This window comes from Mesorhizobium sp. M0088 (assembly GCF_040322895.1).
GTDB lineage: Bacteria > Pseudomonadota > Alphaproteobacteria > Rhizobiales > Rhizobiaceae > Mesorhizobium.
In genome coordinates this window covers 1-226,320 of sequence record NZ_JAMYUI010000007.1, presented here as the reverse complement: position 1 = coordinate 226,320, position 226,320 = coordinate 1, and the positions used below count along the sequence as shown (strand labels likewise).

The following is a 226,320-nucleotide window of genomic DNA, read 5'->3' as shown; positions in this document are numbered from 1 at the left end:
ACGATGTTGCCGGCGTCGATCAGCGTTTGCAGCGTGTCCTTCTTGGCCTGTTTGCAAAGCTCCTCGGACTGAAGGTAGACGCCTTCGATGAAATCATCCGCGGCGAGCGCGGGCGACGCCGCGACCAGTATGGAAACGCAAAAAGATTGCCTCAAAGCCATGGTTTCATTCCATTTTGGCTGCTTCTAAATCGTAATCGTGTCGCCAATCTTAGGCAAAGCCACCTTGATGCCGGATCCTTCCAGGCCGGCCTTGAACTTGTCGGCGGTCGGGTCGATCATCGGAAAGGTGCCGAAGTGACAGGGAACCACGGTGTCGAACTTGAAGAAGCGCCGGCAGGCAAGTGCGGCCACCGCGCCGCCCATGGTGAAGCGGTCGCCGATCGGCACAATGCCGATCTTCGGCTCGTGCAACTCGTTGATCAGCGCCATGTCGGAAAAGATGTCGGTGTCGCCCATGTGGTAGAGCGTCTTGTCTTCCGGGAAATGCAGGACGAGGCCGCCCGGATTGCCGAGATAGGTGTTCTGGCCACCTTCGCCGGGGAACGAGGATGAATGCAGCGCCTGGACGAAAGTGGTGGTGAAGCCGCCGCAATCGACGGTGCCGCCGATGTTGCCCGGGTTGATCTTCTTGTCGCTGGCGCCCTTGCCGACCAGGTACATGCAGATCTCGAAATCGGCGACTAGCTGGGCGCCGCTTTTGCCAAGCACTTCCAGCGCGCCGCTGATGTGGTCGCTGTGGCCATGCGTCAGCAGTACATGCGTGATTCCCTCCGCCGGTCCCTCCCAGCCGCCCGTCCAGGACGGATTGCCGATCAGATAGGGATCGATGAGGATCTTGGCATCAGCGGTCTCGATGCGAAAGGCCGAGTGGCCGTACCAGGTCAGTTTCATGAATGCATTCCTCGATTTTTATCTTGCCAAAGGATAGAACGCCGACGGCCCCGAGATCAAAGGGTTACTGTGTCCACCACGCGTTTGACAAAACACGTGGTGGTGAAATGCGAAGGACGGCCGGTGGGCATTATCACGATCGAGGAATTGCCGGCGCGGCTGACCGGCGGCAAGACGCTGGCGGGACTTGACCTCGGCGACAAGACGATCGGCGTCGCGGTCTCGGACCAGAGATTTTCCTTCGCCCATCCGCGCCCGGTCATCATGCGAAGGAAATTCTCGCTCGATGCGGCGGTGCTGCTCGCCTTGCTGCATAAGGAGAATGCCGGCGCGGTGGTGATTGGGCTGCCGATCAACATGGACGGTTCGGAAGGTCCGCGTGCGCAGAAATCGCGCGCCTTCGTTCGCAACATGGCCCAGATGAGCGACCTGCCCTTCGTGCTCTGGGATGAGAGACTATCGACGGTCGCGGCCGAAAGGACGCTGATCGAGATGGATTTCTCGCGCCGCAAGCGCGCCGGCAAGATCGATTCGGCGGCAGCCGCGTTTATTCTGCAGGGAGTTTTGGACCGGCTTCAGTCGCTCCACGCATCCGCTCGAACGGAACCGGACCCGCCCAGCGCTGTTTGACCCAGCCGGCGATTTCGCGGCGACGGCGGAAAGCCCAAAGCGCCATCAGCAGCAACCCGTCGAAGACGCACGTCTTCGCCACCATGCCGGGAATGATCGCCGGATCGATGCCGAGCATCTGACCATAGAGCTGGAAGAAGAAGTCGTGCATCTGTCGGCTGAGCATCGTGTAGCCGAAATTGAGATCATTGGCCGACAGATAGAACCAGCCCCAGAAAATCGCCATCGGCGCCGCCCAGAACCCGAAGATGTAACGCATCAGCGGCCTCCCCTGTGATTGGAGCCGGTCTTGGAGACCGTTCGGCCTGATATGAGTGAGAGCAGCGAATTGTGAGCCGCGGCTTTTGCCATGTCATGCGCGACGGCATGGATCTCGCTTTCGCCGGAAGCCGCTGCCGCAACCACGGACCGCCGCTCGGCAAGCATGGCGACATAGGACGCCAGAAGTGCCGTCAGCTGCACGGCAACCGCCATGAACAGCCCGTTGATGCCTTGCGCAGCACCTCCGATGACGATCAGCGACAACATGCCGGACGCGCAGATGAAGGCGATGCGGGCGACGCTGTCGGCGCCGGGACTGGTCGCGTCGTTGACCAGGGCTTCGACAAAGGCCCAGAAAAACAGAACCGCGACGACAAGCAATGCGGTGGCGAGCGGCGCCACGACAACGAAATTGTCGAGGTCGACGAAGCGGGTACCCTCGATTGTGGTGCCCAGCACGCCGAGCGCCGCCGCCACACCCCGGTTTCCGTCGATGCAGATGAGCGCAAGCAGGGCGAAAACAATCGCCCAGTGCAAGGCCAGAAAAGAGGTCAGTACCTGTCGCATCGGTGTTCCTGCTTCGCAAAGCAAGAGACGGCCAATCTGAACCACTCCCTGCTCTCGCGGGGACAGTGGGCCTTGCCGTCCGCCATCGCAACGGAAACCATTTGTTAAGGTTAACGGCGATTAGCCATACGCGTGAGGATGCCCGCCAACGCGTCAAAACTGTGGATGGCGCCGGTTTTTGCGATGCTCGCCGCTCAGTTCACCGGCGGATAGAGCGTGTCGATGATCATGCGTGCATCGTGGCGCGAGTCGACCATGCCATAGGTGTTGCGCCATTGGCCGGCCAAACGCGTCTCGACGAAAGCGTCGGCGATCCGCCCGGCCCCCAAACGGCGCAATTCCGCCGCCGCAGCCGACAGTGCCAGCTGCTCGGTCAGCAGCCGGGCCGAACCTTCGTCGGTTGAAGCAACCTGCATCGCCGCCTTCAGAACGCCGATCGTGCCGCGTCCGCCGGCGCCGAGATCACGGTCGATGCCGGCCAGCACATCCTCGAACAGGCCGGGCGCACGGCCGAGCACGCGCAGCACATCAAGCGCCATGACATTGCCCGAGCCTTCCCAGATCGCGTTGACCGGGGCCTCGCGATAGTAGCGGGCGAGTGGCGCCTCCTCGACGTAGCCGTTGCCGCCTAGGCACTCCATCGCCTCATAGAGCAGCGGGGGCGCGATCTTGCAGACCCAGTATTTGACGACCGGCGTCATGGCCCGGGCAAACGCCGCCTCGCCGCGATCGCTGGCCGCCTCGTCGAAGGAGCGCGCCAACCGGAACGACAGCGCGGTGGCGGCGGCGACGTCGAGCGCCATGTCGGCCAGAACGCGCTGCATCAACGGCTGCTCGATCAGGGTCGAACCGAACACCTGGCGATGGCGGGCGTGGTGAACGGCCTCGGCGAGGCCCGCGCGCATGATCGCCGACGAGGCGATGGCACAATCGAGCCGGGTCAGGGTGACCATGTCCATGATCGTCTTCACACCGGCACCGGGTTCGCCGACCATCTCGCCGATGGCATTGACGAATTCGACTTCGGAGGAGGCGTTGGAACGGTTGCCGAGCTTGTCCTTCAGTCGCTGAAAGCGGAAGCCGTTGCCCGAACCATCACCGAGAACGCGCGGCACGAGGAAGCACGACAGCCCCTCCGGCGCCTGCGCCAGCACCAGGAACGCATCCGACATCGGCGCCGACATGAACCATTTGTGCCCCGTCAGACGATAAAAACCGCTGCCGGCGCGTTCCGCCCTCGTCACATTGGCGCGCACATCGGTGCCGCCCTGCTTCTCGGTCATGCCCATGCCGAGCGTCAGCCCGGTCTTCTCGACCGGCGGTTTCTGGCTCTGGTCGTATTTGCGCGTCGTCACGCGCGGCGCCCATTCGCGAAACAGTTTTGGGCTGGCCATCAAGGCCGCCAGCGAAGCGTTGGTCATGGTGATGGGGCACAGATGCCCGGTCTCGAGCTCCGCCGTCAGATAAAACCGGGCGGCACGGACTTGATGGCGGCGGCCGATCTCGGTGTCGCCGTTCTCCCACACCGAGGAATGCAGCCCGTTGGCCACAGAGCGGCGCATCAAGGCGTGATAGGCGGGATGGAACTCGACCACGTCGATGCGCCGTCCCTGGCGATCATGCGTCCTGAGCTTCGGCGTCTCGACATTGGCGAGGCGCGCCAGTTCCTGCGCCTCCTGCGTCAGCACGAAGCGGCCGAGACCGTCGAGATCTTTGCGCACCGGATCGGAAAAACGCTCCGCGAGCTGGATCAGCAACGGATCGCCCCGCCAGGCGTTGCCGCCCGTCAGCGGCGGCGGCTGGTTCGTCACGTCGTCGGTCACGCCCAATCCTTCTATCGTCAGAAAGCCCCGAATCCGAGGCTGTCGGCTAGATATAGCCAAGCCATGCAGCGCGCGCGATGAAAATACCGGCCGATACAATCGGCCATCTATACGAAAAAATTGAGGAGAACGGCTGCAATGCAAAGCTGGCGCTTGCAGCCGCAAAGTCTCCACCCTATAGCAGCGCCTTGAGATGACCGACGCTTCGTCCCCCTATCCTCATCGCCATCTTCTGGGCATCCGCGACCTTTCCCCCGCCGATATCGAGCTGTTGCTCGACAGGGCGGACCGAGCGGTCGCGATCTCGCGGCAGTCCGAGAAGAAAACCTCGACGCTGCGCGGCCGCACACAGATCAACCTCTTTTATGAAGCCTCGACGCGCACGCAGTCGTCGTTCGAGTTGGCCGGAAAGCGGCTCGGCGCCGATGTGATGAACATGTCGGTTGCGAGTTCTTCGGTGAAGAAGGGCGAAACGCTCATCGATACGGCGATGACGCTGAATGCGATGCGGCCCGACATATTGATCATCCGTCACCAATCGGCCGGTGCGGCCGCGCTTCTGGCGCAGAAGGTCGGCTGCTCCGTCGTCAATGCCGGCGACGGCGCGCATGAACACCCGACACAGGCGCTGCTCGATGCGCTGACCATTCGTCGCGCCAAGGGCCCGCTGTCGAAGCTCATCGTGGCAATCTGCGGCGACATCCTGCATTCGCGCGTGGCACGTTCCAACATCATGCTGCTCAACGCGCTCGGCGCGCAGGTGCGCGTCGTCGCACCGTCGACGCTTCTGCCCACCGGCATCGAGAAGATGGGCGTCATCGTCACCCGCTCGATGGCCGAGGGCCTCAAGGACGCCGATGTGGTGATGATGCTGCGCCTGCAGCGCGAGCGCATGGAAGGCGCGTTCGTGCCTTCGGTGCGCGAGTATTTCCGCTATTTCGGCCTTGATGCGGAAAAACTGAAGGCGGCCAAGGGCGATGCGCTGGTGATGCACCCCGGGCCGATGAACCGCGGCGTCGAGATCGCCTCGGAAATCGCCGACGGTCCGCAGAGCGTCATCCAGGAACAGGTCGAAATGGGCGTCGCCGTGCGCATGGCCGTCATGGAAGCGCTGCTTGACCCGCGCCGCAATAATGAAGGCCGCGGCGCATGAGCATAACGGTCTTCGAGCGCGTCCGCATTATCGACCCGTCGCGCGGCATCGACGAAGTCGGCGCCGTCGTCGTCGACGGCCGCAAGATCGTTGCCGCCGGCAAGGCGGCGCTAAACCAGGGCGCGCCCGAGGGCGCCACCGTTGTCGACTGCGCCGGCAAGGCGATCATCCCAGGCCTGATCGACGGCCGCGTCTTCATCGGCGAACCGGGCGGCGAGCATCGCGAAACCATCGCGTCGGCAAGTGTCGCGGCGGCGGCCGGCGGCGTCACCTCTATCGTCATGATGCCCGACACCGACCCGGTGATCGACAATGTCGCGCTGGTCGAGTTCGTGCTGCGCACGGCCAAGGACACGGCGATCGTCAACGTCTTTCCAGCGGCGGCGATCACCAAGGGCCTCGACGGGCGCGAAATGACCGAGTTCGGCCTGCTGCGCGAAGCCGGAGCGGTCGCCTTCACCGATGGCCGCCACACCATATCGAGCGCGCTGGTGATGCGCCGCGCGCTGACCTATGCGCGCGACTTCGGCGCCACCATCGTGCATGAGACGCAGGATGCGGACCTCGGTTCATCCGGCGTGATGAATGAAGGCCTCTACGCCAGCTGGCTCGGCCTTTCCGGCATTCCGCGCGAAGCCGAATCCATCCCGCTGGAACGCGACCTGGCCTTGGCGCGGCTGACGCGCGGTTCGTACCACGCAGCAAAGATCTCGACGGCGATGGCGGCAAACGCCGTTACGCGTGCGAAAATCGACGGGGCGACGGTGACGTCAGGCGTGGCGATCCACAATCTGTCGCTGAATGAAAACGATGTCGGCGAATACCGCACCTTCTTCCGCCTGACGCCGCCATTGCGCGCCGAGGAAGACCGGCTGGCGATGATCGATGCGGTCAGGGACGGCACGATCGACATCATCGTCTCCTCGCACGATCCGCAGGACGTCGACACCAAGCGCCTGCCCTTTGCCGATGCGGCGGCCGGCGCCATAGGGTTGGAGACGCTGCTGGGCGCCGCACTGCGGCTCTACCACAATGGCGATGTGCCGTTGCTCCGGCTGATCGAAACCCTGTCCACCGCTCCCGCAAAACTGTTCGGCCTGCCCGGCGGCACGCTGAAGCCGGGTGCTGTCGCCGATCTTGCGCTTGTCGATCTCGACGAACCCTGGATCGTCAGCGAAAGCGGTATTCGTTCGCGGTCGAAAAACACCTGTTTCGAAGGCGCGCGACTACAAGGCAAGGTCTTGCAAACGCTGGTTGCGGGCCGCACAGTGTTTTCCGCCTGAACCGGCCACGGCGCACCGCGCCTGATCCGGCCAAACTGCGGAAATGCGGGGGAAACAATGACTTACAGCCTCATCCCAGCGCTCGTGTTCGGCTATTTGCTTGGCTCGATTCCGTTCGGGCTCCTGCTCACCCGCGCGGCCGGCCTTGGCGATGTGCGCAAGATCGGCTCCGGCAATATCGGTGCCACCAATGTTCTGCGCACCGGCAACAAGGCCCTTGCCGCCGCGACGCTGCTGCTTGACGCGCTGAAGGGCACGGTCGCCGTGCTGATAGCAGGCCATTTCGCGCCTGACCTGGCGATCTGGGCCGGTCTCGGCGCCTTTCTCGGTCATCTCTTCCCGGTCTGGCTCGGTTTCAAGGGCGGCAAGGGCGTCGCCACCTATCTCGGCGTGCTGATCGGCCTTGCCTGGCAGGTGGCGCTGATCTTTGCCGTCGCCTGGCTGGTGATGGCATTTCTGTTCCGTTATTCCTCGCTGGCGGCGCTGACGGCGGCGGTCATCGTGCCGATCGCTCTCTATGTCCTGAGCACACCGCAGAATGCGGCCTTGTTCGTGGTGATGAGCATCATCGTTTTCATCAAGCACCGGGAAAACATTTCGCGCCTGCTTGCCGGCACCGAGGGCAAGATCGGAGCCAAGGGGTGAGCGAGCCTGCCGCCGTGGTGAGTGGGCCGGCCGCCGGGCCGCGTCTCAGCGACCGGCAGCGGCTGAGCTGGCTGCGGCTGATCCGCACCCAGAATGTCGGCCCCGCATCCTTTCGCGACCTCATCAACCGTTTCGGTTCGGCCGAGGTGGCGCTGGAAATATTGCCGGAACTGATGATTTCAGGCGGCGCCATCCGGATCGCTCGCATCCCTTCCATTGCCGAAGCCGAGGCCGAACTGGAATTAGCCGGAAAGGCCGGCGCCCGCTTTGTCGGGATCGGTGAAGCAGATTACCCACCCCTATTGCGCAACATGGACCATCCGCCGCCGCTGCTGGCGGTAAAGGGCAATGCCGCCGTGTTCCGGTTGCCGGGTCTCGCCATCGTAGGCGCACGCAACGCATCGCTGGCCGGCATCAAGATGGCACGCATGCTGGCAGCCGACCTCGGCCGCGACGGCTACGCAATCGTCTCCGGCCTGGCGCGCGGCATCGACACCGCGGCGCATCAGGGCAGCCTTGCGACCGGCACGATCGGCGTCCTGGCCGGCGGCCTCGACCTGCCTTACCCGCCTGAAAATGCCGGCCTGTGCGAGGAAATTGCCGAGCGCGGCGCCGTCATTTCGGAAATGCCGTTCGGCTGGCAGCCCCGCGCCCAGGATTTCCCACGCCGCAACCGCCTTGTCGCGGGTGCGGCCCTTGGGCTGGTGGTGGTCGAGGCAGCGCAACGCTCGGGGTCTCTGATCAGCGCCAGGCTTGCCGGCGAAATGGGCCGGCTGGTCTTCGCCGTACCGGGCTCACCGCTCGATCCACGCGCCGCCGGCACCAATGGCCTGCTCAAGGATGGCGCCACCCTGGTCACCGAGGCATCGGATATTTCCAGGGCGATCGCCCCGCTGACCGGCATGCGGGCGCCCGACGTGCCGCCGTTCGAAGAGCCGCCCGACTTCTCGGCCACACCACCGCCCGGCGAAAGCGACCGCGCCCGCGTCATCGAGGCGCTCGGCCCGACGCCAGTGGCGGTCGACGAGATCATCCGCCACACCGGCCTGCACCCGGCCCAGGTGTTCATGGTGCTGCTGGAACTCGACCTCGCCGGCCGCCTCGAGCGCCATACCGGAGGCAATGTTTCGCTGGTGTTCGGGGAGGCTTCCGTCTGAGGCTGTTTGCATTTCGCGCGCCAAGCTGCTTCGAGAAGCTCGGCGAGGATAGCCTTTTCATCTGGCTTTCCGCTTTGCCGCGTCTGCTCATCTGTTCGACGCCAAGACCGCTCGGCGATTGTAGGCAAAGGTCTGATATCCCGACGCAAAGACCCCAAGCGGCAGTTTGCCCTTGCCACTCGCGTCCGTTGGCACCAATCTCGCTCAGCCGCTCATCGGTGGATGTCGGCATGACAGGATCTTGCCATGACCCGCGATCAGATGCTCGCCCACCTGCGGTCCGCCGACGCCGTCGCGCGCGAGGCGGCGGCGCATGGGCATCATCCGTTTGGTTGCGTGCTGGTCGGGCCGGACGATCGGGTGCTGATGCGGCAAGGCAATCTCGACGCGGTGCGCCACGCCGAGACGGAGATCGCCCGGCGCGCCGCGGCTGCCTACGAGCCGAAGTTCCTGTGGCAATGCACGCTGGTCTCAACCTTCGAGCCGTGCGCCATGTGCGCCGGCACGATGTATTGGGCCAATATCGGGCGGCTGGTTTACGGGGTCGAGGAGACCAAGCTCCTGGCGCTCACCGGGGATCACGCGGAGAATCCGACGATGAGCCTCTCTTCGCGCACCGTCCTCGGCCCCGGCCAGAAAAAGATCGAGGTCTTTGGCCCCTTCCCCGAAATCGCCGACGAGATGCTCGTACCGCACCGTGATTTCTGGAAGCGCTGACGGCTTCTCCCCGCAGCTATAGTGGATTTAGAACGATTTTGGTGAGCGCGTCGGGGTTCGAACCCGAGACCTACTGATTAAAAGTCAGTTGCTCTACCGGCTGAGCTACGCGCTCCCGCGGGCGCGAAAGGCAGCCCTCGAAATTGCGCGGAACATAGGGAGAGTGCCTCGGCCGGTCAACCGGAAAAAGAGCATTCGCAAGCCTGGCTTTTCCAGTACGGCCATCAGGCCTGAGCGGCCGCTTCCATCATGAGTGGCGCCGCCCTGGCAGAGCAATTGCACGACCGGTCTGCCGCGCCGCCAGCAGGCCGGAGAAACATTACAAATCAGCAACTTGGTATTTTAACGAGGAACCTTCCCTCCTATCACCCGTTGTCTCGCCACAAGGGACGTCAATCACCCTTTCGAAGGAGAAAAATAATGAACAAGATCGTATCGGGTATACTGGCGACCACATTGTCGGTTTCGTTCGCGGCAGCCGCCGGTCCGGCCAACGCCGCCCAGATGTTCGCGCCGCAGGCACCGGAAGCTTCGTCAAATGTCTTGAACATCGAAGCCCGCAACGGTGACTACCAATGGAAGAAGCGCCATGGCGAACGCCGCAACTTCAGCCGCAATTTCAACGGCAAGCGGAACTTTGCCCGCAACAATGATCGTGGCGTGTATTGGAACGGCCACCGCGGCTATCGCGAATACCATCGCGGCTATCGCCGCCATGGCGACAACTGGTTCCCGCTGGCTGCCTTCGCGACTGGCGCGCTGATCACCGGCGCGATCATCAACAATGAAAACAACCGCGTCTATGAAGGCAATTCGCATGTGCAGTGGTGCTATGATCACTATCGCAGCTACCGCTCTTCGGACAACACGTTCCAGCCGAATTACGGCCCTCGCAAGGAGTGCCGCTCGCCCTATTGATTTGTGAGTGAGTGCCAATAGCTGACGAGTAGACCCGTGCCAGAATCTGTCGCGGGTCTTCTCTTTTCAGTAAGCATGGGAGCCGGCATCAGCCAGCCCAACTGATGGCCTTGATGATGTAAAAACGTGCATCGCCTTCCGAAGGTGAGCGATATGCTCCAAGGGCGTCGCAAATTCGAACCGCCGCGGCGCTCAGTTCCCAACCAAGCACTTCCAGGTCGTCATCGACATCCGTCACGTAAGACTGGGTCAGTTCGTCAATGCTATTTGTCTCGCCGAAGGATCGAACCCGTTTTGCGTCGATCATAACGTCATCGGGCCAATTTGAATTTGCCCAGGCCCAGAGCCAACTCTGCGACTTAGCGCTCGTGGACCCGGCAATCTGGACCTCTGCGGTGACTTTGATTTCTCCGCCCTTGGAAAACAAAAGTCTTCTGGTCTCAATGTCATAATCATAGCGAGACCAGTGGCCGAGCTGGAAGTCTTTCTCCAAGCGGTCATTCTTGGCATTCAGTTGTTCGATAGCCTCGTCGCGCCAAGCAGGATACCAGTCTGGCTTCATTATTCCCCTCGCCCCATTAGACAACGGTTATGACACGCTGAGCGTCCTGCGCACAGCATCGCGCCAACCAGCGAGCTTGGCTACGCGCACAGAGCCATCCATGTCCGGCTGGAACCTCCGCTCCAGCGCCCAGCTTTTCGCGAACTTATCGGCATCCGGCCAAACGCCAGCTTTCGAGCCGGCCAGCCAGGCTGCACCGAGCGCGGTCGTCTCGAGAATGGTCGGGCGGTCGACCGGTGCATCGAGGATGTCGGCCAGACGCTGCATGGTCCAGTCCGACGCCACCATGCCGCCGTCGACCCGCAGTACGGTCTTGGCCGAAGCCCCCTTCCAGTCCTTGCGCATGGCGTCGAGCAGGTCGCGTGTCTGGTAGGCGACGGATTCCAGCGCGGCGCGGGCAAACTCAGCCGGGCCGGAATTGCGCGTCAGTCCGAAAATGGCGCCGCGTGCCTCGGCGTCCCAATGCGGCGCGCCGAGCCCGACGAAGGCCGGCACCAAGTAGACGTTTTGGGTTGGATCGGCTTCATCAGCCAGTTTGCCGCTTTGTTCGGCCTTGCCGATCACCTTGATGCCATCGCGCAGCCATTGGACCGCGGCACCGGCAATAAAGATCGAGCCTTCCAGCGCGTAGGTCGTCTTGCCGTTCAGCCGGTAGGCGATGGTGGTCAGCAGCCGGTTCTTCGAACGCACGAGGTCGCTGCCTGTGTTGAGCAGCGCAAAACAGCCGGTGCCATAGGTCGCCTTCATCATGCCCGGCTCGAAACAGGCCTGGCCGATGGTCGCCGCGTGCTGGTCGCCGGCGACGCCGAGGATTCCTATCTCGGCGCCAAAGAGATTTTTCTCTGTGATTCCATAGTCATCGGCACAGTCTTTTACTTCAGGAAGCATTTTTGCCGGGATGTTGAGGATAGCCAGCAGCTCGTCGTCCCAGGCATTTTTCTCGATGTTGTAAACCAGCGTGCGCGAGGCGTTGGTGGCGTCCGTGGCGTGGACCTTGCCGCCGGTCAGCCGCCAGATCAAAAAGCTGTCGATGGTGCCGGCGAGCAATTCGCCCTTCTCGGCGCGTTTTCTCGCGCCTTTCACCTTGTCCAGAATCCAGGCGATCTTGGTGCCGGAAAAATAGGGATCGAGCAGGAGGCCGGTCTTGCGGGTGAACTTTTTCTCCAACCCCTGCTTCCTGAGTTTCTGGCACAGCGACGCGGTGCGCCGGTCCTGCCAGACAATGGCATTGTGGATCGGCTTGCCGGTCGCCCTGTCCCAGATGACGACGGTCTCGCGCTGATTGGTGATGCCGATCGCGGCCACGTCGGAAGCATTCCGGCCGGCCTTCTTCAGCGCCGCCTTCACGGTCGACACCACACTCGCCCAGATATCTTCCGGATCGTGCTCGACCCAGCCGGAGGCCGGATAGTGCTGGGCGAATTCCTTTTGCCCGCTGCCGGCGACCTTCATCTCGCCGTCGAACAGGATCGCCCGGGTCGAAGTCGTGCCCTGGTCGATGGCAAGGATATATCTGGTCAATTTCGGCAATCCTGTTTGATCTCAAGCCTGCCTTGATGAAGTTGCAGCCCGATCGGCGCGACGCAGACAGAAAGGTTTTTCAATTTCTCGCCTGAATTCAGCGCTTTGGATACTGCGTCCGCATAGCTGGATGCATCTGCGATGACCCGCACGGCGGAAGCAGGCAGAAGCTCGCGCGCGAGATTGTCATGGATCGGTTGAAAGACCGGATGCCGAGCGACCTTGAAGGTATGCGACTGGCCGCTGCGGTCGCTCAGCACGTATTCAAAATCCCTTGGCGCGGAGAGCTTTCTCAATGCGTATTCCGCGATGATCTCTGGAACGAGTTCATAGCCCAGCCGCAATTCGGGATTCTGCAGGACAAGGTCCAATCGATCCGAGGTAGCTTCGGTTTCGCTTTGATAGCCGTATTCAGCCAGATGCAGCTTTGCCAGTTGGAGGCTGAAATCCTGTGTGAAAAGCAGTTGCCCGTTCTCACCGGCAATAGCTGGAGCCCAAGGTGCGGCACGCCGAAAAAGCGAGAAAATCAACGTTCGCTCCCGTAGCGTTTGCCGGGGCACGATGCCCCGGCAAACTGTAGTTGCAGAAACTTACTTTTGCCAGCTCTTCACCAGTTCGTCGTAGTTGATGGTGACCGGCTTTTCCTTCTCGTTCTCGATCTTCAGCTGAGGAGCGAGATTGCCTTTCTTGACCGCGTCGGCGTTCCAGTAGGCGAGGTCATGCTCTTCGGCCATCTTCGGGCCGATATCGCCCTGGATGCCGGCCTTTTCCAGGCGTTCCATGACCTTTTCCTGCTCGGAGCAAAGCGAGTCCATCGCCTCCTGCGCCGTCTTGGCACCCGACGACGCATCGCCGATCGCCTGCCACCAGAGCTGTGCCAGCTTCGGATAGTCGGGCACGTTCGTACCTGTCGGCGACCACTGAACACGGGCCGGCGAGCGATAGAACTCGATCAGGCCGCCGAGCTTCGGAGCGCGTTCCGTGAAGCTCTTGTCCTGGATCGTCGACTCGCGGATGAGCGTCAGGCCGACATGGCTCTTCTTCACATCGACCGTCTTCGACACGACGAACTGCGCATAGAGCCAGGCGGCCTTGGCGCGATCGTCAGGCGTGGACTTGAGAAGCGTCCATGAACCCACGTCCTGGTAGCCGAGTTTCATGCCGTCCTTCCAGTAGACGCCATGCGGCGAGGGAGCAAAGCGCCATTTCGGGGTGCCGTCCGCGTTCACGACCGGCAGCCCGTCCTTGACGAAGGAGGCGGTGAAGGCGGTGTAAGTGAACATCTGCTGCGCGACCGTGCCCTGCGACGGGACGGGGCCGGATTCGCCGAACGTCATGCCCTGGGCTTCCGGCGGCGCATAGGCCTTCAGCCAATCCAGGTACTTCTGGATCGAATACACGGAAGCCGGGCCATTGGTGTCGCCGCCGCGCGCGACGCACGAGCCGACAGGCTGCGACTTCTCGTTGACCTTGATGCCCCATTCGTCGACCGGAAGACCGTTCGGCAGGCCCTTGTCGCCATTGCCGGCCATGGACAGCCAGGCATCGGTGAACCGCCAGCCGAGCGACGGGTCCTTCTTGCCGTAGTCCATGTGGCCATAGACCTTCTTGCCGTCGATCTCGCGGCCGGTGAAGAACTCGGCGATGTCTTCGTAGGCCGACCAGTTGACCGGAACGCCAAGGTCGTAGCCGTACTTGGCTTTGAAATCGGCCTTGTTCTTCTCGTCGTTGAACCAGTCGTAGCGGAACCAGTAGAGGTTCGCGAACTGCTGGTCGGGCAGCTGGTAGAGGTCGCCGTCCGGAGCGGTCGTGAACTTGGTGCCGATGAAGTCGGCGAGGTCGAGGTTGGGATTGGTGACATCCTTGCCCTCATTCGCCATCCACTTGGTCAGGCTGCGCGCCTGCTGGTAGCGCCAGTGGGTGCCGATCAGGTCGGAGTCGTTGACGTAGGCGTCGTAGATGTTTTCGCCCGACTGCATCTGCGTCTGCAGCTTCTCGACAACATCGCCTTCGCCGATCAGGTCGTGAGTGATCTTGATGCCGGTTATCGCGGTGAAGGCGGGCGCCAAAACCTTGGACTCATAGCTATGTGTATCGATGGTCTCGGAGACCACCTTGATGTCCATCCCGGCGAAAGGCTTCGCCGCATCGATGAACCATTGCATCTCGGCTTCCTGGGCGCCGCGATCGAGCGTCGACAAATCCTTGATTTCGGTATCGAGGAAGGTCTTGGCTTCATCCATTCCGGCGTAGGCCTGGCCTGCTCCCCAGAGCAGGGCAAGCGCAGTCGTTGATGTTAAAAATTGCCTTCGCATTTCGTTTCCTCCACTTTTCAGTTTCAAGTGCGATCTGGAGCGGCCGCCGGCACGCGGTTGCTCCAACAGTTTCCCCCTCTATACGTAGCGGAACACGCCGACGGCGTAGACTACGGAGAGAGCGAGAGCCCACCACAGGTTGGGTCCGACAAGACCCAGCCAAGCGAGATGGATAAAGGCGCTGCCAAGCAGCGAAACAAAGAGGCGGTCGCCGCGCGTCGTCTCGAAGCGCAGGACGCCGACCCGGGGATTGCCGCCAGGCGAGGCGTATTCCCAGACCGCCATGCCACAGAGCAGCACCAGGATCGTGATGAAAAAGATTGCCGTCGGCAGCGTCCACGCCATCCAGGTGAGATTCATGGTCATCCCCTCCCCAGGGCGAAGCCCTCGGCGATGGTGTTGCGGATGAACTCGTGCGTTTGTTTCATCACACCCTCCCTAGGGCAAAGCCCTTGGCGATGTAGTTGCGGACGAACCAGATCACGAGCGCGCCTGGAAGGATGGTGAGCACGCCGGCGGCGGCGAGCACGCCCCAGTCGAGCCCCGAGGCCGAGACCGTGCGCGTCATGATCGCCGCGATCGGCTTGGCGGCGGTCGTGGTCAAGGTGCGCGCGATCAGCAGCTCGACCCATGAGAACATGAAGCAGAAGAAGCAGGCCACGCCGACGCCGCTTGCGATCAGCGGCATGAAGATTTTCAGGAAGAAGCGCGGGAAGGAATAGCCATCGATATAGGCGGTCTCGTCGATCTCCTTCGGCACGCCGGACATGAAACCCTCGAGGATCCAGACCGCCAGCGGCACGTTGAACAGGCAGTGCGCCAGCGCCACCGCGATGTGCGTGTCGATCAGGCCGAAGGCCGAATAGAGCTGGAAGAACGGCAGCGCGAACACCGCGGGCGGCGCCATGCGGTTGGTCAACAGCCAGAAGAAGAGGTGCTTGTCGCCGAGGAACCGGTAGCGCGAGAAAGCGTAGGCCGCCGGCAGCGCCACCGAAACCGAGATCACCATGTTCATGACCACATAGATGATCGAATTGATGTAGCCCTTGTACCAGGACGGGTCGGTGAAGATCACAATGTAGTTGGCCAGGGTCGGGCTCTTGGGCCACAGCGAAAACGCGCCCAGGATTTCCTGATTGGTCTTGAAGCTCATATTGACCAGCCAGTAGATCGGCAGCATCAGAAAGATGATGTAGATCGTCGGCACCAACCACCAGAACCGGGATTCTTCGCCGCGCCGGCGCATCAGTCGCGCAAGCTGGTCCTGCGACAAGGTGCTGGCGAGCCCGTCCGAAACGGCCGTCTCACGCACTCGGTCCTGCCTCGTCGTTCCTTCGTTGGCGCCGCTCATCTCAGCGCTCCGCATCGACATTGGTCATGACGGTGTAGAACACCCAAGACAGCAAAAGGATGATCAGGAAGTAGATGATCGACATGGCGGCCGCCGGCCCGAGATCGAACTGACCGATCGCAATCTTGACCAGGTCTATCGACAGGAACGTCGTCGAATTGCCAGGGCCTCCGCCCGTGACGACGAACGGCTCGGTGTAGATCATGAACGAGTCCATGAAGCGCAGCAGCACTGCAATCAGAAGCACACGGTTCATCTTCGGCAGCTGGATGTAGCGGAACACTGCCCAGCGTGAGGCGCCGTCGATCTTGGCCGCCTGGTAGAAAGCATCGGGGATCGAGACCAGTCCGGCGTAGCAGAGCAGAACGACGAGGCTTGTCCAGTGCCATACGTCCATCAGGATGACCGTCACCCAGGCATCAGTCGGATCGTTGACGTAGTTGTAGTCGAAGCCGAGCGCCGACAGCGTGTAGCCGAGCAGGCCAATGTCGATGCGGCCGAATACCTGCCAAATCGTGCCGACGACGTTCCACGGGATCAGCAGCGGCAGAGCCATCAGCACCAGGCAGACCGGCACGCCCCAGCCTTTCTTGGGCATGTTGAGAGCGATGAAGATGCCGAGCGGAATCTCGATGGCGAGGATGGTTGCGGAAAAGATCAGGTTGCGGACCATCGACAGCCAGAAGCGTTCCGACTCCAGAATTTCGGTGTACCAGTCCGAGCCGTTCCAGAAGAAGACGTTGTTTCCGAACGTGTCCTGCACCGAATAGTTGACCACCGTCATCAGCGGGATCACCGCCGAGAACGCCACCAGCAGGAGGACCGGCAGCACCATGAACCAGGCCTTGTTGTTCCAGGTCTTCTCCATCTAGGCCTCCATCTCGACACGCCAGGAATCGGCATAGATGTTGATGCCGGCCGGATCGAACCGCACCTTCGGATCGGCGGGCAGGGTCTCGTCCTCACCGATCACGGCAGAAATATCGCGGCCTTCGAGCTTGGCGCGCACCACCTTGTGGCGGCCGAGATCCTCGACCTTGCTGACCTGCACGGCCATGCCTTCGCGGCCGAGCCGGACATATTCGGGACGGATGCCGAGCTCGACGGCGCCGCTGGCTGACTTGGGTGCGCCCGGCAGTTCGATTCGCTGCGAGCCGAGCGTCGCCGTCTTGCCGTCGATTGCCACCGGCATGACGTTCATGCCCGGCGAGCCGATAAAATAACCGACAAAGGTATGGCGTGGCCGTTCGAACAATTCGGCTGGTGTGCCGATCTGCACGATGCCGCCATCATACATAACCACGACCTGCTCGGCGAAGGTCAGCGCCTCGGTCTGGTCGTGGGTCACATAGACCATGGTGTAGCCAAAGCGGCGGTGCAACTGCTTCAGCTGCGAGCGCAGCACCCACTTCATGTGTGGATCGATGACGGTCAGCGGCTCGTCGAACAGGATGGCGTTGACGTCGGAGCGCACCAGCCCGCGGCCGAGCGAGATCTTCTGCTTCTGGTCGGCGGTCAGGCCCCTCGCCTTCTTCTTCGCCCAGGACGCCAGATCGATCATCTCCAACGTCTCGCGAACCTTGCGGTCGACATCGGCTTCCGGCACGCCGCGGTTGCGCAGCGGGAAGGCCAGATTATCGTAGACGGTCATGGTGTCGTAAATGACCGGGAACTGGAACACCTGCGCGATGTTGCGCTCCTGCGTCGATAAATTGGTCACGTCCTTGCCGTTGAACAGCAACTGGCCGTGCGAGGGGTGCAACAATCCCGAAATGATGTTGAGCAGCGTGGTCTTGCCGCAACCGGAGGGCCCGAGCAGCGCATAGGCGCCGCCGTCCTCGAAGACATGATGCACTTCCCGCAGCGCGAAATCGGCATCCTTCTGCGGGTTCGGCAGGTAGGAATGTCGGACATGGTTGACGTCGATGCGTGCCATCTCTTTGCCCTCAAGCCGCCAGCTTCGGCGCAGTCACGGCGCTGCCGTGCTCGTCGAAAACCATGATGTGGCGCGGATCGATGAACACCTCGACCACCTCGTCTGGCTCGAAATGCCTGATACCATGGGTCAGCATGACCCAGCGCGCATCGGCGAAATCGAGATGGATGAAGCTCTCCGATCCGGTGATCTCGGTGATCGTCACCTTGGCACGCACCGGCACCGCCGCCGCATTGGGCCGCTCGAGCGACAGGTGGTGCGGCTGAAAACCGATCGTATAGAGGACGTCGGCAATGCCGGAGAGTTCGACCGGCACCGGCAGGTTCACGCCGCCCTCGAGCAGGAAATCCCGACCCTTCTTGGCGAGCACGATGGTGTTGAGCGGCGGATCGGAAAACGTCCTGGCTGTCACCAGATCTACCGGCTTGCGGAACACCTCGATGGTCGGTCCGAACTGGGTGATCCGCCCTTCAGAAAGCGTCGCCGTGTTGCCGCCGAGCAGCAGCGCTTCGTGCGGCTCGGTCGTGGCATAGACGAAGATTGTGCCGGCGGCGGCGAAGATCCTGGGCAATTCGGCGCGCAGTTCCTCGCGCAATTTGTAGTCGAGATTGGCCAGCGGTTCGTCGAGCAGCACCAGGCTGGCGTTCTTGACGATGGCGCGCGCAAGTGCGGTGCGCTGCTGCTGGCCGCCCGACAGGCTGAGCGGCGTGCGGTCGAGATAGGGTGTCAGCTTGAGAAGAGCGGCGGCTTCACGCACCTGGCTGTCGATCCTGGCCTGCTCGATGCCGGCCACCCGCAGCGGCGAAGCGATGTTCTCATAGACGGTCATCGCCGGATAGTTGATGAACTGCTGGTAGACCATAGCGATCTTGCGCTTCTGCACCGGCACGCCGGTGACATTCTGGCCGTCGAACCAGATCGAACCGGAGGTCGGCACGTCCAGGCCGGCCATCAGCCGCATCAGGCTTGTCTTGCCGGAAAGCGTAGGTCCGAGCAGGACGTTGAGCGAGCCGTGCTGGAGCGTCAGCGACACGTCGCTTATATGCTCGACCGCGCCGACCGCCTTGGTGACGTTTCTCAGTTCCAGCATGACGCCTCCTCCCAGGCCTTCCGCATCAGCTCAAACCCCTCTTCATTCGGCAGCCGCGACATGGCGCCGGCTTATGCCGCGCATGAATTCATCGAGCGCCGCCACCTGCTCGCGGCTGAGATGCAGACCGCGCTTGGTCCGGCGCCACAATACATCTTCTGATGTGACGGCCCATTCGTTTTGAACGAGATAGCGCACCTCGGCCTCATAGAGATCGGCGCCGAAGTTGCGGCCGAGATCGACGTTCGATTTGGCCAGCCCCAACAGCATCCTCGCGCGGGTTCCATAGAGCCGGGTCAACCGGCGAGCCAGGCGCGCGTCGAGGAATGGATAAGCGGTTTTCAATTTCGCCACTTCGGCATCGAAACCGGTGGCCGGGAAATCGCCGCCCGGCAGTGGCGCGTTTGCCGTCCACGGCTTGCCGCGCTTGCCGAGAAAACCCTCGATCTTTTCCAGCATCGATTCCGACAGCCGGCGATAGGTGGTGATCTTGCCGCCGAAGGCGTTGACGATCGGGGCGGCGCCCTCGCCGCCATCGGCCTTGAGCACATAGTCGCGCGTCGCTTCCTGCGCCTTGGAGGCGCCGTCATCATAGAGCGGACGGACGGCCGAATAGGTCCAAACGATGTCCGAGCGCTTGACGGGTTGGGCGAAATATTCGCTTGCCGCGGCGCAGAGATAATCGATCTCGGTGTCGCTGATCTTCACGTCATGCGGATCGCCGGGATAATCCTGGTCGGTGGTGCCGATCAGGGTGAACTCTTCCTCATAGGGAATGGCGAAGATGATGCGGCCATCCTTGTTCTGGAAGAAATACGCGCGTGGATCGTCGAACTTCCTGGCGATGACAATGTGGCTGCCCTGCACGAGACGAACATTGTGCACATCGTTGAGCCCGACGACGCCGGACAGCACATGATCGACCCAGGGGCCGGCGGCATTGACCAGCAGTCGCGCCTTGATCTCCTCGGTCTCGCCGGTCTGCAGATCCTCGATCTGGATTGCCCACAGGCCGTTTTCGCGGCGCGCGCCGGTCACTTTCGTGCGGGTGCGAACCGTGGCGCCGCGGTCGGCGGCATCACGTGCGTTCAGCGCCACCAGCCGCGCGTCATTGACCCAGCCATCAGAATATTCGAAGGCCTTCTTGAACAGCGGCTTCAAAGGCTTACCGGCCGGATCCCTGGCCATGTCCAGCGTCCGGGTCGCGGGCAGCAATTTGCGCCCGCCAATGTGGTCGTAGAGGAAGAGACCGAGCCTGATCAGCCAGGCCGGGCGCAGGCCCTTGGCATAGGGCAGCACGAAGCGCATTGGCCAGATGATGTGCGGCGCGTTCTTCCACAAAACCTCGCGCTCCATCAGCGCCTCGCGCACCAGGCGGAATTCGTAGAATTCGAGGTAGCGCAGGCCGCCATGGATCAATTTGGTCGAACCCGAGGAGGTTCCGCTGGCGAGGTCGTTCATCTCGGCGAGAAACACGGAAAAGCCACGACCGACGGCATCACGGGCAATGCCGCAGCCATTGATGCCGCCACCTATGACGAAAATGTCACGGATCGGAGATGCGTCCACAATTCCTCCAACGATTTCGCATTGCACCATTTTTGGGCATTTACGAAACCGTGTCGGAATTATTTCGAAATGATAACGAATGTCAAACGAAATATCACGAGCGCGTGATATCGGGTGAAAACCGCCTAGGCGAGCGACGTCTCGATCAGCTGAACCTCGGCCTCCTGGCAGATCTTGCGCACTGACGGGATGTCGCAACGATCGGTGATGAAGGTGTTGACCTGCGACAGATGGCCGATGCGCACCGGTGCGGTTCGCTCGAATTTGGTCTGGTCGGAAACCAGGATGACATGCCTTGCATTGGCGATGATCGCCTGCGCCACCTTGACCTCGCGAAAATCGAAATCGAGCAAGGCGCCGTCATGGTCGATGGCGGATGCACCGATCACCGCGTAGTCGACCTTGAACTGCCTGATGAAGTCGACCGCCGCCTCGCCGACCACACCGCCATCGGAACCGCGCACAACCCCGCCGGCGATCACCACCTCGATCGAGGGATATATCCGCAACCTATTGGCAACATTGATGTTATTGGTGATGACCATGAGACCGTTGTGATCGAGCAACGCCTTGCTGACCGACTCTGTCGTGGTGCCGATGTTGATGAACAGCGAGGCATTGTCGGGAATCAACCTGGCGGCCGCACGGCCGATCGCCTCCTTTTCGTCGGCGGCGATCTTGCGTCTCGCCTCATACTCCATGTTCTCGATGCCGGAGGGATACAGCGCGCCGCCATGGATGCGCGAGAGCAGCCGCTGGTCGCACAAATCGTTGAGATCCTTGCGTATGGTCTGCGGCGTCACATTGAAGTGGGTGGCCAGATCATCTACCAGCACGCGGCCATGATCCTTGGCCATCTGGATAATCTCGGCATGGCGTGGCGACAGATACATGGGGCAACCTCCCGTTTTCGTTTTTCTTGTTTATAGTCGAAAACGAAATCGATGGAAAGGCATAAGCCGGCTAACGAAATCAGCGATCCAGGCCACGTGCTACTTCAGTAATGACGACAAAAGCCGCATCGACATCGGCGGCGGTCGCCTCGAACTGTCCGACCTGGAACCGGATTGCGATCCTGTCGTCGACCCTCGTCTGCGTCAGGTAAATACGGCCATCGTCATTGATCGCATTGACCAGGCGCAGATTGTGCTCGTCCGCATCGGTTGCGGTCTTGTGTCGGAACGAGAACAACGACAGCATCGGTTCGCTGACGATCTCGAAATCCGGCTCCCTTGCCAGCCGCGCCGCCAACCCTTCGCTCCACCCGACATGATTGCGGATCATCGTGCGCAGATTTTCCAGGCCATGGGCGCGCAGCAGGAACCACAATTTCAGCGCGCGGAAGCGCCGGCCAAGCGGCACCGACCATTCGGAATAGTTGATGATGCCGTCATGACCGTGCGTCTTCAGATAATCCGGCTTGATGGCCAGCGTCCTGACATGGCTCTCGGGATCGCGCAGGAACTGGATCGAGCAGTCGAACTGCGCGCCCAGCCATTTGTGCGGATTGAAGACGATCGAATCGGCGCCTTCGACGCCTGTCCAGAAATGCCGATACTCCGGACAGATCATCGCCGATCCCGCCCATGCGGCGTCGACGTGAAGATAAAGCCCATGCCGCCGTGCGACCTCGACAACCGCTGCAATGTCGTCGGTGCCGCCGGTGCTGGTGCCGCCTACGCAAGCGATGATGCCGGCCGGCTGCATGCCGGCTTCCAGGTCGGCGGCGATTGCCGCCTCGAGTGCTGCCGTGTCCATGGCGCGAAAGCGGCCGCCGACCGGAATGCGCACGAGATTGTCCTCGCCGATGCCGGACACCCAGATCGCCCGGTCGATCGACGTGTGCACCTGATCGGAGGAATAGATGCGCAGCCGCGCCTGCCCTGCCAGGCCTTGTTTGTTGCCTTGCCAATCGAGCGCCCGCTCGCGCATGGTCAGCACCGCGGCCAGTGTCGCCGACGAGGCTGAATCCTGGATCACCCCGGAAAACCCTTCGGGCAGGCCGAGCGCCTGGCGCATCCAGTCGACGGTGCGCGTTTCGAGTTCGGTCGCCGCCGGCGACGTTTGCCAGAGCATGCATTGCGCGGCCATCGCCGAAACCAGATATTCCGCCACCACCGAGACCGGCGCCGCATTGGCCGGGAAATAGGCGAAGAAACGCGGATGCTGCCAATGTGTCATTCCAGGCAGAATCTTCTCTTCGAAGTCGGCGAAGATCCGGTCCATCGGTTCGGCGTCTTCGGGCGGCGACGCCTCTATGCCTCGGAAAATGTCGCCAGGCTCGACCAGCGGCCGCACCGGCCGCTCGCGCAGCGTATTGCGGTAGTCGGCGCCCCAGTCGGCGGCGCGCCGCGACCATTGCCGGAAATCATCGTTGTTCATCCTGTCCTCCCGACATGATCCATCGCTACCATCCATCGCGGCTGGTCTCTTTATTAATTAACGCGTGAAATATATGCAACCAGCAACGGATGCCGCACGCCTCAGCCGGGGAAATCCGGCAGGCTGGCAAAGGCCGTCTTCAGCGCATTCGACCAGCCGTCGGAGATCGTGCGGTAGTACTGGTCATCCTGGCCGATCCGCTTCTTCAATCCGACCTTGAAGGCGTCCTTCTCCAGGAAGAGCAGGTCGAGCGGCAAGCCGACGGACAGGTTCGACTTCAACGTCGAATCGAACGACACCAAAAGCAGCTTCACCGTCTCGGCCAGGCTCATCGTCCTTTCGTAGGCGCGGATGATGATCGGCTTGCCGTATTTGGTCTCGCCGATCTGGAAAAACGGCGTGTCATCGGTCGATTCGATGAAATTGCCTTCGGGATAGATCATGAACAGGCGCGGCTCGCTGCCCTTGATCTGACCGCCGAGGATGAAGGACGCATTGAAATAGGAATCCGCCTTTTCGCCAGCGGGTGACGAATTGGCGATGACCTCCTTGACCGTGTCGCCAACAATGCGGACCGTTTGGTACATCGACGGCGTTTCGAGCACCGTAGAATGCCTTTCGGAGATCGCCTTGGTGCGCTCGTCGAGCAGGCTGACCACGGCCTGCGTCGTCGCCAGATTGCCCGCCGACATCAAAACGATGACACGCTCGCCCGGCTCTTCCCAGACATGCATCTTGCGAAAGGTGGAGATGGAATCCATGCCTGCATTGGTGCGCGTGTCCGACATGAACACGAGCCCGCGGTCGATCTTCAGGCCAACGCAATAGGTCATGGAATCTCTTCTAGAGCAATTCCAGGAAAAGTGTGAAGCGGTTTTCCGTGCGGAATTGCGTTAAAACAAGGGGATAGAGCGGTTCGGCGTTCCTTGAAACGATGAATCGCTCGGCAGCAATCGTGCGGAGGATTACTGCTCCACCGTGACGGTGACGGCAAGCCGTTCTTCCGCCTGTCCCAGCCGAATTCCCGACACCGGCGTGGCGTCGCGGTAATCGCGGCCCGTTGCCACCTTTACATAACGCTCGTCGGGTGAAATGCCATTGGCGGCATCAAAGGCAACCCAGCCGAGACCCGAGACATGCGCTTCGGCCCAGGCATGGCTGGCCGCCTGCTCGACCGTGGCATCCAGCATCAGATAGCCGCTGACATAGCGAGCTGGAAAGCCCATGGCGCGGGCGGCGGCGGCAAAGATATGGGTATGATCCTGGCAGACCCCGGTCTTGAGCGCCAAGGCTTCCTCCGCCGGCGTCGTCGCGTTGGTGGTGCCGGGCGTGTAGGCGACGCGTTCGCCGATGATGGCCATCAGCCGGTGCAGCCTTTCAATGTCGCTGCCCTTGCCGACCGACGCGGCGAGATCGCGAACACCGCTGCCGATCGTCGTCAATGGTGTCTCATGGCTGTACAGCCAGAGCGGCGTAAAGCCCTGGTGTGGTCCCGAGACACCCGCGGTGTCGCGCGTCACCACTTCGCCTGATGCTTCCACAGTGATGAAGTCGCGCTCGCCCTCGACGCTCAACAGCCTTGTGTCGTTGCCGAAATGGTCGACGAAGCGGACCTCTTCGCGCGCGCCTTCGATCGCCAGAGCCCAGGACAGAATGGTCTGCGTCGATCCGCTGACCGGAAGCAGCCGCAGCCGCTGCAACAGATAGTGCACCGGCGTATCGTAACGGTACTCGGTCCGGTGGGTGATCTTCAGCCGCATGCTTCTATTCCGTTTGTGAGCACGATCTCCGGACAAACGGTTTCCATTTGTCTGAGAAAACCGGCTCCACCTTTCGGGACCATGCTCAATTGAACCGATAATCTTGTGCGATCTCTTCGCCCAGCTTGGTGTTGTCGCGAATGAAATTGGCCAGGAACTCATGCAGGCCGGCGTCGAATATGCCCTTGATCGACCCGGCTCTCAGCATTGTCTGCGTCTTCTCGGCCGTTGCGTGGCAGGCATGGCGCTCGCCGTAATCGTCACCGAGGAATTTCAGATGCTCCGACAGGAAGCGATAGCAGAACATCAGCGAGCGCGGCATCCGGACATTGAGGATCAGATAATCGGCAATGTTGGTCGGCTTGTAATCGGCGTCGTAGACCCAGCGATAGGAGCGATGCGCCGAGACCGAACGCAGGATCGATTCCCACTGATAATTGTCGAGCGTCGAGCCGACCCAGGAGATCGACGGCAGCAGCACATAATATTTCACGTCGAGGATGCGCGCCGTGTTGTCCGCGCGCTCGACATAAGTGCCGAGCTGCGAGAAGTCGAAGATCTCGTTGCGCAGCATGGTGCCGTAGAATGAGCCGCGGATCAGCGCCGTCTCGCGCTTGATGGCGTCGAGCACGCTGGGTAGGTCGCGCTCGTCGATCGGCCTGGCCAGCATCCGCTTCAGCGACATCCAGGCTTCGTTGATGCTTTCCCAGGTTTCGCGCGTCAGCGCGGTACGCACCATGCGGGCATTGTTGCGGGCCGTCTCGATCGACGCCATCGTGCTCGACGGGTTCGACGTGTCGCGCAACAGGAAGTCGGCGACATTGGCGGCGGTATAGTCAGAATATTTCTGGCTGAAGGTGACGTCGGAACCGGCGCTGAGCAGCACCGAACTCCACTCTTCCGAGGCGCTCTGCGTGCGGGTCAGCGCCATGCGCAAACCGGCATCGACCAAGCGCGCCATGTTCTCCGCCCGCTCGATATAGCGATTCATCCAGTAAAGCCCGTTGGCGGTGCGGCCGAGAAGCATATCAACGTGCCCCGATTTTGAGCGAGTAGCGAGTAGCGAGTAGCGAATAGGGAATGCGTCTCATGATTGCTGCGTCCCCCTGCTCGTCTCAATCATCCAGCACCCAAGTATCTTTCGTCCCGCCGCCTTGCGAGGAATTCACGACCAGCGAGCCTTCCTTCAGCGCGACACGCGTGAGGCCGCCCGGCACGATCTGGATGCGATCGGAGACCAGCACATAAGGCCTGAGATCGACATGGCGCGGCGCCAGCCCCTTTTCCGTCAGGATCGGGCATGTCGACAGCGCCAGCGTCGGCTGGGCGATGTAATTCGAAGGTTTTGCCTGGAGTTTCTTGGCAAAGGTCTCGCATTCCTTCTTGGTCGCAGCCGGCCCGACCAGCATGCCGTAGCCGCCGGAACCATGGACTTCCTTGATCACCAGTTCGTCGATGTGCTCGAGCACGTATTTCAGGCTGTCGGGCTCCGAGCAGCGCCAGGTTGGGATGTTGCCCAGGATCGCCTTGCGGCCGGTGTAGAATTCGATGATCTCGGGCATGTAGGAATAGATCGCCTTGTCGTCGGCGATGCCGGTGCCCGGCGCATTGGCGATGGTGATGTTGCCGGCCCGATAGACATCCATGATGCCGGGTATGCCAAGTGCGGAGTCCGGCCGGAAGGTCAGCGGGTCGAGGAAGGAATCATCGACGCGGCGGTAGAGCACATCGATCTGCTTGTAGCCTTCGGTCGTGCGCATGGCGACATGGCCGTCGACCACGCGCAGGTCCTGGCCTTCGACCAATTGCACACCCATCTGGTCGGCGAGGAAGGCGTGTTCGAAATAGGCGGAATTGAAGCTGCCGGGCGTCAGCACCGCGATGGTCGGCGCGCCCTTGGTACTTTGCGGCCGCACCGCCGCCAGCGACTGGCGCAGAAGCTGCGGGTAGTTTTCCACCGGCCGCACCTTGATCTTCTGGAACAGCTCGGGGAACAGCTGCATCATCGTTTCGCGGTTCTCCAGCATGTAGGAGACGCCCGACGGCGTGCGCGCATTGTCCTCCAGCACGTAGAATTCGTCCTCCGAGATGCGGACGATGTCGACGCCGATGATATGGGTGTAGACGCCGGCCGGCGGCCTGACCCCTATCATTTCCGGCAGGAACGCCTCGTTCCTGGCGATCAATTCCCTGGGAACGCGCCCTGCCCGCAGGATTTCCTGGCGATGGTAGATGTCGTCGAGGAAGGCGTTCAGCGCCTGCACGCGTTGCTCGATGCCTTGCGTGAGGCGGCGCCATTCATTGCCTGAAATGATGCGGGGAACGATGTCGAACGGGATCAGCCGCTCGGAAGCTTCCTGCTCGCCATAAACGGCGAAGGTGATGCCGGTCTTGCGGAAGACGCGTTCGGCGTCCTGCATCTTCTCGGTCAGCCTGGCTGGATCCTGCTCCTTCAGCCAGCGATCATAAGCCGAATACGGTCTTCTCAATCCGGAGACTTCCGGAAGCATTTCATCGAACGCTGCCAATCGCATACTCCCCTGTGACGCCATTTCACTGACGTCGCCGGAGAAAATCAAGCGCAATCGGTGATTTGGGAGATACGGGCGATCAGTATGTTGCGCCTGCCTAAAATTGAGGCAGGTGAAATATGACCTTGATCAGCCTTTGCCTCGTGCCCGGGCAAATGCGTTTCCAGGCTAGAAAGCGCGAAACGTGACGACGGTGAACGTGTCCTTGATGCCGGGGAGAATCTGCACCTTCTCATTGACGAAATGGCCGACGTCTTCCTCGTCGTCGACGTAGAATTTGGCGAGCAGATCGTAATTGCCGGCGGTGGAGTAGATTTCCGAGGCGATCTCGGCATCGGCAAGCGCGCTGGCAACCTCATAGGATTTGCCGAGCTCGCATTTGATCTGCACGAAAAACGCCTTCATGGCTTCGTCCCGCTAAACGTCCAAGTCCAGCGGCCCTTCTGGCAGACTGGAGGCGGGCTTTCAAGCGCTGGAATCCGTACTCAGCCGGCCCAGGCCTGGGCCCCGACCTTCCGCAGCTCCGCCACCGGCATGCACCTCCCGCCGATCGCCAGCGATTATTCGCGATCGCTGAAACCGCGATGCGCTGCCGAGCGTATGTTATGATGCGCCTTCGGACAGCGCCATTTCGAGGGAAGATATTTCGCGGGATAACGGAGACAGGCCATGCGCCGCGCCTTTTTCGCAATCGCAGTCGTTCCATTCCTCTTTGTGTCGTCGGCATTGGCCGGTGATGCCGAGATCAAGGCAGGCCAGTCTGTCATCGATGGCCAGTTGAAGGCCCTCATCGCCAATGACGGCGCCACCGCCTACAGCTTCGCCGCCCCGAATGTGAAGCGGATCTTCCCGACCGTCGACGCTTTCATGAACATGGTGACCAACGGCTACCCGCCGGTGCGCAAGCCGCGGACCTATTCCTTCGGCAAGGTCGAGGAGACCGCTCCTGGTTCGATCGTCCAGCAGGTGCTGATCGTCGGCCCCGATGGCAAGGACTACGAGGCGGTCTACACGCTGCAGCAACAGCCCGACGGCACGTTCCAGATCACCGGCTGCAGCCTGCGCGCTTCGAATTCGCTCAGCACCTGAAGCTTCACAGCAACGGGATATCGCCCCTCGCCCAGCCCTCGGTGATTTCCGCGCCGCGTGCCTCGAAGGTGCCGGCCTCGATCGCAGCGCGGATGTCCTGCATCAGTTTCTGGTAGTAGGACAGGTTGTTCCACGTCAAAAGCATTGCGCCGAGCGCTTCTTGAGAGCGCACCAGATGATGCAGATAGGCGCGTGAGTAGTCCCGGGCGGCCGGGCAGTCGCTTTCCTCGTCGAGCGGCCGTGGATCGTCGGCATGGCGGGCGTTGCGCAGATTGACCTTGCCGCGCCTTGTATAGGCAAGGCCGTGGCGGCCGGCCCGTGTCGGCATCACGCAGTCGAACATGTCGATGCCGCGCGCCACCGATTTCAGGATATCGTCGGGCGTGCCGACACCCATCAGATAGCGCGGCTTGTCCGCTGGCAGTTCCGGGCAGGTGATGTCGAGCATCTCGAGCATCACCGCTTGCGGTTCGCCGACGGCCAGGCCGCCGACCGCATAGCCCTTCAGCTCCATCGCGCTCAGCGCCTGCGCCGAGCGCTCCCGCAGCGCCGCGTTGTCGCCGCCTTGCACGATGCCGAACATCGCCTTGCCCGGCTGATCGCCGAACGCCGTCTTGCAGCGCTCGGCCCAACGCAGCGACAGCTCCATGGCGCGCTCGATTTCCTTCATCTCGGCCGGCAGCGCCGTGCATTCGTCGAGCTGCATCTGGATATCGGAATCGAGCAATCCCTGGATCTCTATCGAACGCTCCGGCGACATCTCGTAGGCGGCGCCATCGATATGCGAGCGGAAGGTGACGCCCTTTTCGGTCAGCTTTCTCAGCTTCGACAGCGACATCACCTGGAAACCGCCGCTGTCGGTCAGAATCGGATGCGGCCAGCGGGCGAACTCGTGCAGGCCACCGAGCCGCGCCACACGCTCGGCGCCGGGCCGCAGCATCAGATGATAGGTGTTGCCCAGGATGATGTCGGCGCCGACACCGCGCACCTGGTCCATATACATGGCCTTGACGGTGCCGCCGGTGCCGACCGGCATGAAGGCCGGCGTGCGGATTTCGCCGCGCGGCATGTCGATCACGCCGCGTCGCGCCTTGCCGTCGGTTGCCAGAACCTTGAAGCTGAACGGCTTAGCCATTGAATTCCTTGTCGTGGACCGGGGCGTCCGGCGCCTGATTGTCGAGCGACTGGCGGTCGCTTGTCTCCGCTCGGAAAAGCAGGCTTGCGTCGCCATAGGAATAGAATCTGTAACGGCTCTCGATGGCATGCGCATAGGCCGCGCGCATCGTGTCGAGGCCGCTGAAGGCCGAAACCAGCATGAACAGAGTCGAACGCGGCAGATGGAAATTGGTCATCAGCACGTCGGCGGTGCGAAAACGGTAGCCGGGCGTGATGAAGATATCGGTCGGACCGGACCACGCAGCCAGAGTACCGTCCTCACGCGCCGCACTCTCCAGCAGACGCAGCGAGGTCGTGCCGACGGCAACGATGCGCCCGCCCCTTGCTCTTGCGGCATTCAGGACGTCCGCAGTGGCTTCGCTGACCGAACCGGTCTCGGCATGCATCTTGTGGTCGGCGGTGTCGTCCGCCTTCACCGGCAGGAACGTACCGGCGCCGACATGCAAGGTGACGAAGCGGCGTTCGATGCCCTTGCTGTCAAGCGCTGCAAAAAGCTCCGGCGTGAAATGCAGGCCCGCGGTTGGTGCCGCGACGGCGCCTTCCTCGCTTGCATAGATGGTCTGGTAGTCGGCCCGGTCGCGTTCGTCGTCGTCGCGTTTCGAGGCGATGTAGGGCGGCAGCGGAATGTGGCCGACCGCGTGCAGCGCCTCGTCGAGGAACGGCCCCGACAGATCGAAGCCAAGCAGCGCTTCGCCGCCCTCGCCTTTCTCGATCACCGTGGCGTCGAGCTGACCGAGCAAACAGGAATTGCCGTCATGGCCGAAATGGATGCGGTCGCCGGCGGCAATGCGCTTGCCCGGCCGCATGAAGGCCAGCCAGCGGTCCGGCGCCATGCGCATATGCAGCGTGGCTTCGACCTGCGCCGTCGCTTCGCCCCGCCGCCTTATGCCTTTGAGCTGCGCTGGAATGACCTTGGTGTCGTTGAACACCAGCACGTCGCCGGCCCTGAGCAAGGACGGCAGATCGCCGACCGTCCGGTCCTCGAGCCCTTCGCCTGATTTGACCAGAAGCATCTTGGCGCTGTCACGCGGCTGCGCCGGGCGGAGCGCGATGCGCTCCTCCGGCAAGTCGAAGTCAAAGAGATCGACGCGCATCAGTAGAGCCGGACGAGCAGCGCTCCGGCCAGCAGCAGCACCGCGCCGGCAACGCGGCCGAGCGAGATTTCACGCACCGCGACGCCGAGGAAGCCGACGCGGTCGATGAGCATGCCTGCCAGCAACTGGCCGGTGACCAGAAACGCCATCAGCGCGGCCGCACCGATGCGTGGCGTCAGGATAGTCGACAGCGTGACATAGAAACCGCCCAGCATGCCGCCGGCCACGAACAGCCAGGGCGCCGGCGCCTTCCAGTCGAGCGAGATGCCTTGCAGCTTCACCACTGTGACGGAGATGATGCCGAGCACGATCGCGCCCGACAGGAACGAAAACGCAGCCGCCGCGACCGGGAGGCCCAGGCCGCGCGCCAACTGCGAATTGATCGGCGCCTGAATGGCAATGAAGGCGCCGGACAGGATGCCGAGAAGCGACCAGACGACGCCCATCATTGTCGTTTGCCCTTACTTGACGTCGGCCGCGACCTTCAGCGACACGATCTTGTCGGGATCCTGCACCGGCTCGCCGCGCTTGATCTTGTCGACATTGTCCATGCCTTCGATGACCTGGCCCCAGACCGTGTACTGGCGGTTGAGGAAGGCGGCATCGTCGAAGCAGATGAAGAACTGCGAATTGGCCGAGTTCGGGTTCTGCGAGCGGGCCATCGAGCAGGTGCCGCGAGCATGGTTGGCGTTGGAGAATTCAGCCTTCAAATCCGGCTTTTCAGAGCCGCCCATGCCCGCGCGGGACGGCGCGAAGGAAGGCTTGCTCGAATTGCCGAACTTGACGTCGCCGGTCTGCGCCATGAAACCCTCGATGACGCGGTGGAAGACCACGCCGTCATAGGCGCCTTCCCTGGCCAGTTCCTTGATGCGGGCGACATGGCCGGGCGCCAGGTCGGGGAAAAGTTCGATGACGACCTTGCCCTTGGTCGTTTCCATGATGAGCGCGTTCTCGCGATCCTTGATTTCGGCCATGTCAGATATCCTTTTGAGAAAACAGAGTTATTCGACAATTTACTTGTCGGCGGCGATGCGCACCTTGATCATCCGGTCGGGATCGGTGACCGTGCCGTTGTCCGCCTGGTCGCCCTTCTTGATTTGGTCCACCAGTTCCATGCCGCTGACGACATTGCCGACGATCGTGTACTGGCCATCGAGGGGCGGTGCCGGAGCGAACATGATGAAGAACTGCGAATTGGCCGAATTTGGGTCCTGCGAGCGGGCCATGCCGACCACGCCGCGCTTATAATGTTCGGTCTGTGAGAATTCGGCCGGCAGGTCGGGCAGGTCGGAACCGCCGGTGCCGGCGGCCTCTGCGCTGAAACCCTTTTTCATATTGCCGAACTTGACGTCGCCGGTCTGCGCCATGAAGCCGTCGATGACGCGATGGAAGGCGACGTTGTCATAGGCGCCTTGGCGCACCAGCTTCTTGATCTGCTCGACATGCTTTGGCGCAAGATCGGGCCTCAGCGCAATGGTGACGTCGCCGTCCTTCAGCGTGATGATCATTGTGTTTTCCGGGTCGGCGGCGAAAGCCGAGACCGACACAGCCACAAGACCGGCGAGCACGACAAGGAACGAGGCTAGCTTTTTCAGCTGCATGGTTTTCTCCGAAAACTTACTTCTTGAACTTGGCTGTGAGCGCACCGGCAACCGCCGCCGGCACGAAGGGGCGAATGTCGCCGCCCATCGAGGCAATCTGGCGAACAAGTGTGGCGGTAATGGTGCGTACCGAAGGACTGGCGGGCAGAAAAACCGTCTGCAGTTGAGGCGCCATGGTCTCGTTCATGCCGGCCATCTGCATCTCATAGTCGAGGTCGGTGCCGTCGCGCAGGCCGCGGATCATGATCGAGGCGCCCTGCTTCCTGGCGGCGTCGATGACCAGCCCGTCGAAGGCGACGACCTTGATGCGGGCACCGTCGCTGCCGAATTCCGTCTTCGTCGCCGTCTCGATCAGCTTCACCCGCTCCTCGAAGGAAAACAGCGGTTGCTTGCCCGGATGGATGCCGATCGCCGCATAAACGATATCCGCCACGGCCAGCGAGGCCTTCAGCACATCGAGATGGCCGTTGGTCAGCGGGTCGAAGGAGCCGGCATAGAGGGCAATGCGTTCAGTCATGGCAGGTGCTTCTAATGCATGATCCCAAAAAGTGGAAACCGGTTTTTGGAAAAGATCATGCTCAAATGAAAGCTAGAGCCCGTTCCGTCTTCCGTCCATCAAGATGGAACAGGCTCTAGCGAGCCTCTCTCGCAAAGGCAAATCCGATCGGCGCGCCGGCCGTGAACCTTTTCCGGCACATGAACGACAGATGAACACGCTGATCACGAAGCCTTCACGCAGCGTTCACTAGGTTGCACCTTAATAAGATGAAACCAAAATCCCATCTATCCGTTGTTAGGCGCAGGAGAACACGCACATGCTGATCTACATGCTCGCCACCGCAATGACCGTCGCCATGCTGATCGCCACCGTATTTGGGCTGCATCAGGAGGCGCAACGCATCCGCGTCAAGGCAAACACCAAGCGCTTCGAAGGCTTCGGCCCGCGCAAGCCATATCGCCACTACTGATAAAGCCTGAACTTGCTGCCGCGCCGGCCAACTGGCCGGCGTTGCTACGTCAAAACCCGGGTGCCGGACTTAGTCCGCAACCTCCGGACCGGCGTCAGGCGCCGGAGCGGCATCAGCACCGCCCTCGACGGTCTCTTCGCTTTCTTCGTCCGCTTGCGGTTCCGATATCCGTTCGACCGAAACCACCTTCTCACCTTCAGCCGTGTTGAAGATGGTCACGCCCTTGGTGGCGCGGCTGGCGAAACGGATGCCGTTGACCGGAACCCGGATTACGGTGCCGCCGTCCGACACCAGCATGATCTGGTCGTCATTGCCGACTGGGAACGTCGCCACCAGCCTGCCAATCTCGGCTGCCTTCGACACGTCGGTGGCGCGGATGCCTTTGCCGCCGCGTCCAGTCAGGCGGAAATCATAGGACGACGAACGCTTGCCGTAGCCGAATTCGGTCACCGTCAGCACGTACTGTTCGTGCGCCTTGAGCTCTTCGTATCGGCTGTCGGAAAGCTCCGTCTCCTCGCCGATGTCCTCATTGGTCAGCGCGATCTCTTCCTCTTCCCCGGCCGTTTCCGTGGCCAGACGCCGCTCCGCCGCCGCGCGCTTCAGGTAAGCGGCGCGTTCCGCCGGCGAAGCATCGACATGCTCTATCACCGACATCGAGATGATGCGATCGGTCTCGGCCATGGTTATGCCGCGCACACCGACCGAATTGCGGCTCTGGAAGACGCGCACGTCGCCGACGGAGAAGCGTATGCACTGGCCGGAGCTGGCGGTCAGCAGCACGTCGTCCTTGTCGGTGCAGGTCTCGACACCGAGGATCTCGTCGCCTTCTTCCTCCAACTTCATGGCGATCTTGCCGTTGCGGTTGACCTGGACGAAGTCGGATAGATCGTTGCGGCGCACGGTGCCGCGCGTGGTGGCGAACATCACGTAGAGTTCGCCCCAGCTGGCCTCGTCCTCGGGCAGCGGCATGATGGTGGTGATGCGCTCGCCCTGCTCCAGCGGCAGCATGTTGATCAGCGCCTTGCCGCGTGACTGCGGATTGCCGATCGGCAGCCGCCAGACCTTTTCCTTGTAGACGATGCCGCGCGAGGAGAAGAACAGCACCGGCGTATGGGTGTTGGCCACGAACAGCCGGGTGACGAAATCCTCTTCCTTGGTCGACATGCCGGAGCGGCCCTTGCCGCCGCGACGCTGCGCCCGGTAGAGCGACAGCGGCACGCGCTTGATGTAGCCGGAATGGCTCACCGTCACGACCATGTCCTCGCGCTGGATCAGATCCTCGTCTTCCATGTCCGAACCGCCGTCGGTGAGTTCGGTGCGGCGCGGCGTGCCGAACTCGTCGCGCACGGCGGCAAGCTCGTCCTTGACGATCTGCTGGACGCGCGCGCGGGACGACAAAATGTCCAGGTAATCGATGATTTCGGCGCCGATCGTGTTCAACTCGTCGGCGATCTCGTCGCGACCGAGCGCGGTCAGGCGCTGCAGGCGCAGCTCGAGGATGGCGCGCGCCTGTTCCTCGGACAGATTGTAGGTGCCGTCCTCGTTGATGCGGTGACGCGGGTCATCGATCAGGAGGATCAGAGATTCCACGTCGCCAGAGGGCCAGCGCCGCTCCATCAACTGCTCACGCGCCGTCTGCGGATCCGGCGCGGTGCGGATCAGCTTGATGATCTCGTCGATGTTGGCGACGGCGATGGCGAGACCGACCAGCACATGGGCGCGGTCGCGCGCCTTGCGCAGCAGGAATTTCGTCCGCCTTGTGATCACTTCCTCGCGGAAGGCGACGAACGCCTTCAGCATATCGGTCAGGTTCATCACTTCCGGCTTGCCGCCGTTCAGTGCCACCATATTGGCGCCGAAGGAGGTCTGCAGCGGCGTGAAGCGGTAGAGCTGGTTGAGGATGACGTCGGCAACGGCGTCGCGCTTCAACTCGATGACGACGCGGTAGCCCTGGCGGTCGCTCTCGTCGCGGATATCGGAAATGCCCTCGATGCGCTTGTCGCGCACCAGTTCAGCCATCTTCTCGATCATCGACGACTTGTTCACCTGGTAGGGAACCTCGGTGATGATGATCGACTCGCGGTCGTTGCCGCGCTGTTCGATGTTGACCTTGCCGCGCATGACGATGGAGCCACGGCCGGTCGAATAGGCGTTGTAGATGCCCGAACGGCCAAGCACGATGCCCCCGGTGGGGAAATCCGGTCCCGGAATGATCTCCATCAACGCCGGCAGGTCGATCGCCGGATTGTCGATGAGGGCGATGGCGCCGTTGCAGATTTCGCTGAGATTATGCGGTGGAATGTTGGTCGCCATGCCGACGGCGATGCCGCCCGAGCCGTTGACCAAAAGGTTGGGAAACCGTGCCGGCAGAACCTTCGGTTCGCTGCCCGACGCGTCGTAAGTGTCCTGGAAATCGACGGTATCCTTGTCGATATCCTCCAAAAGCTCGTGCGCGACCTTGGTCAGCCGCGCTTCCGTGTAGCGCATCGCCGCAGGCGGATCGCCGTCGATGGAGCCGAAATTGCCCTGCCCGTCGATCAACGGAACGCGCAGCGACCAGTCCTGTGCCATGCGCACCAAGGCGTCATAGATGGAGGCGTCGCCATGCGGATGGTATTTACCCATCACGTCGGCGACCGGACGCGCCGACTTCACATATTTGCGGTTCCAGTGGTAGCCGCTCTCATGGGCGGCGAAGAGAATGCGGCGATGCACCGGCTTCAGGCCGTCGCGCACGTCCGGCAGCGCACGGCTGACGATCACGCTCATAGCGTAATCGAGATAGGAGCGCTGCATCTCCTCGACGATGGATATCGGCTCGATGCCGGTGGGGCCGCCGTCGGCGCCGCGCGGTGTCTTCTGGTCGGTCAAATCGGATCACAATCTAATCAGGAATCACTTGGTGCTTATATAGGAAGCAAGCCCGAAACTCCAACATGTCAGGCACTTTTCCAGTGTCATTTTTGGTGGTAATTTCAAATGGATACCGCTGATTGCGACGATATGGCCAAAGCGGTTTTCGCCGCACTGAGGCAAAAGCCCGCGTGAGCGCCTTTGCGAGCACTGGGCCGATTCACGAGACGGAAACAGCCAGTGTGTCACGGCGGGTGCGATACTGCCCCGGCGTCTCCCCCATGATCCGCCGAAACCGACGATTGAAGGTCGACAGATCGTTGAAACCGGCCTCGAAGGCGATCGCCGAGACCGCATCGTTGGACATGCGTAGCCGCACCGCCGCCCTATGCAATCGCGTCCTGAGCAGGAATTGGTAGGGCGTCATGCCCGCCACCTGCCGGAAGATGCGCAGGAAGTGATACGGACTGGTTGCCGTCTCATCGGCAAGTGCTGAAAGCGAGACCGGCCTATCGGCGTCCAGTTCGATCCGCCGCACTGCCTCGGCCACCCGTTTCTGATCGCGGCGGCTGGGCGCGCGCCCGACATGCGTAGCGCCAGAGGCTGTAGCCACGGCAGCACCGGCCAAGCGCAGGGAAAGTTCCTCGAAGGCGTCGATGTAGGCCATCTCGCGCGCGGTCTCCGCTTCGGCCAGGAGCGGCGCCAGTACCGGCAAAGGCGGCAGGCGCGCCGCCTCGAAAGCCAGCTTCCTGGCGCCCGGAACGCCAGCTGCGATCCGTTCCATGTAAGCCGGCTCGAAATGGAACGAGAGGCAACGGTCGCCGCTGCCATGCTCGTGCCCGCATTCGTAACATGTGCCGGGATTGCCGAGCAGGAGCGCGCCGGGCGCCAGCATCGCCGTGCCTTGCTGGGCGCGGTAGCGAAACGTGCCGCTGGTGACCGCAGCGACGCAGAAATCCTGATGCGCTTCCTCGAACGGCCGGTCGCCGGCGCCGGCCGTGCAAATGACGTCCGTCACGTGCCAACCGGCTCCGAATGCGAGACTATGCGTGGTCGTCGTCATACTCGAAATATAGCAATTTTTCCCAAGCCCAGAACCCCGTCACCGCCTAGTCCTAACGGTCTCCTGACAAGAAGAGACCGCAGCCATGTTCGATCAATCCTCGTTTGCCGAAGCCCTGCATAGCCCCGGACCGATCGAAGGGCTTGCCGAAAAACTGAGCCTTTACGGCCGCTTCGTCGGCTCCTGGACTTTCGACGCCTCGCGCCACCTCGAGGACGGTACGGTACTGACAGGGCATGGCGAGGTGCATTTCGGCTGGGTGCTGGAAGGCCGGGCGATCCAGGACGTCTGGATCCTGCCCGCGCGGGACGCTGGGCCCCAGCCTTCGCTCGGCAAATGGACCTTTTATGGCACGACGCTGCGCGTCTATGATCCCGGCGCGGATGCCTGGCACATCTTCTGGAGCGACCCGCGCAACCAGTATTTCAGCCGCCAGCTCGGCCGCGCCGAGGGTGACACGATCGTGCAAGTGGGCGCCGACGGCACCGGCAGTTCAGTACGCTGGAGCTTTTCACGCATCACCGAAAACTCCTTCCGATGGCTGGGCGAACGCTCGCAAGACAATGGCGCGACATGGCGGCTGGAGGTCGAATTCCTGGCGCGGCGAGCGGTTTGATCTCCGAGGATTGCAGCAGCCCAGAATAAAAGCGTCGCGATCCTTCGCGCTGCCCTCTGTCCCGCATCAACCACTTTCTCACGAACGGTTCCCACCGAACGAGCTTTGCTCTACCAATATTCTGTCCGGGCACGGCCCGGCGGGAGGGTCAGAGATGCCGAGTTTCGACAGCCTGTTCAATGCTTTCGTCACCATTCTCGTGACCATCGACCCGCCCGGGCTGGCGCCGCTGTTCCTCGCCGTGACGCGCGGCATGAACCGCGAGGAGCGCCAGCAGGTCTCGGTCCGGGCCTCGATCATCGGTTTCCTGGTGATGGCGTTGTTTGCGGTTGCCGGGGCCTCGATCCTGTCGGTTTTCGGCATAACGTTGCCGGCCTTCCGCGTCGCCGGCGGTTTCCTGCTGTTCTTCATCGCCTTCGAGATGGTGTTCGAGCGCCGGCAGGACCGCAAGGAAAAGATCGGCGACGTCGCCATCACCAAGGACATGATCCACAACATCGCCGCCTTCCCGCTGGCGATCCCGCTGATCGCCGGCCCAGGCGCCATTTCGGCGACGGTGCTGCTTTCCGGCTCGTTTCAAGGCTTTGCCGCGCAGGCGGCGCTGGTCGGCATCATCTTCGTCTGCCTCGCCATTACCTATCTGGTGTTCGTGCTGTCGGAACGCATAGATCGCATCCTCGGCCAGACCGGCCGCTCGATCCTGACCCGTCTGCTTGGCGTCATCCTGGCGGCACTGGCCGTGCAATTCGTCGCCGACGGCATCAAAGCGCTGATAGCAGGCTGACGCGGCGAAAATCCCGAAGCCGGTTCTATTTCGCCGTCGTGTCGATGACCTCGAAATCGTGGGTAATCGTGGCGGTCTTGGCCAGCATTGCGGAGGCCGAGCAATATTTTTCGATCGAAAGGTCGATTGCCCGTTTGACCTTGTCGGGCGAGAGTGCCCGGCCCTTGACGACGAAATGCATATGGATGCGTGTAAAAACCCTGGGCTCGGTTTCGGCCCGGTCGGCATCAAGCTCGACGACGCAGTCCTCGACCGCCTCGCGGCCCTTTTCGAGGATATGCACGACATCATAGGCCGAACAGCCGCCGGTGCCGATCAGCACCAGCTCCATCGGGCTTGGACCCGGAGTCCTGCCTTCCGGTCCGGGCGCGGTTCCGAGCACGACCTTGTGGCCGCTGCCGGATTCACCGACGAAGGTGCGTTCCTCGACCCATTTTACGCGTGCTTTCATCGAACTCGTCCTTCGCCATATTTCGTTGACCGCCAAGTCAGCGTTCAATTCGACAATGCAAAACCCCGAAAGTCCATGAGGGACTCTCGGGGCGCAATGTTTGACTTAAGCCAAAAATAACATCTGCTGTTGCGATCAGAACGGAATCTCGTCGTCCAGTTCGCGCGACGAGCCGCCGCCACCGCCCTTGGGAGCGCCACCACCGCGATTAAAGCCTTCGCTCGGGCTGGACTGGCCGAAATCGGAACCACGGCTGCTGCCGCCACCGGTATAGCCGCCGACCTGACCGCCTTCGCCCTGTCCGCGCGCGTCGAGCATCTGCAGCTCGCCACGGAATTTCTGCAGCACGACTTCCGTCGTGTACTTGTCGGCGCCGGTCTGGTCCTGCCATTTGCGTGTCTGCAACTGGCCCTCGACATAGACCTTCATGCCCTTCTTCAAATACTGCTCCGCCACCTTGGCGATGCCCTCATTGAAGATGACGACGTTGTGCCACTCGGTTTTTTCCTTGCGTTCGCCGGAATTCTTGTCGCGCCAGCTTTCCGATGTGGCGATGCGGATGTTGACGACCGGCTCACCCGAATTCAGGCGACGGATTTCGGGATCCGCGCCGAGATTGCCGACCAGAATGACCTTGTTGACGCTACCCGCCATGATATTTCTCCGCGCTCATCCGAAACAAATTTTTGTCGCAGCACCTTACAGGCTGCAGGCGATCGCCGCTTGCCATGGCTGCCTTTACCCACAAGGTTTTTGTTCCCTTTTCGTTCTTATCCGCATCGCTGCTTATTGTCAAGGAATGGCAGCAATGCCGAAGCCGATCATATGGGTTTGAAAAGACCGCTTGCCAAACCAATAAGTATGCACTTATGCTTTTGGCATGATCGAAGCAGAGATTTTTCGCGCACTGGCCGACCCGACGCGCCGCGCCGTCTTTGAGCGGCTGGCCGCCGGCGAGATGAGCGTGTCGGAATTGCGCACCGGTATGACGGTGTCGCAGCCCGCGGTGTCGCAGCATCTGGCGGTGCTGCGTGGCGCAGGCCTGGTGGTCGAGCGGCGAGCCGGCCGCAACGCCTATTACCGCGCCGATCCGCAGGGGCTTGTCCCCCTGCTCTCCTGGATCGAGCGCTACCGGACCTTCTGGCCGGAACGCATCGAAAGGCTGAAGGCGGTTTTGAAGGACATGGATCAATGAAGAAGGCGGGATTAGCGGCCAACGACGGCCAAGGCGACGCCGCGGATGCGCTTGAGTTCGAGTACGAGCTTGCCGAGCCGCCGGAAAAGGTCTGGCGGGCCCTGACCATACCGGAATTGCTGGCCGCCTGGATGATGCCGAACGACATCAGCCCCGAGATCGGCAACCGTTTTGCCTTCGCCGGACCGGACACGCCGATCGAATGCGAAATCCTCGACGCCGAACCCGAACGGCTGTTGCGCTACTCCTGGCGGGAGCGCTCGCAGCCAGGCGGCGCCGCGCGGCAGGGGCCGCTCGACAGCACCGTCACCTTCACACTTGCCCGAACCGTATCCGGCGGCACGCATCTACGTATCGTCCATGACGGCTTTGCCCGCAAGACCATGCCTGCCGTCGCCATGGCAGGCGCCGGCTGCCGGGTTTCGCTCGGTGCGAACAGGTCATCTAAGCCAATCGCCGCAAACACGCCTCGCCTCCTGCTTCGCGCGGCCTGAAAACAAAACGGACGGAGAGAGACAATGAGCGGTGTTGCCAGTCTGGTGCCGATGGTCATCGAGCAATCGAGCCGCGGCGAACGTGCCTTCGACATCTTTTCGCGGCTGCTGCGCGAGCGCATCATCTTCATCAACGGCGAGATCAACGACGACATCTCGGCGCTGGTCTGCGCGCAGCTTTTGTCGCTGGAATCGGACAATCCCGACAAGGAGATCTCGCTCTACATCAACTCGCCGGGCGGCGTGGTGACCAGCGGCTTCGCCATCTACGATACGATGCAATATATCAGCTGCCCGGTGTCCACCGTATGCATGGGCTTTGCCGCCTCGATGGGCTCGTTCCTGCTGATGGCAGGCACACCGGGGCGCCGGATTTCCCTGCCGAATGCCACTATCCTGCTGCATCAGCCGCTGGGTGGGTTCCAGGGCCAGGCATCCGACATCCAGCGCCATGCCGAGCGCATCGGCCGGACGAAACGGCACATGGCCGAACTTTACGCGCAGCATTGCGGCCGCAGCTATGAAGAGGTGGAACGCACGCTCGACCGCGACCACTTCATGACCGCCCGCGAGGCCCAGTCCTGGGGCATCGTCGACCATGTTTTCGACACGCGAAAGAAAGCGGCGTAAGCCAGGGCCGGATCGGAGATCCGTCCGGCAGGTAGTCGAAGATTTGACGATGCCGGTCTGGTTCCATCGGCGGCGCGCCACTATAGTCCTGGGATGACCGACACTCATCAGTCCAGATCATTGCACCGCGTCATCGCCGTTGCAGCGCTCGCCATTGCGGGTCTCATCAGCGGCGCGGCACTTGCCGACGACAGTTCGTCGTCGACGCAAAAAAGCGCCCTTCCCGGCGTAACCGGCGACTACCGCATCGCCAAGCCGGCTCCCGAGCCGGACGATGCGCTGCCAGCCGGCGAGAACGGTACATTCAAGATCGGCGATACCGATGTCAGGATTTCCGGCAGCATCACTGTCGATGTCGGCGCCGGCTCGATCGGGCCGCCGCGCCACTGACAGCGCGTGTCGCGCTGCGCCTGTCGCCCACAAGACAATCCGCACATGAAAACGGCCCCGCCGTGCTTTGCGCAAACGGACGGGGCCTTTTTGGATCTCAAATCCAATTTTACCGGGAGTGTACTGCCGGCGTTTGATTTCGGATGCACCGCGGCATTCAGCCGACGATCCGACTAGCAGTCTCTGATTTTTACGAGAGATGGCAGGTCACGGTTTGCCGGCTGGCGAAAACGCTGAACCCTGGCACTTATGCCTGCCTCGGCTCCAGTGACAACTGGAACCCTGGGGGACGATCCGGTGGCGTCATAGCTCCGCTCCTCTGTCCGTTGCGATTGTTGTCAATTCGAAGCACAAATCGCAAATGCCTGCGGCGTCTCGCAGGCCGCCTTTGGGCGGCGAGGCCATCGAAAGACGGCCGTCTTCGTTGACTGCTGGAGACTGCTCCCGTCAGCTGGTGGCGTCAACCATCAATAGCCGGTTACCGAAAAATGTGATCGCCGGGAGGTTACGTGCAAGTCAGTTTTTGCACAGCTTTGTCAGGAGCGTGTTCGGCCTTTGTTCTTTCCGCTTGCCCGTTCACGCGAAAGACGCTTAAACGCTCTCGTCGGGAATTGTGGCGTATCTCGACGTGGCGGCAAAACTACCTACATAGGGGATGGCCGGGAAAACCCGCCATTCCAGGAAATTCCAGATTCTGAGGCGGCGACCGGCTATGGCCGACCATAAATATCTTTCCATTCGCGGGGCGCGCGAACACAATCTGAAGAATGTCGATCTCGACTTGCCGCGTGACAGCCTGATTGTCATGACCGGCCTGTCGGGGTCCGGCAAGTCATCGCTGGCCTTCGACACGATCTATGCCGAGGGCCAGCGCCGCTACGTCGAAAGCCTGTCGGCCTACGCGCGGCAATTCCTTGAGATGATGCAGAAGCCTGACGTCGACCAGATCGACGGCCTGTCGCCCGCCATTTCCATCGAGCAGAAGACCACCTCGAAGAACCCGCGTTCAACGGTCGGCACCGTCACCGAGATCTACGACTACATGCGGCTCCTGTTCGCCCGCGTCGGCATCCCCTATTCGCCGGCCACCGGCCTGCCGATTGAGAGCCAGACGGTTTCGCAGATGGTCGACCGCGTGCTGGCGATCGAGGAAGGCACGCGCCTGTTCATCCTGGCGCCGATGGTGCGCGGCCGCAAAGGCGAGTACCGCAAGGAATTACTGGAACTGCAGAAGAAGGGCTTTCAACGCGTCAAGGTCGACGGCGTCTTCTATGAGATCGCCGACGTGCCGGCGCTGGACAAGAAGTACAAGCATGACCTCGACGTCGTCGTCGACCGCATCGTCGTGCGCGGCGATCTGGCGACGCGGCTTGCCGATTCCATCGAAACGGCGCTGAAGCTGGCCGATGGGCTGGCGGTCGCCGAATTCGCCGACAAGCCGCTCGATTCCAGCCAGACCGGCGAGGATTCGGTCAACAAGTCGAAGAACGAGACGCATGAGCGCATCCTGTTCTCGGAAAAGTTCGCTTGCCCGGTCTCCGGCTTCACCATTCCGGAAATCGAACCGCGCCTGTTCTCGTTCAACAACCCGTTCGGCGCCTGCCCGACCTGTGACGGTCTCGGCAGCCAGCGCGCCATCGATGGCAATCTGATCGTGCCGGACGAGAACATCTCGCTGCGCGACGGCGCCGTCAGCCCGTGGGCGAAATCGACTTCCCCCTATTACGCGCAAACGCTGGAAGCGCTGGGCAAGGCCTATGGCTTCAAGCTTGGCGACAAGTTCAAGGATTTGTCCGAAGAGGCCAAGGAAGCTATCCTGCACGGCACGGGTGAGCGCGAAATCACCTTCCAGTATGATGACGGCCTGCGCTCCTACAAGACCACCAAGACCTTTGAAGGCGTCATTCCCAATCTCGAGCGGCGCTGGAAAGAGACCGAATCCGCCTGGATGCGTGAAGAGATCGAGCGCTTCATGTCGGCCACGCCCTGCCCGGCCTGCAAGGGGTATCGGCTGAAGCCGGAGTCGCTGGCGGTGAAGATCGCAGGCAGACATATCGGCGAAGTCACCGAGCTTTCCATCCGCAAGGCCGACCAGTGGTTCACCGACCTGCCCGCGTCGCTCAACGACAAGCAGAACGAGATCGCGGTGCGGGTGCTCAAGGAGATCCGCGAGCGGCTGCGCTTCCTCAACGATGTCGGGCTCGACTACCTGACGCTGTCGCGCAATTCCGGCACGCTGTCAGGCGGCGAGAGCCAGCGCATCCGGCTGGCATCGCAGATCGGCTCCGGTCTCACGGGCGTGCTCTATGTGCTGGACGAGCCGTCGATCGGCCTGCATCAGCGCGACAATGCCCGCCTGCTCGATACGCTGAAGCACCTGCGCGATATCGGCAACACGGTGATCGTCGTCGAGCATGACGAGGACGCCATCCTGCATGCCGACTATGTCGTCGACATGGGTCCGGCCGCCGGCATCCATGGCGGCGAGATCATCGCCCAGGGCACCCCGCAGCAGGTCATGGCCAATCCCAATTCGATCACCGGCAAATATCTGTCCGGCGCGCTCGAAGTGGCGACGCCCGGCGTGCGGCGTGAAGCGAAGAAGAACCGCCGCCTGAAGATCGTCGGCGCGCGCGGCAACAATCTGAAGAACGTCACCGCCGAAATACCGCTCGGCACCTTCACTGCCGTCACCGGCGTGTCGGGCGGCGGCAAATCGACCTTCCTGATCGAAACGCTGTTCAAGGCTGCTTCGCGCCGCATCATGGGCTCGCGCGAGCACCCGGCCGACCACGACCGCATCGAGGGCCTCGAATTCCTCGACAAGGTCATCGACATCGACCAGTCGCCCATTGGCAGGACTCCGCGTTCGAACCCCGCCACCTATACCGGCGCCTTCACGCCAATCCGCGACTGGTTCGCTGGCCTGCCCGAAGCCAAGGCGCGCGGCTATCAGCCGGGACGTTTTTCGTTCAACGTCAAGGGCGGCCGCTGCGAGGCCTGCCAGGGCGACGGCGTCATCAAGATCGAGATGCACTTCCTGCCCGACGTCTACGTCACTTGCGACGTCTGCCACGGCAAGCGCTATAACAGAGAGACGCTCGACGTGGTGTTCAAGGGCAAGTCGATCGCCGACGTGCTCGACATGACGGTCGAGGAAGGCGTCGACTTCTTCGCCGCCGTGCCTGGCGTGCGCGACAAGCTCGAAACGCTGAAGCAGGTCGGCCTCGGCTACATCCATATCGGCCAGCAGGCGACGACACTGTCCGGCGGCGAGGCGCAGCGCATCAAGCTCGCCAAGGAACTGTCGCGCAAGGCGACCGGCAAGACGCTCTATATCCTCGACGAGCCGACCACCGGCCTGCATTTCCACGACGTCGCCAAGCTGTTGGAAGTACTGCATGAACTGGTCGACCAGGGTAACACGGTGGTGGTCATCGAGCACAATCTCGAAGTGATCAAGACCGCCGACTGGGTGCTCGACCTCGGCCCCGAAGGCGGCGACGGCGGCGGCGAACTGGTTGCCTCCGGCACGCCGGAAGCCATCGTGCGCGAAAAGCGCAGCTACACCGGCCAGTTCCTCAAGGAACTGCTGGAGCGGCGCCCCGGAGGCAAGCGCGAAGCGGCGGAGTGATCGGACCGGTTGGCGCTTGGAGAGCTTTTGAATGAAAATCAGAAGAGCGCTTGCCGGTGATCTCCAAACCGTCGTCTCGCTGACGCAAGCGGCCTATGCGCCTTACACTGCACTATTAGGCGCACCGCCGATCCCAGTCACCGAGGACTATGCGCCGCGCATTGAGGGCGGCGAGGTGTGGGGGTTGGAAAGTGGCGGCGGACTTGCCGGACTGATCACGCTGGAACGGCATGACGACCACGCGATGATTTTCTCCGTCGCGGTGTCGCCCGCCTTCCAGGGCAAAGGCTTCGGCATTGCGTTGCTCAAACACGCGGACGAACAGACACGCCTGTGGGGCCTGCCCGAGGTCCGGCTTTACACCAACGCCAGGATGGAACGGAACATCGCGCTCTATCTGGCCTATGGTTTCCACGAAACGGGTCGCCGGCCCAATCCCTACCGGCCGGGATGGGTGCTGGTCGACATGGCGAAATCGGTCCACGAGAGCACAGCGGCCTGATTTCTGAACTTGGGAGGATGACAATGAGCACATCGGGAACAATCCGCGCCGGCATGGGCGGCTGGACCTTCGAGCCCTGGGATACGTCCTTCTATCCCGACAAGCTCTCCAAGGCCAAGCAGCTGAACTACGCCACTCGCCAGGTGCCGAGCATCGAGGTCAACGGCACTTACTATTCCAGCTTCAAGGAACCGACCTTCGTCAAATGGGCCAACGAGGCGCCGGACGGTTTCGTGTACTCGCTAAAGGGCAACCGCTTCGTCACCAACCGGCGCGTGCTGAGCGAGGCCGGCGAATCGATGACGCGCTTCCTCGGCTCGGGCGTTGCCGCACTCGGGGAAAAGCTCGGGCCGATCCTGTGGCAGTTCGCGCCGACCAAGAAATTCGATCCGGACGATTTCGAAGCCTTTTTGAAACTGCTGCCGGAAAAGCAGGACGGCGTTGCGCTGCGCCACGCGGTAGAGGTCCGCAACGACAGTTTTGTCGTGCCGGAATTCGCAGCACTTGCCCGAAAATACAAGGCCGCGATCGTCTACGCCGACCATGCCAAATATCCCGATATCGCCGACGTCACCGCCGATTTCGTCTACGCCCGGCTGCAGACCGGCAGTGACGACAATCCCGATTGCTACACGCCGAAAGGTCTCGATGAATGGGCCGCGCGGGTAAATATCTGGGCGCAAGGCAAGCAGCCGGCTGACCTGCGGCGCGCCGACCCCGCCACCGATGCGCCGGTCAAGCCGCGCGACGTGTTCGTCTACTTCATCACGGAGGGCAAGGTGCGAGCGCCGTTCGGCGCCATGGCACTGATGAAGCGGGTGGACCAGGATCTGTCGGTGCCCTGACGCTGCGGAATCATGGCATCTTCGCCATCGTCGTAACCTTATCGATACCTCCTTGCTGCATGAATCCAGCTGAACCAGTCGCAAATCTGGGCCGCCGCGGGCAAGGACGAGGGGCATGTCGCTCGACTACACTTCACTTCTGCTGGCTGTCGGTTTTTCCGCTGCCTGCCTGAGCCTGACCTTGTTTGGCATGTGGCTGACCGCTCGCTCGGAAAAGTTCCTGCTGACATGGGCGGTCAGCCTGGTGTTCGTGGTCGGCGATATTTTTTTCTATGACGCCTATATCGATATGCCCGGGCGCCTGCTGGGCATCGCCACGCTGGCTTTCCTCCTGTTCGGTTTCTCGACAATGCTGGGCGCGGCCTACCAGTTCAGAACCGGCGGCTCGCCAGTGCCGCGAACGGCGTTTGGCAGCGCCATTTCGCTGGCCGTGACATTGCCTCCCATGGCTCTAGGCTATGACGGGCTGGGCTTCATGTTCGAAAATGCCTTCGCCGCCTTGCTTCTGTTCGCAACGGCGGTCGAATACTGGAAAGGCCGCAACGAAGCCCCTGCCCTGACAACCGGTATCACCGCGCTCTATTCGGCCACGGCCGCATCCTTTGCTCTCTGCGCCATGGTTTTGGCCTGGGAGGGAAAGCTGGTCCTTGGACATGCGCCAAGCAACTGGGCCGAGGAACTGAGCCTCATCATCGTTATCGCCAGCATGACCGGCATCGGAGCGCTTTCCCTGGCCCTGAACCAAGGGCGTCTGGCCCGGCATCACCGCCACAATGCCCTGACCGACCCGCTGACCGGCCTGCTCAACCGCCGCGCCCTATTCGACCTGCACGGCGATGCGCCGGTCGGTGCCTTCACGGCGGTGGTCGTCTTCGACCTCGACAACTTCAAGGCCATCAACGACGAATTCGGCCACGCCGCCGGCGATGAGGTGCTGAAGGTATTTGCACGGGAACTCGCCAGCAATCTTCGCCCGGGTGATGTCGCCGCGCGCATGGGCGGCGAGGAATTCGCGCTGGTGCTGAAGCGGACCTTGCCCGAAACGGTGGAGGCCACCGCCGAGGCCATCCGGGCAGCTTTCGCCGCGCACCACATCGAAACCGAGACAGGCTCGCTGATATGCACGGTCAGTGCCGGATTTGCTTTCGGCACCAAGGAAGGCCTCGGCTTCGACAAGGTGCTCAATGCCGCCGACAAAGCGCTCTACGACGCCAAGCGCGCCGGCCGCAACCGCGTCACCGCTTCTCCGTTCAAGCGCGCAGGCTGATCGCGTGTGTCAACACCGGCCTCTGATCGTGGCGAGACGAATGCGGCTCCTAGGCCGCCATGACAATCTCATTGAAGGTATCGAGATCGACATAGAAGACCTTGGTGATCTCCTCGATCAGATCGTCGTAATCGCAGCCCTGTGATCTCAAGATGTTGATGGCAGCGATGATATCGACACGTTCGATAAGCCGCCGCTTCTGGTAATCCTCGACGTAACGTTCCATGGCTGTCCCTTAGCCTGTGTGCCCAAACGCGTTTGAACGACAGAGATCGCAGGAGGGAAGCTAGGCAGCCTTGCTTGCGTGAAACTTGCCCGGCATTGGCCGTGCTCCTCGATCTGCGATAAACCAGACTGGTACGGAAGCGGCCGACTCACAAAAGCCTAGGAAAAGACTAGCACGCAGCTGCCGATGCACCAGAGACGCTGGTGCAGGGCCGGAGAAATACTGGACTTGCCAAGGACTTCGGATCGTCAACTGAAGTGCGTTGGCGATTCTAGACCGTCAGGAACTTCCTGACATCAGCACGGTCCAGATCTTCCGCCGGACCGGTATGGACGATCACGCCACGGTCCATGATGTTGACCTCGTCGGCCAACTCGCGGCAGAAATCGAGATATTGTTCGACCAGAAGCACGGCGATGCCGGCCTGGTCACGCAGGTAGCGGATGGCGCGGCCGATGTCCTTGATGATCGAAGGCTGTATGCCCTCGGTCGGCTCGTCGAGCACCAGCAGTTTCGGCCGCATCACCAGCGCCCGTCCGATGGCGAGCTGCTGCTGCTGGCCCCCGGAAAGATCACCGCCGCGGCGGCCGAGCATCTGCTTCAGCACCGGGAACAATTCGAAGACATGCGCCGGAATGTTGCGGTCGGCCCGTTTCAGCGGCGCAAAGCCTGATTCCAGGTTCTCCCGCACGGTGAGCAGCGGAAAGACCTCCCTGCCCTGCGGTACGAATGCGATGCCCGACCGGGCGCGGTCATACGCCGCGCTCCGGTCGAGCGCCTTCCCCTCGAAGGCAACGCTTCCGCTCGTCAGCCGGTGATGGCCGACGATCGATCTCATCAAACTGGTCTTGCCGACGCCGTTGCGGCCGAGCACGCAGGTGATCTTGCCTGCGCCCGCCTTCAGCGACACGCCGCGCAGTGCCTGGGCGGCGCCGTAGTGCAGCGTGGCATTGGAAACTACGAGCATGTCAGCGCCTTTTCCAGAACCGCAGAAACGACAGATCGAAGTGATGGAACTGCACCCGCCAGACCATGCTCATCTCCCCAGATAGACTTCGACGACACGCTCGTCGGCCGACACGAAATCGAGTGTGCCTTCCGATAGCACCGAGCCCTCATGCAGGCAGGTGACCTTGACGCCGAGCTCGCGCACGAAATGCATGTCATGCTCGACGACGATGACCGAATGGTCGCGGGCAATATCCTTGAGCAGCCGCGCGGTCTCCTCGGTCTCGGCATCGGTCATGCCGGCGACCGGTTCGTCGACCAGAAGCAGTTTCGGGTCCTGCGCCAGGAGCATGCCGATCTCGAGCCACTGCTTTTGTCCATGGCTCAGATTGGCCGCCAGTTCGTCACGCTTGTCACCAAGCCGGATGATGCCGAGAATGTCATCGATCTGCCGCGTCTCGGCGGTCGAGCGGCGATGGAACAGCGCCGGGAAGATCGAGCGCGGTCCCTTCAGCGCCAACATCAGGTTTTCCTCGATCGTGTGGCTTTCGAACACGGTCGGCTTCTGAAACTTGCGGCCGATGCCCATCATGGCGATTTCGGCCTCGTCATGCTTGGTCAGATCGACCTGGCCGTCGAAGAACACATCGCCTTCGTCGGGCCGCGTCTTGCCGGTGACAATGTCCATCATCGTCGTCTTGCCGGCGCCGTTGGGGCCGATGATGGCGCGCATCTCGCCCTTGTCGAGCACCAGCGACAAATTGTTGATGGCGCGAAAACCATCGAAGGAGACCGAGACGCCGTCGAGATAAAGGATCGTGTTCGACTTTGACATGGTCGCTCACTCCGCCGGCTGCGGTTCGGGGTTGCTGGCTGACCAGTCGCCGGGCTTTCTCGCCTCGCTGCGAACGATTTTAGCCGGCGGCGGAACGTCGGGGTCGCTGCCGGCTTCCTCGGCAATCGAAGCTGCTCGCAACGCCTTGGCGTTGCCGCGCCAACTGTCCCACATGCCGATGATGCCTTTGGGCAGCAAAAGCGTGACGGCGACGAACAGCCCGCCCAGTGCAAACAGCCAGAACTCCGGCAGCACGCCGGTGAACCAGGATTTGCCGGCGTTGACCAGCAGCGCACCGATGATCGGTCCGACGATGGTGCCGCGCCCGCCGACAGCCGCCCAGACGACGACTTCAATCGAATTGGCCGGCTCGAACTCGCCCGGATTGATGATGCCGACCTGCGGCACGTAGAGCGCGCCGGCTATGCCGGCCATGACAGCCGAGACGGTGAAGGCGAACAGTTTCACGTTCTCGGCCCGCCAGCCGAGAAAGCGCGTGCGGCTCTCGGCATCGCGCACCGCCATCAGGAGCTTGCCGTATTTGGAGCCGACGATTGCCCAGGTGACGAACACGGCAAGCGCGAGCATCACGGCGCTGGCCGCGAACAGCGCCGAACGCGTCGCGTCGGCCTGCACGTTGAAGCCGAGAATATCCTTGAAATCGGTCAGGCCGTTGTTGCCGCCGAACCCCATGTCGTTGCGAAAAAAGGCAAGCAGCAGCGCGTAGGTCATCGCCTGGGTGATGATCGAGAGATAAACGCCGGTGACGCGGCTGCGGAAGGCGAACCAGCCAAAGACGAAAGCGAGCAGGCCGGGCACCGCGAGCACCATGAGGCCGGCGAACCAGAAATGGTCGAAACCGTACCAGAACCAGGGCAATTCCTTGTAGTTCAGGAACACCATGAAGTCGGGCAAGATGGGATTGCCGTAAACGCCGCGTGAGCCGATCTGGCGCATCAGATACATGCCCATCGCATAGCCGCCGAGCGCGAAGAAGGCGCCGTGACCGAGCGAGAGGATGCCGCAATAGCCCCAGACCAGGTCAAGCGCCAAGGCGAGCAGCGCATAGCAGAGATATTTGCCTGTCAGCGCGACGATGTAGGAAGGGACGTAGAAGGCGCTGGTGGGAGACACCGCAAGGTTGAGCAGCGGCACGATGACGGCCACTGCCAGCAGGATGAAGATCGTGATGGCGATGCGGCGGTCCGCGCCGGCGGCAAAGAAGCGTCCCGTGATCATGCTTCCACCGCCCTGCCCTTGAGCGCGAACAGGCCGCGCGGGCGCTTCTGGATGAACAGGATGATCAGCACCAGCACGACGATCTTGCCGAGCACCGCGCCCGCATAGGGCTCGAGGAACTTGTTGACGATGCCGAGCGAGAAGGCGCCGACCAGCGTGCCCCACAGATTGCCGACGCCGCCGAAGACGACGACCATGAAGCTGTCGATGATGTAGCCGCGACCGAGATTGGGCGAGACGTTGTCGATCTGGCTGAGCGCGACACCGGCAATGCCTGCAATGCCGGAGCCGAGCGCGAAGGTCAGCGCGTCTACCCATGGCGTCCTGATGCCCATAGAGGCGGCCATGCGCCGGTTGGCGGTGACGGCGCGCATCTGCAGGCCCCAGGGCGTGCGCTTCATCACGTAGAGCAGGATGCCGAAGACAGCGAGCGCGAAAACCAGGATCCACAGCCGGTTCCAGGTGATCGCCAACTGTCCGAGATTGAACGAGCCCGACATCCAGGATGGGTTGCCGACCTCCTGGTTGGTCGGCCCGAAGATCGAGCGCACGGCCTGCTGCAGGATCAGCGAGACGCCCCATGTCGCCAGCAGCGTTTCAAGCGGCCGGCCATAGAGGAAACGGATGACGCCGCGCTCGATGATCAGGCCAACAAGGGCCGCGACGAGGAAGGCCAGCGGCAGCGCAATGACCAGCGACCAGTCGAACAGGCCGGGAAAGGAGGTGCGGATCACCTGCTGGACGACGAAGGTCGTGTAGGCGCCGAGCATGACCATCTCGCCATGCGCCATGTTGATGACACCCATGACGCCGAAGGTAATGGCAAGGCCGATTGCCGCCAGCAGCAGCACCGAGCCCAGCGAGATGCCGTACCAGATGTTCTGCCCGGCATCCCAGAAGGCCAGCGTCGAATTGATGTTGGCGATTGCGGTCGTCGCCGCTTGCTTGACCGCGTCGGTGGAATTCGCCTCGACCGAGGTGAGCAGGGAAACCGCATCGCGGTCGCCACGCGCGCCGATCAGGGCAATTGCAGCGAGCTTGTCGGCTTCGGGCCGGTCGGAGACCAGAACGGAGGCGGCACGAGCCTGTTCGAGCAGCGCCTTGACGCTGGCCACGGTCTCACTGGCGATTGCCGTGTCGAGCGGTCCGATGTTTGCGGCGTCGGGAGTCTTGAACATGGTGTCGGCGGCGGCAACACGCACGGCCGGGTCCTTGGCGCCGAGCGTCAGTGTGCCCAACGCATCGCGTATGACGCGACGCAGCGTGTTGTTGACCTTGATCTTGGTGATGCCGTCCTTGGCCGCTTCGCCCGACGCCTCGCCGCTCAACGGGTCGGAAAGCTGGACGCTTTCGCCCGCTTCCTTGCCGACAAACACCAGGGAATCAGCCTTGCGGACATACAGGTTGCCGTCGGCAAGTGCCGCAAGCGGCCGCTCTACAGCTGGATCGCCGGCGGCCGCCAGTTCGTGGACGACGGCTCCGATCTCCGAAAAGCCCTTGGCGGTCGCGAATTTGGCGATGATGCCGCGCAGATCGGCTTCGGCAGCGCCCGATGACGACAGCGTCGCCAGCAGGAACAGCAGCGTCAAGCCTGCGCGGATAAAGGTCATCGGCTTCCGTTACCCTTTTCGAAGGTTTTAAATGGGCGTCCGGACGACGGAGGAAGCCGTCCGGACGCGCGGTCTGACTAAGTCAGCCCTGGGAGTATCAGTTCGTTCCCTTGCCGCCGCACTTGCCGGTGGCAACATTGAAGTTGCCGCAGGACAGAGGCGCGCGCCAATCGGAGATCAGGTCCTTGGAATCAGGCAAATAGTCGGACCATTCGTCGCCCATCACCAGACCCAGCGTGCGCGACACAGTTTCGAACTGGCCGTCGGCCTGGATTTCACCGATCAGCACCGGCTTGGTGATGTGGTGGTTCGGCATCATCGTCGAATAGCCGCCGGTCAGGTTCGGCACCGAGACGCCGATCATGGCGTCGATGACCTTGTCCGGATCGGTGGTGCCGGCCTTCTCGACCGCCTTCACCCACATGTTGAAGCCGATATAATGGGCTTCCATCGGGTCGTTGGTCGTCCGCTTGTCGTTCTTGATGAACTTGTGCCAGTCGGCGATGAACTTCTTGTTCTCGGGCGTGTCGACGCTCTCGAAATAGTTCCAGGCGGCGAGATGGCCGACCAGCGGCGCGGTGTCGAGACCGGCTAGCTCTTCCTCGCCGACCGAGAAGGCCATGACCGGGATGTCCTCGGCCTTGATGCCCTGGTTGCCGAGTTCCTTGTAGAACGGCACGTTGGCGTCGCCGTTGACGGTCGAGACGACGGCGGTCTTCTTGCCGGCCGAACCGAACTTCTTGATCGCCGAAACTTCGGTCTGCCAGTCGGAGAAGCCGAACGGCGTGTAATTGACCATGATGTCTTCAGCCGCCACGCCCTTGGCCTTCAGATAGGCCTCGAGGATTTTGTTGGTGGTGCGCGGATAGACGTAGTCGGTGCCTTCCAGCACCCAGCGCTTCACCGAACCACCATCCTCGCTCATCAGATAGTCGACAGCCGGGATGGCCTGCTGGTTCGGCGCCGCACCGGTGTAGAACACGTTGCGCTCGCTTTCCTCGCCCTCATACTGGACGGGGTAGAACAGGATATTGTCGAGTTCCGAGAACACCGGCAGCACCGATTTGCGCGACACCGAGGTCCAGCAGCCGAACACCGCCGCGACCTTGTCCTTGGAGATCAGTTCGCGCGCTTTTTCGGCAAACAGCGGCCAGTTGGAAGCCGGATCGACGACGACCGCCTCGAGCTTCTTGCCGAGCAGACCACCCTTGGCGTTCTGCTCGTCGATGAGCATCAGCATGGCGTCCTTCAGCGTCGTCTCCGAAATCGCCATGGTCCCCGACAGCGAATGGAGAATGCCGACCTTGATCGTGTCGTCGGCGGCCTTGACCGGAGCGGACGTCAACAGGCCGGCGGCGACCACACCAGCCGAAAACATTTTTGTTATTGTCGAGAAATTACCCCTCATATTACAGACTCCCAAGCTAGTTGATTGCACCGCAACACTACAAAGCAACCCCCATGCCAACCGCTCTGGCAATCCCGAAAGGGCACAAATAAATTATAGATATCAGCACCTTGGAATATAGGGCTTACAAAACAAAGAGAGGTGGCCAGAAATCGATTGAGGGAATTTTGCGCAGCTTGCGCAGCCTCTGCCTATTTTTCGATCATTTACCAAATCTGCCTAGATTTTGAACTCACCCGTGCCTCAGGCGACCGATGTTGCGGCGCGGTGCAAAAATAGGGCAAGCTCGCTCTTCAAGCGAGCGACGTCATGGTTTCAGGTATTTCACGTATTTTCATCGGCATACTGCTTCTGGCTGCAGCAACCGTGGCCACGCGAGCCGATTTCAGCGACGGCAAGATGCCTGACGGCGCCTATCATTGCGAAGTGTACCTGCTTGGCATGTTCCTCAGCCTCGGCGACATCACCATCAAGGGGAACGTCTACAGCGGCCCCGTCTACGCCAGCCTCGGCGTCTTCGGCACCGCGCGGCAGGGCTACAACTACCAAATGGACGCAAACGGCGTGATCTCGTGGCTGGGGCCGCTGGGCGGATATACCGCCGGCGGCAATTCACTGTCGCTGACCCAGGCGACGCTGGACGGCGAAACCGTGCCCTCCTTCGACATCATCATGAAGCAGCCCGACGGCGCCTTCACCGCCTCGACCTGCACCAAGCAGTGAGGCGGCAAGAAAAAGGCGCGGAACCTTGCGGGTCCGCGCCAGCAGTCCGTCGGGAGGATGTGACTAGATCGTCTTGGCCGACATCTGCGCCGCGATGTAGTCGGCCTGGCGGATCGCGAGCGACACGATCGTCAGGGTCGGGTTTTCGGCGGCACCGGTGGTGAACTGGCTGCCATCGGACACGAACAGGTTCTTGATGTCGTGCGCCTGGCCGTGCTTGTTGACGACGCCGTCTTCCGCTTTCTCGCTCATCCGGTTGGTGCCGAGATTGTGGGTCGACGGATAGGGTGGCGTCGGGAAGGTGCGGGTGGCGCCGACCGCATCATAGAGTGCCGTAGCCTGCTTGTAGGCGTGGTTACGCATCGCCGTGTCGTTCGGATGGTCGTCGAAATGCACGTCGGCGATCGGCATGCCGTGCGCGTCCTTCTCGTCGGCATGCAGCGCGATGCGGTTCTCCGCGCGCGGCATGTCCTCACCGACGATCCAAAGGCCGGCCATGTGGTCGTAGTGATCGAGTGCTGTGGTGAACGAGCGCCCCCATGCGCCCGGATCAAGAAACGCTGCCATGAACGGCAGGCCGAGCGACAGCGTCTCGAACTCGTAGCCACCAACGAAACCGCGCGATGGATCATGCCGCGCCTCGTCGCGGATGATGCCGGCCATGGTCGTGCCGCGATACATGTGCACCGGTCTGTCGAAGATGGCATAGACCGAGCCGGTGGTGTGACGCATGTAGTTCTTGCCGACCTGACCCGACGAGTTGGCAAGCCCATCGGGGAATTTCCCCGACGCCGAATTGAGCAGCAGCCGCGGGCTCTCGATCGAATTGCCGGCAACCGCGACGATGCGCGCCTTCTGCTCCTGCAGCTTGCCGTCCTTGTCGGCGTAGACAACGCCGGTCACCTTTCCGCTGGCGTCATGGTTGATCTTGATCGCCATGGCATTCGGCCTGACTTCGAGATGGCCTGTCGCCTCTCCCTTGGGTATCTCGGTGTAGAGCGTCGACCATTTGGCGCCCCATTTACAGCCCTGGAAGCAGAAGCCGGTTTGCTGGCAGGACATGCGGTCGTCGCGATCGACCGAGTTGATCGCCATGTTGCCGGTGTGGCATTCCTTGTAGCCGAGCTTGTCGGCGCCGGCCTTCAACACCTTGAAATTGTTGTTGCCCGGCAGCCGCGGCCAGTCATTGGTGCCGGTGACGCCCATCTTGGCTTCAGCCTTGGCATAGTAGGGCTCCATCTCGGCCAGCGTGATCGGCCAATCGAGCAGGTTGGCGCCTTCCAGTTTGCCGTAGGTCGACAGCCCCTTGAACTCATGCTCCTGGAAGCGCAGCGAAGCTCCCGCCCAATGCGTGGTCGAACCGCCGACCGACTTGACGATCCAGGCCGGCAGGTTGGGAAAGTCCTTGGCCACACGCCAGTCGCCCGACGTGGTGCGCTTGTCCGTCCAGGCGAGCTGGCTGAACGAACCCCACTCGTCATTGATGAAGTCTTCGTATTCGTGGCGCGCGCCGGCTTCCAGGATGACGACGTCGACACCCTTCTGGGCGAGTTCGTTGCCGAGCGTGCCGCCGCCGGCGCCCGAGCCGATGATGACGACCACGCCATCGTTGTTCAGATCAAATGAAGCTGCCATGGTTTCCTCCCATGATTTCTGTTTGCGGGTTCAAGAACGACGGGGCTCAGAGCCACTCGATGTCGTCGAAACCGCGCGCGATGTAGCCGCCCTTGGAATAGGACTCGCCCTCGTAACCGAAGATCGGCCACACCTCTTTCTGGTTGTAGAGGCTGACCACGAGGCCACCCCGAATGGCCTGGAAGAACGGCGTCGCCTCGATTTGCTTCAGCACGGCGACGCGCTGGTCCTCCCAGCCAAGGCCGCGGTAGCCGCCGTCACCGGACTTCTTGTCGAGGTCGGCGATGCCATCTTCGAGCATAGTCTTGTAGGCGGCGTCCTTGCCGGCCTGTTCGTCGTGGCCTTTCACGGCAATGGCGTAATATTTGTCCGGAACCTGATCGTGCGGATAGATGTCACGCGCCATCTGGATCAGCGTCGCCATGGTTTCGGGCTTGAGTGCCGATGTCTCCAGTCCCCAGGCATGCTCGGGGCTGATGACGGCGCTGCCTGAGATGACGAGCAGCGCGCCGATGCCGCCGCGTTTGAGAAGCTCGCGACGGGACAGCCCGGGCTTCGCGTCATAGATCGTGACCATTTTATTCCTCCCTGCTTGCTATGTGCACTGTTGAGAGTGCGTTTGCTGGCGCCGCACCTGCCGGCGCGGCTGCTATGTCTCCTATTGGAAGCGACCTGCGCGTTGCAGAACCTCGATCTTGTAGCCGTCCGGATCCTCGATGAAGAAAAAGCGGGCGATCAGCGACCCGTCGCGATTGAACTCGACGATCTTCTTCGGATTGAGGCCGAGCGCACCGAGACGGTCATGTTCGCTGTCGAGATCGACGACCGAGACCGCAAGGTGGCCGTAGCCGTCGCCGAGCCCGTAAGGCTCCTGCCGATCCTTGTTCACGGTCAGTTCGAGTTCGAACCCTGCCTCGGCATTGCTGAGGTAAAGGAGCGTGAATGTCTCGAAATCCAGCCTGTCGGCGACATCGAGCCCGAAGGCGTTTCTATAGAAATCGACCGATCGGGCTTCGTCGAGAACCCGGATCATACTGTGTATCGCCTTGGCCAAATCAGTCTCCGCGCTGGTGTGGAGGCGATTATGCGCGGCACGGACAAAAGGTGGTGGCAGCCGGTTACCACGCCCGCCACCGCGAACGGGACGAAAGTCCGATTGCCGGACCGGCAATTTTGCCCGAGAATGCATGTGGGGACAGGTCAAGCAGTATCAAACTGCACGCCCGTCCACCCAAGACCAACAATCATGGGAGGTTTGTCGGATGTGCAGGGTGTTTGCGGGCCAGGACCCCGAAGGTTACCGCCAGATCAACCGGTCGATTCGCATCGACGGCCACTCGACCAGCATCCAGCTCGAAGCGACATTCTGGGCTTTGCTGGACGAAATCGCTGAAAACCAGAATCTGACGACGCCAAAATTCATCTCCAAGCTCTATGACGAAGCCATAGAGATCAACGGCGCCATCCCGAACTTTGCGTCGATGCTGCGCACCACCTGCGCGCTCTATCTGCGCGGCCATCGGCCAGGAATGGATGAGCAGATGGTGCCGAAGCGGGAGGCTGCTTAGCTTATTGCGCTCAGCTGAGTTCTTGGGCGAGCCCGATGAGAAGCCCTCCAGGCCCTCGAATGTAGCAGAGCCGATACACGTCTTTATACTGGACGACTTCGCCTTCGAGCCGCGCACCGCGATTGCGGAGCCTTTCAAGCGTCCCGTCAATGTCGTCCACGGTGAACATGACGCGGAGGTAGCCCAGGGCGTTAACCGGGGCGTTGCGGTGATCGGCGACGACAGGCGGCGTGAGGAAACGGGACAGTTCGAGCCGGCTGTGGCCGTCCGGCGTCCGCATCATGGCAATCTCGACGCGCTGATCGCCCAGTCCAGTGACACGTCCGGCCCATTCCCCTTCGATCATGGCCCGCCCTTCGAGCTCAAGGCCGAGCTCGCCAAAAAAACCAATCGTCTCTTCGAGGTCATCGACGACGATTCCTATGTTGTCCATCCGTTTGAGCGCCATATGTTCAGTCTATAAGGCGTCGTCCAGGCCGTAAACTCCTTAGGCTGCTTGCCAGCTGAGCAAGTGCGATCAGGTCCTGATTCATGGCTGATGGCACGATGCTGTTTCTATCGGTCCAGCATCCGGGCAGGTAGGCCGGATGCTTGGCGGGATCGTGGCCCGGCAATTCTATCGTTGCGCAGGGCAGTTCCGAAACATTGGCCCGGCTCGTCCTTGCCGGCAGTCAGGCCGTGCATACGGCTGATGCGCCAACAACGCCCGCCATGCCGTCCCTGGCCTGGCGCCTGAAGGACCAGGAGGTCGCCGACGTCCTGACCTATGTGCGCGCCAGCTGGGGCAACACCGCCCCAGCGGTCGCCTCCGACGATGCGGCAGCCGTGCGCAAGCAATTGCTCCCGTAACTCGGCTAGCTCTCGGCTGCGACAGCGAGCGCCAGACGGCTCATGTCGGTGAAAAGCGCCTGGCGCTCGGAATAGTCGGTCTGTTCGCCGGTCTCGATGTTGTCGACCACGACACACATCGACAGCGCACGCGCTCCGAAATGCTCCGATATGCGATAGAGCGCGCTGGTTTCCATATCCACGGCCAGGGCTCCTTCCGCTTGCGCAACGGCAAAACGGGCGCGCCCTTCCGGGTGATAGAAGATGTCGCTGCACACCGTCAGGCCGGCATGATGGTCGATGCCGAATTCTACCGCCTTGGCCAGCGACGATGCGAGGAGCGCCGGGTCGGGGCCAGCGGGTCCATAAAGGCCGAAAACCTGGCCGCTCTGGGCGCTTTCCGCCTGTGCCGATTGTGAGATGACAAGGCTGCGCAGTTTTGCTTTTGCGGTCAGGCTGCCGCAGGTGCCGGTGCGGATCAACGTCCGGGCGCCATAATGGTCCAGCAGTTCATGCGCGTAGATCAGAAACGATGAAACGCCGATGCCCGTCGCCTGGATGCTGACGGGTTTGCCGCCAAACAGCCCGGTGAAGCCAAGTGCGCCGCGGCGGCGATTGATGCAGCGCGGCGCTTCCAGGAACGTTTGCGCCATCCACTCGGCGCGCTGCGGGTCACCCGGCAACAAAACCGTGTCGGCGTAGTCGTCCTTGTCCGCTTCGTTGTGCGGCGTCACCAGTTGCTCCCCCTAAGCCTTCCTGCCGTTTCACCCGCAATCATGGCGTTGTCACGGCGTTGTGCAAGGTGGAACATGGGAAAGGCTCTAAGACTCCAGCACGTCCTTGACGATCGTCGCCAGTTGCTTGAGCGAAAACGGCTTGGGCAGAAAGCCGAAATGCGCATCTGCCGGGAGGTTTCTGGCGAATGCGTCCTCGGCGTAGCCGGACACGAAGACGAACTTGATGTCCGGCTGGCGCTTGCGCAATTCACCAAGCAGTGTCGGTCCGTCCATTTCCGGCATGACCACATCGGAAACGACGATATCGACCTTGCCGCCCAGCGCCTCGAACACTTCCAGCGCCTCGACGCCCGACGATGCCTCGTGCACGGTGTAGCCACGCGAGGTCAGCGCCCGCATGCCGCCCATGCGCACGGCATCCTCGTCCTCGACGAGCAGCACCGTGGCCGAGCCCGACAGATCCTTGGCCGGATCGGCGACCTTTGCCGGCGCCGCCGGCGCATCGCCGGGCTCGCCTGCTTTTTTCGCTTCGGCGATGTGACGCGGCAGGAAAATGCGGAAGGTCGAGCCTTTGCCGACTTCGGAATCGCAAAAGATGAAGCCGCCGGTCTGCTTGATGATGCCGTAGACCATCGACAGGCCAAGGCCGGTGCCCTTGCCGACTTCCTTGGTGGTGAAGAAAGGCTCGAAAATCTTCTTCAGCACGTCGGGCGCGATACCGCTGCCGGTGTCCTCGACTTCGACCACGACATAGTCCGCCGGGGCGAGTTCGCGGTAGGAAAAGGCCTTGCACTCCTCGGCGGTCACATTGCGGGTGCGCACGGTGAGATCGCCGCCCGCCGGCATTGCGTCGCGCGCGTTGACCGCAAGGTTGACCACCACCTGCTCGAACTGCCCGATATCGACCTTGACCGGCCACAGGTCGCGGCCATGGTCGACCTTCAGCTTGATGTCGTTGCCGACAAGGCGGGCGAGCAGCATCCTGAGATCGGCGAGCACGTCGGTCAAGTTGAGCACTTCCGGCCGCAATGTCTGCTTGCGCGAGAAGGCCAGAAGCTGCCGCACCAGCGAAGCCGCCCGGTTGGCGTTCTGCTTGATGTTCATGATGTCGGGGAAGGAGGGGTCCGACGGACGGTGGTTGGTCAACAAAAGGTCGGACGCCATGATGATGGCGGTCAGCACATTGTTGAAATCATGCGCGATGCCGCCGGCAAGCTGGCCGACCGCCTGCATCTTCTGGCTCTGCGCCATCTGCCCTTCGAGCGCCTTCTGCTCCGTCGTCTCGACGGCGTAGACGATGGCCGACTCCTCGGCGCCCTCGCCACCGGTGCCGTCGGCGACGGCGTTGACGTAGAAGCGGATGTGCCGTTCGTCGTTGCCGGGCAAAAGCGTGTCGATCGGCTCGATGTCGGCCTGCCGCTGCTGCGCTTTCTCGAAGGCAGCCGCGAAGGCCGGCCGGTCGCGTTCGTGGATCACCGTGTCGAGCCTTACGCGACGGTCGACGGCGTCGCGATCGACGACAGACGAAAACAGCGACAGGAACGGCGCATTGGTGCGCAGGATGCGCCCATTGTGGTCGACGCCGGCGATCGCCATCGGTGTCGAGTTGAAGAAGCGGGTGAAGCGCACTTCCGAAGCCCGCAAATCGGCAGAGGCATCCTCGCCTTGCGTGCGGTTGAGCACGATCGTGCGTGTCGGCCCGTTCAATCCTTCGCGGCTGGCCGAAACACGGTGCATGAAGCGCACCGGCAGCGCTTCGCCCGTCGTGGTCGTCAGGTCGAGATCGATCACCGCGTTGCGTGTGGTGCCGGGATCGGCCTTGACCGAGCGGACCAGCGCCATGCCGTCGCCGGCCACGATCTCCGACAGAGACACGGCGCCGGGCGTGAAGCTGGTGAGGTCGATGCCCAGCCATTCGGCGAGCGTGGCGTTGATATAGGTGACGCGGCCCTCCTGGTCGGCCGAAAAGAAGCCGGCCGGCGCGTGGTCGAGGTGATCGATCGCCTTCTGCAGGTCGAGGAAGAAGCGCTCCTGCTCGGCCCGCTCCTGCGAGATGTCGGCAAGCTGCCAGGCCAGCATCGGCAGCCGCTGGCCTGGAACGCTGAAGGCGCGGGCGCGTGCCCGGTACCAGCGGGCGCCAGGCTCGGCACCGGGCCGAATGGACTGTGCGAGCCTAAACTCGCCGTCGCCCGGCTGGCCGTCGCGCAGGCCGGACGCCAGGCGATATATCGTCACCGAGGCTTCGGGGACATCCGAGAGCAATCCCTCGACGGTCTTCAGGTCGGCAGCGGACGATGCTCCGGTCATATCCGCATAGGCGCGATTGGCGTAGACGACGCGGCCCTTGGTGTCGGTGACGAGAAGTCCCTGCGACATCGAATCGACGAAGGATTTCGACAGTTCGTCGCCTGTCGAGCGTGGCGTGACCTGCACGAAGCCGATCGCCGTCGCGAACAGGAAGCCGACGCCGATCATCGCCAGCACGCCGAGCATGCCGAGCAGGAAAGGATCGCCGAGGCGCTCGCGGAAAAGCCCGAAGACGATCGCCGCCCCCGTCAGAACGACGATGAAAATGATAAGCCGGGTGACCGCGCCGGGTCGCGTATTCTGGTCGACGATCGGTACCGGATAGAAATCGCCGCGCGCTTCCTTGGCCATGTGCCCCCTGCTCGTGAATTCCGGTGTTCCGACACCCGCCCCTAGCGGGTTGAATCACATTCTCCTAGTCCGGAAAAGGCCTGGGCGGCAAATGTCGGATAAAAATGATGTCTTCCGGGCTTCGGAGTTTTTCTAGCTGTTCACCGGCGTGAAACGCAACTTGCGGTGGCCCGCTGCAACGGTCTAGTGTCTCGTCACTTCCAAGGGCGATCAGGGGAACCCAATGCAATGGCTCGATAGCGTGGCAGGTCCCGGTTATGCCGCAGCATTGTTGTGGACGTTTGCAGCGCTTGTCCTGCTGGTCATCGTTCTCGTCATCATCAAGCTGGTGCGCAACCTGACATTCGGAACCTTCGTCGCCGGCGGCCGGAACCGCAAGACGCGACTGGCCGTCATGGATGCCACCGCCGTCGATAGCCATCGCCGGCTGGTGCTGATACGCCGCGACGACATCGAGCACCTGCTTCTGATCGGCGGCCCGACCGACGTCGTCGTCGAGCGCGATATCCGACTTTCGGCGCTACGCCGGCCGGCATTGACCGGAGATGGCGGCTTGCAGCCGGTTCCGGCCACCGCGGCCCCGGCAGCAACAAGGCCACGTCCGCCGCAACCCGCTCCGCCGCCGGCGAGACAGGCACCCGCTCCACAGCCGGTGAACACGACGCCCGCCCGCCCGCGTCCAACAGCGCCGCCGGCACCTGCACCGAAGCCGGCAACGCAAAGCTATCAGCCGACCAATGTCACGCCGTTGCCGGCCTACGGCTCCGCCAATGCCAACACCGCCCGGCACGCCCCGCCACCACCGCAGCCGGTGCAGGACAGCATCGACGACACGCTGATGAGGGAACTCGAAGTGTCGCTGGACCAGCCCCGTTCGGGCGGCCCGGTGGGCAAGCCGGCGGCGCCGCAGTCGCTCGACGACGAGATGACCAAGCTTCTCGGCGAACTCTCCAGTCAGAAGAGATGAGCGGCGGCCGGGTCGCTATCCCGCGAAACATCGTCGCCGGTCCGCTGCCGAACCACCTCGTCCAAGCGCCAAATATCAAGGGTTTGCGGCCTTCGCGCGCCTCAGAGCGGTGGATGCCGCACCAATAGAAATGGCCGGAAAACCGGCCATTTTCAGGATCGAGTTCGTTCGGGACAGCCGGCCGTGCGCCGCCGGCCTTGACCTTCAGTCGTCGCGATAGACTTTTTCGCGGCGCTCATGCCGCTCCTGCGCTTCGATCGACAATGTCGCGATCGGACGCGCATCGAGCCGCTTCAGCGCGATCGGCTCGCCGGTCTCTTCGCAATAGCCGTAAGTGCCTTCGTCGATGCGCTGCAGGGCGGAGTCGATCTTTGCAATGAGCTTGCGCTGACGGTCACGGGCCCTGAGTTCGATGGCACGGTCGGTTTCCGAAGAGGCGCGGTCGGCCAGATCGGGGTGGTTGGCGTTTTCTTGCTGCAGGATTTCCAGTGTTTCGCGCGCTTCGCGCAATATGTCATTCTTCCAGGTGACGAGCTTTGAGCGGAAGTAGGATTTCTGCCGCTCGTTCATGAACGGCTCGTCTTCGGAGGGTACGTAATCGGCGGTAACGATGTCGTTCATTCGACTCACCCAAACTGCCCCAAATTTGGCGCCTATATATTCGTCGTCCGACGCCTGCACAAGCGCAATCGGCCGCTGTTTCACGCAATTGTTAAAGTACCCCGCCACGGGTCTTTGCAGCCGCGTACGGTCGCTTTGGTACAAACTCCGCCGAGACACTTTGGATCCGGTGGCACATGCTTTCCGAGATCGGCCGTGATCCCGGGGCGATACGCAAGCGCCTTTGCAGCAAGCAGCATTGGGTGATTCGCTGTGTTTGAAGAGCACGGGCATTGTGCGCAACGCCGTTCTCGTGGCTAATCCCGGGAGGCTTCGGCATTCGGAGGTTGGGTGAGCAGGCTTTATCTGTTGCGACATGCAAAGGCTGGCTGGGCACTGCCCGGCATGCGGGATTTCGATCGCCCGCTCGACGCGTCCGGCCGTTCCGATGCCGAAATGATGGGCGCCGCCATGCGCTCCCGCCTCTATGTTCCGGACCGCACACTCTGCTCCAATGCCAAACGCGCCAAGGAGACGCTGGAAGGCCTGGCCGGCCAGACCGACACCGGCCGGGTCCTGTTCTTCGACGCGCTCTACAGCGCGGACGCGGCCGGTTACCTCCACCTTATCCGCGACAATGGCGGATCGGGCTCATTGCTGGTCATTGGCCACAACCCGATGATGGAAGACCTCACCATGGCAGTTTCGGGCGACGGCGACGAAACCGCGCGGGCCACGCTGAACCACGGGTTTCCGACCGCAGGCCTGGCGGTCGTCCGCTTCGACGGCGATCTTGCCAGCGCCGCCCAAGGCGCCGGCTATCTCGAAGCGTTCCTGACGCCGGCCGATCTCTGAAGCCATTTCAAAGCCTGGTTGTAGAGCCTATATCGGGCGGACCGAAGTCCGAGAGAGCATATTTTGGCATCATCGCTGACCACCTTCACCGACGAGGCGAGGATTGCCCTCGACACGCTGTCAGGCCGCGCCACCGGGCTTTTTTCCCCATCGCTGCGCCTCGGCGTGACCGGATTGTCCCGCGCCGGCAAGACGGTGTTCATATCGGCCCTTGTCCACAATTTGATCCATGGCGGCCGCCTGCCGCTGTTCGAGGCGCAGAAATCGGGGCGCATCGCCCGCGCCTTCCTCGAGCAGCAGCCCGACGACGCCGTGCCGCGTTTCCAGTACGAGGACCACATAGCCGCCCTGGTCAACGATCGTGCCTGGCCCGATTCGACGCGCGCCATTTCGGAACTGCGGCTGACCATCGAATATGAATCGGCTTCCGGCTGGAGCCGCATGTTTTCTTCAGGCAGACTGTCGGTCGATATCGTCGATTATCCCGGCGAATGGCTGCTCGATCTACCCCTGCTCGGCAAATCCTTCGCCGATTTTTCGCACGAAGCCTTTGAAATGGCCGTTCTGCCGGTGCGCGAGGACCTGTCGCAGGCCTGGCGGGCGCTGTCGGCTGGGATCGATCCGGACGCCGATGCCGACGAGATGACGGCGCGCCGCCTGGCCGAAAGCTTCGCCGCCTATCTGAAGGCCTGCAAGCTCGACGAGCGGGCGCTTTCGACCTTGCCGCCCGGCCGTTTCCTGATGCCGGGCGATCTCGAAGGCTCGCCGGCACTGACTTTCGCGCCCCTGGCCGGGATCGGTGACAGGCGTCCGCGCGCAGGGTCGCTGCACGCCATGATGGACAGGCGTTACGAGGCCTACAAGACGCATGTCGTCAAACCCTTCTTCCGCGAACACATCACCCGCCTCGATCGCCAGATCGTGCTGATCGACGCCATGCAGGCGCTGAACGCCGGCCCGGGCGCCATGGCCGACCTGGAACGCGCGGTGACCGAGATCCTCAGCTGTTTCCGACCTGGCCGGGGCAGCTTCCTCACCGATCTGTTTTCGCGGCGCATCGACCGCATCCTGGTTGCCGCGACCAAGGCCGACCATCTGCACCACGAAAGCCATGACCGCCTGCAGGCGATCGTGCGGCGGCTTGCCGACCGAGCCGTGGCACGGGCGAATTTCACCGGCGCCGATGTCGACGTGGTCGCCATGGCGGCGGTGCGCGCGTCGCGCGAAGGCACCGTCAAGCAAGGCCGAGAGACGTTGCCAGTCATTATCGGCACGCCGATCGCCGGCGAGAAGATCAACGGCGAAACCTTCGATGGAAAAACTGAAACAGCCATATTTCCTGGTGATTTACCGGAGAAAATTGATGCGGTTTTTGATCTTTCGGGAGCCGATCACAAGCAGGATGCCGCGGACCCTGCAATCCGCTTCGTCCGTTTCCGTCCCCCAAAGCTAGAACGCACGGCCGAAGGTATCACCCTGTCGCTGCCGCATATCAGGCTCGACCGTGCCTTGCAGTTCCTGATTGGAGATCATTTGGCATGATCGCGCCCCGCAAGCCGGCGGCATTCCGCATCGAGCCGGAAGCCACATCAAGACAAACGCACCCAGAACCGCGCCCCCAGGCCGATGCCCAGCGCAAACCGCGCGCGATGAAGACCGATGTCGCGATGGTCCTCCCGGCGGACGTCGATGTCTTCGACGAGCCCGACATCATTGCCGCGGAGCCGCCACCGGCCATTGCCCCCAGGAAACGCTCGCTGCTCGGCAGCATCTTCTTCGGCGCCTTTGGCGTGCTGGTTTCGCTGGCTGTCGGCTTGTGGACCGACCAGCTCATACGCGACCTCTTTGCGCGCGCCGAATGGCTGGGCTGGCTGGCCGCCGGCATGGCTGCCATCGCCGTGCTGGCGCTTATGGTGATCCTGATTCGCGAATTCCTGGCGATCGGCCGCCTCGCCGAGGTCGAAAAGCTGCAGAAACGGGCGCTCGACGCAATCGAGCGTGACGATCCCAAGGCGGCACGATCGGTCGTCGACGAGCTGTCGGCCTTTGTCGCGGCCAAACCCGAGACCGCGGCCGGCCGGCGCGCGCTGGCCGAACTGCGCGGCGAAATCATCGACGGCGGCAATCTCGTGCGCCTGGCCGAGGCAGAAATTCTGGGCCCCCTCGATGCCAGGGCGAAGGTGATGATCCTCGAGGCCGCCAAACGCGTTTCGCTGGTGACGGCGGTCAGCCCGCGCGCACTGGTCGATGTCGCCTATGTCGTGTTCGAGGCGGGACGGCTCATTCGCCGTCTGTCGGAACTCTATGGCGGACGGCCCGGAACGCTGGGTTTCTTTCGCCTGGCGCGCAGCGTGCTGGCGCATCTGGCGGTCACCGGCTCGATCGCGGTCGGTGACAGTTTCGTCCAGCAGATCGTCGGCCACGGCCTGGCCGCGCGCCTTTCGGCCAAGCTTGGCGAGGGCGTCGTCAACGGCATGATGACGGCGCGCATCGGCATCGCCGCGATGGAGACGGCGCGACCCCTGCCCTTCAGCGCCGCCAAGCGTCCCGGATTGGGCGACTTCCTCTCGGCGCTGACATCGTTCGCAACCAGGAAAGATGGTGAAACCCCATCCGGCAAGTGAGACAGGCTGGAGTGTCCGGACATTCGGAATCGTTACCGGACTGCTCTGCCGCGGCTCCTCGGTGACGAAGCATTAACCAATCTTGTTCATGGTCAGACGGGTTCCAAACAGCATCTTTGTTGCCGGGTGTCGTCGATGAAAAGCGTAATTCTATCCAGCGTCCTGCCCCTGGCAACGGTGATTGCGGCAGTCGTCGGCATTGCCGGAGTGGCATCTGCGGCGGAGCCGGACAAGCAGTTCTTCCAGTCTGCTGAAGGCAAGTGGATCGGTCCCGGCGAAATCGTCGCCGGCAAGTACAAAGGCACCAAGTTCAACTGCAGCTTCACCGGCTCGACGCCCGACGGCAAGGTCGGCATGTCGCTCGACGGCGGCTGCCGGGTCGGCATGTTCACCCAGCCGATGTCGGCCAAGATCGAGCGCAAGGGCCGCGAGGGCTACAAGGGCAGCTTTATGGGTGGCGCGACCGGTTCCGGCCTCGACATCATCGGCGGCAACGTCGTCGATGCCCGCAAAGTGGTCTTCACCATCAACCGCAACCAGCTGCGCGGCGTCATGCAGGCTCGCATCCCTGACGACAATTCGATGACAGTGACTATTGCCGTGCGCGTCGACGACCAGTTGGTGCCGGTGATCGGCATGAGCTTGAAGCGCGTCGATGCAGTCGAAGTCGGCTCCATCGCGCCGAACTGAAAAAATCCAAAGAAAAAGGCGGCGACCCAACGGTCACCGCCCTCTCACTTGAGCCCATCGAATCAGGCGCTTAGGCCTTGATCTCAAATCAGGGCGTTAGCCTTTGATTGTGGCCGTCAGTTCGTCATAGGCCTTGCAGGCGTCGGCCAATGTCGTAGCGCCCTGATACTTGGTTGTCACCGCCTGGACCTTGGCCGTCAGATCAGCCGCTTTGGACGGGTCCTTGGTAATCGCTTCCTGCAGCGCGGTAGCCATGTCCTGCGCCTTCTTGGTCGCGATTTCCGCCGTGCACTCGGGCGCCTTCGAGCAAGCCGAACCGGCAAGCACCGCCAGGCCGACGGCAACAAACAAAAACTTCTTCATGTCAGTCATCTCCTCAAAAAGGGCGCGACTTGATCGTCGATCACCCTCCAATGGCCGAAGCCGAGCGTCCTTAGCCTTCGATTGCGGCAAGATGCAACGTGTTCCCGGCCTCAACTTGTGTATCGCGCCTGCAACATCGGCGGCGGCCCGGATTCAGGCTATTTTGTCAGCGGCAGCAAAGTTCAGCTGCGTGGCTGCAGCAGCGCCAAGACGGCGGTCGATGCGGCAAGGACAGCAGTCAGAGTCAAAGGCCCGGTCGCGCCATAGGTGTCCACGACATAGCCGCCGACAACCGCGCCGATGGTGATGGCAATCTGGAAAGAGGTGACCATCAGGCTGCCCGCTGCCTCCAGCGCATCAGGCGCCGCGCGCGACATATTGGTCGGCAGCACCACCGGCGCCATGCCAAAGGCGAAACCCCACAGCGTAACGAAGCCGAAGGCAACGCCGATATGCGAGCCCCAAAGCACCAAAGTAAGTGCCGCAACCGCCATCAACCCTGCGGTGACTGCGAGGGCCATGTGGATGTTGGTGTCGGCCATGCGGCCGCCGGCAACATTACCGATCACGGCAGCGATGCCAAACCCGAGCAGAGCCAGGGCAATCGGTCCGGTTGTAAGGAGTGTCACCTGTTCGAGGAAGGGACGCACATAGACCGAGCCGGCAAAATGCCCCGTCATCAGCAAAACAATAGCCAGCATGCCGAGTTGGATGCCGCACCGCCGGGTCAGCCGAAATACATCTGCAAGGCTGTTGCTAGCCGTTGCAGGCAAGGTCGGCAGGCTGAGAAACTGCAGCAGCATGGCAAGCGCGGCCAGCCCCGCCGTCATGGCCATGGCACTGCGCCACCCTATCCAGTCACTGATCAACGCGCCCATCGACGGTGCGGCAATGGTGGCAAGCGAGACGCCGAGGGTGACGATCGCCATGCCCCGACCTGTCGCATTGGCGCCAACCAGCCTCGCCACGACGGCGACCGAAAGTGCCCAGAAAGCGCTGAGAGCGATGCCCAGCCCGGCCCGGCCCAACAGCAACAGCCAGAAATCGGTCGCCAGCGCCGCCAGGATATTGGAACCGACCGCAAGAGCGCTGAGACCAACCAGCACCGCCTTGCGGTTCAAGCGGCCGATGAGAACATTGCTCAACATGGCCGTCACGGCGCCGACGGAAGCGGTGGCGGTGACGACCTGGCCGGCCGTCCCCTCGCTGATGCCGAGATCGCGTGCCATTGGCGTCAGCAGACCTGCGGGCAGGAATTCGGCCGACACCAGGGCAAAGCTGGTGGCCGCCAATGAAATGACCGCGAACCAGGTGGCTGAACTCCACGCGGCTGGTGCATCGGCATCAAGGCCAATCGCGGCGTCTTCAATCTGTAATGTTGTGTCAGTCACGGAAAGATCTCCAAAGTTTGGAGGTCTTAAATAGGCGAGTCCGCTCGGATGATATGTATCTTAGAATCCGAAATTCATATCCATTCGTCCGGGAATTGTGCGGCGCACAACGCCCGGCGAGACATTGGTGATGCGCTTGAACGCGCGCGCGAAGGATGCCTCGGAATCATAGCCCAAACGGGTAGCGACTTCGGCAACCGACAAGCCGTTTTGGCCCAGCAATTCGCGGGCAAGCTGCATACGCAGGCGGGCGAGATAGTGTGCGGCACCCTCTCCCAATACCGCACTGAAACGCTCGGCGAAAATCGAACGCGATTGGCCTGCCACGCCGGCCAGGCTTCCCAGCGTCCAGTTGTGGCCGGGGCTGCGGTGCATGGCCGCCAAAGCGCGGCCTATATGGGGATCGCGGATGGCTGCGAGCCAACCGGTGGTCGAGGCTCCGTTGCAATTGACCCAGCAGCGTATGAGCCGGGCCGTCAGCAAGTCGGCCATACGCGACAGAATCGTGGCGCTGCCCATCTGCGGTTGCGAGGCCTCCACCGTCATGGCCGCCAGCAAAGGACCGACGACCGGGTCATTGCCGGCCACGTCGCAACCCTTGATGACAGGCGGCATCAACGTTATCAATGGGTTGAGTGCATAGGAGTCCAAGGCCATGGAGCCGCAGAAAAGGGTGCTCGTGGCGCCCGTTCCTTGCCGTACCACTTCGCAGACGTTGCCCCCCAACTTGATCACCTGGCAACCTTCGAGCGAGTCCCCTGCAACGTCCGGCGCGCTCGCCAGCCGATGGGCGATGCCTTGCGGCAGCAGCACCAGATCGCCATCGCGCAACTCCTGCCAGCCTTGCGATTCAGTATGAATCCAGCACGGGCCCTGGCCGACAAAGTGAAACCGAAGCAGCTGTTGTTGCGGAAAGTCTATGCTCCATGGGTGCCGGAGCTCGCAGCGGCCATAGTTGACACCACTCAAGCGAAAGTCTTGCAGAACTTCGCTGAGCGCATCCATCGGGATATGTGGCGTCGAAGACGGACGGGACGAATAGTCAGGCATATACCTGATATAGATGCCGAACGTCCGGCAGGCAAGCGGGGACCGTTGTTCCACCAGGTGAATCGTTGCAGCGGCGCCCTACCCTTCCCGGCAGATTTCTCGCCTTGCCTCCCACTCCAACTGCATGCAAGGAGTTTCTGCTAGACACAGGGACAAGAGGCATGGCGGCGGAAGCATCGGGCAGTGATCTGGTTCAGGTGGTGGCACTGCTTGCTGCCGGCGTCGTTGCCGTTCCAATCTTCAAGCGCATGGGCCTTGGCTCGATCCTCGGCTATCTGGCCGCCGGCGTGGTGATCGGTCCGTTCGGCCTCGGCGTCTTTTCCGAATCGGAAGCCATTCTTCATGTCGCCGAGCTCGGTGTGGTGATGTTCCTGTTCATCATCGGGCTGGAAATGCAGCCATCGCGGCTGTGGGGCCTGCGCCGCGAGATCTTCGGCCTCGGCGCGCTGCAGGTCGGCGTCTGCGCGCTGCTGCTGACCGGTGTCGGCATGGCGGGAGGGTTTCCGATCGCGCAATCCTTCGTCGCCGGCGCCGGCTTCGTGCTGACCTCGACGGCGATCGTCATGCAACTCCTGGAGGAACGCGGTGAAATCGCCGCACCGAAAGGCCAGCGCATCGTATCGGTCCTGCTGCTCGAGGACCTTGCCATCGTGCCGCTGCTGGCCCTGATCGCGTTCCTGGCACCCGGTGGAGCCGACACCAGCCTGTCGGAGCGCCTGACCGAAATCGGCATCGGCCTTGCCGCGATCATCGGCCTGGTGGTGGCCGGCCGTTATCTGCTCAACCCGTTCTTCCGCATCCTGGCGGATGCCCGTGCCCGCGAGGTGATGACGGCGGCGGCACTTCTGGTCGTCCTTGGCTCCGCCCTCGCCATGCAGCTCAGCGGCCTGTCGATGGCGATGGGTGCCTTCCTGGCCGGCGTGCTTTTGTCTGAATCGACCTTCCGCCACCAACTCGAAGCCGACATCGAACCCTTCCGCGGCATCCTGCTTGGCCTGTTCTTTCTCGCGGTAGGCATGTCGCTCGACCTGCATGTGGTCGCGGCGAACTGGCGGCTGATCGCCATCTATGTCGTCGCCTACATGGTGATGAAGGCATTCGGTATCTACATCGTCGCCCGCATCCTGAAATCAGGCCACCGCGAAGCCCTGGAGCGCGCGGTCTTCATGGCACAAGGCGGCGAATTCGCCTTTGTCCTTTACTCGGCGGCCGCGGCGGTCGGCATCATCGACGGCCAGGCCAACGCGACGCTGACGGCGATCGTCATCATCTCCATGGTGCTGACGCCGCTGGCCATCATCGCCTTGCGCTATCTGACGCCGCGTGACGAGCAGTCGCTCGACGGGGTCGATGTCGCCGATGGCCTGACCGGCAGCGTGCTGGTCATTGGTTTCGGCCGCTTCGGCCAGATCGCGAGCCAGCCGCTGCTGCTGCGCGGCATCGACGTCTCGATCATCGACAATGACGTCGAAATGATCCAGGCGGCGGCCGATTTCGGCTTCAAGGTCTATTATGGCGACGGCACGCGACTGGACATCCTGCATGCCGCCGGCGCCGGCCGTGCGCGCGCCGTGCTGATCTGCGTCGACAAGGCCGATGTGGCTGTTCGCATCGCGGAGCTCATCAAGGCTGAGTTTCCTTTGCTCACCGTGCTGGCCCGCGCTTTCGATCGTGGTACCGCGCTGCAGCTCATTCGCGCCGGCGTCGACTACCAGCTGCGCGAAACCTTCGAATCCGCACTTGTTTTCGGCGGCTCGGCCCTGGAATCGCTGGGCGTCGATCCCGAAGACGTGGCTGAAACGATCGAAGACGTCAGACGCCGCGACACCGACCGCTTCGAAACCCAGCTCGCCGAGGGCATTCGCGCCGGGCAGCGCTTCCTGAGAGGCAATATCGGCACGCCGATTCCGACACCGCTCTCCACGCCGCGCCGGCCTGGTCAGGCACTCAACGAAGAGACCGCGGGTGTGCTGCACAAGTCCGAACCCGCCGATTGAGCAAGGAATCAGGCATGGAATTGGACAGCAGAGCCCTGTCGGTCACCAAATTCTGGCGCGATGCCGGCGAGGATGCCTGGTTCGAGAAGAACGAAGCATTCGATGCCGAGTTCCGCGACCGCTTTCTCGGCCTGCACTACGCCGCCGCGCGGCGTGAATGCGACGACTGGCTGGAACATGCCGAAGGTGCGCTGGCGCTGATGATCCTGCTCGACCAGTTTCCGCGGAACTGTTTTCGCGGCACCGGCCATATGTACGCGACCGATCCGCTCGCCAGACATTTCGCAGAGAGGGCGATCGCGGCCGGCCATGACCTGGCACTCGAGGAAAGGCTTCGTGTTTTCCTCTATCTGCCGTACGAGCATTCGGAACTGCTGGCCGACCAGGACATTTCGGTCGAGCTGACGCAGGCCAGGGCAGAGCCCTACCTGAAGTATGCTGTCGAACATCGCGATATCATTCAGAATTTCGGCCGTTTTCCGCACCGAAACAAGATGCTTGGCCGCGAAACCACCCTGCAGGAGCAGACGTTTCTGGATGGTGGCGGCTTCTCCGGTTAAAGACCCCGCTCCAAGGTGTGTTGAGATTCAGGTCAGGCCGAGTCGAAAACGGTGGGTTCCGAGAACCGGAGCGGAGCGTACATTTGGGTACGTGAGCACAGTTCTACCGCGACGCGGTAGAACGGGGAAGCGCAGGAACTCGCCGTTTGCAGGCCGGCATCACCTGAATATCAACGCACCTAGGCCAACCACCAATCCCGGCCGGAGGACAATCGCTCGATGCCTGAGGTATCGACGGCGACCAGACGGTCGGTGATGCTGCGACCGCTGACAACCAGGCTGGGCGCGATCTCGGCCAGCGGCGCCAGCACGAAGGCGCGCTCCAGCATGCGCGGATGCGGTACCTCCAGCCCGGTCTCGTGGATGACGCGGTCCCCGAACACCAGAATATCGATGTCGATCAGCCGCGGCCCCCAGCGCTCCTCCCGGACACGCTTCAGCTTGCGCTCCGCATCGAGGCAGAGGTCGAGCAAGGCACGCGGTGCAAGCACGGTGGAAAATTCGGCGGCCGCATTGAGAAAATCCGGCTGATCGAGCTTGCCCCATGGCGGCGTGCGATAAAGCGAGGAGACGCCGGTGACGCGCGTATCCGCGTCGGCATCCAGCATGCGCAGCGCCGCGCCCATGGATTTCGCCGGATCGCCAAGATTGCCGCCAAGGCTGAGATAAACGGTACTATTCGGGCCAGACAACGGTCACCTCGACATAATCGAGCACGCCGGGCACCGGTGCGTTCGGCTTGCGCACCGTGATCTCGGCCTTCTTAATCTGCGGAAAACGCGCCGTCAGCGCACGGGCCACTTCGAGCGCCAGCGACTCGATCAGAAAACGGCGCTGCCCGGTGATGATCTTCTCAATGACGGTGAATGCAATGCCGTAGTGGACTGTATCCTCGATCGAATCCTCGGCAAGTGCGCGGCCTGGATCGACGGTGAGAACAGCATCGACATAGAAGCGCTGGCCGAGCCTTTCCTCCTCGTCCAGCACGCCGTGCCGGGCAAAGAAAGCGCAGTTCTTCATGCGGATGACATACATCGCTCAGTTTCTCGCCCGGTCCGTCTGACGCGCCAGCATAGCATCCGCGAGCGCCAACGCGTCCACGTTGAATGCGACATCGTGGACGCGAAACAGATCGGCGCCCTGGAGCCTCAATATAACGCTGGTCGCCGCTGTTCCGACCCCTCTGTCGGCGGCATCACGGCCGGTGACCGTGCCGATGAAGCGTTTTCGCGACGTACCGGCCATCAGCGGCAGGCCGAGGGCATGCAATTCCGAAAAGCGTGCCATCAGGTCGAGATTTTCCTCCGCCGTCTCCTTGGCGAATCCGAAACCGGGATCGAGCACGATACGATCGTCGGCGATGCCGTTCTGGCGGGCGATTTCCAGCGACCTTCGCAGGAATGCCAACTGATCGGCAATCGCGTCCGGCAGCTTCTGGCGATCCCGCCCGGTATGCATGATGACAAGCCCCGCGCCGGTGTCGGCGGCGACACGCGCAATATCGGGCTCGCGCTGCAAACCCCAGACATCGTTGACGATATGCGCGCCGGCGGCGACCGCCAGCCGCGCCGTGTCGGCACGATAGGTGTCGACCGAAATCAGCACCTCGCTCACGCCCGCCAGCGCTTCGATCACCGGCAGGATGCGCTCCTGTTCCTGGCTGGCCGATACCGCGGCAGCACCTGGGCGCGTCGATTCTCCGCCGACATCGACAACCAGTGCCCCTTCCCCGATCATGCGGCGCGCCTGGGCCAGCGCCTTTTCAGGGGCGTCGAACTGGCCGCCGTCGGAAAAGCTATCGGGCGTGACATTGAGGATGCCGACGACCACGGCCTTGCCGCCAAGGTCGAGATGGCGTCCATGCGCCAACTGCCATCGCCGGGCCGTCATTGCTCATCGACCATGGAGTTCATCAATCATGTGTGATCCCTGGCGGATCAATTTCATTGCGCCGGCAACGGCCGTAAAGCAAGGTGATCGAAGAGGCAACATGATGAAGCGGGCCATGCTTGGCATGAAAAGACGGTCCCTGGGCGTGAAACGATCCTTGGCTTGCGCGCTGCTGCTCGCCATGACCCCGCTTCCGGCGGCGACCGCCAATCTCGTCAAGACGTACAGCTATTTCGCCATCGGCGGCAGCACCCTCGACGACATCGAGGCACAACTCTCCAAACGCGGGCCGGAGGTGAAAAGTACCGGCAACCGGCACCCGGGCGCCACCCAAATGGCCTTCACCACCCGTGTCAGCTATGCGCAGACGCCGAGTTCCTGCCGGATCGCCGACGCGGCGGTGACCGTCAAAGTGAAGGTGATCCTTCCCGAGTGGCGGCGCCCGCGCAAGGCCGATGCCGATGTCAGGCTGTTCTGGGATACGCTGTCCGCCGACATCAAGCGCCATGAGGAGCGCCATGTCGAAATCGCCAAGAACCATGGCGGCGAACTCGAAGAGGCCTTGAAGGCCACCTACCCGCAAAAGAACTGCGACGCCGCCAAGGCCAAGGCGGCAGCCATCACCGCGGCTGTTCTGGCCAGGCACGACCGCGCCCAGCTTCAGTTCGACCGCGTCGAAAGCGTCAATTTCGAAAGCCGCATCTTGCGGCTGCTGCGCTACCGCATGGAGCGCATCGGGAATGGCCGACTGCCGCCGGCCTGAACGCACCCGAACTGAAAGCCAAAATCGCCGAAGGTAGTGCCAGATTCGAAAAACTTTCGAGCCCCTGTCGAAACCGGCCTATATGGGACGACATATGTCAGGCTCGCCAGACGCGAGCTTAAAACACCAATGCGATCCAAACGGTCAAGAAACCGGAACGGCTGAACAGGGCCGGTCAAATCGCAAGCTTATGGATGAACGATCATGGACCAGGCTGTCGATAACAAAACGATGGCGGAAACCGGCACGCCGATAACAGAGAGCGAAAAGAACGCCATTATCGGCGGCGTGCTGTTGTCGATGCTGTTGGCGGCACTCGACCAGACCATTGTTGCGCCAGCCATGCCGACCATTGGGCATGCGCTCGGAAACGCACACTATCTGCCATGGATCGTCACCGGTTATCTCCTGACCGCTACCGCCGTGGCCCCGCTCTACGGCAAGATTTCCGACGTCTACGGCCGCCGGCCGACTGTCTATGCCGCGATCCTGATCTTTTTGGCGGGATCGCTGGTCAGTGCGATGGCTCCCAACATGTTTGTGCTGGTTGTCGGGCGGGCGATCCAGGGCGCCGGCGGCGGCGGCTTGTTCGCGTTGACGCAGACCGTCGTCGGCGATCTCGTTCCGCCGCGCGAGCGGGCACGCTATGCCGCCTGGTTCTCCGGCACATGGGCTGTCGCCAGCGTTGCCGGTCCGTTGCTCGGCGGCACCTTCGCAGAGCACCTGCACTGGTCCCTGATCTTCTGGATCAACATTCCGCTTGGTGTTCTTGCGATGGCGATCATCAACAAGCCGCTCAAGAAGCTGCCAGTTGCCGCAAAGCGCCACCGCATCGACGGCCTGGGGGCGTTGCTTCTGATCGCTGCCACGGCGCTGCTGCTGCTCGCATTGAACTGGGGCGGCAGCGCCTATCCCTGGATTTCGCTTGAAGTCATCGGCGTTCTCTGCGGTTCGGCGATTTTCTGGGGCGCTTTTGCCTTGCGGCTTATGCGAGCCGCCGAGCCGCTCATCTCACTCGAAGTGCTTGGCAATCCAATCGTTCTGGCGGGCACGCTTTCGATGTTCCTGCTTCAGGCCGCAAGCGTCGGCATGGCTGTGTACCTGCCCGTCTATCTTCAGGCGGTGCTCGGCCTGTCTGCGGCAGAGTCGGGCATCGCGATGCTCGGGCTTCTGCTGGGGACCGTCGGCGGCGCGGCATTCAGCGGGCGTATGATACCGCATTTCACCCACTACAAGCGCATCGCGATGGTGGGCGTCGTCTTCAGCATGCTGTGCCTCTGCCTGCTGGCCGTCGTCGCAGGATATGCAACGCTGCTGGAGGTAGAGGTCTTGACGATCTGCATCGGGTTTGGAACCGGAACGACGTTTCCGGTCACCACCGTGTCGGTCCAGAACGCCGTCGATCGCGTGCATCTTGGCGTCGCGACGGGCGTGCTGACATTCCTGCGTTCGCTTGGCAGTGCGCTTGGTGTCGCGATGCTCGGCGCGGTCGCTCTGGGCTACGGCTTGCCACTTGCCGGTGAAGGCGTGCGGATCGTGGGCCATAACGCGACGGTCGAGCCGTTCGTGATGATCTTTGCCGTCGCCGCCGTTACATTGCTGCTGGGGCTGATCACGCTGACGCTGATGCCCGAAAAGGAGCTTCGCGGTTACGCCGACAATGCGGCGCCCATCCTCGCCGAGTAAGCTTCAGCCGGAGACGCCGAGCTTCTTCTGCAGGCTGGTCGATGAGGTCGTGTACTGGAAAACGATGCGCTCGCCGGGGCTGATGATGCGCTTGGCGGCCTGCGCCATCAGCGCCACTTCGTGGAAGCCAGACAGGATCAGCTTCAGCTTGCCCGGATACCAGTTGATGTCGCCGACCGCGAAGATACCGGGCACCGATGTCTGGAACTTCTCGGTATCGACCGGAATAAGGTTCTCGTGAAGGTTGAGACCCCACTCCGCGATCGGTCCGAGCTTCATGGTCAGGCCGAAGAACGGCAGCATGCGCGTGCAAGGCACCTCGACATCGCCGTCAGGTCCCTTGATGGTGGCCGATGACAGTTGGCCGTCGGCACCGGTCAATCCGGTCACCTGCCCGACCTGGAACTCCAGCTGCCTCATCTCCTGCATGGCATACATCTTGTTGACGCTGTCGGGGGCGGCACGGAACTCGGGCCGCCGGTGCACCAGCGTCACGCTCTTTGCCACCGGCTGCAGGTTCAGCGTCCAGTCGAGTGCCGAGTCGCCGCCACCGACGATAACGAGGTCATGGCCGCGAAAATCCTCCATCCGGCGCACCGAATAGAAGACGCTCTTGCCTTCATAGGGCTCTATGCCGGGGATCGGCGGACGCTTGGGCTGGAAGGAGCCGCCGCCGGCGGCAATCACCACCACCTTGGCCTCGAACACCTCGTTTTCGTCGGTGGTGACGCGAAAACTGCCGTCCTCCAGTTTTTCCAGGCTGGAAACCATTCGGTTGTAGCTGAAATCAGGCTTGAACGGCGCGATCTGCTCGAGCAATTTGTCGACCAGCCCCTGCGCCGAGATCGAAGGCCAGCCTGGAATGTCGTAGATCGGCTTTTCCGGATAGAGCTCCGCGCACTGGCCGCCCGGCCGATCGAGAATGTCGATCAGGTGGCATTTCATGTCGAACAGGCCGAGCTCGAACACGGCAAACAGGCCAACCGGTCCTGCCCCGACAATAAGCACGTCTGTCCTGATAATGTCGGTCATGCCTGTGCCTCGCTGCGCATGACCCCGAAAATCGGATCGATTTTCGGAAAGGATCATGCGCAAATAAAAGTCCTACAGCGTCCTTTGCGCGTCCAAGAGGACGCGCGGCGCTGTAGTGAAACAGCAGGACACTGCATGACCATCGCTCCGCTGCCAAGCCGCAGCGGGAAAAATCAGTTGGCAAAGATACTGCGCTTATCCCTGACGGGCAGGCACCCGCACAATGAGACCGTCGAGCGCGTCTCGCACCTTGATCTGGCACGACAGCCGTGAGTTAGGCTGGACGTCGTAAGCGAAGTCCAGCATGTCCTCTTCCATCGCTTCCGGCTCGCCGACTTCAGCCGTCCAGGCTTCGTCGACATAGACGTGACAGGTGGCACAGGCGCAGGCGCCGCCGCATTCGGCTTCGATCCCGGGCACGGCGTTGCGGATCGCGTTCTCCATGACCGTAGAGCCGTTCTCGGCGTCCATGTCGAAATGCGTGCCGTCATGGGCAATGAAAGTCAGCTTGGTCATTTGTCACCTGAAGGGAGTTCCAGCCGAGATAATCACTCCGGCTGACAAGTCAACTGCCGCATGAAAGCGCCGCCCGATGACGTTTTTCCGCAAATCGGGTTCAGCGCGGATTCAGCGGTTGATGGCGGCGATGAAATCGCGCACTTCGTCGATCAGCATGCCAAGCCGTTTGAGCGTCTGGCCGTCTTCCGGCCGGTGCTCGATCTCGGTGGCGCAATCGGCGATGGCAAAGGCGCCGACGCCCCGTGCCGAACCCTTCAATCCATGGGCGAGCAGAAGCCGGTCCTTGATGTCGGCGTCGACTATTCTGTCGCGCACGGACAGCGCCTGCTGTACAAACAGCGCCAGCACCTCTTGCTCAAGGCTGCGGTCACCCATCGTCTGGCGGGCAAGGTGTGCCAAATCGACCGGCCGTGACCGCCTTGGTCCGGATACGTCGCCCCCGGGCATTGAGAAGGCAATGCCGCTTTCGCCACGCATGAACTCGAACTCCGTTTCTTCGATTCGCCCAAAAACCTAGGCGAATCCAATGGACAACGGGTTAATGAATGGCCGGGAAAAATGTTGCCAAAGCGGCGCCCAAATCACAGTTCCGTTAACCTTATATTTAAAGTTTTACGTATCCCGCGGAATGCATGTTTTCTTTACCCCCCTGTGTCATTACGATACGAGGGGTCCATTTTCAGCCTCCTGCGCGGGGCAAGACAAACAGAATTATAAGCCCGCGGCAGCTAGTACAGGGTAGCGAAGGCATGGCAAAGAAACCAACGACGACGAGAACTCTCGACAGCGACGTGGCCAGGGAACTGGAAAAGGCGCTCGATCTCGACCTCAGCAACGAGATCGGCAACGGCGACCTCGACATCGCGGCTTCTATGGAGGATCTGGAAGCTCAGATATCCCAGGCGGCCGACGAGTTGGCGCGCGAGGGACGCAATCATAAGCCGGAACAAAACCCGGAGCCCGTAGTCAATCAGAACCACGCCGCGAAACCCGCGCCGAAGGCAAAGCCTGCCGAATTGCGCCCCGTGGAACCGCGCAATGGCGCCCAGCCCGCGGGTTTCGCGCCGGCCAATGACGATCGCCAGAAGGACTATAAGACGCTTCTGCACAGCCTCAACAGGCGTGCCTCGAACACCATTTACTGGGTCGTTGCCTTCGTTTCGCTCGCCTGGTTCGCTGGCGCCGGCGGTTTGGCCAATCTGCTTTTCGGACCGAGCATCTGGAGAATCCGTACGCTCGACCAGTTCCTTGCCCGTCCGGAGCTGATCGGCCTTGCGGTCGCGGCCATCGTGCCCGTCATCCTGTTCTGGGCCTTCGCCGCCATGATTCGCCGCGCCCAGGAAATGCGCATCGCCGCACAGTCGATGACCGAAGTGGCCTTCCGCCTGACCGAGCCGGAAAACCTTGCCCAGGATCGCGTCATGATGATCGGCCAGGCCGTTCGTCGCGAGGTCGCGGCCATGGGCGAAGGCATCGAACGCACGCTTGCCCGCGCGGTCGAGCTGGAAACGCTGGTCCACAGCGAAGTCAACCAGATCGAACGCTCCTATTCCGAGAATGAATCCCGCATCCGCTCGCTGGTCGACGGGCTCGGCAGCGAGCGCGAAGCCGTCGTCACCCATGCCGAGCGCGTCCGCGCTTCGATCACCGGCGCGCACGAGACGCTGAAGGACGAGATCGGCGCCGCCTCCGACATCATACGCGACTCGATCCTCAATGCGTCGACCAAATTGTCGATGACGATCACCAATTCCGGCGACACGCTGATCGATCGCATCAACGAAAGCTCGATGTCGATCTTCGATTCCGTCGAAGGCCGGCTCGATTCGATCACCGACCGTCTGTCGACCTCAGGCGAAGCCTTCGCCAGCCTTCTCGACACCCGCATTGCCAAGCTGACGGACACCACTGACGGCCTGACACGGTCGTTGACCGATCTGCTCGACGATCGCACCACCGGCATGGTGTCGCTGCTCGGCGGTGCCGCGCGCACCCTCAATTCCGAATTCGAGGCCAGCCTCAACGGCATCGAGCGGACGCTCGCCGAACGCGGCCAGGCACTGATCAGCGAGTTCCAGACGCGCGCCGAGGCGCTGGACACCGGAACGCAGAAGCTCAATGCGGCACTCGAAGCCCGCGCCCGCCAGATCAACGAAACGCTGGTCGAGCGCGCACGCGAAATCGCCCATACCTTTGCCGAGAGCAAGGACACGCTGTCGGCGATGATTGATCAGGGCAAGACCCAGATCGGCGCCGACATGGCCGACATCGTCACCTCGACCTCCTCCATGCTCGAAGCCCGCGCCAGCGACTTCGCCGGGCGCATGGAGGCCGCCCGCCATGTCGTGTCGCGTTCGTTCGACAGCGACATCCAGCGGCTCGCCGACGCCCGCGTCGGCATCGAGGAAGCCGTCGAGAACCACAGCAGGAAACTGTCCGAAAGCCGCGAGCGCATGGCCGCGGCCATGGAGGCCGACCTGGCGAAGTTCGCCGAGGGCCGCGCCGGCATCGATGCGGCGGTAACCAACCAGGTGCAGAAGCTGGCCGAAGGCCGCAGCCTGATCTCGCGCGCTCTCGAAGAGGACCTGCGCAAGGTCAATGAATCGCGGGCGGCCATCGATGCATCGCTCGGCAGCCATCTCGAAAGGCTGGAAGAAGGCCGCAACAGGCTCTCCACTGCCCTAAACGAAGACTCCGGGAAACTGGTGCAAGCCCGTACGATTATTGATGAAATGGTCGCGGGCCATGTCGGCAAGCTCGCCGAGGGCCGCAACATTCTGTCACGCGCCCTGGAGGCCGACCTCGGCAAATTGTCCGACAGCCGCGCCAGCATCGACGGTCTGGTCGCCAGTCAGGTCGAGAAGATCGCCGAGGGCCGCGCCGTGCTCGCCAAGGCGTTGGAAAACGACATCGTCGGCATCAAGAGCCTCATCGAAACCCACTCCGCCAAACTGGCGGAGGACCGCACGCAGCTTTCCCATTCGCTCGACAGCGATCTGTCCGGAATACGCGGCCTGATCGAAAGCCACTCGGGACGGCTGGCCGAGGACCGCGGCCTGCTGTCCCAGACGCTTGAGGCCGACCTTGCCAAGCTGGCTGAAAGCCGTTCGAGCATCGACGGTCTGGTCGCCGGTCAGGTCGAGAAGCTGGCGGAAGGCCGCGACATTCTCAAGCGCGCGCTGGAATCCGATCTGAACACGATCAAGGGCGTCATATCGAGCCAGTCGGAAAAGCTGGCCGAGGATCGCGGTCAGCTTTCCCGGGTCCTGGAAGCCGATCTGCAGAATGTGAACAGCGTCATCGCCGATCACATGAACAAGCTCGTCCAAGACCGCTCCGCCCTGTCGAGGGCCCTTGAGGATGACCTCGCCAAGCTGGCCGACAGCCGTTCCAGCATCGACGGGCTGGTTGCCGGTCAGGTCGAGAAGCTGTCCGAGGGCCGAGATATCCTGCGGCGTGCTCTGGAATCCGACCTCAATGCGATCAAGGGCACCATTGCCGACCAGTCGCAGAAACTGGTCGATGACCGGGCACAGTTCGCCCGGGCGCTCGAGGCTGATCTCGAAAGCGTCAACGGCCTGGTCAACAGCCATTCCGAAAGGCTCGTGCAGGACCGTTCGACGCTGTCGAAAGCGCTTGAAGCCGACCTCGAAAACGTCGGCGGCCTCGTCAACAGCCACGCGGAAAGGCTCGTCCAGGAGCGCTCGACCCTGTCGAAGGCGCTCGAGGACGATCTCGCCAAGCTGGCCGAGAGCCGCTCCAGCATCGATGGCCTGGTCGCCGGCCAGGTCGAGAAGCTCGCCGAAGGCCGCGATGTTCTGAAGCGCGCGCTAGAAGCCGACCTCGCCAAGCTGGCCGAAAGCCGCTCCAGCATCGACGGTCTGGTCGCCGGCCAGGTCGAGAAACTGGCCGAAGGCCGCGACATTCTCAAACGCGCCCTCGAAGCGGACCTGCAGAAGCTGACCGAAAGCAGCAGCGGTATCGACAACGTCATCGCCGGACATGTCGGCAAGCTGTCCGAAGGCCGCAATATGCTGACCCGCGCGCTGGAAGACGATCTCGGCAAGCTGGCGGAGACCCGCAAGGATGTCGACCGCTCGCTGTCGGGCCACATCGACCAGATCGCCGCCAGAAGCTCGGACATCTCTGCCGCGATTGCAGGAGATGTCGAAAAAATCGAGCAGGCGTTCAGCCGCCAGACGGGCATCATCGAGGAGCGCGCCGGCACCATGGAGCGCGCGCTCTCGACAGGCGTCGACAACGTCCGCGCCGTGCTCGAGAAGAGCGCCGTGTTTGTCGCCGGCGCCCTGCGCGAAAAGGTGCTGGAAGTCACCAGCACCCTGCACGAGCAGGCCGGTGCCGCTTTCAGCGACGCCGACCGCAAGATCGCCGAGCGCGCCGAGCAGACGTCCGCCGCCCTGCTGGCGCGGGCCGAAGACATCGCCCGCACCTTCGAGGATGCAGACCGTCGCCTCCACGCTCGCGCCGAAGACACGTCCAACGCCTTGCTTGCCCGTGCCGACGATACGTCCAGCTCGCTGCTGGCCCGCGCGCATGAAACCGCCGATCAGCTGGCCGCTCGCGCAAGCCAGATCGCCGGCACCTTCGACGCGGCGGATCAGAAGCTGGCCGCCCGTGCCCAGGAAGCCGCCGATCAGCTGACTGCCCGGGCCCAGGACACCGCGGATCATCTGGCCGCCCGTGCAAGCGAGATTGCCGGCACGTTCGATGCGGCCGACCAGAAGCTGGTTGCCCGCGCTATCGAGACCGCCCAGTCGCTGGCCGCGCGTGCCGGCGACATCCTGCGCAACTTCGAAGGCGCCGACCAGCGGCTCGGCATGCGCATCGGCGAATCGGCCGAAGCGCTTGCCGCACGCGCGTCGGACCTTGGCCGCATTTTCGATGCCGCCGACCAGCAACTCGTCTCGCGCATCGCCGAAGGTTCGGAAGCGCTGTCGAGCCGTGCCTCGGAAATCGGCCGTATCTTCGACGAGGCGGATCAGCGTCTGGTGTCGCGCATCGCCAGCAGCACCTCCACGATCGGCGAGCATGCCGAGACGATCGTCGGTGCCTTTGCCGATACCGAGCAACGGGTTGCCGAACGCGCAAGGCGGACCGGCCAGGAGATGGCCGTGCATGCCCGCGAAATCGAGCAGGCGCTTGCCGGTGCGGACGAGCGTTTCGCGTCGAGTGCCGCGGCCGCGGCAGCCCGTGTCGAAGAGCAGGTCTCAGGCGTCGAGAACCGCCTCGCCTTCACAGCCGAGACGATGGGCCAGAAGCTCAACGAACAGGTGTCGAATGCCGAGGCGCAACTCGTCTCGCGCGCCAATGTGATCGCCGAGACCTTCACCGCGGTTGGCCAGCATATCGGCCAAAGCACCAACGATGCCGCCAAGACGATCGGCGCCAACACCCGCGAACTCAACACCATGCTCGCCGCACGTTCGGCCGAAATGTCGAAGATCCTCGACGAAACCGCACGGCCCCTGGTCGAGCGCTTCGCCCAGGGCGGCTCGGACCTGCAAAAGAGCATGGAAGAGGTCACCGAACGCGCCACCGAGAAGCTGCGCAGCGAGAATGCCGCGCTTGTCGACGCGCTCGCCAGCCGCACCGCCGAAACCTTGTCGGCGGTCGAGGGCGCCCGCTCGTCGCTGTCCGACAGCGTCGCCGATCTCATCGGCCGGATGACCAAGTCCAGTTCGCAGCTCGGCCAGCTGATCGAGCAAGCCGCGGTCAATCTCGGCCAGGTCGATGAACGCCTGAGCGGCAGCACGCAAAGCTTCGCCGCCACCACGGAAAAAGCCGCGCAGACCTTCGCCAGCTCGGCGCGGCTGGTCGATTCGAACACGACGAGGCTGACGGAACTGTCGTCGTCCACCTTGCGCGAGGTGGCGTCGATCGCCACCAAGTTCGACGAACACAGCCGTCTGCTGTCCAGCGCTTCGGACCTGCTGAGCTCGGCCCAGAGCAATCTCGAACACACGCTCGAACGGCAATCGTCGCTCGAAGACCTCGCTGTCGGCCTGGTCAAGAAGTCGGAAGATCTCGAAAGGGTCATGCGCTCGTTCGAAAATCTCGTCGGCCAGACGCTGCAGAACGCCGAAGGCAAGACGATGGAGTCGGCCGACAAGATCCGCAACGCCATCACCGACGTCGTCGATTCGGCAACCAAGCGCTTTGCCGATGCCACCGAGGAGATGCGGCGCACCGCCGGCTCGATCAAGAGCGAACTCGACCTGACCCGGGCCGAGCTCAAGAAGGGCGTCATCGAAATGCCCGAAGAGGCAAAGGAATCGACCTCGGCCATCCGCCGCGCCGTTTCCGAGCAGATCAACGCCCTCAAGGAGCTTTCGGACATCGTGGCCAAATCCGGCCGCGGCGGCGGTGAGGGATCAGAACCACGCAACCTGCGCCCGGCGCCGCAAGCGCCGGCCGCACGCGCTGCCGAGCCGCCGCGCCGCGCACCGGCACCGCAGCCGGACCTGCGCACGCCTCAGGCGCCCTTGGGCGGCCCTGCATTGCGAGGCACGCTCGACCTTGAGCGTCCTGCCGAGGCGGCACCGCGTCCGCGCGGCGATGCCAGCGCCCGCACGCCTCAGGGCGGATGGGTGCGCGATCTGCTTACCGCGGCATCGAACGATGAGGACCTCAGGTCGGCAGCTCCCACGGCCCCCGCGGAAGCGCAGCGCGCTACCCCTGCCCAGCGCTCGCCCCTGCATGTCGTGGAATCGCTGAACTCGCTCTCCGTCGATATCGCGCGGGCCATCGACCACGATGCTTCGATCGAGCTGTGGAACCGCTACCGGCGTGGCGAGCGTGACGTGTTCACGCGGCGGCTCTACACGCTGAAGGGACAGCAGACGTTCGACGAGATCCGTCGCAAGTATCAGGCGGAAGCCGAGTTCCGCGCCGCCGTCGACCGCTACTGCGACGATTTCGAGAAGCTGCTCAAGGATGTCTCGCGCAACGACCGCGACAACATCATGGCGCAGACTTACCTGACGTCGGACACCGGCAAGGTCTACACCATGCTGGCCCATGCGAGCGGCCGCCTGCATTGAGACAGGAATTGAACAGGCGGGGCTATGGTCCCGCCTGTGCTTATTCTAACCTCCGGCACGCGCTGAACCTGCCCGCAACAGGCTTGCCAGACTATCAGTGCCTTCGGAATCCGCCCTAAGTCGATTTGGCACTATAGTTCACCCGCAGTACCGCTGCCCTGACGCTCAAAGGGTGTGATCGTGAAGACGGCAATCATATTCGACTGCGAGTTTCTTTGCCTTGAGGGATCGCAACGCAGATTTTGGTGCGCCGCCCACGATCCTGACCCGGTGATCGCACAGATCGGCGCGGTCAGGCTTGGACTCGAGAGCGATTTTCCAATGCTCGGCACACACAAGGTCTACATCAGACCGGTCGACCGGTTTGGTCAGAGATACGCCCTCGATCCGTTCTTCACCAAACTGACCGGCATTACCGAGGAAGATCTGGAGACCGAGGGGGTGGCGCTAGGAGATGCCCTCGACGACGTCGATCGTTTTGCCGGCGGGGCGCGTTTCTGGTCCTGGGGCAAGGACGAATTGAACATGATCGCCATCAGTTGCTATGTCGCGGGCATTCAGCCTCCGATCCCGGCCAGCCGGTTTGACAATGCCGTCAAGCTGCTGATCGCGGCCGGAATGCCGATCGAGGATCTGGCGAGAACGCCGAGCAACAAGCTCGCCGATTACTATGGCGTCGAACACCCGCCATTGCAGGGGCACGACGCGCTCGATGACGCGCTGTCCGTCACCTATACCCTGCAGCACCTGATGAAGACCGGAAAGCTCCGCCCGGAAATCTTTGACCGCTTGTAGGCAGAGAAGCCCGGAGGGATGAAGCTTTGTGGGATTCCGGCGCGCCCCGCGCTCAGATCACCGAATCCGTCCAGCGCACGATTTGCCCGGCGGCGTCGCCGAACGCCTTGTCGAGCGCGCTGACATAGGCAGGATTGCCGCTGCCCGAGACGGGTGCGGCTGCGGTGAAGCTCTTGGAGGCACGGACCTCGCCGTTGCGATCGTTCAGGATCCGCACGAACAGATCGACCTCGGCATGTTCGCCGCCGTCGACACGCACCTCGAAGGACCGGATTTCGACGATCACCTGATAGTCGATCGCCAGGCCCTCGCCCGGCTTGCCGACGCCGGCAAAGCTGCCCGAGCGCTGGAAGGTCTCGGCCAGCCGCGCCTGCACGATCAGCGGCAGCCGGTCGGCCCATTGCGCGCCCTTGAGATACTGGATCGAGCGATCCGACGGTTTGATGACGATGTTCTGGCTGTCCAGCGCCTTGAGCGCCGACGGCTGCGCGATCAGGATCTGGCGGCGGCTATGGCCATGCGCGTCGATCGACGGCGCCGACAGCTCGAACGTATCGAGCGGCGCGGGCTTGCCGCCCAACGCCGCGCAGCCGGCCAGCGTCAGGGCAAGCAGTGCCGCAGCCGATGTCAACCCGCCCGTTTTCACCCACACAGACTTCACGCGCGATCCCCGTTGTCCCCGGATCGTAAGATCGACCCGCTTTCGCGGCTCATGTTTCTGGGGCGCGCCGTCGCCGAAGTCAACGCCGCGCCCTGCCATCGAATTGCCGAACCTCGCCGTCGCCACCCGAAAGGATGCGCTGCGGATTGCGGCTGAGATCGGTCACCGCCTCTTCGATGCGGCTGATCGAACGGCGGCTGTCCTGCACCAAAGCCTCGACATTCGAAAGTCCCTGTCCCGAGAAGCGCGCCAGATTGTCGGTGATGACGCCAAGGCGGGCATTCAGCGTGTCGGCAACCTGCTTGAACGACTTCAGCGTCGCCCTGGCATCCGCCATCACGCCGTCGGCCTGCCCCGACCCGAGCAAGGTATCGACCCTGGCAAGAATGCCATCGACGCGCACCGAGGCATCGTTGAGCCGTTGCGCGAGCTGCTTTGCGTCCTTGATCGTCTGGTCGATGTCGTCGGCCCGGTTGGCGAACTTGTGGGTCACCTCCGCGATGTCGGCGGCGGCCTTGTCGGCGCTCTCGCTGGCCTTTTGGATGTTGGCGAGCGCCGAGCGCACTTGTGCGGGATCGATACCGTCGAGCACGTTGTCGACCTTGGCCAGCGTGCCTTGCGTCCGTTTGGTAAAATCGTTGACCGACCCCACGGCTGTATCGACGTTCTTGATCACGCCGTCGAGCTGCTTCGACGTCTCCTTGAGGTTACCGGTAACCGTATCGACATTGGCGACGATGCTCTTGATCTTGTCCTTGTCGACGGCGTTGAGAAGGCCTTCGGCCGCCTTCAGCGTGCCATCGAGTTTGCCAGAAACGCCTTTCAGCTCATCGGCCAGCGTGCTGGCGGCGGACAGGAACTTGTCGATGCCGTCCGAATTCTTGGCCAGCGCATCGGAGAAGGTCTGGACATTCTGGACGGTCTGCGTCAGCGGCCCGCGAACGTCCCTGGTGAAGCCTTCGAGCTCGGTCAGCACCTTGTCGGCGCGGGTGAAGATATTCTGCGCCGTCTGCAAGAGGTTGGTCACCGCCGACGGGTTGGCGACGATCTCGGCGACCTTACCTTCCTTTTCCGCCTGGTCGAGGAGTTTCACTTCCTTTGGGTCGGCGCCCTTGAGTTCGATGTTGGCCTGCCCGGTCAGGCCGGCAAGCCCGATATCGGCTTGCGTCGATTTGGTGATCGGTGTCATGCGGTCGATCTCGGTATCGGCGATGGCAACCGTCGGATTGTCGACGTCGATATAAACGCGCTTGACGTCGCCGACCTTGACGCCGTTGAACAGCACGAAACTGCCGCGGCCAAGCCCGGACGCCGAGCCCGGAATGCGCACGCGCAGCAACGTCGTCTCGCCCTTGTCGCCGATCGCCGCCGTCCAGTAGACGAAGGCAAACGCCGCCAGGATCGCGGCCAGCGTGAAGATGCCGACAATGACGTAGTTGGCTCTGGTTTCCATTGTCCCACTTATGGCTATGCGCGCGCCGCAAGATCAAGTTGCCGGGCGCGTTTTCCGCGGAAATAGGACTTTACCCACGGTTCCTCGCTCTTCAGCATGTCGTCGATGGTGCCTTCGACCAGCACTTTCTTCTTGCCGAGCACGGCCACCCGGTCGCAAGCGGTGAACAGCGTGTCGAGATCGTGCGTCACCATGTAGACGGTCAGATCCATCGTATCGCGCAGCTTGACCACCAGCTCGTCGAACTCCGCCGCGCTGATCGGATCGAGGCCCGATGTCGGCTCGTCGAGGAAGACGATGTCGGGATCGAGCGCCAGCGCCCGGGCCAGCGCGGCGCGCTTGATCATGCCGCCGGACAGTTCGGACGGGAATTTCTGCGCTGCATCGGGCGGCAGCCCTACCAGCTCGATCTTGAGCATCGCCAGTTCGTCCATCAGCTTTCGCGGCAGGTCGAGATATTCGCGCATCGGCACCTGGACGTTTTCCTGCACTGTCAGCGCCGAGAACAGCGCGCCGTGCTGGAACAGCACGCCAAGTCGCATGTCGATGCGCAGACGCTCGGCATCATCAGCTTTCTCGACATCGACGCCGAACAGCTTGATTGTACCCGACTGCTTGCGCGTCAGGCCGAGAATGGTGCGCAGCAGAACGGATTTACCAGCACCCGAGGCGCCGACAAATCCAAGGATTTCGCCGCGCCTTATGTCGAGCGACAGTCTGTCGAGGATAAGCTTGTCGGCGAAGGACACGCTGATGTCGTGCGCGGATAGCACGATGTCGCCCTCGCCCGCCTCATCCGCCAATGCGCCCGCCCTTTTCCTGTTTCGCAGCTTCATCTCAGAACTCGATCGCTGCGTAGAACATGGCAAAAAGTCCGTCGAGGATGATGACGACGAAGATCGACTTCACAACCGAAGCGGTAACATGCTGGCCGAGCGATTCGGCGCTGCCGCCGACCTTCATGCCTTCGACCGAGGCAATCGTGCCGATGATCATGGCCATGAACGGCGCCTTGATCAGGCCGGCAAAGATGGTGCTGAGATCGATGGCGACGCGCAACCGGTCGATGAAGGCGGCGGGCGGGATGTCGGAATAGAGCCAGGCAGCCAGTATGCCGCCGCCGAGTGCGGCGAAATTGGCGATGATGGTCAGGCACGGCAAGGCGATGACCAGCGCCACGAGCCGGGGAAAGACCAGGACGCCGATCGGGTTGAGCCCGATGACCTTCAGCGCGTCGACCTCCTCGCGCATCTTCATCGAGCCGATCTCGGCAGTGATCGCGCTGCCGGAGCGGCCGGCGATCATGATTGCCGTCATCAGCACGCCAAGCTCGCGCAGGATCAGCACGCCGACCAGGTCGACGACGAAGATATCGGCGCCGAAATAGCTGAGCTGATAGGCGCCTTGCTGGGCAACGATGGCGCCGACGATCGCCGACATCAGCACCACCACCGGAATGGCGCCGACGCCCATGCGGTCGATCTGGTTGAAAATCGCCGCCGGGTTGACGGCATGGCCACGGCCGAGCTTCATCTGCGCGCCACGGATGGTGGCGCCGAGGATGTTCATCGAGGCGAGAAAATCGTCGCGCATCTCGTAGACCCGGCGGCCAACCGCCTCCAGCGCGCGAATGACGATGTTGGGCGGCCGCGCCGGGCCGGATTCGGGTTCGCGCCGCACGGCCTCGCCGACAGCTTCGAGCAGGATCGAAGCGATCTCGCTCTGGCCTTGCATCTGGATCTCGACGCCCTTCTTCTCGAAGGCGCTGACCAGCCGGTCGATCAGCCAGGCGCCGGCGGTGTCCATCTTCTCGATCTTGGAAACATCAAGCGCCAAGGTTTTGAAGCCGCTTCGCTTTTCGATCTTGCGCATGTCGGCGTCGATGAGCGCGACGGTCCTTGTGGTCCAGATTCCGGAGAAAGCGCAGCCAAGAACGCCATCCTCCTCGCCGATCGCCACGCGCGGTTCGTGGTCAGCCTCCCCTGCGGTCGTGCCGCTTGCGTCGCGCTTGCCGATGGTCAACATGGCGTCCTGTTTAGCCTGACGGGTCTGACCTGTCGATTTGCCGACAACGCTTGTCGCACAGCAGGAGCAGAAAAATATGGCGCGTGTCATTTCGGTCGAGGCCGAGCGTTTTCCCATCGCCGGAACCTTCACCATTTCGCGAGGTTCCAAGACCGAAGCCGAAGTGATCTCCTGCACGATCGGCGAGGGCGGCCACCTCGGCCGTGGCGAATGCGTCCCCTACAAGCGCTATGGCGAGACCATGGAGGGCGTGCGCGACGCGATCGAGGCCATGCGCGGCCGGATCGCCGGTGGCATCAGCCGGACCGCCTTGCTCGATGCCATGCCGGCCGGAGCCGCCCGCAACGCCATAGACTGCGCCCTGTGGGACCTGGAGGCAAAGCTCAGCGGAACCTCGGTAGCAGTCGCGATAGGTGCTCTTCCCTTGCAGGCGCTCGAAACCGCCTACACGCTGTCGCTGGGCGAGCCGGAGACGATGGCGGCGCAGGCCCGCGCCAATGCGGCGCGGCCGCTGCTCAAGGTCAAGATCGGCGGCGACAACGACATCGCCCGCATCCGCGCGGTCAGGCAGGCAGCGCCAGACAGCCGCATCATCCTCGACGCCAATGAGGGCTGGAGCGACGACAACATCGTTGCGAACCTCGCCTTTGCCGCCGAACAAGGCATCGCGCTGATCGAGCAGCCGCTGCCGGCCGGTCATGACGAAATCCTGCGCCATATCGCCCATCCCGTGCCGATCTGCGCCGATGAAAGCGTGCACGAGGCTGAGAATCTCGAAGCGCTTGTCGGTCTCTACGATGCCGTCAACATCAAGCTCGACAAGTCGGGGGGCCTGACTGCGGCACTGGTGCTGCGCGATCGCGCCCGCGAACTCGGTTTCGGCGTGATGGTCGGCTGCATGGTCGGCACGTCATTGGCGATGGCGCCAGCGGTGCTGCTTGCCCAGCATGCCGATTTCGTCGACCTCGACGGTCCGCTGCTGCTTGCCCGCGACCGGGTACCGGGCCTTGTCTACCAGGGATCGATGGTGTCACCGCCCGATGTGGCGCTGTGGGGCTGAGCGCGCTGCAAGGCCGATCAGCACGAGGCCGATCAAGGCGATCGGGATCATGGCAAAGAAGCCGTCCACGCCGAGATGGTCGTAGAGCGGGCCGGACGCCAGCGTCACCACCGCCATGAAGAAGCCGTTGGAGAAATAGGCAATGCCTTGCGCGGCACCTGTCCGCTCCTCGGAGACGGTTTCGCCGATCATCTTCTGCAGGCCGATCAGCCCAAGCGCCACCGAGACCGAGTGCAGCGACTGGACACCGAAGAAACCGGGAATGCCGAGGCCGAGCGGCCAGACCAGCGGAAAGGCGATCCAGCGCACGATGGAGCCGATCCCCGCCATCACCATGATCGACACGACGGAGAACCGGTCAAAAAAGCGGGTGAACATCATGAACATGCAGACTTCCGACACCACGCCCCAAGCCCATAAGAGACCGACAACCGAATCGCTGAGGCCGATCGATTTCCAGTAGATGGAGACGAAACCGTAGAGGAATGCGTGGCTGGCGGTGATGACGCCGACGCCGACGGAAAAATACAGGAAATACGGGTTGAGAAGCTTCGGCGCCGAATGCTGGATATCAGTGGCCGACAGCGGTGAGGCGCGCCGCGGACGGCCTAGACGCGGCGCCAGCAGGCCAGCGGCAAGGGCCGCGGCAAACGCCGCCAGAATGATAACCGGAACGGCCTGCGAGCCGGTTGCCGACAGAATGAAGCCGCCGGCGACATTGGCGCAGAGATAGGAGATCGAGCCCCATTTGCGCATGCTTGTGTAGTTCGAACCGAAGCGGCGGACACCCGAAAGCGCCAGCGAATCGGCGATCGGCGAATGCGGCGTCCAGACAATGGTCAGCGCCAGTGAGACCGCCAGCACCATCGCATAGGTCGGTGGCAGGAAATAGCCTGCCGACAGGAGCAGTGATGCAGCCATCAGCGCGACATAGACATCGGCGCGGTCCCTGGCACGGTCGGCCAACGCGGTCAGTAACGGCGTCGTCACCACGCGCAGGAACATCGGCGCCGCCAGAATGACGGCGATCTGCTCGGCGTGAAAACCCTTGGCCTGCAGCCACAGTGGAAAATAAGGCAAATGCGTTCCGAGCGGCACGTACAGCGTCGCGAAGATCAGGCTCATGCGCAGTTCGAAATGGCGCGGCTTGACGAGTTGTTCGGGCGAGAGCTGCGGCAGGGCCATGAATCGATCCAATCGCGCTGTATTCGACCGGACGGCAACGCGTATCGATCCCTTAACATGGACGAAAACCGGACGAAACCGGTTGGACTAATTGATCGATTCCGAAGCCCGAAAAAGACTTCGGACTATGCCGCCTGCCCTACCCGGTCCGCGATGAGCAACGGGACAAAGGGCTCGTCCGGCGCTTCTGGCAGCACTTGCGCCCAGGTCAGGATTTCCATGCGGCCGTCAAAATGCTCGACCACGGCCGTGCAGCTTTCCACCCAGTCGCCGGTGTTGATGTACTGGACATCGCCAAAATTCTCGATGACGGCATGATGGATGTGGCCGCAAATGACGCCGTCGACGTGTGAACGACGCGCCTCATCCGCAAGCATGGTCTGGAACGAGCCGATGAAGTTCACCGCCTTCTTGACGTTGTGCTTGGCCCAGGACGAAAACGACCAATACGGCAGGCCGAGCAGTTGCCGCAGCCGCGTCACCACGCGATTGACCAGCATGGCCGCGTCATAGGCGTGATCACCGAGATAGGCGAGCCAGCGCGCATTGTGGACCACGGTGTCGAACTGGTCGCCATGGATGACGAGCAGGCGCTTGCCGTCGGCAGTCTCGTGGATGGCGCGGTCGGCGACAACGATGCCGCCGAAATGCACGCCCTGGAACTGGCGGGCGAACTCGTCATGGTTGCCGGCGATGTAGGTGATGTTGGCGCCCTTGCGCGCCTTGCGCAGCAGTTTCTGCACGACGTCATTGTGGCTTTGCGGCCAGTGCCAGCTCCGCCGCAGCCGCCAGCCGTCGACGATGTCGCCCACCAGATAGATGATATCGGCATCGTGATATCGAAGGAAATCGATCAGGAACTCGGCCTTGGCCGCCTTCGAGCCCAGATGGACGTCGGATATGAACATGCTGCGGAAAGTGCGGGGCTCTTGGCCGGACATCGCGATTTCACCGTTGCTTTCGCGAGCCTATGCCCCGATTCATGCAACAACCGTATGACGGTTGCGGTTGGTCCAGCCGAAGGACTAGCTTGCCGGCCAAATCACAGGAGAAATCATCATGGATCTTGGTATCCGCGGAAAGAAGGCCATCGTCTGCGCTTCGAGCAAGGGACTTGGGCGCGGTTGCGCCATGGCGCTGGCCGAGGCCGGCTGCGATGTCGTGGTCAACGGGCGCAACGCCGAACTGGTGGCGAAAACCGCCGCGGAGTTGCGCGAGCGATATAGCGTCACGGTGACGGAAGTCGTCGGCGACGTTTCGAAGCCGGAGGTGCAGAAGGCGCTGCTCGCGGCTTGCCCCGAGCCGGACATCCTGGTCAACAACAATGGCGGCCCGCCGCTTCGCGATTTCCGCACGCTCGATCGCGAAAAGATCCTCGAAGGCGTCACCCAGAATATGGTGACGCCGATCGAGCTCGTGCAGGCCGTGCTGGACGGCATGGCGGCACGCGGCTTCGGCCGCATCGTCAACATCACCTCGCTGTCGGTCTATGTGCCCATTCCCGGCCTCGACCTGTCGTCCGGCGCGCGTGCCGGCCTGACCTCGTTTCTTGCCGGCGTGGCCAGAACGGTGATCGACCGCAACGTGACCATCAACAGTCTTTTGCCGGGCAAACTCGACACCGACCGGCTGCGCGGCCCGCACGAGGCCGGCACCATCGAGGATCCTGCCGCAGCCGCTGCACGCAAGACCCGCATCAGCGCTGATGTTCCGGCCAAGCGGCTCGGCACGCCGGAGGAATTCGGCCAGATCTGCGCCTTCCTGTGCTCGGTCCATGCGGGCTATCTGACCGGGCAGAACATACCGGTCGATGGTGGTCTCTACGTCAGCGCCTTTTGATCAACTTGTCCGTGAAACTGTAGGAGCCGTCCGTTAGAGAATCGGCATAAGCATTTGATCATTAGCGACTTTCTACGCGCCGCCGGGTAAAGCTGCCGGCGCGTCAATTAGCGTCGCGAAAAACCACGGCTGCATGCTAAAAGGGAATCTCCAGCCAGATTTCGAGGGAGCGGCCGCATGGAAGGCGAGAGCAAAAAGACGGCACGTTCGGACCTCGACGAAGCCGCCCTCTACTTCCACAAGCACCCAAGGCCGGGCAAACTCGAGATCCAGGCGACCAAGCCGCTCGGCAATCAGCGCGACCTCGCGCTCGCCTATTCGCCTGGCGTCGCCGCCCCTTGCCTGGAAATCCGCGACGACCCGGCGACCGCCGCCGACTACACCGCACGCGCCAATCTGGTCGGTGTCGTCACCAACGGGTCGGCGGTGCTCGGCCTCGGCAATATCGGCCCGCTGGCCTCCAAGCCGGTGATGGAAGGCAAGGCCGTCCTGTTCAAGAAGTTCGCCGGCATCGATGTCTTCGACATAGAGATCGATGCGCCCGGTATCGAGCGCATGGTCGAGACGATCTCGGCGCTCGAGCCGACTTTCGGCGGCATCAATCTCGAGGACATCAAGGCGCCTGAATGCTTCGAGGTCGAGGAGCAGCTGAAGGCCCGCATGGGCATACCGGTATTCCACGACGACCAGCACGGCACCGCCATCATTGTCGCCGCCGCCGTGCTCAACGGGCTGGAATTCGCCGGAAAAACCATATCGGACATCAAGATCGTCACCTCCGGCGCCGGGGCTGCCGCCCTTGCCTGTCTCAACCTGCTGGTCTCGCTCGGCGCCAAGGTCGAAAACATCTGGGTCACCGACCGTTTCGGCGTTGCCTACAAGGGCCGCACCGACGAGATGGACCGCTGGAAAGACCCTTATGTAAAGGACACCGAGGCGCGCACGCTGGCCGACGTCATATCGGGCGCCGACGTCTTCCTTGGCCTGTCGGCGGCAGGCGTGCTGAAGCCGGAACTGCTCCAACACATGGCGCCAAAACCGCTGATCCTGGCGCTGGCCAATCCCAATCCGGAGATCATGCCGGAAATAGCGCGTGCGGCGCGTCCGGATGCGATGATCTGCACCGGCCGTTCCGATTTTCCCAATCAGGTCAATAACGTACTGTGTTTTCCTTACATCTTTCGTGGTGCGCTCGACTGCGGCGCCAGCGCCATCAATGAGGAGATGAAGATGGCGGCGGTGCGGGCAATCGCAGCGCTCGCACGCGAGGAACCATCGGACGTCGCTGCCCGCGCCTATTCCGGCGAGACGCCGATCTTCGGCCCTGAATTCCTGATCCCTTCGCCCTTCGATCCGCGGCTGATCCTGCGCATAGCGCCCGCGGTCGCCAAGGCAGCCTGCGACACCGGTGTCGCGACGCGGCCGATCACCGACTTCGCCGCCTATATCGACAAGCTGAACCGCTTCGTCTTCCGCTCCGGCCTGGTGATGAAGCCGGTGTTCTCGTCCGCCAAGGCGTCGAGCGCCAAGCGCGTCATCTATGCCGACGGCGAGGATGAGCGCGTGTTGCGCGCCGCCCAGGTGGTGCTCGAAGAAGGCATCGCCGAGCCGATCCTGATCGGCCGGCCGCACGTCATCGAGGTGCGCCTGAAGCGCTACGGCTTGCGCATCAAGCCCGGTGTGGATTTCGGCCTGATCAACCCGGAAGACGATCCGCGCTACCGCCATTATGTCGACCTTCTGATCGAACTCGCCGGCCGGCGCGGCGTCACGACGGAAGCCGCGCGCACCATGGTGCGCACCGACAACACGGTGATCGCAGCACTTGCGCTGAAACGCGGCGATGCCGATGCAATGGTTTGCGGCCTCGAAGGGCGCTTCGAGCGGCATCTGCGCAACGTCACCTTGATCATCGGCCCGCGCACCGGCGTCAAGGATCGCGACCTGTCGACGCTCTCGATGCTGATCTCGCAGCGCGGCATCATCTTCCTGACCGACACGCATGTCTCCGTCGACCCGACGGCGGAAGAAATCGCTGAGATGACGGTGCTGGCGGCGGAAGAAATCCAGCGCTTCGGCATCGAGCCGAAGGCAGCGCTGCTCTCGCATTCGGATTTCGGCTCGCGCGATTCGCCCAGTGCCCTGAAGATGCGGCAAGCGGCGGCGATCCTGGCGCGCATTGCCCCAGAGCTGGAATGCGATGGCGAGATGCACGCCGATTCCGCTCTGTCGGAGCATCTGCGCCAGCGCGTATATCCGCATTCACGGCTGAAGGGCGAAGCCAATTTGCTGGTGTTCCCCAATCTCGATTCGGCCAACATCACGCTGACGGCGCTCAGGACCATGATGGATGCGCTACACGTCGGGCCGATCCTGCTCGGCACGGACATGCCGGCGCATATATTGACGCCGTCGGTCACCTCGCGCGGCGTCGTCAACATGACGGCGCTTGCCGTCGTGGAAGCCGCCCACAAGGCACAGGCGGTCGTCAATCTGGGCTGAACACGGATTTCGCGGTAAACTGCAGTTAACCGCGAACACGGTAGCATTGCGGGCTAACAGTCGGATTTGGCAGGCGGAGTTTGGGCGGATGGCAAGCGGAGGGTGGAAGCAGGCGCATGCTGCCATGCTGCTTGGCCTCCTGTTGTCCGCAACCTGGGGGGTAGCCGAGCCACAGGCTGCTTCGCGGGTCTGCCGCCAGCTGGAAGCCGATCTTGCCGCGTCCTCGCGCGGCGGCGGTGGCGGTCCGGCGCTGATCCGGAAATACGATTCCGCAATTGCGAGGCAGCATGAGCAGATTTCGAAAGCCCGCGGCCAGGCGAGCCGGGCCGGATGCGGCTTTTCGCTGTTTGGCCGCAACCTCAATCAATGCGCCGGGCTAAACGCCACCATCGATCGCATGAATGCCAATCTCGACGCCTTGCAGAACAAGCGCGAGCGGCTGGCCGGCGGCGGCTCGCGCCGCGACCGCGGACGCATCCTGGCGGCGCTTGACGCCAATGGCTGCCGCGACGACGCCGTCGCGCCTCGGCGGGCGCCTTTGCAGGAAGCCAACCGCGAGGGCGGCAGCGCAAACCTGTTCGATCAGCTTTTTGGCGGCAACAGCCAGCAGCTCGATATGCTTGATGAGCCCAACCAGCCCGACGATCCCGGCGAGGAGCGCAATGTCCGCCGTGTGCTCAACCAGCCCGGCATACCCGATTTTCCGAGCGTCGGCGGTGAGTTCCACACTTCCTGTGTGCGCACCTGCGACGGCTACTTCTTCCCGATGTCGAACTCAGCCTCGGCAGGCGATTTCGAACGTGACCAGAAGAATTGCGAATCGAGCTGCCCCGGCACCGAGATGCAGGTTTTCTATTCGCGCGGCATGGACGACGATTCGGCCTCGATGACGTCATCCGTCACCGGCCGGCCCTACAGCGAATTGCCGACCGCCTATCTCTACAAGCAGCCCGATATGTCGCGGCCGCCGGCTTGCGGCTGCAACGCCGCCGCGCAGGGTTTTCAGATCATCGCCGGCAACCCGCCGAATCCGGAACAGTTGCAACCCGAGACGGACTCCGCACCATTCATTCCGGTGCCGATCTCCAAACCGGATCCAGGTGCCGATCCGGAAACTTTGGCCAATCTGGAAGGCGGGCTCGACCGCGAGGCGATCAAGCGGCTTTCCGCCAAGCCGGTGACGTCACCTGTGTCCGCGCTGCCTCCGGAACAGCGCAAGGTCAGGGTCGTCGGGCCAACGTTCCTTCCCGACCCATCAGCGGCAATAGATCTGCAAGCTCCGGCCCCGAAGGCAGTCCGGTAAGGGCTGTTCTGAGCGGCATGAACAACGCCTTGCCCTTGCGGCCGGTCGCTTCCCTGATCTTGCCCGTCCAGTCCTTCCAGATCGCCGCGCTCCAGGGTTCCTCCGGCAGCAGATCGAAGGCCTGTCGAAGGAAATCGCGGTCGTCACCGGAAAATTCCGGCTTCTCCTGCGGTCCGTCGCGCAGGATACGCCACCAGTTGACCGCATCGGCCAGCCTGTCGAGATTGCCGCGCACCGCCAGCCAGAACGGTTCGGCCTGCTCGCCGGAGACGCCGAGCACGATCAGACGGTCTTGTGCCTCGGCGAACGGCATGTGGTGCAGCAGCGACCGGTTGAGCACGAACAGCTCGTCCGGATCGAACTTGGCGGCGGATTTCGATGTCGCCGCCGGATCGAAGCGTTCGGCGAGTTCGCCCATCGTCGGCACCGCCGCGACATTCTCCGAAGTGCCTACCAGGACGGCCAATGATGCGACGGCCATCGGCTCGATGCCGTCCTCGCGCAGGCTTTCGATCGAGAGCGCGCCGGTGCGCTTCGACAAGCCCTCGCCCGATGCGGTGGTCAGGAGATTATGGTGGCCGAACACTGGCGGCTCGGCAGCCAGCGCCTGGAACAAGGCGATCTGCACGCCGGTGTTGGTGACGTGGTCGTCGCCCCGGATGACATGGCTGACGCCTATCTCGATGTCGTCGACGACGGAAGGCAGTGTATAGAGATAGGTGCCGTCCTCGCGCACAAGGACCGGGTCGGAAAGCGAGGCCAGATCGACGGTTTCCTCACCCCGCACCAGGTCGTTCCAGTGGATTTCGGTGCGTTCCGGCTGTTGCGGATCGCCTGAGAAATTGGGGAGGAGAAACCGCCAGTGCGGCCTGCGGCCATCGGCCTGGTATTCGGCGATCTGCTCGTGCGTCAGGGTCAACGCCTCGCGACCATAGACCGGTGGCAGGCCGCGCGTGCGGCGCACCTTGCGCCTGAGATCGAGTTCCTCCGGCGTTTCATAGCAGGCATAGAGAACGCCTGCCGTCTTCAGCCTCTCGACCGCCGCGTCATAGACTTCGAAGCGCCGCGACTGGTACTCGGTGGCGTCGGGAAAAATGCCCAACCAATGCAGGTCGTAGAGGATGGCGTCGGAAAACTCCTGCTTCGAGCGCGCAATGTCGGTGTCGTCGAAGCGCTGGATGAATCGGCCCTTGTTGTTCATGGCGAACAGCCAGTTGAACAGCGCCGTGCGCGCATTGCCGATATGAATGCGGCCGGTCGGCGACGGGGCGAAACGAACGGTAACTGTCATGAACGGGGCGTACCGGATGCTTTTGTGGTTGACAAGACGCGCCCCCGCGCTGGCCGGCAGACATAGAACATGGCGGCTGGAATGAAAAGACCGGACGGTGGACGCCTCCGACTGCGCCCAGGCCGGCGGTGCCCATTTCGTGCCGGCAGCTTTTCACGATAGGAATCTTTTCTTGACTCGGTGCCCTCAGCCATGGTACATATTTGGCTATGGTGCTGATTTGCGCCAGCGACCCGCCGCACAGGCGGGTTTTTCGTTTGATGCTCCGTCAGCCAACGCGTCGGCGAAGGCTCCGAAGGAACCCATTAACCCAAGTTTGTAGCGCTTGAAGGCGATCAGCGGCCGAAATCATCGGAACTGAGGCGGGTCCAGCGGTCGCCCACCAATCCACCGATAAAGATGTCGCCGGAGCGGACCGCTTCCGTGACCTCGGCGATCCGCGAGCGGACCATTGTTCCCCCGGCATAGCGGAAGAAGACATTCTTGTAGCCAAAGAGTTGAGGTATGAATTTGGTCTGCGTCTGTCCGGTGATGCCCACACAGCCCATCTCCCATGCGGCGGCGACAAGCGCATCCAGCGTCGCGCCCCAGTGCAATCCGGATGCCTGGATCTGCAACAGGTTCGCCACGCCGCCGGCTTGACCATAGAAGGCATAACAACCGAGCATTTTACCCGTTTCGTCGTAGGTCCCACCGAAATGAAGGGGGCCGTCGGCCCGCTTCTCGGCCGCCAGCGCAAGCAGCCGTGCAAGTTCCCCATCCTTCCAACTCGGCCGAAGAGCGTAACCAGACAGGAGGGTCGGCAGCTTCTCGGCAAATTGAACGGCATCGATCGGCTCACGGTGGGTGCGATGCGACGATGAATGGACGACGGGGGGCTCGAACCTTTTCTTCGCAAGAGCATCGAATGCTCTCGCGCATGGATCGAGTACAAGGCGAGGCACGCCAGGCCATTTACGGTGCAGTGCGGAGGCGGCCATCGCCGCCGGCCGGAAAACATATGTCCATCCCAGACAATGCACAGGAAGGAGTTGGTACTTCATCGGGCGCGCGAAGGCCAAGGATGTCCGGTTGGCCGAATCGGTCAGCTGCAGATCGAATTCGCCTTGATGCAAGGCACGCAGCAATTGGGGTCCGGCCGAGCCGTCATCGGTGCCGGGGTCGGCCATGAGCGGCCCGATGATCGCCGCATTCAATGCCGCTCCATTGAGCTCGTAGCGGGCTTTCAGAACGCCGAGGAACCCACCCAGACGACCGTGCCGGTTGATCTGGACAAGAGCGTTGCTTTCCCCGGACTGGCCGGCAGGGTCGAGGTAAATCTCTCTCATATACGCGGCCGTCTCCGCGATCGCGCGATCGAGGAGATGACGCCGCCGCCGGCGAAACTTCGTCAGGAAGAGTGCGGCGACGCGCTCGAGATCTTCGGCAGCCAGCGGCCGAACCGAGCCATGCTGAGATTCCAGCACTGACGGCGCAGCCAACTTCTCCTCGGCATTTGCAGAAAGATGCATCGTGAAGAACATCCGTGGGTTGCCCTCCACCGGATATATATCAACCAATGGTAGAAACAACGTATCTCGGTCAGTATGATGAACAGAGGTCTCAAGACTTACTATCCGGACAGGGCTTCACAGGCAAATCAAGTCGGCCAGCATCGATGCGCTGATCGGCGGGTTGGCCGCGGCCTTGCGATCGCATGCCCTGCTCCAGCCCGCTGGGCTGACCGTGCCGGACAGAGGCGGCCTCCGGCCGAAGCTGGAGGCCGCCTCAGGTCAGCTCACAAGTCCCTTGGTCAGTTCCAATGCCTGGCGCTCGAACAGGCGGCGGTAGATGCCGCCTTTCAGCCGGATCAGTTCATCATGCGAGCCTTCCTCGACGATGTTGCCGCGATCGAAGACCAGCAGCCGGTCCAGCGCCCTCACCGTCGAAAGCCGGTGCGCGATGACCAGCGTCGTGCGGCCGACCATCAGCCGCTCCATCGCCTGCTGGATCAGCACCTCCGACTCCGAATCGAGGCTCGATGTCGCCTCGTCGAGGATCAGGATGCGCGCATCGGCAAGGAAGGCGCGCGCGATCGCCACGCGCTGACGCTCGCCGCCCGACAGTTTCACGCCGCGTTCGCCGACCAGCGTGCCATAGCCCTTCGGCAGGTTGGTGATGAAGTCATGCGCACTCGCCAACTTCGCGGCATGCTCGATCTCATCTTGCGTAGCACTCGGCCTGGCATAGGCGATGTTTTCAGCCAGCGACCGGTGGAACAGGATCGGCTCCTGCTGAACGATGGCGATCTGCCCGCGCAGCGAGGCTTGCGCCACCTGCGAGATGTCCTGACCGTCGACCAGTATTTTCCCCGCATTCACGTCATAGAGCCGCTGGATAAGCTTGACGAAGGTCGTCTTGCCCGATCCCGAATGGCCGACCAGCCCGACGCGCTCACCCGGCGCGATATCGACCGAAAAGTCGCGGTAAAGCGCCGATCGGTGATGGCCATAGTGAAAGGTCACGTTGTCAAAGCTGATCCGTCCTTCGGTGATCCGGATCGGCTTGGCGCCGGGCCGGTCCTCGATGCCGAGCGGTTCGGACTGGAAATCGACCAGCTCTTCCATATCGTTGATGGAGCGCTGCAGGTTGCGGATATGAGTGCCGATATCCCTGAGATAGCCCTGCAGCACGAAGAGCGAGGTCAGCACGAAGGCAACGTCGCCGGCGCTCGCCTGCCCCCACGACCACAGCATCAGCGCCAGGCCGATCACCGCGGCGCGCATGACCAGCAGCAGCACCCCTTGCGTGGTGCCGTTGATGGTGCCGCGCACCCAGGTGCGCCGTGTACGCGCACGCCATTTGGCGACGACCTTGGCCAGTCGGCGTTCTTCGCGCTCCTCGGCGCCAAAGCCCTTGACCACGGCGTTGCAGCTGACCGCGTCGGCCAGCGAGCCGCCGAGGCGGGTATCCCAGGTGTTGGCGAGCCTTGCCGCCGGCGCGACATAGCCAAGTGACAGCAGCGCCGTCACCGTGATGAACAGCACCGAACCGGCAGCAACGACCGCCCCCATCAACGGCCAGAACCAGCCGAGCAGCAATGTCGAGCCGACCAGCATGACGATTGACGGCAGCAGCGCGATGAGGATGGTGTCGTTGAGCAGGTCGAGCGCCCACATGCCGCGCGTCACCTTGCGCACGGTCGAGCCGGCAAAGCTGTTGGCATGCCAGTCGGTGGAAAAGCGCTGGACGCGATGGAAAGCATCGGCGGCGATGTCGGCCATCATCTTCAAAGTCAGCTCGACGATCCCCATGAACGCCAGGTTGCGCAACACGACGCCGGCCAGCGCGAGCGCCATCAACATCGAGAACGCCGTCATCGCGGCATTCCAGGCAATCGCGTCGGCGCCGGCGCTGCTGGCGACGGCGTCGACCAGCCGGCCGGAGTAGAGCGGCGTCAGCACATCGGCCAGCGTCGACAGCAGGAAGCTGCCCATGATGAGCGAGAGCCGCCAGGGCTGACGCCGCCAATGAGTGAGCGTGAAGCCAAGAACGCTGCGAAAGGCGCTCGCGCGCAAATCGATCTTGAAACGAGCCATGATGTCATTCGGGCACAAACGAGCCCGATCCCAGTAGGTCGAAAATTGAAGAAGCCGCGCAAGGAGCCAATGAGTGCCCGGAAGCGGAGTGGCATATTTGGCGTATCGCCCAAATCGGGCGGCGATCGGCATCGGCATAAGCCTGTGCTCGGTCCGGCATCGGCACGAAAGGGAAACCTTCGCGGAGCGCCGGATGAGACCTAGGCTTCGCGGCCTCGCATTACCATGTGAAATACTGCCATTCGGACCTCCCGCAAGACAATTGCGGAGGTGTCCTTATAGAGACGCTCCGATGCATCGCCAAGACGAGTTCACGCCAAAAGTGTATCTGGTCCAACCACTGCGATTATTTTGCAACAACGGAGCAAGCCGCGCGCCTCATTCAGGAATGCGATCCAAGCGCATGTAGCGGCCATCGGTCGATGGCTTGAACCCAAGCTTCTCATAGACGCCGTGTGCGTCGCTGGTCGACAGGCTCCAGTGGAAAACAGTCCTGACTTCAGGATGATCGATAAGGGCCTGGACGAGCCGGCTGCCGATGCCTTGCCCGCGATGCCCGGGCCAGATGATGATGTCGGCGAGATAGGCGAACACCGTGCGGTCGGTGATCGCGCGGCCGAAGCCGACTTGCCTGCCGTCGACATAGGCGCCGACGCAAAGCGAATTGGCAAAGGCGCGGCGATGGACTTCATCAGTGCGTCCGGCGCCCCAATAGCTTGCCATCAACAGGTCCGATGTCGCACGGAAATCGATCCGTGACATGTCGAAGCTGATCTCACAATCGGGCATGGCTGTCTCCGACCGCACCGCCGCGCGCGCTTTCGGTACCTAGCTGCGATCCCTGAACCGGTTGGTGATGGGATAGCGGCGGTCGCGGCCAAAATTCTTTTTGGTGATCTTCACGCCCGGCGCCGCCTGCCGTCGCTTGTATTCTGCGATGTAGAGCAGGTGCTCGATGCGCGTCACCGTCGCCCGGTCATGGCCGCGCGCAACGATGTCGTCGACGCCCATCTCATTTTCCACCAGGCATTCGAGGATGTCGTCCAGCACCGGATAGGGCGGCAGCGAATCCTGGTCGGTCTGGTTCTCGCGCAATTCCGCCGATGGCGCCTTGTCGATGATGTTTTTCGGGATCACCTCGCCCGAGGGCCCGAGCGCGCCCGGCGGCACGTGGCTGTTGCGCCAGCGCGACAGCGCGTAGACCTGCATCTTGTAAAGGTCCTTGATCGGATTGAAGCCGCCATTCATGTCGCCATAGAGCGTGGCGTAGCCAACCGACATCTCGCTCTTGTTGCCCGTGGTGACAACCATCGAGCCGAACTTGTTGGAGATCGCCATCAGGATGGTGCCGCGCGCGCGGCTCTGCAAATTCTCCTCGGTGATGCCTTCCTTGGTGCCTTCGAACATCTGCGTCAGCGCGTGCAGAAACCCTTCGACCGGCTCGAAGATCGGCACGATGTCGTAGCGGCAGCCGAGCGCCCGGGCGCAATCCTCGGCATCCTTCAGCGAGTCCTTCGAGGTATAGCGATAGGGCATCATGACGGCGCGCAGGCGTTCCTCGCCGAGCGCATCGACGGCGAGCGCCGCGCAGATCGCCGAATCGATGCCGCCGGACAGACCAAGCACCACATTCTTGAAGCCGTTCTTGTTGACGTAGTCGCGCAGGCCCAACATGCAGGCGCGATAGTCGGCCTCCTCCCGGTCCGGGATTTTCGACATCGGCCCTTCCGAGCAGACCCAGTGATCCCCTTGTCTTTTCCAGGTGGTGATGTCGACCGCTTCCTCGAACTGGCTCATCTGGAAGGCAAGCGTCTTGTCGGCGCCAATGGCAAACGACGCGCCGTCGAAGATCAACTCGTCCTGCCCGCCAAGCTGGTTGGCATAGATCATCGGCAGCCCGCATTCGATGACCTGGCGGATGACGACCTGGTGGCGGACATCGATCTTGGCGCGATAATAGGGCGAGCCGTTCGGCACCAGCAGGATTTCCGCCCCGCTTTCGGCCAGCGACTCGCAGATATCGACGTCGCCCCAGATGTCCTCGCAGATCGGAACTCCGATGCGCACGCCGCGGAAATTGACCGGCCCCTGGATCTCGGGTCCGGCCTGGAAGACGCGCTTCTCGTCGAACTCGCCGTAGTTCGGCAGATCGAGCTTGTAGCGTTCGGCGATGATCTTGCCGCCATCGGCGAAGACGATCGAATTGTGCGTGCCGCTCTTGCGCTTCAACGGCGTGCCGATGATGACGCCGGGACCGCCATCCGCGGTGTCGGCGGCAAAGTCCTGTGCCGCCTTTTCGCAGGCTTTCAAAAAGGCCGGCTTCAGCACCAGATCCTCCGGCGGGTAGCCGGCGAGGAAAAGCTCGGTATAGAGCACGAGATCGGCGCCTTGGCGCGCGGCATCCGCCCTCGCCTCGCGGGCCTTGGCGAGATTGCCTGATATGTCGCCGACAGTCGGATTGAGCTGGGCGACGGCGATGCGCAGGATGTCGAGCTTCTTGGTCATGCCTGCTGACTTAGCGCGGCAAAATTGCCCGGGCAATGGCGTTCGTTTGGACCAATTCGGACCGATTGACATACGTCAATCGTGTGCGGACCGATCGACGTGCTTCAATCGTGGCGAGACGACCAGGTATCAATCGTCGCCCATATATTCGCGCAACGCTTGCGGCGAATGATTCTCGCCGATCGACATCGCCAAGATGCGTGAAATATGCCGGCGCGGCAGGCCTGTCTGCACCACCCACTGGTTGATCTGTGCCTGGATCTTGTCGAGGTCCCTCTTCGAGGTCGGGCTTTCGGCGATGTCGAGGCCGGCGTCGCGCAACGCCGCGGCCATATCGCCCGAGATGACGAACGCATCCCAACCCAGCCAGCGCAGGAAATACTGGCCCGTATTGCCGCCCAACCGGCTGCCATGCTTGCCGAGCCAGGCCATCAGCCCGACCTGGTCGTCCGCCGGCCAGTTTGCGAGGAATTGGCCGAAGCCGCCATATTCCTTCGACACGCGCTCGACGAAGGCGGCGTTGTCGCGCACGGATCTGATCTTCTGCGGGTTGCGCACGATGCGCTGGTCGGCCGTCAGATCGTGCCAGAAATCATCGGGCTGGAACAACAGCCGCTTCGGCTCGAAGCGCAGAAACGCCTCCTCGAAGCCCGGCCATTTCTGCTCGATGACGCGCCAGACGAAACCGGCGGCGAAGACGCGTTCGGCCATAACAGAGAGAATGCGGTCATCGGCGATGTCAGCCACGGCGGCATTGTCAGGCGCCGGACCCAGCAGCGACGTCAGTTCCTCTTCGCCGCCCTTGCGTTTTGCGGCGCGTGCGCGAATTTTCTTGAAATCGGCCATTGGTCCCTCGGCAACTGGAATCAATCTAACACTTCCCGTGTGAGCCGGCAGCCTCTACCTCTTACGGCAAGCCAAAGACCCTGGAGATGGCCATGAACAAGACGATCGACGACCTGGCGAACCGCTGGCTCAAGCGGCGGCCGGACGGCCTCAGCCAGCTTGAAAGCCGGGTGCTGCAATCGACGCTCGAACGCACCACCATCTCGCGCGACACCAACAAGGCCGTCGCCTTCCACCAGACCTTCGGCGACCGGCTCGCCGACACGATCGCCCGCATCGGTGGGTCATGGTCCTTCATCCTGACCTTCATCGCCTTTCTGATCCTGTGGACATCAGGCAATGTCTGGCTGCTGTCGCGTGACGCCTTCGATCCCTACCCGTTCATCTTCCTCAATCTCGTTCTGTCGATGGTCGCCGCCTTGCAGGCGCCGGTGATCATGATGGCGCAGAACCGCCAGACCGAACGCGACCGCATCGACGCCGCCCACGATTACGAGGTCAACCTGAAAGCCGAGATCGAGATCATGGCGCTGCATGAAAAGCTGGATGAACTGCGCCACGGCCAGATTCTCGGTATGCGCGACGAGATCGTGCAACTGACCGAAATGATCAAGCGGATCGACGAAAGGCTGTCTTCGCAGCAGTCGGCTTCATGACCGACGCGATCCATCATTTCATCGAACAATACGGGCTGCTCGCGGTCTTTATCGGCTGTGTCGCGGAGGGCGAAAGTGCCGCCATTCTTGGCGGTTTCTTCGCCCACCAGCAGGTCTTCGTCCTGTGGCACACGGTTCTTGCGGCGGCGCTCGGCGCCTTCGTCGGCGATACTTTCTTCTTCATCCTCGGACGAAGCTTCGCCGACCATCCCTATGTCGTCAGGTTGCGCAAACGGCCCGGCTTCCGCCGCGCCTTTCGTCTGCTCAATACCCATCCCGACATTTTCGTGCTGTCCAACCGCTATATCTACGGCATGCGCCTCGTCGGCGGCATTGCAGCCGGGCTTTCCAACATCGCCGCGCCGCGCTTCGTCATCCTCAACGCGCTTTCATCGGCGGTCTGGGCGGTGCTGTTCGGCACGATCGGTTATGTCTTTGGACTTGGCGCCGAGCACGTCATCGGCCAGGCGTTGATGCGTCACGAACGGTTGCTGATCGGGCTTGGCATCGGCCTGACCGTGGCCGTTCTGGCATGGCTCGTGGCCCGTCACATCGCCAGGAAGGAACGCGCCAGGGAGGGCTGATCGTCAATCCACGCCGAGTGCCTGATCCCCCCGATCGAGAATAAGCGGGATGATCAGGTCTTCCTCGTCGGCAAGGTGCCTTGTCAGCATGGCGATCAGCCGGCTGTTTTCGTCGGCATAGGCGTCGGCGGCGAAGCGCTGTCTGTCTTCGCTCTCCTGAAGCGTCTTGATGAACGCATTGGCCGCCTCGGCATTACGCTCCAGCCCCTCATGGATGGTGTGATGGTCGGCATCGAGTATCTCGAAGCCGTGCTTCAAACGGGGCTCGGCCTTGGCGAAGACCGGGAAATATTGATAATCCTCGACGTTGTGGTGACCGTCGAGGTTGCCTAGAAAATGATTGAGGCGGGGCGCGAACCAGCGCGCGAAATCAGGCGCCGTCAGCCGTCCCTCACGGTAGTCGCCGATGCCGTTGGCCAGCATGCCGCCAAGTTCGCGGAACATGTCGTGCCGCTGCAGCCACATATTGGCGATGCCGTGGATGTTGGCATGGTCCTGCCAGTTTTCACGCGGATATTTCTCGGCCAGCCAGCGCAGATCATCCGGCAGGCCTACGCGTTCGAGAAGCAGAAAATTGGCGGCCCCGGCCATGACAGTCTCCTTTGGTGACTGGCATATAGGCATCGAAAGGCTAGATCGGTAGCCCGGTGATCCGCTCGATAATGGCAATGCCCCAGACGCCGGCGACGATGAGCACCGAAATCAGCACCGCCAGCGAACCGCAATCCTTGGCCAACTGGATATCGACATTGAACTCGCGGCTGAAAGCGTCGCATGCCGCCTCGATGCCGGTGTTAAGCACTTCGACCATGATCAAGAGCAACACGGCGCCGATCAGCAAGGCATAACCGCGCCACGAGATCGAAACGAACCAGCCGAGCGGCAAGGCAAGCGCCAGCAGCATCAGCTCCTGCTGGAAAGCCTTCTCGCTGGTGGCCAGCTTGCGAAACGCCCGCACCGAATTGAAATAAGCATCGATCAGCCGCTGCATGCCAAACCCCTTTGCGAATCACCGGCACGGGATAATGCAATGGCTGGCCAGATCAATGGAATAAGGTGACTTGTCCAAGATTCATTCAGCAACCGGTATGGACGGTGTCGACTTTTCAAACTGTGGCAGCCCGTCGTCGATCGAATAATAGTCGCCCTTGTCACCGACGAAGATATGGCATTCGCCCTCAAGACCTGTCGGCTTGTCGAACGATCCCGCCATGACCGAAACGTAGTCCTGGTCTCGCGGCTTCCAGAACAGCACCGATCCGCATGCCTTGCAGAACCCACGCCTGGCGAAGGTAGAGGCTTCGTACCAGGTGATACTTTCCGTGCCCTCGATCACGATGTCGGCGTTGGCAACATTGGTCGCGGCATAGAAATGTCCGCTCTGCTTGCGGCATTGCGAGCAATGGCAATAGACGACGCCACGCAGCGCTCCGTTCGTGCTGAAGCGGACGGCTCCGCACAGACACGATCCCTGGTGACCATCACTCACGTCGATCCTCCTTGAAGAAAAGTGCCGGGCATGGCTTAGGATTCCAGCTTTGCCGCGCAAGCACGCAAGCAAATGCGACATGTGCTGGCGTAGAGAATCCGAAATTCGGTTTCATTTTCAAGAGTGCGATGCGCGAATCGCGAATTCAAGCCGCCGCACCGGCGTTGTTTCCAACTGATGGACGCACGGACTAAGGCTTTTACAGCCCGCAGACAGAGAAAACCCGCTGAACCTCTGCCAGTTAAGGAAACTTTAGCGACGGCGCATTTATGGTCACCTGCAAGCGAAGGCCGTGGGTGGGGACGCATCCCTTCGCAAGTTGTTCGAAGCGTCGGTCGCATTCCCCAGGGCTCGGCGACAAAGGGAAACCGCGAATTCCGCGGAGGATCCGAGGGGAAGAACCAAGATGCAGCCGGCAGCTGTCCCGACCGAACGAAGCACCGACATCGCAGCCACTGTTGTCGCGACAATGCGCCAATTGGGCGTGCTCGGCCTGCCGCGCAATTACGAGATCTTCTATGAGGCCCTGAGCGGCACCAATCGCGAACTCAGCCTGGCCGTCGTTTCGCTGGCCAGCCGGCCGACACAGGATGAACTGGACCAGATCGGGCGCACTTTCTTTGCCCACAACCATGGCCCTGGCATCGTCGAGCATGCCAGAGACGTCATTGCCAGGGAGCTCGAGGAGGTTGCTTCGCTGCTGCGGAGCGAGCGCAGCCACATCGAGAAATACGGCAGGATCCTCGATGAGACATCGAGCGGCCTCAGCGGACGCAGCCTTCTCTCCCAGGATCTCCTGCAGAAGATCGCCAACGCCATGGCGGTTGCCACCAATTCGGCGATCGATCACGGCCGGCAGGTGGCCTCGACGCTCAGCGACAAGACGGCCGAACTCGAAAGCGTCAAGTCGAAGCTTGAGGAGTACAAGCGGCTGGCCGACACCGATCCGTTGACGCATATCTGGAATCGGCGCGCCTTCGACAAGGAGATCACCAGGATCTACAACAGCAACAGAGGTATCCTGTTCAACGCCCTGGTTCTTGTCGACATCGACCGCTTCAAGGATATCAACGACCGCTATGGCCACCCGGTCGGCGACAAGATCATCCAGAGCATCGCCGATATTTTCCAGACCAGCATTCGCGGCGACATGTTCGTCGCCCGCACCGGCGGCGAGGAGTTCGCGCTGATCATCGAGGGCGCCAGCGAGGACGCCACCTATGACGTTGCGGAGCGTATTCGTGCCCTGATCGAGCAGACGCCGTTCACCAGCAGCCAGACCGGCACGAATTACGGCACCGTCACCGTCTCGATGGGTATCTGCATGGCGTCCGAAGCCGAAGGACCCGAAGATCTCTACACCAAGGCCGACCGGGCGCTCTATCGCTCCAAGGTCAGCGGCCGCAACCGGGTCACCAGGCACTCGACGATGGCAGGCCGGGCCGGCAAGAGCTGGCTGCTCTACAAGAAGGACTGACAGTCCCTGCCCGCTGGTGCCGGGAACACTGGACTAGCGCAGACATGAAAGGCGCCCGATTTCTCGGACGCCCTTTCGTGGATCTTATTCGGACTGCGCGAAAATCAGCCGTTGACCGCCTGCTTGTGCTGCACCGGGTGGCTCTTCTTCAACAGATCCGAGACCAGGAAGGCCAGTTCGATCGCCTGGTCGGCGTTAAGGCGCGGATCGCAATGGGTGTGGTAGCGGTCCTGCAATTCCTCGGCGGTGATGGCGCGCGCGCCACCGGTGCATTCGGTGACGTTCTTGCCGGTCATTTCGACATGGATGCCGCCCGGATGCGTGCCTTCGGCGCGGTGCACCTCGAAGAAGGTCTGCACCTCCTTCAGGATGCGGTCGAACGGCCGCGTCTTGTAGCCGGCGGCCTCGATCGTGTTGCCGTGCATCGGGTCCGACGACCACACCACGGAGCGGCCTTCCTTCTGCACCGCGCGCACCAGCTTCGGTAGATGATCGGCGACCTTGTCGGAACCGAAGCGGGCGATCAGCGTCAGCCGGCCGGGCTCGTTCTCGGGATTGAGCAGGTCGATCAGCTCCAGCAAGCCGTCCGGCGTCAGCGAAGGACCGCATTTCAGCCCGAGCGGGTTCTTGATCCCACGGCAATATTCGACATGCGCATAATCGGGCTGGCGGGTGCGGTCGCCGATCCAGATCATGTGGCCTGACGTGGCGTACCAGTCGCCGGAGGTCGAATCGACGCGCGTCAGTGCCTCCTCGTAGCCGAGCAGCAGCGCCTCGTGGCTGGTGTAGAAATCGGTCTCGCGCAGCGCGTAGTTGGTTTCCGAAGTGATGCCGACGGCCTTCATGAAGTCCATCGTCTCGGTGATACGGTTGGCGAGAGACTCATATTTCTCGCCCTGCGGACTGTCGGAGACGAAGCCGAGCATCCAGCGGTGCACATTCTCCAGGCTGGCATAGCCGCCTTGCGCGAAAGCGCGCAGAAGGTTGAGCGTCGCCGCCGACTGGCGGTACGCCATTTCCTGGCGAGCGGGATCCGGAATGCGCGACTTCGGGTCGAATTCGATGCCGTTGATGATATCGCCGCGATAGCTGGGCAGCGTCACCTCGCCCTTGCTCTCGTTGTCGGACGATCGCGGCTTGGCGAACTGGCCGGCAACGCGGCCAACCTTCACCACCGGCTGCGCGCCGGCGAAGGTGAGCACCACGGACATCTGCAGGAAGACGCGGAAGAAATCGCGGATGTTGTCCGCGCCATGCTCGGCGAAGCTCTCGGCGCAATCGCCGCCCTGGAGAAGGAATGCGTCACCGGCGGCGACAGAAGCGAGCTGCTTCTTCAGCTTGCGCGCCTCACCGGCAAAAACCAGCGGCGGAAAGGTTGCGAGCTGGGCCTCCGTGTTCTTCAGCGCGGCAAGGTCCGGATAGGCAGGAACCTGCTTGATCGGCTTTGCTCTCCACGAATTCGGCGACCATTTCGTCATCGCTGCACCCAACGCTCTTTCCGGCAAGCACCCTCGCCTGCCATTTCCCGCCCCTATATGGGATGGCGGCTCCATACACGAAGCCGATTTCCTATTCTAGACCGGAATTCAAGCGCTGGCGAATGGCCTGGGCCGGCTACGCCGCCTTCTCCACCAGCCGCGCCAACTGGGTCATGACGACCGCCGAGCCCGCCAATCGCTTCTCGGGGGTTGGCCAATCGCGCACGAAGACGACGCTGTGGTCCGGCCGGATCTTGGCCAGCGAGCCCTGCTCGCCGATGAACCGGACGAGCCCGACCGGGTTGGAGAATTCGCGCTTGCGGAAATGGATGACGACGCCCTTCGGCCCGGCGTCGAGCTTCTCGACATTGGCCTTGCGGCAGAGCGCCTTGATGAAGACGATCTTGAGCAGATGCTTGACCTCGTCCGGCAGCGGGCCGAAGCGGTCGATCAGCTCGGCGCCGAAAGCGTCGATTTCCTCGGTGTTTTCGAGATCGCCAAGCCTGCGGTAGAGCGCCAGCCGGAGCTGCAAATCCGGAACATAGCTTTCCGGGATCATCACCGCCGTGCCGACGGCAATCTGCGGCGACCAGCCGCCATCCTGGACCTCGCCGGAATCCTTCACCTCGGCAACGGCTTCCTCCAGCATCTGCTGGTAGAGTTCGAAGCCGACCTCCTTGATGTGGCCGGACTGCTCTTCGCCGAGAAGATTGCCGGCGCCCCTGATATCGAGGTCGTGGCTGGCGAGCTGGAAGCCGGCGCCCAGCGTATCCAGCGATTGCAGCACCTTCAGCCGGCGCTCGGCGGTGTCGGTCAGCTTGCGGTTGGCCGGCAGCGTGAACAGCGCATAGGCGCGCACCTTCGAGCGGCCGACGCGACCGCGTAACTGGTAAAGCTGCGACAGGCCGAACATGTCGGCGCGATGGATGATCAGCGTGTTGGCGGTCGGGATGTCGAGACCGGATTCGACGATGGTCGTCGATAACAGCACGTCGTACTGGCCGTCATAGAAGGCATTCATGATATCGTCGAGTTCGCCCGGCGGCATCTGGCCATGTGCCACCGCCACCTTCAACTCCGGCACGGATTCCTTCAGGAAATCATGGATTTCCGAGAGATCGCTGATGCGCGGCACCACATAGAAGGAATGGCCGCCGCGATATCGCTCGCGCAGCAGCGTCTCGCGGATGACCAGGGGATCGAACGGCGAGATGAAGGTGCGCACCGCCATTCGGTCGACCGGCGGCGTGGCGATCAGCGACAGCTCGCGCACCCCGGTCAACGCCAGTTGCAGCGTGCGCGGGATCGGTGTCGCCGAGAGCGTCAGCACGTGCACGTCGGTCTTCAAATCCTTCAGCCGCTCCTTGTGCTTGACGCCAAAGTGCTGCTCCTCGTCGATGATCAGCAGGCCAAGGTTCTTGAACGAGATCGCGGAACCAAGCAGCGCGTGCGTGCCGATGACGATGTCGACCTGGCCCTCGGCGATGCCTTTCTTGGTCTCGGCCAGTTCCTTGGCGCCGACCAGCCGCGACGCCTGGCCGACACGGATCGGCAGGCCGGAGAAACGCTGCGAAAAGGTCTTGAAATGCTGGCGCGACAACAATGTCGTCGGCACCACGACCGCCACCTGAAAGCCTTCCATCGCCGCGATGAAGGCGGCACGCAGCGCCACTTCGGTCTTGCCGAAGCCGACATCGCCGCAAATCAGCCGGTCCATCGGCTTGCCGGCGGCAAGATCGTCGCGCACCGAATCGATGGCCGTCTGCTGGTCGTCGGTCTCCTCATAGGGGAAGCGGGCCGCGAACTCGCCATAGAGGCCTTCTGCCGGCACCAGTGGCGGTGCGGAGCGCATCTGCCGCTCGGCGGCGATGCGGATCAGCTGCCCGGCCATGTCGAGCAGGCGCTTTTTCAACCGCGCCTTGCGCGACTGCCAGGCGCCGCCGCCAAGCTTGTCCAGCGTCGCCTCGGCCGTGTCAGAACCGTAGCGCGACAGAAGCTCGATGTTTTCCACCGGCAGGAACAGCCGGTCGTCACCGGCATAGTGGATTTCAAGGCAGTCATGCGGTGCGCCGACCGCTTCGATGGTACGCAGGCCGATGAAACGGCCAATGCCATGATCGGCATGGACGACAATGTCGCCGGCCGACAGCGCCGAGGCCTCGGCAATGAAGTCCGAGGGACGCTTCTTGCGTTTCGATCGCCGGATCAGCCGGTCGCCCAAAATGTCCTGTTCGGCGACGACGACCAGTTTTTCGGTCTCGAAGCCGGATTCGAGCGGCAGCACGGCCAGGGCCGCCTGACCGGGTTCGAGCTTTTCGGCTTCCGCCAGCGTCGCCACCTGCTTGAGGTTGCCGAGATGGTGTTCGGCTAGGATCTGGCCAAGCCGGTCGAGCGAGCCTTCGGTCCAGCCGGCGATGACGACGCGGCGGCGCGCCGCGCGCTCATCGGCGATGTGTTTGACGACGACATCGAACACATTGGCGTTCGGATCGGCGCGCTCCTCGACGAAGCTGCGGCCGTGGCGTGAGCCGGCGTGATAGACCTTCTTGGCGCCAACTTCGGGCGCGTCGAATGGCGTGAAGTCGATCGCTTCACGCGGCCCGAGCGAGGCAATCAGGTTTTCCGGGGAGAGATAGAGCAGGTCCGGTGCGACCGGCTTGTAGGGCACGGCGTCCTTCAAGGCACCGTCCGCCTGCTTCTTGCGCGCCTCGTAATGGTCGAGGATCAGCGTGTGGCGTTCGGCCAACGCCTCATGCGCCAGATGGTCGAAGATGACAGGCGTGTCAGGCAGATAGTCGAACACCGTCTCCAGCCGCTCATAGAAAAACGGCAGCCAGTGTTCCATTCCGGCAAACCGCCTGCCTTCGCTGACTGCTGCATAGAGCCCGTCATCGCGCTGTGGAGCGCCAAAAGCTTCGATATAGGAGCGGCGGAAACGGCTGATGGTTTCGGGCGTCAGCGCCACTTCGCTCATCGCCTGCAGCGCCATCGACTTGCGCTGGCCGGTGGTGCGCTGCGTGGCGGCGTCGAACACACGGATCGATTCCAGCGTGTCGCCGAAGAAGTCGAGCCTGAGCGCTTCGGTCCAGCCAGGCGCGAACAGGTCGAGAATGCCGCCGCGCACTGCGAACTCACCGATGCCGCGCACTGTCGGCACGCGCTCGAAACCGGACGTTTCCAGCCGCGACACCAGTACATTCATGTCGATCTGGTTGCCGGGTCTGGCATGAAAGGTCTGTGCCTCGACGAGATCCGCCGGCGGAATGCGTTGCAGCAGCGCATTGGCGGTGGTGAGGATGACGGCGCGGTGCGGCTTCTTCGCCAGAGCGATCATGGCGGTCAGCGCATCGAGGCGCTTGGCGGCAGCATCCGAACCGGGCGAGACGCGGTCGTAGGGCAGACAATCCCACGCCGGTAGTTGCAGCACCGGCAGGCAGGGGGCAGAAAAAGACAGCGCCTCAACGATCGCCGGCAGGCGCTGACCGTCGCGCGCGACGAACAGAACCGGCTTGTCGGGCGCGATCTCAAGTGCCGCCTGCACCAGCGCAAAGGCTTCATAGCCATCGGCGACGCCGTCGACGATGAACTGGCCGGCGCGGCCTTTCGGCAAACCGATGGTGGGAATGAGGCTCATGAAATCACGGTCTTGTTCTATCGCAACTCCGAACGGAAAACCGCTTCGCACTTTTCCTGGAATTGCTTGTGTTCAGGATGTCGTTGTTCAAAATGTCATGGAGTGGCGGAAAGCCAGGATCTTTTGCAGGACGGCACAATCGATATCGGCCGGAACCGGGCGTTCGCCGGTGACCATGGGCAGGAATTCGGTATCGGGAATGTCGAGGAGCCTCTCATATTGGTCGATTTCCTCGGCCGTCAAGGCGCCGATCTCAGCGTCGGCGAAAGTGCCGAGGATCAGGTCCATCTCGCGCATGCCGCGATGCCAGGAGCGAAACAGAAGCTTGCGGCGGTGCACGTCCAGCCCCTCGCTTGATCTCGTCGTTCCGGTCATCGTGCCGCATCCTTGCTTGCTGCGGCGCATATAGCGTGGATAGAAGGGGCTGTCAGCCTTGCGCTGCCGCCATCGCAACATAAGCTGACATCATGCGCCCGACCATCCTCGATCCCTTGTTTGTCCCGATCACGTCGCTTGCAGGCGTCGGACCGAAAGTCGGCGCGCTGATCGAGAAGGTTGTCCCGGCCGATCTGGGTGACCGCCCCGCCCGCGCGGGCGACCTTCTGTTCGTGCTGCCGCACACCGTCATCGACCGGCGCAGCCGCCCGGGCATCGCAGGATCCGCGGAAGGCCAAATCGTGACGCTGGAGGTGCGCATCGACCGCCACCAGCCGCCGCCGCGCGGCAACAGATCGGTGCCTTACCGCGTCTTCGCCCATGACGACACCGGCGAGATCGCGCTGACCTTCTTCCATGCTCACGCTTCCTATCTCGAAAAGGCGATGCCCGAGGGCGAGCATGTCGTGGTCTCGGGCCGCATGGAATGGTTCAATGGCCGCCCGAGCATGGTCCACCCCGACCATATTGCGCTGGCCAGCGAGGCGGAAAACCTGCCGCTGGTCGAACCGGTCTATCCCCTGACAGCCGGGCTCTCGGGCAAGGTGCTGCGCCGGGCGATCGGCCAGGCGCTGGCGCGTGTGCCTGAATTTCCCGAATGGCAGGACGGCGCCTTCATGCGCCGCCACACGTCTCCCTCCTTTGCCGACGCGCTTGCCCGCATCCACAATCCGGCCGACCCGATCGATGTCTCCATCGATGGCGCTGCCTGGCGGCGCCTGGCCTATGACGAGCTGCTGGCGGGCCAGGTCTCGCTGGCGCTGGTGCGGGCAAAAGTCCGCAGGCTGTCCGGGCGTCCCCTGGTCGGCGACGGCCGCATCGTCGAAAAACTGAGGGCTGCACTGCCCTATTCGCTGACATCGAGCCAGGAGTTCGCGCTGGCCGAAATCAATGCCGACCTCGCTGATCCCGAGCGCATGCTGCGGCTTCTGCAGGGCGATGTCGGCTCCGGCAAGACGGTCGTCGCGCTGTTGGCCATGGCACGCGCCGTCGAGGCCGGCGGCCAAGCAGCTTTGATGGCACCGACCGAAATCCTGGCGCGCCAGCATCTGGCGACCATCACGCCGCTTGCCGCCAAGGTCGGGCTGCGCATTGCCATCCTCACCGGCCGCGAAAAGGGCCGCGAACGCGCGGATACGCTGGCCGGCCTGGCAAGCGGCGAGATCGACATCGTGGTCGGCACCCATGCGCTGTTCCAGGAGACGGTCATGTTCCACGACCTGGTTTTCGCCGTGATCGACGAGCAGCACCGTTTCGGCGTCCATCAGCGGCTTGCCATCACCGCCAAGGGCGATGCGCCCGACATGCTGGTGATGACGGCCACTCCCATCCCCCGCACGCTGGTGCTGACCGCTTTCGGCGACATGGACGTGTCGAAACTGACGGAAAAACCGGCCGGCCGCCAGCCGATCCGTACCGTTACACTGCCGCTCGAGCGGCTCGACGAACTGGTCGACCGCATGGTGGACGCCGTCGCCGGCGGCCAGAAGATCTACTGGATCTGTCCGCTGGTCGAGGAATCCGAAGAAATCAAGCTGATGTCGGCCGAGGACCGCTTCGCCTCGCTGAAACCATTGTTCGGCGACCGTATCGGGCTCGTTCACGGCCGCATGAAGGGTGCCGAGAAGGACGAGGCGATGCGTGCCTTCAAGCAGGGCGAGACACGCATCCTGATCGCCACCACCGTCATCGAGGTCGGCGTCGACGTGCCGGACGCCACCGTCATGGTCATCGAGCACGCCGAGCGCTTTGGCCTGGCCCAGCTGCACCAACTGCGCGGCCGGGTCGGGCGTGGCGACAAGCCCTCCTCCTGCGTGCTGCTCTACAAGGACCCGCTCGGCGAGACCGCAAAACGCCGGCTGTCGGTAATGCGCGAGACCGAGGACGGGTTCCTGATCGCCGAGGAAGACCTGAAGCTGCGCGGCGAAGGCGAATTGCTGGGCACCCGCCAGTCCGGCACGCCGGGTTTCCAGGTGGCGCGCATCGAGGCGCATGCCGACCTTCTGGAGGCCGCCCGCGACGATGCCAGGCTGATCCTGTCGCGCGACCCGGAGCTGCAATCGCAGCGTGGCGAGGCGTTGCGCCTGCTGCTTTATTTGTTCGGTCGCGACGAGGCCGTGCGGCTCCTGCGCGCCGGCTGAGCCAGGGCGGCAACCGACGGGTTGGCGAGCATCCCTTCGATCGGCTCGCCATTCACGACAACCATTTGCTTGACCTCGGGCGCCACCAGCCCGGCCGACACAATCAGCTTGGCGCCGTCCTCAATCGTCATGTCGAGCAGCACGATGTCCGACTTCGGCACATACATCAGGAATCCGGTGGTCGGGTTTGGCGTGCACGGCATGAACACGGCAATCAGCGGATCGCCTTCCTGGTCGAGCTTCTGGTTGATCTCGGTTTCCTTCTCGCTGGCGACGAACACCAGCGACCACACACCCTTGCGCGGATATTCGACCAGTCCGACCTGGCGGAACATGTCGCCCTTGTTGGACAGCACGGTCTCGAAAATCTGTTTCAGCGAGCCATAGATGCCGCGCACCAACGGCATGCGGCCGAGCAGGCGCTCGCCGAAATTGACGATGGCGCGGCCGACGATGTTGGCCGTCAGGAAGCCGATCAGCGTGATCAGGATGAGCGCCACGATCAGCCCGAATCCCGGCACAGGAAACGACAAATAGGTGTCAGGGCTGTAGCGGGCCGGAATATAGGGTTTCACCCAGGAATCGACCCAACCGATGAATGACCAGGCGATGTAGGCGGTGATCGCCAGCGGCGCGCAGACGATGAAGCCCGTGAGGAAGTAGTTCCTCAGCCGGGTCACGCCGGAAGTCTTGGGAGCGTCGGACATGATTCACCGGAGGCGCGGGTTGCAGCGCAACATTAGTGAACCGCCGTCCAGTTTGGAACTGCGAAGTTTTTAAAGAGCCGATTATGCCGCTACTTTCAGCGGCTCAATCTTCTCGAGCTCCGGCGCCAGCTTTCTGGCTTCGGTTTCAAGCTCATAGGCCTGTTGAAAATTCATCCAGAATTCGGGCGTGGTGTTGAAAAATCTGGCGAGGCGAAGAGCCGTATCGGGAGTCAGGCCGATCTCTTCCTTGGCAATGCGTTCGATACGGGTGCGTGGAAGGTTGAGTTTTTTCGCCAGCGCGCCTGCACTCATGCCGAGCGGGACGAGATATTCTTCACGCAGGAATTCTCCAGGATGAACTGGACGTGCGAACTTGAGCATAGTTCAGGGTCCTCAAGGGTTCAGGGCAAGTGCCCGCTCAATGGTAATCGACGATCTCCACGTCTTCAGCGCCAGCAGCGGTCCATTTGAAGCAGATGCGCCACTGGTCGTTGATGCGAATTGAATGCTGTCCGGCTCGGCTCCTTTCAGGGCTTCAAGATGATTTCCGGGCGGCGATCGAAGGTCATTCAGTTGGGCAGCGTTGGCAATTGCTCGAAGGCGACGTTCGCCACGGGCAACCAAATCCGGCGGAAAGCCTTTTGGCGCCTTCCCTTCGGCAACCGCTTCGACCGCCTTGCCTTTGAACGAAACGATCAATACGCGCCCTCTCAACGTATCATACACTGATACAGAGAGGCACGCAAGGAAAAGTATCATCGGACGATACAGAATTGCCACCGGGTTGATCGGTGGCAAATGGAGATTTGCCGACGGCTACTCCACCGTCACCGATTTCGCCAGATTGCGCGGCTGGTCGACGTCGGTGCCCATGAAGACGGCGGTAAAATAGGCCAGCATCTGGATCGGCAGCGCGTAGATGATCGGCGAGATGATTTCCGGCACGTCCGGCAGGATGATCGTCTCCATCGTCTTGACGCTCGTCAGCGCCGCACCCTTGCTGTCGGTGATCAGGATGATCTTGCCGCCGCGCGCCGCGACTTCCTGCATGTTCGAAACGGTCTTTTCGAAAATGTGGTCGTGCGGCGCAATGACGATGACCGGCATGTTCTCATCGATCAGCGCGATCGGTCCATGCTTCAGCTCGCCGGCCGCATAGCCCTCGGCGTGGATATAGGAGATTTCCTTGAGTTTCAGCGCGCCTTCCATGGCCAGCGGAAAGTTGGTGTCGCGGCCGAGATAGAGCACGTCCTTGTAGCGTGAGAGTTCACGCGCGATCCGTTCGATCTGCTCTTCAAGCTTGAGCACCTGATTGGCATAGCGCGGCGCTTCCGATAGCGCGCGCACCAGGGTCTTCTCTTGTTCTTTCGAGATTGTCCCGCGCGCCACGCCGGCCCGCACGGCAAGCGATGCCAGCACGGACAGCTGGCAGGTGAACGCCTTGGTCGAGGCAACGCCGATCTCCGGCCCGGCGAGCGTCGGCAGCACGACATCGGATTCGCGCGCCATGGTCGATTCGCGCACATTGACGATCGCGCCGATCTTCATGCCGGCCTTGCGGCAATAACGCAGCGAGGCCAGCGTGTCGGCAGTCTCACCGGACTGCGAAATGAAGAACGCCGCGTCGTTCTTCGACAATGGCATTTCGCGGTAACGGAATTCGGAGGCGACATCGATGTCGACGGGCAGGCGCGCGTAGCGCTCGAACCAGTATTTGCCGATAAGGCCGGCAAGATAGGCGGTACCGCAGGCCGAAATCGCCAGCCGGTCGATTTTGGCGAAATCGAAAGGCAGGTCGAGCGGCTTGGAGACGCCGCCGACAAAATCCAGATAATTCGCCAAGGTATGCGAGATCACTTCGGGCTGCTCATGGATCTCCTTCTCCATGAAATGGCGGCGATTGCCCTTATCGACCATGAAGCTCGTCGACAGCGACTGCTGGCGCTTGCGGTCGACCTTTGTGCCGTCGATGTCGAAGATGGTGACGCCGTCGCGGCGCACCACCGCCCAGTCGCCATCTTCGAGATAGGTGATCGAATTGGTGAACGGTGCGAGCGCGATGGCGTCGGAGCCCAAGAACATCTCGCCATCGCCATGGCCGACAGCCAAAGGCGGACCGTTGCGCGCGCCGACGATCAGGTCCTCGTCGCCCTTGAACATGATGGCCAGCGCGAAAGCGCCTTCCAGCCGCTTCAGCGCCTGGTGCGCAGCCTCGACCGGCTTCAGCCCTTTGGCGAGTTCGCGCGCCACCAGATGGGCGACGACCTCGGTGTCGGTCTGCGAGGAGAAAGAATAGCCGTCGCGGATCAGTTCTTCGCGCAATTCGGCGAAATTCTCGATGATGCCGTTATGGACGATGGCGACACCGTCGGAAAAATGCGGATGCGCATTGGTCTCGTTGGGCACGCCGTGTGTCGCCCAGCGCGTGTGACCGATGCCGATCGTACCGTCGAGCGGCTCGTCCTTGAGCCGGCGCTCGAGGTTGATCAGCTTGCCTTCGGCGCGGCGGCGAGCAAGCTGGCCGTGCTCGATGGTGGCGACGCCGGCCGAGTCATAGCCGCGATATTCCAACCGCTTCAGCGCATCGACAATGAGCGGCGCAACCTGCGAGTGGCCGACGATTCCAACGATACCGCACATGCAGACAGCCCCCGATTCCCCGTGGAAAACCAGCGCTATTTAGGGATGGCCGGCCTGCCGCGAAAGTCACATTGCATTTCGTCCCGTGTAACGGAACGCTCATTCTTGTCGATGCACCATGACAGACCGCTCTTGCAATCCGGTTACTGCAATCGTTCGGTTTTTTGCGGGCTGGTCTTACTTTTTCTTCGCAGCCGCGGCCGAAGCAAAGCGTTCGCGCAATTCCTTGCCCTTGCCCGGGATCGTCTTTTGGCGAGCACGGCCGAAGGCCAGCGCATCGTCGGGCACGCTTTCCGTGATCACGCTGCCCGAGGCAATGTAGCCGCCCTTGCCGATGGTGACAGGCGCCACCAGCGACGAATTGGAGCCAATGAACGCGCCCTCGCCGATGTCCGTGAAGAATTTCGAATAGCCGTCATAATTGCAGGTGATGGTGCCGGCGCCGATATTGGCGCCTGCGCCGACGCGGGCATCGCCGATATAGGTCAAATGGTTGACCTTGGCGCCCTCTTCGATAACCGCCTGCTTGACCTCGCAGAAATTGCCAACCTTGGCCTTGTCCCGGAGATCAGCACCCGGCCGCAGCCGCGCGTATGGCCCGACATCGCAATTGGACGCAATGGTGGCGCCTTCGATGTGGCTGAACGCATGTATCTTGGCGCCCGTCGCAATCTTCACGCCCGGACCGAACCAGACATTGGGCTCGACGATCGTGTCAGTGCCGATCTCGGTGTCGTGCGAGAAATACACCGTCTCCGGCGCGATCAGCGTCACGCCCGACAGCATCGCTTCATGCCGCCGGCGCGCCTGCCATATGCCCTCGGCCTGCGCCAGTTCGGCGCGGTTGTTGATGCCGAGCGCGCTTTCGAAGCTGGCTTCGGTGGCGACGACATCGAGGCCTCGCGCGCTGGCGATCTCGACAATGTCGGTGAGATAATACTCGCCTTTGGCGTTGTTGTTGCCTACCTGATCGAGCAGTTTCAGCGCGTGATCACCGGCCACCGCCATCATGCCGGCATTGCAGAAGGCTATTTTCCTCTCCTCCTCGGAGCAGTCCTTCTCTTCGCGGATGGCGATCAGCTTGCCGTCCTTTTCGATCAGCCTGCCATATCCGGTCGGGCTGGGCGGGCGGAAGCCGATCACGACGACGGCGGCGCCCTCGGCCAGCTTCAGCCGCGCCACGGTCAGCGCATCGGCGTCGATCAGCGGCGTGTCGCCAAACATCACCAGGATATCGTCATAACCCTTAGATATCGCATCGCGTGCGGCCAGCACGGCGTGCGCGGTGCCAAGGCGCTTTTCCTGCACGAAAGTCTCGGCCTTCGGCGCGAATTTCGCCGCCGCCTTGCGCATCTCTTCCGCGCCATGACCGATCACCAGCGCCTGGCTGCCCGCGCCGGCAGCTTCGGCCGCCCTCACCACATGGGCGACCATCGGCAGGCCGGCAATCTGGTGCAGCACCTTCGGCAGCACGCTCTTCATGCGCGTGCCTTCGCCGGCGGCGAGAATGACGGACAGGCAGGATCTCTGGCTCATGGAAGGGACAACCATATGAAAAGGGTTGGGAATCAAAGCATGCTAGCAGTGGCGCCTTGCTTCACCAATGCGGTTAAATTTCGGTGAGATGGCGGAGCAGCTGACTCTTAATCAGCGGGTCTTAAAACGGAATTCGGCAGTCAGCACACCTACAACAGGCCGTGTTTCCTGAATTCCGCCTGCTCGTCACCTGATATCCAGCCAAACACCTTCAGCTTGCCGTCACGCTTTTCGACGAGATAGTTGACCGCAAAGTCGATGGTCACGGGACTCCCATCCTTGCGTTCATAGTCACCGGCCCAGTTTACCTCAGCCACGCAATGGTCCTGGTCGACAGGTGTCACAGAGACCTCCTTGCAGGTCATCCTCTTGCTGCCGAGGGCACGATAGGCCTCAAAACCCTTTGTCATGATGGCCTTCAACTGCTCGCCATTCTCGCCAACCATGACCGCTGCCGGCGTCACCGAGACAAAACCGGCCGAATACATGTCCGCGACGTCGTTGAGATCGACGGTGTCGGCGATCGCGTCATTGTAGATTTTCTCATAGACCTTGAAGAATTTTCGCACATCCGCCTTGGCTACCATTCTCGCCTCCCGGCTCGAAAAAGTGTTGATCAACGGTACTGCAAATGCGGGCTGCCGTGCATCGTTCCGCCGACGCGACCTACCCCAGCCGCCCCAGCACCGGGAAATTTTCCAGCAACCAGTAAGACACGGTCTGCACGCCACCGGTGAGGAAAAACACGCCGGCGACCACCAGCAGCGCGCCTATTGCTTTTTCGACCCGGCCGAGATGAACGCGGAATTTGCCGAGGAAGCGCATGAAGGCGCCGGAAAACAGCGCTGCGATCAGGAACGGGATACCCAGCCCGAGCGAATAGGCGGCGAGCAGCAGCGCGCCCTCGCCCACCGTTTCGCGGCCGCCCGCCAGCGTCAGGATCGGTCCCAGCACCGGGCCGATACAGGGCGTCCAGCCGAAAGCGAAGGCCAGCCCCATGACATAGGCCGCGACCGCGCTTGCCGGCTTGCCCTGCGACTGGAACCGCGCCTCGCGCGACAAAAGCGGAATGCGCAGGATGCCGAGGAAATTCAGGCCCATGAGGATGATCAGCACGCCGGCGCCCATCGCCAGCGGCTCCTGCCAGATACGCAGCAGCCGGCCGATGGTCGAAGCGCCCGCGCCAAGCGCGACAAAGACGGTCGAGAAGCCGAGCACGAAGGCAATCGAGGAATAAAGCAGCGCGCCGCGTGCGCCTTCACGCGCTGTCGCACCCGCATTGCCACGGAAATCATCGACCGAGACGCCAGCCATATAGCAGAGATAGGGCGGCACCAGCGGCAGCACGCAAGGCGACAGGAACGAGATCGCTCCCGCCCCGACCGCGCTGACATAGCCGATGTCCAATGCCATTTCCAGGAACTCCAATGCCGTGCCGCCGATATAACGACGCGCAGCCTTGTCCACCAATCACCATTGTGTTGGCAAGATCATGCTTGCCCGGAAGAACTGAGAGGGAAGAAACGGCAGCCCCTGGGCGTTGACACAGGGAGGCCGCGATTTCCCGCGCGTTTCCAGATACCAGTCAGGGAGATTTCCATGAAAACCATAACCGCAGGACTGGCAGCGCTTCTGCTCAGCACCGCCGCATCCTTCGCCGCCGACGCGTGGAAGGAAGCCGAGGTCAATGGCACCAAGATCTACACCGATGCCAACGGCATGACGCTTTATACCTATGACAAGGATGAGAAGGGCAAGACCAATTGCTACGACAAATGCGCCACGAACTGGCCGCCGCTGAAGGCCGAAGCCGGCGTCAAGGCGGACGACGAATGGAGCGTCGTCGACCGCACCGACGGCACCAAGATGTGGGCCTATGACGGCAAGCCGGTCTACACCTTCATCAAGGACAAGAAGCCAGGCGATGTGACCGGCGACGGCGTCGGCGAGGTCTGGCATATCGTCAAGGCCGACTAAGCACACCAATCCCGCCTGCTGGCGGGACAAGGGCTGGTCGCCGGGCATCTCCATGCAGCCGGCGGCCAGCATCGACCAGCCTGTTTTAATGTCGCCCGTTCCTGTTCGGGCAGCATTTCAGCGACTCGGCGGAAAAATGAATCGGGTTGTTTCCGCTGACTCAGGACCACCATCTCCCTTTCCCGAAATTCTGTGATTTTCTCCATACACTCTAAGAGTGTATTGCTGCGGACAGCCCCGCAATTTGGGCGCTTCCCCTTGACCGGATGCAAAAGCGCGGCCATGTGAGCGACAAATAGAACGAGATTTCGTCGCGCGCAGCGGAATTCTTCTGCCGCACCACAGCTGATATGAGACCTCATGGACGTCGTCGTCGTCGAATCGCCGGCCAAGGCGAAGACAATCAACAAATACCTCGGCAAGAACTATAAGGTTCTGGCCTCGTTTGGCCATGTCCGCGATTTGCCGGCCAAGGATGGCTCGGTGCGTCCCGACGAGGATTTCGCCATGTCCTGGGCGGTAGACACCGCCTCGGGCAAGCGGCTTGCCGACATCGCCAAGGCGGTCAAGGATGCCGACGGCCTGATCCTCGCCACCGATCCGGATCGCGAGGGTGAAGCCATTTCCTGGCACGTGCTGGAAGTGCTGAAGCAGAAGCGCGCACTGAAGGACAAGCCGGTCAGCCGCGTCGTCTTCAACGCCATCACCAAGTCGTCGGTTCTGGAAGCGATGGCCAATCCGCGCCAGATCGATGCGCCGCTGGTCGATGCCTATCTCGCCCGCCGGGCGCTGGATTATCTCGTCGGCTTCACGCTGTCGCCTGTGCTGTGGCGCAAGCTGCCGGGCGCCCGCTCGGCCGGCCGCGTCCAGTCGGTTGCGCTGCGTCTGGTGTGCGATCGCGAATCCGAGATCGAGCGCTTCATCCGTGAGGAATACTGGCAGATCGCTGCTCTGCTGGGCACGCCGCGCAACGAGAATTTCGAAGCCCGGCTGACCGCCTTCGACCGCAAGAGACTGCAAAAGCTCGACATTTCCAACAAGGCGCAGGCCGACGACATCAAGTCGATGCTTGAGGGCGCGATCTTCAAGGCGGTGTCGGTCGAAGCCAAGCCGACCAAGCGCAATCCCGGCCCGCCCTTCACCACCTCGACATTGCAGCAGGCCGCATCATCGGGCCTCGGCTTCTCGGCCAGCCGCACCATGCAAGTGGCGCAGCGTCTCTATGAAGGCATGGAGATCGGCGGCGAGACCACCGGTCTCATCACCTATATGCGAACCGACGGCGTGCAGATGGCGCCGGAGGCGATCGATGCCGCGCGCGACGCCATCGCCAAGGAATTCGGCGCAAAATATCTGCCGGAAAAGCCGCGCCAATATACCGCCAAGGCCAAGAATGCCCAGGAAGCGCACGAAGCGATCCGCCCGACGGATTTCATGCGCACCCCGGCATCGGTCAGGCAATATCTCGATTCCGACCAGATGCGGCTTTATGAGCTGATCTGGAAGCGCGCCATCGCCAGCCAGATGCAGCCGGCCGAGATCGAGCGCACCACCGCCGAGATCGAGGCTGTCAATGGATCGCGCACCGCTGAGTTGCGTGCCATCGGTTCGGTCGTTCGCTTCGACGGCTTCATCGCCGCCTACACCGACCAGAAGGACGACGATGCGGAAGACGAGGAAAATCGTCGCCTGCCCGAGATCCGCGCCGGCGAGCAGCTAGCGCGTCAGGCGATTAACGCCACCCAGCACACCACCGAGCCGCCGCCGCGCTATTCCGAAGCCTCGCTGATCAAGAAACTGGAAGAGCTCGGCATCGGCCGGCCTTCTACCTATACGGCGATCCTGAAGACGCTCGAGGACCGCGACTATGTCACCATCGACAAGCGCCGGCTGGTGCCGCAGGCCAAGGGCCGGCTGCTGTCGGCCTTTCTTGAAAGCTTCTTCAAGCGTTATGTCGAATACGACTTCACCGCGTCCCTCGAGGAAAAGCTCGACGAGATTTCCGACGGCAAGCTCGCCTGGAAGGACGTGCTGCGCGATTTCTGGAAGGATTTTTCCGGCGCCGTCGCCGACATCAAGGAACTGCGCGTCACCGACGTGCTCGACGCGCTCAATGAGGAACTGGCGCCGCTGGTGTTCCCGACGCGGGAGGACGGCTCCAATCCGCGCATCTGCCCGAAATGCGGCACCGGCAATCTGTCGCTGAAGCTCGGCAAGTTCGGCGCCTTTGTCGGCTGCTCGAACTATCCGGAATGCTCCTTCACCCGCCAGCTCGGCGATGCCGCCAATCCCAATGGCGAAAATGGCGGCGGCGAGGACGGCACCAAGGTCATCGGCAAGGACCCCTACACGTCAGAGGAAATCACGCTGCGCAGCGGTCGCTTCGGCCCCTATCTGCAGCGTGGCGACGGCAAGGAGGCCAAGCGCTCCAGCCTGCCCAAGGGCTGGACGGCAGAGTCGATCGATCACGAGAAGGCGCTGGCGCTGCTGTCGCTGCCGCGCGATGTCGGCCAGCATCCGGAAACCGCCAAGATGATCTCAGCCGGGCTCGGCCGCTACGGCCCGTTCGTGCTGCATGACGGCACCTATGCCAATCTTGAAAGCATCGAGGACGTGTTCTCGATCGGCCTCAACCGCGCCGTCTCGGTGATCGCCGAGAAGCAGTTGAAGGGCAAGGGCGGCCGCAATGGCGGTACTGCCGCGGCGCTGAAGGAGCTTGGCGACCATCCCGATGGCGGCGGCAAGATCGTCGTGCGCGACGGCAAATACGGGCCTTACGTGAATTTCGGCAAGGTCAATGCTACGCTGCCCAAGGGCAAGGATCCGCAGTCGGTGACGATCGAGGATGCGCTGGCGTTGATTGCCGAGAAGGAAGCCAAGGGCGGCGGCGGCAAGAAGCCGTTCCGAAAGGCAGCCGCGGCCAAAGCCCCGGCGACCAAGAAAGCGGCAGCCAAGAAGCCGGCTGCGAAGAAGCCGGCCGCGAAGAAAAAAGGATAGGACAGCGTGGCGCGCAAGATCACCGGCAGAACCCACGGCGATCCGCGCACCGCCGACACCAGGGCCAAGGTCAAGGACGACTACCGGCCCTCGCGTGACGAAATCCTGCGCTACATCGCCGAAAATCCCGATCGCGCCGGCAAACGCGACATCGCGAAAGCTTTCGCACTGCGCGGCGACGATCGCATCTGGCTGAAGGATATTTTGCGCGACCTGCAGGACGAAGGTTTGCTGACCAAGGAGCGCAAGGGGCTGGCTCGCGTCGGTGCCCTGCCCCATGTCACGGTCCTCGATATTTTTGACCGTGATGCCGATGGCGTGCTCTTGGCGCGTCCTACCGAACACACGGCCAATGGACCGCCGCCCATCGTTTCCATCCGCCTGTCGCGCAGTGGCAGTGGACCGGCGCCCGGCATTGGCGACCGCGTGCTGGCCAAGACCTTTCCGGCCGACGACACGAACGTCGCTCTGGGCGGCCCCGCCTACACCGGGCGGGTGGTGAAGATTTTCGAAAAACGTACCGATGCCGTGCTCGGTGTCTTTCGCATCTTGCAGGACGGCACCTTCCGCATCGAGCCGGTGGAACGGCGCCAGCCCGAACTGATCGTCGACAAGGAATTCCAGAACGGCGCCAAGAACGGTGACCTGGTGGAGGTCGAGCCGGCGCGGGCTTCCCGCTATGGGCTGCCGAGGGCCAAGGTGCTCAACGTGCTGGGCTCTCTGACCAGCGAAAAGGCGGTCTCTATGATCGCCATCCACGCGCACGACATTCCGCATATCTTCCCGGCCGACGTCATCGCAGAATCCGAAGCGGTCAAACCGGCGACGTTGGATCACCGCGAGGATTGGCGCGACCTGCCGTTGATCACCATCGATCCGGCCGACGCCAAGGACCATGACGACGCCGTCTTCGCCACGCCGGATCTCGACGAGAAGAACCCCGGCGGCGTGGTTGCCACTGTCGCAATCGCCGACGTCGCCGCCTATGTGCGCTACGGCACGGCGCTCGACCGCGAAGCATTGAAGCGCGGCAATTCGGTCTATTTCCCGGATCGCGTCGTGCCGATGCTGCCCGAGCGCATCTCCAACGATCTCTGCTCGCTGCGGGAGGGCCAGGACCGTCCGGCGCTCGCCGTGCGCATGGTTTTTTCAGCCGAGGGCCGCAAGCTCAGGCACTCCTTCCATCGCGTCATGATGAAGTCGGCGGCAAAGCTCGCCTACCAACAGGCTCAGGCGGCAATCGACGGCGCGCCGGACGACAAGACAGGTCCGATCCTCAAAACCGTGCTGAAGCCACTGTGGGACGCCTATGCGATCCTCAAGCGCGGCCGCGACGGCCGCCAGCCGCTCGAACTCGACCTGCCGGAGCGCAAGATCGTGCTCAAGGCGGACGGCACCGTCGATCGCGTCATCGTGCCGGACCGGCTCGATGCCCATAAGCTCATCGAAGAATTCATGATCCAGGCCAATGTCGCGGCGGCCGAAACGCTCGAGGCGAAGAAACAGGAACTGGTCTATCGCGTCCATGACGCGCCATCACTGGCCAAACAGGAATCGCTGCGCGAGTTCCTGCAGACATTGGGCCTGTCACTCGCGCGCGGCGCGCAGATGCAGCCAAGCCAGTTCAACGGCATTTTGGAGCGCGTGCGCGGCGCCGACAATGAAGGCCTGGTCAACGAAGTGGTTCTGCGCTCGCAGAGCCAAGCCGAATACTCGCCAAAGAACATCGGCCATTTCGGTCTCAACCTCCGCCGCTACGCGCATTTCACCTCGCCGATCCGCCGCTATGCCGATTTGATCGTGCATCGCGGACTTATTGCCGCACTCGGATTGGGTCCGGGCGGGCTGACGCAGGACGAAGCGGCACGGCTCGAAGATGTCGCCGTGCTGATTTCCGGCACGGAACGCCGCGCAATGGCGGCCGAGCGGGACACGGTCGACCGTCTGATCGCCAGCTATCTCGCCGAACGCGTCGACGACCGGTTCGATGCCCGCATCTCCGGCGTCACCAAGTCAGGACTATTTGTCCAATTGCCGCAGTACGGCGCGGATGGTTTCATCCCGGTGTCAACTCTGGGCGGCGATTACTATATATACGATGAAACGGCCCGCTCCCTGTTCGGAGAACGCTCGGGCAAAGGTTATCAGCTCGCGGACCGCGTCGAGGTCCGTCTCATCGAGGTGGCGCCGATGGCCGGGGCGATGCGCTTCGAGATGTTGACCGACCCGAAGCCTCTGCCGGGCTCCAAGCGGTCGTTTCACAAGGCCAAGGGCCGCGCTCGCGCGTCGCAATCGCGACCGGGTTCGCGCGGCAGGAGACGATGATGACAACAGCCATGGAAGAACAGGTTTTCGGCGGAGAACATCACTCGGGCCGGACCCCGCGCCCGCTGTGGACGGCGATGAAGCGCGGCCTGCTCGGCCGCTGCCCGCATTGCGGCGAAGGCAAGCTGTTTCGCGCTTTCACCAAGACCGTCGACACATGCAGTGTCTGCGGCGAGGAATTGCATCACCACCGGGCCGACGACCTGCCCGCCTATCTGGTCATCGTCATCGTCGGCCATGTCGTGCTGGGCGCCTTCATGGGCGTTGAGGCCACGTCGACGCTGTCCACATGGCAGCACATCGCCATCTGGGTTCCGCTGACCATCCTTTTGTCGGTTGCGTTGCTGCAGCCGATCAAGGGTGCCGTCATCGGACTGCAATGGGCCTTCTATATGCACGGCTTCGGCGGCGAGCACGACGTGATCGAGCCGCATCCCGGAGCCTAGGCCGCAGCCAAGAATGCTGCCTGGCGCAACATACCGACCGTGAAAGGCCACTTTCGCTTGCCAGAAGTTTCCGCTAGGTCCTGCGCATGGACGGTATGACCAAGGCGGAAGTCGACAGGATCGAGCGGAGCATGATCGCTCATAGCGACCGACCAATTCGCCCGCGCGACGCGGCAACCCTCATCCTGCTCGACCGCAAGGACGATGACGTGCTGGTTCTGATGGGTCGCCGTCATGCAGGCCACGCCTTCATGCCGGGCAAGTTCGTCTTTCCCGGTGGCCGCACCGATCCGGCCGACAGCCGCATACCGGTCGTCGCCGCATTGCACCCGGAGCAGGAAGCCAGGCTGATCGCCGGACCGGGCCGCACAAGCGCCGCACGAGCCCGCGCCATCGCCCTGTCCGCCATCCGCGAAACCTATGAGGAAGCCGGGCTGCTGATCGGCCGCAAGGGTGCTTTCGCAACCCCCAGGCCCGATTGGCAAGGCTTTGCCGAACACGGCGTGCAACCCTCTCTCGACATGCTGCGCTTCGTTGCGCGCGCCATCACGCCGCCCAACCGGGTGCGCCGCTTCGACACCCGCTTTTTCAGCGCCTGGCGTGACGACGTCGCCGTCGAACTGCCCGGTGGCGGTCCCACCAACGAGCTCGAAGAGCTGGTCTGGCTGCCGCTCGCCAAGGCCAGGGAAGCCGACATCACCCGAATGATCCTGGACGAGCTGGAAAAGCGCCTCGCCCATGATCCACTGTTGCGTCCAGGCGGACCCGTGCCCTTCTACCGGCTTGTCCGCAGCCGCTTCACCCGCGAACTTCTCTAGAGCAATTCCAGGAAAAGTGTGACGCGGTTTTCCCGGGAAAAGCGCTCAGCACTTTCCTTAGATCAAACAGGCAGAGTATTCAGCATCCCATGACGGTCGATACCCAACCACAGGGCGACGAACGCGTACACTGGCTGCCGATGGTGGCGGCGATCTCGTCGATCAGCGTCGTCGGCATCGCCATCGGCCTCGGCATGCCGCTGCTCAGCGTCATCCTTGAAACGCGCGGCCATTCGGCTTCGATGATCGGCCTCAACACCGCCGTTGCCGGCCTCGCCTCGATCGCCGGTGCGCCGCTGGCTACTCCGCTCGCCATGCGGTTCGGCGTTGCCTGGACCATGATCGCCATGATCGCCGCCGGCGCGCTGGCCTTTGTCGGCTTTCATTTCGCACCCGATTTCTGGATGTGGTTTCCACTGCGCATCGTGCTGCACATCGCGCTGACGGTGCTGTTCATCCTGTCCGAATTCTGGATCAGCACCTCGGCGCCGCCGCACCGACGCGGCCTTGTGCTGGGCATTTACGCCACTGTCCTGTCGCTCGGCTTTGCCGCCGGACCGTGGCTGTTCGCCCATCTCGGCAGTTCCGGCTTCAGGCCGTTCGGCGTCATCATCGCCTTGGTGACGCTGGCGGCGATACCCGTGCTGGCAGCACGCAACGAGAGCCCCTCGATCGCCTCGGATGGCGAAACCAGCAATTTCCTGCGCTACATCTGGCTGGTGCCGTCGGCGACCGCAGCCGTGCTGGTGTTCGGCGCGGTGGAAACCGGCGGCTTTGCGCTCTTCCCGATCTATGGTAGCCGCATCGGCTATTCCGAGGCCGATGCGGCCCTTCTGCTGACCATGATCGGCCTCGGCAATGTGTTGTTGCAGATCCCGATCGGCATGATCAGCGACCGCGTCAGCGATCGCCGCTACCTGCTGATTGCCTGCGCCACGGTCGGTCTTATCGGCACCGTCTTCATGCCCTTCTTCGCCCAGAATTGGCATTTGATGGCCGCGCTTCTGTTCGTCTGGGGCGGCGTCGTCGCTGCCATGTACACGATCGGCCTTGCCCATCTCGGCTCGCAGCTTTCCGGCCATGAACTGGCGTCGGCCAACGCCGCCTTCGTGCTGTGCTACGGTGTCGGCATGGTGCTCGGCCCGCAGGCGATCGGCATCGGCATGGATGCGTTCGGCCCGTCCGGCTTCGGCTGGTCGCTCGGCCTGTTCTTCGCCGCCTATATCGCTTTGGTCGCCGTCAGGTTGGTTCGCAAGATCCTGCTGTAGCGCAACTGCCGCCAGCCCTGCATTTGGCGCGCACGGTGGCAGGCTGCTGACAGAACCGTGTCAGGAGCACAGGGCTAAAAGAGTGTCCCAAAACACTTGAGGACACTTCCATGATCGACAGCGGCTTTGAAACCACATCGCTACGAATGACACTGCTTCTGCTCGTGACCTTCCAGGCTCCGGCCGCCGACGTCGACCGCATCATGGATGCTGTGGTGGCGATTGCGCCGCTGGCCATGGGCAAATATGACCGCAATGCCTATCAGTCGGCGCACGGCATCGAACGCTACAGGCCGCTTGACGGTGCGGCCGCCGGTGCCGAAACCGAATTGCGGCGGCGGCCCGGCACGGTCGAGGTTTCCTTCGAACTGCCGGACGATCAGGTGCTGGCCGCCCGCGTCGTCGAGGCGATTTTCCAGGCCCATTCCTACCAGGAACCGGTGATCCGCATTCAACCGATTCTCGCCAGCCGTTCCAAGGGACTGGACGACCGCGCCAATCCGAATCGCTGGTGGAACACGACCGGAGACTGGAAGAAGGTTGCGTCACCGGCGACAGAAACCGCATGATTTCCGTTCACCAGCAGGCTCAGGCGGGTCGCACCAGGCTTGCCGGGCTTGACTTTCCGGGCGCGTTCTTTATGTGTCGCGCCAAGTTTCCCGCGTCCGGGTGTTTCCCCGTGCTCCAGCGGCCAAAACCCCACGAACAAACGGACTGATATCATGGCCAAAGCCGCAAACATCAAGATCAAGCTTCTGTCGACCGCCGACACCGGTTTCTTCTACGTGACCAGCAAGAACAGCCGCACCAAGACCGACAAGCTGTCGTTCCGCAAGTACGACCCGGTCGCCAAGAAGCACGTCGAATTCAAGGAAACCAAGATCAAGTAATCTGGTTTCCCGCTGCAATGCCGAAACGCCGCCCAATGGGCGGCGTTTTTCGTTTGTAGCCAGTTGATTTCGTTGCACGTGAGCAGAGACTGCAGCCAAAAGGATTGACCCTTCGCCAAGGTTGCGGCACCCTTCGCCGTGGGTTGGGTGTCATGAACAAGGCGCCTATGGATGTCGAAGAAGGTGAAAGCTGCAATCATTGCAGCCCTTGTCGCTCTGGTTGCTGGCTTCGCCGTCAGCAACGGGCTGATAAGCCAGCAGACGGCCGATGAGATCAAGGCCAGGACTGACCAGGTTCTGAGTGAGGAAGAGGCCGCACCGCCTGCACCTCAGCCTGACAGTCCCGCCGCGCCTTCCACGGAACCCCCACCGCAGGCTCCGACCCCTCCCGCCGCCGCACCCCCGCAAGGATCACAACAGGGTCAATGAAGGAGCCCCGCCAGTATTGGCTCCTCTCGTGCGATCGTGCCACCTTGAGTGTATCGTTTTAATACAATCGGCGATTGGTAGACTTGCACCACGGATAGGCAGTTAGTTTCAGCGTCAGGCAAAAAGGGGGGAAATGCCTCGCACTGGGAGAAAACGATGTCCGTACAAAAAGGCGACTTTCGAACCAACAGAGCCGACTACGTGATTGCCGCGATGCATGGCGGAGTGACCGCCGACGACAGCGTTCGAGACGAGAACCTGGCAAGGAGAAAGAAGTCCCTGTGGCTGAAGGAGCGGCGATCGGCCAAGTCGGCTGAGAACCCGTTGGACAGTTCGCCGCTGTCCAAAAGAAGCCCTCGCGGTTAGCGGTCTACAATCCTCTTCCGCGATCACACCATATCCGCACACAACCCACTCGCCCATATTGCAGGCGCCGCCGTCGGTGTGACTAACTCCGACGGCGGCCCAATTCGTGGCGAAACGACCTCCGTTCTTTTGAGAAGACGGCGGGACTAAGGTCTTGCGCTGTAGACGCAAAGGTCCGAGTGGTCCTGTTAGGTTCCGGAAATGTCTGTTGGACGTTCCGCTATTTTATCCAATTGAAATGTGCGTTACCTGTATTTCCCGCCCGACATCGGCGCCTCATACGGCTGCCCGCCGCCCGGCTGAGTCCCCCTCAGCCGATGCGATCACCGCTTTTCGGATCGAACAGATGCAATTGGTCTGGTTCGACAACCAACCTCACCTCGTCGCCTGGCTTCACGCCGGCACGGCCCATGGCAAAGACGCAAAGCTGCTGGCTGGCCAGCTTGACGTAGAACTGCGTCGAAAGCCCGAGCGGCTCGACCACCCCCACCTCGCCCTTCAACGCGCCGTCATCCGCCAACTTGATATGCTCGGGCCGCAGACCGACGGTGATGGCGTCACCGTCCGTCAGCGGCAGGCCTTCCGGCAGGCGCAGCGCCTGGCCATCGGTCAGTACAGCCTCCGGGGTACCACCCTTGCGAACAATCGCCGGCAGGAAATTCATGCCGGGGGAACCGATGAAACCGGCGACGAACATGTTGGCCGGCCGATCATAGAGATCGAGCGGTGCGCCGACCTGCTGGATCAACCCGTCATGCATGACGACGATCCGGTCGGCCATGGTCATCGCCTCGATCTGGTCATGCGTGACATAAACCGATGTCGTCTTCAGCTGCTGGTGCAGCGCCTTGATCTCGGCGCGCATATGGACGCGCAGCTTGGCGTCGAGGTTCGACAGCGGCTCGTCGAACAGGAAAACCTTGGGATCGCGCACGATGGCACGCCCCATGGCGACGCGCTGGCGCTGGCCGCCGGACAGTTGCCGCGGCAGGCGCTGCAGGAACGTGTCGAGCCCGAGCCGCCTGGCGGCGCCGTCCACCCTGGCGTCGATCGTCGTTTTCTCCGCCTTCTTCAGGAGCAGGCTGAAACCCATGTTCTTCGACACGTCCATATGCGGATAGAGCGCGTAGGACTGGAAAACCATGGCGATGTCGCGGTCCTTGGGTGCCACGTCATTGACCAGCCGCTCGCCGATGCGGATCTCGCCGCCGGAAGCCTCCTCCAGCCCGGCGATCATGCGCAAGAGCGTGGACTTGCCGCAGCCTGACGGCCCAACCAGGACGACGAACTCGCCATCGGCGATTTCAAGGTCGACCGCGTGCAGGACGCGGACGGCGCCATAGTCCTTGCGGACGTTTTCGAGCGTAACAGAGGCCATCGATCTATCCTTTGACGGCGCCGGCGGTAAGGCCGGTGACGAGATAGCGTTGCAGGAAGGCGAAGAAGATACAGACCGGGATCAGCGCCAGGATGGACGCCGCCATCATTTGTCCCCAGTCGACGGCGAACTTGCCGATGAAGGTGAGCAAGCCGACGGCAAAGGTCTTCTGGTCGTCGCTGGAAATCAGCATCAGCGCGAACAGAAGCTCGCTCCAGGCAGCGGTGAAGACGAAGCCGAGCGTCGCGCCCATGCCGGGCAGCGTCAGCGGCACGATCACCTTGCGCATGGCCTGCGCGCGGGTGCAGCCGTCGATCATCGCGGCCTCTTCCAAATCCTTGGGGATGCCGTCGAAGAACGACTGCATCAGGAAGGTGGCAAAGGCCGTGTTGAAGGCGGTGTAGATGATGATCAGCCCGGTCAGGCTGTTGATCAGGCCGATCTGCCCCATCACGCGGTAGATCGGCGGAATGACCATCACCAGCGGAAAAGTCTGGGTGAGCAGCAACATCAGCGCCAAGGCTGCCTTGCCGCGAAAGGTGAAGCGCGACATGGCATAGCCGGCGAGCGTGGCGATGATCGTCACCAGTGCCGCTGTCGAGACCGAGACGATGACGCTGTTGAGGAAATAGCGCGGGAAATCGGTCGTCTCGAGCACGGTGACGAAGTTCTGCAGCGTCATGTGCGATGGCCAGAAGGTGATGCCTTCGGAATAGAGCAGCCGCTCCGGCGTGACCGAGATCTTCAGCGTCCAGTAGATCGGGAACAGGGCAAAGAGCACGTAGGCCGCGATTGCCGCGTAGAGGCCGATGCCGCCGAAGAAGCGCTGCGAGGCTGTGCGTCCTGCGATCATCAGACGTGCCTCACCAGCGTGCGACGGATGCCGATCAGGGCGATCGCATAGGCGATGAGCAGGATCAGCAACAGCACCGCCACCGCCGAGGCATAGCCCTTGTCCAGCGATTTGAAGGCGCTGACGTAGATGTAGACCGGCACCGTGTTGGTCGAGCCGGCCGGCCCGCCCTCCGTCATCACGAAGATCAGGTCGGCGAAGGTGGCGATCCAGATGGTGCGCAACATCACAGTGATGGCGATGGTCGGCGCCAGGAACGGCAGCGTCACCTTGGTGAAGCGCTGCCAGGGCGAGGCTCCATCGATAGCCGCTGCCTCATGCAGTTCCGATGGAATGGATTTCAGTGCCGCAAGGAGCGTGATGGCGAAGAACGGAATGCCGAACCAGATATTGGCGACGATCGGTCCCCACATGGCGGTTGAGGGATCGGACAGCACATTGGTCGGCTGGGCTTTCAGCCCCAACGCAAACAGCCAGTGCGGCAGCGGGCCGATGATCGGATTGAACAGCCAGGCCCAGGTCAGGCCTGACAGGAAGGACGGCACCGCCCAAGGCAGGAAGACCAGGGCTTGTACTGCCTTGCGGCCGCGAAACGGCTTGTCGAGCAGGAGCGCCAGGCCAAGGCCGAGGAAGAACTGGAAGAAAAGGCTGGCGACGGTCCACCACAACGTGTTGACCAGCGCCTGCCCCAGCACCTGATCCGACAGCATCGCCTGGTACTGCCCGAGCCCGACATATTCGGACTTGAACGCTGAGAACTTGCGGAAGGAGTAGCTGATGCCGATGACCAGCGGCACCAAAAGCACCACGACCAGCAGGATGATCGCCGGGCTGAGATAGAGCCATGGCTCGATGGCGGCGTGGGATAGCCGCTTGCGACGCGGCTTGCCGGCGGATCGTATTTCGGACACGGCATAAGTCATTGGGTGCTAAATCGTCTCCTGGAGGAGCGCCGGAATTGGCGACAAGCGTCCTTCTCCCCGTTCACGGGGAGAAGATGCCGGCAGGCAGATGAGGGGCAGCGCGAACCTATCGAGGCATAGCGCCGCCCCTCATCCGGCCCTATCGGGCCACCTTCTCCCCGTAAACGGGGAGAAGGGAAGAAAAACTACTTCTTGTTCTTCGCCAGCCAGTCCTGCTGTTCCTTGGTCAGGAAGGCAGCCCATTGGTCGGCGACGTCCTTGGCCGTCTTCTGGCCAAGCAGCACTTCCTGAAAATTCTTGATCGCCACCTGGTCGACGAAATTGCCGAGGTTCTCCAGATGCGTCGGCGGGGTGACCATTTCATATTTGGAGCTGTCGCTGAGCTCCGTGAACCAGCCCTTGAACTGCTCCGTCTTGAAATGGGGATCCTGGTCGGCGCCGTTGTGGATCGGGACGACGCCGACTTCCTTGGCCCATTCCAGATTGTCCTTCGGCGACAGAAGCGTCGCCATCAGCTTCCAGGCGTCGTCCTTGTGCTGCGAGTTGGCAAACATCGCCCAGCCGGCATAGCCCAGCGTCGGATAGGATTTGCCGCTCGGTCCGACCGGCAAAGGCGCCACGGCGAAATCGTCCGCGCTCATCTTGTCGGCGATGCCGAGCAGCGCGTCCGGATCCTGGTTGAGCATGGCACAGGTGCCGGAATAGAAGCCGGTGACCGTTTCGTTGAAACCCCAGCTCACCGCATCCTTCGGCGCCAATCCGTCCTTGTACATGTCGGCCAGCATCTGCAGGCCCTTGACCGAGCCTTCTTCGTTGATCGTCGAAGTGCCGTCCTCGTTGAAGTAGCCGCCCTTGCCGGCGGCGATGTTCATGAACATGTGCATGCCGTTGAAGGCGCCCGGCCCGCCGCGCAGGCAGTAGCCGTACTTCCCCGGGAGCGCGGAAATCTTCTTGGAATCGGCGATGAAATCGTCGAGCGTCGCCGGCGGTCCGTCGAGGCCGGCCTCCTTGAACAGCTTCTTGTTCCAGAACAGCGCGTTCACATAGTAGCCGTAGGGGATCATGAACTGGGTGTTGTTGACGGTCGAGCCGAACTGCTTGGCGCGGTCGCCGAGCGTCTTGGCATCATCCCATTTGGCCATATAGGGGCCGAGATCCTCGAGCTGGGCATTGTTGGCATAGAGGCCCATCCAGCGTTCCGGCATTTCGACGATGTCAGGCGTATCGCCGGCCTGCACCATGGTCAGGAATTTCTCGAACGCCTGGCCCCAGGGCAGCGAGATAAGCTCGACCTTGATGCCCGGATTGGCTGTTTCGAATTCGGCGATCTGCTTCTTCAGGAATTCGGTGCGCGGCGGGCTGGTGATGACTTCGACCATTTTCAGGGTCGAGTCGGCCACGGCATTTCCGGCGGAAATCGCCAGCCCCGCAACGGTGGCCAGCATGACGGTCAGTTTTTTCATGTTCAAGACTCCCATTTTGAACCCGCTTGTTATTTTCTGGCTTTTTCGAAGGCCTGGGCGACGTCAGCCCACAGGTCTTCGACACTCTCCAATCCGACATTGAAGCGGATGGTTCGGGGGCTGACGCCGAAGCGCGCCATCGAATTCAGGCCCGGCGTCTGCTCCAGCGACGCCTTGGCCGGTACGACCAGGCTTTCATGCCCGCCCCAGCTGACGCCGATGCGGAAATATTTCAGCGCGTCGACGAAGACGGGAATGTCGATATCGTCCGTCACCTCGAAGGAGAACAGACCGGCATAGCCGGCCAGCGTCGCCTTGCCCGGGTGGTTCGAATAGATGGGGTGGTTGACCCGCTCGACACTGGCATGCGCCTTCAGCCGTTCGGCGATGGTCAGGCCGCTCTTCATGTGGTGCGGCAGGCGCAGCGGCAGCGTGCGCAGGCCGCGCAGCAACAGCCACGCCTCGAACGGTGACAGCTTGCCGCCGAGATAGGAATAGGTCTGCTCGTTGATGTGCTTGATATGAGCGGCCGAACCCGCCACGACGCCCGCGACGGTGTCGCTGTGGCCGCCAAGGTATTTCGAGGCCGAATGCAGAACCAGGTCGACACCATGCGTGATCGGCTTCTGGAAGACCGGCGTCGCCCAGGAATTGTCGATCGTGGTGACGATGCCCTGTTCCTTGGCCAACCGTGTCAGATGCGCGATGTCCTGCAACTCGAACATCATCGAGGTCGGGCTTTCCAGATAAAGCAGCTTGGCGCCGGGAAGTGCCGCCGCGACCGCATCCGGGTCGGAGCCGTCGACATAGTCGACCTTGATGTTGAGGCGCGGCAACAGCCGCTCGAACAGCCGATAGGCATCGCCATAGCAATTGCGCACCGCCACGATGCGCTCGCCTGCCCCAACGAACGCAAGCACCGTGGCGCTGATCGCCGCCATGCCACTGGAAAAGCCGCGCGCTGCTTCTGCGCCTTCGAGCGCGGCGACACGTGCCTCGAACTCCATCACCGTGGGATTGTCGCCACGCGAATAGATCGGCTGCTTTCGTTTGCCGGCAAAAGTATTGGCCATCTCGGCATAGCTGGCGAAGGTGAACAGCGAGGTCTGGTAGATCGGCGGCACCACCGCACCGCCGGGGAACGGTTCGTCATGCGCCAAGAGTGTCGCCGCCTCGGCGAGATAGTCGTGATCGAAACCGGATGGATGCTCGTTCATGTCTGGCTCGAAAGTTTGAGTTTGGCCGCACCGCGCTTGAGATCGTCCTCGACGGTGGCGATCAGCTTGAGCGCTTCGGCGCGGGCGCCCTGTGGGTCGCGCGCGGCAATGCATTCGTAGATGGCGCGGTGATAGGGAAAGCTGGCGTGGCCGAAATCACGAACGCCGAGCGGATGCTCCCAGAAGCGGTGGAACAATTCGTACATGGCGGCGATGATCTGCTCGAACAGCGGATTACCCGAAGCCCGGTAGATCGCCTGGTGGAACTCCCAATCCTCTTCCGACGACATGCCGTCGCGCGTGCGGAACGCCTGCTCCATGATGTCGAGCTTGCGTGCGATTTCGGCGATGTCGGCCTGGCTGGCGCGTTCGGCGCAAAGGGCTGCGGCTTCCGCCTCCAGCGCGCGGCGGATCTCCATTGTCTGCATCAGACTGGTGAAATCATTGCCGCCCGCCAGCGTCAGCGGCATGTGCAGCATATCGTGTGAAACAGCCGCCTTGAGATAGGTGCCGCTGCCCTGCCGGCGCTCGACGAGGCCGAGCCCTTCCCAGCGTGTCAGTGCCTCGCGCACGGTGTTGCGGCTGACCTTCAGCCGCTCGGCCAGAATGCGTTCGGTTGGAAGCCGCTCGCCCGGCTGCAAGGCCTCGGCGCGAACAAAGCCCACCAACGCCTTCAGCACGGCGTCGTCGCGCGCCGTGGTCTGAATGGGTGGCAGGCTGTTCTGGTCCACATTTCCTCCAAATGGTCCAATGGTCCAACCAATTTCTGCACAGAAGGAAGCTCCTGTCAACCAACTGTCAGGAGCACTGTCGGAGGGAGGAGCGCAATACTCTCAAGGCGATCGCGCGGTCGCACTTCGATCGTGTCTGCTAACCTGCGGTGGCAGGCGGCCCGAACCAGGTGGTCAGCGCGTCCACCAGGCCCTGTTGGGTTCCCGCCCCGGCCCAAGCCACATAACCATCGGGCCGGATCAAGACCGCGTCGGGCGAAACGACCGTCCCGAGAGCCGGGAGGTCCCAGATACCGGCGTAACCGGCGTCGATCTGCCGGACCCGATCAGCCCAGGGCGCGATGTCCAGCCTGCCGGGCTCACCGAGGCTGAGCAGCACGGGCCGCGCGTCGTGCAGCAAGGTGAAGACCCGCAACAGTCCGCCGGCGGTGGCCAGATCAAGATCGGGTATTCGCCGCCCAAGCAGTGGATGCCCCTCGCCAAGGTCGTAATGAACACCCAGACCAGACATCTCCGCAGCGATTTTCTTGCGAGCTTCATCCATGCCGAGCAACTCGGCAACGGTATCGGCCAAGGCCTTGCTGCGGTCATCCGTGCGGCGAAGCGCAACCTGCGCCATCGTGTTGCGCAACACGCGGGCGGCGACCGGATGGCGCTCGGCGTGATAGCTTTCGAGCAGGCTTTGCGGCGATGTCCCCTTGATGATTTGGGCCAGCTTCCATCCAAGGTTCACCGCATCCTGCACGCCGATGTTGAGGCCCTGTCCGCCCATCGGCGGATGGATGTGCGCGGCATCACCCGCCAGCAGCACGCGCCTGTCGCGATATGCGGTGGCCTGGCGCGTCATGTCGGTGAAGCGGGAGAGCCAGGTCGGGCTGTGGACCCCGAAGTCGGTGCCGTAGACGGCAGTCAGCGCCTCGCTGAGCTCGCGCAGGGTCGGTTCGCCGCGCGCCTCCAGGCGGGGCTCCGTCAGCACGACGCCAACCTTCTTGCCGCCCTCGATCTTACCCAGAGCATGAATTCCGGAGGCGTTGCTGCGGAAGCCCCATGCCGGTTCTTCCGACATTTCGACCTCGGCAATCATCCAGCTCATCGTCGGATCCCATCCGGCGAACTCGATACCGGTCGCCTTGCGAATGGTGCTGCGGCCTCCGTCACAGCCGACCAGATATGCGGCCCTCAGGCGGTGACCGGTGGACAGTTCGACGTCGACGCCGCTGTCGTCCTGGGTAAACCTCGTAACCTCGTGTCCGCGATAGATCGGTACCTTCAACTCGCCGACCCAGTCGGCCAGGATGCGCTCGATGTGGTTTTGCCGCAGCGCCAGCAGATAATTGTGCCGGGTTGGGAAGTCGCTGATGTCCAGGCGGATCATGTGAAAACCCACGGCCGGGCTCACTTGGCCCTCCGAGAGGAACCGATCCGCAATTCCGCGCTGGTCGAGCACCTCAAGGGTTCGCGCATGCAGGCCGCCTGCGCGCAATCCTGCCAATTTCTGATCCGGTCGCCTTTCGACAATGGCAACGTCCACGCCTGCCAGCGCCAGTTCGCCAGCCAGCATCAATCCCGTCGGACCACCCCCGGCGATCACAACCGCATGATCTGAAATCATTATCATAACTCCCGTTTTCCGCACCCTGGCTTGGGTCGCGGTTTTACGGGAGGAGCCGGGTCTTGCTGCAAGCCCCTTGTGCGCCATATGTATGAAATGGAAGGGGTGCTCTTCCCCTCGTCGTTGGCTGCCCTCACAGCGAAACTGTGTAGGAACGACTACCCCGATTTCACATGCAAAAACGCAGATTCCTCCGTGCTTTGGCACGGAGTTCTGATGTTCTTTTGGAGAGAAGGGGGCCGGTCGGCGTTTGGCAGCGGTACGAGGAGGCCACTATGTGCCAGCGCCGGCCGGCCGACCCCACGGACCCAGGAGATGCGGCGGACCTGAGCATCATGGGGTATTCCCAGGATCGGAGCCGGTTTTGCATCCTCGTGCCGGCTTCGTCTTGGCCTGCACAGTTGCGCAAGAGCTTATGAAAATCAACAGTTTCTTAACCAAGGCTCGCGAATCGCTTGGATTAAGGTAAACGGGTAACCCTGTCGGGTTGACAGGATAATCGGGGTTGGATCGCTACGCCGCCTTGGCGACGACGCGATTTCGGCCGCCGCTTTTGGCTTCGTAGAGCGCGAGATCGGCACGCTTCATCAGCGCCGCCACCGTGTCCACGCCCTTCAGCACCGACGACACGCCGACGCTGACCGTGACTTCGATCGCCTTGCCGTCCTGCCCGATGGCGAAAGCCGCCTGGGCGATTTCGGCGCGAATGCGTTCGGCTACCTTCTCGGCCACCGCGCCCTCGGTGTCCGGCATCACCACGACGAACTCCTCCCCGCCAAAGCGGCAGGCAAGGTCGATACCCCTGACATTCTTGCGCAGCCGTCGTGCGAATTCCCGCAGAACCTCGTCGCCGCCGTCATGACCGTGCGCATCGTTGATCGCCTTGAAGCGGTCGAGGTCGGTGATCATCACCGACAGCGGCCGGCGCCGCGCCACGGCTCGATCGAACAGCGTCTGCAGGTGGCTATCCAGATAGCGGCGGTTGTGCAGCCCGGTCAGTCCATCGGTCACCGCCATTTCGATGGTCTGGGTGACGCTGGCGCGCAGCTGGTCGTTGTAACGCTTGCGGCGCACCTGGGTGCGCAGCCGCGCCGTCAATTCCTGCTGGTCGATCGGCCGCATCAGATAATCATTGATGCCGAGTTCGAGGCCGCGGATGATGCGTTCCTCCTCGCCCTCCTCCGCCAACAGGATGATCGGCACGGAACGGGTGCGATCGAGCGAGCGCAACTGCGAACAGAGCCTCAGCGGATCGAAATCGGCGAACGCGGTCGAGATCATCACGCATTCATAGGACGTCTCGGCGGCCTGGAAGAAACCGGCATGCGGATCATGTGTGACGTCGAGATCGGCCCGGTCGCGCAGCATCTTCTGGATGCGCTCGACGGATGATTTGCGTTCGTCGATCAAAAGCACCTTGGGCGTCGTGTCCTCGGATGCGAAATTGCGGCTGAGCAACTCCTCGATGCCGATGTTGCGCGTCGTCGAGGCGCGCAGCCGCAACTCGTCGGTCAGCGACTTCAGGCGAACCAGGCTCTTGACGCGCGTCATAAGCTGCAGGTCGTTGACCGGCTTGGTCAGGAAGTCGTCGGCACCGGCCTCGAGCCCGCGGACGCGGTCGGAGACCTGATCGAGCGCGGTGATCATCACCACCGGAATGTGCGATGTCGCCGGATCGCTCTTCAGCCGCCGACAGACCTCGAAGCCGTCCATGTCCGGCATCATCACGTCGAGCAGCACGACATCGACCTTGCCGTTCTCACAGGTCTCGATCGCATCCGGCCCGTTGGTGGCGGTCAGCACTTCGAAATATTCGGCCAGCAGCCGCACTTCCAGCAGCCGCACATTGGCAGGGATATCGTCGACGACGAGGATCCGCGCAGTCATTTCACAAGGCTCCGGCTCGGCTGAAGGGGCACATCACGCATCGCCCAGATAGGATTTGATGGTTTCGATGAAACGCGGCACCGAGATCGGCTTAGAAATATAAGCCTCGCAGCCGCCCTGGCGGATACGTTCCTCGTCGCCCTTCATGGCGAAGGCGGTCACCGCAATGACCGGGATGACGTGCAGTTCGTCGTCTTCCTTCAGCCATTTGGTCACTTCAAGCCCCGACACTTCAGGCAATTGGATATCCATCAGGATCAGATCCGGCCGGTGCTGGCGCGCCAAATCGAGCGCTTCCAGACCGTTTCGGGTGCGCACGGTCTCGTAACCGCTTGCCTCGATGAGGTCCCGAAAGAGCTTCATATTGAGCTCATTGTCTTCGACGATCATAACCTTCTTCGGCATCGATTTCCCGTCCCGGCTGCCCTTCCGCTTCGAAGGCAACCGTCATGCGCCCATGTCTGAACGCATCAAACCCTGCTTCACTTTACGGCAATATGATTGACGAAACGGAAATCCGCGGCTGGAAAACAGCGCGAATTCCACCTCGTCCCCTGCGCGTCCAAAGGGCGCGCCACGCTCTAATGGCTTGCCGCAAGCAACTCTTGCCATTACTGCGGGAGAGACTCATTCCACACACCGAAGGTAGTGATGGCAAACGCAGCGTCAATGCGCGAAGAAGCGGAATCGATTGCCGTGAAGGCCCTGGGCTTCGTCGCCTCCGATCCGGAGCTTCTGCCGCGCTTTCTGGCAATCACCGGCATAGAGGTCCATTCGATCCGCAAAGCCGCCAGCGAGCCGGGTTTTCTGGCCGGTGTCCTGCAGTTCATCCTCGCCCACGAGCCGACTCTGATGCGCTTTGCCGAGGAAACCGGCACCCCGCCGGCGGCTGTCGGCAAAGCCTTGCGGTCGCTGCCGCTGGGCGACGACAACCACGAGCATTCCATATGAGCGATGATCCGGAAACCGCGCGCCAGATCGAAGAACTGGCAGCCGACGACCGACCCTTGCTTGTCCTCGATGTCGACGATGTCGTGCTCGAATTCATCCGACCGTTTCCGAATTTCCTCAAGGCGCGCGGCTATGGCCTGACGCTGGCCTCCTTCCGGCTGACCGGCAACATCGCAGAGACCGCCAGCGGCCGCCTGATCGAACAGCCCGAAGTCACGGCACTGCTGGCCGATTTCTTTGACGCGCAAGCCGATTGGCAAAACATTACTGACGGCGCGTCAGAAGCCCTGGCAGGGCTTGGCGATCGCGCGGAAATCATCTTGCTGACGGCCATGCCGCACAAACACCGTGCCGTGCGTCGCGTCCATCTCGACGCGCTTGGGCTGAGCTACCCGCTTCTGACCACTGAAATGGCCAAAGGACCGGCAGTGGCCAAGCTTCGCGGCAAGGCCGGCCGACCGGTGGTCTTCGTCGACGACCAGCCGCACAATCTGGCCTCGGTACGGGAATCGGTCGCCGACGCAGAACTGTTCCACCTGATGGCCGACAATTCGCTGCGCGCATTCCTGCCGCCGGTGACGGACGATGTGGTCGTCGTCCAGGACTGGCACGAGGCAGCGCCCAACATCGCAAGCGCGCTGGGGCTCTGAACTCCAGCTTCAGGGGTTCAGTTCGCCCCTGCGCCGCCGCTGTCGTCTCCGCTGTCATCGGCGCCGTCACCATCATCCACGCTGTCGTCCACGGCCGGATCGGCAGGCTTCAGCATGACGCCATTGACGGTGACCGAGCCATCGGCCTTGGCATTGACGATCCATTCCAGCCGGCCATCGGGCAGCGTCTTGCCAAAGCCCTTCGCCATGAGAGCGACTGGAACGTATTGGCCAACCTCCGGTTCCGACTTTGCCGCTTCCTGCAGGCCTTCGACAAGCTTGTCGAAGCCGGCGACATCGACGGTTACGCTTCCTTCGGGCTTTTCGCCTGGGAATGTCATCTCGCCTTCCAGCGCGATCTCCGTGTCCTTGTTCTTCACGGTGCTGTGGCCAAGCACGACCTTCGGCATCTTGGCCATGAAGTCGACTTTAAGCTGCTCGCCGAATTCGGCCGACAGCGGCGGATTCTTATTGAGATCAAAGGCTTCGATCGCCTTCTTCGCCATGCTGTCGAGATCGATATTGGCGCCGCCAAAGTTCAAATCGACATCGGTGGGCAACAACCCCACGCTCCAGCTCGGCAGAAGCTGGGTCGGCACGGTCAGCCCCGATGCCTTGATGCCGTACGTGATCGTGCCGTTCTGGGCCACGCCATCGGTGCCGAACACGGTGCTGAGCTGGGTGGCGCCGAAATTGCCGACCGGGCTTTCCACCGCGAAATCCTTAAAACCGTAGGTCCCGTCGATACGCTGCCAAAGCGGCAAGGCGGCGAGCAGAAGCGATTTGAGCTGCGCCTGGTTGGCCTTCAGCGTCGCCTCGTCCTCGTTGCCCACCGCAAATGCCAGGAGATCGAGCAATGGCTTGGTCCGCACGCCCTTGCCGCTGGCTTCGACCGACAGTTCCGGCGACCTGACGGTGACCGGGAATTTCAACCCGCTCTCCGGATCGTCGAAATTGATCGCTTCGACAAAGCTCGACACCTTTTGCGAGGTTGTGAAATCGACGCCCCCGGTCGCCGACTTGGTCGCGGCAACGGTCGCGATGCCGGCGCCCGTGCTGGCTTCCATGTGCTGCTTGGCATCCTTCGATGCCATCGTCATGCCGGCCATCGAGCTGGTGCCGCTGGTGAAGGCCGCCAGATTTGGATCGTAGACGCCCGAGCCCTTGCCGTCCTTGATCGAAAACTGAGTGCTTTGCAGCCCCTCGGGTCCGTTGAACTCGAAGGAGGCGGTTTGGGAGAAATCCATGGAGACATCCCAGGACCCGTCGCTGCGCGGCTTGACCATCAGGGCATAGGGCGCGAAGTCGAACTTCAGCAGTTTCTGGTCCGGAAACGATGCCGCAAGTGCCTTGAAATCGAACAGGATCCTGTAGGCGCCACCTTCAAGCGAAACCTTCAAAATGCCTTTGTCGATGGCCTGCTTGCCGACATAGCGGGACAAGTCGTCGGATAATTGCTTCGCACCCTGACTATCGACGGTCTGACCGAACGCAGGCGCGCTCAACGCAAGGAGGAAAACGAATGGCAGGGCACGGTTCACGCGAATTCTCCGTTTGACCTAATGCATGTCGCCCAAAAGTGGTCCCCGTTTGGGAGAACGACATGCATAAACAAAACCCCAAAGCGCATGCGCTTTAGAAGGGACGTCCGTCTGGTATGAAATTACTGCTGCAACCGCAAGGTGAGATCACCAAGCCACGAGCGGACCTCATCAAAGCACCAGCCGCATCAGCGGGCGGCCCGCCTTGCGTTCCACCAGCCGCTCGAAACCCGCCTTCTCGAAGACCCGTGACGAGCCGACGAACAGGCCGATCGAGCGCGAATCGCGAGATAGATCCATCGGGCACGCCTCGAGCAGCCGGGCTCCATTCTGGCGTGCGAAATTTATGCCGCCTTCGACGAGGCGATGCGTGATGCCCCTGCCGCGGGCCTTGACGCGGATGAAGAAGCAGGAGATCGCCCAGACGCCCGGATCCGTTCCGTCGGCAGGATCGACCGGTGCCGAGCCCCTGCCCTGATTGTTCCATTCGGGCACGTCGGCGCGCGGTCCGATCTGCATCCAGCCGACCGCCTGACCGTCCTCGAATGCCAGCAGTCCGGGCGGCGGGCCGGCCTCGATACGCGCCTTGATGTGGTCCTTGTTGCGTTCCCGGCTGCTCTCGCGCCGCACCGCCGGCGCCAGCCGGAAATGCGTGCACCAACAGCCGTAGCAGGCGCCTTGCTTGCCGAAGAGGTCCTCGAATTCAGCCCAAAGCTCGGGTGCAAGTGGCGCTATGGTCGTGCTCATGCGTTCTCCCCAGGCCAGCCTTGTCGCTGGCCTTGCACTGTCGTACCATTGCATCTGTTCTCTTTATGTTCGCAGCGATGGCGGCCCCTGTCAACAATCCCGATCACGGTTTTTGCCGCGACTGCCTGACGTTTCAGCGCAGCCAGGCGCGCCGCTGCGAGCGCTGCGGCAGCCCGCGGCTTGCGCGCCATCCAGAGCTTTACCGGCTGCATCTGGCCCATATCGATTGCGACGCCTTCTATGCGGCGATCGAAAAGCGCGACAATCCGGCGCTCAAGGACAAGCCGCTGATCATCGGCGGCGGCAAGCGCGGCGTCGTCTCCACCGCATGCTATATCGCCCGCATCCAAGGCGTGCGCTCGGCCATGCCGATGTTCAAGGCGCTCGAAGCCTGCCCGGAGGCGGTGGTCATCAGCCCCAACATGGAAAAATACGTGCGCGTCGGCCGCGAAGTGCGCGCCATGATGCAAGCGCTGACACCGCTGGTCGAGCCGCTGTCGATCGACGAGGCGTTTCTCGACCTCGCCGGCACCGAACGGCTGCACGGCCTGCCGCCCGCTGTGGTGCTGGCGCGCTTCGCGCAGGCCGTCGAGAAGGAGATCGGCATCACCGTTTCGGCCGGCCTGTCCTATTGCAAGTTCCTCGCCAAGATTGCGTCTGACTTTCGCAAGCCGCGCGGTTTCTCGGTCATCGGCGAGGCCGAGGCAGTCGGCTTCCTCTCGGCGCAGCCGGTGACCATGATCTGGGGTGTCGGAAAGGCATTCAACGCCACGCTGGAGCGTGACGGCATCCGCACCATCGGCCAGTTGCAGCAGATGGATCGCGGCGACCTGATGCGCCGCTACGGCACGATGGGCGACCGGCTCTACCACCTTTCGCGCGGCGAGGACGTCCGCCGCGTCGATCCCGACCAGGATGCCAAGAGCGTATCGGCCGAAACCACCTTCGACACCGATATCGCGTCGCTGGAGGAACTGGTCGCGGTTCTCAGGGGCCTTTCGGAAAAGGTCTCGGCACGGCTGAAAAAGTCAGGCATTGCCGGGCGCACCGTGGTCTTGAAGCTGAAGACCCAGGATTTCAAGCTGCGCACGCGCAATCGCCAGCTCGGCGATCCGACCCGGCTCGCCGACCGCATCTTTCAGACCGGGGTGGAGCTTCTGCGCAAGGAAACCGACGGCACGAAGTATCGGCTGCTCGGCATCGGTGTCAGCGACCTCTCGGACGACGACAAGGCCGACCCGCCCGATCTGGTCGACATCCAATCGCGCAAGCGCGCCATGGCCGAAGGCGCCATCGACGCCCTGCGCGACAAGTTCGGCCGCAAGGCGGTGGAAACCGGCTACACATTCGGCAAGGGCCGCCACACCCATCCGCCGGAGCCGCTCGAGGATTAGGTGCGCTGCAGATCAATCCTGCTCGTCACCACGCTCTTGCCGGTTTTCGGGTCGGTGTCGATGACGGTCAGCCGCATGCCGTTCTCGCCGCGTTTCTCGACCTTCATCTGCGCCCTTCGGTCGCCATTGACCTCCTTGGCCCAGCGAATGCCCAGGTTGATCGCGTTGCCCGAACGGCTGCCGTTAAGCTGCGCCGGTCCCGTGCGAGAGCCGACATAGGTGCCGCTGTATTTGGCACCGCTGGCCTTCAGGTCCGCGCTGATGGCGCGCGTGACCACGACAAGTCCCCGGCAATTGCCGTCGAGCGACAGGGAGGTCGATGTCGCGTTCGAGCTGAACGTGCAGGACACGTTCACGGTCGGCGCATCGGTGGTGACCTTGACGATACCCTTGCCGGCGAAATTGCCCTTGAACGCCTGGAGAAATTGGGCCTCGTCGGCATGTGCCGCGCCTGCCGCAACCAATAAGCCGCCGGCAAGCGCGAATTGCGCGAAGGATCTCATTGAAGCTCTCCTTGTCGATCTTGAAAAAGGCGGGACGGTCCGCGAGCACGGCTGACCACCGGAACTCAACGCCACTTGCCGTTTCAGGTTCCGCCCGCCACACGACTGTTTTACAACATCCAGCCAGTCGCGACTGGCCCAGAAGAATGCCTTGTGTAGCGATTGCGGCAGAAGCCCTCGCCTGCGACATAGCGCGAATGGCACCCACCCCCTCGATCCCCAAGGCCGCGTTTTGGATGGCACTGTCGATCGCTTCCTTCCTTGGGATGACGGTCGCCGGCCGAGCCACGACAGCGGAGCTCAACGTCTTCCAGGTGCTTGAGTTGCGCTCTGTGATCGGCTTCTTCATCCTTCTGCCGCTGGTGATGATGAGTGGCGGTTTTCGAGCCATGCGCACGCAGCGCCCCATTGCCCATATCGCCCGCAACGTCATCCATTACACGGGCCAGGCGGCCTGGCTCTACGCCCTCACTTTGATCCCGCTGGCGGTGCTGATCTCGATCGAATTCACAACGCCGATCTGGACAGCTATCCTGGCGGTGATTTTTCTGGGCGAAAGGCTGAACCGGCCCAAGCTGGCAGCGATCGGGCTGGGGCTGATCGGCGTGGTGATCATCGTGCGCCCCGGTGTCGGCTCGGTCGACCTTGGACATCTCGTCGTGCTGGGTGCCGCGGCCTGCTTCGGCATCTCGGTGGTCACGATCAAATCGCTGACCCGGACTGACAGCGTCGTGCGCATCATCTGCTGGATGCTGATTATCCAGTCGATGGTCGGTCTCATCCCGGCGCTCTATACGTGGCGCAATCCGCCACTGGAGCTATGGCCGTGGATCGTGCTGATCGCTTTCACCGGGATGTCGTCGCATTTCTGTATGGCCCGCGCGCTTGGCTATGCCGATGCGACCATCGTCTCGCCGATGGATTTTCTGCGCGTGCCGTTATCGGCGCTGATTGGCTGGCTGCTCTATAGCGAGCAGATCGATGCCTTCACCGCCGGCGGCGCGCTGCTGATCCTGATGGGCAATCTGCTCAATCTTCAGCGCAGGGCGATAAAGCCGGCCGAAGTGGCGGCGTCGTAGTCCCGCCGGCCGTCAGTTCCCTTCGTCGGGTATGTTGAGGAGATGGCCGCAGGCCTTGCAATGCACGGCGTCCGGCTCGTGCCGCCGCAAGCCGCACTGCGGACAGGGAAACAACACCTTGGCTGGCCGGAAGATCGCCTGCGCCAGTCTGACAAACAGCGATATGCCGATGATCATGGTGACGATTGCCGTCAGCTTGCCGGCCATGCCCGGCAGCACGATGTCGCCGAAGCCGGTCGTCGTCACCGTGGCGACGGTGAAATAAAGCGCGTCGATATAGTTTTCCAGGCCGGCGCCAGTGCGGAAGAAGAACGTGTAGACGAAGCCGGTGATGACGAACAGGAAGGTCAAAAGATTGATGACCGCGTGGCTGGCCTCTCGCCACGGCCGCAGGCCGCGCATCTCGAAATGGCGCCAGAGCGAACCGCTGCGCGACAGCGACCACAGCCGCAGAATGCGCAGGAAGGCGAGATTGGCAAACGCCGTCGGCATCAGCAGCGTCAAAAGGATGAAGACATCGACCCACGACGTCGGCTGCTTCATCAGCCGCAGCATGTTTTTGGAGGCAAGCAGCCGGGCGACCAGATCCGCGGCGACAAGCGCGGCCGCCGAATAGTCGAGCCAGAGGAAGGACGGCTTGTCCTGAAGAACCGGCGTCGCGATGAAGAAGGCGATGATGGCGAGGTCGATGACTACGGCCACCAGTTGGAACCGGAAAGCGGCCGGCGTGCGCCCATGATAGAGCCTGCGCAGCCGGTCACGCAGCCGCGCCAAGGCTGAAACCGCCTGCGACCCGTTCCTCTGCGCCGGCTTCATGCTGACTGCACTGGCGTTCGCGGCAGCGACCGCCCGGCTGACCGCCGCGCGCGAGAAAGAGCGGGGGTCACACCAACTCCACTTCGACCACGCCCGGCACCGCGCGCATCGCCGAGGCGATCTGTGGCGAAATCCGGTAGCGGTTCGGCAGCTCGATTTCGATTTCCCCCTCGCCCTCTTCCTTGATCAGCACGAAGCTGACCTGGCCTTCGCCCCTGACGGTCAGTTGGCCGGCCAGCGTGTTGATCGGCGAGGCGTTGCGCACGAAGATGCGAAGTGCCTTCTGGATACGGCTTGCCTCGTCCTCCAGCGACTGCACTGAGTTGATGCGCAGATTGACGCCTTCCGGCCTGTCCTCGGCGGCAACGGTGATGACCACGGAGCGGCCGGCCTCGAGCAGATCGCGATATTGCGCCAGTCCTTCGGAAAACAGCACGGCTTCGTACTGGCCGGATGTGTCGGAAAAGGCGATAACGCCCATCTTGTTGCCGGTGCGCGTCTTGCGCTCCTGCTTGGACGTCACCGTACCGGCCAGACGGCCGGCGGCGGCACCGCGTTTGACGGCCGCCGAAAACTCGGCCCACGTCTGAACCCGCATCTTCTGCAGGGCTGCCTTGTACTCGTCGAGCGGGTGCGCCGAGAGATAGAAGCCGACCACCTGGAATTCACGGTGCAGCCGGTCGGCGGCGAGCCATGGCTCCGTCGCCGGCAGATTGAGTGCCTGCGACTGGGCGCCGAGCGAAGCGCCGAAGATGTCGTGCTGGCCGGAAACCGCGTTCTGCTGCGCCAGCGACGCCAGTCCCATCATGCGTTCCACGCCCGCCGTCATCGATGCGCGGTCGTGGCCGAAGCAATCGAGCGCGCCGGCCATGATCAGGCTTTCGAAGACGCGCTTGCCGACGATCTTGGGATCGACCCGCTCGCAGAAATCGGCGAGGTTCTTGAACGGCTTTTCGCCACGCTGGGCAACGATGTGCTCGACCGCCGCATCGCCGACGCCCTTGAGCGCTGCCAGCGAATAGTAGATGCGGTTCTCACCGACCTCGAAGGGGCGAAAGCTCGATGTCACCGAAGGTGCCAGAACCTCGATGCCAAGGCGCAGCGCGTCCTGGCGGAAATCGGCCAGCTTGTCGGTGTTGCCCATGTCGAGCGTCATCGACGCCGCCAGGAACTCGACCGGATAATGCGCCTTGAGATAGGCGGTCTGGTACGAAACCACCGCATAGGCGGCGGCGTGCGATTTGTTGAAACCATAGTCGGCGAACTTGGCCAGCAGGTCGAAAATGAAGTCGGCTTGCGGCTTGCCGACGCCACGCTCGACCGCGCCGGAGACGAAGCGCTCGCGCTGCTTGTCCATCTCGGCGCGAATCTTCTTGCCCATGGCGCGGCGCAGCAGATCGGCTTCGCCGAGCGAGTAGCCGGACAGCTCCTGCGCGATCTGCATCACCTGTTCCTGGTAGACGATGACGCCTTGCGTCTCCTTCACCAGATGGTCGATCTTGGGATGGATCGACGCCATCTCCTCCTCGCCATGCTTTCTGGCGTTGTAGGTCGGAATGTTCTCCATCGGACCGGGGCGGTAGAGCGCAACCAGCGCGATGATGTCCTCGATGCAGTCGGGCCGCATGCCGATCAGCGCCTTGCGCATGCCGGCGCTTTCCACCTGGAACACGCCGACCACTTCGCCGCGCGACAGCATGGCGTAGGTCTCGGGATCGTCGAGCGGGATCGTTGCCAGGTCGATCTCGATGCCGCGCCGGCGGATCAGCTTCACAGCCGTTTCCAGCACCGTCAGCGTCTTCAGGCCGAGGAAGTCGAACTTCACCAGCCCGGCCTGCTCAACATATTTCATGTTGAACTGGGTGACGGGCATGTCCGAGCGCGGATCGCGGTACATCGGCACCAGTTCCGACAACGGCCGGTCGCCGATGACGATGCCGGCGGCATGGGTCGAGGCGTGGCGGTAAAGGCCCTCCAGCTTCTGCGCCATGTCGAGCAGCGTCTGGACGATCGGCTCCCTCTCGGCCTCTTCGGCAAAGCGCGGCTCGTTGGCGATGGCGTCGGCGAGCTTGACCGGGTTGGCCGGATTCTGCGGCACCATTTTGGAGAGCTTGTCGACCTGGCCATAGGGCATTTGCAGGACGCGGCCGACGTCGCGCAGCACGGCGCGCGCCTGCAGCGTACCGAAGGTGATGATCTGGCCGACCTGGTCGCGGCCGTATTTCTGCTGGACGTAGCGGATGACCTCCTCGCGCCGATCCTGGCAGAAGTCGATGTCGAAGTCGGGCATCGACACGCGGTCGGGATTGAGGAATCGCTCGAAAAGCAGCGAGAAGCGCAGCGGATCGATGTCGGTGATGGTCGTCGAATAGGCGACCAGCGAGCCTGCGCCCGAACCGCGGCCCGGCCCGACCGGAATGCCCTGCGCCTTGGCCCATTTGATGAAGTCGGCAACGATCAGGAAGTAGCCGGGAAACTTCATCTTGGTGATGATGCCAAGCTCGAAATTCAACCGCTCGCGGTATTGCTCGACGGTGTAGCCCGCAGTCGGGCCATGCATGGCGAGGCGCGCGTCGAGCCCCTCATGCGCCTGGCGGGCCAGTTCGTCGGCTTCCGCCTGCACGGCGGCGTCATTGTCAGCGACATCGCCGCCGGTGAAGCGCGGCAGGATCGGATTGCGGTTTTTGGGATAATAGGAGCAGCGCAGCGCGATCTCGACAGTGTTGTCGATCGCTTCTGGCAGATCGGCAAAGAGCCTGGCCATATCGGCCTGGCTGCGCAGGAAATTGTCCGGCGACAGCCGGCGACGATTGTCGGCGGCGACGACCGATCCTTCGGCGATGGCGATCAGCGCGTCATGTGCGTCATAGTCGTCACGAGAGGAAAAGAACGCCTCGTTGGTGGCGACCAGGGGCAGTTCATGGGCGTAGGCCAGATCGATCGAGGACTTTTCAATCACGCGATCATAACCGGAAACCCGGTCCAACTCGACATAGAGCCGGTCGCCGAACATTGCCTTGAGGGTTAAAAGCCGGGCTTCGGCCAGATCGCGGCGATCTTCCTTGAGCGCGGTGCCGATCGGTCCGCGCGGCCCACCGCTGAGGCAGATCAATCCGTCACAAAAGCCTTCCATCATTTCCGTGGTCAGGTGCACGGCTTCGCCTGGCGGCGTTTCGAGGTAGACGCGGCTGACCAGCCTGACCAGGTTGGAATAGCCGGCTTCGGTCGCGGCGAGCAGGACGACCGGCCGCATATCCGGGCCCTGGCGCCTGCGGTCGCGCTGGCCATCGCTGTTTTCGCCGGAAAAGGCGAGCGCGGTCTGGCAGCCGATAATCGGCTGGATGCCGTCCTTCACCGCCTTCTGCGCGAATTCCAGTGCGCCGAACAGATTGTTGGTGTCGGTGACGGCGATGGCCGGGGCTTCGTCCTTGACGGCGTGAGCCACCACCTTGCCGATCTGCAAGGCGCCTTCCAGCAGGGAATAGGCCGAATGCACCCGCAAATGGACGAAGGGCCGCGCCGGCGCCTCCGGCCGCGCCGCAGCAATCGCTGCTTCGCGCTTCAAGGGATCGCGGGGAAGTTTTTCGTCGGCCATGGTGCTGTGTGAAGGTCCTTGAGTCGATGGAGATGTATTGTCCGGGACCGCGCGATGCCAGTCCAGCACAAACCACTGCTGATCACAGGCTGCCTGCCCCGCCAGGCCTTACGCAAACTCCATGATCACCGCGTCGACAGCCAGGCTGTCACCCGGTTTGGCGTTGAGCTTGGAGACGACAAGGTCACGTTCGGCACGCAGCACGTTTTCCATCTTCATCGCTTCGACCACCGCCAAGGTCTCGCCGGCCTTGACCTCCTGGCCTTCGGCAACGGCAATCGACACGACAAGGCCGGGCATCGGGCAAAGCAGCAGGTTCGACGTGTCCGGCGCCACCTTTTCGGGCATCAGCCTTTCCAGCTCGGCGGTGCGCGGCAGCATGGCGCGCGCGGTCACCGACATGCCTTTCCAGGCTATGCGAAAGCCGTTGGCAACCGGCCTGACCTGAGCCGTAACCTTGCGCTTGCCGACCGTGCCGCGCCAGACCAGGTCGCCCGGCCGCCAGTCTGATGCAACGGTCAACGCCCTGCCGGCCTCGATCGACAGATCGATTTCCATCGGAATGGAAATCATGCCCTCGATAATCGAGGCCGACAGATAGTCATCGCCGATCTTTACCACCCAGTCGCGCTTCAGAGCTCCCGAATGCGGCGCCAGCCGCCCGCCCAGCCGGTCGAGCCGGTCACGGCGCAGCAGTTCCACCGCCGTCGCAATCGACGCCAGCACGGCCTTCTCATCGTCGTTCGGTACGACCGGCGCGAAGCCGTCGGGATATTCCTCCGATATGAAAGCGGTCGATATCCGCCCTTCCCGCCAACGCGGATGCTGCATCAAGGCAGCCAGGAACGGAATGTTGTGCTCGATACCGTCGACGACGAAGCTGTCGAGCGCTTCCGACATGGCATCGATCGCCTCCAGACGCGTCGGCGCCCAGGTGCACAGCTTGGCGAGCATCGGATCGTAGAACATCGAGATTTCGGAGCCCTCGGTGACGCCGGTGTCGTTGCGGATGATGACATCGCCGAATTGTCCTTCCTCAGGTGGCTGGTAGCGTGTCAGCCGGCCGATCGACGGCAAGAAGTTGCGGTAGGGGTCTTCGGCATAGAGCCGGCTTTCCACTGCCCAGCCGTTCAGTTTGACATCGCTTTGTTTGATGGCAAGCTTTTCGCCGGCGGCGACGCGGATCATCTGCTCGACCAGATCGATGCCGGTGACGAGCTCCGTCACCGGATGCTCGACCTGCAATCGTGTATTCATTTCAAGGAAATAGAAGTTCCTGTCCTTGTCGACGATGAATTCGACCGTGCCGGCGCTCTGGTAATCGACGGCCCTGGCCAGCGCCACCGACTGCTCGCCCATGGCCTTGCGTGTCGCGGCGTCCAGGAATGGCGATGGCGCCTCTTCGGCGACCTTCTGGTTGCGTCGCTGGATCGAGCATTCGCGCTCGCCGAGATAGAGCGCGTTGCCATGCGCGTCGGCCAGCACCTGGATTTCGATGTGGCGCGGATCGACAACGAATTTCTCGATGAAGAGACGATCGTCGCCGAACGAACTCTTGGCTTCCGAGCGCGCGCGGTCGAAGCCGTTGCGCACTTCGGCCTCGCTCCAGGCGATGCGCATGCCCTTGCCGCCGCCGCCGGCCGAAGCCTTGATCATCACGGGATAGCCGATTTCGCCGGCAATCTTTTCGGCATGGTCGGCATTCTCGATGACGCCGAGCCAGCCGGGCACGGTGGAAACCTTGGCGGCGTTGGCGAACTTCTTCGATTCGATCTTGTCGCCCATCGCCTTGATGGCCTTGGGCTTCGGGCCGATGAAAATGATGCCTTCCGCTTCCAGCGCTTCGCAGAAGGCCGCCCGCTCTGACAGGAATCCGTAGCCGGGATGCACGGCCTGGGCCCCCGTTTCCTTGCAGGCGGCGATGATCTTTTCCGGGACGAGATAGCTCAGCGCGGCTGGCGAAGGCCCTATATGCACCGCCTCGTCGGCCATCTCGACATGCACGGCATCGCGATCGGCATCGGAATAGACGGCAACCGTGGCGATGCCCATCTTGCGCGCCGTCTTGATGACGCGGCAAGCAATTTCGCCGCGATTGGCGATCAGGATCTTGGTGAACATGCGAAATGTCATCCCTCGGGTCGGCCGTTCCTTTTATGGCCTGTGCTTGCAGGGTCAAGCCGACCATGCAATTCACTGCCTTTCAATCGACTTGCGATTCCAATTCATCGCTGTGGCCCAGTCAGGGAGCCAGCCGCCAGTTGATCGTGTCGGCAAAACCTGAAACCTTGGAAAAAACTCGCATTGGAGGACGTCTGATGAAAACCCGCGCCGCTGTCGCTGTCGCCGCCGGAAAGCCGCTGGAGATCATGGAGGTCGATCTCGACGGCCCACGTGAGGGCGAGGTTCTGGTCGAGATCAAGGCGACAGGCATCTGCCACACCGACGAATTCACGCTGTCGGGTGCCGATCCGGAAGGTCTGTTTCCGGCCATCCTCGGCCATGAGGGCGCCGGCGTCGTCGTCGATATCGGCAAGGGCGTCACTTCGCTCAAGAAGGGCGATCACGTCATCCCGCTCTACACGCCCGAATGCCGCCAGTGCCATTCCTGCCTGTCGCGAAAAACCAATCTGTGCACGGCCATCCGCGCCACCCAGGGCCAGGGCCTGATGCCCGATGGTTCATCGCGCTTCTCGATCGGCAAGGACAAGATCTTTCACTACATGGGCTGTTCGACCTTCTCCAACTTCACCGTGCTGCCCGAGATCGCGCTGGCCAAGGTCAACCCCGACGCGCCCTTCGACAAGATCTGCTACATCGGCTGCGGCGTCACCACCGGCATCGGCGCTGTGATCAACACCGCCAAGGTCGAGATCGGCGCCACCGCCGTGGTCTTCGGCCTCGGCGGCATCGGCCTCAACGTGATCCAGGGCCTGAAACTTGCCGGCGCCGACATGATCATCGGCGTCGATTTGAACAACGACAAGAAGGAGTGGGGCGAGCGGTTCGGCATGACGCATTTCGTCAATCCGAAGGAGATCGACGGCGATGTCGTGCCCCACCTCATCAACATGACCAAGCGCGGCGCCGACCAGATCGGCGGCGCCGACTACACATTCGACTGCACCGGCAGCACCAAGGTGATGCGCCAGGCGCTGGAAGCCTCGCATCGCGGCTGGGGCAAGTCGGTCGTCATCGGTGTCGCCGGCGCCGGCCAGGAGATTTCCACACGGCCGTTCCAGCTGGTCACCGGCCGCACCTGGATGGGAACCGCCTTCGGTGGCGCGCGCGGCCGCACCGACGTGCCCAAGATCGTCGACTGGTACATGGACGGCAAGATCCAGATCGACCCGATGATCACTCACACGCTGAAGCTCGAGGACATCAACAAGGGTTTCGATCTCATGCATGAGGGCAAATCGATCAGAAGCGTCGTGGTTTACTGAGGAAGATACCAGGCCGCCGCCCAATCGGCCCGCGACCTCTGTGGTTCACAAGTGGGAGGAGAAAAGAAACATGAGCGAACTCCCCGCCATTCTCGTCGATGCAGACGCCTGCCCGGTCAAGGCCGAGGTCGAAAAAGTGGCCGACCGGCATGGCATCCTTGTCACCTACGTCTCCAATGGCGGCCTGCGGCCATCGCGCGATCCGATGATCCGCAATGTCGTGGTTTCCAAAGGTGCCGATGCCGCCGACGACTGGATCGTGGACAATGCACGCACCAACGACATTGTGATCACCGCCGACATTCCGCTGGCCGCCCGCGCGGTGGCACTCGGCGCGCATGTGCTTGGGCCAACGGGGCGCCCCTTCACGCCGGAAACGATCGGCATGGCGGTAGCGATGCGTGACCTGAAGCAGCATCTGCGCGAGACCGGCGAAAGCAAGGGCTACAATGCCAGCTTCGCGCCGCAAGACCGGTCGCGGTTTCTCGGCGAACTCGACCGCATCTTGCGGCGGGCGCTCAAATCCGCCACACCAGACTAGAAACCGAGCGCCATCCAAGGTTGGAACCGACATGGCTGCCGAAACCCCGGTGAAGTCTCCCATTCAGCGCCACATGTTGTTCGCTGTGTCGGCCTGCGTTGGCGTTTTTGCGCTTCTCGTGGCGTTGCTGCTGCACGCCCCGCTTGCCTATTCGATCGGCGCCAACGCGTTCTTTGCCGCTTATGTCATTCTCGTCGTCGCCCAGATGCCGAAGTTCACCGGCAGGTATCTGAGCAGGAATGCGCGTGCCACGGACCAGCCGGTGCTGGTCATCTTCGCTGTGACGCTTGTCGTCGTCGGCGTAGCCGTTATCTCATTGTTCCTGCTGATCAATCAGAAGGACAGAAGCCATCCCGTCGAGCTCACCTTCGCGCTGCTGTCGATCCCGCTCGGCTGGTTCACCATTCATGCCATGGCAGCGCTCCATTATGCTCATGTCTACTGGATGGACGGCGATGCTGTGGATGCCGAGACCAGGAAGAAAATCCCTGTCGGCGGACTGCTGTTCCCGGGTGACAAACGGCCGGAGGGCTGGGATTTCTTGTACTTCTCGACGGTGATCGGCATGACGGCACAGACCGCCGATACCAACATCTCGACCACGCATATGCGTCGTGTCGTGCTTGTCCATTCCATCCTGTCGTTTTTCTTCAACACGGTCATCGTCGCCGCCGCCGTCAATCTCGCCGTCAGCCTAGGCGGTCCGTAATAAATCCGTGATCGGATGAAACATCGGTTTGGATCGCGACGTATCAGGAGGACAATGAACGCGCAGGCCATGCCGCGAGGCCGGGAGACGAAACATCATGGAATCCGTTGCCAGAAGCCAATCCGCCGCCGATCCAGGCGCTTCGGCGTCGAACGACAAAACGCTGATCTACCGGCAGTCGCGCTGGACACGGCTGACGCATTGGCTTTGGGCTATCTCGTTGTTCTTCATGCTGCTGTCAGGCCTGCAGATCTTCAATGCCCGTCCGCAGCTCTATATCGGCAAAGAATCGGGCTTCGAATACAACAACACCATCTTCGCCATCGGCGCCGAGAATTCCGATGCGGGTCCGCGCGGCTACACGGAAATCTTCGGGCATCGCTTCGACACCACTGGCGTGCTCGGCTGGTCGGGTCCGGCCGGCCAGGAGACGTCCCGCGCCTTTCCCTCCTGGGCGACCATCCCGTCCTACTATGATCTCGGCACCGCGCGCGTCATCCATTTCTTCTTTGCCTGGATACTGGCCACGACGTTGATCGTCTGGTTTGTCGCCAGCACCGTGAACGGCCATCTGCGGCGCGATCTCGCGCCACGCCTCGACGATTTGAAGCGATTGCCGCAAGACATCGTCGACCACGCCAAGCTCAAATTCCACCACAGGCGCGAATACAACACGCTGCAGAAGATGGCCTATGGCGGCGTGCTGTTCGTGCTGTTGCCGCTGATGATCATCACCGGCCTGGCCATGTCACCGAGCATGAATTCGGTGCTACCTTTCCTCAACGATCTGCTCGGTGGCCGGCAGACGGCACGCACCATCCATTTCACCGTCATGGTGCTACTGGTCGCCTTCTTCGTCGTCCATATCCTGATGATCCTGGCCGCCGGCCCGATCAACGAACTGCGTTCGATCATCACCGGCTGGTATCGCACCGATCCTCCCGCACAGGACGACAAAACGGTCGAGAGGAGTGCCTGACATGGCGAAGTTTGAGATCAGCCGCCGCAAATTCCTGACCGGTGCCAGTCTTGGTGCCTCCGGCATCATGCTGTCGGGCTGCGACGCCTTCGACAGTCAGCTAGGTGTTGGCAGCGGACTGCGCAGTTTTCTCGAAAACGCCAATGGCCTGACCTACCGCGCACAGCGGCTGCTTGCCGGAAGTGACGCGCTGGCCCCGGAATTCACCGAGGCCGACATCCGCCAGCCGCAGCGGCCGAATGGTGTCACCGCCCCCGATGACGATGTCTACAAGGGCTTGCTCGCCAACAACTTTGCCGACTGGCGACTGGAGGTTTCAGGCCTTGTCGAGAAACCCCTGTCGCTCAGCCGCGAGCAACTCCAGAATATGCCGAGCCGCACCCAGATCACCCGCCATGACTGCGTCGAAGGCTGGAGCTGCATCGCCAAATGGACCGGCACGCCGCTGTCGCTAGTGCTGGACCAGGCGGTGGTCAAACCGCAGGCGCGCTACGTCATGTTCCATTGCCTCGATACGATCGACCGCAGCCTCTCCGGCGACATCAAATATTACGGCAGCATCGACCTGGTCGATGCCCGTCACCCGCAGACGATCCTCGCCTATGGCCTGAACGGCAAGCCGCTGCCGGTCGAGAACGGCGCTCCGCTGCGGGTTCGCGTCGAGCGCCAACTCGGCTACAAGATGCCGAAATATCTCTACAAGATCGAGCTGGTCGACGGCTTCGCCACTGTCGGCGGCGGTCGCGGCGGCTATTGGGAAGACAATGGCTACGACTGGTACGGCGGGATCTGATCTGAACACCGCAATTCCGGCTCTGAAGATGCTAGCCTAGCGAGCGGCGAAACAGTTCGCCCTTTCCGGCAATCTGCTCGCCAATGCCGCCAAGCCGCAGCATATGCCAGGCAAGTGCATGGTTGCTCGAGGTTACCGGTTTCCCCAGTTCCTTCTCGACCTCCTCGATGATGCGGGCAACGCGCATGCTGGTGCAGGAAACGAACACCGCCTCACAGTCGCTCGACACACCGATTTCCAAGATGGCCTGCTTGACCGATGCCGGCGTGATGCGCGCAACGACATTGTCATCCGCCTCGTTGAAGGAGCCCATGACCGGAATGTCCATCCCCGCGCCATCAGCGATGCACGTAGCGAATGATTGATTTTCGCCAGATAAGGGGTGAGCAGCGCGATCCGCGAGACGCCCAGGGCCTTCAGCGCCGCCCGTGCCGCCGTCACCGGGTTGGTCACCTGCACGCCCGGCAGCACCTCGTGAACGCGTTCGGCGACCTTGTCCTCGCCTATAACTAACGCTCCTGACGTGCAGGCAAAGCCGATCACATCGAACTTGACGTCCGGCAAGAGCCCGACAGTTTCCGGGATGACGGCCGACATCTTCATCAGGTTTTCCGGCGTGATCTCGACGTCGCTGTAGAGCCGCGCCTCGTACAGCGCGATGTCGCGCGCGGGCAGCGCATAGCGGAATTCATCCTCGATGGTCTGGTCGGTCCGAAGGACGAGCAGGCCGAGATTGGCGCGGGTGCCGATGCCGTCGTCGGTCTTGAAGGGAATGTGTTCCTTGTCGACGACAAGCGCGGCGCGGCTAAGCGGGGCGTCCATGGCGCAATCCCCTTCCTGATGCCTATCAGAATTGTCGACAATAGAAACGACAACTTTGCCAAACGTGTCAAGAGCTCCATTCGAATTTTGGGAACCGGGAAATGCTGGCATTTCGCCCTGTTTGAACGGTGAATCGATCGTCGGCTCACGCACCCGTTGACAATGACCAGCGTCTTCCGGTTGAATTGTCGACAATAGAAACGACAACCATTCGGGACAGCGATGCAAGTATTGATCTTGGGCGGCGGCGTTGTCGGGATCACCACTGCCTATCAGTTGCAGAAGGACGGCCACACGGTCACCGTTCTCGAGCAGGCATCACAGGTGGCCGAAGGGGCTAGCTGGGCAAATGCCGGCATGATCGCGCCCGGCCATTCCTTCGTCTGGTCATCGCCGGCCGCGCCCAAAATCCTGCTGAAGTCGCTGTTCCAGAAAGACCAGGCGCTTCGTTTCAAGCTCTCCGCCGACCCGCATCTCTACAGCTGGTCGCTGCGCTTCCTCATGCAATGCACGGCCGCCAAAGCGCGTCGCAACACCCTTCTCAAACATCGGCTTGCGGTCCATTCCCAATCGGTCCTACAGGCGGTCGTCAGGGAGGAAGCGATCCAGTACGACAGGACATCGGCCGGCATTCTTTACTTCCACCGCAACCGCCAGGCGCTCGACAAGGGCATCGCCAACATGCGCCTGCTGGAGGCCGACGGCCAGGAGATCCGCATCATAGACGCGCAGGAAATCGTTGACCGCGAGCCGGCGCTGGCTTTGTCGCGCGGCAACATTGCCGGCGGCATATTGTGTCCGACCGACGAAACCGGCGACGCCGCCAAGTTCACGCGCGCGCTGGCGGCCATCGTCGAAAATAGGGGTGGCAAGATCCTGACAGGGACCAGGATCGTGGGGATCGAACGCAGAAAGGAAACGATCACCCGGATCGTCACCGACAAGGGAGAGTTTCTGGCCGACACCTACGTTCTGTGTCTCGGCGCCGAGAGCCCCGTCCTCGCCCGCAAGATCGGCCTTGGTCTGCCGATCTATCCGGTCAAGGGATATTCCATGACCATTCCCATCGTCGATCAGGCGCTGGCTCCAAAACTCCCTGTCATCGATGAGCACAATCTCGTCGCCATCACGCCGATGGGCGATCGCATCCGCGTGACCGCCACCGCGGAATTCGCGGGCTATGATCGCAGCCACAAGCCTTCGGATTTCGCCTTCATGAAGCGCGTCACGCAGGACCTGTTCCCGCGCGGCATCGCCTATGATCGCGCCGAGATGCGGGCCTGCCTGAGGCCCATGACGCCCGACAACCTGCCGATCCTCGGCCTGCGCGACATCCGAAACCTGTGGCTGAACACCGGGCACGGCCATATCGGCTGGACCATGGCGCATGGATCGGCCCGTATCGTCGCCGATCTGATCGCCGGCCGGGCGGCGCCGATCGCCCTCGACGGCATCCTTCCCACACAGGCGCGGTTCGCCGAACCAAGCGCCGCAAAGGCTTGACGACGCCATGCTCCGACCCACAAGGCAAAGCAACCGGGACAACAGCGCGGCGTTGGCATCCAAGCCGATCAAGACCGGCCCGCGTGTCTATGAAGAAATCCGTCGCATGGCGATGGATTATCGCTTCAAGCCGAACGAGCGCATCAACGAAGTGGCGCTTGCCGCCAGGCTGAATGTCAGCCGCAGCCCAGTCCGGGAAGCGCTCCAGCGGCTGGTCACGGAGGAACTCATCACTTTCCAGACCAATCGCGGCTTCTTTTGCCGGGGCTTCGATGTCGACGAGATCGTCAATCTTTCCGACGTGCGAGCGGTGCTCGAGGAGCGCTCCGTCAGGCTGGCGATCCAGCGCGCGACTGATGAGGAACTCGCCGCGCTCGTCGACTGGTGGGCGCTCACCATGGCGCGCGCCGACTCGTTTTCCAGCACTGAGCTGACCGCCAGGGACGAGGAATTTCACATCCGCATCGCCAGGCTGTCAGGCAATCCCGAACTGGCGCGCATGCTCGAAGGCATCAACACGCGCATCCATTTCGTTCGCAAGATCGAAGTGGAGAAGCACCGGCGATTGTCGACGACCTACACCGAACACAGCGAAATCGCCCGGGCCATGGTAGCCCGCGATGCCGACAGGGCCGCAAGGCTCATGCACGACCACATCGCCATCAGCGTCGCCGATGCCATGTCGACCGTCAGGGAAGGCTTGGCAAGGATATACATCGACGTCGACCAGATCTAATCGGGCAACCCCAGCTTTGACCGAGGCAAAAGCCCTATCGATCAGGCAACCTTGTCGAGCAGCGGCCTCAGCGCCGGATGGATTTCCGGTGAGGCGTGCTTGATCAGGGTCAACAGCGCGCGTTCGTTCTCGTAAAGAGGCCTGTCGACGCCGATATGTTCGATCAGCCAGCCGGCTTCGCCGGCATCGATCGTCTCGGCGCGGCGGGCCAGAGCCTCGGCCGCCCTGTTCTTGGCTTCCCACTCGGCCTCGACGTCGCCTGGAGACCGATAGGCTTCCATGATGCCGGCAAGGCCGCCGGAGATCATGCGGCTGAAGAAGCCGCCTATTTCCGGATCCGCATGTTCGAGGAAGGCATCACGGCGCAGCGCCACATCGCGCGTCGGTGCTTCGTAGCCGGCCGAGCACATGACGAAATTGGCGATCGCCTTGACGAACAGCTCGTTCCAGGACGGATCATTGTGCCCTTGAGCAGTGCACTCGTTGATCTTGAACAGCACCTCGGCCTCGGCGCGCGTGATGGCGATGTTGCCGTCGCCGCCATGGGCATGGAGGATCCGGCGCAGCAGCTCGACCTCCGCCTGTGCGATGAGGCCGGGAGCCAGCGTGCCGCCGAGCATCAGCGGCCCCTTGCCGTCAATGACGGCATGCGCCACCTGCTCCAGCGCATAGACGCAAAGCTGGCTCGGCGACGATTTCGCCTGTTCCAGCACATGCACCAGCAATTCGAGCTCGGTCCGGCTGTCGACCATGCCGTCGCGCGAGATCGTGCGGATCAGCCAGTCGGCATTGTCTTGCGAGATATAGCCCGACGGCTTTTCCTGGTGGACGATATAGTCGGTGACCGCCTCGACGAAGAAGGGCGGCCATTCCTGGCATTTGTCCTTCGCCGTTGCATCGAGCGCAAACAGCGCCTCGGCCTCGCCGCGCGTCACGACGCCATCGCCGAACACTTCATGGCGCAACATCGCCACGTCCTCCGCGGCGATGCGGCTTTTCGAGGTCAGCCCGGCCACCGGCGCGCTCATGATCAATTCGCCCATTTGTCGTCCCCGTCCGCCGTCGCCAAGCGCCGGCCCCAAGCGTCATACAAGCCAACATATCAGCAGTGTCTTGAAAAACCGGCAAACGGCGTGGTTAGCGAAGACTTGTCGGCCAACGCATGTCGCCCAAAACGTGCCGCGGTTTTGAAGAATGGCATGCACGCGCTTTAGATGTCGCTGACAGGTGACAAGCCGTCGCGCGCGAGCTATGGATGGCGCGTCGAGGACTCAGGGTCTGAGTCCTACCTGTTTGCGGGAGAGAACAGCGAGAGCTGTCGCCGAAGGGGAAATCGCCCGAAATCTCTCAGGCAAAAGAACCGTAGACGGGAAAGACACTCTGGAAAGTCGGGGCTTGCCCCCGCGCCGAAGGTGTAAGCGCCGCTGACAGAGTTCCGGCTGCGCGAGTCTCTCAGGCTTCAGACAGAGGGGCACGGACTGGTCGCCATTCGCGACCGATTGCGTGCGACTCTGGAGACGACATGACGGGCGACGATACAAGACACCTACCCCTCGAAGACATCCATGTAACCGCCGGTGCGCGCTTCGGCGCTTTTGCCGGCTGGTCGATGCCGCTGACCTATCCGGCGGGCGTCATGAAGGAACATCTTCACACCCGCGAACAGGCCGGCCTGTTCGACATCTCGCATATGAAGCTGTTCGAAGTCAGCGGGCCGGAGGCGGTTGCGCTGCTCAACCGCGCTTGCCCCTTGGATGCAGGCCCACTCCAAATCTCACAGTCCAAACTGTCCTTTTTCCTCAACGAGGCAGGCGGCATCCTGGACGACCTCATCGTCACCAGACTTGGCGATAACAGGTTCATGGTAGTCGCCAACGCAGGCAACGCCGTCGCCGATGAAAAGCATTTGCGTGCACTTGCCGCGGATTTCGACGCCAGGGTCGAGCCGCTCGACCGCGTCTTCCTGGCCATCCAGGGTCCTGAAGCCTGGGCCGCCCTTTCCCGCGCCGGCATCGAGACCGGCTCGCTGCTTTTCATGCATGGTGTCGAACCGCGCAAAAACTGGTTCATGAGCCGGTCGGGCTATACCGGCGAGGACGGTTTCGAGATCGGCCTGCCGGAAGCCGATGCACGCGGCCTCGTCGCCAAGCTGCTCGGCGACGAACGCGTGCTGTGGATCGGCCTGGCCGCCCGCGACAGCCTGCGGCTGGAGGCAGGACTGTGCCTGCATGGCCAGGACATCACGCCGGAGACCGATCCGGCCAGCGCCGCCTTGATGTGGGCAATTCCAAAGGACATCCGCGCTTCCGGCGCTTTCATCGGCGCCGATGCGCTCCGCGCCGCCGTGGAACGAGGACCCGCGCAAAAGCGGGTCGGGCTTAAGCCGGAAGGTCGCCAGCCGGTGCGTGGCGGTGCCGCGCTTTTTGACGCCGACGGCAATCCGGCCGGCCAGGTCACATCGGGCGGCTTCGGCCCCTCGGCCGGCCATCCGGTCGCCATGGGCTATGTCTCGACACCTCTGGCAAAGCCCGGAACGCGGGTCTTCGCCGATGTGCGCGGGACGAAAATCCCAGTCGATATCAGTTCCCTGCCCTTCACACCCCATCGCTACCGCAAAGGATGATCTCAATGGCAACGACCTATTTCACATCAGATCACGAGTGGCTCCGCGTCGAGGGCGGCATCGCCACGGTCGGCATCACTGATTACGCGCAGGAGCAGCTCGGCGACCTCGTCTTCGTCGAACTGCCGGAGACCGGAAAAAAATTGACCAAGGGCGACACCGCCGTCGTGGTCGAATCCGTCAAGGCGGCATCCGATGTCTATGCACCGGTCGATGGCGAGATCACAGAGGCCAACGGCACGCTGTCGTCGGATCCGTCACTGGTCAACTCGGCCGCAGCAGGGGCCGGCTGGCTGTGGAAGATGAAGCTTGCCGACGAAAGTCAGCTCGCTGGCCTCATGGATGAGGCCGCCTACAAAGCCCATATCGGTTGATATCAGGACTTATTGACATGACCGCAGCACCCTACCCCTTCTCGGCCCGCCATATCGGTCCCGGCCTCAACGACACCAGAGCGATGCTGGCCGCCATCGGCGTGCCCTCGATCGAGACGCTCATCAGCCAGTCCGTACCGAAGTCGATCCGGCTCGATCGGCCGCTTGCCCTGCCAGCACCGGCGAGCGAGGCGGAAGCGCTGGCCGAACTCTCGGCTGTCATGTCCGGGAATACGGTGCTGAAAAGCTTCATCGGCGCCGGTTATCACGGCGTCCATGTCCCGCCGGTTATCCAGCGCAATCTGTTCGAGAATCCTGCCTGGTACACGGCCTACACGCCCTATCAGGCAGAGATCAGCCAAGGCCGGCTCGAAATGCTGTTCAACTTCCAGACGCTGGTCACCGAATTGACCGGCCTGCCGGTGGCCTCGGCCTCGCTGCTCGATGAAGCAACCGCCGTGGCCGAAGCCGTCGGCATCGCCTTACGCCACCACCGTGACAAGCGAACCAAGGTCGCACTTGCCGGCACGCCGCATCCGCAGACGCTGGACGTGGTGCGCACCCGCGCCGAGCCGCTCGGCATCGAGATTGATGGCGAGACGATCGACGACAACACCGCCGCCCTGCTTGTCTCCTGGCCGGATACATTTGGCATCTATGGCGACCACAAGGCAGCGATCGACAAGGCGCGCGCAACCGGGGCTATCGTCGTCTTCATCGCCGACCCGCTCGGCCTGACGCTGACCGACGCGCCGGCCAAGCTTGGCGCCGACATCGCCGTCGGCCCGATGCAGCGCTTTGGCGTGCCGATGGGCTTTGGCGGCCCGCACGCGGCCTATTGCGCCGTCTCAGACAGGCTCACGCGGTTGATGCCCGGCCGCCTGGTTGGCCAGTCCGCCGACAGCAAGGGGCGACCCGGATACCGGCTTGCCTTGCAGACACGCGAACAGCATATCCGCCGCGACAAGGCGACCTCCAACATCTGCACCGCGCAGGCGTTGCTCGCCAACATGGCGACTGCCTATGCCATCTGGCACGGCCCCGCCGGGCTGCAGGCGATTGCCGGGCGCATCCACACGCTGGCCAATCGTCTCGCCTCCGGGCTCAAAGCAGCAGGTATCTCCGTGCTCGGTTCAAGCCGCTTCGACACGGTGACGGCGGAGGTGAAGGGCAAGGCAGCTTCGATCGCCACTGCGGCTGAAAAGGGTGGCAGATTGCTGCGTGCCGTCGATGCCGATCATATCGGCATTGCCTTCGACGAAACTTCGACCGAGGCCGATCTCGACGCAATCGCGGCCCTGTTCGGCGCCAAGGCTGGTGTCTCCGCCGACAGCACGGTGCCCGGTAAGCCGCGCGGCAAGGAGTTCCTGACCCAGCCTGTTTTCCACGAAAACAAGTCGGAAACCGAGATGATGCGCTTCCTGCGCCGGCTGGCCGACAAGGACCTGGCGCTCGACCGCGCCATGATCCCGCTGGGGTCCTGCACCATGAAGCTCAACGCCGCCGCCGAGATGATGCCGGTGAGTTGGCCGAGCATTGCCAATCTGCACCCTTTCGCCCCGGCCGCGCACTCGACAGGCTACCGTGCCATGATCGGTGAGCTGGAGGGCTGGCTGTCGGAGATCACCGGCTTCGACGCCGTCACCTTGCAGCCCAATGCCGGGAGCCAGGGCGAATATGCCGGCCTGCTCGCCATCCGCGGCTATCACCGCTCACGCGGCGACAACCACCGCACCGTCTGCCTGATCCCCTCCTCGGCGCATGGTACCAATCCCGCGAGCGCGGCGATGGCCGGCATGAACGTCGTCGTCGTGCGCTGCACCGAAGACGGCAACATCGACATGGACGACATGAAGGCCAAGGCGGCTGAGCATGCGCAAAATCTCGCGGCGCTGATGTTCACCTATCCCTCGACGCATGGCGTGTTCGAGGAAGGCGCACGCGATCTCTGCGCACTGATCCATGAGCATGGCGGCCAGGTCTATTTCGACGGTGCCAACCTCAACGCGCTGGTCGGGCTTGCCCGTCCCGGCGACATTGGCGCCGATGTCTGCCACATGAACCTGCACAAGACCTTCTGCATACCGCATGGCGGCGGCGGACCCGGCATCGGGCCGATCGGCGTCAAGGCGCATTTGAAGCCGTATTTGCCCGGCCATGTCACCGAAGGCTCGGCGCACGCCGTCTCCGCCGCCCCCTTCGGCAGCGCCTCGATCCTGCCGATCACCTGGATGTATATCCGCATGATGGGCGCCTCGGGCCTCAAGCAGGCGACCGAGACGGCGATCCTGTCCGCCAACTACATCGCGACGCGGCTCGGTGCGCATTTCCCGGTGCTCTACAAGGGCAGGCAGGGACGCGTCGCGCATGAATGCATCCTCGACACCCGTGTGCTCAAGGAGAGTGCAGGCATCAGCGTCGACGATATCGCCAAGCGCTTGATCGACTATGGTTTTCACGCGCCGACCATGTCCTTCCCGGTTGCCGGCACGCTGATGGTGGAGCCGACCGAGTCCGAGCCCAAGCGGGAACTCGACCGCTTCTGCGAGGCGATGATCGCCATATCGGCAGAGGCAGCAAAAGTCGCCAGGGGCGAATGGCCTTTGGCCGACAATCCGCTGGTCAACGCGCCGCACACCGCCTCCGAGGCGCTGGCCGGCCAGTGGACCCATCCCTACTCGCGCCTGGAAGCGGCCTATCCGGCCGGCGACGCCGACACGGCAGCCAAGTACTGGCCCCCGGTGTCACGCATCGACAATGTCGCCGGCGACCGCAACCTGGTCTGCTCGTGCCCGCCGCTGTCGGATTATCTGGGTGCCGCGGAGTAATTACGCTGAGCGCAAGGCCGGCTTGGTCAGCTCGGCCTTGCCCATCCTCTTGCGGCTGATGACGCAATTTCGCCCGGCGCGTTTGGCGGCATAGAGCGCCGCGTCCGCCTCGGCGAGCACGTTGTCCAGCCTGCTGCCGCTTGCCTCGCCAAAGCCGATGCCGCCGCTGACCGTGCTGCGCAACTTGCCGAGCTGGGTGGGGACGATTTCGGTGCCGAACGCCACGCCTATCTTGCTGGCGAGATCGTAAGCTTTTTCGTCCGTCATCCGCGACATGACGATTGCGAACTCCTCGCCGCCAAGGCGAAAAGCGTCGACGCCGGGCCGGGCATATTTCTTGATGACGGCGGCAAAACGGCACAAGACCTGATCCCCTACCGGGTGACCGTAGACATCGTTCGTCCGCTTGAAATGGTCTAGGTCGAACATGACGATGGACATGAACGGACCGAAACTCCGTTCGCCGTAGAGCGACGTCAATGCCCGGCGGTTCAGCAATCCTGTCAGCGGATCGGTCATGGTCTCGGCCTTGAGTTCGATCTGCGCCTGCAGATGATGGAGGGAGAGCGTCAACGCTCCGAGGCCGGTCATGCAGGCGACCGCCACTACGGAATTCAATCGTTCGGCCCAGTTGTCGGGCGCAACCCCGAGCGTCCATTGCCCCTTGGTCAGCAGAACCACGCCGCAAAGCGCAAAAGACATCGCGCAGGTGCCGCTCAGAAACGAAACCACCAGAAGGATGCGGCGATCGTGACTGCCGTTGATCCAGAACATGGCGCCGATCGCCGACAGCAGCGCCGTCACCGTGGTGTAGGTGACTATGAAGCCAATGCCGTCAAAGCCCATAAAGGTCACGACCGCACAAATGGCCATGGCGGCAAGCGCAGGTGCAACGGCACGTCCGTAGCCGGGCATCCCCAGAAATTGCATGGCCGACAAGCAGATGATCAGGAACCCCAGGCTGAGCAGCGCAAGCACAATCTGACAAAGCAGTGGATCGGGATCCTTTGTGTACCGCCAGAACAGGATCACATGCGCGACGAGCACCAGAATTCCGCACGCAACCGTCAGCACGAAACCTGCCTTGGGCGCGGTGAACCAGATCGCAAACATGGTGACGCTAAGGCATATGCCCGACAGCGCGGCTGCGAGCAGGAGCGAACTGAAGTCCAGCATATCGGGCAAGGGCCTCTTGAGCGTCGGCGGTTGCGCTGCATTCTAGGTCAGCGGCAGCCCTCAGATACGGGTTTTCAGGCGATCCATCGATGCAACCTGCGGATAGGGTTTACAAAGCGTCGATGGCACGTGTCCCGAAACCGGACCCATGGATGCGAGATCAACCCTTGTTCAAGAGAGCGAGGTTGGCGTTGACGACTGTTGGATCGGCCATGCCGGCCTTCGCTTCGAGCAGCAACGCCTTGGCCTTCTTGCGATTGCCGCGCAGCAGTTGCGAATAGCCCATATTGTTGACGATCTGCGGCTTGCGGCCGGCGACCTTCAAAAGCTGGCCGTAGGCTCGGTCGGCGAAGTCGAAGCGGCCGAGTTCATCATAGGAAGCGGCGAGCCCCATCCAGGCCTCCGCATTGTCGGCTTTCAACTCGACGGCCTTGCGGAAGTGCTTTTCGGCGAGGCCGTAATTTGCGTCGCGAAACTGCGCCTTGCCTTGCGCCAGATCGGAGGTTTCGGTGTCTTTTGCCGCCGGTTGGATGGCGGTGGTCTTGGTGGTGTCGACGCCACTCGTCGTACAGCCAGACATCATCAAGACGGCCGCCATTGCGGCCATTGCCGTGAAATTACTGTGACGCATGCCCCTGCCTCATCGCCCGATTTGCCGGGTCGTTCTTCAGGAAACACAATATATCAGCGGCGATTAAAGTTCGGTGCCGAAACGCCGCCAAAATTCGGCTTCGGGCACACCAGCCATTAACCACCAGGCACCAGGCGAAGACCTATTCCTAAGAGAATCCCGGCAGCAAGGAAGCGAGCGGCCTTTCACGGCCCCATGACCTTGAGTACCTCGGGAACCGGATAGCGGCTGCCGTCGTAGCGCAGCCGATAGGTCCGGTTCATCGGCTTGCCGGGATGGGACTGGCACTCGCCATCCTTGTCGGGAGACGGATCATCGGTTTGCGTCCGCTCGAGCGCGACCATGTCGTGATAGCCGTGATGGCTCGTCGGGCTCATTGCCAGGCTGACCTCAGTCGAATGAAAGGATCCCGCGCAATTGGTATCGCCCTCGCCGCCATTGCCGGCCACGACAAGGCCATCGAGCACCAGGCGCAGGGCATCGCCGGCGAGAACATAAAGCCGCAGGTCGGTTTCGCTGAAGGGGTTCGCTTGCGAATGGTTCGCGATTTCGATGCGCAGGCCGAAGGCCATGACCCCGGGCGCCAGCCTGTAGCGGCCGGTATCGAATTCGATCTTGCGGATGGCGATGGCATCATCGGCGATCAGCCCCGGCTGGAGCAGGCGCAGGCGCACACGCTGGCTGTTCCTGTCGACGACCAGAAGCTCGATATCGCCGACATGGCCATCGTCGCTGGATTGGGCGCTGTCGATCAGCGGCACGGCTACCAACAGCAGGTCGTCATGGGCAGGCCAGATCTTGCAGCTCAGCCCAAACGGCGCGTCGCCATCCGTCAGGGCGATGCTGATATGAGGTTCGAGCGTGAACGAGGTGCCGTCGGCGCTCTTTCGAGCTTTGGGATAGGCCTGCTGCACCAGGGCGGCGGCATCGCCGCAATCGTCGGCCACGGCCCAGGCGGGCGACAGGGTGGCTGCGGCAAGGCCGAGGAAGAGGGTGCGCAACAGCATGGACTTCTCACCTGCAAGGCCGAGTACGGTCATAACAATGGTTTGTCAGTCCCCCTGCTAGGACTTTTGTGGGGCGCTCGCTAGAGCCGGACGATTTCAGCTCGAATCGAAGCCTCACACCTTTCGGCATCATGCTATTGCGCCGTCATTTTGACGATGACTGGAATGGCCGCGATCATCAGCACCACCGGTAGGATGCATACCACCACCGGCACCGACATCTTGGCCGGCAGAGCGTGCGCCTTTTCCTCGGCCAACGACATACGCTTATGTCGCATGTCGTCGGAAAAAACGCGCAACGCCCCCGACAGGCTGGTGCCGAGTTCCTTGGACTGCTGCAGCAGCGTGGCGAAGGAACGCACCTCGTCCAGGCTGAGGCGGTCGGCGAGCGCCTTCAGCGCATCGTCGAGGCTGCGCCCTGCCCTCAGCTCCAACGACACCAGCTGCAGGTTCTGGCTGAGCGCGGGATAGGTCTTGGCGAGTTCCTTGGAGACGCGCTCTATGCCCGCCTCCATGCTCATGCCGGCATCCGAGCAGACAATCATCAGGTCCATGAAATCGGGAAAGCCGTTGCGGTACTCACGCCTGCGTTCCCGCACTTTCTGGCTCAACATTAGGCCGGGCAGGAAATAGCCGGCCGCTCCCGACAGGATGACGAATGTCCAGCGACTGGCCATCGTCGCGTCCGGGCTGGCCATCCATCGGTTGAGCACAAACACACCGATTGCCGTGCCGATCATCGCGCTGAACCGGATCAGGAAGAACGTGCCGACAGCGCGCGGCTCCATGTAGCCCGCCTGGATGAGCTTCATGCGCAGCCGGGCGACATTTTCCGGATCGCTCCTGGCGTAGAATTCCTGCGCCCGCTTCACCGCCTTCTCGCGCACGACGCCGGTATTCTTCTTCTGCACCGGCTCTGGTTTGGCGGCGACGGGGCCGTTGTCGACCCTGAGCCGGCGCATGACCTCGTTGCGGTCGCCCTTCGCCATGACAACAGGCCAGGCAACAGCGGCAGCACCCGCCGCCAGCAGCAGGATGGCCACCGGCATCAATGAGGTCGGCGCAAGCGAGGCGAGGAATTCGATGAAGCCCTGCATGTCAGAACTTGAAATTCGACATCTTGAACATGATCAGATTGCCCAGCATCAGCCAGGTGATCGAGCCGCCGAGCAGGTACCAGGTTTTCGCCTCGCCCCAGACGTCGCGGTAGAAGCCCGGCATCAGCGCCATAATGGCGGTGAACAGCAACGCCGGCACCGCTGTCAGGATGTAGGCCGACATCCGACCTTCTGTCGCAATGGCGCGCACCTTGCGGCGCAGCTTGCCGCGCTCGCGGATCGTCGTCGCCAGGCCGTCGAGGATCTCGCGCAGATTGCCGCCCGAACTGGTCTGGATCGAGACGGCGGTGACGAACAGCGGCAGATCCTCCTGGCCGACCCGGTCGAACAGCGAGTTCAACGCCGAAACCAGATCGGAGCCATAGGTCACCTCGTCGGCGATGACGCCGAACTCGGTGCCGATCGGGTCGGGCATCTCGCGCGCCACCATGGCGATCGCCACCGGCACCGGGTGGCCGGCCTTCAGGCCACGCGTGATCAGTTCCAGCGCCTCCGGCAATTGCATGCCGAACCGCTTTACCCGGCGCTTGCGCTTGAAGCGCAGCGTGATCACCGGCAGCACCGGCACAAGCACCACAAACAGCACAAGCCCCATCAGCGGCGGCAAGCCGTACCAGATGGCGACCAGGGTCATCGCCATCGCCACGCCGCAGCTGATCATCAGGAATTTCGACAGCGGCATGATCATGCCCGACTGGGTTCGCAAAGCGCGGAACCGATCCAGCGAAAACAGCGGCGTGCCTGCGTCGAGGCCGCGTTCCTTGCGCAGTTGGACAAGCACCTGCTCCTGGCTGATCTTGTTTTCCTGCAGCTTCATGCGCCGGTTGATGGCGGTGCGCTTGTCGCTGCGGCCGGCATAAAGCAGGTAGCAGGCCTCGGCGATCAGGATGCCGGTCAGCGCGGCCGCGGCATAAACGACATAGATAGCGCTCATTCCATCGAACACTTGGCTACTCCTGCGGCCGGCCGGGTTCGAAATATCGTCCGGGAAACTCGATGCCCATGGCGCGCAGATCCTCGAGGAAGCGCGGCCGGATGCCGGTCGCCTCGTAGTGGCCCAGAATCCTGCCGTCGGCCTCCATGCCGGTACGCACGAAGCGGAAGATCTCCTGCATCTGAATGACATCTCCTTCCATGCCGGTCACCTCGGCGACACTGGTCACCTTGCGCTTGCCGTCGGACAGGCGCGTCAACTGAACGATCAGGTCGAGCGCGCTGGCGATCTGGCTGCGGATCGACTGCACCGTCATCGGCATGCCGGTCATGCCAAGCATCTGCTCGAGCCGCGAAATGGCGTCGCGCGGCGTGTTGGCATGGATGGTCGCCATCGACCCTTCGTGGCCGGTGTTCATTGCCTGCAGCATGTCGAAAGCCTCCTCGCCCCGGCACTCGCCGAGGATGACGCGGTCGGGGCGCATGCGCAGTGCGTTCTTGACCAGGTCGCGCTGCTTCAGCTCGCCATGGCCTTCGATGTTGGCCGGACGTGTTTCCATACGCGCGACATGCGGCTGCTGCAGTTGGAGCTCGGCCGCGTCCTCGATGGTGATCAGCCGCTCGTCTTCCGGAATGAAGGCCGACAGCGCATTGAGCATGGTCGTCTTGCCGGTGCCGGTACCGCCCGAAATGATCGTCGTCTTGCGGGCATGCACGGCCGCCGCCAGCACTTCGGCCATGTTCTGGGTGATGGCGCCGAATTCGACCAGTTTGTGCAGGCCGAGCTTGTTCTTGGAAAATTTGCGGATCGACACCAGCGGCCCATCGACCGCAACCGGGCGGATGGCCGCGTTGAAGCGCGAGCCGTCCAGCATGCGGGCATCGACCATCGGCTGCGATTCGTCGACGCGGCGACCGACGGCGGCGACGATCTTGTTGACGATGCGCAGAAGATGCGCCTCGTCCTTGAACGGAATGTGGACCGGCTGCAGCTTGCCCTTCTTTTCGACAAAGCAGTTCATGTGGCCGTTGATCAGGATATCGTTGATGTCGGGGTCCTTGAGCAGCGGCTCGAGCGGACCGAGGCCGACCATCTCGTCGACGATGTCGTCGACCAGCGCGTCAAGCTCGACGGTGTTGATCGCCATCCGCTCCTGCTTGGTCTTTTCCGACACGAAATCATGCACTTGCCGGCGCATCTCATCCTTCGGCAAACGCTCCAGCGCGACAAGATTGATCTCTTCGAGCAGCAGCCGGTGGATACGCACGCGCGCATCGAGCACCTTGTTGGCATTCTTTGCCGGCGCTGTGTCCGGCTTTGCCGGCAAAGCCTTTCGGCTGGTCGGAATGACGACGGCATGATGGGCGACCGGCGTCGTCTCAGGCACGCGCTGCGGACGCGCATCGCGGTTCTGCAGGGCGGAGAAGCGGCTGGTCATCCGGCTTTCCTCTTCAGCAATCCACGGCCCATGCCAAACAGCGAGCGCGATTTCGCCCGTGTTGGGGCCGCCTCCTCCGGCAGGATGATCTTCTTCAGATCGTTGATGACGTTGGCGTTTGGATCGATCTCGTGCAACGGCACGCCGCGATCGACCGCCTCGCGCACCAGCCGATAGTTGTTGGCGATACCGCCGACGAAGTGCTCGCCGAGAATTTCCTGGACGTCCGCCTGCTTGATGCCGTTGTCGAACATCTTCTGTTCGAAACGGTTGACGATGACGTTCGGCTTCACTTCCTTGCCGGCAGTCTCGTAGACCGCCTGGATCAGCCGCTGGGTGTGGCGCAGGCACGGCACCGTCATTTCCGCGACGATGTAGAGCTTGTTGGAACCGAGCAGCACGGTTTCCGTCCATGGAAACCAGGTGCGTGGCATGTCGATGACGACATTGTCGAAATAGGCCGAAACGAGGTCCAGCATGCGCACCACGACATCGGTCTTGAACGAGCGCATCTCTGCTGGATGCGCCGGTGCCGCCAGCACGCACAGCCCGCTGGCATGCTTGGACAGCATCACGTCGAGCAGTTGCCGGTCGAGACGCTCGGGCTGGTTCTCGATCTCGGTGATGTCGAAACGCGGTTCGAGGTCGAGATATTCGGCACAGGCGCCCTGCTGGAAATTGAGATCGACGACGCAGGTCGACGCGCCGCGCGTCACCGAGTGATGCAACTGAAAGGCGGTCTGCAGCGCCAGCGTCGTGGTGCCGACGCCGCCCGCGGCAGGCATGAAGGTGTAGATCTGCGATTCAGTGTTTTCCTCGCGCCCGGGTCCCTGCAGCGCCCGCACGACGGAGCGCACCAGATCGGCCGTGGTGATCGGCTTGACCAGGAAATCCGCGACCTTGAGCTGCACGAGAATGCGCACCGCGGCGGCGTTGAACTCCTGGGTGACGACGACGACCGGAACCTTGTCCTCCAGCCGGCGCATAATGCGCTGCAGCGACTCGACCTCCTCCAGCCTTGCCGCATCCATGTCGACGATGATGGCGCCGAAGTCGGCTTCCTGGATCTCGCCGCGCAACTCGGTGACGTTCTTCTCCACTGTCGAGAGCTGTATGATCTCGGAGGCGGAGAATGCGGTGCGCGTGTCCTGCGCAAACGTCCTGTCGGTCGATACGAGCAGGATCTTCCTGGTCTTGATGCCGTTTGCCATTCTGTCAGCCTGTCAGGTCGATCGACCGTTGGATCATTTGCCCGTGGGATCAATTGGTCGTGCTGGACTGCGATGCCTTGGCACCGGCCGCCTGATCGGGTGTGACAGCCGCGGCACTGCCTCGTTGGGCCGGCACCAGGAGCCTGGTGTTCTGGACCCCGTATTTCCAGGGATCGACCATCTGCATGACGGTGTTGGCGGCCTGCGCATTTCCGGCGCCGGCCGTCGGCCCTTCGCTGCGCACATAGTCGTCGCTGGTGCAGCCGGCGGTAAAGCCGGTCAGCAGCAAGGCGACGCTCGATCCAAAGACCAGACGCATGGCTTCAATCCTTCGGCAGGTCGAGGAAATGCCCAGCCGAAGCGGCCGCTGCAGGTTGAGTGACGCGGCCGTCTGCCCGCGCCACGGTGCGACCGGCATCGGAATCCTTCACTTCCTCGGTGTTGTTGAGAAAATAGTCGGCGTTGCTGGCCGGCTGCGTGCCATCGGTCGGCTCGCCGAGCTTCTTGGACGGATCGACCGGCTTGACCAGATAGGGCGTCACGATGATGACGAGGTCGGTCTCGCGCCGCTGATAGGATTTCGAGGAAAACAGCGCCCCAAGCACCGGCATCTTGCCGAGGCCGGGAATGCGCGACGTGGTGATGTCGTTTTGCGACTGCAGCAGTCCAGCGATCATGAAGCTCTGGCCGTTCTTCAGGTCGACCGACGTCCTGGCACGGCGCACGATGAAGCCGGGAACCGAGATGGTGCCGATATTGTAGGAGGCCGATGCGTCGATCGAGGAGACTTCCGGCGCGATGTCCAGACTGACCAGCCCATCCTTGAGGACGGTCGGCGTGAAATCCAGGCTGACGCCGTATTTCTTGTAGCTGACCGAGATCTTGCCGTCGTCCTCGGAGACCGGGATCGGGAATTCGCCGCCGGCGAGGAAGCTCGCCGTCTGGCCGGACCGGGCGATCAGGTTCGGCTCGGCCAGCCGCCGCGCCAGGCCGCGCTCTTCTAGCGCCTTGATGGCAATATCGATCGACACGCCGTTCGACAAAAGCCTGCCGATGATCTCGCCGGTGCCGGCGGCCGGCACTGTACCCGGATCGATCGAGACGTCGCGGCCACCGAGGCCGTAGGCAAAATTGGCGGCGTATTTGGCGCCCAGATCCTGACCCGCCTGGCGGTTGATCTCGACAAAACGGACATTGAGCTGGACCTGCTGCGACGATGAGATGTTGACCGAGTTGATGACCTCCTCGGTGCCGGAAAAGCGCGTTGCGATCTTGTTTGCCTTTTCGGCGGCGACCGCGTCATCCGCCTCGCCCGACAGCACGACCCGGCCATTGGCCGATCCGACCTTGATCCTGGCATCCGGCACGCTGGCCCGAATGGTGCTGGCCAGCTGGTCTGTGTCGAGCGTCACCTCGATGTCGACGGTGCCGACAAGCTGCTTCTTCTCATCGAACAGCGCAATGCCGGTAGTGCCGAGATTGTTGCCGAGCACGTAGAAGGATTTGTCGGTCAGCGGATTGACGTTGGCGATCTCCGGGTCGCCGATGACGATCTGGTAGAAGGCGGCACTGGTCATGATCGTCTTCGGCTTGCCCTTGGCAACCTTGATCGACGCATTCTTGGTCGACGACACATAGACGATGTCGTTGTCAGCTCTCGCCGAGGCGCCGAAAGCCAGCATCGCGGCAGCAGCCAGCGAAGACGCGACAGCCACCGCACGCAAAATGCGCAACCGCCCCATGACCCGATATGTGAACAGCCCGAACATTGTCCCGTCCCTCACCCAGTCCCCACTGGCTTATTTCTGGTCCCGCGAAGGAACCTGGTATTCCTCGGCCTTCGTGCCGCGCGTTACGATGACCGTCTTGAACTTCGGTTTCTCCGGCTCCTTGGTGACGGCGTCGAACACCGAGCCGGCCGCGGCCTGCACATCCGAGGCGACCGATCCGCCGAAGGAGGAGATGGTGGTGACGCCGTTCTTGCCGTCACCGCCTTCGCTGGCGGACCGAAGCGACAGGGACAAGGTGCCGACGGTGCGGGCCAGCGCCACTTTCTGCGCGCCGTCTGTCGTCACCTCTATAGTCACCGAATTGGAAATCTGCGGCGTCGTCTGGCGCTCGTCGGCGCCCTGCCCGACGCTCAGCACCTTGGCATCGGCGACGACGATCTCGGAGGTGATGGTCGAACCGGCGGCCCCTTGCGCATTCTTGGCCACTTCCTGAATTTCGCCGGCATCGCGCGTCAGCACCACGTCCACGCGGTCACCGGGCGTGACGAAGCCGCCGACACCGGCGATCTCATCGGTGCGGATGGTGACCGCCCGCATTCCAGGCGTCATCATGTTGGAGAGTGTCGCGCGGCCGTTCGGACCGGACAGCTTGGTCAGCAGCACCGGTTCGTTGACCTCGATCGGCGACAGCACCACGCGGCTGCCATCGGCAAGCAACGCATTGATGGTGGTGAAGGCGCCCTGCGGCACGGCCTCTTGCGACCACGGGATTTCGCTGAGCTGCGCGCGGTCGAGCGCCATGCCGTAGCGCAATGGGGCATTCGCCACCACGATGGTCTTGAACTCGACCTTCGGCACGACAGGTGCCGGGATCGACGACGTCTTCTCTTCGGAATCGGCCTCGGCCTGGCTTTTGACCCAGAAATCCGCGGCAAAGATCGAGATCGCCCCGAAAACGGCGGCGATGCCGATCATCGATATGGCCTTGCCCCTCACGCCTAAACCCCTGATATCAGCAGTTTCTTGTTTTGTTGGGCTTACGCTAGGCCGCATTGTTAAAGAATCAGGAATCTTGCGCGGCGGCATCGGACCTATTTCCGCCAGCTTGGTTATCGAATGGTTTTGGGTTAAGAGGGATCAGATCCCCGAACGGAACAGGAACCTCGGTCGCTTGGCGCTGAAAAGCGTGGCAGTATCGCGAGGTGATTCGCAGCACCGGACCCTATGGCAGGCATGGACGACAACAACGATCTCTTCGGCAATATGGACAAGCAGCCGCAGCCGGTTCGCACACCGGCGCGCCCGGCGGATCCGCTGGTGCAGGCCACCAAGCGTCCTGCCTCAATCAAGGATGGCAGCGAGGGCTATAGCGCTGCCGACATCGAGGTGCTGGAAGGGCTGGAGCCGGTGCGCCGCCGGCCAGGCATGTATATCGGCGGCACCGACGACAAGGCGATGCACCATCTGTTCGCCGAGGTCATCGACAATTCGATGGACGAGGCGGTAGCCGGCCATGCCACCTTCATCGATGTCGAGCTCTCGGCCGACGGCTATCTCGCCGTGACCGACAATGGCCGCGGCATCCCGATCGATCCGCACCCGAAGTTCAAAAAGCCGGCGCTCGAAGTGATCATGACGACGCTGCATTCGGGCGGCAAGTTCGACTCCAAGGTTTACGAGACATCAGGCGGCCTGCATGGCGTCGGCGTGTCCGTGGTCAACGCGCTGTCGGACCATCTCGAGGTCGAGGTCGCGCGGGGACGCCAGCTCTATCGGCAAAAATTCTCGCGCGGCGTTCCCGTGACCGGCCTGGAGCAACTGGGCGAAATCCACAACCGGCGCGGCACAAAGATCCGATTCCACCCCGACGAGCAGATTTTCGGCAAGGGCGCGGCGTTCGAACCGGCGCGGCTCTACCGCATGACGCGTTCGAAAGCCTATCTGTTCGGTGGTGTCGAGATCCGCTGGACCTGCGATCCGTCGCTGATCAAGGAAAAAGATCAGACACCGGCCAAGGCGGAATTCCATTTTCCCGGCGGCCTGAAGGATTATCTCAAGGCATCGCTCGGCGACGATTTCCAGGTGACTCGCGAAATCTTCGCCGGCAAGAGCGAGAAACAAGGCGGCCATGGCTCGCTCGAATGGGCGGTGACCTGGTTCGGCGGCGACGGCTTCATCAATTCCTACTGCAACACCATCCCGACCGGCGAAGGCGGCACCCACGAGGCCGGCTTCCGCAACGTGCTGACGCGGGGCCTGCGCGCCTATGCCGATCTCGTCGGCAACAAGCGCGCCTCGATCGTGACCTCGGAAGACGTCATGATCTCGGCGGCGGGCATGCTGTCGGTGTTCATCCGCGAGCCGGAATTCGTCGGCCAGACCAAGGACAGGCTGGCGACGATCGAGGCAATTCGAATTGTCGAGACCGCGATCCGCGATCCGTTCGACCATTGGCTGGCCGACAATCCGCAGGAAGCCTCGAAGCTGCTCGAATGGGTGATCGCGCGCGCCGACGAGAGGGTGCGGCGACGGCAGGAAAAAGAGGTGTCGCGCAAGAGCGCGGTGCGCAAACTGCGGCTGCCGGGCAAGCTCGCCGATTGCACGCAGAATGCCGCGGCCGGCGCTGAACTGTTCATCGTCGAAGGTGACTCGGCCGGCGGCTCAGCCAAGCAGGCGCGGGACCGCGCCAGCCAGGCCGTCCTGCCGCTGCGCGGAAAAATCCTCAACGTCGCCAGCGCCGGCAACGACAAGCTCGCCGGCAACCAACAGATTTCGGACCTGATCCAGGCGCTCGGCTGCGGTACGCGTTCGAAGTACCGCGATGAGGATCTGCGCTACGACCGCGTGATCATCATGACCGACGCTGATGTCGACGGCGCCCATATCGCCTCGCTGCTGATCACCTTCTTCTACCAGGAGATGCCGGCGCTGGTGCGTGGTGGCCACCTCTATCTGGCGGTGCCGCCGCTTTACTCGATCAGGCAAGGCGGCAAGGTCGCCTATGCCCGGGATGACGCGCACAAGGATGAGCTCCTGCGCACCGAATTCACCGGGCGCGGCAAGGTCGAACTCGGCCGCTTCAAGGGCCTGGGCGAGATGATGGCGGCCCAGCTCAAGGAAACCACCATGGATCCGAGGAAGCGCACGCTGCTCAGGATCGACGTGATCGACGCCGAGGCGGCGACCAAGGACGCCGTCGATGCGTTGATGGGCACCAAGCCGGAAGCCCGCTTCCGCTTCATCCAGGAACGCGCCGAATTCGCCGAGACGGAAGTGCTGGATATCTAGCCATCAGCCGGTTTAGCTTGCGCTTCTGATATGGAGACCAGCGTGTGATTGCGGCACGGCTGAAAGGCTATTTCGAAACCAGTTTGGCCGACCTGACGCAACCGACGCGGTCGGATTGGATTTTCGCTCTTCGCACCGTTTCAGCCGGGCTGATCGCACTGCTGGCCGCCTACGCCCTAAAACTCGACCACCCGCAATGGGCCATGATGACGGTGTTCATCGTCGCCCAGCCGGTTGCCGGCATGGTGCTGGCGAAGGGCTTCTACCGGCTGCTCGGCACGCTGGTCGGCGGCGTCGCGGCGATCGGCATCACCACCGTATTCGGCACCAACCCCTGGGTGCTGGTGACGGTGCTTGCCGTCTGGATCGGCATCTGCACCTTCGTCTCGTCGCTGCTGCGCAATCCGGAAGCCTATGGCGCCGCGCTCGCCGGCTACACCGCAATGATCATCGGCCTGCCCGCCTTCGGACAACCGCATCTCGTCGTCGACCTCGCGGTCGCGCGATGTGCCGAGATCGTGCTTGGCATTGTCTGCGCCGGCCTGACCAGCCGCCTGATCCTGCCAAAACTGGCCAGCGACGCCATCGTCTCGCGCCTGAAACGCTGTATCCTTGATCTTGCCACCTATGCCGGCGGTGCGTTCTCCGGCGGCGACCCGGCAACGCTGTCCACGCTGCACCGAAAGCTGATCACTGATGCCCAGACGCTCGGCGAGATGCGCGCCTATGCCAGGCTCGAGGCGCCGAGCTTCGCGCCGCGCGCCCATCCAGTCCGTCGCACCATCGGACAGCTGCTCTCGGCCCTGTCGGCGGCACGCGCGCTGCATTCGCACGCCGCCCCGAAGAATGCGGCGCTCATCCCGGTGCGCTCGGAACTGCAGTCGCTGGTCAGCGAGCTGGCGACCAAGCCCGGCGCGCTGGACGATACGGCGCTGTGGGTGGCTCGGCTCGATGCGATTTCCGGAAACGCCCGGCAAATGCCAGATGCCTCGACCGACCAGGGCGACGACAGGGTCGGCACCATCACCCGCCTGACCATCGCCGCCGATTTCGCCGAGGCGCTCAAGCAGGTGCTGCGCGGCCTCGACGCCCTGCGCGCGCCTGCCACGCGCCTGGCCAGGGGCAGCAAGCAGCCTGCGCTGGTGGTGCATCGCGATTACGCCGGCGCATCGCGTAACGCCTTGCGTGCTGCCCTTGCCACGCTGCTGGTCGCGGCCTTCTGGTTGACGACGAAATGGTCGGAAGCGGCCGGCACGGTCATCCTCGTTGCTGTCGTATCGAGCCTGTTTGCTGCTCGCCCCGACCCTGTGCAGGTCGCCTGGGGTTTCTTCAAGGGAACGCTGCTCGCTTTGCCCTTTGCCTTTCTCGTCGGCCAGATCGCGCTGCCCGCTTTGCCGGGCTTCGGCTGGTTCATGCTGTTTGTCGTGCCCATCCTTGTACCGACGGCGCTGGTCATGGCCAATCCACGCTATGTCGGCGTGGCGACGGCCTTCGCCATCAACTTCCTCGCCTTCCTGAGCCCGCACCAGGCGATGACCTACGATCCCGTACCCTTCTTCGCCGGGTCGGCGTCGATCCTGGTCGGCATCCTGCTGGCGATCGGTGTCTTCATCGTCGTGCTGCCAGCCGATCCGTGGCTCGCGGCCAACCGCATCGTGCGCGCCATGCGCGAGGATCTGGCGCGGCTTTGCCTGCATGAGCGGGTGCCGAGGCGCTCGGCCTTCGAGAGCCTCGCCTATGACCGCATCAACCAGCTGATGCCGCTGGTGCAGAACGCCGGCAGGAAGGGCGATGCGGTTCTGGGCGGCGGCGTCGCGGCCGTCACGGTCGGTCTGGAGATACTGCGGCTGCGCGATGCGAGCCAAGGCCATGCCATTCCATCCGAGACCGCGCTTTCGATCGCCAACTTCCTGAGGGGACTGGCGCGCGAACTGCTTTTCCGCGCCCGCGGCGATCCACAGACCTCGACCGTCGCCGTCGCCCGGCAGTACGCAGCGAACATCGCCGAGCGAAACGGCACCGGCGAATTGCTGCAAATCGCAGCATCGCTGCGCATCATCGCCGCGGCGATGGAGGATTTCCCGGACTTTTTCGCGAGGGATAAAGGCTAAGCCGCCGCTATCGCCAGTGCGTGGCCGCGTGCGTTTTCGCGCAGCGCTTCGAGATGGATCGACTTGACCAGCGTGGCAAGATCGCCTTCCGCGGACTGCCCGCCCACTTCCTTGAGCATCAGCCAGCTGACCTCTTGCACACCGGCGACGCGCTTGCCGTTGGCGACCTCGCGCCAGATCTTCAGCGCGCGCAGGATGATGGCATGGGTGACTGCGGCGAGGCCGGCGCTGCGGAACAACGCCTGCAACGCCACGTCGTGCCCGCCGGCCAGCAGCGCCCTCACCCGTTGTTCGGACTGCTGGCTGAGCGCGACCAGCGCCGAGCCGAAGAAATCGACCTTGCCATGCGCGATGGTGCGGATCAGAAAGCTCGCGGTAAGGTCGCCGCGCAGCCTGAGATGCTCGATCAGGGCCGCATGTTCTTCCTGGCGCGTGCCTTCTATCAGCGTCACCGAAGCCTTGACGCAGGCGTCGCGCATGACGCGGTCGGCTCGCGCCGCGCCCATCATCGCCATCACCAGTGGCGACGTTTTCAACATTTCGCCGAGCTTGACGAGCAGCATATGCCGACAGTCGGCCGGCAGCCTGATATCCGATATCAGCGCCTCGCGCACCAGCGGCAGGTGCCCATGCCGTTCGGCCATGCGGCGGAAGCTGAGCGAGGCGATGTCGGCGCCGCTGTTGGCGAGCAGCACGGCGCAGGCGTCCGCCTCGCCGATCTCGGCGATGGCCGCCGACAGCGCCATCGAGACGAGTGGCCGGTCGGCGATCAATTTCTGTGTCGCCTTCGGACTTGAGGCCACGCGGTTGATCAGGTCGGCGTCGGTGAGCAGCGGCGAGCGCGCCAGCACCACGCCGGCGACTTCCGGCTGGTCGGAGGCCAGCACGCTGATGATCTGCATTGGCGCGTGGTGGCTCATCGACAGCGCCTCGGCCATCGCCAGCCGCACCTTCGACGAGGCATCGTCGAGCAATAGCGTCAGCGCCGCCTCGGCGGCGCAACGGTCCTCGAAAGGCAATTCGGAATTGATATAGGCCCGGGCCAGAGCGCTCGCCGCCGCTGCACGCTCCGACACCTTGGCCGTGTAGATCCATTTCAGGAAATGCGAAACAACAACCATGCCCGTCTGCTTACGCCCCTTGTCAGAAGCTTCTGACCCCACTGACGACCGTAGGCAGAATTGGTTTACGAACCGTTCACCATGTTCATTAACTGGCTTGCGAGGCTGATTTGCAGCGCCTATCACCGTCAAGCACCTGAGGAGAAAGAAATGGCCGGGCTTTATCTCGAAGAGTTCGTTGTCGGCCATGTCTTCCAGCACACGCTGCGCAAGACCGTTACCGAAAGCGACAACATGCTGTTTTCGGTAATGACGCTGAACCCGCAGCCGCTGCATATCGACTTCGATTTCGCCGCCAAGAGCGAATGGGGCAAGCCGCTGGTCAACTCGCTGTTCACGCTCGGCTTGATGATCGGCATTTCGGTCAATGACATCACAGTCGGCACTACGGTCGCCAATCTCGGCATGAAGGAGACCGTGTTTCCGCATCCGGTCTTTCATGGCGACACCATCCGGGTCGAGACGACAGTCATCTCGGTGCGCGAATCCAGGTCGAAACCCGATCGCGGCATCGTCGAATTCGAGCATCGCGCCTACAACCAGCATGGCGATCTCGTCGCCAAATGCACCAGGCAAGCGATGATGCTGAAGAAGGCGATCTGACGCATGCGTTCGCTGCTGTTCGTCCCTGGCGATTCCCAGAGGAAACTGGAAAAAAGTTTTGGTGCCGGCGCCGACGTGATCATCGTCGACCTCGAAGATTCCGTGGCGCCGCACAACAAGGCGCTGGCGCGCGAGGTGGCGGCGCGCTTCATCCTGGAACGCAGGGCGCAAACCAGTTCAGCCATCTATGTCAGGGTCAATGACCTCACGACCGGGTTGACGGATGACGATCTGGCGGCGTTGGTGCCGTCACGACCCGACGGCATCATGCTGCCCAAGTCGAACAGCGGCCAGGATGTGCAGCATCTGTCGGCAAAGCTCAGGGTGCGCGAGGCCGAAAATGGCTTGGCCGACGGCGCGATCAAGATCCTGCCGATCATCACCGAAACGCCGGCAGGCGTGCTGGCGGCGGCGACCTATGCCGGGACAAGTGCGCGGCTTGCCGGCCTCACCTGGGGCGCTGAAGACCTGTCGGCGGAGATCGGTGCGCGCAGCGTCCGCGACGAGCATGGCCGCTACACGGACGTGTTCCGCCACGCTCGCACCATGACCATACTTGCCGCCGGTGCGGCGGAGGTCGCGGCGATCGACACTGTCTTCCCGAATTTTCGCGACATAGCGGCTTTCGAAGTGGAATGCACGGAGGCCGAGCGCGATGGCTTCACCGGCAAAATGGCGATCCATCCCGATCAGGTGCCGGTCATCAACGCCGCCTTCACGCCGTCGGCCGAGGCCGTGAGACAATCGGCAGCAATCGTCGCCGCGTTCGCGGCAGCGGGAAATCCCGGCGTCGTCGGCATTGACGGCAAGATGTACGACCGACCGCATCTGCGGCTGGCCGAACGGCTTCTGGCGCGCGCAAAAGCGGCAGGTGTTTCCGCCTGAGCGCCTGCTACCAAACCAATGGGATCAGGCGGTAACGGACCCGGGCCACATAGTCGTCATAGCCGCGCAGGCCGGTGCGAAGCGTCTTCTCTTCAATGAAGGTGCGGATGGCCAGGAGAACGACGATCACGAGTACCGACGCCAGCCCCCACCAGGAACCAAGCAGAAGTGCAGTGCCGGCGAAGAAAAGGATGGCGCCGGCGTACATCGGATGGCGGACGTAGCTGTAAGGCCCCGTGGAGATCACACGTTGTCCGCGTTCATCCTGGATCTTCACCACGGGCGCCGCGAAACTGTTCTCCAGCATCGTCAGATAGCAGATCCAGATTCCGAGCAGCAGGACGAGCGCGCCGACCACCTGCACCCAGACGGGAACCACGGACCAGCCGAAACGGACGTCGAACCCCATGAATATCTGCGAACCAAAGATGGCGAACAGTAGTATGGACAGCAGGACCTTGTCGGCCGTGTCCTGATTCTTCTGGATAGGAGAACTCAACCGCTCATTCATCAGGCCGGGATCGCGCCTTGCCAGCGCCACGCCCAAGGTGAGACTGAGCCCCACCATCCCCACCAGATAGACCCAGGCCCCCGGCCAGCGCAGCGTGCCGGCCGACAGGAAGAGCAAGGCGCCCATGGCGCCAAACCAGACGAATGTTTGGAGGACCAATTTCGCGATCATGATCGACCTTTCATGATATCCGCTCACTGCACTGGCAATTTCAGACCATTGGTCTACCATACCGACCAGCGGTCTGTAATTCAAGCGAACTGTGCAGAAGGTTCATCATGCCCCGTGTCATCAAGCATCCAGAGTTCAGGCGAGAAGAGCTTCTGGACCATGCCCAGACCCTTTTCCTGACGCAGGGCTATGACAAAGCGAGCCTCAACGACGTGATTGCGTCCGCCGGCGTCTCGAAGGGCGCCTTCTATCACTACTTCCCCTCCAAGGAGGCTCTTCTGGAAGCATTGGCCCATCGCTTTGCAAGACAGGCACTGGCTGGGGTGCAAGACATAATCGACGATCCGGACCTAGACCCGCTTGGCCGCCTGAATGGCCTGCTCAGCCAGTCGCGGCGGGCAAAGATCGAGACCGCGCCCGAAGCTTGGACTCTTTTCGAGACGATGTTTCGGCCTGAGAATCTGGTGCTTTTCCACCGTATCAATCTGGCCGCCAGCGCGTCGTTTTCACCTCTGCTGGTCAAGATCATCAGGCAAGGGATCGAAGACGGCACTTTCAGGACCTTCGATCCGGAAGGTGTTGCCGACATCGTCATGCAGTTCGGCATGGCCACGCATGACGTCGTTGCCAAGGCAATTGCCGGCGGCAGCGACGCCGACATGGAGATCGCGATCGAGGCCCTGGAGAAACGCGTCAGGCTCTACGAGATCGCTCTCGACCGCATACTGGGCCTGCCCGATGGAAGCATCCGGATCGGCGAGCCCGGCTATGTGCGCACCGTCATGACGGCCAGGCGGCGAAAGAGTGCCGGCAAGGCGCTGGCCAAGCCTGATATCTAGTCCTTGTCCCAGCGCGGCCGGCGCATCGAAAACACCTCGTCGACGCTGGCATAATCCATATAGCCGAGACGGGCGACATTGCCGGCCTTGGTGATGTCGAACAGGCCGTCTGTCAGGAAGGCGTCGTTGATGTGCACGCCGACCACTTCACCGGCAACAATCACAGCGCTTGTCGGCGATCCGTCCAGCGCCTTTGGCCGAAAGACTTCCGTCACCCGGCATTCGAGCGCGGCCGGCGCTGCCGCCACGCGCGGCGGCGCCACCAGCCGAGACGGCGCCATGGCAAGATCGGCATAGACGAACTCGTTGACGCCGCGCGGAGCATTGACCGATGTGCGGTTCATCTTCTCCGCGAGATCGCGGCTGACGAGATTGGCGACGAACTCGCCTGTCTCCTGGGCGAAGGAGGCGCTGTCCTTCTCGCCTTCGGAGGAGAACCAGACGATGAAAGGCCGCGTCGAAACGGCATTGAAGAAGGAGTATGGCGCGAGGTTGATCTCACCAGCCCTGTTCAGTGTCGAAATCCAGCCGATCGGACGCGGCGCCACGATCGCCTTCGAAGGGTCATGCGGCAGGCCGTGGCCCTTTGAGGGTTCGTAGAACATTCAGCCCGCCCACGGCCCCGAATAGTCACTGTACAGCTTTGCCGGATCGGGCCGGGGCCGCTCCGGTGCCGGGCCGGCATAGGAGCCGATATGGATGAAGCCGATGACCCGCTCCTGCGGCGCCAGCCCCAGCAGCGCCCTGCCCTCCGGCACATCCGAATACCAGTTGCTGATCATGTTGGTGCCATAGCCCAGCGCATTCGCTGCTATCATCAGGTTCATCGCCGCCATGCCGCCCGACAGGAACATTTCCCATTGCGGGATTTTTGGATTCTCCCTGGGAATCGACACAACGCCGATCACCAGTGGCGCGCGCGAGAATCGCGCCAGTTCCTGGTTGCGGCGGCCTTCGGACAAGGGACCTTCCCGCTGCTCTGCAAGCGCTGCCAGTTGGCTGCCGATCTCGACGCGGGCGTCGCCACGGTAGAGGATGAAGCGCCAGGGCTCCAACCGGCCATGGTCGGGCACCCGGGAGGCAGCGGCGATCATCGTGGCGATCTCCGCATCGCTCGGCGCCGGCTCCTTCAAATCGGGGATCGGTGCGGAGTTTCGGGTGAGCAGGAAGTCGATGATCGGCGACGCCATGGGCGCAAGTCTCCTGGACATTCTGTTTTGAGCTGAAGCGCACCATCGGGGATTCGGGCGGCTCGGGCATTGGCGCGGGATACGCCGGAGGGAAGAGTCGTTTCAACTCTTAAGCCTTGAAATTGCCACCGCCATGGGCTTCAACGCAAGGCATGTTTGAGGGGACTGTCCGTCTTTTCCTGGTCTGGCTCGGCGCGCTGATATTCATGGCGCCGGTTTCGCTTGCCGTGGCGCAGAACGTCGACGGTGTCACCGACCTGAAGCTTCCGGGAATTTCGAGCTACGCGACGCCGAAAGGCGAGACGTCACTGGCGCTGAGCGGCGGCGGCGCCATCACATTGTCCGCCCAACTAACCGACAAGGGTTCCGACATCACGCGCGGCATCGTCTGGCGGGTTTTCAAGCCCGAAGCCGTCAACGGCAAATTGCCGATGGTTGCCTCCTCCCATGGCGGCACCGCCGTCTTCCAGCTCGAACCCGGCAGCTATCTGGTTCACGCCTCCTACGGCCGGGCCGGCGCCACCAAGCGCATCACTGTCGGCAAGGACGCCAAGCGCGAAAGTCTCGTGCTCGACGCCGGCGGCCTCAAGCTCGACGCAGTGCTGTCCGGCGGCGTGCGCATTCCACCAAAGAAGCTGCGATTTTCGATCTACGAAGGCACCGCCGAGGCCAATGGCGACCGCGCGCTGATCATTCCCGATGTCGAGCCCAACAGCGTCGTGCGGCTCAACGCCGGCATCTATCACGTCGTCTCGACCTATGGCGCAGTCAACGCGGTCATCCGCTCCGACATCCGTGTCGAGGCCGGCAAGCTGACCGAAGCCACCGTCGAGCACCACGCCGCCGAGATCACCATGAAGCTGGTGCGCGAAACCGGTGGCGAGGCGATCGCCGACACATCCTGGTCGCTGCTCAACGAATCGGGCGATCCGATCAAGGAAACCGTCGGCGCCTTCGCCTCGATGGTGCTGGCCGAGGGCGACTACACCATCATCGCCAAGAACCGCGACCGCATCTATCAGAAGGATTTTACGGTCGTGGCCGGGCAGAACCAGGAGATCGAGGTTCTGGCCACCGAGGCCGCGGCGATGGATCCCGAAGAAGGCGCGGACTAACCTTCCGCGGCAGGTTTCCTGTTTTCAGGCTGCCATCTTGGTCCGCGCTGGCAGGAACGGAATCCGGCGGCGCGCCACGATTGGCGCCAGATCGAACACGCCGCGATACAGCCGGTCGAGCAATGCCTTGCGGTCGCGCAACGGCTCCAACTCGCTCCAGCTCAGCACATCGCCGACGCGCACGTCTATCGCCTTGCCGGACAGCCGCGCGAATTCGTGGATGAGCAGCGACGTGCGCAGCGTCAGCGAGGCCTTGCCGACGAATTTCGCCACCCGGCCGTCGCGCTCGGCCATGTTCATCGGCCCGCTGACCAGATGGAACAGCCTGCCGTTCTGCCCGGAAAAATGCATCGGGATGACCGACGCCCTGGCGTCCTGGACGAGACGGGCGGGAAACATCTTCCACGGCAAGTCGCGTGCCTGGCCAAAGCCCTTCGGCGCGGTGGCGACACCGCCGGCCGGAAACACCACGATGGTGACGCCTTCCTTCAACAGCCGCACCGCCTCATGGCGCACGGCCATGTTGTTCTTCAGCGCGTCCTTGGTCTCGGAAAAGTCGATTGGCAGCGAGTAAGGCTCCATCTCGCGGATCTTGAGCAGGTCCTTGTGAATTATCACCCGGAACGGGCGTCCGAGCTGCTCGACCAACGACAGCACGGCAATGCCGTCACCAATGCCGAACGGATGATTGGCGACGATCACCAGCGGCGTGTTCGGCAACTGTGCCGGCGGCCACTGATCCGATGTCCGCACGCGGACGTCGATCAGTTCGAGCATACGGCTGAACACGCGTTCGCCTGTCGGCACGACCTGGCGGCGCCAGAAATCATAAAGTGCTGTGTAGCGGTCGCGGCCCGACAGGCCTTCGACCGAATGAATGAACCAGCGTGTCAGCGCCGGCTGGCGCGGATTGGCATAGGAAAGCTCGGGAAAGGGTCGTTCGCGCAATTTCAGCTTGAGCATGAGGGCTCGTTACAAGGTCGGCGTGACAGGGATATGAAGTAACCGATGTTCCGCCCCCACCGGCACTGGCCCGATGAGGTCAAGGCGCGGAGGCGAGAGCGTCTTGGCGGCCCGACGGTGGTTTGCTACACGAATCTCATGATCATACGACCAGAAAACGCCCATGACATTGCAGAAATCCGCGCGCTGGTCACCACCGCTTTCGACGGTGCGCCATACAGCGCTGGAACGGAGGGAGCCATTGTTGACGCCCTGAGAGCGGGAGGCGCGTTGACGGTTTCCTTGGTGGCAGAACAAGAGTGGTGAGATCGTTGGTCATGTCGCCTTCTCTTCAGTCAAGATCGACGGCACCGAAGTCAATTGGTACGGTCTCGGGCCAGTTGCAGTGCGACCTGACCGACAGCGGCAAGGCGTCGGTGTTCAGCTAATAGAAGCTGGACTTGACCGGATAAAATCGCTTGGCGCGGCTGGATGCGTGGTTCTAGGCGATCCCGGCTACTATTCCCGATTTGGGTTCAAGGCCGACCCCAGTCTGAGGTTTCCAGACGTTCCGCCGGAGTATTTCCAATGTTTGGATTTTGGCCCTGACGCTCGGCAAGGCGTCGTCCTTTATCATCCGGCTTTTTACGGAGCCTAATCCACTTCACAAGGCGTGGTGGTCGCGTCTTCAAGGCAGCGCGTCCTGGCAATCAACCCGATGGTCGCCGACAAGGTGTGAAGGACATACCGCCTACTATGAAAATGGCGGTGGATCGCTCCACCGCCATTTGGTCGAAACCATGCCAATCAAGCCGCGCGTTTGCGCCGGCGGTCGGGTGTAACAGCTTCCTCGGTCAGTTGCGCGATCGCCTGGTCGAGGCCAAGCGATTCCTGGTCGCGCGAGCCCAGCCGGCGCATGTTGACGGTCTGCTCTTCCGCCTCGCGCTTGCCGCAGACGAGGATGACCGGAACCTTGGCTAGGCTGTGCTCGCGGACCTTGTAGTTGATCTTCTCGTTGCGCAGATCCGCTTCCGCCAACAGCCCTGCGGCCTTCAGCTTTGCCACCACCTCGGTCGCATAGCCGTCGGCATCCGACGTGATCGTCGCCACCACCACCTGCAGCGGCGCGAACCACAGCGGGAAATGGCCGGAATAGTTCTCGATCAGGATGCCGAGGAAGCGCTCCATCGAGCCGCAGATCGCGCGGTGCACCATCACAGGCTGCTTCTTCTCGGAATCGGAGCCGATATAGAAGGCGCCGAACCGTTCCGGCAGGTTGAAGTCGACCTGCGTCGTGCCGCACTGCCATTCGCGGCCGATGGCATCCTTGAGCACATATTCGAATTTCGGGCCGTAGAAGGCGCCCTCGCCCGGATTGATCGAGGTCTTGATGCGATTGCCGGACCGTGTCCTGATCGTCTCCAGCACGCTCCCCATGATCGCCTCGGCATGATCCCAGGCTTCGTCGGTGCCGACGCGTTTATCGGGCCGCGTCGACAGCTTGACGCTGATTTCGTCAAAACCGAAATCAGCATAGGTCGACAGGATCAGATCGTTGATGCGCAAGCACTCCGCGGCCAGCTGCTCCTCGGTGCAGAAGATGTGCGCATCGTCCTGCGTGAAGCCGCGAACGCGCATCAGCCCGTGCAGCGCGCCCGACGGCTCGTAGCGGTGCACATTGCCGAATTCCGCAAGCTTTACGGGAAGATCGCGATAGGACTTCAACCCATGCTTGAAAATCTGCACATGGCCCGGACAGTTCATCGGCTTCAGCGCGAAGACCCGGTCGTCATCGGTGTCGTCGCCGGCGACCGTCACCTTGAACATGGCGTCGCGATACCAGCCCCAATGGCCTGACGTCTCCCACAGGCTCTTGTCGAGCACCTGCGGCGCGTTGACCTCCTGATAGCCCTGCTCGTCGAGGCGGCGGCGCATGTAGTTGACCAGGTTCTGGAACATCTTCCAGCCCTTGGCATGCCAGAAGACGACGCCCGGTCCCTCTTCCTGGAAATGGAACAGGTCCATCTCGCGGCCGATCTTCCTATGGTCGCGCTTCTCGGCCTCCTCCAGCATCATCTGGTAGGCTTCGAGCTGCGCCTGATCAGCCCAGGCCGTGCCGTAGATGCGGGTCAGCATCGGGTTGTTCGAATCACCGCGCCAATAGGCGCCGGCCACCTTCATCAGTTTGAAGGCATTGCCGATCTGCCCGGTCGAGGCCATGTGCGGGCCACGGCAGAGGTCGAACCAGTCGCCCTGCGCGTAGATCTTGAGATCCTGATCCTCGGGAATGGCGTCGATCAACTCCAGCTTGTAGCGTTCGCCCTTGTCGGCAAACACTTTTTTCGCCTTGTCGCGCGACCAGACTTCCCTGGTGAACGGCTTGTTGCGCGCGATGATCTCACGCATCTTCTTCTCGATCACCGGAAAATCGTCGGGCGTGAACGGCTCGTTACGGGCGAAGTCGTAGTAGAACCCGTTCTCGATCACCGGCCCGATGGTCACCTGCGTTCCCGGCCATATCTCCTGCACGGCTTCCGCCAGCACATGGGCCGCGTCGTGGCGGATCAGCTCCAGCGCGCGCGGGTCGTCGCGGGTGACGATCTCGACCTTGCCGGACTTGCCGAGCGGATCGCTGAGATCGCGAACCGTGCCGTCGATCGCATAGGCGACCGCCTTCTTGGCCAGCGATTTGGAGATCGATTCGGCGAGGCCAGCACCGGTCATCGCCGCGTCATATTCGCGGACGGAGCCATCGGGAAATGTCAGGGAAACGGAATTCAGCATATATATCTCCTATCCAGTCCCGCAAACGAGCGCGGGTGGTTGAAATGCATGTCGCCCAAAAGTGTATGGCGGTTTTGGGTTACGACATGCATAGGGAAAAGCCGGATGCGTCCGGCAGCGGCTGTCTTTTATGGACAGATTCCGCCGCCGTAAAGCCCGGCTCAAATGTCAGCGTTCATTTGATGAGGAGCGGCAAATCCTTCAGGAACGCAGCCCGGGTCTTGAGGCCCTTTGGCATGTCCGTACGGTTGGCATCGACGACAAGCCGCGCAAAGACGATCTGGCGGCCATCCTTGTTCGCCCATCCGACGAACCAGCCAAGCGAGCGCTTGTCCTGGACCTTGTCGGCGTCGTTGCGCAGCCTGGTGCTGCCGGTCTTGCCTTGCACCGTCCAATCCCCGGCCTGGAAGGTCGGGATGATGGCTGATGTCATGTCGTAGGCCTTGGCCGAGACAGGCAGCTTGCGGGCCAGCAGCTTGCGCAGGAATTCGACCTGCTCGACCGGCGTGATCTTGAGCGAGGAATTCACCCAGGACTTGGTCAAACCATCATTCTTGCCGGGATTACCGGAAACATCGGCATTGCCGTAGTCGAATTTCGAGACATAACCGGCAAAACTCTCAGACCCAAGCCGGCGGGTGATTTCCCGGGAAAACCACAGGATCGAATCTCGCTCCCAGACCACCGGATCGACGGTCTTCTGATCCCGCTTCACCGCGCTGAATTCAGGCTTGTAATCCCAGCTCGGCGTGTGCTCGTCGCTCAGGATCCCGCTGTCATAGCCGATCAGCGACAACGGCACCTTGAACGTCGACGCCGGGCTGAACCGCTGGTCGCACACCCCGTCCTGGTAAAGCGTCTTGCCGCTCGCCGCATCGGCGATCACCGTGCACTGCACGTCCCCCAGCGGCGCCGATTGCGCGCGCAACGGAAATCCCAGCAGCCAGGCGAGCAGGAACAGTATCCCGGCAAAGATGAAGGGAAGACGGTCGAAATTGCGCATTTGTCTGCTCGCTCAAGAGGGGGGTTCGCGAGCGGCTTAGCGAGGTCTCTTGTCTCGATTTTGTCTCAAATGCGCAGTCTTTGTGCAGGCTGTTGTTAACCCTACCGGATCGTAAACGGGCAGAGCCGCCGGTACCTGACCGACGCGATCACCCCTGCGCTTCGCCGCGCTTGCTGCCGATCCGCCAGTACCGCCATGGCGTGAACCAGACATAACGATCCTCCAGCACCTCCGGCACGCGGTCGATGCCATGCGTGCCGAATGGCCCGCAGCGCAGCACACGGAACAATCCCATCCAGCCGCCGGCCCACAGGCCATGGCGGGCGATCGCCTCATGGGCATATTCCGAACAGGTCGGCAGATGCCGGCAGGTATTGCCGACAAAGCCCGACAGCGTCAGCTGATAGAGGCGCACGAGCGACGTGCCGAGGAGACGGCCCGGCGTCTTGCGCCATGGACCGGGCCAGTTGCGGCCGCGTTTCGGCGGCCTGGCGATATGCGCATGCCCATGCTGGTCGCGCACCACAGTCTCCGTATCGCGTTTCCCAGGCGATAGATGTGAGCTTCCACTGGAGAACGCAATCCCCACTCCTTGTGCGCACTCAGTCGTCACGGGCGGAACGGCGAAACGGCTGCCTGTCAGGCGAAGACGCCCACCGGCCACGACTGGTCGGCTCTTCGTAACGCTTTTCATGCTGTCTTCTGTCACGCCATTGAAACGTTGCGATCCGCATGACATCGCCAAAGATGCTCAGCAACTGGATCATGGTCGGTCTCCTTTGACATGGATTAGACCGCCGCTGGCCTTCGCCTTCAAACGAGTATAATTTCCACTTCGGATAATCCTGGGTTATGCGAAATGAAGCGTGGGCGCCTGCCGCTGACGGCATTGAGGAGCTTCGAGGCGGCGGGCCGGCATCTGAGCTTCAGCCGGGCCGCCGAGGAGCTTTTCGTCTCGCAGGCGGCGATCAGCCGGCAGATCCGGGAACTCGAAACCTTCCTGCGCCAACCCTTGTTCGAACGTCACCATCGCCGTGTCGAACTGACCGACACCGGGCGGCGTCTGCTGGAGCAGCTTGTCAGAAGTTTCGACGCCATCGATACCTTGCTTGGAGAACTGGTGGCGACACCGGCGCAGTCCGTGGTCCGCGTCAGTGTCGAGCCGTCGCTTGCATCCGTGTGGCTGGTGCCGCGGCTCAACCGGTTTCGCCAATTGCGGCCTGACATCGACGTCTCGCTCGAGGTCGACCCAAGGCTGATCGAGTTCCGCAGCGATCAGCCGGAGCTTGCCTTGCGCTTCAGCGCGCATGCCACCTCGTGGCCGCGCAGTCAGGCTGAGCGGCTTGCCTCGACGGTCGATTCGCCGGTCCTGTCGCCGGCGCTGCTTGCCTCTGGCCCTGCCCTCGACAGGCCGATCGATCTTGGTCGCTACACGCTCTTGCACGAGGAGAACCGCCAGGGCTGGGCGCGCTGGTTCGAAGCGGCCGGCGTGCCCGCCGACGCCATACCGGCGCGCGGGCCGATGCTGGCGGATGCGTCGCTTTCAAAGCAGGCCGCCTTGCTCGGACATGGCGTGGCCTTGGGCGATCTCTTGCAGATCGGCGCGGAAATCGCATCCGGCGCGCTGGTCAAGCCGTTCGACATCGACGTCGCATCCGGCGCCTATTGGCTGGTGGCCAGAAACTTGCGCGACCTCTCGGAACCGGCCGCCGCGTTCGCCGACTGGCTCAGAAGCGAATTTGCCGAAAGCAGGCGGGTGCTGGAAGCGCAGGCTTGAACCTTCCGGCCGGGCCCGCTACTTGGCCTTCTTGCGGTATTTTTCGAAGAGTTTGTCGAGCGTATCCGCGGCCGGAAGCTCGCCCGGTGAGTCTTCTCCCGGGTTGAATGTGAGGATGACATCGCGCCACATATTAGTGGGCAGCATATGATGTCAGCCTGGGAAATGGCGCGCAGCGTGCGATGGCCCGGACAGCGGACTCGGCAACCTTGTCCGGCGGCGTCGTCACAGGACCGAGGATTTTTGGCGGGCCTGCGAGTGACCCGTCCTTGTTCAGACTGATCTGGACGCGTGCAATGCTGTGGGTGTTTGCAGGCATGTTCCAACAATGCTGGATTGCCTTCATGAGATAGTCGCCGATATCGCGCTCGACCGCTACGTCTGCCCGGCTCGGGGTCCCGCCCAACGCGAGTGAGCCAGCAAGGCTCCCGGCAAACACCAGGCTTTGGTAGCCAAACCCCAAGGTCAGGCCGCTTCTTCGGCGCGCTTCTTCTCGATCTGGCCGATGGCGTCGACCACGGCATCGAAAGTCAGCATGGTCGAAGCGTGCCGCGCCTTGTAGTCGCGCACCGGCTCCAGATATCTGAGGTCGGCGAAGCGACCGTCCGGCGGGGCGCCATTTTCCTTGAGCATCTTCAGCATGGTGTCGCGCACCGCGCGCAATTCCTCAGCACTCGCGCCGACGACATGCTGCGCCATGATCGATGACGACGCCTGGCCGAGCGCACAGGCTTTCACGTCATGGGCAAAGTCCGTGACCAGGCCGTCCTGCATCTTGAGGTCGACGGTGACCGTGGAACCGCATAGCTTGGAGTGAGCCTTGGCGGTCGCGTCAGGATGATCGAGACGGCCGATGCGGCCAATGTTCCCGGCAAAACCGAGAATTTTCGCGTTGTAGACCTCGTTTATCATTATTTTCCAATCCGTCGCCGCCAAGCGAACAGCGATTGCCGCTGTCGTGTCTTCCTTTCGCTCGCTATGACCTTATATAATGCTGGCAGTCCGGTATCGACAAGAACGACGAAAGCCAATGTCCTTGCCGGGAAGTTCACGCCACTTACGGGGCTGGAAACGGGGCGAGTTTCCGACACCGAAAGGTCGTGGTCCGTTCAACTCGTTCCTCCGCCGAGAGGGACTACGGGAGACGCCTTTATGGATGCCGTCATCAAGAAGCTCATGCCACAGTCAGCCTATATGGAAAAGCCGGTCACCGACCGGCCAAGCGAAGCCGAAGTCGAAGCCGCCGTGCGCACGCTTTTGCGCTGGACCGGCGACAATCCGGACCGCGAAGGGCTGGTCGACACGCCGAAGCGGGTGGCAAAGGCCTATCGCGAAATGTTCGGCGGCTACGACATGTGCCCGGCGGACGAGCTCGGCCGCACCTTCGAGGAGGTCGCCGGCTACGATGACCTGGTCATCGTCAAGGACATAACATTCCATTCGCATTGCGAGCACCACATGGTGCCGATCATCGGCAAGGCACATGTCGGCTATCTGCCGGATGGCAAGGTTGTCGGCCTGTCCAAGATCGCCCGCGTCGTCGATATCTTCGCCCACCGCCTGCAGACCCAGGAGGCGCTGACGGCGCAGATCGCCGGCGTCATCCAGGACGTGCTCAATCCGCGCGGCGTCGCCGTCATGATCGAGGCCGAGCACATGTGCATGGCCATGCGCGGCATCCGCAAGCAGGGTTCAACTACGCTGACCTCGACCTTCACCGGCGTCTTCAAGGATACGCCCGAAGAGCAGGTTCGTTTCGTGACCATGGTGCGTGGCGGCGGGATCTGAATGGCCCTCGCCGGCCATCAGACCATGATCCCGAAAAGTGGAGACCGGTTTTCGGACAAGATCATGGTCAACGAGGAAAATGGACCGGCGATGTCGGCACTGGAATTTCCAAAAGCTCCGTCGGACAAGAAAGCGCTCGAGGAAGGCGCGGTGTTCTCGCCGCGCTTCGATGCAGCCGGGCTGGTCACGGTCGTCGTCACCGATGCCGGAGACGGCATGCTGTTGATGGTTGCGCATATGAATGCGCAAGCACTGGCACTGACGCTGGAGACCGGCATCGCCCACTACTGGTCGCGCTCGCGCAACGTGCTTTGGAAAAAGGGCGAAACATCAGGCAATTTTCAGCATGTCGTCGAGATGCTCACGGATTGTGACCAGGATGCCATATGGTTGCGCGTCAAAGTGTTGGGCCACGACGCAACCTGTCACACCGGCCGGCGTTCATGCTTTTATCGGACGGTGGGGCTGGTCGATGGCAAGGGGACGCTTGCCGGCGACGGCAGCAAGCCGCTGTTCGATACGGAAAACACGTATCGGAAACCACCAGCTTGAACCTTCTGCCTGACACCAACCACACAGATTCATCATTTCGATACGGCCCGCTCGTATAGTAGCCGTGGGACAAGGGAGATCATGATGCTCGAGTGGGCGTCATTGCGTAACAGACCAGATGTCAGGGAGGCCAACGGCCTATCCTCGTCAGGCGGCGCGTCCGAAACGAACTCCCAGAAGAAAACAGCCATTTCGCTCGCCTTGGGTGGCGGTTGCGCCCGCGGCTGGGCGCATATCGGCGTGCTGCGCGCGCTCGACGAAGCCGGCATCGAAGTGTCGATGATCGCCGGCACCTCGATCGGCGCGTTGGTCGGCGGCTGCTATCTCGCCGGCAAACTGGACGAGCTCGAAGAATTCGCCCGCAGCCTGACCAAGCGACGCATCTTCGGCCTGCTCGATCTCAATTTGCGCGGCAGCGGCCTGTTCGGCGGTATGAAGCTCGATGCAAGGCTCCGCGAGCACATGGCCGGCATTCGTTTCGAGGACCTTGCCAAGCCGTTCGTCGCGGTCACCTCCGAGATCCGCACCGGCCACGAAATCTGGCTGTCGAGCGGCTCATTGATCACCGCCATGCGCGCCTCCTACGCGCTGCCCGGCGTGTTCGAGCCGGTGAATTGCAACGGCCGCGTGCTGGTCGACGGCGCGCTGGTCAACCCGGTACCGGTATCGGTCTGCCGCGCCTATGAGCAGCCGCTCGTCGTGGCGGTCAACCTTCACTATGATCTGTTCGGCCGCGCCGCCGTCATCAAGCACAGCGCCGGCGAGCTGGTCGTTGAAAAGGACGCGCCGCGGCCTGGTCAGATCGACGCCGAGCGCCAGTCGCATCAGACGCGGCTCGGCATCACCGGCGTCATGGTCGAGGCCTTCAACATCATTCAGGACCGCATTTCGCGCGCCAGGCTTGCCGGCGACCCGCCTGACATGTCGCTGCAGCCGAAGCTCAGCCATATCGGCCTGACCGAATTCCACCGCGCCGACGAGGCGATCAACCTCGGCTATCAGGCGACGATGGCGCAGATCGGCGAACTGACCCGGCTGCAGACCGTTCTCGCCTGATCAAAGCCTACGCACGAGCCGCATCGGTGATGCGAAACTGCACGGTGCGGTTGCCATTCCAGTAGTTGCCTGACAGCGAACCGGCGACGTGGATCGTCTTGCCCCGGTTCTTGAACAGGAATTCGCCAAGTGCGGTATCGACAGCGCGAAAGGCGATCGCCTGGATGCGGCCGCCGCTTTCCGATTGCAGTTCGACGCGGATGTGGTTGGTGCCGACCGGCCGCGCATCGGCCAATCGGTGGCGCGGCAACGCGAAAACAGGGGCCACGTGCCCGGCACCGAAGGGCCCGGCCTGTTCCAGCGCGTCGAGCAGGCTGAGCGTCGCGCCTTCAGCGGCAAGTGCGCCGTCTATGGCCAGGCTTTCCTCGCCCTGCAGGCGAAACACGTCGGCTGCCGCCCGTTCTTCGAAAAACGCCCTGAGTTCGCCAAGCCTTGCCCGCTCCACGGTGATGCCCGCCGCCATGCCATGGCCGCCGCCCTTGACGATCAGACCGGCAACGGCCGCCTCGCGCACCAGCCGGCCGAGGTCGAAACCCGAGACCGAGCGGCCCGAACCGGTGCCGATGCCCACAGCATTGAACGCGATGGCGAAGGCGGGCCGCCGGGCATGATCCTTCAATCGCGAAGCGAGCAGGCCGACAATACCCGGATGCCAGCTGTTGGAGGCGGTGACGACGATAGCCGGGCCATTGCCGCCGGCGAGCTCTGCATCGGCCTCGACGCGCGCCGCCGCGAGCATCTCCTGCTCCATCAACTGCCGTTCCTGGTTGAGCCGGTCGAGCGTCTCGGCAATGGTGCGCGCCTCGACCGGGTCGTCGGTCGCAAGCAGCCGGCTACCAAGTGCGGCATCGCCGATGCGTCCGCCGGCATTGATGCGCGGGCCGATCAGATAGGCCAGATGGAAAGTGCTGATCGGCTCGCCGATGCGCGACACGCGTGCCAGTGCCGCCAACCCTTCATTTTTCTGCTGGCGCGCCATCTGCAGCCCCTTGACCACGAAGGCGCGGTTGACGCCGGTCAGCGGCACCACGTCACAGACTGTGGCCAATGCCACGATATCAAGCAGCGAAAGCAGGTCCGGCGGCGTAGCATCGGCCATGCGGCCGCGCAGGATCCTGGCCGTCTGCACAAGGGCGAGGAAGACCACGCCGGCGGCACAGAGATGGCCCTGCCCGGAAAGGTCGTCGTCGCGATTGGGATTGACGACGGCAATTGCCGCCGGCAAGGCACCGCCGACCTGGTGGTGGTCGAGCACCACGACATCGGCCCCAGCCTCGTTGGCGGCATCGATGGAAACGGCGCTGTTGGTGCCGCAATCGACAGTGACGATCAGTGTCGCGCCACGCGAAACAAGTTCGCGCATGGCATCCGGGTTGGGCCCATAGCCCTCGAAAATACGATCCGGAATGTAGATTTCCGACGGCACCGAGAAATGCGTGAGGAACCGCTTCAGCAAGGCCGACGAGGCGGCGCCGTCGACATCATAGTCGCCGAAGATCGCCACCTTTTCCTTGGCCATCACCGCGGCGGCGATGCGGGCCGCCGCCCTGTCCATGTCGGTCAGCGATGCCGGATCCGGCAGAAGATCGCGGATCGTCGGGTCGAGAAACCGCTCGGTCTGTTCGGCGGTAACACCACGGCCGGCAAGCACCCGCGCGACGATGTCGGGCACGCCATGGCCTTGCGCGATGGCGAGCGCAATCATGTCCTGGCGTTCTGTCAGCCGATGTTCCCAGGAAACCCCTGATACTGACTGCCTGACATCGAGGAAGAGGCGTTTTTCGCCGGTCATACGCTTTGCCAACTCATCGTTGGCCGCACGATAATGCATGTCGCCCATAAGTGGGCAGCGGTTTTGGGGCGACGACCTGCATTGGCAACAATTTTAAGCGCGTCGCGTTCACGCGACGCTCTATAGGCCAAAGGCAGGCAAAGCCAAGCGATTCACGGGTGTGCGCCGTCCCGGAATAGGTCAAGAAAACTACGCTTTCCGCTTTTCAGCCTGGCGCCGAAGCCATTCGTCGGCCGCATCGCCCATCGTCTTTTCCACACCGTCCTTGAGCCAGGCCATGAAAGGCCGGTCGAACCTGAATGCATCGCCGCATTCCCGGATGAGAAAGCGACGCACATTCTGGGTGTTGCGATAGAACTTTGTGATGGCGGTGGCACGCGAAATCGGATCCGCATGCCAGTCGAACGGTTTCATCGTCAAATCCTTGCAGCCAGCATCGGATGCGCCCGAATGGCTAGCAATTGCAAGGTGGCTTCGCAAGCGAGCGTCAGAACTTATCCAGATCCTGATGGCGGGCCTTGATCTCGCGCACCGTCCGCGACGACGAGCGCAGCACGATCGTGTGGGTGGTGATGTAATTGTGGCCGAACTTGACGCCAGCCAGCATGTTGCCGTCGGTGACACCGGTGGCCGCGAACAGCACATCGCCGCGCGCCATGTCCTCCGTCCGATAGACCCGTTTCGGATTGGAAATACCCATCTTTGCCGCGCGAGCAACCTTTTCCGGCGTGTCGAGGATCAGCCTGCCTTGCATCTGGCCGCCGGTGCAGCGCAGCGCGGCAGCGGCCAGCACGCCCTCTGGTGCGCCGCCAGTGCCGAGATAGATGTCGATGCCGGTTTCTTCCGGATCCGTGGTGTGGATGACGCCGGCGACATCGCCATCGCCGATCAGCCGGATCGCGGCACCCGTGGCGCGCACGGCATCGATCAGCCTGGCATGACGTGGCCGGTCGAGAATGCAGGTGGTGATATCCGATATGGCCACGCCCTTCGCCCTGGCGAGGCTGGCGATGTTCTCAGCCGCCGAGGCGTCGATGTCGATGACGCCGTCCGCATAGCCCGGGCCGATGGCGATCTTGTCCATGTAGACGTCGGGCGCAAACAGCAGGCTGCCCTTTTCGGCGATCGCGATGACCGCGAGTGCATTGGGCAGGTTCTTGGCGCAAATCGTCGTGCCTTCGAGCGGATCGAGCGCGATATCGACGGCCGGACCTTTGCCGGAGCCGACTTCCTCGCCGATGTAGAGCATCGGCGCCTCGTCGCGCTCGCCTTCGCCGATCACCACAGTGCCCTTGATGGCAAGCCGGTTGAGTTCCTGGCGCATGGCGTCGACTGCGACCTGGTCGGCCGCCTTTTCGTCGCCGCGCCCGCGCAGCCTGGCGGCCGCGACGGCGGCTCGTTCGGTGACGCGCACCAGTTCCATGGTGAGTATCCGGTCAAGGCCGGCGACGATGTTCTGGGCCACATTCATCTGGTGATTTCCTCGTTGGCAATGCGGCCTCCCGCCGGAGGCGGGCCTGTTTTGTCAAACGAGCATGACAACGGCAAGACCCATCAAGGATTTTATCGAATATATAACAATATCAATCGATTAAACCGTATCCCGAAAATAAGACTGGCCCGATCGCCATGCGCCGGGCCAGTCTTAAAACGGTGAAATGGCGGCGTTCGCGGCTAGAAAACCGCGAGGTATTTGAGCAGTGAAATGATGCCGATGATGATGACGATCACCTGAACTATCTGCCTCATTCGGCCATCGAGCGGCAGGCGTTGAACCAGATAGAGAACAAGGATGATGACGAGGAATGTGATCAGGATGCCGATCAATGCTGATGAAGCCATGGTGCCCTCCTTAAAAGTGATGTGCTGAAAACAAGCGAGTGGGCCGGAAGCCCGGCCCTATCGCGTTGCGGTCAATACCAGCGGCGGGAGGTATCGTTCGTCGATTGACCAATGGCGAAGCCGGCCAGAAAGCCGAGCAGGCCGATCACGCCGACCAAAGCTGTCGTCGTACCTGGATTTTCACGCGCGACCTCTGAAACAGCCTGAGCCTGGCTGCGCAGCTGTTGCGCCGTACGCGAAGCGCGGCTCGCGGCCGTGTCGTACAACTCGGACGCCTGTTCGCCGGCGTCGTCGAGCATCTCCGCGCCCCGCGCCGAAATGCTCTTGTTGATCTTGGTGATCTCCTTGCGCAAATCGGCAATCTGCTTTTCCAGCGTCTTCTGGATGTCGTCGATATTAGGGGTGTCGGACTTGTTGGTATCGGCCATGAAGCGGTTCCTCTGGTTGCTGACCAAGAGAACGGCGACGACACCAATTCGTTCCCGCGTGGCGGCTGTCCCCACCAGACCAGACCTCAATGCCTGCGGGATTCCTGTCCCGCAGGGCCTATCGGGCGAAAGCTACCCTGCCCGCTCGATGCGGATGACCTGCGGCTTGTCGGTCAGATGGCCATCCTTGGTGATGCCATCGACGGCCTTGCGCACAGCAGCCTCCGTCGTCTCGTGGGTGACGAGGATCACCGTCTTCTGTGCCGCCGCCTCGCCATTGACCGCGTGCTGGACGATCGATTCCAATGAAATGTCATTATCGGCCATGCGCTTGGCGATTGCCGCGAAGACGCCGATGCGGTCATGCACGGTCAACCGGATGAAATAGCCGCCGGCATGGCTGCGCATCTGCGCCTTCTTGTAGGGTTTCAGCTCCTTCGCCGGCCGTCCAAAGACCGGACCATGCTGGAAGCCTGGCCGGCTCTTGGCGATGTCGGCGATGTCGCCGATGACGGCCGAGGCGGTGGCGTTGCCGCCGGCACCGGGGCCTGACAGCAGCAGTTCGCCCAGAATGTCGGTCTCGATCGCCACCGCATTGGTGACGCCATGCACCTGCGCGATGACCGATGCCGTCGGCACCATCGTCGGATGCACGCGCTGCTCGATGCCGCTCTCGGTGCGCTGGGCGACACCCAGCAGCTTGATCCGGTAGCCAAGATCGGCGGCCGCGCGGATGTCGGCCTGGGTGATGTTGGAGATACCTTCCATATAGATGTCGTTGGCGGCGATCCTGGTGCCAAAGGCAAGGCTGGTCAGGATCGACAGCTTGTGCGCGGTGTCGTGGCCCTCGATGTCGAACGTCGGATCGGCTTCGGCATAGCCCAGCCGCTGCGCGTCCTTCAGGCAAGCATCGAACGAGATGCCCTCGGCCTCCATGCGCGTCAGGATGTAGTTGCAGGTGCCGTTGAGGATGCCGAACACGCGCGTAACCGAATTTCCGGCCATCGCCTCGCGCATGGTCTTGATGACGGGAATGCCGCCCGCCACCGCCGCCTCATAGTTGAGCAGAACACCCTTTTTCTCGGCGATCTCGGCCAGCGCCACGCCATGCTTGGCCAGCAGCGCCTTGTTGGCGGTGACGACGTGACGGCCGGCTTCGAGTGCCGCTTTCACCGACGAGCGCGCCGGGCCCTCGTCGCCGCCGATCAGTTCGACGAACACGTCGATTTCTGCGGTCTGCGCCATCTTGACCGGATCGTCGAACCACTTTGCCGAGCTCAGATCGACGCCGCGATCGCGCTTCTGGTCGCGCGCCGAGACGGCGGTGACGATCACGTCACGGCCGCACTGGCGGGTCAGTTCCACCGCTTTGTCGCGCAGCACGCGCGCCACCGACGCGCCAACGGTGCCGAGGCCGGCAATTCCAACACGCAATGCTTCAGCCATGTCCGGCGACGTCCCTCAAAGTCAGATCGAATTTGCGTGCGGCAAGCTTACCGGTGAGCGGAGAGCGGCACGACATTGTTGGGCTGCTTGGCGCTGGTCGACAGGAAGCGCTTGATGTTGCGCGCCGCCTGCCGGATCCTGTGCTCGTTCTCGACCAGAGCGACGCGCACGAATTCGTCGCCATGCTCGCCGAAGCCAACACCGGGCGCCACGGCCACGTCGGCATGTTCGATGAGCAGCTTGGAGAATTCGAGCGAGCCGAGATGTCGGAACGGCTCCGGGATTGGCGCCCAGGCGAACATCGATGCCGCCGGTGCCGGAATGGTCCAGCCAGCGCGGCCGAAGGCATCGACCATCACGTCGCGGCGCTTGTGGTAGATGTCGCGCACTTCGGCGATGTCGGCGCCGTCGCCATTGAGCGCATGTGCCGCCGCCACCTGGATCGGCGTGAAGGCGCCGTAGTCGAGATAGGATTTCACCCGCGTCAGCGCCGAGATCAGCCGCTCGTTGCCGACGGCAAAGCCCATCCGCCAACCGGGCATGGAGAAGGTCTTCGACATGGAGGTGAATTCGACGCAAACGTCGATCGCGCCAGGCACCTGCAGCACCGAGGGCGGCGGATTACCGTCGAAATAGATCTCCGAATAGGCAAGGTCGGACAGGATGATGATGTCGTTCTTCTTGGCGAAGGCGACCACATCCTTGTAGAAATCGAGCGAGGCGACCAGCGCCGTCGGGTTCGACGGATAGTTGAGGATCAGCGCCAGCGGCTTCGGGATCGAATGTTTGACTCCGCGCTCGAGCGCCGGGATGAAGCCGTCGTCCGGCTCCACCTGCAGCGAGCGGATGACGCCACCAGACATGATGAAGCCGAAGGCATGGATCGGATAGGTCGGGTTCGGGCACAGGATCACGTCGCCGGGCGCCGTGATCGCCTGCGCCATGTTGGCGAAGCCTTCCTTCGAGCCAAGCGTGGCCACCACTTGCGTGTCGGGGTTGAGCTTCACGCCGAAGCGCCTGCCATAGTAGGCGGCCTGGGCGCGACGCAGGCCCGGAATGCCGCGCGACGAGGAATAGCGATGCGTGCGCGGGTCGCGCACGACCTCGCACAATTTGTCGACGATAGCCTTGGGCGTCGGCAGGTCCGGATTGCCCATACCCAGGTCGATGATGTCGGCGCCACGCGATCGGGCGCTGGCCTTGAGCCGGTTGACCTGCTCGAACACGTAAGGCGGAAGCCGGCGAACCTTGTGAAATTCTTCCATGGCAGTTCCAGACAGCGAAGGGGGTGTTGGGCGCGCGCTATATACTTATTTGCAGGTAGGGTCGAGGGCGGGGTCGCATTTGGCTTCGATCTGCTTCAGCGTTTCGTCGCCATGCTTCTTGGCCAGATCCGTCAGCGCCGCCTGGTTGGCGACCTTCGGGCCGCCGCCCTTTGCCGCCTGCGCATTCTCATCCGCCTTCAATTGCGCGAGCTTGGCGTTCTTCTCGGCTTCGGTGAACTGAGGCGCCGCCACTTGCGGCTTGATGTTCAGGTTCGGAAAGGTGCCGGTATCCTTCGGCCCCGTACCCGCAGCGACAGGCGTCGGGCCATTCGTGTTGGTGCTCGAGCACCCGGCAATCCCGATGAGGACGATCGCCGCGCCGATGCGGCAAAAATGTCCAGCACCGAAAAAAACAGTTTCGCCAATATTAATCGTCATATTGTTTCCTTGGCAGCCGAGGTAGAGCGAGATTGGCCCGGTCGGATGTCCCATGTTAATATGTCAAGAAAAGGCCTCGGGAGGAACCCCGCCAACCATGTCCAAAACACCCGATTCGGGCAAAGCGGAAGATGACGAGCCTTCGACCGTCGAGCAATATCTGGTGAAGGACCCGGAACGCTTCGCCCTGAACATGGCGCGCATGATCGAGCAGGCCGGCAAGGCCGCTTCCGCCTGGGCCGAGCCGCGCGAAAAAGGCGACGTGCGCGACCATGTCGCTGAGCCCGTTGTCGATATGGTGAAGACCTTTTCCAAGCTCAGCGAATACTGGCTTGCCGATCCGCAGCGCGCGCTGGAAGCGCAGACGCGGCTGTTTTCCGGCTATATGACGGTCTGGGCCAACGCCATTCAGCGCACCAGCAACGCCGCGCAAGACACCGAAGACGCGGTCAAGCCGGAGCGCGGCGACAAGCGGTTCCTCGACCCGGAATGGGGCCGCAACGCCTTCTTCGATTTCCTCAAGCAGGCCTATCTCGTCACCTCGCGCTGGGCGGCCGATCTGGTCGAGCACGCCGAAGGCCTTGACGAGCACACCCGCCACAAGGCCGGCTTTTACGTCAAGCAGGTGTCCAACGCCATCTCGCCGTCGAATTTCATCCTGACCAATCCGGAACTGTTCCGTGAAACCGTCGCCTCGAACGGCGAAAACCTGGTGCGCGGCATGAAGATGCTGGCCGAGGACATCGCCGCCGGCAAGGGCGACCTGAAGCTGCGGCAGGCCGACTACTCACCCTTCGAGATCGGCAGGAACATCGCCACCACTCCCGGCAAGGTGGTCGGCCGCAGCGACGTCGCCGAAATCATCCAGTACGACCCGGCGACCGAGACGGTGCTCAAGCGGCCCTTGCTGATCTGCCCGCCATGGATCAACAAATTCTACATCCTCGATTTGAACCCGCAGAAATCCTTCATTCGCTGGGCGGTTGAACAGGGCCACACCGTGTTCGTCATCTCCTGGATCAATCCGGACGAGCGCCACGGCACCAAGAGTTGGGAAGCCTATATCCGCGAGGGTCTGCAATACGGCCTCGACACCGTCGAGAAGGCCACCGGCGAACGCGACGTCAACGCGATCGGCTATTGCGTTGGCGGCACGCTTCTGGCGGCGGCACTGGCGCTGATGGCGCAAGAGGGCGACGACCGCATCAAGTCGGCGACCTTCTTCACCACGCAGGTCGACTTCACCCATGCCGGCGACCTGAAAGTGTTCGTCGACGAAGAACAGGTCGCCGCTGTGGAAAAGTCGATGAGCGAAAAAGGCTATCTCGACGGCACCAAGATGGCGACCGCCTTCAACATGCTGCGCTCAGGCGACCTGATCTGGCCCTATGTCGTCAACAACTACATGCGCGGCAAGGATCCCCTGCCCTTCGACCTGCTCTACTGGAATGCAGATTCCACCCGCATGGCGGCGGCCAATCACTCTTTCTACCTGCGCAACTGCTATCTCGAGAACAACCTTTCGCAAGGCACGATGGAACTGGCGGGCCACACGGTCTCGCTCGGCGACATCACCATCCCGGTCTACAACCTCGCCTCCAAGGAAGATCACATCGCGCCGTCGCTTTCGGTGTTCCTCGGTTCGAAATATTTCGGCGGCACGGTCGAGTATGTGATGGCCGGGTCGGGCCATATCGCAGGGGTCGTCAATCCGCCGGCATCCAACAAATACCAGTACTGGACCGGGGGTACGCCGACGGGCGACTTCAGCCAGTGGATAGCCAATGCCACCGACCATCCAGGATCCTGGTGGCCGCACTGGCAAGACTGGATAGAGGCCAAGGACAACACCCGCGTGCCTGCCCGCAAACCGGGCAAGCATATGAAAACCTTGGGTGATGCTCCCGGCACCTATGTGAAAGTACGTGTGTAACGGACTGTAATGTGTGGTGAGTTGACGGACCGCCAAAAGCGGGCGAAATGGTGTCGTCAACCATCAAGCGGCCGTAATTCGGCAATCACCGCAAAAATACTTCCAGGCTTGCGGATTTGACACAGGTCTCGTTTCCGGATCGGAGACAAAGGTCACCCTGGCATCGACGCATGCGTGTGGCGCCAAGGATATACCGATCGGACATCGAGGGGGAATTTGACTTTGAAATCAGCAGGATGGAGCCTCGCAAAGGGAGAACGCCGCGCCATTGTGGCAGCGCTCTGCTCCTTGCTTCTGGCCTCCTGCACTTCGGCTGGCGACCCGACAATGTCGGTCGGAATGCCCGGTTACAACGCCACCGCATCGGATATGAATGCTGCCTCAAGTGGCAAGTCGGCCGCTGTCGCCGATTCGTCCGAGGTCACGACCGAGCAGACGACCGTGATGACGGCGAGCGATACGGCGCTGCCTGAAAAAGTCGCCTACGTGCCTATGTCCAAACCGGGAGCTGCCTTTCCGCTGACCACGCCGGCGGGCGCCGAAACCATCGTTGGAAACACGCCGCAATCGCTGACGCAGCAGGCACAGACCGCGCAGCAAACCGACGCGGTCGCCCAGCAGATTGCCGCGGTCGACGGCGACGTGGCGGCGCCGAAGCCCGCTGCCGCTCCGGCCATGAACAACCCGGTCTATGTGACGGCTGGCGAGATGCCGCAGGCCGAAGCACCAAAGAAGAAAGGCTTCCTCGCCTCGATGTTTGGCGCAACGCCAGCCTCGGCGACACCAGCCCCCATCATCAGCAACGCCCGGACGGGCGAGCAGCCCCCGGCGCAGGCAAAAGCGACGCCAGCAGCGGCAAAGCCGATCATCACGCTGGCCTCGGCCAATTCCACGGCCAAGCCGGTGCAACTGGCTTCGCTCGGTGGCGATAGCGGTCACATCACCGGCAGCGATGCCCTGCCCGGCGTGCGCCAGACGGCCCTGTTCGAGATCAAGCGCAAGTCCGGCCTCGACGACGAAAGCGACGTCGACCTCAACGAGGATGAGGGGCCAATCGGCGGCTCCTATCAGGTTGCGTCAGCCGCCGGCATGGCCCGGTTGGCGCCCAACGGGCTGCTCAAGCAGAACGAGAGCGTCGATGTGGCCTGCCTGAAGCCGTCGCTGGTGCGCGTGCTGAAGACGATCGAAGGCCACTACGGCCGCAAGATGACGGTGACGTCGGGCTATCGCGACCCGGCCCGCAACCGGCGCGCCAACGGGGCCAAGAATTCGCTGCACATGTATTGCGCCGCCGCCGATATCCAGGTTCCCGGCGTTTCGAAATGGGAACTGGCGAGCTACATCAGAAGCATGCCCGGCCGCGGCGGCGTCGGCACGTACTGCCACACAGAATCGGTTCACGTCGACGTCGGCCCCGAGCGCGACTGGAACTGGCGCTGCCGCCGGCGCAGCGGCGGTGACGGCTAGTCTAGCAGACGGTCTTAGGCCTATTAGCAGCCAAGATCGTACCGGTGACCATTCTGAGCATTCGGGATTAGCCGAAGCCTCCCACAAACTTCGTCATCCTAGGGCGAAGTAGGGCGAGGCTCCGTCGCGGAGACCCTGGGATGACGAAACGATGGGTGTCGCCGCTAATTATCAAAGCCTGCCAACCCTCGGGAAATCGTTGATTTGGCTGGCCCGGAAAAAAGTTGTCCAAGGTGGCACCTGACGGGTTGCCGGTTGCGCACAACGCCAGTATAAGCCGCTTCGTCTGAGCGCGCCCATCGTCTAGCGGTTAGGACACCGCCCTTTCACGGCGGTAACAGGGGTTCGATTCCCCTTGGGCGTACCAGAAAAATAATGCGTTTAGCGCAAACCTCCCCCCCAATGTGGCCAATTTCGCCTGGCTCTCTGCCGCGGTCTTCAACTGACGCGCAGTCTTCCGCGATCACACCATAGGCTAACGCGGCCACACAGGTCATAATCCTGCTACAAAGTGGTCGATTCCTCAGGGATGTAGCCGCTCCAAGAGCCCGCCGCAGGTCGCCCCCGTGGCGGGCTTTTCATTGCACGGTCGAGTTGGGTTCTCGGGCACCGCGACAATGAGAAAGCCCCGCAGTGGTAAGCCCGCATTTATTGCCTGGTTTCCCGGCTTTAAACAGCTGACTGCGAGGTGTACGGATTCGGGCAAAAAAGCCGGATACTACCTGATTAAGGCGAGCCACCACGGTCAAAGAGTGGGTGTTGCAACCCCCTCGAGCGCAATGATCCTGGTGTTGGCGCAACGCTTCCGGATTTCAATAAGGCGGGCGTATTCCGCCGAATTGTACCAGCCCATCAACGACGTCATGTCGGGGAATTCGATAATAACCAAACGGTGTGGCTCCCAATCGCCCTCCAAGACTTTGGTCGCACCGCCACGACCTAGATATCTCCCACCATAACGCTCCTCGGTGGCTGGCACATCCCGCCGGTATTCCTCGAACGCAGCAGCGTCCTTTACGTCTACATCCGCGATCAGATAGGCGGCCATTTGCGCTTCCTCCTTCTCGACGGCGCCCGACCGTTACGCTACGGTCGCGGGGGCGACGCCCGCCGGTCAAGACGCCCCTCTTCAGCGCTTCACCGGCAACCGCCGATGCGAAGTCAAAAGCCTGTTATAATCCACGGATTGGCGTCGTATCCGAGGCGCGGCTCTGCTTTTGCGCCGCTATCTCCCGATTTGGCGGTTCCGGTGAAACCACAGTCCAGATTTGGTGCGGACTTCTTGGCTGACGGGTTGGTGGAACATAAAGCGGCGGCGTCACTGACCGCCGCCTTCTTTTCCTTGGCAACAGCGACACCAGCCGCAGCGAAAACGACAGCCGCGCAAAATACAGCCACTCTCATTGGAACCCCCACATTGCACCCGACGGATGGTCGGACATGACGTAACGTCATCTTAACATTAGCACTAACGAATATATTAGCTAGCCCAGTGCCGTCAAAAGCTGGCCGGAGTGCCAAGCTTGCGTCGTGGCCGCCAAAACCGGTGCCATCTCGACACCGGCCGGCATGAGTCGCATTCTGCCCGTTGGAGAAGGGTGTGGATAAGCCAAATACAGGGGCTGATCAGGCTAAACGCTGGCGGGACCTGGCCCTGCGCGGCCGGAGGCGTCTGTCACACAACGTCATGTCGTGGGCGCTGATCCTGACGGCGATAACCATTCTCGGTGGCCTGATCGCGTTCAAAGCGTACAAATGAGCAGAGCCCTAGCGCGCATTCTCGCCGACGGATATCGGCCACAGCCTAGCCGCTGCCAAGCAGCGGCACGGTAACGGTTGTCGCGTAGTTGATCGGGAAGGAACTGAAGTAGGGAAAGTCGATGACGAAGGCATAGGCGGCGGTCAGATGCGCCATGCGGAAGCCGCCGCTCACCGGGTCGATGGCGATGGTGACGTTCACGTCCTTGAACCCCAAGGCCTGCAATTTCTGCGTGGCGATCGATTGAATGTCGGCCTGGGTCAGCGTGTTTTTAAGCTGCAGCGAGCGCGCTGACGTCTCCAGCGTATAGCGAACACTGGAGACCGAGTGCATCGACCAGCCAAAGGCGAAGATTCCGAACAGCAGCATGACAAGGAAGGGCGCGATCAGCGCGAACTCCAGCCCGGCCCCGCCCGATCGATCCCGCCGGAACGCGCTTACCCTAGCGGACACGGATCGTCTCCTGGTGACCGATTACAGTGGAAGTGGCAAATGGGCCGAAGGCAATTGGCGGCACCCAGGTGCCCGATGCCTGTATCTGGACATAGACCGCCGGCACCTTCGGCCCACTGCACATGGTGGACGCGTCGACCACCGTCGCCCCGCACATACGGATGCGGCTTAGCGTGACCTGGCCGTCTTCCGGCCGATTTTCCCAACTCGCAATGGCAAGGGCCTGGGTCGCCGCATCATCGGTCGATCCGCTCATGACCAGGTTCGCGGCGGTCTTCACACCGGCGCGCATCGACAGTGAACTCGTTACGTAGGACCAGCCGTCCAGAATACCAAGCAGCACCAGGCACAGAATGGGCAGCACCATCGCGAACTCGACCGCCGCAACGCCCGAATCATCACCAAGGATCGGCATCGATGGGCGCCCCACGGAGCTACTCGGACAGTGCCACGGACCGCGCGGCTGGAATGTTGGGCACTCCGAGGCTCGAGCAATCCTGATTGATGGTTGAGTTACCGGACCATTGGATCGTATTGGCGACGACCCTGGTGCAGCCGCCATTGCCCGAGAAGTTGCCAAGATAGTTCACTTGCTGCTTGGGGAAGTAGATGGCCCCGGTCAAAAGCGAGTCCGCTGTGCCGTTGAATGTGCTGGATGCGCTCATGCCGGTCCTGTCCCCGTAGAACAGAACGCCTGAGTAGGTGCCCGAAGTCGCCGCGCTGAGCTTCACGGACGCATTGCCATTCATGCTGACGGTCGAACTGCCCGACATGAAGATGGTCACCCCGCTGCCGGTGATGGCTGCGTTGGCGTTTATCTTGAAACTGCCCTGGACGACATAGACGCCGGGCGAAAGCGTGACATTGCCCTTCAGGTTCATGCCGCTGCAATAGGTGCCTGGACCGAGCGTCGCCTTGTTGTCGTTCTGGCAGGGGGTCGCGGCCACCGGGGCCGGCAGGTCGACAAAGGGATCGCCGGCAGGCAGTGCCTGGGTGATCGGGACCGCGCAGACGGTGGTGACGGGGTTGCTGAGAGAGACACCGCCTGCCGATATCAGGCAATCGGCCTGCAGGCCGGCCGAGCCCTGAACCTTGATGGCGTCCGAGGCGATCGAATTGGACATGACCGAGCAGCCGTTAAGCTTAACGCTGGTGCTGCCGGAAAACAGCGCCGCCTGCGAAGCGGACGGATCGAGCGCGAGCATGCAAGCACTCGAGGCATCGGTAATAACGGCCACCGCCCTCGCCTGTTCGGGGACTTTGTCTTGCGTGAAGATCAGGGTGAACATCCGGTCGAGCTGCTGGCCGACGATCACCTCGACCGCTTTTTTTGCCGTATTCGGTCCGGAGGCCGGCGGCGTGTTGACGACGATCGTGCCCGAGCCCAGTCCGTTCGACGCCGCGGACTGAGTCGCGGCCGCGACGATCGTCGGCTTGTCGGAACCCGAGATCTGTTCGAGCGCACCGGCATAGGCGGCTGCATCGGCCGTCGCCTGTAACCTCAGGCTGTTGTAGTACCAATAGGAGGTCTCGACGCCGAAGCCCGCAGCGCCGACAACGACCGGCAAGGTCAGAGCAAAAATGGTAGCGACGTTTGCGCCCGTGCTCCGGCGCATGGCGTCCATTACAAGCAGAACACGGGTGAAGCTACTCAAGGCCATGGTTTAAATTAGAAAGCACGCATAAATGAACGAATGGCTAAAAAGTTCGTTGCATTTTTGAGCAGTGGTCCATTGGCTTCAAAAAAGAAGTGTTTCGCTGGCTGACCAACGCGCAAGCGCATCGATGTCTCAGAGTGGGCCGCCCCTCAAGGCCGGCGGGAAATTGCCGGATTCGCAGCCGAGACCGCGCGAACAACGACCGGGTCTTCGAAAAACACACCGGAGTAAACGTATTTACAAATTACTGATGCATGTATGGAGGATGGAGGTTCAGGATTTGCTTCAAGCGGAAAGAATTGGCATCGACTCCGCGACCGTATCAGCCAACATCTCTCGCTGCACGGCCAGGAAAAACCTGCGCACTTCATCGCTGGCTGCTGTTCTGTCCCTGCCGGAGCCGACCACAAGATCGAGCAACTCCGACGCCTTGGCTCTCCAGAACGAGGTGGCGGTCTCGCCATGCAGGTTGCCGAGCTTGGCAGCAACCTCCCTGACCAAGAATACCTGACGGTCGATCGGGAACGCACGGACTTTTTCTGGGGACATCTTCCAAACCATGAGACTGACGCAACGAATCAACCATTGCCAACGAGCAATGGCGTAGCCGGGAAGGTGGAAACGGAAGCTTAACGGCGCTGAGGTGGGTGCAACGTGGGGCGGTCGTCGGGGACGAAAAGGGCGCAGCCCTACGCACGCGCCATCGCCGTGTGCGTTCAACGCGATTGTTGACGTAGGAATCGGGGCAAGCGAAACGGCGTCGGCCCTCAGGCCTGGAGCGCCCTCGCCTCACCGCCGCGCTTGCGCGGCGTCATCATGTCTCTTGCCATTAGTCCGCTCGCCCGGCAAAACGCCATGAACGCCCGGCAGGCGTCCTCGGTCTTGACCACGTCCACCGTGGCGCCAAAGCAGGCGTTGAACGCTTTCTGATAGATCGGGCCCTGACGGCGCGCAGGCCAGTCCTGGAGAAAATCGAGCGCCTGTTCGACGCCATAGATTTCCTCGACTGGCAGACCGGGTCCAGGCGCTATGCGCACCGGCACCTCGAATTGCAGTCTATCCATTTCCTGTCTCCCGAACGGCATCGCCGAGGCAACGCCGTTCGTCGTCGAAAGTTGCTTTGACCGGCTTCTGGCCCAGAAATGTGTCGTCACTTGGGTCGCGGGCCGCCATGTCGCGCCAAACAAATCGCGCACCCGAGATCTGTCCTGGGGCGACATACGCTCACTGGTTCGCCGGATCCGTCTCCGCGTCGAAGGCCATGCGAATGGCGGTGATCAGTACAAATACCGTCGGCACGGCGAAGATGCCGCCGAGAACAAGGGCCGCCATCGCCGACAGACCGAGCGTCTCGGCAACCGCCCAATAGACGGTTCCGATGCAGATGAGCGCCTGGACGGAGAGGAACGCGGCAGCCGAGGCCGCGCGCGACAGGGTTTTGAAAGTCTTGATGCGTTGTTGCATTGAAATAATCCGGAAATGACGCGCCGCGCGACCGCTGCGCGGCCGACAGCCGCCGCACGATCACGACGCGAACAGGAATAACGATGAGGTGAAGGGCACGGCCTTGGCCGCTCAGGCCGTGATGGTCGGCGGTGCGCGCGGCTGGTTGGTGCTCGCCCCGGGAACCGAGGCGGCCCCATTTCCCGAAACCATCGCTCTTTGCGATGTCCGTTCGGCCCAAAGAAAAACAGCGTCGGGGACCGCAAGCGCGGGATGGCCGCCGGCGAACTTGACTAGGAGCGGACGGCCGGCACGAACCTCCAGCGCTTGCGCCTTGCCGGTGACACGCAGCAGCGCCGCCACCTCGCCCGACCGCTCGACACCGACACTGGCACCGCTTGGCGCAGAGCCCGCAAAGCCTGACGCCACCGGCAGGCCGAAGCACAGCATCGCCAGCAGCACCATGCCCATCAGGCATGAGCACGCTGCCGTCAGCGGCGCTTCAGGCCATCGGGTTTGCCTGGCCGCCGCGAAGGGACGCGATCTCGAAAACATCACCCGCCCTAACGCACCATGGCCAGAAAGGGAAGCAAACCGGGCAAAAACCGGCAAGACATCGCCCATGCGAGGCAAATATCGGGAAGCGCGCGGCCGCATCAGACAGTTCTTCCTTGAACCTTTTGCCCTCAAGTGCCAAATCTGGGGAAATTTTCACGCTGGCTCTCCTGCAGAGCCCTACCCGCTACACGGACAAAATGGTCACCTATCTCGACGCTGCCACGGCCCCGCTCAGAAATACCGGCCAGATCCGCCTCTATGGCGAGGACGGCTTTGCCGGCATGCGCAAGGCATGCGATCTCACCGCACGCTGCCTCGACGAGCTGGTGCCGATGGTCCAGCCCGGCGTCACCACCGAAGCAATAGACCGCTTCGTCTTCGAATTCGGCATGGACCACGGCGCGCTGCCGGCGACGCTCAACTATCGCGGCTACACGAAATCGTCCTGCACCTCGATCAACCATGTCGTCTGCCATGGCATTCCCGACAACAAGCCGCTCAAGGATGGCGACATCGTCAACATCGACGTCACCTACATCCTCGACGGCTGGCACGGCGATTCTTCGCGCATGTATCCGGTCGGCACGATCAAGCGCGCCGCCGAGCGCCTGCTCGAAGTCACGCATGAATGCCTGATGCGCGGCATTGCAGCGGTCAGGCCTGGCGCCCGCACCGGCGCCATCGGCGCCGCCATCCAGACCTTTGCCGAAGGCGAGCGCTGCTCGGTGGTGCGCGACTTCTGCGGCCACGGCGTCGGCCAGTTGTTCCATGACGCGCCGAACATCCTGCATTACGGCAGCGCCAATGAAGGCGTCGAGATGCGGCCAGGCATGATCTTCACCATCGAGCCGATGATCAATCTGGGCAGGCCGCATGTGAAGGTTCTGTCGGACGGCTGGACTGCGGTGACGCGCGACCGCTCGCTGTCGGCGCAGTACGAGCACACGATCGGCGTGACCGACACAGGGTGCGAGATTTTCACGCTGTCGCCCAAAAAGCTCGATCGCCCCGGCCTGCCGGCTTAGAGCGCGTCTGCCCGGCAGGAGGCCGTCTATGCCGACTGCACGCCAGCGGCATTCGGCAGGTCGATGGTGACGACCAGTCCGCTGGGCTGGTTGTCCTCCAATTCGATCCTGCCGCCGTGACCCTGGACGATGTCGGCAACGATCGACAGGCCCAGACCGAAGCCATGCTTCGATGCAATGCCGCGCGACGCGTCTTCCTTGAAGAATGGTTCGAAAACACGGGCGCGTGCCGTCATCGGAATACCCGGCCCGTCGTCCCCTACCGTGATGCGCGCCGCCGTGCCGGTCGCCGTCAAGGCGACCGTGACGTTGCCAGCGAATTTGACCCCGTTGTCGCAGAGATTGGCGATCGCACGCGCCAATGCATTGGGCTTGCACCAGCCCAGGAGCCGGTCCGGCCCGGAATATGAGACAGGAAATCCGACATCGGAGAACTCGGCGCAGACGGTTTGCAGAACGCTGGCAATGTCGGCGAGCTGCAGCTTCTCCGTCGAAACATCGTTGCGCAGATAGGTCAGGGTCTCGTCGATCAAGATTTCGATGTGCTGGACATCGGACAGGATTGCGGTTCGGATGGGGCCATCATCCATACGCTCGGCGCGAAGCCGCAGCCGCGTCAACGGCGTGCGCAGATCATGACTGACGCTGCGCAACATGCGCGTGCGGTTTTCGATCATCGTGCGGATGCGCGTCCTCATCCTGTTCAGGGCGCGCGCCAATCCCACCATTTCAATGGAGCCGTGTTCGACGAAGAGCTGGTCGCCATTCTCAATCTCGGCCGAACCGACTGCTGCCGAGATGCGCTTCAATGGATCCGTCACGGCCCAAACCGCAAACAGCCAGATCAGCACGGGCAAGGCGACGAAAGCCATGAACCTGTAGAACGAGGCACGGACGAGGCCCGATGTCAGCCAGGAATCGGGCATGCCGAAATGGGCCAGGACGTCCTGCTGGTCCAAGTCGATGACAAACGCGTATCGGCCGCCGATCCTTAGCCAGCGTCCATCAACCGTCCCCCTGTCGATACGCAAAAGCCATTCGACACTTCGCCATTGCAGATAGGACTGGGGAATGCCGGCTATCTGGTCCCTGGGCAATATCTCGAAATCAAAGCCGGCCCGCTTTGCTGTCGCCAGAATTGCGCTACGCGCCTCCGCCGGCGTTTCTTGCAACAAGGCAGCAACAACGCCTGCACGCCTTGCGTTATCTTCCGCGGCGGGAAGGTCGACGTTCTCTATGAAACTCTCAACGACCGAGCCGACGAACATGATCACGATCACCGCGATGAAAATGATCGCTACAAACTGCCCACGCACGGACTGCGGCAGGAAACGGCGGAGGATATCACTCATGCTTCCTCCACCGTCGCGGTGAAGATATAGCCACCCAACCGAACGGTCCTCAAAAGCACCGGATCGCGCGCATCCTTTTCGATCTTCCTGCGGATTCGACTGATATGGACATCGACGCTACGCTCGATCGGCCCCGCGAGCCCGGCATGGGTTACGCCCAGAAGTTCCTCGCGAGAGAGAACCCGGCCCGCATTGCGACAAAAGGCAAGCAACAGGTCGAATTCATGCGTCGTGGTCGTAACCCGCGCATTGTTGGGGTCATGCAATTGCCGGCGTATTGGATCGAGGCGCCAGCCGTTGAAACGAAGCACCTTCGACCAGTCCCGCTCGTCTGGAGCATAGGCTGTGCGGCGCAGCAGCGCCCGTATCCTGGCCGTCAATTCGCGCGCGCTGAACGGTTTCGTCACATAGTCGTCGGCGCCGATTTCCAGCCCGAAGATGCGGTCGATTTCCTCGCCGAGCGCGGTCAGCATCAGGATCGGAATGTTGGTTCCGGCACGAAGACGACGGCAGATGTTGAGGCCATTTTCGCCCGGCAGCATGACATCGAGCACGATGAGATCGAATTTCTGGTTGCGAAGCGCGGCGTTCATCTGGACGCCGCTCTCGGCAATTTCCACGATCATGCCGTTGTCGGTGAGCGTCTCGCCCAGCATGCGCGCGATCTCAAGATCGTCTTCGACAATGAGGATGCGCGAACCTTGCCTTGCCGACCTGGATTCGGCGCTCAAATCGCTTTGGTGCCGTTGCTGTGCCATTCCGGAGTTTGTCTAGCCTGCATTTGGTGCCTGGGTAGGCGTCAGAACCGATATCCGACGAGAAGCATCCCTGAAGGCTGGATCTTTTCGAGGACAACAGGGCTGTCGGCAGCGTCACCCAAGAGAACACCGACCCCCGCTTCGCCGCGCACCATCCAGCTCTCGTCGAGCATATATGTGGCGGAAATCGAAAAATCGGCGCGCTTCAAACCGGCGCCGGCATCATAGCGCACCAGCCCCGAGCGAGCCGATTGTTCGGGCGTGACACCAAAATAGGCCTGCATGTAATTTTCGTCGGCGAAGACGGCGGACGCGCTGGCGCCGATCATCAACGATTGAGACAGAGGCCGGGTCACCTCGATCCCCACCCTGCCCTCCAGGCCATCGCTGCCGCCGATGGTCTTGTCCAGTTGCGCGAATATTTCGGCCGGACCGAACTTCGCCGCTGCCTTCACGCCGACCGTCGCGCCCATGTCGACGTCCCCCAAGCCGCGCAGATGGTCGGAGTCGTCTTCCTTGCGGCCCATCTCATAGCCAAGCCGAGCGCTGAACGCGAACGGTCCTTGTTCATAGACGGCGATGTTGGCACCTGTCGGGTCGATCGTCACCGTGTCGAGGAATGTCGCCGTGACGAAAGGCACCGGCATGATCTTGAACTCATTGCTGCCTTCGTATTTGGGGACGATGATGGCGCCGCCGCCAAGCACGACATGCCAGTCGGCCAGCTTCTGTTCGAAACGCCCGAAACGGGAAGGCTCGGGCGGCAGGGTAAAATCATCGGAATTCACCGCAATGGCGTCTGCCGCCAGCGCGCCCTCCGAATGCGTCGAAAGCAGGATTGCCATGGCCGCGAGAGATGCCCGGCCGGCCAACAGTCCAGAGTCAATTTTGGCGAACATGCGCGCTCCAGTATAGCGAGGCAAGGAGCCTCCGATGGCGCCAACATGTCAGGTGAAAGTGGCCGCATGCGTTAAGTGATGTTAAGTTTTGTTGCGCAATCGTGGTTTCATCTTGCCGTATGAGAAAGCCATAGCGACGATCTGCCGTGGGACGTCTCGCAATCGGGGAACAGAACTGTTTCAATCCCGGCCAGAACAGTTCTAATGTCTGCGCTGGAGCAATGTGGGCGGTGTATGGGGAACACAAACGACGACGACGAGCGGAGTTTCTTCTCCGAAGCGCCGATGCGGCCTGCGGCGAAAGCCAAGGCGACGCTCGACGAAAAGCCGCATTACCTCGGTCACCGCGACCGACTGCGCGAGCGTTTTGCCCTGGCGGGACCGGACGCCCTGCCCGATTACGAACTTCTGGAACTTCTGCTTTTTCGCCTGATCCCTCGTGCCGACACCAAACCGGCGGCCAAGGCGCTGCTGGCGCGCTTCGGCACGCTGGCCGAAGTGCTCGGGGCGCCGGTTGGCCTCTTGCAGGAAATCAAGGGCATTGGCCCTGCGGTGGCGCTCGATCTCAAGATCGTCGCGGCAACCGCGCAGCGCATGGCGCGCGGAGAGGTGCAGGGTCGCGAAGTCCTCTCGTCCTGGACACAGCTTCTTGCCTATTGCCGGTCGGTCATGGCCTTCGAGGCGCGCGAGCAGTTCCGCATCCTGTTCCTCGACAAGAAGAACGCGCTGATCGCCGACGAGGTTCAGCAGACAGGCACCGTCGACCATACGCCCGTCTACCCGCGCGAGGTGGTCAGGCGCGCCCTCGAACTCTCGGCCACCGCCATCATCCTGGTCCACAATCACCCGTCGGGCGACCCGACGCCGTCGCGCGCCGACATCGAAATGACGAAGCTGATTATCGAGACGGCAAAACCGCTTGGCATTGCCGTCCACGACCACATCATCATCGGCAGGAAAGGCCATTCCAGCATGAAGGGCCTGCTGCTGATCTGAAGCTTGATGCTACCTGCCTGGCCTGCCATGCGCATTTGGCGCGACGCTCAACGCCGATCGCGCCGGCAAATGCAGGGACCGGCGCTCAGCTGGGGCGCTGGCGCCGAGACCCGGCAAAAGGCTCGGGCGTGGCGGATTTCCGTTCCCAGCACCTTCAGGCATTCACGGATGAACGCCGCAAGCGCCGTCCAACCTTTGGCCGACACCATCGTCCCGTCCACATAGCCATCGGTGGGAGATAGATCGATGTAGGTGCCGCCAGCAAGCGTCACCTCCGGCTCGCAAGCCGCGAGCGCCGCCACCTTCTTGCCGCGGACGACGCCGTCGACCGCAATCAGAATCTGGACGCCCTGGCAGATCGTGAAGATCGGCTTTTCGCTTCGTGAAAATGACGCACCATCGCCTGCACGCGCTTGTCGGTGCGGATATATTCGGGGCCACGACCCAGCGCGTCGTGACCGGGCTTTTCGGTGTAGGTCTGATCGCATCCGCCGCTGCTTCCCCGGTAACTAGGCCTGCGGCTCTGTCATATGGTGGTGTCGGTTTTCAGTACCCGCGAAATCGCCGCACTGACCGATATGCGCAAAGCTGGCGCCGGTTGGTTAGCGCTTCGGCGAGACGCCGATGAGCGAACTGACCTTGCTCGCCCGGCTTAACAAGCGCGTGCTGCACGTGAACATCTGCATCGGCATCGGAGTGGACACAGACAAAACGCTGGAAGGACATTGGTCGGAGTCCCCGGTGAAGCGCGAACGTTTTCGCAAGATCCAGGCCGAGTCTGCTCAAGCTGAGGCATCCAGCCGGTCGCGAAAGCTGCGGAGCTTGCTAGAGAGCTATGCAAATAGCGCGGGCTGGCGCTTGCAGTCTTAGTTCAATACTTACGCACCGCTGCTCCTAGCCAGCTGCAGCCAAAGGTGATCGGGGCATGTTGCGCGATTGCCACATAGCTGAAAAATCCAACAATTCTTATCGGCGATGGCTGGTGATGTGCCTGTCACCAGATTTAATGCGAATTGCCGGAGGGGTGGCCGATGCAGTTTTATTTGATCTATTCGTGGTTACTGCGCGTGTCTCGGTCATGCTTCACTGTTGCATTGTGCGTTCTGGCATTCGCAGCGGCCGCGGCTAACTCGGCTTTTGCACAAACGATCTCGGTCGGCGATGTTGCCATTGTTGAGGGCGATGCGGGGACCGCGTCAGCCCAGTTAGCGGTGACACTGAGCAGCGCGAGCGCTAACACTGTCAGCGTGCAGGTGGCGACGGCCGACGGTACAGCGACTGCAGGTTCCGATTATGTGGCTCAGTCTGTGAGTCTTACGTTTCTGCCTGGTGCCACGACGGCGACGATCAATGTCCCGGTAAATGGCGACACGATTTTAGAGCCGGATGAGACGTTTACGCTTAACCTGAGCAATCCGGTCAATGTCACCATCGCCGATGGTCAGGGGCTCGGCACGATCCTCAACGACGATGCCGCTCCGCCAACGATCTCGGTCGGCGACGTTGCCATTGTCGAGGGCGATGCGGGGACCACGTCAGCCCAGTTAGCGGTGACACTGAGCAGCGCGAGCGCTAACACTGTCAGCGTGCAGGTGGCGACGGCCGACGGTACAGCGAC

Annotated in this window: 217 protein-coding genes, 2 tRNA genes, 3 pseudogenes and 1 riboswitch (1 of these 223 only partly in view); of the genes and pseudogenes, 83 read left to right on the top strand and 139 right to left on the bottom strand. The window is 62.4% G+C overall.

Annotated features, from left to right (window positions below):
* Both NKJ67_RS11155 and NKJ67_RS11150 read right to left on the bottom strand, forming a co-directional pair.
* Positions 1–161, bottom strand: partial view of a hypothetical protein gene (locus NKJ67_RS11155; protein WP_127321156.1) — the beginning only. Its footprint begins 256 nt before the window's first position; the window shows 161 of its 417 coding nt (coding positions 1–161); it begins with the start codon at positions 159–161; its stop codon lies off the left edge, out of view.
* 24 nt (positions 162–185) lie between these two features.
* Positions 186–893: a metal-dependent hydrolase gene (locus tag NKJ67_RS11150; protein WP_352581348.1), complete on the bottom strand. Its 708-nt coding sequence runs from the start codon at positions 891–893 to the stop codon at positions 186–188.
* Positions 894–1,016: 123 nt separating this feature from the next.
* Between NKJ67_RS11150 and ruvX the strand changes: the two genes are divergently transcribed.
* A complete protein-coding gene (gene ruvX, locus NKJ67_RS11145) occupies positions 1,017–1,523 on the top strand; it encodes a Holliday junction resolvase RuvX (RefSeq protein ID WP_128308140.1) in 507 nt (168 codons plus the stop codon).
* On the opposite strand, the gene NKJ67_RS11140 is transcribed toward ruvX, so the two are convergent.
* The 3 genes from NKJ67_RS11140 to NKJ67_RS11130 form a co-directional block, all read right to left on the bottom strand.
* Positions 1,441–1,782 (bottom strand): DUF6105 family protein, encoded by a 342-nt coding sequence (locus NKJ67_RS11140; protein ID WP_128308139.1) that lies wholly within the window; start codon positions 1,780–1,782, stop codon positions 1,441–1,443. The genes ruvX and NKJ67_RS11140 overlap by 83 nt on opposite strands.
* On the bottom strand, positions 1,782–2,351 hold the full coding sequence (locus NKJ67_RS11135) for a hypothetical protein (protein ID WP_128363085.1): 570 nt from the start codon (positions 2,349–2,351) through the stop codon (positions 1,782–1,784). The genes NKJ67_RS11140 and NKJ67_RS11135 overlap by 1 nt, the downstream gene beginning before the upstream one ends.
* Positions 2,352–2,545: 194 nt before the next feature.
* Positions 2,546–4,174 (bottom strand): DNA alkylation response protein, encoded by a 1,629-nt coding sequence (locus tag NKJ67_RS11130; RefSeq protein WP_127327335.1) that lies wholly within the window; start codon positions 4,172–4,174, stop codon positions 2,546–2,548.
* Positions 4,175–4,367: 193 nt separating this feature from the next.
* Here NKJ67_RS11130 and NKJ67_RS11125 point away from each other — a divergent pair, with 193 nt between their 5' ends.
* The 5 genes from NKJ67_RS11125 (at position 4,368) to NKJ67_RS11105 (ending at position 9,129) form a co-directional block, all read left to right on the top strand.
* On the top strand, positions 4,368–5,327 hold the full coding sequence (locus NKJ67_RS11125; protein ID WP_127321160.1) for an aspartate carbamoyltransferase catalytic subunit: 960 nt from the start codon (positions 4,368–4,370) through the stop codon (positions 5,325–5,327).
* Positions 5,324–6,610: a dihydroorotase gene (locus NKJ67_RS11120; RefSeq protein WP_352581347.1), complete on the top strand. Its 1,287-nt coding sequence runs from the start codon at positions 5,324–5,326 to the stop codon at positions 6,608–6,610. The genes NKJ67_RS11125 and NKJ67_RS11120 overlap by 4 nt, the downstream gene beginning before the upstream one ends.
* Before the next feature lie 57 nt (positions 6,611–6,667).
* Positions 6,668–7,255 carry a glycerol-3-phosphate 1-O-acyltransferase PlsY gene (gene plsY / locus NKJ67_RS11115; protein WP_352581346.1) on the top strand — a complete coding sequence of 196 codons (588 nt, stop codon included), beginning with the start codon at positions 6,668–6,670 and terminating at the stop codon, positions 7,253–7,255.
* A gap of 17 nt (positions 7,256–7,272) precedes the next feature.
* A complete protein-coding gene (gene dprA / locus NKJ67_RS11110; RefSeq protein WP_352581365.1) occupies positions 7,273–8,412 on the top strand; it encodes a DNA-processing protein DprA in 1,140 nt (379 codons plus the stop codon).
* A 246-nt stretch (positions 8,413–8,658) separates the two neighbouring features.
* Positions 8,659–9,129, top strand: coding sequence for a nucleoside deaminase (locus tag NKJ67_RS11105; protein ID WP_352581345.1), 471 nt, complete (start codon positions 8,659–8,661; stop codon positions 9,127–9,129).
* Between the two features lie 39 nt (positions 9,130–9,168).
* Here NKJ67_RS11105 and NKJ67_RS11100 read toward each other — a convergent pair.
* A tRNA-Lys gene (locus NKJ67_RS11100) sits at positions 9,169–9,244 on the bottom strand.
* A gap of 305 nt (positions 9,245–9,549) precedes the next feature.
* On the opposite strand from NKJ67_RS11100, the gene NKJ67_RS11095 reads away from it, so the two are divergent.
* A complete protein-coding gene (locus tag NKJ67_RS11095; protein WP_352581344.1) occupies positions 9,550–10,047 on the top strand; it encodes a BA14K family protein in 498 nt (165 codons plus the stop codon).
* An 88-nt stretch (positions 10,048–10,135) separates the two neighbouring features.
* Here NKJ67_RS11095 and NKJ67_RS11090 read toward each other — a convergent pair whose 3' ends face one another.
* From NKJ67_RS11090 to NKJ67_RS11010, 17 genes are all read right to left on the bottom strand, one after another.
* On the bottom strand, positions 10,136–10,609 hold the full coding sequence (locus NKJ67_RS11090) for a DUF6882 domain-containing protein (protein ID WP_352581343.1): 474 nt from the start codon (positions 10,607–10,609) through the stop codon (positions 10,136–10,138).
* A 27-nt stretch (positions 10,610–10,636) separates the two neighbouring features.
* Positions 10,637–12,130 (bottom strand): glycerol kinase GlpK, encoded by a 1,494-nt coding sequence (glpK, locus tag NKJ67_RS11085; RefSeq protein ID WP_352581342.1) that lies wholly within the window; start codon positions 12,128–12,130, stop codon positions 10,637–10,639.
* Positions 12,127–12,660 carry a hypothetical protein gene (locus NKJ67_RS11080; RefSeq protein ID WP_352581341.1) on the bottom strand — a complete coding sequence of 178 codons (534 nt, stop codon included), beginning with the start codon at positions 12,658–12,660 and terminating at the stop codon, positions 12,127–12,129. The genes glpK and NKJ67_RS11080 overlap by 4 nt, the downstream gene beginning before the upstream one ends.
* Before the next feature lie 60 nt (positions 12,661–12,720).
* Positions 12,721–14,445 carry an ABC transporter substrate-binding protein gene (locus NKJ67_RS11075; RefSeq protein ID WP_352581340.1) on the bottom strand — a complete coding sequence of 575 codons (1,725 nt, stop codon included), beginning with the start codon at positions 14,443–14,445 and terminating at the stop codon, positions 12,721–12,723.
* A gap of 78 nt (positions 14,446–14,523) precedes the next feature.
* Complete coding sequence (locus tag NKJ67_RS11070) at positions 14,524–14,805, bottom strand: DUF2160 domain-containing protein (protein WP_127269597.1); 282 nt, start codon at positions 14,803–14,805, stop codon at positions 14,524–14,526.
* 67 nt (positions 14,806–14,872) lie between these two features.
* Complete coding sequence (locus NKJ67_RS11065; protein ID WP_027036701.1) at positions 14,873–15,796, bottom strand: carbohydrate ABC transporter permease; 924 nt, start codon at positions 15,794–15,796, stop codon at positions 14,873–14,875.
* Between the two features lies 1 nt (position 15,797).
* A complete protein-coding gene (locus tag NKJ67_RS11060; RefSeq protein WP_023812975.1) occupies positions 15,798–16,664 on the bottom strand; it encodes a carbohydrate ABC transporter permease in 867 nt (288 codons plus the stop codon).
* Complete coding sequence (locus tag NKJ67_RS11055) at positions 16,665–17,732, bottom strand: ABC transporter ATP-binding protein (protein WP_128303595.1); 1,068 nt, start codon at positions 17,730–17,732, stop codon at positions 16,665–16,667.
* 10 nt (positions 17,733–17,742) lie between these two features.
* The gene (locus NKJ67_RS11050) at positions 17,743–18,822 is read right to left on the bottom strand and encodes an ABC transporter ATP-binding protein (RefSeq protein ID WP_352581339.1); all 1,080 of its coding nucleotides are present in this window, start codon (positions 18,820–18,822) and stop codon (positions 17,743–17,745) included.
* A 42-nt stretch (positions 18,823–18,864) separates the two neighbouring features.
* Positions 18,865–20,391: a glycerol-3-phosphate dehydrogenase gene (gene glpD / locus NKJ67_RS11045; RefSeq protein WP_023812978.1), complete on the bottom strand. Its 1,527-nt coding sequence runs from the start codon at positions 20,389–20,391 to the stop codon at positions 18,865–18,867.
* A gap of 125 nt (positions 20,392–20,516) precedes the next feature.
* A complete protein-coding gene (locus tag NKJ67_RS11040; RefSeq protein ID WP_352581338.1) occupies positions 20,517–21,284 on the bottom strand; it encodes a DeoR/GlpR family DNA-binding transcription regulator in 768 nt (255 codons plus the stop codon).
* Positions 21,285–21,363: 79 nt separating this feature from the next.
* Positions 21,364–22,773: a pyridoxal phosphate-dependent decarboxylase family protein gene (locus tag NKJ67_RS11035; protein WP_352581337.1), complete on the bottom strand. Its 1,410-nt coding sequence runs from the start codon at positions 22,771–22,773 to the stop codon at positions 21,364–21,366.
* A 101-nt stretch (positions 22,774–22,874) separates the two neighbouring features.
* Positions 22,875–23,606, bottom strand: a complete 732-nt coding sequence (locus tag NKJ67_RS11030) for a proteasome-type protease (protein ID WP_023812981.1) — start codon at positions 23,604–23,606, stop codon at positions 22,875–22,877.
* Positions 23,607–23,738: 132 nt separating this feature from the next.
* A complete protein-coding gene (locus NKJ67_RS11025; protein WP_352442601.1) occupies positions 23,739–24,533 on the bottom strand; it encodes a transglutaminase family protein in 795 nt (264 codons plus the stop codon).
* Positions 24,534–24,618: 85 nt separating this feature from the next.
* Positions 24,619–25,560 carry an alpha-E domain-containing protein gene (locus NKJ67_RS11020; RefSeq protein ID WP_023812983.1) on the bottom strand — a complete coding sequence of 314 codons (942 nt, stop codon included), beginning with the start codon at positions 25,558–25,560 and terminating at the stop codon, positions 24,619–24,621.
* A gap of 88 nt (positions 25,561–25,648) precedes the next feature.
* Complete coding sequence (locus tag NKJ67_RS11015; protein ID WP_023812984.1) at positions 25,649–27,061, bottom strand: circularly permuted type 2 ATP-grasp protein; 1,413 nt, start codon at positions 27,059–27,061, stop codon at positions 25,649–25,651.
* A 171-nt stretch (positions 27,062–27,232) separates the two neighbouring features.
* Positions 27,233–27,469: an Lrp/AsnC family transcriptional regulator gene (locus tag NKJ67_RS11010; RefSeq protein ID WP_010909609.1), complete on the bottom strand. Its 237-nt coding sequence runs from the start codon at positions 27,467–27,469 to the stop codon at positions 27,233–27,235.
* 264 nt (positions 27,470–27,733) lie between these two features.
* Here NKJ67_RS11010 and NKJ67_RS11005 point away from each other — a divergent pair, with 264 nt between their 5' ends.
* On the top strand, positions 27,734–28,153 hold the full coding sequence (locus NKJ67_RS11005) for a DUF4864 domain-containing protein (RefSeq protein ID WP_352581336.1): 420 nt from the start codon (positions 27,734–27,736) through the stop codon (positions 28,151–28,153).
* 4 nt (positions 28,154–28,157) lie between these two features.
* Here NKJ67_RS11005 and tgt read toward each other — a convergent pair whose 3' ends face one another.
* From tgt to coaD, 6 genes are read right to left on the bottom strand one after another with little or no spacing between them, the layout of a single operon-like run.
* Entirely contained in the window at positions 28,158–29,288 is a 1,131-nt protein-coding gene (gene tgt / locus NKJ67_RS11000) for a tRNA guanosine(34) transglycosylase Tgt (protein WP_292454904.1), read from the bottom strand.
* Positions 29,281–30,423, bottom strand: coding sequence for a tRNA preQ1(34) S-adenosylmethionine ribosyltransferase-isomerase QueA (gene queA / locus NKJ67_RS10995; protein ID WP_352581335.1), 1,143 nt, complete (start codon positions 30,421–30,423; stop codon positions 29,281–29,283). The genes tgt and queA overlap by 8 nt, the downstream gene beginning before the upstream one ends.
* Entirely contained in the window at positions 30,423–30,872 is a 450-nt protein-coding gene (locus tag NKJ67_RS10990) for a DMT family transporter (RefSeq protein WP_127269466.1), read from the bottom strand. Before NKJ67_RS10990 ends, queA begins: the two co-directional genes overlap by 1 nt.
* A 12-nt stretch (positions 30,873–30,884) precedes the next feature.
* On the bottom strand, positions 30,885–31,397 hold the full coding sequence (locus tag NKJ67_RS10985) for a peptidylprolyl isomerase (RefSeq protein ID WP_127269467.1): 513 nt from the start codon (positions 31,395–31,397) through the stop codon (positions 30,885–30,887).
* A 39-nt stretch (positions 31,398–31,436) separates the two neighbouring features.
* Positions 31,437–32,024 carry a peptidylprolyl isomerase gene (locus NKJ67_RS10980; protein ID WP_127269468.1) on the bottom strand — a complete coding sequence of 196 codons (588 nt, stop codon included), beginning with the start codon at positions 32,022–32,024 and terminating at the stop codon, positions 31,437–31,439.
* A gap of 16 nt (positions 32,025–32,040) precedes the next feature.
* Complete coding sequence (gene coaD / locus NKJ67_RS10975) at positions 32,041–32,541, bottom strand: pantetheine-phosphate adenylyltransferase (protein ID WP_127272529.1); 501 nt, start codon at positions 32,539–32,541, stop codon at positions 32,041–32,043.
* Positions 32,542–32,839: 298 nt separating this feature from the next.
* On the opposite strand from coaD, the gene NKJ67_RS10970 reads away from it, so the two are divergent.
* Positions 32,840–32,992: a hypothetical protein gene (locus NKJ67_RS10970; RefSeq protein WP_081714296.1), complete on the top strand. Its 153-nt coding sequence runs from the start codon at positions 32,840–32,842 to the stop codon at positions 32,990–32,992.
* Positions 32,993–33,061: 69 nt separating this feature from the next.
* Here NKJ67_RS10970 and gyrA read toward each other — a convergent pair whose 3' ends face one another.
* A complete protein-coding gene (gyrA, locus tag NKJ67_RS10965) occupies positions 33,062–35,863 on the bottom strand; it encodes a DNA gyrase subunit A (RefSeq protein WP_352581334.1) in 2,802 nt (933 codons plus the stop codon).
* Positions 35,864–36,065: 202 nt separating this feature from the next.
* On the bottom strand, positions 36,066–36,908 hold the full coding sequence (locus NKJ67_RS10960) for a helix-turn-helix transcriptional regulator (protein ID WP_352581333.1): 843 nt from the start codon (positions 36,906–36,908) through the stop codon (positions 36,066–36,068).
* 85 nt (positions 36,909–36,993) lie between these two features.
* Here NKJ67_RS10960 and NKJ67_RS10955 point away from each other — a divergent pair, with 85 nt between their 5' ends.
* Positions 36,994–37,524: a hypothetical protein gene (locus NKJ67_RS10955; RefSeq protein ID WP_352581332.1), complete on the top strand. Its 531-nt coding sequence runs from the start codon at positions 36,994–36,996 to the stop codon at positions 37,522–37,524.
* Between the two features lie 154 nt (positions 37,525–37,678).
* Positions 37,679–38,308: a MarC family protein gene (locus NKJ67_RS10950; RefSeq protein ID WP_013531832.1), complete on the top strand. Its 630-nt coding sequence runs from the start codon at positions 37,679–37,681 to the stop codon at positions 38,306–38,308.
* A gap of 25 nt (positions 38,309–38,333) precedes the next feature.
* Here the strand turns inward: NKJ67_RS10950 and NKJ67_RS10945 are convergent, their stop codons facing one another.
* Positions 38,334–38,759, bottom strand: coding sequence for an OsmC family protein (locus NKJ67_RS10945; protein ID WP_127263087.1), 426 nt, complete (start codon positions 38,757–38,759; stop codon positions 38,334–38,336).
* Between the two features lie 135 nt (positions 38,760–38,894).
* On the bottom strand, positions 38,895–39,413 hold the full coding sequence (locus NKJ67_RS10940) for a single-stranded DNA-binding protein (protein WP_352581331.1): 519 nt from the start codon (positions 39,411–39,413) through the stop codon (positions 38,895–38,897).
* A gap of 226 nt (positions 39,414–39,639) precedes the next feature.
* Between NKJ67_RS10940 and NKJ67_RS10935 the strand changes: the two genes are divergently transcribed.
* The 8 genes from NKJ67_RS10935 (at position 39,640) to NKJ67_RS10900 (ending at position 47,716) form a co-directional block, all read left to right on the top strand.
* The gene (locus NKJ67_RS10935) at positions 39,640–39,954 is read left to right on the top strand and encodes an ArsR/SmtB family transcription factor (protein WP_027036723.1); all 315 of its coding nucleotides are present in this window, start codon (positions 39,640–39,642) and stop codon (positions 39,952–39,954) included.
* A complete protein-coding gene (locus NKJ67_RS10930) occupies positions 39,951–40,448 on the top strand; it encodes an SRPBCC family protein (RefSeq protein ID WP_352581329.1) in 498 nt (165 codons plus the stop codon). Before NKJ67_RS10935 ends, NKJ67_RS10930 begins: the two co-directional genes overlap by 4 nt.
* A gap of 24 nt (positions 40,449–40,472) precedes the next feature.
* The gene (locus tag NKJ67_RS10925; protein WP_127270740.1) at positions 40,473–41,078 is read left to right on the top strand and encodes an ATP-dependent Clp protease proteolytic subunit; all 606 of its coding nucleotides are present in this window, start codon (positions 40,473–40,475) and stop codon (positions 41,076–41,078) included.
* Positions 41,079–41,171: 93 nt separating this feature from the next.
* Positions 41,172–41,468, top strand: coding sequence for a hypothetical protein (locus NKJ67_RS10920; RefSeq protein WP_127409087.1), 297 nt, complete (start codon positions 41,172–41,174; stop codon positions 41,466–41,468).
* Between the two features lie 712 nt (positions 41,469–42,180).
* A complete protein-coding gene (gene uvrA / locus NKJ67_RS10915) occupies positions 42,181–45,102 on the top strand; it encodes an excinuclease ABC subunit UvrA (protein ID WP_352581327.1) in 2,922 nt (973 codons plus the stop codon).
* 31 nt (positions 45,103–45,133) lie between these two features.
* The gene (locus NKJ67_RS10910) at positions 45,134–45,604 is read left to right on the top strand and encodes a GNAT family N-acetyltransferase (RefSeq protein WP_352581326.1); all 471 of its coding nucleotides are present in this window, start codon (positions 45,134–45,136) and stop codon (positions 45,602–45,604) included.
* A gap of 23 nt (positions 45,605–45,627) precedes the next feature.
* Positions 45,628–46,449 carry a DUF72 domain-containing protein gene (locus NKJ67_RS10905; RefSeq protein ID WP_352581325.1) on the top strand — a complete coding sequence of 274 codons (822 nt, stop codon included), beginning with the start codon at positions 45,628–45,630 and terminating at the stop codon, positions 46,447–46,449.
* A 115-nt stretch (positions 46,450–46,564) separates the two neighbouring features.
* Positions 46,565–47,716 (top strand): GGDEF domain-containing protein, encoded by a 1,152-nt coding sequence (locus NKJ67_RS10900; RefSeq protein ID WP_352581324.1) that lies wholly within the window; start codon positions 46,565–46,567, stop codon positions 47,714–47,716.
* A gap of 49 nt (positions 47,717–47,765) precedes the next feature.
* Here NKJ67_RS10900 and NKJ67_RS10895 read toward each other — a convergent pair whose 3' ends face one another.
* From NKJ67_RS10895 to urtA, 6 genes are all read right to left on the bottom strand, one after another.
* Positions 47,766–47,942, bottom strand: coding sequence for a hypothetical protein (locus tag NKJ67_RS10895; protein WP_081738697.1), 177 nt, complete (start codon positions 47,940–47,942; stop codon positions 47,766–47,768).
* A gap of 271 nt (positions 47,943–48,213) precedes the next feature.
* Positions 48,214–48,909 (bottom strand): urea ABC transporter ATP-binding subunit UrtE, encoded by a 696-nt coding sequence (gene urtE / locus NKJ67_RS10890; protein ID WP_352581323.1) that lies wholly within the window; start codon positions 48,907–48,909, stop codon positions 48,214–48,216.
* A 69-nt stretch (positions 48,910–48,978) separates the two neighbouring features.
* Positions 48,979–49,725, bottom strand: a complete 747-nt coding sequence (urtD, locus tag NKJ67_RS10885; RefSeq protein WP_127271299.1) for an urea ABC transporter ATP-binding protein UrtD — start codon at positions 49,723–49,725, stop codon at positions 48,979–48,981.
* 6 nt (positions 49,726–49,731) lie between these two features.
* Positions 49,732–50,964 (bottom strand): urea ABC transporter permease subunit UrtC, encoded by a 1,233-nt coding sequence (gene urtC, locus NKJ67_RS10880; protein WP_352581322.1) that lies wholly within the window; start codon positions 50,962–50,964, stop codon positions 49,732–49,734.
* Positions 50,961–52,574 (bottom strand): urea ABC transporter permease subunit UrtB, encoded by a 1,614-nt coding sequence (gene urtB, locus NKJ67_RS10875; protein ID WP_352581321.1) that lies wholly within the window; start codon positions 52,572–52,574, stop codon positions 50,961–50,963. Before urtB ends, urtC begins: the two co-directional genes overlap by 4 nt.
* Before the next feature lie 97 nt (positions 52,575–52,671).
* Positions 52,672–53,982, bottom strand: coding sequence for an urea ABC transporter substrate-binding protein (gene urtA / locus NKJ67_RS10870; RefSeq protein ID WP_352581320.1), 1,311 nt, complete (start codon positions 53,980–53,982; stop codon positions 52,672–52,674).
* Positions 53,983–54,291: 309 nt separating this feature from the next.
* On the opposite strand from urtA, the gene NKJ67_RS10865 reads away from it, so the two are divergent.
* On the top strand, positions 54,292–54,705 hold the full coding sequence (locus NKJ67_RS10865; RefSeq protein ID WP_352581319.1) for a hypothetical protein: 414 nt from the start codon (positions 54,292–54,294) through the stop codon (positions 54,703–54,705).
* 63 nt (positions 54,706–54,768) lie between these two features.
* Here the strand turns inward: NKJ67_RS10865 and NKJ67_RS10860 are convergent, their stop codons facing one another.
* The 3 genes from NKJ67_RS10860 to NKJ67_RS10850 form a co-directional block, all read right to left on the bottom strand.
* A complete protein-coding gene (locus tag NKJ67_RS10860; protein ID WP_127268966.1) occupies positions 54,769–56,340 on the bottom strand; it encodes a GMC family oxidoreductase in 1,572 nt (523 codons plus the stop codon).
* A 46-nt stretch (positions 56,341–56,386) separates the two neighbouring features.
* Positions 56,387–56,917 carry a gluconate 2-dehydrogenase subunit 3 family protein gene (locus tag NKJ67_RS10855; protein WP_127268967.1) on the bottom strand — a complete coding sequence of 177 codons (531 nt, stop codon included), beginning with the start codon at positions 56,915–56,917 and terminating at the stop codon, positions 56,387–56,389.
* An 81-nt stretch (positions 56,918–56,998) separates the two neighbouring features.
* A complete protein-coding gene (locus tag NKJ67_RS10850; protein WP_352581318.1) occupies positions 56,999–57,394 on the bottom strand; it encodes a VOC family protein in 396 nt (131 codons plus the stop codon).
* Between the two features lie 208 nt (positions 57,395–57,602).
* Between NKJ67_RS10850 and NKJ67_RS10845 the strand changes: the two genes are divergently transcribed.
* Positions 57,603–57,908, top strand: coding sequence for a ribbon-helix-helix domain-containing protein (locus tag NKJ67_RS10845; RefSeq protein ID WP_013531854.1), 306 nt, complete (start codon positions 57,603–57,605; stop codon positions 57,906–57,908).
* Positions 57,909–57,918: 10 nt separating this feature from the next.
* On the opposite strand, the gene NKJ67_RS10840 is transcribed toward NKJ67_RS10845, so the two are convergent.
* On the bottom strand, positions 57,919–58,356 hold the full coding sequence (locus NKJ67_RS10840) for a VOC family protein (RefSeq protein WP_128303576.1): 438 nt from the start codon (positions 58,354–58,356) through the stop codon (positions 57,919–57,921).
* Between the two features lie 143 nt (positions 58,357–58,499).
* Here NKJ67_RS10840 and NKJ67_RS10835 point away from each other — a divergent pair, with 143 nt between their 5' ends.
* Entirely contained in the window at positions 58,500–58,757 is a 258-nt protein-coding gene (locus tag NKJ67_RS10835) for a c-type cytochrome (protein ID WP_352581317.1), read from the top strand.
* A gap of 5 nt (positions 58,758–58,762) precedes the next feature.
* Here the strand turns inward: NKJ67_RS10835 and NKJ67_RS10830 are convergent, their stop codons facing one another.
* The gene (locus tag NKJ67_RS10830; RefSeq protein ID WP_128303575.1) at positions 58,763–59,470 is read right to left on the bottom strand and encodes a purine-nucleoside phosphorylase; all 708 of its coding nucleotides are present in this window, start codon (positions 59,468–59,470) and stop codon (positions 58,763–58,765) included.
* Between the two features lie 87 nt (positions 59,471–59,557).
* A complete protein-coding gene (gene cckA / locus NKJ67_RS10825; RefSeq protein WP_023813021.1) occupies positions 59,558–62,131 on the bottom strand; it encodes a cell cycle histidine kinase CckA in 2,574 nt (857 codons plus the stop codon).
* Positions 62,132–62,354: 223 nt separating this feature from the next.
* Between cckA and NKJ67_RS10820 the strand changes: the two genes are divergently transcribed.
* Positions 62,355–63,098 (top strand): flagellar biosynthetic protein FliO, encoded by a 744-nt coding sequence (locus NKJ67_RS10820; RefSeq protein WP_127397467.1) that lies wholly within the window; start codon positions 62,355–62,357, stop codon positions 63,096–63,098.
* Positions 63,099–63,302: 204 nt separating this feature from the next.
* Here the strand turns inward: NKJ67_RS10820 and dksA are convergent, their stop codons facing one another.
* Entirely contained in the window at positions 63,303–63,719 is a 417-nt protein-coding gene (gene dksA / locus NKJ67_RS10815) for an RNA polymerase-binding protein DksA (RefSeq protein ID WP_013531862.1), read from the bottom strand.
* Positions 63,720–64,049: 330 nt separating this feature from the next.
* On the opposite strand from dksA, the gene NKJ67_RS10810 reads away from it, so the two are divergent.
* The 4 genes from NKJ67_RS10810 (at position 64,050) to NKJ67_RS10795 (ending at position 67,867) form a co-directional block, all read left to right on the top strand.
* Positions 64,050–64,553 (top strand): SixA phosphatase family protein, encoded by a 504-nt coding sequence (locus NKJ67_RS10810; RefSeq protein ID WP_127270625.1) that lies wholly within the window; start codon positions 64,050–64,052, stop codon positions 64,551–64,553.
* Between the two features lie 63 nt (positions 64,554–64,616).
* Complete coding sequence (locus tag NKJ67_RS10805; protein WP_352581316.1) at positions 64,617–66,095, top strand: YcjX family GTP-binding protein; 1,479 nt, start codon at positions 64,617–64,619, stop codon at positions 66,093–66,095.
* A complete protein-coding gene (locus NKJ67_RS10800; protein ID WP_352581315.1) occupies positions 66,092–67,177 on the top strand; it encodes a YcjF family protein in 1,086 nt (361 codons plus the stop codon). Before NKJ67_RS10805 ends, NKJ67_RS10800 begins: the two co-directional genes overlap by 4 nt.
* Positions 67,178–67,312: 135 nt before the next feature.
* The gene (locus tag NKJ67_RS10795) at positions 67,313–67,867 is read left to right on the top strand and encodes a hypothetical protein (RefSeq protein WP_127271313.1); all 555 of its coding nucleotides are present in this window, start codon (positions 67,313–67,315) and stop codon (positions 67,865–67,867) included.
* 96 nt (positions 67,868–67,963) lie between these two features.
* On the opposite strand, the gene NKJ67_RS10790 is transcribed toward NKJ67_RS10795, so the two are convergent.
* From NKJ67_RS10790 to NKJ67_RS10780, 3 genes are all read right to left on the bottom strand, one after another.
* Complete coding sequence (locus NKJ67_RS10790) at positions 67,964–68,230, bottom strand: hypothetical protein (RefSeq protein WP_127271315.1); 267 nt, start codon at positions 68,228–68,230, stop codon at positions 67,964–67,966.
* A gap of 182 nt (positions 68,231–68,412) precedes the next feature.
* Positions 68,413–69,621 (bottom strand): MFS transporter, encoded by a 1,209-nt coding sequence (locus NKJ67_RS10785; RefSeq protein ID WP_352581313.1) that lies wholly within the window; start codon positions 69,619–69,621, stop codon positions 68,413–68,415.
* Positions 69,622–69,681: 60 nt separating this feature from the next.
* Positions 69,682–70,671, bottom strand: coding sequence for an AraC family transcriptional regulator (locus tag NKJ67_RS10780; protein ID WP_185929064.1), 990 nt, complete (start codon positions 70,669–70,671; stop codon positions 69,682–69,684).
* A 161-nt stretch (positions 70,672–70,832) separates the two neighbouring features.
* On the opposite strand from NKJ67_RS10780, the gene NKJ67_RS10775 reads away from it, so the two are divergent.
* Entirely contained in the window at positions 70,833–72,668 is a 1,836-nt protein-coding gene (locus NKJ67_RS10775) for a monovalent cation:proton antiporter-2 (CPA2) family protein (protein WP_352581311.1), read from the top strand.
* A 14-nt stretch (positions 72,669–72,682) separates the two neighbouring features.
* Positions 72,683–73,228: a DUF924 family protein gene (locus tag NKJ67_RS10770; RefSeq protein ID WP_352581310.1), complete on the top strand. Its 546-nt coding sequence runs from the start codon at positions 72,683–72,685 to the stop codon at positions 73,226–73,228.
* A gap of 179 nt (positions 73,229–73,407) precedes the next feature.
* Here the strand turns inward: NKJ67_RS10770 and folK are convergent, their stop codons facing one another.
* From folK to folP, 3 genes are read right to left on the bottom strand one after another with little or no spacing between them, the layout of a single operon-like run.
* Positions 73,408–73,920, bottom strand: coding sequence for a 2-amino-4-hydroxy-6-hydroxymethyldihydropteridine diphosphokinase (gene folK / locus NKJ67_RS10765; protein WP_352581309.1), 513 nt, complete (start codon positions 73,918–73,920; stop codon positions 73,408–73,410).
* Complete coding sequence (gene folB, locus NKJ67_RS10760) at positions 73,904–74,263, bottom strand: dihydroneopterin aldolase (protein WP_023813034.1); 360 nt, start codon at positions 74,261–74,263, stop codon at positions 73,904–73,906. Before folB ends, folK begins: the two co-directional genes overlap by 17 nt.
* A gap of 3 nt (positions 74,264–74,266) precedes the next feature.
* On the bottom strand, positions 74,267–75,118 hold the full coding sequence (gene folP / locus NKJ67_RS10755; protein WP_352581308.1) for a dihydropteroate synthase: 852 nt from the start codon (positions 75,116–75,118) through the stop codon (positions 74,267–74,269).
* Between the two features lie 124 nt (positions 75,119–75,242).
* On the opposite strand from folP, the gene NKJ67_RS10750 reads away from it, so the two are divergent.
* Complete coding sequence (locus NKJ67_RS10750) at positions 75,243–75,881, top strand: DUF922 domain-containing Zn-dependent protease (protein WP_245470134.1); 639 nt, start codon at positions 75,243–75,245, stop codon at positions 75,879–75,881.
* Positions 75,882–76,085: 204 nt separating this feature from the next.
* Positions 76,086–77,567 (top strand): MDR family MFS transporter, encoded by a 1,482-nt coding sequence (locus NKJ67_RS10745; protein ID WP_352581307.1) that lies wholly within the window; start codon positions 76,086–76,088, stop codon positions 77,565–77,567.
* A 3-nt stretch (positions 77,568–77,570) separates the two neighbouring features.
* Here NKJ67_RS10745 and NKJ67_RS10740 read toward each other — a convergent pair whose 3' ends face one another.
* From NKJ67_RS10740 to NKJ67_RS10730, 3 genes are all read right to left on the bottom strand, one after another.
* Complete coding sequence (locus tag NKJ67_RS10740) at positions 77,571–78,599, bottom strand: NAD(P)/FAD-dependent oxidoreductase (protein WP_127269545.1); 1,029 nt, start codon at positions 78,597–78,599, stop codon at positions 77,571–77,573.
* Positions 78,600–78,794: 195 nt separating this feature from the next.
* Positions 78,795–79,115, bottom strand: coding sequence for a 2Fe-2S iron-sulfur cluster-binding protein (locus tag NKJ67_RS10735; protein ID WP_056582251.1), 321 nt, complete (start codon positions 79,113–79,115; stop codon positions 78,795–78,797).
* A 111-nt stretch (positions 79,116–79,226) separates the two neighbouring features.
* Positions 79,227–79,595, bottom strand: a complete 369-nt coding sequence (locus NKJ67_RS10730) for an Hpt domain-containing protein (RefSeq protein ID WP_127269546.1) — start codon at positions 79,593–79,595, stop codon at positions 79,227–79,229.
* A 272-nt stretch (positions 79,596–79,867) separates the two neighbouring features.
* Here NKJ67_RS10730 and NKJ67_RS10725 point away from each other — a divergent pair, with 272 nt between their 5' ends.
* Both NKJ67_RS10725 and NKJ67_RS10720 read left to right on the top strand, forming a co-directional pair.
* Positions 79,868–86,179: a kinesin gene (locus NKJ67_RS10725; RefSeq protein ID WP_352581306.1), complete on the top strand. Its 6,312-nt coding sequence runs from the start codon at positions 79,868–79,870 to the stop codon at positions 86,177–86,179.
* Between the two features lie 180 nt (positions 86,180–86,359).
* Positions 86,360–86,974, top strand: coding sequence for a 3'-5' exonuclease (locus NKJ67_RS10720; RefSeq protein WP_352581305.1), 615 nt, complete (start codon positions 86,360–86,362; stop codon positions 86,972–86,974).
* 52 nt (positions 86,975–87,026) lie between these two features.
* Here the strand turns inward: NKJ67_RS10720 and NKJ67_RS10715 are convergent, their stop codons facing one another.
* The 4 genes from NKJ67_RS10715 to NKJ67_RS10700 all read right to left on the bottom strand — a co-directional run bounded on the left by NKJ67_RS10715 (position 87,027) and on the right by NKJ67_RS10700 (position 91,113).
* On the bottom strand, positions 87,027–87,635 hold the full coding sequence (locus tag NKJ67_RS10715) for an ABC-type transport auxiliary lipoprotein family protein (RefSeq protein ID WP_419197529.1): 609 nt from the start codon (positions 87,633–87,635) through the stop codon (positions 87,027–87,029).
* Positions 87,636–87,714: 79 nt separating this feature from the next.
* Positions 87,715–89,088: an MlaD family protein gene (locus tag NKJ67_RS10710; protein ID WP_352581304.1), complete on the bottom strand. Its 1,374-nt coding sequence runs from the start codon at positions 89,086–89,088 to the stop codon at positions 87,715–87,717.
* A gap of 14 nt (positions 89,089–89,102) precedes the next feature.
* Positions 89,103–89,924 (bottom strand): ABC transporter ATP-binding protein, encoded by an 822-nt coding sequence (locus NKJ67_RS10705; protein WP_127810519.1) that lies wholly within the window; start codon positions 89,922–89,924, stop codon positions 89,103–89,105.
* A 1-nt stretch (position 89,925) separates the two neighbouring features.
* On the bottom strand, positions 89,926–91,113 hold the full coding sequence (locus NKJ67_RS10700) for an MlaE family ABC transporter permease (RefSeq protein WP_023810578.1): 1,188 nt from the start codon (positions 91,111–91,113) through the stop codon (positions 89,926–89,928).
* Positions 91,114–91,189: 76 nt separating this feature from the next.
* Here NKJ67_RS10700 and dgcA point away from each other — a divergent pair, with 76 nt between their 5' ends.
* Positions 91,190–92,173: an N-acetyl-D-Glu racemase DgcA gene (gene dgcA, locus NKJ67_RS10695; protein ID WP_352581303.1), complete on the top strand. Its 984-nt coding sequence runs from the start codon at positions 91,190–91,192 to the stop codon at positions 92,171–92,173.
* On the opposite strand, the gene NKJ67_RS10690 is transcribed toward dgcA, so the two are convergent.
* Both NKJ67_RS10690 and NKJ67_RS10685 read right to left on the bottom strand, forming a co-directional pair.
* Positions 92,144–93,358, bottom strand: coding sequence for an MFS transporter (locus tag NKJ67_RS10690; RefSeq protein WP_127810521.1), 1,215 nt, complete (start codon positions 93,356–93,358; stop codon positions 92,144–92,146). The genes dgcA and NKJ67_RS10690 overlap by 30 nt on opposite strands.
* A gap of 125 nt (positions 93,359–93,483) precedes the next feature.
* Positions 93,484–94,266: a UDP-2,3-diacylglucosamine diphosphatase gene (locus NKJ67_RS10685; RefSeq protein WP_164748893.1), complete on the bottom strand. Its 783-nt coding sequence runs from the start codon at positions 94,264–94,266 to the stop codon at positions 93,484–93,486.
* 151 nt (positions 94,267–94,417) lie between these two features.
* Here NKJ67_RS10685 and NKJ67_RS10680 point away from each other — a divergent pair, with 151 nt between their 5' ends.
* The 3 genes from NKJ67_RS10680 to NKJ67_RS10670 all read left to right on the top strand — a co-directional run bounded on the left by NKJ67_RS10680 (position 94,418) and on the right by NKJ67_RS10670 (position 99,002).
* Positions 94,418–95,197, top strand: coding sequence for an SDR family oxidoreductase (locus tag NKJ67_RS10680; protein WP_352581302.1), 780 nt, complete (start codon positions 94,418–94,420; stop codon positions 95,195–95,197).
* A gap of 177 nt (positions 95,198–95,374) precedes the next feature.
* Positions 95,375–97,699: an NADP-dependent malic enzyme gene (locus NKJ67_RS10675; protein ID WP_292136641.1), complete on the top strand. Its 2,325-nt coding sequence runs from the start codon at positions 95,375–95,377 to the stop codon at positions 97,697–97,699.
* An 88-nt stretch (positions 97,700–97,787) separates the two neighbouring features.
* On the top strand, positions 97,788–99,002 hold the full coding sequence (locus NKJ67_RS10670) for a DUF2865 domain-containing protein (protein ID WP_352581301.1): 1,215 nt from the start codon (positions 97,788–97,790) through the stop codon (positions 99,000–99,002).
* On the opposite strand, the gene gltX is transcribed toward NKJ67_RS10670, so the two are convergent.
* The 6 genes from gltX to NKJ67_RS10640 all read right to left on the bottom strand — a co-directional run bounded on the left by gltX (position 98,920) and on the right by NKJ67_RS10640 (position 107,222).
* Positions 98,920–100,293, bottom strand: coding sequence for a glutamate--tRNA ligase (gltX, locus tag NKJ67_RS10665; RefSeq protein WP_352581300.1), 1,374 nt, complete (start codon positions 100,291–100,293; stop codon positions 98,920–98,922). The two genes, NKJ67_RS10670 and gltX, sit on opposite strands and share 83 nt — an antisense overlap.
* 335 nt (positions 100,294–100,628) lie before the next feature.
* A complete protein-coding gene (locus tag NKJ67_RS10660; protein ID WP_256748195.1) occupies positions 100,629–101,816 on the bottom strand; it encodes a hypothetical protein in 1,188 nt (395 codons plus the stop codon).
* A gap of 249 nt (positions 101,817–102,065) precedes the next feature.
* The gene (locus NKJ67_RS10655; RefSeq protein WP_292562396.1) at positions 102,066–103,871 is read right to left on the bottom strand and encodes an ABC transporter ATP-binding protein; all 1,806 of its coding nucleotides are present in this window, start codon (positions 103,869–103,871) and stop codon (positions 102,066–102,068) included.
* A gap of 378 nt (positions 103,872–104,249) precedes the next feature.
* Positions 104,250–104,660: a GNAT family N-acetyltransferase gene (locus NKJ67_RS10650; protein ID WP_127268639.1), complete on the bottom strand. Its 411-nt coding sequence runs from the start codon at positions 104,658–104,660 to the stop codon at positions 104,250–104,252.
* Positions 104,661–104,699: 39 nt separating this feature from the next.
* Positions 104,700–106,376, bottom strand: a complete 1,677-nt coding sequence (locus tag NKJ67_RS10645; protein WP_127327284.1) for an NAD+ synthase — start codon at positions 106,374–106,376, stop codon at positions 104,700–104,702.
* 129 nt (positions 106,377–106,505) lie between these two features.
* The gene (locus tag NKJ67_RS10640) at positions 106,506–107,222 is read right to left on the bottom strand and encodes a DNA-3-methyladenine glycosylase I (RefSeq protein WP_127268644.1); all 717 of its coding nucleotides are present in this window, start codon (positions 107,220–107,222) and stop codon (positions 106,506–106,508) included.
* A gap of 92 nt (positions 107,223–107,314) precedes the next feature.
* On the opposite strand from NKJ67_RS10640, the gene NKJ67_RS10635 reads away from it, so the two are divergent.
* Together NKJ67_RS10635 and NKJ67_RS10630 are read left to right on the top strand one after the other, a co-directional pair.
* Complete coding sequence (locus NKJ67_RS10635) at positions 107,315–107,878, top strand: DUF1003 domain-containing protein (RefSeq protein WP_352581299.1); 564 nt, start codon at positions 107,315–107,317, stop codon at positions 107,876–107,878.
* Entirely contained in the window at positions 107,875–108,462 is a 588-nt protein-coding gene (locus tag NKJ67_RS10630) for a DedA family protein (protein ID WP_352581298.1), read from the top strand. The genes NKJ67_RS10635 and NKJ67_RS10630 overlap by 4 nt, the downstream gene beginning before the upstream one ends.
* Positions 108,463–108,465: 3 nt before the next feature.
* Here the strand turns inward: NKJ67_RS10630 and NKJ67_RS10625 are convergent, their stop codons facing one another.
* The 3 genes from NKJ67_RS10625 to NKJ67_RS10615 all read right to left on the bottom strand — a co-directional run bounded on the left by NKJ67_RS10625 (position 108,466) and on the right by NKJ67_RS10615 (position 109,951).
* On the bottom strand, positions 108,466–109,053 hold the full coding sequence (locus NKJ67_RS10625; RefSeq protein ID WP_127268647.1) for a hemerythrin domain-containing protein: 588 nt from the start codon (positions 109,051–109,053) through the stop codon (positions 108,466–108,468).
* 40 nt (positions 109,054–109,093) lie between these two features.
* The gene (locus NKJ67_RS10620; protein WP_023810560.1) at positions 109,094–109,453 is read right to left on the bottom strand and encodes a diacylglycerol kinase; all 360 of its coding nucleotides are present in this window, start codon (positions 109,451–109,453) and stop codon (positions 109,094–109,096) included.
* A gap of 81 nt (positions 109,454–109,534) precedes the next feature.
* The gene (locus NKJ67_RS10615; protein ID WP_127327279.1) at positions 109,535–109,951 is read right to left on the bottom strand and encodes a GFA family protein; all 417 of its coding nucleotides are present in this window, start codon (positions 109,949–109,951) and stop codon (positions 109,535–109,537) included.
* A 406-nt stretch (positions 109,952–110,357) separates the two neighbouring features.
* Here NKJ67_RS10615 and NKJ67_RS35125 point away from each other — a divergent pair, with 406 nt between their 5' ends.
* A complete protein-coding gene (locus tag NKJ67_RS35125; protein WP_502905193.1) occupies positions 110,358–111,428 on the top strand; it encodes a diguanylate cyclase in 1,071 nt (356 codons plus the stop codon).
* A 104-nt stretch (positions 111,429–111,532) separates the two neighbouring features.
* Here the strand turns inward: NKJ67_RS35125 and NKJ67_RS10600 are convergent, their stop codons facing one another.
* The 3 genes from NKJ67_RS10600 to NKJ67_RS10590 form a co-directional block, all read right to left on the bottom strand.
* Positions 111,533–112,906, bottom strand: coding sequence for a class II 3-deoxy-7-phosphoheptulonate synthase (locus tag NKJ67_RS10600; protein ID WP_352581296.1), 1,374 nt, complete (start codon positions 112,904–112,906; stop codon positions 111,533–111,535).
* Positions 112,907–113,042: 136 nt separating this feature from the next.
* Entirely contained in the window at positions 113,043–116,540 is a 3,498-nt protein-coding gene (gene mfd / locus NKJ67_RS10595; RefSeq protein WP_352581295.1) for a transcription-repair coupling factor, read from the bottom strand.
* A gap of 87 nt (positions 116,541–116,627) precedes the next feature.
* The gene (locus NKJ67_RS10590; RefSeq protein ID WP_127810537.1) at positions 116,628–116,915 is read right to left on the bottom strand and encodes a succinate dehydrogenase assembly factor 2; all 288 of its coding nucleotides are present in this window, start codon (positions 116,913–116,915) and stop codon (positions 116,628–116,630) included.
* A gap of 92 nt (positions 116,916–117,007) precedes the next feature.
* On the opposite strand from NKJ67_RS10590, the gene recG reads away from it, so the two are divergent.
* Positions 117,008–119,116, top strand: a complete 2,109-nt coding sequence (recG, locus tag NKJ67_RS10585) for an ATP-dependent DNA helicase RecG (RefSeq protein WP_352581294.1) — start codon at positions 117,008–117,010, stop codon at positions 119,114–119,116.
* Here the strand turns inward: recG and NKJ67_RS10580 are convergent.
* The 7 genes and pseudogenes from NKJ67_RS10580 to NKJ67_RS10550 all read right to left on the bottom strand — a co-directional run bounded on the left by NKJ67_RS10580 (position 119,068) and on the right by NKJ67_RS10550 (position 125,412).
* The gene (locus NKJ67_RS10580; RefSeq protein ID WP_027036784.1) at positions 119,068–119,823 is read right to left on the bottom strand and encodes a DUF502 domain-containing protein; all 756 of its coding nucleotides are present in this window, start codon (positions 119,821–119,823) and stop codon (positions 119,068–119,070) included. The two genes, recG and NKJ67_RS10580, sit on opposite strands and share 49 nt — an antisense overlap.
* Before the next feature lie 81 nt (positions 119,824–119,904).
* Positions 119,905–120,204 carry a HigA family addiction module antitoxin gene (locus tag NKJ67_RS10575; RefSeq protein ID WP_352581293.1) on the bottom strand — a complete coding sequence of 100 codons (300 nt, stop codon included), beginning with the start codon at positions 120,202–120,204 and terminating at the stop codon, positions 119,905–119,907.
* Positions 120,205–120,241: 37 nt separating this feature from the next.
* A pseudogene (locus tag NKJ67_RS10570) lies at positions 120,242–120,522 on the bottom strand (type II toxin-antitoxin system RelE/ParE family toxin).
* Positions 120,523–120,639: 117 nt separating this feature from the next.
* The gene (glmS, locus tag NKJ67_RS10565) at positions 120,640–122,463 is read right to left on the bottom strand and encodes a glutamine--fructose-6-phosphate transaminase (isomerizing) (protein ID WP_352581292.1); all 1,824 of its coding nucleotides are present in this window, start codon (positions 122,461–122,463) and stop codon (positions 120,640–120,642) included.
* Positions 122,464–122,640: 177 nt separating this feature from the next.
* On the bottom strand, positions 122,641–123,999 hold the full coding sequence (gene glmU, locus NKJ67_RS10560; RefSeq protein WP_352581290.1) for a bifunctional UDP-N-acetylglucosamine diphosphorylase/glucosamine-1-phosphate N-acetyltransferase GlmU: 1,359 nt from the start codon (positions 123,997–123,999) through the stop codon (positions 122,641–122,643).
* 149 nt (positions 124,000–124,148) lie between these two features.
* A complete protein-coding gene (locus tag NKJ67_RS10555) occupies positions 124,149–124,586 on the bottom strand; it encodes a DUF6841 family protein (RefSeq protein ID WP_128364238.1) in 438 nt (145 codons plus the stop codon).
* Between the two features lie 79 nt (positions 124,587–124,665).
* Positions 124,666–125,412, bottom strand: coding sequence for a cytochrome c biogenesis CcdA family protein (locus NKJ67_RS10550; RefSeq protein WP_127379876.1), 747 nt, complete (start codon positions 125,410–125,412; stop codon positions 124,666–124,668).
* Positions 125,413–125,598: 186 nt separating this feature from the next.
* On the opposite strand from NKJ67_RS10550, the gene NKJ67_RS10545 reads away from it, so the two are divergent.
* The 9 genes from NKJ67_RS10545 (at position 125,599) to NKJ67_RS10505 (ending at position 135,515) form a co-directional block, all read left to right on the top strand.
* Positions 125,599–125,976, top strand: coding sequence for a COG4315 family predicted lipoprotein (locus NKJ67_RS10545; RefSeq protein WP_352581287.1), 378 nt, complete (start codon positions 125,599–125,601; stop codon positions 125,974–125,976).
* A 360-nt stretch (positions 125,977–126,336) separates the two neighbouring features.
* Complete coding sequence (gene topA, locus NKJ67_RS10540; RefSeq protein ID WP_352581285.1) at positions 126,337–128,973, top strand: type I DNA topoisomerase; 2,637 nt, start codon at positions 126,337–126,339, stop codon at positions 128,971–128,973.
* Positions 128,974–128,979: 6 nt separating this feature from the next.
* Positions 128,980–131,298 (top strand): ribonuclease R, encoded by a 2,319-nt coding sequence (gene rnr, locus NKJ67_RS10535; protein ID WP_352581284.1) that lies wholly within the window; start codon positions 128,980–128,982, stop codon positions 131,296–131,298.
* 11 nt (positions 131,299–131,309) lie between these two features.
* On the top strand, positions 131,310–131,744 hold the full coding sequence (locus tag NKJ67_RS10530; protein WP_352581363.1) for a DUF983 domain-containing protein: 435 nt from the start codon (positions 131,310–131,312) through the stop codon (positions 131,742–131,744).
* An 86-nt stretch (positions 131,745–131,830) separates the two neighbouring features.
* Positions 131,831–132,562, top strand: a complete 732-nt coding sequence (locus NKJ67_RS10525) for an NUDIX hydrolase (protein WP_352581283.1) — start codon at positions 131,831–131,833, stop codon at positions 132,560–132,562.
* Positions 132,563–132,651: 89 nt separating this feature from the next.
* The gene (locus tag NKJ67_RS10520; protein ID WP_023810543.1) at positions 132,652–133,830 is read left to right on the top strand and encodes an MFS transporter; all 1,179 of its coding nucleotides are present in this window, start codon (positions 132,652–132,654) and stop codon (positions 133,828–133,830) included.
* A gap of 110 nt (positions 133,831–133,940) precedes the next feature.
* Positions 133,941–134,399 carry a YqfO family protein gene (locus tag NKJ67_RS10515; protein ID WP_127271458.1) on the top strand — a complete coding sequence of 153 codons (459 nt, stop codon included), beginning with the start codon at positions 133,941–133,943 and terminating at the stop codon, positions 134,397–134,399.
* Positions 134,400–134,552: 153 nt separating this feature from the next.
* Entirely contained in the window at positions 134,553–134,720 is a 168-nt protein-coding gene (gene rpmG, locus NKJ67_RS10510) for a 50S ribosomal protein L33 (RefSeq protein ID WP_006201775.1), read from the top strand.
* Between the two features lie 585 nt (positions 134,721–135,305).
* On the top strand, positions 135,306–135,515 hold the full coding sequence (locus tag NKJ67_RS10505; protein WP_127271560.1) for a hypothetical protein: 210 nt from the start codon (positions 135,306–135,308) through the stop codon (positions 135,513–135,515).
* Between the two features lie 310 nt (positions 135,516–135,825).
* Here NKJ67_RS10505 and NKJ67_RS10500 read toward each other — a convergent pair whose 3' ends face one another.
* From NKJ67_RS10500 to NKJ67_RS10460, 9 genes are all read right to left on the bottom strand, one after another.
* On the bottom strand, positions 135,826–136,893 hold the full coding sequence (locus tag NKJ67_RS10500; RefSeq protein ID WP_256748186.1) for an ABC transporter ATP-binding protein: 1,068 nt from the start codon (positions 136,891–136,893) through the stop codon (positions 135,826–135,828).
* Positions 136,894–136,897: 4 nt separating this feature from the next.
* On the bottom strand, positions 136,898–137,746 hold the full coding sequence (locus tag NKJ67_RS10495) for a carbohydrate ABC transporter permease (protein WP_256748185.1): 849 nt from the start codon (positions 137,744–137,746) through the stop codon (positions 136,898–136,900).
* On the bottom strand, positions 137,746–138,669 hold the full coding sequence (locus NKJ67_RS10490; RefSeq protein ID WP_127327422.1) for a carbohydrate ABC transporter permease: 924 nt from the start codon (positions 138,667–138,669) through the stop codon (positions 137,746–137,748). The genes NKJ67_RS10495 and NKJ67_RS10490 overlap by 1 nt, the downstream gene beginning before the upstream one ends.
* 185 nt (positions 138,670–138,854) lie before the next feature.
* Positions 138,855–140,132: an ABC transporter substrate-binding protein gene (locus tag NKJ67_RS10485; RefSeq protein ID WP_127270754.1), complete on the bottom strand. Its 1,278-nt coding sequence runs from the start codon at positions 140,130–140,132 to the stop codon at positions 138,855–138,857.
* Between the two features lie 29 nt (positions 140,133–140,161).
* Entirely contained in the window at positions 140,162–141,349 is a 1,188-nt protein-coding gene (locus tag NKJ67_RS10480; RefSeq protein WP_352581282.1) for a PLP-dependent transferase, read from the bottom strand.
* Positions 141,346–142,080, bottom strand: a complete 735-nt coding sequence (locus NKJ67_RS10475; protein ID WP_256748182.1) for a FadR/GntR family transcriptional regulator — start codon at positions 142,078–142,080, stop codon at positions 141,346–141,348. The genes NKJ67_RS10480 and NKJ67_RS10475 overlap by 4 nt, the downstream gene beginning before the upstream one ends.
* Positions 142,081–142,219: 139 nt before the next feature.
* Positions 142,220–143,692 carry an FAD-dependent monooxygenase gene (locus NKJ67_RS10470; RefSeq protein WP_352581281.1) on the bottom strand — a complete coding sequence of 491 codons (1,473 nt, stop codon included), beginning with the start codon at positions 143,690–143,692 and terminating at the stop codon, positions 142,220–142,222.
* Positions 143,693–144,205: 513 nt separating this feature from the next.
* Positions 144,206–145,579 carry a PleD family two-component system response regulator gene (locus NKJ67_RS10465; protein WP_352581280.1) on the bottom strand — a complete coding sequence of 458 codons (1,374 nt, stop codon included), beginning with the start codon at positions 145,577–145,579 and terminating at the stop codon, positions 144,206–144,208.
* Between the two features lie 33 nt (positions 145,580–145,612).
* Positions 145,613–145,984, bottom strand: a complete 372-nt coding sequence (locus tag NKJ67_RS10460) for a response regulator (RefSeq protein ID WP_013531932.1) — start codon at positions 145,982–145,984, stop codon at positions 145,613–145,615.
* A 246-nt stretch (positions 145,985–146,230) separates the two neighbouring features.
* Between NKJ67_RS10460 and NKJ67_RS10455 the strand changes: the two genes are divergently transcribed.
* Together NKJ67_RS10455 and NKJ67_RS10450 are read left to right on the top strand one after the other, a co-directional pair.
* Positions 146,231–146,530, top strand: coding sequence for a DUF3572 domain-containing protein (locus tag NKJ67_RS10455; protein WP_024503583.1), 300 nt, complete (start codon positions 146,231–146,233; stop codon positions 146,528–146,530).
* A complete protein-coding gene (locus tag NKJ67_RS10450) occupies positions 146,527–147,180 on the top strand; it encodes a hypothetical protein (protein WP_352581279.1) in 654 nt (217 codons plus the stop codon). Before NKJ67_RS10455 ends, NKJ67_RS10450 begins: the two co-directional genes overlap by 4 nt.
* A 17-nt stretch (positions 147,181–147,197) precedes the next feature.
* Here the strand turns inward: NKJ67_RS10450 and NKJ67_RS10445 are convergent, their stop codons facing one another.
* Together NKJ67_RS10445 and NKJ67_RS10440 are read right to left on the bottom strand one after the other, a co-directional pair.
* Entirely contained in the window at positions 147,198–148,721 is a 1,524-nt protein-coding gene (locus tag NKJ67_RS10445; protein WP_352581278.1) for a hypothetical protein, read from the bottom strand.
* Positions 148,722–148,892: 171 nt separating this feature from the next.
* A complete protein-coding gene (locus NKJ67_RS10440; protein WP_292335501.1) occupies positions 148,893–149,468 on the bottom strand; it encodes a GNAT family N-acetyltransferase in 576 nt (191 codons plus the stop codon).
* A gap of 65 nt (positions 149,469–149,533) precedes the next feature.
* On the opposite strand from NKJ67_RS10440, the gene NKJ67_RS10435 reads away from it, so the two are divergent.
* Positions 149,534–150,862 (top strand): DNA polymerase IV, encoded by a 1,329-nt coding sequence (locus tag NKJ67_RS10435; protein ID WP_128308000.1) that lies wholly within the window; start codon positions 149,534–149,536, stop codon positions 150,860–150,862.
* Here NKJ67_RS10435 and NKJ67_RS10430 read toward each other — a convergent pair.
* The gene (locus NKJ67_RS10430; protein WP_292454764.1) at positions 150,859–151,365 is read right to left on the bottom strand and encodes a hypothetical protein; all 507 of its coding nucleotides are present in this window, start codon (positions 151,363–151,365) and stop codon (positions 150,859–150,861) included. The two genes, NKJ67_RS10435 and NKJ67_RS10430, sit on opposite strands and share 4 nt — an antisense overlap.
* 197 nt (positions 151,366–151,562) lie before the next feature.
* Between NKJ67_RS10430 and NKJ67_RS10425 the strand changes: the two genes are divergently transcribed.
* Positions 151,563–152,444, top strand: a complete 882-nt coding sequence (locus NKJ67_RS10425) for a DMT family transporter (protein WP_352581277.1) — start codon at positions 151,563–151,565, stop codon at positions 152,442–152,444.
* A gap of 12 nt (positions 152,445–152,456) precedes the next feature.
* On the opposite strand, the gene NKJ67_RS10420 is transcribed toward NKJ67_RS10425, so the two are convergent.
* The 3 genes from NKJ67_RS10420 to NKJ67_RS10410 all read right to left on the bottom strand — a co-directional run bounded on the left by NKJ67_RS10420 (position 152,457) and on the right by NKJ67_RS10410 (position 158,976).
* A complete protein-coding gene (locus NKJ67_RS10420; RefSeq protein ID WP_027036812.1) occupies positions 152,457–153,260 on the bottom strand; it encodes a potassium channel family protein in 804 nt (267 codons plus the stop codon).
* Positions 153,261–153,327: 67 nt separating this feature from the next.
* Positions 153,328–156,855, bottom strand: coding sequence for a DNA polymerase III subunit alpha (gene dnaE / locus NKJ67_RS10415; protein ID WP_352581276.1), 3,528 nt, complete (start codon positions 156,853–156,855; stop codon positions 153,328–153,330).
* A 108-nt stretch (positions 156,856–156,963) separates the two neighbouring features.
* Complete coding sequence (locus NKJ67_RS10410; protein ID WP_128288523.1) at positions 156,964–158,976, bottom strand: acetyl-CoA carboxylase biotin carboxylase subunit; 2,013 nt, start codon at positions 158,974–158,976, stop codon at positions 156,964–156,966.
* A gap of 197 nt (positions 158,977–159,173) precedes the next feature.
* On the opposite strand from NKJ67_RS10410, the gene NKJ67_RS10405 reads away from it, so the two are divergent.
* The 5 genes from NKJ67_RS10405 to NKJ67_RS10385 all read left to right on the top strand — a co-directional run bounded on the left by NKJ67_RS10405 (position 159,174) and on the right by NKJ67_RS10385 (position 163,323).
* Positions 159,174–160,301 carry an S-(hydroxymethyl)glutathione dehydrogenase/class III alcohol dehydrogenase gene (locus tag NKJ67_RS10405; protein ID WP_127810553.1) on the top strand — a complete coding sequence of 376 codons (1,128 nt, stop codon included), beginning with the start codon at positions 159,174–159,176 and terminating at the stop codon, positions 160,299–160,301.
* A gap of 70 nt (positions 160,302–160,371) precedes the next feature.
* Positions 160,372–160,842 carry a YaiI/YqxD family protein gene (locus NKJ67_RS10400; protein ID WP_256748174.1) on the top strand — a complete coding sequence of 157 codons (471 nt, stop codon included), beginning with the start codon at positions 160,372–160,374 and terminating at the stop codon, positions 160,840–160,842.
* Positions 160,843–160,873: 31 nt separating this feature from the next.
* Positions 160,874–161,551 carry a DUF1345 domain-containing protein gene (locus NKJ67_RS10395; RefSeq protein ID WP_023810520.1) on the top strand — a complete coding sequence of 226 codons (678 nt, stop codon included), beginning with the start codon at positions 160,874–160,876 and terminating at the stop codon, positions 161,549–161,551.
* 97 nt (positions 161,552–161,648) lie between these two features.
* Positions 161,649–162,530, top strand: coding sequence for a cytochrome b/b6 domain-containing protein (locus tag NKJ67_RS10390; protein WP_352581275.1), 882 nt, complete (start codon positions 161,649–161,651; stop codon positions 162,528–162,530).
* Between the two features lies 1 nt (position 162,531).
* Positions 162,532–163,323 carry a molybdopterin-binding protein gene (locus tag NKJ67_RS10385; protein ID WP_352581274.1) on the top strand — a complete coding sequence of 264 codons (792 nt, stop codon included), beginning with the start codon at positions 162,532–162,534 and terminating at the stop codon, positions 163,321–163,323.
* Between the two features lie 31 nt (positions 163,324–163,354).
* On the opposite strand, the gene NKJ67_RS10380 is transcribed toward NKJ67_RS10385, so the two are convergent.
* The gene (locus NKJ67_RS10380; protein ID WP_352581362.1) at positions 163,355–163,636 is read right to left on the bottom strand and encodes an aspartate racemase/maleate isomerase family protein; all 282 of its coding nucleotides are present in this window, start codon (positions 163,634–163,636) and stop codon (positions 163,355–163,357) included.
* A 731-nt stretch (positions 163,637–164,367) separates the two neighbouring features.
* On the opposite strand from NKJ67_RS10380, the gene NKJ67_RS10375 reads away from it, so the two are divergent.
* Positions 164,368–165,648 (top strand): D-amino acid dehydrogenase, encoded by a 1,281-nt coding sequence (locus NKJ67_RS10375; protein ID WP_352581273.1) that lies wholly within the window; start codon positions 164,368–164,370, stop codon positions 165,646–165,648.
* 7 nt (positions 165,649–165,655) lie between these two features.
* Entirely contained in the window at positions 165,656–166,384 is a 729-nt protein-coding gene (locus NKJ67_RS10370) for a GntR family transcriptional regulator (RefSeq protein WP_352581272.1), read from the top strand.
* Positions 166,385–166,425: 41 nt separating this feature from the next.
* Here NKJ67_RS10370 and NKJ67_RS10365 read toward each other — a convergent pair whose 3' ends face one another.
* Positions 166,426–167,427: a hypothetical protein gene (locus NKJ67_RS10365; protein ID WP_352581271.1), complete on the bottom strand. Its 1,002-nt coding sequence runs from the start codon at positions 167,425–167,427 to the stop codon at positions 166,426–166,428.
* A gap of 243 nt (positions 167,428–167,670) precedes the next feature.
* Positions 167,671–167,757, top strand: a riboswitch (glycine riboswitch).
* 149 nt (positions 167,758–167,906) lie between these two features.
* On the opposite strand from NKJ67_RS10365, the gene gcvT reads away from it, so the two are divergent.
* The 3 genes from gcvT to gcvP are packed head-to-tail and all read left to right on the top strand — an operon-like array spanning position 167,907 to position 172,209.
* Positions 167,907–169,007 (top strand): glycine cleavage system aminomethyltransferase GcvT, encoded by a 1,101-nt coding sequence (gene gcvT, locus NKJ67_RS10360; protein WP_352581270.1) that lies wholly within the window; start codon positions 167,907–167,909, stop codon positions 169,005–169,007.
* Between the two features lie 5 nt (positions 169,008–169,012).
* Positions 169,013–169,381, top strand: coding sequence for a glycine cleavage system protein GcvH (gene gcvH, locus NKJ67_RS10355; RefSeq protein WP_292693044.1), 369 nt, complete (start codon positions 169,013–169,015; stop codon positions 169,379–169,381).
* Between the two features lie 17 nt (positions 169,382–169,398).
* Positions 169,399–172,209: an aminomethyl-transferring glycine dehydrogenase gene (gene gcvP / locus NKJ67_RS10350; protein WP_352581269.1), complete on the top strand. Its 2,811-nt coding sequence runs from the start codon at positions 169,399–169,401 to the stop codon at positions 172,207–172,209.
* Here the strand turns inward: gcvP and NKJ67_RS10345 are convergent, their stop codons facing one another.
* From NKJ67_RS10345 to cpaB, 10 genes are all read right to left on the bottom strand, one after another.
* On the bottom strand, positions 172,210–173,385 hold the full coding sequence (locus tag NKJ67_RS10345) for a GGDEF domain-containing protein (RefSeq protein WP_352581361.1): 1,176 nt from the start codon (positions 173,383–173,385) through the stop codon (positions 172,210–172,212).
* 160 nt (positions 173,386–173,545) lie between these two features.
* A complete protein-coding gene (locus NKJ67_RS10340; RefSeq protein WP_127320645.1) occupies positions 173,546–174,016 on the bottom strand; it encodes a hypothetical protein in 471 nt (156 codons plus the stop codon).
* Between the two features lie 185 nt (positions 174,017–174,201).
* Complete coding sequence (locus tag NKJ67_RS10335) at positions 174,202–175,023, bottom strand: PA3715 family protein (protein WP_352581268.1); 822 nt, start codon at positions 175,021–175,023, stop codon at positions 174,202–174,204.
* Between the two features lie 134 nt (positions 175,024–175,157).
* Positions 175,158–176,120 (bottom strand): type II secretion system F family protein, encoded by a 963-nt coding sequence (locus NKJ67_RS10330; protein WP_127397571.1) that lies wholly within the window; start codon positions 176,118–176,120, stop codon positions 175,158–175,160.
* 1 nt (position 176,121) lies between these two features.
* Positions 176,122–177,087, bottom strand: a complete 966-nt coding sequence (locus NKJ67_RS10325; protein WP_127327445.1) for a type II secretion system F family protein — start codon at positions 177,085–177,087, stop codon at positions 176,122–176,124.
* A 4-nt stretch (positions 177,088–177,091) separates the two neighbouring features.
* Positions 177,092–178,513 (bottom strand): TadA family conjugal transfer-associated ATPase, encoded by a 1,422-nt coding sequence (locus tag NKJ67_RS10320; protein ID WP_352581267.1) that lies wholly within the window; start codon positions 178,511–178,513, stop codon positions 177,092–177,094.
* The gene (locus NKJ67_RS10315) at positions 178,510–179,724 is read right to left on the bottom strand and encodes a CpaE/TadZ family protein (protein ID WP_027036833.1); all 1,215 of its coding nucleotides are present in this window, start codon (positions 179,722–179,724) and stop codon (positions 178,510–178,512) included. Before NKJ67_RS10315 ends, NKJ67_RS10320 begins: the two co-directional genes overlap by 4 nt.
* Before the next feature lie 49 nt (positions 179,725–179,773).
* Positions 179,774–180,043: a hypothetical protein gene (locus tag NKJ67_RS10310; protein ID WP_352581266.1), complete on the bottom strand. Its 270-nt coding sequence runs from the start codon at positions 180,041–180,043 to the stop codon at positions 179,774–179,776.
* Between the two features lie 4 nt (positions 180,044–180,047).
* Positions 180,048–181,466, bottom strand: coding sequence for a type II and III secretion system protein family protein (locus NKJ67_RS10305; RefSeq protein ID WP_502905198.1), 1,419 nt, complete (start codon positions 181,464–181,466; stop codon positions 180,048–180,050).
* A 57-nt stretch (positions 181,467–181,523) separates the two neighbouring features.
* Positions 181,524–182,450: a Flp pilus assembly protein CpaB gene (cpaB, locus tag NKJ67_RS10300; protein WP_352581264.1), complete on the bottom strand. Its 927-nt coding sequence runs from the start codon at positions 182,448–182,450 to the stop codon at positions 181,524–181,526.
* Positions 182,451–182,687: 237 nt separating this feature from the next.
* Here cpaB and parE point away from each other — a divergent pair, with 237 nt between their 5' ends.
* The gene (parE, locus tag NKJ67_RS10295) at positions 182,688–184,742 is read left to right on the top strand and encodes a DNA topoisomerase IV subunit B (RefSeq protein WP_127270722.1); all 2,055 of its coding nucleotides are present in this window, start codon (positions 182,688–182,690) and stop codon (positions 184,740–184,742) included.
* Positions 184,743–184,786: 44 nt separating this feature from the next.
* On the top strand, positions 184,787–186,853 hold the full coding sequence (locus tag NKJ67_RS10290) for an FUSC family protein (protein WP_352581263.1): 2,067 nt from the start codon (positions 184,787–184,789) through the stop codon (positions 186,851–186,853).
* On the opposite strand, the gene NKJ67_RS10285 is transcribed toward NKJ67_RS10290, so the two are convergent.
* Positions 186,850–187,974 carry a DUF2336 domain-containing protein gene (locus tag NKJ67_RS10285; protein WP_352581262.1) on the bottom strand — a complete coding sequence of 375 codons (1,125 nt, stop codon included), beginning with the start codon at positions 187,972–187,974 and terminating at the stop codon, positions 186,850–186,852. The genes NKJ67_RS10290 and NKJ67_RS10285 overlap by 4 nt on opposite strands.
* A gap of 150 nt (positions 187,975–188,124) precedes the next feature.
* On the opposite strand from NKJ67_RS10285, the gene NKJ67_RS10280 reads away from it, so the two are divergent.
* Together NKJ67_RS10280 and NKJ67_RS10275 are read left to right on the top strand one after the other, a co-directional pair.
* Positions 188,125–188,577, top strand: a complete 453-nt coding sequence (locus NKJ67_RS10280) for a MaoC family dehydratase (protein WP_023810497.1) — start codon at positions 188,125–188,127, stop codon at positions 188,575–188,577.
* Between the two features lie 3 nt (positions 188,578–188,580).
* Positions 188,581–189,462: an HpcH/HpaI aldolase/citrate lyase family protein gene (locus tag NKJ67_RS10275; RefSeq protein ID WP_352581261.1), complete on the top strand. Its 882-nt coding sequence runs from the start codon at positions 188,581–188,583 to the stop codon at positions 189,460–189,462.
* A gap of 7 nt (positions 189,463–189,469) precedes the next feature.
* Here the strand turns inward: NKJ67_RS10275 and NKJ67_RS10270 are convergent, their stop codons facing one another.
* Positions 189,470–190,144 carry a methyltransferase family protein gene (locus NKJ67_RS10270; protein ID WP_352581260.1) on the bottom strand — a complete coding sequence of 225 codons (675 nt, stop codon included), beginning with the start codon at positions 190,142–190,144 and terminating at the stop codon, positions 189,470–189,472.
* A gap of 107 nt (positions 190,145–190,251) precedes the next feature.
* Here NKJ67_RS10270 and NKJ67_RS10265 point away from each other — a divergent pair, with 107 nt between their 5' ends.
* Positions 190,252–190,983 carry a TetR/AcrR family transcriptional regulator gene (locus tag NKJ67_RS10265; protein WP_127270168.1) on the top strand — a complete coding sequence of 244 codons (732 nt, stop codon included), beginning with the start codon at positions 190,252–190,254 and terminating at the stop codon, positions 190,981–190,983.
* Here the strand turns inward: NKJ67_RS10265 and NKJ67_RS10260 are convergent.
* Together NKJ67_RS10260 and NKJ67_RS10255 are read right to left on the bottom strand one after the other, a co-directional pair.
* Positions 190,980–191,588, bottom strand: a complete 609-nt coding sequence (locus NKJ67_RS10260; protein WP_128308059.1) for a flavin reductase family protein — start codon at positions 191,586–191,588, stop codon at positions 190,980–190,982. The two genes, NKJ67_RS10265 and NKJ67_RS10260, sit on opposite strands and share 4 nt — an antisense overlap.
* Positions 191,589–192,173, bottom strand: coding sequence for a nitroreductase family protein (locus NKJ67_RS10255; protein WP_128308058.1), 585 nt, complete (start codon positions 192,171–192,173; stop codon positions 191,589–191,591). It lies immediately after the preceding gene.
* 152 nt (positions 192,174–192,325) lie between these two features.
* Here NKJ67_RS10255 and NKJ67_RS10250 point away from each other — a divergent pair, with 152 nt between their 5' ends.
* On the top strand, positions 192,326–193,288 hold the full coding sequence (locus NKJ67_RS10250) for an RgsD C-terminal domain-containing protein (RefSeq protein WP_127270173.1): 963 nt from the start codon (positions 192,326–192,328) through the stop codon (positions 193,286–193,288).
* 24 nt (positions 193,289–193,312) lie between these two features.
* Here NKJ67_RS10250 and NKJ67_RS10245 read toward each other — a convergent pair whose 3' ends face one another.
* Positions 193,313–194,251, bottom strand: coding sequence for a lysophospholipid acyltransferase family protein (locus NKJ67_RS10245; protein ID WP_127301673.1), 939 nt, complete (start codon positions 194,249–194,251; stop codon positions 193,313–193,315).
* Between the two features lie 138 nt (positions 194,252–194,389).
* On the opposite strand from NKJ67_RS10245, the pseudogene NKJ67_RS10240 reads away from it, so the two are divergent.
* A pseudogene (locus NKJ67_RS10240) lies at positions 194,390–194,888 on the top strand (GNAT family N-acetyltransferase).
* Between the two features lie 149 nt (positions 194,889–195,037).
* On the opposite strand, the gene thrS reads toward NKJ67_RS10240, so the two are convergent.
* The 4 genes from thrS to NKJ67_RS10220 all read right to left on the bottom strand — a co-directional run bounded on the left by thrS (position 195,038) and on the right by NKJ67_RS10220 (position 198,784).
* On the bottom strand, positions 195,038–197,014 hold the full coding sequence (gene thrS / locus NKJ67_RS10235; RefSeq protein WP_127267642.1) for a threonine--tRNA ligase: 1,977 nt from the start codon (positions 197,012–197,014) through the stop codon (positions 195,038–195,040).
* 175 nt (positions 197,015–197,189) lie between these two features.
* A complete protein-coding gene (gene blaOXA, locus NKJ67_RS10230; RefSeq protein WP_127267643.1) occupies positions 197,190–198,017 on the bottom strand; it encodes a class D beta-lactamase in 828 nt (275 codons plus the stop codon).
* A 148-nt stretch (positions 198,018–198,165) separates the two neighbouring features.
* A complete protein-coding gene (gene yidD, locus NKJ67_RS10225) occupies positions 198,166–198,540 on the bottom strand; it encodes a membrane protein insertion efficiency factor YidD (RefSeq protein WP_127267644.1) in 375 nt (124 codons plus the stop codon).
* Between the two features lie 79 nt (positions 198,541–198,619).
* Positions 198,620–198,784 (bottom strand): hypothetical protein, encoded by a 165-nt coding sequence (locus NKJ67_RS10220; protein ID WP_127267645.1) that lies wholly within the window; start codon positions 198,782–198,784, stop codon positions 198,620–198,622.
* Between the two features lie 92 nt (positions 198,785–198,876).
* On the opposite strand from NKJ67_RS10220, the gene NKJ67_RS10215 reads away from it, so the two are divergent.
* Positions 198,877–199,794, top strand: a complete 918-nt coding sequence (locus tag NKJ67_RS10215; protein ID WP_352581259.1) for a LysR substrate-binding domain-containing protein — start codon at positions 198,877–198,879, stop codon at positions 199,792–199,794.
* A 133-nt stretch (positions 199,795–199,927) separates the two neighbouring features.
* On the opposite strand, the gene tolA is transcribed toward NKJ67_RS10215, so the two are convergent.
* Together tolA and NKJ67_RS10210 are read right to left on the bottom strand one after the other, a co-directional pair.
* Positions 199,928–200,233 (bottom strand): cell envelope integrity protein TolA, encoded by a 306-nt coding sequence (tolA, locus tag NKJ67_RS35120; RefSeq protein ID WP_502905197.1) that lies wholly within the window; start codon positions 200,231–200,233, stop codon positions 199,928–199,930.
* A gap of 26 nt (positions 200,234–200,259) precedes the next feature.
* Complete coding sequence (locus NKJ67_RS10210; protein WP_127267647.1) at positions 200,260–200,706, bottom strand: iron-sulfur cluster assembly scaffold protein; 447 nt, start codon at positions 200,704–200,706, stop codon at positions 200,260–200,262.
* Positions 200,707–200,946: 240 nt separating this feature from the next.
* Here NKJ67_RS10210 and folE point away from each other — a divergent pair, with 240 nt between their 5' ends.
* The 3 genes from folE to NKJ67_RS10195 all read left to right on the top strand — a co-directional run bounded on the left by folE (position 200,947) and on the right by NKJ67_RS10195 (position 203,190).
* Positions 200,947–201,582: a GTP cyclohydrolase I FolE gene (gene folE, locus NKJ67_RS10205; protein WP_027036853.1), complete on the top strand. Its 636-nt coding sequence runs from the start codon at positions 200,947–200,949 to the stop codon at positions 201,580–201,582.
* Between the two features lie 90 nt (positions 201,583–201,672).
* A complete protein-coding gene (gene hisI, locus NKJ67_RS10200; protein ID WP_352581360.1) occupies positions 201,673–202,134 on the top strand; it encodes a phosphoribosyl-AMP cyclohydrolase in 462 nt (153 codons plus the stop codon).
* Positions 202,135–202,218: 84 nt separating this feature from the next.
* The gene (locus NKJ67_RS10195) at positions 202,219–203,190 is read left to right on the top strand and encodes a patatin family protein (protein ID WP_127267650.1); all 972 of its coding nucleotides are present in this window, start codon (positions 202,219–202,221) and stop codon (positions 203,188–203,190) included.
* Positions 203,191–203,197: 7 nt separating this feature from the next.
* On the opposite strand, the gene recJ is transcribed toward NKJ67_RS10195, so the two are convergent.
* The 8 genes from recJ to NKJ67_RS10155 all read right to left on the bottom strand — a co-directional run bounded on the left by recJ (position 203,198) and on the right by NKJ67_RS10155 (position 210,455).
* Positions 203,198–204,982 carry a single-stranded-DNA-specific exonuclease RecJ gene (recJ, locus tag NKJ67_RS10190; protein WP_352581258.1) on the bottom strand — a complete coding sequence of 595 codons (1,785 nt, stop codon included), beginning with the start codon at positions 204,980–204,982 and terminating at the stop codon, positions 203,198–203,200.
* A 189-nt stretch (positions 204,983–205,171) separates the two neighbouring features.
* Positions 205,172–205,396 carry a DUF6434 domain-containing protein gene (locus NKJ67_RS10185; protein ID WP_352581257.1) on the bottom strand — a complete coding sequence of 75 codons (225 nt, stop codon included), beginning with the start codon at positions 205,394–205,396 and terminating at the stop codon, positions 205,172–205,174.
* Between the two features lie 73 nt (positions 205,397–205,469).
* On the bottom strand, positions 205,470–206,453 hold the full coding sequence (gene glpX / locus NKJ67_RS10180) for a class II fructose-bisphosphatase (RefSeq protein WP_127271399.1): 984 nt from the start codon (positions 206,451–206,453) through the stop codon (positions 205,470–205,472).
* Between the two features lie 203 nt (positions 206,454–206,656).
* A complete protein-coding gene (locus NKJ67_RS10175) occupies positions 206,657–206,824 on the bottom strand; it encodes a Thivi_2564 family membrane protein (protein WP_013531988.1) in 168 nt (55 codons plus the stop codon).
* A 71-nt stretch (positions 206,825–206,895) separates the two neighbouring features.
* The gene (locus NKJ67_RS10170) at positions 206,896–207,252 is read right to left on the bottom strand and encodes an ElaB/YgaM/YqjD family protein (protein ID WP_127379827.1); all 357 of its coding nucleotides are present in this window, start codon (positions 207,250–207,252) and stop codon (positions 206,896–206,898) included.
* Between the two features lie 132 nt (positions 207,253–207,384).
* A complete protein-coding gene (locus NKJ67_RS10165) occupies positions 207,385–208,698 on the bottom strand; it encodes a homoserine dehydrogenase (RefSeq protein WP_127301770.1) in 1,314 nt (437 codons plus the stop codon).
* A gap of 47 nt (positions 208,699–208,745) precedes the next feature.
* Entirely contained in the window at positions 208,746–209,963 is a 1,218-nt protein-coding gene (locus NKJ67_RS10160; RefSeq protein WP_023810473.1) for an LL-diaminopimelate aminotransferase, read from the bottom strand.
* A 45-nt stretch (positions 209,964–210,008) separates the two neighbouring features.
* The gene (locus tag NKJ67_RS10155; RefSeq protein WP_236382797.1) at positions 210,009–210,455 is read right to left on the bottom strand and encodes a hypothetical protein; all 447 of its coding nucleotides are present in this window, start codon (positions 210,453–210,455) and stop codon (positions 210,009–210,011) included.
* Positions 210,456–210,498: 43 nt separating this feature from the next.
* Here NKJ67_RS10155 and phaC point away from each other — a divergent pair, with 43 nt between their 5' ends.
* From phaC to NKJ67_RS10140, 3 genes are all read left to right on the top strand, one after another.
* A complete protein-coding gene (gene phaC / locus NKJ67_RS10150; RefSeq protein ID WP_352581256.1) occupies positions 210,499–212,334 on the top strand; it encodes a class I poly(R)-hydroxyalkanoic acid synthase in 1,836 nt (611 codons plus the stop codon).
* A 216-nt stretch (positions 212,335–212,550) separates the two neighbouring features.
* On the top strand, positions 212,551–213,801 hold the full coding sequence (locus NKJ67_RS10145) for a YcbK family protein (RefSeq protein ID WP_352581255.1): 1,251 nt from the start codon (positions 212,551–212,553) through the stop codon (positions 213,799–213,801).
* Between the two features lie 292 nt (positions 213,802–214,093).
* Positions 214,094–214,168: transfer RNA gene (locus NKJ67_RS10140), tRNA-Glu, on the top strand.
* A gap of 378 nt (positions 214,169–214,546) precedes the next feature.
* Here the strand turns inward: NKJ67_RS10140 and NKJ67_RS10135 are convergent.
* Positions 214,547–214,849 (bottom strand): DUF1330 domain-containing protein, encoded by a 303-nt coding sequence (locus NKJ67_RS10135; RefSeq protein WP_292655193.1) that lies wholly within the window; start codon positions 214,847–214,849, stop codon positions 214,547–214,549.
* Between the two features lie 113 nt (positions 214,850–214,962).
* Positions 214,963–215,205 (bottom strand): hypothetical protein, encoded by a 243-nt coding sequence (locus NKJ67_RS10130; RefSeq protein WP_127270086.1) that lies wholly within the window; start codon positions 215,203–215,205, stop codon positions 214,963–214,965.
* A gap of 196 nt (positions 215,206–215,401) precedes the next feature.
* Between NKJ67_RS10130 and NKJ67_RS10125 the strand changes: the two genes are divergently transcribed.
* Positions 215,402–215,560, top strand: coding sequence for a hypothetical protein (locus NKJ67_RS10125; protein WP_127327467.1), 159 nt, complete (start codon positions 215,402–215,404; stop codon positions 215,558–215,560).
* 45 nt (positions 215,561–215,605) lie between these two features.
* Here the strand turns inward: NKJ67_RS10125 and NKJ67_RS10120 are convergent, their stop codons facing one another.
* The 7 genes from NKJ67_RS10120 to NKJ67_RS10090 all read right to left on the bottom strand — a co-directional run bounded on the left by NKJ67_RS10120 (position 215,606) and on the right by NKJ67_RS10090 (position 219,669).
* Positions 215,606–216,013 (bottom strand): TadE/TadG family type IV pilus assembly protein, encoded by a 408-nt coding sequence (locus NKJ67_RS10120; RefSeq protein ID WP_127270088.1) that lies wholly within the window; start codon positions 216,011–216,013, stop codon positions 215,606–215,608.
* The gene (locus NKJ67_RS10115; RefSeq protein ID WP_127270090.1) at positions 216,003–216,428 is read right to left on the bottom strand and encodes a TadE/TadG family type IV pilus assembly protein; all 426 of its coding nucleotides are present in this window, start codon (positions 216,426–216,428) and stop codon (positions 216,003–216,005) included. Before NKJ67_RS10115 ends, NKJ67_RS10120 begins: the two co-directional genes overlap by 11 nt.
* A 19-nt stretch (positions 216,429–216,447) precedes the next feature.
* Positions 216,448–217,629, bottom strand: coding sequence for a pilus assembly protein TadG-related protein (locus NKJ67_RS10110; protein WP_352581254.1), 1,182 nt, complete (start codon positions 217,627–217,629; stop codon positions 216,448–216,450).
* A gap of 327 nt (positions 217,630–217,956) precedes the next feature.
* Complete coding sequence (locus NKJ67_RS10105) at positions 217,957–218,220, bottom strand: DUF6074 family protein (RefSeq protein ID WP_023810460.1); 264 nt, start codon at positions 218,218–218,220, stop codon at positions 217,957–217,959.
* Between the two features lie 218 nt (positions 218,221–218,438).
* Complete coding sequence (locus tag NKJ67_RS10100; protein ID WP_127271426.1) at positions 218,439–218,735, bottom strand: DUF982 domain-containing protein; 297 nt, start codon at positions 218,733–218,735, stop codon at positions 218,439–218,441.
* Between the two features lie 160 nt (positions 218,736–218,895).
* Positions 218,896–219,135 (bottom strand): hypothetical protein, encoded by a 240-nt coding sequence (locus NKJ67_RS10095; RefSeq protein WP_352581253.1) that lies wholly within the window; start codon positions 219,133–219,135, stop codon positions 218,896–218,898.
* A gap of 111 nt (positions 219,136–219,246) precedes the next feature.
* A complete protein-coding gene (locus NKJ67_RS10090; RefSeq protein WP_352581252.1) occupies positions 219,247–219,669 on the bottom strand; it encodes a hypothetical protein in 423 nt (140 codons plus the stop codon).
* A gap of 200 nt (positions 219,670–219,869) precedes the next feature.
* Between NKJ67_RS10090 and map the strand changes: the two genes are divergently transcribed.
* Positions 219,870–220,697, top strand: coding sequence for a type I methionyl aminopeptidase (map, locus tag NKJ67_RS10085; RefSeq protein ID WP_013532002.1), 828 nt, complete (start codon positions 219,870–219,872; stop codon positions 220,695–220,697).
* Between the two features lie 26 nt (positions 220,698–220,723).
* Here map and NKJ67_RS10080 read toward each other — a convergent pair whose 3' ends face one another.
* Genes NKJ67_RS10080 through NKJ67_RS10070 form a run of 3 tightly spaced genes read right to left on the bottom strand, consistent with a single transcriptional unit; the run spans position 220,724 to position 223,706 of the window.
* Entirely contained in the window at positions 220,724–222,049 is a 1,326-nt protein-coding gene (locus NKJ67_RS10080; protein ID WP_352581251.1) for a HAMP domain-containing sensor histidine kinase, read from the bottom strand.
* Positions 222,046–222,807, bottom strand: coding sequence for a response regulator (locus tag NKJ67_RS10075; protein WP_032900681.1), 762 nt, complete (start codon positions 222,805–222,807; stop codon positions 222,046–222,048). Before NKJ67_RS10075 ends, NKJ67_RS10080 begins: the two co-directional genes overlap by 4 nt.
* A 41-nt stretch (positions 222,808–222,848) precedes the next feature.
* Positions 222,849–223,706: a MipA/OmpV family protein gene (locus tag NKJ67_RS10070; protein WP_352581250.1), complete on the bottom strand. Its 858-nt coding sequence runs from the start codon at positions 223,704–223,706 to the stop codon at positions 222,849–222,851.
* Positions 223,707–223,940: 234 nt separating this feature from the next.
* Here NKJ67_RS10070 and radC point away from each other — a divergent pair, with 234 nt between their 5' ends.
* Positions 223,941–224,702 (top strand): RadC family protein, encoded by a 762-nt coding sequence (radC, locus tag NKJ67_RS10065; RefSeq protein WP_127810578.1) that lies wholly within the window; start codon positions 223,941–223,943, stop codon positions 224,700–224,702.
* Between the two features lie 47 nt (positions 224,703–224,749).
* Here radC and NKJ67_RS10060 read toward each other — a convergent pair.
* Positions 224,750–225,186 (bottom strand): annotated as a pseudogene (locus NKJ67_RS10060) (DJ-1/PfpI family protein); the annotation flags it as partial.
* Between the two features lie 140 nt (positions 225,187–225,326).
* On the opposite strand from NKJ67_RS10060, the gene NKJ67_RS10055 reads away from it, so the two are divergent.
* Both NKJ67_RS10055 and NKJ67_RS10050 read left to right on the top strand, forming a co-directional pair.
* Complete coding sequence (locus NKJ67_RS10055; protein WP_352581249.1) at positions 225,327–225,572, top strand: hypothetical protein; 246 nt, start codon at positions 225,327–225,329, stop codon at positions 225,570–225,572.
* Between the two features lie 161 nt (positions 225,573–225,733).
* Positions 225,734–226,320 (top strand): Calx-beta domain-containing protein (locus NKJ67_RS10050; protein ID WP_352581248.1); only part of this gene is annotated, 587 nt, incomplete at its 3' end.

Excerpts from the sequence above, each read along its gene's own strand:
- NKJ67_RS10335 (WP_352581268.1), bottom strand. The coding sequence starts at position 175,023 with ATGCTGTTGCGCACCCTCTTCCTCGGCCTTGCCGCAGCCACCCTGTCG.
- cckA (WP_023813021.1), bottom strand. The coding sequence starts at position 62,131 with ATGGCCAAGGAAGCGCGCGGCGATTTCTATCCGGTACCGATCGTCGAC.
- radC (WP_127810578.1), top strand. The coding sequence starts at position 223,941 with ATGGGGAACACAAACGACGACGACGAGCGGAGTTTCTTCTCCGAAGCG.
- NKJ67_RS10910 (WP_352581326.1), top strand. The coding sequence starts at position 45,134 with ATGAAAATCAGAAGAGCGCTTGCCGGTGATCTCCAAACCGTCGTCTCG.
- uvrA (WP_352581327.1), top strand. The coding sequence starts at position 42,181 with ATGGCCGACCATAAATATCTTTCCATTCGCGGGGCGCGCGAACACAAT.
- map (WP_013532002.1), top strand. The coding sequence starts at position 219,870 with ATGGTCACCTATCTCGACGCTGCCACGGCCCCGCTCAGAAATACCGGC.
- NKJ67_RS10245 (WP_127301673.1), bottom strand. The coding sequence starts at position 194,251 with ATGCTCAAGCTGAAATTGCGCGAACGACCCTTTCCCGAGCTTTCCTAT.
- NKJ67_RS10080 (WP_352581251.1), bottom strand. The coding sequence starts at position 222,049 with ATGAGTGATATCCTCCGCCGTTTCCTGCCGCAGTCCGTGCGTGGGCAG.
- NKJ67_RS11095 (WP_352581344.1), top strand. The coding sequence starts at position 9,550 with ATGAACAAGATCGTATCGGGTATACTGGCGACCACATTGTCGGTTTCG.
- NKJ67_RS10525 (WP_352581283.1), top strand. The coding sequence starts at position 131,831 with ATGGACGGTATGACCAAGGCGGAAGTCGACAGGATCGAGCGGAGCATG.
- NKJ67_RS10675 (WP_292136641.1), top strand. The coding sequence starts at position 95,375 with ATGGAAGGCGAGAGCAAAAAGACGGCACGTTCGGACCTCGACGAAGCC.
- NKJ67_RS11140 (WP_128308139.1), bottom strand. The coding sequence starts at position 1,782 with ATGCGTTACATCTTCGGGTTCTGGGCGGCGCCGATGGCGATTTTCTGG.
- NKJ67_RS10650 (WP_127268639.1), bottom strand. The coding sequence starts at position 104,660 with ATGCCCGATTGTGAGATCAGCTTCGACATGTCACGGATCGATTTCCGT.
- NKJ67_RS10935 (WP_027036723.1), top strand. The coding sequence starts at position 39,640 with ATGATCGAAGCAGAGATTTTTCGCGCACTGGCCGACCCGACGCGCCGC.
- dksA (WP_013531862.1), bottom strand. The coding sequence starts at position 63,719 with ATGAACGACATCGTTACCGCCGATTACGTACCCTCCGAAGACGAGCCG.
- NKJ67_RS10435 (WP_128308000.1), top strand. The coding sequence starts at position 149,534 with ATGTTCGCAGCGATGGCGGCCCCTGTCAACAATCCCGATCACGGTTTT.
- glpX (WP_127271399.1), bottom strand. The coding sequence starts at position 206,453 with ATGAATGTGGCCCAGAACATCGTCGCCGGCCTTGACCGGATACTCACC.
- NKJ67_RS10795 (WP_127271313.1), top strand. The coding sequence starts at position 67,313 with ATGAAAAGCGTAATTCTATCCAGCGTCCTGCCCCTGGCAACGGTGATT.
- NKJ67_RS10700 (WP_023810578.1), bottom strand. The coding sequence starts at position 91,113 with ATGTTGACCATCGGCAAGCGCGACGCAAGCGGCACGACCGCAGGGGAG.
- gcvT (WP_352581270.1), top strand. The coding sequence starts at position 167,907 with ATGACGGGCGACGATACAAGACACCTACCCCTCGAAGACATCCATGTA.
- NKJ67_RS10320 (WP_352581267.1), bottom strand. The coding sequence starts at position 178,513 with ATGACCAGCCGCTTCTCCGCCCTGCAGAACCGCGATGCGCGTCCGCAG.
- NKJ67_RS11055 (WP_128303595.1), bottom strand. The coding sequence starts at position 17,732 with ATGGCACGCATCGACGTCAACCATGTCCGACATTCCTACCTGCCGAAC.
- NKJ67_RS10365 (WP_352581271.1), bottom strand. The coding sequence starts at position 167,427 with ATGGGCGAATTGATCATGAGCGCGCCGGTGGCCGGGCTGACCTCGAAA.
- NKJ67_RS10405 (WP_127810553.1), top strand. The coding sequence starts at position 159,174 with ATGAAAACCCGCGCCGCTGTCGCTGTCGCCGCCGGAAAGCCGCTGGAG.
- NKJ67_RS10800 (WP_352581315.1), top strand. The coding sequence starts at position 66,092 with ATGATCGCGCCCCGCAAGCCGGCGGCATTCCGCATCGAGCCGGAAGCC.
- dnaE (WP_352581276.1), bottom strand. The coding sequence starts at position 156,855 with ATGGCCGACGAAAAACTTCCCCGCGATCCCTTGAAGCGCGAAGCAGCG.
- NKJ67_RS10105 (WP_023810460.1), bottom strand. The coding sequence starts at position 218,220 with ATGTCCCCAGAAAAAGTCCGTGCGTTCCCGATCGACCGTCAGGTATTC.
- NKJ67_RS10845 (WP_013531854.1), top strand. The coding sequence starts at position 57,603 with ATGTGCAGGGTGTTTGCGGGCCAGGACCCCGAAGGTTACCGCCAGATC.
- folE (WP_027036853.1), top strand. The coding sequence starts at position 200,947 with ATGGATGCCGTCATCAAGAAGCTCATGCCACAGTCAGCCTATATGGAA.
- NKJ67_RS10930 (WP_352581329.1), top strand. The coding sequence starts at position 39,951 with ATGAAGAAGGCGGGATTAGCGGCCAACGACGGCCAAGGCGACGCCGCG.
- NKJ67_RS10430 (WP_292454764.1), bottom strand. The coding sequence starts at position 151,365 with ATGAGATCCTTCGCGCAATTCGCGCTTGCCGGCGGCTTATTGGTTGCG.
- gcvH (WP_292693044.1), top strand. The coding sequence starts at position 169,013 with ATGGCAACGACCTATTTCACATCAGATCACGAGTGGCTCCGCGTCGAG.
- recJ (WP_352581258.1), bottom strand. The coding sequence starts at position 204,982 with ATGACCGGCGAAAAACGCCTCTTCCTCGATGTCAGGCAGTCAGTATCA.
- NKJ67_RS10750 (WP_245470134.1), top strand. The coding sequence starts at position 75,243 with ATGAAAAGACGGTCCCTGGGCGTGAAACGATCCTTGGCTTGCGCGCTG.
- NKJ67_RS11060 (WP_023812975.1), bottom strand. The coding sequence starts at position 16,664 with ATGGAGAAGACCTGGAACAACAAGGCCTGGTTCATGGTGCTGCCGGTC.
- NKJ67_RS10330 (WP_127397571.1), bottom strand. The coding sequence starts at position 176,120 with ATGCAGGGCTTCATCGAATTCCTCGCCTCGCTTGCGCCGACCTCATTG.
- NKJ67_RS10625 (WP_127268647.1), bottom strand. The coding sequence starts at position 109,053 with ATGGCCGGGGCCGCCAATTTTCTGCTTCTCGAACGCGTAGGCCTGCCG.
- NKJ67_RS11035 (WP_352581337.1), bottom strand. The coding sequence starts at position 22,773 with ATGAACAACGATGATTTCCGGCAATGGTCGCGGCGCGCCGCCGACTGG.
- urtB (WP_352581321.1), bottom strand. The coding sequence starts at position 52,574 with ATGACCTTTATCCGCGCAGGCTTGACGCTGCTGTTCCTGCTGGCGACG.
- NKJ67_RS10580 (WP_027036784.1), bottom strand. The coding sequence starts at position 119,823 with ATGTCCGACGCTCCCAAGACTTCCGGCGTGACCCGGCTGAGGAACTAC.
- NKJ67_RS10980 (WP_127269468.1), bottom strand. The coding sequence starts at position 32,024 with ATGCAGCTGAAAAAGCTAGCCTCGTTCCTTGTCGTGCTCGCCGGTCTT.
- NKJ67_RS10375 (WP_352581273.1), top strand. The coding sequence starts at position 164,368 with ATGCAAGTATTGATCTTGGGCGGCGGCGTTGTCGGGATCACCACTGCC.
- NKJ67_RS10495 (WP_256748185.1), bottom strand. The coding sequence starts at position 137,746 with ATGATCGCAGGACGCACAGCCTCGCAGCGCTTCTTCGGCGGCATCGGC.
- NKJ67_RS10270 (WP_352581260.1), bottom strand. The coding sequence starts at position 190,144 with ATGATCGCGAAATTGGTCCTCCAAACATTCGTCTGGTTTGGCGCCATG.
- NKJ67_RS11020 (WP_023812983.1), bottom strand. The coding sequence starts at position 25,560 with ATGCTTCTCGGCCGCACCGCCAACGGGCTTTACTGGATGAATCGCTAT.
- NKJ67_RS10395 (WP_023810520.1), top strand. The coding sequence starts at position 160,874 with ATGGCTGCCGAAACCCCGGTGAAGTCTCCCATTCAGCGCCACATGTTG.
- NKJ67_RS10635 (WP_352581299.1), top strand. The coding sequence starts at position 107,315 with ATGAACAAGACGATCGACGACCTGGCGAACCGCTGGCTCAAGCGGCGG.
- NKJ67_RS10590 (WP_127810537.1), bottom strand. The coding sequence starts at position 116,915 with ATGACCGGAACGACGAGATCAAGCGAGGGGCTGGACGTGCACCGCCGC.
- NKJ67_RS10790 (WP_127271315.1), bottom strand. The coding sequence starts at position 68,230 with ATGAAGAAGTTTTTGTTTGTTGCCGTCGGCCTGGCGGTGCTTGCCGGT.
- NKJ67_RS10380 (WP_352581362.1), bottom strand. The coding sequence starts at position 163,636 with ATGGGCTCCTTCAACGAGGCGGATGACAATGTCGTTGCGCGCATCACG.
- NKJ67_RS10160 (WP_023810473.1), bottom strand. The coding sequence starts at position 209,963 with ATGGAAGAATTTCACAAGGTTCGCCGGCTTCCGCCTTACGTGTTCGAG.
- NKJ67_RS10185 (WP_352581257.1), bottom strand. The coding sequence starts at position 205,396 with ATGAAACCGTTCGACTGGCATGCGGATCCGATTTCGCGTGCCACCGCC.
- urtA (WP_352581320.1), bottom strand. The coding sequence starts at position 53,982 with ATGAGGGGTAATTTCTCGACAATAACAAAAATGTTTTCGGCTGGTGTG.
- NKJ67_RS10680 (WP_352581302.1), top strand. The coding sequence starts at position 94,418 with ATGGATCTTGGTATCCGCGGAAAGAAGGCCATCGTCTGCGCTTCGAGC.
- NKJ67_RS10900 (WP_352581324.1), top strand. The coding sequence starts at position 46,565 with ATGTCGCTCGACTACACTTCACTTCTGCTGGCTGTCGGTTTTTCCGCT.
- folP (WP_352581308.1), bottom strand. The coding sequence starts at position 75,118 with ATGACGGCCCGGCGATGGCAGTTGGCGCATGGACGCCATCTCGACCTT.
- NKJ67_RS10970 (WP_081714296.1), top strand. The coding sequence starts at position 32,840 with ATGCTGATCTACATGCTCGCCACCGCAATGACCGTCGCCATGCTGATC.
- NKJ67_RS10545 (WP_352581287.1), top strand. The coding sequence starts at position 125,599 with ATGAAAACCATAACCGCAGGACTGGCAGCGCTTCTGCTCAGCACCGCC.
- NKJ67_RS10520 (WP_023810543.1), top strand. The coding sequence starts at position 132,652 with ATGACGGTCGATACCCAACCACAGGGCGACGAACGCGTACACTGGCTG.
- NKJ67_RS10500 (WP_256748186.1), bottom strand. The coding sequence starts at position 136,893 with ATGGCCTCTGTTACGCTCGAAAACGTCCGCAAGGACTATGGCGCCGTC.
- NKJ67_RS10410 (WP_128288523.1), bottom strand. The coding sequence starts at position 158,976 with ATGTTCACCAAGATCCTGATCGCCAATCGCGGCGAAATTGCTTGCCGC.
- glmS (WP_352581292.1), bottom strand. The coding sequence starts at position 122,463 with ATGTGCGGTATCGTTGGAATCGTCGGCCACTCGCAGGTTGCGCCGCTC.
- NKJ67_RS10745 (WP_352581307.1), top strand. The coding sequence starts at position 76,086 with ATGGACCAGGCTGTCGATAACAAAACGATGGCGGAAACCGGCACGCCG.
- glmU (WP_352581290.1), bottom strand. The coding sequence starts at position 123,999 with ATGAGCCAGAGATCCTGCCTGTCCGTCATTCTCGCCGCCGGCGAAGGC.
- NKJ67_RS10730 (WP_127269546.1), bottom strand. The coding sequence starts at position 79,595 with ATGCGTGGCGAAAGCGGCATTGCCTTCTCAATGCCCGGGGGCGACGTA.
- NKJ67_RS10165 (WP_127301770.1), bottom strand. The coding sequence starts at position 208,698 with ATGGCTGAAGCATTGCGTGTTGGAATTGCCGGCCTCGGCACCGTTGGC.
- NKJ67_RS10470 (WP_352581281.1), bottom strand. The coding sequence starts at position 143,692 with ATGATTTCAGATCATGCGGTTGTGATCGCCGGGGGTGGTCCGACGGGA.
- NKJ67_RS11075 (WP_352581340.1), bottom strand. The coding sequence starts at position 14,445 with ATGCGAAGGCAATTTTTAACATCAACGACTGCGCTTGCCCTGCTCTGG.
- NKJ67_RS10100 (WP_127271426.1), bottom strand. The coding sequence starts at position 218,735 with ATGGATAGACTGCAATTCGAGGTGCCGGTGCGCATAGCGCCTGGACCC.
- NKJ67_RS10905 (WP_352581325.1), top strand. The coding sequence starts at position 45,628 with ATGAGCACATCGGGAACAATCCGCGCCGGCATGGGCGGCTGGACCTTC.
- NKJ67_RS10425 (WP_352581277.1), top strand. The coding sequence starts at position 151,563 with ATGGCACCCACCCCCTCGATCCCCAAGGCCGCGTTTTGGATGGCACTG.
- NKJ67_RS10195 (WP_127267650.1), top strand. The coding sequence starts at position 202,219 with ATGCTCGAGTGGGCGTCATTGCGTAACAGACCAGATGTCAGGGAGGCC.
- thrS (WP_127267642.1), bottom strand. The coding sequence starts at position 197,014 with ATGCTGAATTCCGTTTCCCTGACATTTCCCGATGGCTCCGTCCGCGAA.
- NKJ67_RS10735 (WP_056582251.1), bottom strand. The coding sequence starts at position 79,115 with ATGACCAAGCTGACTTTCATTGCCCATGACGGCACGCATTTCGACATG.
- NKJ67_RS10265 (WP_127270168.1), top strand. The coding sequence starts at position 190,252 with ATGCCCCGTGTCATCAAGCATCCAGAGTTCAGGCGAGAAGAGCTTCTG.
- phaC (WP_352581256.1), top strand. The coding sequence starts at position 210,499 with ATGTCCAAAACACCCGATTCGGGCAAAGCGGAAGATGACGAGCCTTCG.
- NKJ67_RS10390 (WP_352581275.1), top strand. The coding sequence starts at position 161,649 with ATGGAATCCGTTGCCAGAAGCCAATCCGCCGCCGATCCAGGCGCTTCG.
- NKJ67_RS11125 (WP_127321160.1), top strand. The coding sequence starts at position 4,368 with ATGACCGACGCTTCGTCCCCCTATCCTCATCGCCATCTTCTGGGCATC.
- NKJ67_RS10485 (WP_127270754.1), bottom strand. The coding sequence starts at position 140,132 with ATGAAAAAACTGACCGTCATGCTGGCCACCGTTGCGGGGCTGGCGATT.
- queA (WP_352581335.1), bottom strand. The coding sequence starts at position 30,423 with ATGCGCGTCGATCTCTTTGACTTCGACTTGCCGGAGGAGCGCATCGCG.
- NKJ67_RS10055 (WP_352581249.1), top strand. The coding sequence starts at position 225,327 with ATGAGCGAACTGACCTTGCTCGCCCGGCTTAACAAGCGCGTGCTGCAC.
- NKJ67_RS10685 (WP_164748893.1), bottom strand. The coding sequence starts at position 94,266 with ATGTTCATATCCGACGTCCATCTGGGCTCGAAGGCGGCCAAGGCCGAG.
- blaOXA (WP_127267643.1), bottom strand. The coding sequence starts at position 198,017 with ATGCGCAATTTCGACCGTCTTCCCTTCATCTTTGCCGGGATACTGTTC.
- NKJ67_RS10640 (WP_127268644.1), bottom strand. The coding sequence starts at position 107,222 with ATGGCCGATTTCAAGAAAATTCGCGCACGCGCCGCAAAACGCAAGGGC.
- NKJ67_RS10450 (WP_352581279.1), top strand. The coding sequence starts at position 146,527 with ATGAGCGATGATCCGGAAACCGCGCGCCAGATCGAAGAACTGGCAGCC.
- folB (WP_023813034.1), bottom strand. The coding sequence starts at position 74,263 with ATGTATGTCATCCGCATGAAGAACTGCGCTTTCTTTGCCCGGCACGGC.
- NKJ67_RS10990 (WP_127269466.1), bottom strand. The coding sequence starts at position 30,872 with ATGATGGGCGTCGTCTGGTCGCTTCTCGGCATCCTGTCCGGCGCCTTC.
- NKJ67_RS10600 (WP_352581296.1), bottom strand. The coding sequence starts at position 112,906 with ATGACGAAATGGTCGCCGAATTCGTGGAGAGCAAAGCCGATCAAGCAG.
- NKJ67_RS10925 (WP_127270740.1), top strand. The coding sequence starts at position 40,473 with ATGAGCGGTGTTGCCAGTCTGGTGCCGATGGTCATCGAGCAATCGAGC.
- NKJ67_RS10855 (WP_127268967.1), bottom strand. The coding sequence starts at position 56,917 with ATGGTCACGATCTATGACGCGAAGCCCGGGCTGTCCCGTCGCGAGCTT.
- NKJ67_RS10550 (WP_127379876.1), bottom strand. The coding sequence starts at position 125,412 with ATGGCATTGGACATCGGCTATGTCAGCGCGGTCGGGGCGGGAGCGATC.
- NKJ67_RS11040 (WP_352581338.1), bottom strand. The coding sequence starts at position 21,284 with ATGTATCTGTCGCCACGCCATGCCGAGATTATCCAGATGGCCAAGGAT.
- NKJ67_RS10175 (WP_013531988.1), bottom strand. The coding sequence starts at position 206,824 with ATGGCTTCATCAGCATTGATCGGCATCCTGATCACATTCCTCGTCATC.
- NKJ67_RS10130 (WP_127270086.1), bottom strand. The coding sequence starts at position 215,205 with ATGAGAGTGGCTGTATTTTGCGCGGCTGTCGTTTTCGCTGCGGCTGGT.
- NKJ67_RS10440 (WP_292335501.1), bottom strand. The coding sequence starts at position 149,468 with ATGAGCACGACCATAGCGCCACTTGCACCCGAGCTTTGGGCTGAATTC.
- NKJ67_RS10250 (WP_127270173.1), top strand. The coding sequence starts at position 192,326 with ATGTTTGAGGGGACTGTCCGTCTTTTCCTGGTCTGGCTCGGCGCGCTG.
- NKJ67_RS10370 (WP_352581272.1), top strand. The coding sequence starts at position 165,656 with ATGCTCCGACCCACAAGGCAAAGCAACCGGGACAACAGCGCGGCGTTG.
- tgt (WP_292454904.1), bottom strand. The coding sequence starts at position 29,288 with ATGGCTAAGCCGTTCAGCTTCAAGGTTCTGGCAACCGACGGCAAGGCG.
- NKJ67_RS10255 (WP_128308058.1), bottom strand. The coding sequence starts at position 192,173 with ATGGCGTCGCCGATCATCGACTTCCTGCTCACCCGAAACTCCGCACCG.
- NKJ67_RS10480 (WP_352581282.1), bottom strand. The coding sequence starts at position 141,349 with ATGAACGAGCATCCATCCGGTTTCGATCACGACTATCTCGCCGAGGCG.
- NKJ67_RS10315 (WP_027036833.1), bottom strand. The coding sequence starts at position 179,724 with ATGGCAAACGGCATCAAGACCAGGAAGATCCTGCTCGTATCGACCGAC.
- NKJ67_RS10220 (WP_127267645.1), bottom strand. The coding sequence starts at position 198,784 with ATGATCCAGTTGCTGAGCATCTTTGGCGATGTCATGCGGATCGCAACG.
- urtD (WP_127271299.1), bottom strand. The coding sequence starts at position 49,725 with ATGTCAAAGTCGAACACGATCCTTTATCTCGACGGCGTCTCGGTCTCC.
- NKJ67_RS10455 (WP_024503583.1), top strand. The coding sequence starts at position 146,231 with ATGGCAAACGCAGCGTCAATGCGCGAAGAAGCGGAATCGATTGCCGTG.
- NKJ67_RS10950 (WP_013531832.1), top strand. The coding sequence starts at position 37,679 with ATGCCGAGTTTCGACAGCCTGTTCAATGCTTTCGTCACCATTCTCGTG.
- NKJ67_RS10740 (WP_127269545.1), bottom strand. The coding sequence starts at position 78,599 with ATGACCGACATTATCAGGACAGACGTGCTTATTGTCGGGGCAGGACCG.
- mfd (WP_352581295.1), bottom strand. The coding sequence starts at position 116,540 with ATGAGCCTCATTCCCACCATCGGTTTGCCGAAAGGCCGCGCCGGCCAG.
- NKJ67_RS10115 (WP_127270090.1), bottom strand. The coding sequence starts at position 216,428 with ATGCCGATCCTTGGTGATGATTCGGGCGTTGCGGCGGTCGAGTTCGCG.
- NKJ67_RS10305 (WP_502905198.1), bottom strand. The coding sequence starts at position 181,466 with ATGGGGCGGTTGCGCATTTTGCGTGCGGTGGCTGTCGCGTCTTCGCTG.
- urtC (WP_352581322.1), bottom strand. The coding sequence starts at position 50,964 with ATGATCACGGGACGCTTCTTTGCCGCCGGCGCGGACCGCCGCATCGCC.
- NKJ67_RS10110 (WP_352581254.1), bottom strand. The coding sequence starts at position 217,629 with ATGCGCCGGAGCACGGGCGCAAACGTCGCTACCATTTTTGCTCTGACC.
- NKJ67_RS10705 (WP_127810519.1), bottom strand. The coding sequence starts at position 89,924 with ATGAAGCTGCGAAACAGGAAAAGGGCGGGCGCATTGGCGGATGAGGCG.
- NKJ67_RS10505 (WP_127271560.1), top strand. The coding sequence starts at position 135,306 with ATGTCCGTACAAAAAGGCGACTTTCGAACCAACAGAGCCGACTACGTG.
- coaD (WP_127272529.1), bottom strand. The coding sequence starts at position 32,541 with ATGACTGAACGCATTGCCCTCTATGCCGGCTCCTTCGACCCGCTGACC.
- NKJ67_RS10490 (WP_127327422.1), bottom strand. The coding sequence starts at position 138,669 with ATGACTTATGCCGTGTCCGAAATACGATCCGCCGGCAAGCCGCGTCGC.
- NKJ67_RS10820 (WP_127397467.1), top strand. The coding sequence starts at position 62,355 with ATGCAATGGCTCGATAGCGTGGCAGGTCCCGGTTATGCCGCAGCATTG.
- NKJ67_RS10865 (WP_352581319.1), top strand. The coding sequence starts at position 54,292 with ATGGTTTCAGGTATTTCACGTATTTTCATCGGCATACTGCTTCTGGCT.
- NKJ67_RS10690 (WP_127810521.1), bottom strand. The coding sequence starts at position 93,358 with ATGGCCCTGCCGCAGCTCTCGCCCGAACAACTCGTCAAGCCGCGCCAT.
- NKJ67_RS35125 (WP_502905193.1), top strand. The coding sequence starts at position 110,358 with ATGCAGCCGGCAGCTGTCCCGACCGAACGAAGCACCGACATCGCAGCC.
- NKJ67_RS10070 (WP_352581250.1), bottom strand. The coding sequence starts at position 223,706 with ATGTTCGCCAAAATTGACTCTGGACTGTTGGCCGGCCGGGCATCTCTC.
- NKJ67_RS10400 (WP_256748174.1), top strand. The coding sequence starts at position 160,372 with ATGAGCGAACTCCCCGCCATTCTCGTCGATGCAGACGCCTGCCCGGTC.
- hisI (WP_352581360.1), top strand. The coding sequence starts at position 201,673 with ATGTCGGCACTGGAATTTCCAAAAGCTCCGTCGGACAAGAAAGCGCTC.
- rpmG (WP_006201775.1), top strand. The coding sequence starts at position 134,553 with ATGGCCAAAGCCGCAAACATCAAGATCAAGCTTCTGTCGACCGCCGAC.
- NKJ67_RS11010 (WP_010909609.1), bottom strand. The coding sequence starts at position 27,469 with ATGAAGGCGTTTTTCGTGCAGATCAAATGCGAGCTCGGCAAATCCTAT.
- topA (WP_352581285.1), top strand. The coding sequence starts at position 126,337 with ATGGACGTCGTCGTCGTCGAATCGCCGGCCAAGGCGAAGACAATCAAC.
- NKJ67_RS10460 (WP_013531932.1), bottom strand. The coding sequence starts at position 145,984 with ATGCCGAAGAAGGTTATGATCGTCGAAGACAATGAGCTCAATATGAAG.
- NKJ67_RS10920 (WP_127409087.1), top strand. The coding sequence starts at position 41,172 with ATGACCGACACTCATCAGTCCAGATCATTGCACCGCGTCATCGCCGTT.
- NKJ67_RS10340 (WP_127320645.1), bottom strand. The coding sequence starts at position 174,016 with ATGCGTCACAGTAATTTCACGGCAATGGCCGCAATGGCGGCCGTCTTG.
- NKJ67_RS10170 (WP_127379827.1), bottom strand. The coding sequence starts at position 207,252 with ATGGCCGATACCAACAAGTCCGACACCCCTAATATCGACGACATCCAG.
- NKJ67_RS11070 (WP_127269597.1), bottom strand. The coding sequence starts at position 14,805 with ATGAATCTCACCTGGATGGCGTGGACGCTGCCGACGGCAATCTTTTTC.
- NKJ67_RS10670 (WP_352581301.1), top strand. The coding sequence starts at position 97,788 with ATGGCAAGCGGAGGGTGGAAGCAGGCGCATGCTGCCATGCTGCTTGGC.
- gcvP (WP_352581269.1), top strand. The coding sequence starts at position 169,399 with ATGACCGCAGCACCCTACCCCTTCTCGGCCCGCCATATCGGTCCCGGC.
- gltX (WP_352581300.1), bottom strand. The coding sequence starts at position 100,293 with ATGACAGTTACCGTTCGTTTCGCCCCGTCGCCGACCGGCCGCATTCAT.
- NKJ67_RS10955 (WP_352581332.1), top strand. The coding sequence starts at position 36,994 with ATGTTCGATCAATCCTCGTTTGCCGAAGCCCTGCATAGCCCCGGACCG.
- NKJ67_RS10630 (WP_352581298.1), top strand. The coding sequence starts at position 107,875 with ATGACCGACGCGATCCATCATTTCATCGAACAATACGGGCTGCTCGCG.
- NKJ67_RS10895 (WP_081738697.1), bottom strand. The coding sequence starts at position 47,942 with ATGGAACGTTACGTCGAGGATTACCAGAAGCGGCGGCTTATCGAACGT.
- NKJ67_RS11005 (WP_352581336.1), top strand. The coding sequence starts at position 27,734 with ATGCGCCGCGCCTTTTTCGCAATCGCAGTCGTTCCATTCCTCTTTGTG.
- NKJ67_RS11030 (WP_023812981.1), bottom strand. The coding sequence starts at position 23,606 with ATGACCTATTGCGTTGGCCTGAAGATCGACCGCGGGCTCGTGTTCATG.
- NKJ67_RS10285 (WP_352581262.1), bottom strand. The coding sequence starts at position 187,974 with ATGGTTGTTGTTTCGCATTTCCTGAAATGGATCTACACGGCCAAGGTG.
- NKJ67_RS10515 (WP_127271458.1), top strand. The coding sequence starts at position 133,941 with ATGATCGACAGCGGCTTTGAAACCACATCGCTACGAATGACACTGCTT.
- NKJ67_RS10840 (WP_128303576.1), bottom strand. The coding sequence starts at position 58,356 with ATGGCGCTCAAACGGATGGACAACATAGGAATCGTCGTCGATGACCTC.
- NKJ67_RS11150 (WP_352581348.1), bottom strand. The coding sequence starts at position 893 with ATGAAACTGACCTGGTACGGCCACTCGGCCTTTCGCATCGAGACCGCT.
- NKJ67_RS10385 (WP_352581274.1), top strand. The coding sequence starts at position 162,532 with ATGGCGAAGTTTGAGATCAGCCGCCGCAAATTCCTGACCGGTGCCAGT.
- NKJ67_RS10710 (WP_352581304.1), bottom strand. The coding sequence starts at position 89,088 with ATGGAAACCAGAGCCAACTACGTCATTGTCGGCATCTTCACGCTGGCC.
- NKJ67_RS10960 (WP_352581333.1), bottom strand. The coding sequence starts at position 36,908 with ATGACGACGACCACGCATAGTCTCGCATTCGGAGCCGGTTGGCACGTG.
- NKJ67_RS10135 (WP_292655193.1), bottom strand. The coding sequence starts at position 214,849 with ATGGCCGCCTATCTGATCGCGGATGTAGACGTAAAGGACGCTGCTGCG.
- NKJ67_RS10655 (WP_292562396.1), bottom strand. The coding sequence starts at position 103,871 with ATGGCTCGTTTCAAGATCGATTTGCGCGCGAGCGCCTTTCGCAGCGTT.
- NKJ67_RS11090 (WP_352581343.1), bottom strand. The coding sequence starts at position 10,609 with ATGAAGCCAGACTGGTATCCTGCTTGGCGCGACGAGGCTATCGAACAA.
- NKJ67_RS10465 (WP_352581280.1), bottom strand. The coding sequence starts at position 145,579 with ATGACTGCGCGGATCCTCGTCGTCGACGATATCCCTGCCAATGTGCGG.
- NKJ67_RS10090 (WP_352581252.1), bottom strand. The coding sequence starts at position 219,669 with ATGTTTTCGAGATCGCGTCCCTTCGCGGCGGCCAGGCAAACCCGATGG.
- NKJ67_RS10645 (WP_127327284.1), bottom strand. The coding sequence starts at position 106,376 with ATGACCAAGAAGCTCGACATCCTGCGCATCGCCGTCGCCCAGCTCAAT.
- NKJ67_RS10780 (WP_185929064.1), bottom strand. The coding sequence starts at position 70,671 with ATGCCTGACTATTCGTCCCGTCCGTCTTCGACGCCACATATCCCGATG.
- NKJ67_RS10555 (WP_128364238.1), bottom strand. The coding sequence starts at position 124,586 with ATGGTAGCCAAGGCGGATGTGCGAAAATTCTTCAAGGTCTATGAGAAA.
- NKJ67_RS10940 (WP_352581331.1), bottom strand. The coding sequence starts at position 39,413 with ATGGCGGGTAGCGTCAACAAGGTCATTCTGGTCGGCAATCTCGGCGCG.
- recG (WP_352581294.1), top strand. The coding sequence starts at position 117,008 with ATGCGCCCGACCATCCTCGATCCCTTGTTTGTCCCGATCACGTCGCTT.
- NKJ67_RS10530 (WP_352581363.1), top strand. The coding sequence starts at position 131,310 with ATGGAAGAACAGGTTTTCGGCGGAGAACATCACTCGGGCCGGACCCCG.
- NKJ67_RS10860 (WP_127268966.1), bottom strand. The coding sequence starts at position 56,340 with ATGGCAGCTTCATTTGATCTGAACAACGATGGCGTGGTCGTCATCATC.
- parE (WP_127270722.1), top strand. The coding sequence starts at position 182,688 with ATGGACGACAACAACGATCTCTTCGGCAATATGGACAAGCAGCCGCAG.
- NKJ67_RS11135 (WP_128363085.1), bottom strand. The coding sequence starts at position 2,351 with ATGCGACAGGTACTGACCTCTTTTCTGGCCTTGCACTGGGCGATTGTT.
- NKJ67_RS11025 (WP_352442601.1), bottom strand. The coding sequence starts at position 24,533 with ATGCGGCTGAAGATCACCCACCGGACCGAGTACCGTTACGATACGCCG.
- NKJ67_RS10310 (WP_352581266.1), bottom strand. The coding sequence starts at position 180,043 with ATGCGTCTGGTCTTTGGATCGAGCGTCGCCTTGCTGCTGACCGGCTTT.
- NKJ67_RS10770 (WP_352581310.1), top strand. The coding sequence starts at position 72,683 with ATGGAATTGGACAGCAGAGCCCTGTCGGTCACCAAATTCTGGCGCGAT.
- NKJ67_RS10275 (WP_352581261.1), top strand. The coding sequence starts at position 188,581 with ATGCGTTCGCTGCTGTTCGTCCCTGGCGATTCCCAGAGGAAACTGGAA.
- NKJ67_RS10575 (WP_352581293.1), bottom strand. The coding sequence starts at position 120,204 with ATGCTCAAGTTCGCACGTCCAGTTCATCCTGGAGAATTCCTGCGTGAA.
- NKJ67_RS11120 (WP_352581347.1), top strand. The coding sequence starts at position 5,324 with ATGAGCATAACGGTCTTCGAGCGCGTCCGCATTATCGACCCGTCGCGC.
- NKJ67_RS10075 (WP_032900681.1), bottom strand. The coding sequence starts at position 222,807 with ATGGCACAGCAACGGCACCAAAGCGATTTGAGCGCCGAATCCAGGTCG.
- dgcA (WP_352581303.1), top strand. The coding sequence starts at position 91,190 with ATGGCGCGTGTCATTTCGGTCGAGGCCGAGCGTTTTCCCATCGCCGGA.
- NKJ67_RS10210 (WP_127267647.1), bottom strand. The coding sequence starts at position 200,706 with ATGATAAACGAGGTCTACAACGCGAAAATTCTCGGTTTTGCCGGGAAC.
- plsY (WP_352581346.1), top strand. The coding sequence starts at position 6,668 with ATGACTTACAGCCTCATCCCAGCGCTCGTGTTCGGCTATTTGCTTGGC.
- NKJ67_RS10155 (WP_236382797.1), bottom strand. The coding sequence starts at position 210,455 with ATGGGACATCCGACCGGGCCAATCTCGCTCTACCTCGGCTGCCAAGGA.
- NKJ67_RS10095 (WP_352581253.1), bottom strand. The coding sequence starts at position 219,135 with ATGCAACAACGCATCAAGACTTTCAAAACCCTGTCGCGCGCGGCCTCG.
- NKJ67_RS10420 (WP_027036812.1), bottom strand. The coding sequence starts at position 153,260 with ATGAAGCCGGCGCAGAGGAACGGGTCGCAGGCGGTTTCAGCCTTGGCG.
- NKJ67_RS11065 (WP_027036701.1), bottom strand. The coding sequence starts at position 15,796 with ATGAGCGGCGCCAACGAAGGAACGACGAGGCAGGACCGAGTGCGTGAG.
- NKJ67_RS10660 (WP_256748195.1), bottom strand. The coding sequence starts at position 101,816 with ATGTTCTTCACGATGCATCTTTCTGCAAATGCCGAGGAGAAGTTGGCT.
- NKJ67_RS10215 (WP_352581259.1), top strand. The coding sequence starts at position 198,877 with ATGAAGCGTGGGCGCCTGCCGCTGACGGCATTGAGGAGCTTCGAGGCG.
- NKJ67_RS10775 (WP_352581311.1), top strand. The coding sequence starts at position 70,833 with ATGGCGGCGGAAGCATCGGGCAGTGATCTGGTTCAGGTGGTGGCACTG.
- NKJ67_RS10985 (WP_127269467.1), bottom strand. The coding sequence starts at position 31,397 with ATGGCCGAAATCAAGGATCGCGAGAACGCGCTCATCATGGAAACGACC.
- NKJ67_RS10620 (WP_023810560.1), bottom strand. The coding sequence starts at position 109,453 with ATGCAGCGGCTGATCGATGCTTATTTCAATTCGGTGCGGGCGTTTCGC.
- NKJ67_RS10345 (WP_352581361.1), bottom strand. The coding sequence starts at position 173,385 with ATGCTGGACTTCAGTTCGCTCCTGCTCGCAGCCGCGCTGTCGGGCATA.
- NKJ67_RS10945 (WP_127263087.1), bottom strand. The coding sequence starts at position 38,759 with ATGAAAGCACGCGTAAAATGGGTCGAGGAACGCACCTTCGTCGGTGAA.
- NKJ67_RS10280 (WP_023810497.1), top strand. The coding sequence starts at position 188,125 with ATGGCCGGGCTTTATCTCGAAGAGTTCGTTGTCGGCCATGTCTTCCAG.
- urtE (WP_352581323.1), bottom strand. The coding sequence starts at position 48,909 with ATGCTCGTAGTTTCCAATGCCACGCTGCACTACGGCGCCGCCCAGGCA.
- NKJ67_RS10260 (WP_128308059.1), bottom strand. The coding sequence starts at position 191,588 with ATGTTCTACGAACCCTCAAAGGGCCACGGCCTGCCGCATGACCCTTCG.
- NKJ67_RS11050 (WP_352581339.1), bottom strand. The coding sequence starts at position 18,822 with ATGCTGGAACTGAGAAACGTCACCAAGGCGGTCGGCGCGGTCGAGCAT.
- NKJ67_RS11105 (WP_352581345.1), top strand. The coding sequence starts at position 8,659 with ATGACCCGCGATCAGATGCTCGCCCACCTGCGGTCCGCCGACGCCGTC.
- NKJ67_RS10725 (WP_352581306.1), top strand. The coding sequence starts at position 79,868 with ATGGCAAAGAAACCAACGACGACGAGAACTCTCGACAGCGACGTGGCC.